Annotated in this window: 223 protein-coding genes, 2 tRNA genes and 3 pseudogenes (2 of these 228 only partly in view); 122 read left to right on the top strand and 106 right to left on the bottom strand. The window is 62.1% G+C overall.

The features are described from left to right. The 42 genes from BM186_RS14420 to BM186_RS14215 form a co-directional block, all read left to right on the top strand. Window positions 1–1,328: the 3' portion of a flagellin gene (locus tag BM186_RS14420; protein ID WP_074916111.1), read on the top strand. Its footprint begins 223 nt before the window's first position; only the last 1,328 of its 1,551 coding nucleotides appear in the window; the start codon falls outside the window, past its left edge; its stop codon occupies window positions 1,326–1,328. Between the two features lie 72 nt (window positions 1,329–1,400). After that, window positions 1,401–1,793, top strand: coding sequence for a flagellar protein FlaG (locus BM186_RS14415; RefSeq protein ID WP_074916109.1), 393 nt, complete (start codon window positions 1,401–1,403; stop codon window positions 1,791–1,793). A 76-nt stretch (window positions 1,794–1,869) separates the two neighbouring features. Continuing rightward, the gene (fliD, locus tag BM186_RS14410; protein ID WP_074916108.1) at window positions 1,870–3,339 is read left to right on the top strand and encodes a flagellar filament capping protein FliD; all 1,470 of its coding nucleotides are present in this window, start codon (window positions 1,870–1,872) and stop codon (window positions 3,337–3,339) included. Window positions 3,340–3,342: 3 nt separating this feature from the next. Continuing rightward, on the top strand, window positions 3,343–3,735 hold the full coding sequence (gene fliS, locus BM186_RS14405) for a flagellar export chaperone FliS (protein WP_021489641.1): 393 nt from the start codon (window positions 3,343–3,345) through the stop codon (window positions 3,733–3,735). Window positions 3,736–3,847: 112 nt separating this feature from the next. Then, window positions 3,848–4,228, top strand: a complete 381-nt coding sequence (gene fliS, locus BM186_RS14400) for a flagellar export chaperone FliS (RefSeq protein WP_024307695.1) — start codon at window positions 3,848–3,850, stop codon at window positions 4,226–4,228. A gap of 21 nt (window positions 4,229–4,249) precedes the next feature. Further along, a complete protein-coding gene (fliT, locus tag BM186_RS14395; protein ID WP_072425689.1) occupies window positions 4,250–4,543 on the top strand; it encodes a flagellar protein FliT in 294 nt (97 codons plus the stop codon). 259 nt (window positions 4,544–4,802) lie between these two features. Then, window positions 4,803–6,278: a sigma-54 dependent transcriptional regulator gene (locus BM186_RS14390; RefSeq protein ID WP_017679155.1), complete on the top strand. Its 1,476-nt coding sequence runs from the start codon at window positions 4,803–4,805 to the stop codon at window positions 6,276–6,278. A 225-nt stretch (window positions 6,279–6,503) separates the two neighbouring features. Beyond that, complete coding sequence (locus BM186_RS14385; protein ID WP_074916106.1) at window positions 6,504–7,718, top strand: sensor histidine kinase; 1,215 nt, start codon at window positions 6,504–6,506, stop codon at window positions 7,716–7,718. 3 nt (window positions 7,719–7,721) lie between these two features. Beyond that, window positions 7,722–9,137 (top strand): sigma-54-dependent response regulator transcription factor FleR, encoded by a 1,416-nt coding sequence (fleR, locus tag BM186_RS14380; protein WP_074916104.1) that lies wholly within the window; start codon window positions 7,722–7,724, stop codon window positions 9,135–9,137. A 214-nt stretch (window positions 9,138–9,351) separates the two neighbouring features. Continuing rightward, entirely contained in the window at window positions 9,352–9,681 is a 330-nt protein-coding gene (fliE, locus tag BM186_RS14375) for a flagellar hook-basal body complex protein FliE (protein WP_017679158.1), read from the top strand. A 10-nt stretch (window positions 9,682–9,691) separates the two neighbouring features. Further along, window positions 9,692–11,473 carry a flagellar basal-body MS-ring/collar protein FliF gene (gene fliF / locus BM186_RS14370; protein ID WP_074916102.1) on the top strand — a complete coding sequence of 594 codons (1,782 nt, stop codon included), beginning with the start codon at window positions 9,692–9,694 and terminating at the stop codon, window positions 11,471–11,473. After that, entirely contained in the window at window positions 11,466–12,482 is a 1,017-nt protein-coding gene (gene fliG / locus BM186_RS14365) for a flagellar motor switch protein FliG (RefSeq protein ID WP_072425685.1), read from the top strand. Before fliF ends, fliG begins: the two co-directional genes overlap by 8 nt. Before the next feature lie 3 nt (window positions 12,483–12,485). Continuing rightward, window positions 12,486–13,286, top strand: a complete 801-nt coding sequence (gene fliH / locus BM186_RS14360) for a flagellar assembly protein FliH (protein ID WP_074916100.1) — start codon at window positions 12,486–12,488, stop codon at window positions 13,284–13,286. Then, entirely contained in the window at window positions 13,276–14,622 is a 1,347-nt protein-coding gene (gene fliI / locus BM186_RS14355; RefSeq protein WP_017679162.1) for a flagellar protein export ATPase FliI, read from the top strand. The genes fliH and fliI overlap by 11 nt, the downstream gene beginning before the upstream one ends. Before the next feature lie 46 nt (window positions 14,623–14,668). After that, window positions 14,669–15,118 carry a flagellar export protein FliJ gene (gene fliJ / locus BM186_RS14350; RefSeq protein WP_059391453.1) on the top strand — a complete coding sequence of 150 codons (450 nt, stop codon included), beginning with the start codon at window positions 14,669–14,671 and terminating at the stop codon, window positions 15,116–15,118. Between the two features lie 85 nt (window positions 15,119–15,203). Further along, window positions 15,204–15,509: an STAS domain-containing protein gene (locus BM186_RS14345; RefSeq protein WP_074916098.1), complete on the top strand. Its 306-nt coding sequence runs from the start codon at window positions 15,204–15,206 to the stop codon at window positions 15,507–15,509. A 2-nt stretch (window positions 15,510–15,511) separates the two neighbouring features. After that, complete coding sequence (locus BM186_RS14340) at window positions 15,512–17,200, top strand: ATP-binding SpoIIE family protein phosphatase (protein WP_074916096.1); 1,689 nt, start codon at window positions 15,512–15,514, stop codon at window positions 17,198–17,200. A gap of 29 nt (window positions 17,201–17,229) precedes the next feature. After that, window positions 17,230–17,583 (top strand): Hpt domain-containing protein, encoded by a 354-nt coding sequence (locus BM186_RS14335; RefSeq protein WP_017679165.1) that lies wholly within the window; start codon window positions 17,230–17,232, stop codon window positions 17,581–17,583. A gap of 66 nt (window positions 17,584–17,649) precedes the next feature. Continuing rightward, complete coding sequence (locus BM186_RS14330; RefSeq protein ID WP_074916094.1) at window positions 17,650–18,876, top strand: flagellar hook-length control protein FliK; 1,227 nt, start codon at window positions 17,650–17,652, stop codon at window positions 18,874–18,876. Window positions 18,877–19,115: 239 nt separating this feature from the next. Further along, the gene (gene fliL, locus BM186_RS14325) at window positions 19,116–19,637 is read left to right on the top strand and encodes a flagellar basal body-associated protein FliL (protein WP_017679167.1); all 522 of its coding nucleotides are present in this window, start codon (window positions 19,116–19,118) and stop codon (window positions 19,635–19,637) included. A gap of 12 nt (window positions 19,638–19,649) precedes the next feature. After that, entirely contained in the window at window positions 19,650–20,621 is a 972-nt protein-coding gene (gene fliM / locus BM186_RS14320; protein WP_017679168.1) for a flagellar motor switch protein FliM, read from the top strand. Window positions 20,622–20,691: 70 nt separating this feature from the next. Continuing rightward, window positions 20,692–21,162, top strand: a complete 471-nt coding sequence (gene fliN / locus BM186_RS14315; RefSeq protein WP_017679169.1) for a flagellar motor switch protein FliN — start codon at window positions 20,692–20,694, stop codon at window positions 21,160–21,162. Between the two features lie 2 nt (window positions 21,163–21,164). Beyond that, on the top strand, window positions 21,165–21,596 hold the full coding sequence (fliO, locus tag BM186_RS14310) for a flagellar biosynthetic protein FliO (RefSeq protein WP_045735305.1): 432 nt from the start codon (window positions 21,165–21,167) through the stop codon (window positions 21,594–21,596). Continuing rightward, window positions 21,596–22,381, top strand: coding sequence for a flagellar type III secretion system pore protein FliP (gene fliP, locus BM186_RS14305; RefSeq protein ID WP_074916092.1), 786 nt, complete (start codon window positions 21,596–21,598; stop codon window positions 22,379–22,381). The genes fliO and fliP overlap by 1 nt, the downstream gene beginning before the upstream one ends. A gap of 11 nt (window positions 22,382–22,392) precedes the next feature. Then, window positions 22,393–22,662: a flagellar biosynthesis protein FliQ gene (fliQ, locus tag BM186_RS14300; RefSeq protein ID WP_017679172.1), complete on the top strand. Its 270-nt coding sequence runs from the start codon at window positions 22,393–22,395 to the stop codon at window positions 22,660–22,662. A gap of 13 nt (window positions 22,663–22,675) precedes the next feature. Further along, window positions 22,676–23,452, top strand: coding sequence for a flagellar biosynthetic protein FliR (gene fliR / locus BM186_RS14295; RefSeq protein WP_017679173.1), 777 nt, complete (start codon window positions 22,676–22,678; stop codon window positions 23,450–23,452). Between the two features lie 2 nt (window positions 23,453–23,454). Then, window positions 23,455–24,591, top strand: coding sequence for a flagellar biosynthesis protein FlhB (flhB, locus tag BM186_RS14290; protein ID WP_074916090.1), 1,137 nt, complete (start codon window positions 23,455–23,457; stop codon window positions 24,589–24,591). 85 nt (window positions 24,592–24,676) lie between these two features. After that, entirely contained in the window at window positions 24,677–26,824 is a 2,148-nt protein-coding gene (flhA, locus tag BM186_RS14285) for a flagellar biosynthesis protein FlhA (protein WP_072425679.1), read from the top strand. Window positions 26,825–26,835: 11 nt separating this feature from the next. Further along, complete coding sequence (gene flhF / locus BM186_RS14280; RefSeq protein WP_074916088.1) at window positions 26,836–28,146, top strand: flagellar biosynthesis GTPase FlhF; 1,311 nt, start codon at window positions 26,836–26,838, stop codon at window positions 28,144–28,146. A gap of 114 nt (window positions 28,147–28,260) precedes the next feature. Further along, the gene (gene fleN / locus BM186_RS14275) at window positions 28,261–29,091 is read left to right on the top strand and encodes a flagellar synthesis regulator FleN (RefSeq protein ID WP_162843938.1); all 831 of its coding nucleotides are present in this window, start codon (window positions 28,261–28,263) and stop codon (window positions 29,089–29,091) included. Then, window positions 29,088–29,834, top strand: coding sequence for an RNA polymerase sigma factor FliA (fliA, locus tag BM186_RS14270; protein ID WP_074916086.1), 747 nt, complete (start codon window positions 29,088–29,090; stop codon window positions 29,832–29,834). The genes fleN and fliA overlap by 4 nt, the downstream gene beginning before the upstream one ends. A gap of 99 nt (window positions 29,835–29,933) precedes the next feature. Continuing rightward, window positions 29,934–30,308, top strand: coding sequence for a chemotaxis response regulator CheY (locus BM186_RS14265; RefSeq protein ID WP_169968482.1), 375 nt, complete (start codon window positions 29,934–29,936; stop codon window positions 30,306–30,308). 19 nt (window positions 30,309–30,327) lie between these two features. Next, entirely contained in the window at window positions 30,328–31,116 is a 789-nt protein-coding gene (locus BM186_RS14260) for a protein phosphatase CheZ (protein WP_072425677.1), read from the top strand. A gap of 12 nt (window positions 31,117–31,128) precedes the next feature. Then, window positions 31,129–33,348, top strand: coding sequence for a chemotaxis protein CheA (locus BM186_RS14255; protein ID WP_074916084.1), 2,220 nt, complete (start codon window positions 31,129–31,131; stop codon window positions 33,346–33,348). A gap of 45 nt (window positions 33,349–33,393) precedes the next feature. Further along, window positions 33,394–34,530 (top strand): protein-glutamate methylesterase/protein-glutamine glutaminase, encoded by a 1,137-nt coding sequence (locus tag BM186_RS14250; RefSeq protein ID WP_003460776.1) that lies wholly within the window; start codon window positions 33,394–33,396, stop codon window positions 34,528–34,530. 25 nt (window positions 34,531–34,555) lie between these two features. After that, on the top strand, window positions 34,556–35,296 hold the full coding sequence (locus BM186_RS14245; RefSeq protein WP_017679181.1) for a flagellar motor protein: 741 nt from the start codon (window positions 34,556–34,558) through the stop codon (window positions 35,294–35,296). A gap of 12 nt (window positions 35,297–35,308) precedes the next feature. Further along, the gene (motD, locus tag BM186_RS14240) at window positions 35,309–36,118 is read left to right on the top strand and encodes a flagellar motor protein MotD (RefSeq protein WP_072425675.1); all 810 of its coding nucleotides are present in this window, start codon (window positions 35,309–35,311) and stop codon (window positions 36,116–36,118) included. Between the two features lie 82 nt (window positions 36,119–36,200). Next, entirely contained in the window at window positions 36,201–36,989 is a 789-nt protein-coding gene (locus tag BM186_RS14235; RefSeq protein WP_021489627.1) for a ParA family protein, read from the top strand. An 86-nt stretch (window positions 36,990–37,075) separates the two neighbouring features. Next, the gene (locus BM186_RS14230; RefSeq protein ID WP_074916082.1) at window positions 37,076–37,879 is read left to right on the top strand and encodes a CheW domain-containing protein; all 804 of its coding nucleotides are present in this window, start codon (window positions 37,076–37,078) and stop codon (window positions 37,877–37,879) included. A 95-nt stretch (window positions 37,880–37,974) separates the two neighbouring features. Further along, a complete protein-coding gene (locus tag BM186_RS14225; protein WP_003243242.1) occupies window positions 37,975–38,454 on the top strand; it encodes a chemotaxis protein CheW in 480 nt (159 codons plus the stop codon). A gap of 3 nt (window positions 38,455–38,457) precedes the next feature. Beyond that, window positions 38,458–38,880 carry a DUF2802 domain-containing protein gene (locus BM186_RS14220; protein ID WP_072425673.1) on the top strand — a complete coding sequence of 141 codons (423 nt, stop codon included), beginning with the start codon at window positions 38,458–38,460 and terminating at the stop codon, window positions 38,878–38,880. Window positions 38,881–39,024: 144 nt separating this feature from the next. Beyond that, window positions 39,025–39,468, top strand: coding sequence for a rhodanese-like domain-containing protein (locus BM186_RS14215; protein WP_072425672.1), 444 nt, complete (start codon window positions 39,025–39,027; stop codon window positions 39,466–39,468). Here the strand turns inward: BM186_RS14215 and BM186_RS14210 are convergent. Then, entirely contained in the window at window positions 39,449–39,790 is a 342-nt protein-coding gene (locus BM186_RS14210) for an EscU/YscU/HrcU family type III secretion system export apparatus switch protein (protein WP_074916081.1), read from the bottom strand. The two genes, BM186_RS14215 and BM186_RS14210, sit on opposite strands and share 20 nt — an antisense overlap. Beyond that, on the bottom strand, window positions 39,787–41,316 hold the full coding sequence (gene fliK, locus BM186_RS14205) for a flagellar hook-length control protein FliK (RefSeq protein ID WP_074916079.1): 1,530 nt from the start codon (window positions 41,314–41,316) through the stop codon (window positions 39,787–39,789). Before fliK ends, BM186_RS14210 begins: the two co-directional genes overlap by 4 nt. Before the next feature lie 204 nt (window positions 41,317–41,520). Here fliK and ccmA point away from each other — a divergent pair, with 204 nt between their 5' ends. From ccmA to BM186_RS14155, 10 genes are all read left to right on the top strand, one after another. Beyond that, entirely contained in the window at window positions 41,521–42,165 is a 645-nt protein-coding gene (ccmA, locus tag BM186_RS14200; protein WP_074916077.1) for a cytochrome c biogenesis heme-transporting ATPase CcmA, read from the top strand. Continuing rightward, window positions 42,162–42,833 carry a heme exporter protein CcmB gene (gene ccmB, locus BM186_RS14195; RefSeq protein ID WP_003460796.1) on the top strand — a complete coding sequence of 224 codons (672 nt, stop codon included), beginning with the start codon at window positions 42,162–42,164 and terminating at the stop codon, window positions 42,831–42,833. The genes ccmA and ccmB overlap by 4 nt, the downstream gene beginning before the upstream one ends. Before the next feature lie 64 nt (window positions 42,834–42,897). After that, window positions 42,898–43,653: a heme ABC transporter permease gene (locus tag BM186_RS14190; RefSeq protein WP_074916075.1), complete on the top strand. Its 756-nt coding sequence runs from the start codon at window positions 42,898–42,900 to the stop codon at window positions 43,651–43,653. Continuing rightward, window positions 43,650–43,826, top strand: coding sequence for a heme exporter protein CcmD (gene ccmD, locus BM186_RS14185; protein WP_021489619.1), 177 nt, complete (start codon window positions 43,650–43,652; stop codon window positions 43,824–43,826). Before BM186_RS14190 ends, ccmD begins: the two co-directional genes overlap by 4 nt. After that, on the top strand, window positions 43,823–44,311 hold the full coding sequence (gene ccmE / locus BM186_RS14180) for a cytochrome c maturation protein CcmE (protein ID WP_072425667.1): 489 nt from the start codon (window positions 43,823–43,825) through the stop codon (window positions 44,309–44,311). Before ccmD ends, ccmE begins: the two co-directional genes overlap by 4 nt. Beyond that, the gene (locus BM186_RS14175; protein ID WP_074916073.1) at window positions 44,308–46,281 is read left to right on the top strand and encodes a heme lyase CcmF/NrfE family subunit; all 1,974 of its coding nucleotides are present in this window, start codon (window positions 44,308–44,310) and stop codon (window positions 46,279–46,281) included. Before ccmE ends, BM186_RS14175 begins: the two co-directional genes overlap by 4 nt. Then, entirely contained in the window at window positions 46,278–46,817 is a 540-nt protein-coding gene (locus tag BM186_RS14170) for a DsbE family thiol:disulfide interchange protein (protein ID WP_072425665.1), read from the top strand. Before BM186_RS14175 ends, BM186_RS14170 begins: the two co-directional genes overlap by 4 nt. Next, on the top strand, window positions 46,814–47,302 hold the full coding sequence (locus BM186_RS14165; protein WP_072425664.1) for a cytochrome c-type biogenesis protein: 489 nt from the start codon (window positions 46,814–46,816) through the stop codon (window positions 47,300–47,302). The genes BM186_RS14170 and BM186_RS14165 overlap by 4 nt, the downstream gene beginning before the upstream one ends. Next, window positions 47,299–48,510 (top strand): c-type cytochrome biogenesis protein CcmI, encoded by a 1,212-nt coding sequence (ccmI, locus tag BM186_RS14160; protein ID WP_074916071.1) that lies wholly within the window; start codon window positions 47,299–47,301, stop codon window positions 48,508–48,510. Before BM186_RS14165 ends, ccmI begins: the two co-directional genes overlap by 4 nt. Beyond that, window positions 48,507–48,833: a hypothetical protein gene (locus tag BM186_RS14155; RefSeq protein ID WP_074916069.1), complete on the top strand. Its 327-nt coding sequence runs from the start codon at window positions 48,507–48,509 to the stop codon at window positions 48,831–48,833. Before ccmI ends, BM186_RS14155 begins: the two co-directional genes overlap by 4 nt. A 110-nt stretch (window positions 48,834–48,943) precedes the next feature. On the opposite strand, the gene BM186_RS14150 is transcribed toward BM186_RS14155, so the two are convergent. From BM186_RS14150 to gcl, 9 genes are all read right to left on the bottom strand, one after another. Beyond that, a complete protein-coding gene (locus tag BM186_RS14150) occupies window positions 48,944–50,401 on the bottom strand; it encodes an SLC13 family permease (RefSeq protein ID WP_072425661.1) in 1,458 nt (485 codons plus the stop codon). Window positions 50,402–50,484: 83 nt separating this feature from the next. Then, window positions 50,485–51,351, bottom strand: coding sequence for an ion transporter (locus BM186_RS14145; protein WP_074916067.1), 867 nt, complete (start codon window positions 51,349–51,351; stop codon window positions 50,485–50,487). Between the two features lie 87 nt (window positions 51,352–51,438). Continuing rightward, window positions 51,439–51,822, bottom strand: a complete 384-nt coding sequence (locus BM186_RS14140) for a hypothetical protein (RefSeq protein ID WP_074916065.1) — start codon at window positions 51,820–51,822, stop codon at window positions 51,439–51,441. A gap of 36 nt (window positions 51,823–51,858) precedes the next feature. Beyond that, window positions 51,859–52,773, bottom strand: a complete 915-nt coding sequence (locus tag BM186_RS14135) for an urea transporter (protein WP_074916063.1) — start codon at window positions 52,771–52,773, stop codon at window positions 51,859–51,861. 168 nt (window positions 52,774–52,941) lie between these two features. Next, window positions 52,942–54,357, bottom strand: a complete 1,416-nt coding sequence (gene pyk / locus BM186_RS14130; protein WP_074916061.1) for a pyruvate kinase — start codon at window positions 54,355–54,357, stop codon at window positions 52,942–52,944. Further along, window positions 54,354–55,625 carry a glycerate kinase type-2 family protein gene (locus BM186_RS14125; RefSeq protein WP_074916059.1) on the bottom strand — a complete coding sequence of 424 codons (1,272 nt, stop codon included), beginning with the start codon at window positions 55,623–55,625 and terminating at the stop codon, window positions 54,354–54,356. The genes pyk and BM186_RS14125 overlap by 4 nt, the downstream gene beginning before the upstream one ends. Window positions 55,626–55,993: 368 nt before the next feature. Further along, window positions 55,994–56,884 (bottom strand): 2-hydroxy-3-oxopropionate reductase, encoded by an 891-nt coding sequence (locus tag BM186_RS14120; RefSeq protein ID WP_074916057.1) that lies wholly within the window; start codon window positions 56,882–56,884, stop codon window positions 55,994–55,996. A gap of 13 nt (window positions 56,885–56,897) precedes the next feature. Continuing rightward, a complete protein-coding gene (hyi, locus tag BM186_RS14115) occupies window positions 56,898–57,680 on the bottom strand; it encodes a hydroxypyruvate isomerase (protein WP_074916055.1) in 783 nt (260 codons plus the stop codon). Window positions 57,681–57,782: 102 nt separating this feature from the next. Next, complete coding sequence (gcl, locus tag BM186_RS14110; RefSeq protein WP_074916053.1) at window positions 57,783–59,558, bottom strand: glyoxylate carboligase; 1,776 nt, start codon at window positions 59,556–59,558, stop codon at window positions 57,783–57,785. A 335-nt stretch (window positions 59,559–59,893) separates the two neighbouring features. On the opposite strand from gcl, the gene BM186_RS14105 reads away from it, so the two are divergent. Then, window positions 59,894–60,328, top strand: a complete 435-nt coding sequence (locus tag BM186_RS14105) for a GlcG/HbpS family heme-binding protein (protein WP_045735325.1) — start codon at window positions 59,894–59,896, stop codon at window positions 60,326–60,328. Between the two features lie 154 nt (window positions 60,329–60,482). Here BM186_RS14105 and BM186_RS14100 read toward each other — a convergent pair whose 3' ends face one another. After that, complete coding sequence (locus BM186_RS14100; protein WP_003243302.1) at window positions 60,483–61,127, bottom strand: TetR/AcrR family transcriptional regulator; 645 nt, start codon at window positions 61,125–61,127, stop codon at window positions 60,483–60,485. Between the two features lie 212 nt (window positions 61,128–61,339). On the opposite strand from BM186_RS14100, the gene moaA reads away from it, so the two are divergent. Both moaA and BM186_RS14090 read left to right on the top strand, forming a co-directional pair. Continuing rightward, entirely contained in the window at window positions 61,340–62,335 is a 996-nt protein-coding gene (moaA, locus tag BM186_RS14095; protein ID WP_074916051.1) for a GTP 3',8-cyclase MoaA, read from the top strand. 42 nt (window positions 62,336–62,377) lie between these two features. Continuing rightward, window positions 62,378–63,217, top strand: coding sequence for a transporter substrate-binding domain-containing protein (locus tag BM186_RS14090; protein WP_074916049.1), 840 nt, complete (start codon window positions 62,378–62,380; stop codon window positions 63,215–63,217). Between the two features lie 4 nt (window positions 63,218–63,221). Here BM186_RS14090 and BM186_RS14085 read toward each other — a convergent pair whose 3' ends face one another. The 7 genes from BM186_RS14085 to puuE form a co-directional block, all read right to left on the bottom strand. Beyond that, window positions 63,222–64,688: an NCS1 family nucleobase:cation symporter-1 gene (locus BM186_RS14085; RefSeq protein WP_072425648.1), complete on the bottom strand. Its 1,467-nt coding sequence runs from the start codon at window positions 64,686–64,688 to the stop codon at window positions 63,222–63,224. A gap of 496 nt (window positions 64,689–65,184) precedes the next feature. Next, window positions 65,185–66,045: an outer membrane protein OmpK gene (locus tag BM186_RS14080; RefSeq protein ID WP_074916047.1), complete on the bottom strand. Its 861-nt coding sequence runs from the start codon at window positions 66,043–66,045 to the stop codon at window positions 65,185–65,187. A 76-nt stretch (window positions 66,046–66,121) separates the two neighbouring features. Next, the gene (locus BM186_RS14075; RefSeq protein ID WP_174892480.1) at window positions 66,122–67,624 is read right to left on the bottom strand and encodes a nucleobase:cation symporter-2 family protein; all 1,503 of its coding nucleotides are present in this window, start codon (window positions 67,622–67,624) and stop codon (window positions 66,122–66,124) included. A 248-nt stretch (window positions 67,625–67,872) separates the two neighbouring features. Next, window positions 67,873–69,210, bottom strand: coding sequence for a urate hydroxylase PuuD (locus tag BM186_RS14070; RefSeq protein WP_074916043.1), 1,338 nt, complete (start codon window positions 69,208–69,210; stop codon window positions 67,873–67,875). 47 nt (window positions 69,211–69,257) lie between these two features. Next, window positions 69,258–69,761 (bottom strand): ureidoglycolate lyase, encoded by a 504-nt coding sequence (locus tag BM186_RS14065; protein ID WP_074916041.1) that lies wholly within the window; start codon window positions 69,759–69,761, stop codon window positions 69,258–69,260. A 41-nt stretch (window positions 69,762–69,802) separates the two neighbouring features. Next, complete coding sequence (uraD, locus tag BM186_RS14060) at window positions 69,803–70,318, bottom strand: 2-oxo-4-hydroxy-4-carboxy-5-ureidoimidazoline decarboxylase (RefSeq protein ID WP_074916040.1); 516 nt, start codon at window positions 70,316–70,318, stop codon at window positions 69,803–69,805. Then, complete coding sequence (gene puuE / locus BM186_RS14055; protein ID WP_072425642.1) at window positions 70,315–71,256, bottom strand: allantoinase PuuE; 942 nt, start codon at window positions 71,254–71,256, stop codon at window positions 70,315–70,317. The genes uraD and puuE overlap by 4 nt, the downstream gene beginning before the upstream one ends. Window positions 71,257–71,658: 402 nt before the next feature. Here puuE and uraH point away from each other — a divergent pair, with 402 nt between their 5' ends. After that, entirely contained in the window at window positions 71,659–72,012 is a 354-nt protein-coding gene (uraH, locus tag BM186_RS14050; RefSeq protein WP_072425641.1) for a hydroxyisourate hydrolase, read from the top strand. Window positions 72,013–72,324: 312 nt separating this feature from the next. On the opposite strand, the gene BM186_RS14045 is transcribed toward uraH, so the two are convergent. Continuing rightward, window positions 72,325–73,665, bottom strand: coding sequence for an NCS2 family permease (locus tag BM186_RS14045; protein ID WP_072425640.1), 1,341 nt, complete (start codon window positions 73,663–73,665; stop codon window positions 72,325–72,327). A gap of 593 nt (window positions 73,666–74,258) precedes the next feature. On the opposite strand from BM186_RS14045, the gene BM186_RS14040 reads away from it, so the two are divergent. Next, complete coding sequence (locus tag BM186_RS14040; protein ID WP_024307768.1) at window positions 74,259–75,026, top strand: GntR family transcriptional regulator; 768 nt, start codon at window positions 74,259–74,261, stop codon at window positions 75,024–75,026. Window positions 75,027–75,206: 180 nt separating this feature from the next. On the opposite strand, the gene guaD is transcribed toward BM186_RS14040, so the two are convergent. The 5 genes from guaD to BM186_RS14015 form a co-directional block, all read right to left on the bottom strand. After that, window positions 75,207–76,511, bottom strand: coding sequence for a guanine deaminase (gene guaD / locus BM186_RS14035; RefSeq protein ID WP_074916038.1), 1,305 nt, complete (start codon window positions 76,509–76,511; stop codon window positions 75,207–75,209). A 117-nt stretch (window positions 76,512–76,628) separates the two neighbouring features. After that, complete coding sequence (xdhC, locus tag BM186_RS14030; protein WP_074916036.1) at window positions 76,629–77,459, bottom strand: xanthine dehydrogenase accessory protein XdhC; 831 nt, start codon at window positions 77,457–77,459, stop codon at window positions 76,629–76,631. Between the two features lie 203 nt (window positions 77,460–77,662). Beyond that, on the bottom strand, window positions 77,663–80,059 hold the full coding sequence (xdhB, locus tag BM186_RS14025; RefSeq protein ID WP_074916035.1) for a xanthine dehydrogenase molybdopterin binding subunit: 2,397 nt from the start codon (window positions 80,057–80,059) through the stop codon (window positions 77,663–77,665). A gap of 24 nt (window positions 80,060–80,083) precedes the next feature. Further along, on the bottom strand, window positions 80,084–81,523 hold the full coding sequence (xdhA, locus tag BM186_RS14020; protein ID WP_074916034.1) for a xanthine dehydrogenase small subunit: 1,440 nt from the start codon (window positions 81,521–81,523) through the stop codon (window positions 80,084–80,086). A 386-nt stretch (window positions 81,524–81,909) separates the two neighbouring features. Next, entirely contained in the window at window positions 81,910–83,043 is a 1,134-nt protein-coding gene (locus BM186_RS14015) for an alkane 1-monooxygenase (RefSeq protein ID WP_074916032.1), read from the bottom strand. A gap of 232 nt (window positions 83,044–83,275) precedes the next feature. On the opposite strand from BM186_RS14015, the gene BM186_RS14010 reads away from it, so the two are divergent. The 4 genes from BM186_RS14010 to ligA all read left to right on the top strand — a co-directional run bounded on the left by BM186_RS14010 (window position 83,276) and on the right by ligA (window position 90,886). Further along, entirely contained in the window at window positions 83,276–83,935 is a 660-nt protein-coding gene (locus tag BM186_RS14010) for a GntR family transcriptional regulator (protein ID WP_045735339.1), read from the top strand. Window positions 83,936–83,941: 6 nt separating this feature from the next. Further along, window positions 83,942–87,430, top strand: a complete 3,489-nt coding sequence (smc, locus tag BM186_RS14005; RefSeq protein WP_074916030.1) for a chromosome segregation protein SMC — start codon at window positions 83,942–83,944, stop codon at window positions 87,428–87,430. A 213-nt stretch (window positions 87,431–87,643) separates the two neighbouring features. Next, window positions 87,644–88,465, top strand: coding sequence for a cell division protein ZipA (zipA, locus tag BM186_RS14000; protein ID WP_074916028.1), 822 nt, complete (start codon window positions 87,644–87,646; stop codon window positions 88,463–88,465). Between the two features lie 60 nt (window positions 88,466–88,525). After that, on the top strand, window positions 88,526–90,886 hold the full coding sequence (gene ligA / locus BM186_RS13995; RefSeq protein ID WP_074916026.1) for an NAD-dependent DNA ligase LigA: 2,361 nt from the start codon (window positions 88,526–88,528) through the stop codon (window positions 90,884–90,886). Window positions 90,887–91,065: 179 nt separating this feature from the next. Here ligA and BM186_RS13990 read toward each other — a convergent pair whose 3' ends face one another. The 5 genes from BM186_RS13990 to BM186_RS13970 all read right to left on the bottom strand — a co-directional run bounded on the left by BM186_RS13990 (window position 91,066) and on the right by BM186_RS13970 (window position 93,832). After that, a complete protein-coding gene (locus BM186_RS13990) occupies window positions 91,066–91,434 on the bottom strand; it encodes a glutaredoxin family protein (RefSeq protein ID WP_074916024.1) in 369 nt (122 codons plus the stop codon). Between the two features lie 65 nt (window positions 91,435–91,499). Beyond that, the gene (folE, locus tag BM186_RS13985; protein WP_072425630.1) at window positions 91,500–92,045 is read right to left on the bottom strand and encodes a GTP cyclohydrolase I FolE; all 546 of its coding nucleotides are present in this window, start codon (window positions 92,043–92,045) and stop codon (window positions 91,500–91,502) included. 77 nt (window positions 92,046–92,122) lie between these two features. After that, complete coding sequence (locus tag BM186_RS13980) at window positions 92,123–92,680, bottom strand: Smr/MutS family protein (protein WP_003460873.1); 558 nt, start codon at window positions 92,678–92,680, stop codon at window positions 92,123–92,125. Between the two features lie 153 nt (window positions 92,681–92,833). Beyond that, window positions 92,834–93,154: a hypothetical protein gene (locus tag BM186_RS13975; protein ID WP_017679226.1), complete on the bottom strand. Its 321-nt coding sequence runs from the start codon at window positions 93,152–93,154 to the stop codon at window positions 92,834–92,836. An 81-nt stretch (window positions 93,155–93,235) separates the two neighbouring features. After that, window positions 93,236–93,832 (bottom strand): cysteine hydrolase family protein, encoded by a 597-nt coding sequence (locus tag BM186_RS13970; RefSeq protein ID WP_017679227.1) that lies wholly within the window; start codon window positions 93,830–93,832, stop codon window positions 93,236–93,238. Between the two features lie 155 nt (window positions 93,833–93,987). Here BM186_RS13970 and BM186_RS26995 point away from each other — a divergent pair, with 155 nt between their 5' ends. Both BM186_RS26995 and prmB read left to right on the top strand, forming a co-directional pair. Then, entirely contained in the window at window positions 93,988–94,116 is a 129-nt protein-coding gene (locus tag BM186_RS26995) for a hypothetical protein (RefSeq protein WP_017679228.1), read from the top strand. 78 nt (window positions 94,117–94,194) lie between these two features. Further along, on the top strand, window positions 94,195–95,115 hold the full coding sequence (prmB, locus tag BM186_RS13965; RefSeq protein WP_074916023.1) for a 50S ribosomal protein L3 N(5)-glutamine methyltransferase: 921 nt from the start codon (window positions 94,195–94,197) through the stop codon (window positions 95,113–95,115). Window positions 95,116–95,293: 178 nt separating this feature from the next. Here prmB and BM186_RS13960 read toward each other — a convergent pair whose 3' ends face one another. Both BM186_RS13960 and BM186_RS13955 read right to left on the bottom strand, forming a co-directional pair. Next, complete coding sequence (locus BM186_RS13960) at window positions 95,294–96,094, bottom strand: hypothetical protein (protein ID WP_074916021.1); 801 nt, start codon at window positions 96,092–96,094, stop codon at window positions 95,294–95,296. 36 nt (window positions 96,095–96,130) lie between these two features. Further along, entirely contained in the window at window positions 96,131–97,123 is a 993-nt protein-coding gene (locus BM186_RS13955; protein ID WP_074916019.1) for an alpha/beta hydrolase family protein, read from the bottom strand. A 124-nt stretch (window positions 97,124–97,247) separates the two neighbouring features. Between BM186_RS13955 and aroC the strand changes: the two genes are divergently transcribed. The 5 genes from aroC (at window position 97,248) to BM186_RS13930 (ending at window position 100,867) form a co-directional block, all read left to right on the top strand. Then, the gene (gene aroC, locus BM186_RS13950; RefSeq protein ID WP_072425623.1) at window positions 97,248–98,339 is read left to right on the top strand and encodes a chorismate synthase; all 1,092 of its coding nucleotides are present in this window, start codon (window positions 97,248–97,250) and stop codon (window positions 98,337–98,339) included. Window positions 98,340–98,352: 13 nt separating this feature from the next. After that, window positions 98,353–99,504 (top strand): MFS transporter, encoded by a 1,152-nt coding sequence (locus tag BM186_RS13945; RefSeq protein WP_074916017.1) that lies wholly within the window; start codon window positions 98,353–98,355, stop codon window positions 99,502–99,504. Between the two features lie 16 nt (window positions 99,505–99,520). Then, window positions 99,521–100,060: an acireductone dioxygenase gene (locus BM186_RS13940; protein WP_074916015.1), complete on the top strand. Its 540-nt coding sequence runs from the start codon at window positions 99,521–99,523 to the stop codon at window positions 100,058–100,060. Between the two features lie 61 nt (window positions 100,061–100,121). Continuing rightward, window positions 100,122–100,313, top strand: coding sequence for a PLDc N-terminal domain-containing protein (locus BM186_RS13935; protein WP_003460883.1), 192 nt, complete (start codon window positions 100,122–100,124; stop codon window positions 100,311–100,313). Next, window positions 100,310–100,867, top strand: coding sequence for a histidine phosphatase family protein (locus BM186_RS13930; RefSeq protein ID WP_074916014.1), 558 nt, complete (start codon window positions 100,310–100,312; stop codon window positions 100,865–100,867). The genes BM186_RS13935 and BM186_RS13930 overlap by 4 nt, the downstream gene beginning before the upstream one ends. 22 nt (window positions 100,868–100,889) lie before the next feature. Here BM186_RS13930 and BM186_RS13925 read toward each other — a convergent pair whose 3' ends face one another. From BM186_RS13925 to BM186_RS13915, 3 genes are all read right to left on the bottom strand, one after another. Then, the gene (locus BM186_RS13925; protein ID WP_072425619.1) at window positions 100,890–101,387 is read right to left on the bottom strand and encodes a methylated-DNA--[protein]-cysteine S-methyltransferase; all 498 of its coding nucleotides are present in this window, start codon (window positions 101,385–101,387) and stop codon (window positions 100,890–100,892) included. A 3-nt stretch (window positions 101,388–101,390) separates the two neighbouring features. Then, window positions 101,391–102,269 carry a DNA-3-methyladenine glycosylase family protein gene (locus tag BM186_RS13920; RefSeq protein WP_074916012.1) on the bottom strand — a complete coding sequence of 293 codons (879 nt, stop codon included), beginning with the start codon at window positions 102,267–102,269 and terminating at the stop codon, window positions 101,391–101,393. Between the two features lie 279 nt (window positions 102,270–102,548). Further along, window positions 102,549–103,568, bottom strand: coding sequence for an AraC family transcriptional regulator (locus BM186_RS13915; RefSeq protein ID WP_206602768.1), 1,020 nt, complete (start codon window positions 103,566–103,568; stop codon window positions 102,549–102,551). Between the two features lie 98 nt (window positions 103,569–103,666). Here BM186_RS13915 and BM186_RS13910 point away from each other — a divergent pair, with 98 nt between their 5' ends. The 5 genes from BM186_RS13910 to BM186_RS13890 all read left to right on the top strand — a co-directional run bounded on the left by BM186_RS13910 (window position 103,667) and on the right by BM186_RS13890 (window position 108,310). Next, complete coding sequence (locus BM186_RS13910) at window positions 103,667–105,142, top strand: flavin-containing monooxygenase (RefSeq protein WP_074916008.1); 1,476 nt, start codon at window positions 103,667–103,669, stop codon at window positions 105,140–105,142. After that, complete coding sequence (locus tag BM186_RS13905) at window positions 105,126–106,055, top strand: alpha/beta hydrolase (protein WP_074916006.1); 930 nt, start codon at window positions 105,126–105,128, stop codon at window positions 106,053–106,055. The genes BM186_RS13910 and BM186_RS13905 overlap by 17 nt, the downstream gene beginning before the upstream one ends. Continuing rightward, on the top strand, window positions 106,055–106,816 hold the full coding sequence (locus BM186_RS13900) for an SDR family oxidoreductase (RefSeq protein WP_074916004.1): 762 nt from the start codon (window positions 106,055–106,057) through the stop codon (window positions 106,814–106,816). Before BM186_RS13905 ends, BM186_RS13900 begins: the two co-directional genes overlap by 1 nt. A 319-nt stretch (window positions 106,817–107,135) precedes the next feature. Further along, entirely contained in the window at window positions 107,136–107,480 is a 345-nt protein-coding gene (locus tag BM186_RS13895; protein ID WP_074916002.1) for a ribonuclease E inhibitor RraB, read from the top strand. Between the two features lie 122 nt (window positions 107,481–107,602). After that, window positions 107,603–108,310: a type 1 glutamine amidotransferase gene (locus BM186_RS13890; RefSeq protein WP_074916000.1), complete on the top strand. Its 708-nt coding sequence runs from the start codon at window positions 107,603–107,605 to the stop codon at window positions 108,308–108,310. 40 nt (window positions 108,311–108,350) lie between these two features. Here BM186_RS13890 and BM186_RS13885 read toward each other — a convergent pair whose 3' ends face one another. The 7 genes from BM186_RS13885 to acnA form a co-directional block, all read right to left on the bottom strand. Beyond that, window positions 108,351–108,887 carry a DinB family protein gene (locus BM186_RS13885; protein ID WP_074915999.1) on the bottom strand — a complete coding sequence of 179 codons (537 nt, stop codon included), beginning with the start codon at window positions 108,885–108,887 and terminating at the stop codon, window positions 108,351–108,353. Window positions 108,888–108,910: 23 nt separating this feature from the next. After that, entirely contained in the window at window positions 108,911–109,612 is a 702-nt protein-coding gene (locus BM186_RS13880; RefSeq protein ID WP_074915997.1) for an SDR family oxidoreductase, read from the bottom strand. A gap of 254 nt (window positions 109,613–109,866) precedes the next feature. Beyond that, complete coding sequence (locus tag BM186_RS13875; RefSeq protein WP_074915995.1) at window positions 109,867–110,229, bottom strand: VOC family protein; 363 nt, start codon at window positions 110,227–110,229, stop codon at window positions 109,867–109,869. Between the two features lie 29 nt (window positions 110,230–110,258). Further along, on the bottom strand, window positions 110,259–110,495 hold the full coding sequence (locus BM186_RS13870) for a helix-hairpin-helix domain-containing protein (RefSeq protein ID WP_074915994.1): 237 nt from the start codon (window positions 110,493–110,495) through the stop codon (window positions 110,259–110,261). Window positions 110,496–110,570: 75 nt separating this feature from the next. After that, the gene (locus BM186_RS13865) at window positions 110,571–111,146 is read right to left on the bottom strand and encodes a hypothetical protein (protein WP_072425608.1); all 576 of its coding nucleotides are present in this window, start codon (window positions 111,144–111,146) and stop codon (window positions 110,571–110,573) included. A 289-nt stretch (window positions 111,147–111,435) separates the two neighbouring features. After that, complete coding sequence (locus BM186_RS13860) at window positions 111,436–113,001, bottom strand: methyl-accepting chemotaxis protein (RefSeq protein ID WP_072425607.1); 1,566 nt, start codon at window positions 112,999–113,001, stop codon at window positions 111,436–111,438. Window positions 113,002–113,178: 177 nt separating this feature from the next. Continuing rightward, complete coding sequence (acnA, locus tag BM186_RS13855) at window positions 113,179–115,920, bottom strand: aconitate hydratase AcnA (RefSeq protein ID WP_074915992.1); 2,742 nt, start codon at window positions 115,918–115,920, stop codon at window positions 113,179–113,181. Window positions 115,921–116,176: 256 nt separating this feature from the next. Here acnA and rlmM point away from each other — a divergent pair, with 256 nt between their 5' ends. Beyond that, window positions 116,177–117,232: a 23S rRNA (cytidine(2498)-2'-O)-methyltransferase RlmM gene (gene rlmM, locus BM186_RS13850; RefSeq protein ID WP_074915990.1), complete on the top strand. Its 1,056-nt coding sequence runs from the start codon at window positions 116,177–116,179 to the stop codon at window positions 117,230–117,232. Window positions 117,233–117,321: 89 nt separating this feature from the next. Continuing rightward, entirely contained in the window at window positions 117,322–117,573 is a 252-nt protein-coding gene (tusA, locus tag BM186_RS13845) for a sulfurtransferase TusA (RefSeq protein ID WP_003460892.1), read from the top strand. 85 nt (window positions 117,574–117,658) lie between these two features. Here the strand turns inward: tusA and BM186_RS13840 are convergent, their stop codons facing one another. Both BM186_RS13840 and BM186_RS13835 read right to left on the bottom strand, forming a co-directional pair. Then, window positions 117,659–118,717 carry a DUF3080 domain-containing protein gene (locus BM186_RS13840; RefSeq protein WP_074915988.1) on the bottom strand — a complete coding sequence of 353 codons (1,059 nt, stop codon included), beginning with the start codon at window positions 118,715–118,717 and terminating at the stop codon, window positions 117,659–117,661. 39 nt (window positions 118,718–118,756) lie between these two features. Beyond that, window positions 118,757–120,130 (bottom strand): MATE family efflux transporter, encoded by a 1,374-nt coding sequence (locus BM186_RS13835; protein WP_074915986.1) that lies wholly within the window; start codon window positions 120,128–120,130, stop codon window positions 118,757–118,759. A gap of 150 nt (window positions 120,131–120,280) precedes the next feature. Between BM186_RS13835 and pdxB the strand changes: the two genes are divergently transcribed. From pdxB to BM186_RS13820, 3 genes are all read left to right on the top strand, one after another. Then, complete coding sequence (gene pdxB, locus BM186_RS13830; RefSeq protein WP_074915984.1) at window positions 120,281–121,411, top strand: 4-phosphoerythronate dehydrogenase PdxB; 1,131 nt, start codon at window positions 120,281–120,283, stop codon at window positions 121,409–121,411. A 181-nt stretch (window positions 121,412–121,592) separates the two neighbouring features. Next, window positions 121,593–122,078 carry a glutathione peroxidase gene (locus BM186_RS13825; protein ID WP_072425601.1) on the top strand — a complete coding sequence of 162 codons (486 nt, stop codon included), beginning with the start codon at window positions 121,593–121,595 and terminating at the stop codon, window positions 122,076–122,078. Then, on the top strand, window positions 122,075–122,533 hold the full coding sequence (locus BM186_RS13820) for a MarR family winged helix-turn-helix transcriptional regulator (protein WP_074915982.1): 459 nt from the start codon (window positions 122,075–122,077) through the stop codon (window positions 122,531–122,533). Before BM186_RS13825 ends, BM186_RS13820 begins: the two co-directional genes overlap by 4 nt. Here BM186_RS13820 and BM186_RS13815 read toward each other — a convergent pair. Further along, window positions 122,523–124,844, bottom strand: coding sequence for a response regulator (locus BM186_RS13815; protein ID WP_074915980.1), 2,322 nt, complete (start codon window positions 124,842–124,844; stop codon window positions 122,523–122,525). The two genes, BM186_RS13820 and BM186_RS13815, sit on opposite strands and share 11 nt — an antisense overlap. A gap of 110 nt (window positions 124,845–124,954) precedes the next feature. Between BM186_RS13815 and BM186_RS13810 the strand changes: the two genes are divergently transcribed. Continuing rightward, window positions 124,955–125,845 (top strand): ATP-binding protein, encoded by an 891-nt coding sequence (locus tag BM186_RS13810; protein ID WP_021490590.1) that lies wholly within the window; start codon window positions 124,955–124,957, stop codon window positions 125,843–125,845. After that, on the top strand, window positions 125,842–126,324 hold the full coding sequence (locus BM186_RS13805) for a GAF domain-containing protein (protein ID WP_059391514.1): 483 nt from the start codon (window positions 125,842–125,844) through the stop codon (window positions 126,322–126,324). Before BM186_RS13810 ends, BM186_RS13805 begins: the two co-directional genes overlap by 4 nt. A gap of 125 nt (window positions 126,325–126,449) precedes the next feature. Here BM186_RS13805 and BM186_RS13800 read toward each other — a convergent pair whose 3' ends face one another. Both BM186_RS13800 and BM186_RS13795 read right to left on the bottom strand, forming a co-directional pair. Continuing rightward, entirely contained in the window at window positions 126,450–127,112 is a 663-nt protein-coding gene (locus BM186_RS13800; protein ID WP_074915978.1) for a glutathione S-transferase family protein, read from the bottom strand. Window positions 127,113–127,165: 53 nt separating this feature from the next. Next, window positions 127,166–127,909, bottom strand: a complete 744-nt coding sequence (locus BM186_RS13795; protein ID WP_074915976.1) for a hypothetical protein — start codon at window positions 127,907–127,909, stop codon at window positions 127,166–127,168. Window positions 127,910–128,152: 243 nt separating this feature from the next. Between BM186_RS13795 and BM186_RS13790 the strand changes: the two genes are divergently transcribed. Both BM186_RS13790 and BM186_RS13785 read left to right on the top strand, forming a co-directional pair. Then, window positions 128,153–128,228 (top strand) — tRNA-Glu (locus BM186_RS13790). 14 nt (window positions 128,229–128,242) lie between these two features. Continuing rightward, window positions 128,243–128,318 (top strand) — tRNA-Gly (locus tag BM186_RS13785). Between the two features lie 109 nt (window positions 128,319–128,427). Here BM186_RS13785 and BM186_RS13780 read toward each other — a convergent pair. Next, the gene (locus BM186_RS13780) at window positions 128,428–128,835 is read right to left on the bottom strand and encodes a PA2817 family protein (protein WP_072425596.1); all 408 of its coding nucleotides are present in this window, start codon (window positions 128,833–128,835) and stop codon (window positions 128,428–128,430) included. A 144-nt stretch (window positions 128,836–128,979) separates the two neighbouring features. Continuing rightward, window positions 128,980–131,427, bottom strand: a complete 2,448-nt coding sequence (locus BM186_RS13775; RefSeq protein ID WP_074915974.1) for an acyl-CoA dehydrogenase — start codon at window positions 131,425–131,427, stop codon at window positions 128,980–128,982. A gap of 140 nt (window positions 131,428–131,567) precedes the next feature. Between BM186_RS13775 and BM186_RS13770 the strand changes: the two genes are divergently transcribed. The 6 genes from BM186_RS13770 to queF all read left to right on the top strand — a co-directional run bounded on the left by BM186_RS13770 (window position 131,568) and on the right by queF (window position 139,373). Then, the gene (locus tag BM186_RS13770; RefSeq protein ID WP_074915972.1) at window positions 131,568–132,230 is read left to right on the top strand and encodes a transglutaminase-like domain-containing protein; all 663 of its coding nucleotides are present in this window, start codon (window positions 131,568–131,570) and stop codon (window positions 132,228–132,230) included. A gap of 154 nt (window positions 132,231–132,384) precedes the next feature. Continuing rightward, window positions 132,385–133,317, top strand: a complete 933-nt coding sequence (locus BM186_RS13765) for an ABC transporter ATP-binding protein (protein ID WP_064495525.1) — start codon at window positions 132,385–132,387, stop codon at window positions 133,315–133,317. Beyond that, window positions 133,314–134,108: an ABC transporter permease gene (locus tag BM186_RS13760; protein ID WP_072425592.1), complete on the top strand. Its 795-nt coding sequence runs from the start codon at window positions 133,314–133,316 to the stop codon at window positions 134,106–134,108. Before BM186_RS13765 ends, BM186_RS13760 begins: the two co-directional genes overlap by 4 nt. A gap of 165 nt (window positions 134,109–134,273) precedes the next feature. Continuing rightward, window positions 134,274–135,296 (top strand): efflux RND transporter periplasmic adaptor subunit, encoded by a 1,023-nt coding sequence (locus BM186_RS13755; RefSeq protein ID WP_074915970.1) that lies wholly within the window; start codon window positions 134,274–134,276, stop codon window positions 135,294–135,296. Next, window positions 135,293–138,361 carry an efflux RND transporter permease subunit gene (locus tag BM186_RS13750; protein ID WP_074915968.1) on the top strand — a complete coding sequence of 1,023 codons (3,069 nt, stop codon included), beginning with the start codon at window positions 135,293–135,295 and terminating at the stop codon, window positions 138,359–138,361. Before BM186_RS13755 ends, BM186_RS13750 begins: the two co-directional genes overlap by 4 nt. A 181-nt stretch (window positions 138,362–138,542) precedes the next feature. Beyond that, entirely contained in the window at window positions 138,543–139,373 is an 831-nt protein-coding gene (gene queF, locus BM186_RS13745; RefSeq protein ID WP_074915966.1) for an NADPH-dependent 7-cyano-7-deazaguanine reductase QueF, read from the top strand. A 68-nt stretch (window positions 139,374–139,441) separates the two neighbouring features. Here the strand turns inward: queF and BM186_RS13740 are convergent, their stop codons facing one another. The 3 genes from BM186_RS13740 to BM186_RS13730 form a co-directional block, all read right to left on the bottom strand. Continuing rightward, window positions 139,442–139,708, bottom strand: a complete 267-nt coding sequence (locus tag BM186_RS13740) for a DUF4404 family protein (protein WP_021490580.1) — start codon at window positions 139,706–139,708, stop codon at window positions 139,442–139,444. Between the two features lie 116 nt (window positions 139,709–139,824). Beyond that, window positions 139,825–140,541, bottom strand: a complete 717-nt coding sequence (locus BM186_RS13735; protein ID WP_074915964.1) for an HAD superfamily inactivated hydrolase PcrP — start codon at window positions 140,539–140,541, stop codon at window positions 139,825–139,827. A gap of 62 nt (window positions 140,542–140,603) precedes the next feature. After that, window positions 140,604–141,014, bottom strand: coding sequence for an acyl-CoA thioesterase (locus BM186_RS13730; RefSeq protein WP_072425587.1), 411 nt, complete (start codon window positions 141,012–141,014; stop codon window positions 140,604–140,606). A 104-nt stretch (window positions 141,015–141,118) separates the two neighbouring features. Between BM186_RS13730 and BM186_RS13725 the strand changes: the two genes are divergently transcribed. Next, a complete protein-coding gene (locus tag BM186_RS13725) occupies window positions 141,119–141,823 on the top strand; it encodes an MlaA family lipoprotein (protein ID WP_074915961.1) in 705 nt (234 codons plus the stop codon). 56 nt (window positions 141,824–141,879) lie between these two features. Here the strand turns inward: BM186_RS13725 and BM186_RS13720 are convergent, their stop codons facing one another. Beyond that, window positions 141,880–142,179, bottom strand: a complete 300-nt coding sequence (locus BM186_RS13720; protein WP_072425586.1) for a PilZ domain-containing protein — start codon at window positions 142,177–142,179, stop codon at window positions 141,880–141,882. Window positions 142,180–142,392: 213 nt separating this feature from the next. Here BM186_RS13720 and rssB point away from each other — a divergent pair, with 213 nt between their 5' ends. After that, complete coding sequence (gene rssB, locus BM186_RS13715) at window positions 142,393–143,577, top strand: two-component system response regulator RssB (protein WP_072425585.1); 1,185 nt, start codon at window positions 142,393–142,395, stop codon at window positions 143,575–143,577. 8 nt (window positions 143,578–143,585) lie between these two features. Further along, window positions 143,586–144,068 (top strand): anti-sigma factor antagonist RssC, encoded by a 483-nt coding sequence (rssC, locus tag BM186_RS13710; protein ID WP_026088796.1) that lies wholly within the window; start codon window positions 143,586–143,588, stop codon window positions 144,066–144,068. A gap of 128 nt (window positions 144,069–144,196) precedes the next feature. Here the strand turns inward: rssC and tal are convergent, their stop codons facing one another. Continuing rightward, window positions 144,197–145,123 (bottom strand): transaldolase, encoded by a 927-nt coding sequence (gene tal / locus BM186_RS13705; RefSeq protein WP_074915959.1) that lies wholly within the window; start codon window positions 145,121–145,123, stop codon window positions 144,197–144,199. Between the two features lie 195 nt (window positions 145,124–145,318). Here tal and BM186_RS13700 point away from each other — a divergent pair, with 195 nt between their 5' ends. Beyond that, window positions 145,319–145,618, top strand: coding sequence for a transcriptional repressor (locus BM186_RS13700; RefSeq protein ID WP_072425583.1), 300 nt, complete (start codon window positions 145,319–145,321; stop codon window positions 145,616–145,618). Here BM186_RS13700 and dusA read toward each other — a convergent pair. Continuing rightward, entirely contained in the window at window positions 145,615–146,625 is a 1,011-nt protein-coding gene (dusA, locus tag BM186_RS13695; protein ID WP_074915957.1) for a tRNA dihydrouridine(20/20a) synthase DusA, read from the bottom strand. The genes BM186_RS13700 and dusA overlap by 4 nt on opposite strands. A gap of 97 nt (window positions 146,626–146,722) precedes the next feature. Between dusA and BM186_RS13690 the strand changes: the two genes are divergently transcribed. Further along, complete coding sequence (locus tag BM186_RS13690) at window positions 146,723–147,916, top strand: tyrosine-type recombinase/integrase (RefSeq protein ID WP_074915955.1); 1,194 nt, start codon at window positions 146,723–146,725, stop codon at window positions 147,914–147,916. On the opposite strand, the gene BM186_RS13685 is transcribed toward BM186_RS13690, so the two are convergent. From BM186_RS13685 to BM186_RS13605, 17 genes are all read right to left on the bottom strand, one after another. Beyond that, window positions 147,886–148,161 carry a pyocin activator PrtN family protein gene (locus BM186_RS13685; protein WP_074915953.1) on the bottom strand — a complete coding sequence of 92 codons (276 nt, stop codon included), beginning with the start codon at window positions 148,159–148,161 and terminating at the stop codon, window positions 147,886–147,888. The two genes, BM186_RS13690 and BM186_RS13685, sit on opposite strands and share 31 nt — an antisense overlap. 156 nt (window positions 148,162–148,317) lie before the next feature. Next, on the bottom strand, window positions 148,318–148,677 hold the full coding sequence (locus tag BM186_RS13680; RefSeq protein WP_074915951.1) for a histone-like nucleoid-structuring protein, MvaT/MvaU family: 360 nt from the start codon (window positions 148,675–148,677) through the stop codon (window positions 148,318–148,320). Window positions 148,678–148,773: 96 nt separating this feature from the next. Then, window positions 148,774–150,075 carry a HipA domain-containing protein gene (locus BM186_RS13675; RefSeq protein WP_074915948.1) on the bottom strand — a complete coding sequence of 434 codons (1,302 nt, stop codon included), beginning with the start codon at window positions 150,073–150,075 and terminating at the stop codon, window positions 148,774–148,776. A 9-nt stretch (window positions 150,076–150,084) separates the two neighbouring features. Next, window positions 150,085–150,378: a helix-turn-helix domain-containing protein gene (locus tag BM186_RS13670; RefSeq protein ID WP_083431604.1), complete on the bottom strand. Its 294-nt coding sequence runs from the start codon at window positions 150,376–150,378 to the stop codon at window positions 150,085–150,087. A gap of 171 nt (window positions 150,379–150,549) precedes the next feature. Next, a complete protein-coding gene (locus tag BM186_RS13665; protein ID WP_074915944.1) occupies window positions 150,550–150,804 on the bottom strand; it encodes a DUF2274 domain-containing protein in 255 nt (84 codons plus the stop codon). Continuing rightward, the gene (locus tag BM186_RS13660; RefSeq protein WP_074915942.1) at window positions 150,801–152,063 is read right to left on the bottom strand and encodes a TraB/TrbI/VirB10 family type IV secretion system protein; all 1,263 of its coding nucleotides are present in this window, start codon (window positions 152,061–152,063) and stop codon (window positions 150,801–150,803) included. Before BM186_RS13660 ends, BM186_RS13665 begins: the two co-directional genes overlap by 4 nt. Before the next feature lie 2 nt (window positions 152,064–152,065). Continuing rightward, window positions 152,066–153,052, bottom strand: coding sequence for a P-type conjugative transfer protein TrbG (gene trbG, locus BM186_RS13655; protein WP_074915940.1), 987 nt, complete (start codon window positions 153,050–153,052; stop codon window positions 152,066–152,068). Then, on the bottom strand, window positions 153,049–153,756 hold the full coding sequence (gene trbF, locus BM186_RS13650) for a conjugal transfer protein TrbF (protein ID WP_074915938.1): 708 nt from the start codon (window positions 153,754–153,756) through the stop codon (window positions 153,049–153,051). The genes trbG and trbF overlap by 4 nt, the downstream gene beginning before the upstream one ends. 12 nt (window positions 153,757–153,768) lie before the next feature. Further along, the gene (trbL, locus tag BM186_RS13645; protein ID WP_074915936.1) at window positions 153,769–154,929 is read right to left on the bottom strand and encodes a P-type conjugative transfer protein TrbL; all 1,161 of its coding nucleotides are present in this window, start codon (window positions 154,927–154,929) and stop codon (window positions 153,769–153,771) included. After that, the gene (locus BM186_RS13640; protein WP_074915935.1) at window positions 154,926–155,111 is read right to left on the bottom strand and encodes a hypothetical protein; all 186 of its coding nucleotides are present in this window, start codon (window positions 155,109–155,111) and stop codon (window positions 154,926–154,928) included. The genes trbL and BM186_RS13640 overlap by 4 nt, the downstream gene beginning before the upstream one ends. A 12-nt stretch (window positions 155,112–155,123) precedes the next feature. Then, a complete protein-coding gene (trbJ, locus tag BM186_RS13635) occupies window positions 155,124–155,858 on the bottom strand; it encodes a P-type conjugative transfer protein TrbJ (protein WP_074915933.1) in 735 nt (244 codons plus the stop codon). Further along, window positions 155,855–158,284 carry a conjugal transfer protein TrbE gene (gene trbE / locus BM186_RS13630; protein WP_074915931.1) on the bottom strand — a complete coding sequence of 810 codons (2,430 nt, stop codon included), beginning with the start codon at window positions 158,282–158,284 and terminating at the stop codon, window positions 155,855–155,857. Before trbE ends, trbJ begins: the two co-directional genes overlap by 4 nt. A gap of 10 nt (window positions 158,285–158,294) precedes the next feature. Next, entirely contained in the window at window positions 158,295–158,567 is a 273-nt protein-coding gene (locus tag BM186_RS13625) for a VirB3 family type IV secretion system protein (protein WP_014596914.1), read from the bottom strand. After that, a complete protein-coding gene (locus BM186_RS13620) occupies window positions 158,564–158,905 on the bottom strand; it encodes a TrbC/VirB2 family type IV secretion system protein (protein ID WP_014596913.1) in 342 nt (113 codons plus the stop codon). Before BM186_RS13620 ends, BM186_RS13625 begins: the two co-directional genes overlap by 4 nt. Continuing rightward, entirely contained in the window at window positions 158,877–159,845 is a 969-nt protein-coding gene (trbB, locus tag BM186_RS13615; protein ID WP_014596912.1) for a P-type conjugative transfer ATPase TrbB, read from the bottom strand. Before trbB ends, BM186_RS13620 begins: the two co-directional genes overlap by 29 nt. Before the next feature lie 59 nt (window positions 159,846–159,904). Continuing rightward, the gene (locus tag BM186_RS13610; protein ID WP_074915929.1) at window positions 159,905–160,339 is read right to left on the bottom strand and encodes a CopG family transcriptional regulator; all 435 of its coding nucleotides are present in this window, start codon (window positions 160,337–160,339) and stop codon (window positions 159,905–159,907) included. Further along, window positions 160,336–162,327, bottom strand: a complete 1,992-nt coding sequence (locus tag BM186_RS13605) for a conjugal transfer protein TraG (protein ID WP_074915926.1) — start codon at window positions 162,325–162,327, stop codon at window positions 160,336–160,338. The genes BM186_RS13610 and BM186_RS13605 overlap by 4 nt, the downstream gene beginning before the upstream one ends. Window positions 162,328–162,684: 357 nt before the next feature. Between BM186_RS13605 and znuA the strand changes: the two genes are divergently transcribed. Next, window positions 162,685–163,656 carry a zinc ABC transporter substrate-binding protein ZnuA gene (gene znuA / locus BM186_RS13600; RefSeq protein WP_010791789.1) on the top strand — a complete coding sequence of 324 codons (972 nt, stop codon included), beginning with the start codon at window positions 162,685–162,687 and terminating at the stop codon, window positions 163,654–163,656. A 52-nt stretch (window positions 163,657–163,708) separates the two neighbouring features. Here znuA and BM186_RS13595 read toward each other — a convergent pair whose 3' ends face one another. Genes BM186_RS13595 through BM186_RS26320 form a run of 3 tightly spaced genes read right to left on the bottom strand, consistent with a single transcriptional unit; the run spans window position 163,709 to window position 165,509 of the window. Then, window positions 163,709–164,374, bottom strand: coding sequence for a hypothetical protein (locus tag BM186_RS13595; RefSeq protein WP_003116624.1), 666 nt, complete (start codon window positions 164,372–164,374; stop codon window positions 163,709–163,711). Window positions 164,375–164,385: 11 nt separating this feature from the next. After that, a complete protein-coding gene (locus tag BM186_RS13590; RefSeq protein WP_003119946.1) occupies window positions 164,386–165,111 on the bottom strand; it encodes a HupE/UreJ family protein in 726 nt (241 codons plus the stop codon). Between the two features lie 56 nt (window positions 165,112–165,167). Beyond that, on the bottom strand, window positions 165,168–165,509 hold the full coding sequence (locus BM186_RS26320; protein ID WP_124209411.1) for a hypothetical protein: 342 nt from the start codon (window positions 165,507–165,509) through the stop codon (window positions 165,168–165,170). Window positions 165,510–165,610: 101 nt separating this feature from the next. Here BM186_RS26320 and BM186_RS13585 point away from each other — a divergent pair, with 101 nt between their 5' ends. From BM186_RS13585 to BM186_RS13570, 4 genes are read left to right on the top strand one after another with little or no spacing between them, the layout of a single operon-like run. Continuing rightward, window positions 165,611–165,898, top strand: coding sequence for a metal-sensing transcriptional repressor (locus BM186_RS13585; RefSeq protein ID WP_003116626.1), 288 nt, complete (start codon window positions 165,611–165,613; stop codon window positions 165,896–165,898). A gap of 9 nt (window positions 165,899–165,907) precedes the next feature. After that, window positions 165,908–167,026 carry a nickel/cobalt efflux protein RcnA gene (locus BM186_RS13580; RefSeq protein ID WP_003116627.1) on the top strand — a complete coding sequence of 373 codons (1,119 nt, stop codon included), beginning with the start codon at window positions 165,908–165,910 and terminating at the stop codon, window positions 167,024–167,026. 1 nt (window position 167,027) lies between these two features. Then, window positions 167,028–167,468, top strand: coding sequence for a YqaA family protein (locus BM186_RS13575; protein ID WP_003116628.1), 441 nt, complete (start codon window positions 167,028–167,030; stop codon window positions 167,466–167,468). Then, complete coding sequence (locus BM186_RS13570) at window positions 167,465–168,163, top strand: TraX family protein (protein ID WP_014596907.1); 699 nt, start codon at window positions 167,465–167,467, stop codon at window positions 168,161–168,163. The genes BM186_RS13575 and BM186_RS13570 overlap by 4 nt, the downstream gene beginning before the upstream one ends. Before the next feature lie 129 nt (window positions 168,164–168,292). Here BM186_RS13570 and BM186_RS13565 read toward each other — a convergent pair whose 3' ends face one another. The 3 genes and pseudogenes from BM186_RS13565 to BM186_RS26310 form a co-directional block, all read right to left on the bottom strand. Next, complete coding sequence (locus BM186_RS13565; RefSeq protein ID WP_003119948.1) at window positions 168,293–169,651, bottom strand: SNIPE associated domain-containing protein; 1,359 nt, start codon at window positions 169,649–169,651, stop codon at window positions 168,293–168,295. A gap of 157 nt (window positions 169,652–169,808) precedes the next feature. After that, a pseudogene (locus BM186_RS26315) lies at window positions 169,809–169,973 on the bottom strand (transposase domain-containing protein); the annotation flags it as partial. Further along, complete coding sequence (locus tag BM186_RS26310; protein ID WP_001446199.1) at window positions 169,930–170,193, bottom strand: transposase; 264 nt, start codon at window positions 170,191–170,193, stop codon at window positions 169,930–169,932. The pseudogene BM186_RS26315 and the gene BM186_RS26310, both read right to left, overlap by 44 nt. Before the next feature lie 71 nt (window positions 170,194–170,264). Here BM186_RS26310 and BM186_RS26305 point away from each other — a divergent pair, with 71 nt between their 5' ends. The 14 genes and pseudogenes from BM186_RS26305 (at window position 170,265) to BM186_RS13485 (ending at window position 185,076) form a co-directional block, all read left to right on the top strand. Then, window positions 170,265–170,471: a hypothetical protein gene (locus BM186_RS26305; RefSeq protein WP_014596902.1), complete on the top strand. Its 207-nt coding sequence runs from the start codon at window positions 170,265–170,267 to the stop codon at window positions 170,469–170,471. A gap of 223 nt (window positions 170,472–170,694) precedes the next feature. Then, the gene (locus tag BM186_RS13545) at window positions 170,695–170,892 is read left to right on the top strand and encodes a helix-turn-helix transcriptional regulator (protein WP_350353647.1); all 198 of its coding nucleotides are present in this window, start codon (window positions 170,695–170,697) and stop codon (window positions 170,890–170,892) included. Between the two features lie 117 nt (window positions 170,893–171,009). Next, window positions 171,010–171,579, top strand: coding sequence for a small heat shock protein sHSP20 (gene hsp20, locus BM186_RS13540; protein ID WP_014596901.1), 570 nt, complete (start codon window positions 171,010–171,012; stop codon window positions 171,577–171,579). Window positions 171,580–171,675: 96 nt separating this feature from the next. Beyond that, the gene (gene clpK, locus BM186_RS13535) at window positions 171,676–174,525 is read left to right on the top strand and encodes a heat shock survival AAA family ATPase ClpK (protein ID WP_014596900.1); all 2,850 of its coding nucleotides are present in this window, start codon (window positions 171,676–171,678) and stop codon (window positions 174,523–174,525) included. Between the two features lie 17 nt (window positions 174,526–174,542). Next, window positions 174,543–175,973, top strand: a complete 1,431-nt coding sequence (cls, locus tag BM186_RS13530; protein ID WP_014596899.1) for a cardiolipin synthase — start codon at window positions 174,543–174,545, stop codon at window positions 175,971–175,973. Between the two features lie 27 nt (window positions 175,974–176,000). After that, window positions 176,001–177,881, top strand: coding sequence for an ATP-dependent zinc metalloprotease FtsH (ftsH, locus tag BM186_RS13525; protein WP_014596898.1), 1,881 nt, complete (start codon window positions 176,001–176,003; stop codon window positions 177,879–177,881). Further along, window positions 177,862–178,317: a thioredoxin TrxC gene (gene trxC, locus BM186_RS13520; protein ID WP_043942200.1), complete on the top strand. Its 456-nt coding sequence runs from the start codon at window positions 177,862–177,864 to the stop codon at window positions 178,315–178,317. Before ftsH ends, trxC begins: the two co-directional genes overlap by 20 nt. Before the next feature lie 6 nt (window positions 178,318–178,323). Further along, window positions 178,324–179,436 carry a cation:proton antiporter gene (locus tag BM186_RS13515; protein ID WP_014596897.1) on the top strand — a complete coding sequence of 371 codons (1,113 nt, stop codon included), beginning with the start codon at window positions 178,324–178,326 and terminating at the stop codon, window positions 179,434–179,436. Then, complete coding sequence (locus tag BM186_RS26990; RefSeq protein ID WP_256364846.1) at window positions 179,378–179,713, top strand: NAD-binding protein; 336 nt, start codon at window positions 179,378–179,380, stop codon at window positions 179,711–179,713. The genes BM186_RS13515 and BM186_RS26990 overlap by 59 nt, the downstream gene beginning before the upstream one ends. Window positions 179,714–179,921: 208 nt before the next feature. Beyond that, window positions 179,922–180,919, top strand: a pseudogene (locus BM186_RS13510) (GGDEF domain-containing protein). A 41-nt stretch (window positions 180,920–180,960) separates the two neighbouring features. Further along, window positions 180,961–181,449 (top strand): phosphate-starvation-inducible PsiE family protein, encoded by a 489-nt coding sequence (locus tag BM186_RS13500; protein WP_004152114.1) that lies wholly within the window; start codon window positions 180,961–180,963, stop codon window positions 181,447–181,449. Continuing rightward, entirely contained in the window at window positions 181,436–182,398 is a 963-nt protein-coding gene (locus tag BM186_RS13495; protein ID WP_014596893.1) for a zinc metalloprotease HtpX, read from the top strand. The genes BM186_RS13500 and BM186_RS13495 overlap by 14 nt, the downstream gene beginning before the upstream one ends. A 19-nt stretch (window positions 182,399–182,417) precedes the next feature. Next, window positions 182,418–183,569, top strand: a complete 1,152-nt coding sequence (locus tag BM186_RS13490; protein ID WP_003116645.1) for a S1C family serine protease — start codon at window positions 182,418–182,420, stop codon at window positions 183,567–183,569. A gap of 637 nt (window positions 183,570–184,206) precedes the next feature. Next, window positions 184,207–185,076: a LysR family transcriptional regulator gene (locus BM186_RS13485; RefSeq protein ID WP_014596892.1), complete on the top strand. Its 870-nt coding sequence runs from the start codon at window positions 184,207–184,209 to the stop codon at window positions 185,074–185,076. A gap of 386 nt (window positions 185,077–185,462) precedes the next feature. Here BM186_RS13485 and BM186_RS13480 read toward each other — a convergent pair whose 3' ends face one another. The 8 genes and pseudogenes from BM186_RS13480 to hemA form a co-directional block, all read right to left on the bottom strand. Then, entirely contained in the window at window positions 185,463–185,771 is a 309-nt protein-coding gene (locus tag BM186_RS13480) for a helix-turn-helix domain-containing protein (RefSeq protein ID WP_014596891.1), read from the bottom strand. Further along, window positions 185,768–186,111, bottom strand: a pseudogene (locus tag BM186_RS26870) (toxin). Before BM186_RS26870 ends, BM186_RS13480 begins: the two are co-directional and overlap by 4 nt. 158 nt (window positions 186,112–186,269) lie before the next feature. Further along, the gene (locus BM186_RS13470; RefSeq protein WP_014596889.1) at window positions 186,270–187,196 is read right to left on the bottom strand and encodes a LysR family transcriptional regulator; all 927 of its coding nucleotides are present in this window, start codon (window positions 187,194–187,196) and stop codon (window positions 186,270–186,272) included. A gap of 13 nt (window positions 187,197–187,209) precedes the next feature. After that, window positions 187,210–188,409, bottom strand: a complete 1,200-nt coding sequence (locus BM186_RS13465; RefSeq protein ID WP_074915921.1) for an MFS transporter — start codon at window positions 188,407–188,409, stop codon at window positions 187,210–187,212. Between the two features lie 86 nt (window positions 188,410–188,495). Further along, entirely contained in the window at window positions 188,496–190,349 is a 1,854-nt protein-coding gene (gene asnB, locus BM186_RS13460) for an asparagine synthase (glutamine-hydrolyzing) (protein WP_014596887.1), read from the bottom strand. 22 nt (window positions 190,350–190,371) lie between these two features. Then, on the bottom strand, window positions 190,372–191,442 hold the full coding sequence (locus BM186_RS13455; RefSeq protein ID WP_014596886.1) for a Gfo/Idh/MocA family oxidoreductase: 1,071 nt from the start codon (window positions 191,440–191,442) through the stop codon (window positions 190,372–190,374). Next, the gene (locus BM186_RS13450) at window positions 191,439–191,942 is read right to left on the bottom strand and encodes a GNAT family N-acetyltransferase (protein ID WP_014596885.1); all 504 of its coding nucleotides are present in this window, start codon (window positions 191,940–191,942) and stop codon (window positions 191,439–191,441) included. Before BM186_RS13450 ends, BM186_RS13455 begins: the two co-directional genes overlap by 4 nt. Before the next feature lies 1 nt (window position 191,943). Next, entirely contained in the window at window positions 191,944–193,176 is a 1,233-nt protein-coding gene (gene hemA / locus BM186_RS13445; protein ID WP_014596884.1) for a 5-aminolevulinate synthase, read from the bottom strand. Window positions 193,177–193,332: 156 nt separating this feature from the next. Here hemA and BM186_RS13440 point away from each other — a divergent pair, with 156 nt between their 5' ends. Next, a complete protein-coding gene (locus BM186_RS13440; protein ID WP_014596883.1) occupies window positions 193,333–194,187 on the top strand; it encodes a helix-turn-helix transcriptional regulator in 855 nt (284 codons plus the stop codon). 17 nt (window positions 194,188–194,204) lie between these two features. Here the strand turns inward: BM186_RS13440 and BM186_RS13435 are convergent, their stop codons facing one another. The 9 genes from BM186_RS13435 to BM186_RS13395 all read right to left on the bottom strand — a co-directional run bounded on the left by BM186_RS13435 (window position 194,205) and on the right by BM186_RS13395 (window position 202,605). Then, a complete protein-coding gene (locus tag BM186_RS13435; RefSeq protein WP_014596882.1) occupies window positions 194,205–196,154 on the bottom strand; it encodes a relaxase/mobilization nuclease and DUF3363 domain-containing protein in 1,950 nt (649 codons plus the stop codon). A 349-nt stretch (window positions 196,155–196,503) separates the two neighbouring features. Continuing rightward, entirely contained in the window at window positions 196,504–197,031 is a 528-nt protein-coding gene (locus BM186_RS13430; RefSeq protein WP_074915919.1) for a S26 family signal peptidase, read from the bottom strand. Next, on the bottom strand, window positions 197,028–197,270 hold the full coding sequence (locus tag BM186_RS13425) for a hypothetical protein (protein ID WP_074915917.1): 243 nt from the start codon (window positions 197,268–197,270) through the stop codon (window positions 197,028–197,030). The genes BM186_RS13430 and BM186_RS13425 overlap by 4 nt, the downstream gene beginning before the upstream one ends. Further along, the gene (parA, locus tag BM186_RS13420; protein WP_074915915.1) at window positions 197,267–197,905 is read right to left on the bottom strand and encodes a ParA family partition ATPase; all 639 of its coding nucleotides are present in this window, start codon (window positions 197,903–197,905) and stop codon (window positions 197,267–197,269) included. Before parA ends, BM186_RS13425 begins: the two co-directional genes overlap by 4 nt. A 244-nt stretch (window positions 197,906–198,149) precedes the next feature. Beyond that, a complete protein-coding gene (locus BM186_RS13415; protein WP_074915914.1) occupies window positions 198,150–198,977 on the bottom strand; it encodes a replication initiator protein A in 828 nt (275 codons plus the stop codon). An 11-nt stretch (window positions 198,978–198,988) separates the two neighbouring features. Further along, window positions 198,989–199,360 (bottom strand): helix-turn-helix transcriptional regulator, encoded by a 372-nt coding sequence (locus BM186_RS13410; protein ID WP_074915908.1) that lies wholly within the window; start codon window positions 199,358–199,360, stop codon window positions 198,989–198,991. Between the two features lie 505 nt (window positions 199,361–199,865). Continuing rightward, window positions 199,866–200,378 carry an antirestriction protein ArdA gene (locus BM186_RS13405; protein WP_074915907.1) on the bottom strand — a complete coding sequence of 171 codons (513 nt, stop codon included), beginning with the start codon at window positions 200,376–200,378 and terminating at the stop codon, window positions 199,866–199,868. A gap of 264 nt (window positions 200,379–200,642) precedes the next feature. Continuing rightward, a complete protein-coding gene (locus BM186_RS13400; RefSeq protein WP_074915906.1) occupies window positions 200,643–201,716 on the bottom strand; it encodes a flavin monoamine oxidase family protein in 1,074 nt (357 codons plus the stop codon). A 115-nt stretch (window positions 201,717–201,831) separates the two neighbouring features. Next, entirely contained in the window at window positions 201,832–202,605 is a 774-nt protein-coding gene (locus tag BM186_RS13395; RefSeq protein WP_074915904.1) for an SDR family NAD(P)-dependent oxidoreductase, read from the bottom strand. 176 nt (window positions 202,606–202,781) lie between these two features. On the opposite strand from BM186_RS13395, the gene gcvA reads away from it, so the two are divergent. Then, window positions 202,782–203,711, top strand: a complete 930-nt coding sequence (gene gcvA / locus BM186_RS13390; protein ID WP_074915903.1) for a transcriptional regulator GcvA — start codon at window positions 202,782–202,784, stop codon at window positions 203,709–203,711. Here the strand turns inward: gcvA and BM186_RS13385 are convergent. Next, window positions 203,700–204,341, bottom strand: coding sequence for a cupin domain-containing protein (locus tag BM186_RS13385; RefSeq protein ID WP_074915901.1), 642 nt, complete (start codon window positions 204,339–204,341; stop codon window positions 203,700–203,702). The two genes, gcvA and BM186_RS13385, sit on opposite strands and share 12 nt — an antisense overlap. A 292-nt stretch (window positions 204,342–204,633) precedes the next feature. Here BM186_RS13385 and BM186_RS13380 point away from each other — a divergent pair, with 292 nt between their 5' ends. The 6 genes from BM186_RS13380 to BM186_RS13355 all read left to right on the top strand — a co-directional run bounded on the left by BM186_RS13380 (window position 204,634) and on the right by BM186_RS13355 (window position 211,688). Beyond that, on the top strand, window positions 204,634–204,900 hold the full coding sequence (locus BM186_RS13380) for a metal-sensing transcriptional repressor (RefSeq protein WP_083431603.1): 267 nt from the start codon (window positions 204,634–204,636) through the stop codon (window positions 204,898–204,900). 437 nt (window positions 204,901–205,337) lie between these two features. After that, window positions 205,338–206,738 (top strand): cytochrome ubiquinol oxidase subunit I, encoded by a 1,401-nt coding sequence (locus BM186_RS13375; RefSeq protein ID WP_074915897.1) that lies wholly within the window; start codon window positions 205,338–205,340, stop codon window positions 206,736–206,738. 1 nt (window position 206,739) lies between these two features. After that, on the top strand, window positions 206,740–207,741 hold the full coding sequence (gene cydB / locus BM186_RS13370) for a cytochrome d ubiquinol oxidase subunit II (RefSeq protein ID WP_074915894.1): 1,002 nt from the start codon (window positions 206,740–206,742) through the stop codon (window positions 207,739–207,741). Further along, entirely contained in the window at window positions 207,725–209,410 is a 1,686-nt protein-coding gene (gene cydD / locus BM186_RS13365; RefSeq protein WP_206602780.1) for a thiol reductant ABC exporter subunit CydD, read from the top strand. Before cydB ends, cydD begins: the two co-directional genes overlap by 17 nt. Next, the gene (cydC, locus tag BM186_RS13360) at window positions 209,403–211,073 is read left to right on the top strand and encodes a thiol reductant ABC exporter subunit CydC (RefSeq protein ID WP_074915893.1); all 1,671 of its coding nucleotides are present in this window, start codon (window positions 209,403–209,405) and stop codon (window positions 211,071–211,073) included. Before cydD ends, cydC begins: the two co-directional genes overlap by 8 nt. Before the next feature lie 198 nt (window positions 211,074–211,271). Continuing rightward, window positions 211,272–211,688 (top strand): DsrE family protein, encoded by a 417-nt coding sequence (locus BM186_RS13355; protein ID WP_074915891.1) that lies wholly within the window; start codon window positions 211,272–211,274, stop codon window positions 211,686–211,688. 83 nt (window positions 211,689–211,771) lie between these two features. On the opposite strand, the gene BM186_RS13350 is transcribed toward BM186_RS13355, so the two are convergent. The 7 genes from BM186_RS13350 to BM186_RS13320 all read right to left on the bottom strand — a co-directional run bounded on the left by BM186_RS13350 (window position 211,772) and on the right by BM186_RS13320 (window position 218,064). Beyond that, window positions 211,772–212,239 (bottom strand): Dps family protein, encoded by a 468-nt coding sequence (locus BM186_RS13350; protein WP_273256447.1) that lies wholly within the window; start codon window positions 212,237–212,239, stop codon window positions 211,772–211,774. Between the two features lie 269 nt (window positions 212,240–212,508). Continuing rightward, complete coding sequence (locus BM186_RS13345; protein ID WP_074915887.1) at window positions 212,509–212,697, bottom strand: YgaP family membrane protein; 189 nt, start codon at window positions 212,695–212,697, stop codon at window positions 212,509–212,511. A gap of 42 nt (window positions 212,698–212,739) precedes the next feature. Then, complete coding sequence (locus BM186_RS13340) at window positions 212,740–213,279, bottom strand: rhodanese-like domain-containing protein (protein ID WP_074915886.1); 540 nt, start codon at window positions 213,277–213,279, stop codon at window positions 212,740–212,742. A 13-nt stretch (window positions 213,280–213,292) separates the two neighbouring features. Next, window positions 213,293–213,673, bottom strand: coding sequence for a rhodanese-like domain-containing protein (locus BM186_RS13335; protein ID WP_074915884.1), 381 nt, complete (start codon window positions 213,671–213,673; stop codon window positions 213,293–213,295). Next, complete coding sequence (locus BM186_RS13330) at window positions 213,670–215,451, bottom strand: SulP family inorganic anion transporter (protein WP_083431602.1); 1,782 nt, start codon at window positions 215,449–215,451, stop codon at window positions 213,670–213,672. Before BM186_RS13330 ends, BM186_RS13335 begins: the two co-directional genes overlap by 4 nt. Further along, complete coding sequence (locus BM186_RS13325; RefSeq protein WP_074915882.1) at window positions 215,448–217,190, bottom strand: bifunctional protein tyrosine phosphatase family protein/NAD(P)/FAD-dependent oxidoreductase; 1,743 nt, start codon at window positions 217,188–217,190, stop codon at window positions 215,448–215,450. The genes BM186_RS13330 and BM186_RS13325 overlap by 4 nt, the downstream gene beginning before the upstream one ends. 10 nt (window positions 217,191–217,200) lie before the next feature. After that, window positions 217,201–218,064 carry an MBL fold metallo-hydrolase gene (locus tag BM186_RS13320; protein ID WP_074915880.1) on the bottom strand — a complete coding sequence of 288 codons (864 nt, stop codon included), beginning with the start codon at window positions 218,062–218,064 and terminating at the stop codon, window positions 217,201–217,203. Between the two features lie 187 nt (window positions 218,065–218,251). Here BM186_RS13320 and BM186_RS13315 point away from each other — a divergent pair, with 187 nt between their 5' ends. Together BM186_RS13315 and katG are read left to right on the top strand one after the other, a co-directional pair. Then, entirely contained in the window at window positions 218,252–218,884 is a 633-nt protein-coding gene (locus BM186_RS13315; protein ID WP_074915879.1) for a LysE family translocator, read from the top strand. A gap of 404 nt (window positions 218,885–219,288) precedes the next feature. Continuing rightward, window positions 219,289–221,463: a catalase/peroxidase HPI gene (gene katG / locus BM186_RS13310; protein WP_074915877.1), complete on the top strand. Its 2,175-nt coding sequence runs from the start codon at window positions 219,289–219,291 to the stop codon at window positions 221,461–221,463. A 126-nt stretch (window positions 221,464–221,589) separates the two neighbouring features. Here the strand turns inward: katG and BM186_RS13305 are convergent, their stop codons facing one another. The 3 genes in view from BM186_RS13305 to BM186_RS13295 are tightly spaced (at most 12 nt apart) and all read right to left on the bottom strand, a layout consistent with a single transcriptional unit that may run on beyond the window. After that, window positions 221,590–222,318, bottom strand: coding sequence for a DUF4198 domain-containing protein (locus BM186_RS13305; RefSeq protein WP_074915875.1), 729 nt, complete (start codon window positions 222,316–222,318; stop codon window positions 221,590–221,592). A 12-nt stretch (window positions 222,319–222,330) separates the two neighbouring features. Continuing rightward, complete coding sequence (locus BM186_RS13300) at window positions 222,331–222,654, bottom strand: DUF3325 domain-containing protein (protein ID WP_074915873.1); 324 nt, start codon at window positions 222,652–222,654, stop codon at window positions 222,331–222,333. Next, window positions 222,651–222,890, bottom strand: the 3' portion of a protein-coding gene (locus tag BM186_RS13295) for a PepSY-associated TM helix domain-containing protein (RefSeq protein WP_074915872.1). It continues 1,365 nt past the right edge of the window; 240 of the gene's 1,605 nt are visible here — the last part of the coding sequence; its start codon lies beyond the right edge, outside the window; its stop codon occupies window positions 222,651–222,653. The genes BM186_RS13300 and BM186_RS13295 overlap by 4 nt, the downstream gene beginning before the upstream one ends.

The raw sequence follows: 222,890 nt of genomic DNA, 5'->3' as shown, positions 1-222,890 counted from the left end.
CGCAAACTGCAGAAGGTGCCTTGCAGCAGTCCACTGGCATCCTGCAGCGTATGCGCGATTTGGCTCTGCAAGCCGCTAACGGCTCTAATGGCGCTACCGAGCGTGCAGCACTGCAAGGCGAAGTTGCTCAGCTTCAGCAAGAGCTGAACCGCATTTCAGAAACTACCAGCTTCGGCGGTCGCAAGATTCTTGACGGCTCCTTCGGTTCGCAAAGCTTCCAGGTTGGTGCAAATGCCTTCGAAACCATCAATGTTTCTGTAGGTTCGGCAGCTACTGATCGTATTGGTATCAACCGTCACACCACTCAAGCGGGTGGGTCTGGTTATACACCTTCCACCGGTATTGGTAGCGGTGCTTTTGCTTCCGGCTCTTTCACTGCCAATACCTCTGGTAGCGTCTACACTGCGTCGGGCGCCTTCCAGATTGAGTCCAAGTTCTCCAACGGCCGTACGGATATCATTCGCACTGCCAGTGGTTCCGCGAGCGAGATTGCTCGTTCGGTTAACAGCAAGAGCGATGAAACTGGTGTTACTGCTCAGGCGCGTACTGTGGCACGCCTGGGAGGCTTTGAGGCGGCGGCCAGTGGTGCTAGCAACCCTGATGGTTTGAATACGATTTCTTTCAAATTGTTTGGAGCTAACAGTAAGACTACTGCAAAGGATGGGGTGAGCATCTCCGCTACGATCAAGGATCCAACTGATCTGTCTGCTTTGGCTGACGCTATCAACAAAGAGACTGGCAAAACAGGCATCTCTGCAATATCCAAAGGTAACGAGATTGAGCTGGTCAGCTCGCGTGGTGATGCCATCGTGCTCGGTGAACTCGCAACTACCTCGGGTGGTGCGTCCATCACCGCTTATGACTTTACTGGTGAAACCGCCTACGGCAGCGGTACTGTCACAAGCGGTCAGGGCTTCCGCGTAGATGGCGAGGTTCGCTTCGAAGCGGCTGATGCTTTCCAGATCATCGATAATGAGAGCCAAGTTGCTAGTGGCTCTGCCTTCAGCGTACTGAATGCGGTTAATACCATAGACATCAGCACTGCCTTCGGTGCGCAAGATGCTCTGGGTATCATCAATGGCGCGATCTCCAATATCGATAGCCAGCGTGCTCAGCTGGGTGCTGTACAAAACCGCTTCGAGAACACCATCGCAAACCTGCAGAATATCGGAGAAAACGCTTCGGCGGCTCGTAGCCGGATTCGCGACACTGACTTTGCTGCCGAAACTTCGGAACTGACCAAGAATCAGATCCTGCAGCAGGCCGGCACTGCGATCCTGGCTCAGGCCAACCAGCTGCCGCAGGCCGTACTCAGCCTGCTGGGCTAAGGTCAAAGGCGCTAGACTACGGGGGGAAGGGCCTGGCTCTTCTCCCCGTTACCTCATTCTGAGGAGTAATTTATGGACGTCAGCTCAATAAAGCCCCAGGTCAATTCTACTGTTGTCCGTGATGGTGGCGTCTCCAATGCTGCCGAAACTCGGCAGAAACAAGGGTTTTCCAATCTCACAGCGGTTTCGCCTGCTGATGACCAGTCTGTTGCGCGCGCGGTCACTCCCGCTCAGGAGGTGAGCCGTGAACAGGTCGAGGATGCGGTAGCGACCATTCAGGAGTTCGTGCAGTCGGTTCGTCGCAGTATCAACTTTGCAGTCGATGACGGCTCTGGACGTGTGGTTGTCAAGGTAACGGATGCCGGGTCGGGCGATGTGATCCGACAGATTCCATCGGAGGAAGCGTTGAAATTGGCAGAAAATCTGTCAGAGGTGCGCAGCCTTTTGTTTCAAGCCGAGGCATAAAACGTCTTGGCATGATTTTTGACTGATACTCTTCAAACGACAGGGTGCAGTCGGATTTTTGACGAGGTGCAAGATCATGGCGGGTATTACGGGAATCGGTTCGGGTCTCAACATCAACGAGATTGTCACTGCGTTGGTCAATGCCGAGAAAGCGCCGAAGACCAACCAGCTCGACAATCTTGAGAAGCAGACCACTACCCGTATCTCTGCAATTGGCACCCTCACTGGTGCGATGAACTCCTTCAAGACGGCCCTCGACGCCCTAAACAAGCCTTCTCTGTTCGAGTCCCGCACTGCAAGCACCTCCAATAGCAGCGTGCTCAAGGCTACTGCTACCACAACTGCGCCTGCAGGCACATACAGCGTTCAGGTTCAGCAATTGGCTGCCAGCAGCAAGGTTGCCCTGCAGTCTGTCTCGGGTGTGGGTAACGCCCCGGCTACTTTCAACAGCGGTACGCTGGAGATTTCCGCTGGCAATACCAGCATCAGTGTCGATGTAACCGCCGCCAACAACACGCTTGCTGGTATGCGTGACGCGATAAACGAAGCCGGGAAAGACAGCGGTATAAGTGCCACCATCATTACCGATGATTCCGGTTCCCGCTTGGTGCTGAGCTCGACCAAGACTGGCGCAGGCAATGACATTCAGGTAGCGGTTACCGAAGATGGTGAAACGACCGGCGGCAATGCCTTGACGACTCAGGCGTTCTCGCCTGTCGCAGACCCCGACAATGCTGGCTCTTTCCTGAAGCCCAGCTCGGACACTGGCGCGGGGGGGGTGATTAGTCAGGCCAAGTCGGCCAAGCTCACCATCGACGGATTACAACTGGTGCGTGATAGCAACAAGATCGAGGATGCGCTCGAAGGCGTTACGCTTGATCTTGTCGCGGCCCAGAGTGCTACCGATCTGACCGATGGCAAGACCATCAATCTCACCGTTGGTGTCGACAAGTCGAGCGTAAAGAGCAACCTGCAGAAGTTTGTCGATGCCTACAACGCCTTGATCACTTCCTCGGCGCAGCTCACTGCGGTCGTCGAAGTGGAAGGTTCCAAGCCTGTGGCAGGCCCTCTGGTTGGTGATTCCACGGTGCGCAGCGTTCTGTCTGGCTTGCGCAATGAAATTGTCAAGATGACCGGTGGCGGAGACGCCGGTGTGCGTGCTCTGGCCGACTTGGGTATCACTACCGGCAAAGATGGCAAGTTGTCTCTCGACGATGCCACGCTGACCAAGGCACTCGACACCAATTTCGAACAGGTGGGTGCTTATCTCACTGGCAGTGACGGTTTGATGGGGCGTCTGTCTGGCTTTGTATCCAGCTATGTGGCGACCGATGGTGTATTGAAACAGCGTGACAGTGCCTTGCGCGATACCTTGAAGAGCGTTGACTCTCAGCGCGAAAGCCTGAACAAGCGTGTCGAAAGCCTGCAAACCCGTCTTTATGCCCAGTACAACGCCATGGACTCCCTGGTAGGGCAGCTCACCCGTACCAGTGAAAGTTTGAGTGGCATGCTCGCCAACCTTCCTGGTTTCGTGAAAAAGGATTAAGTAATGGGTAAGAATCCGATAGACGCCTACAAGCAGGTCAAGACCAGCCAGGAAGTGTCACCTTATCGCACGGTACAGCTGTTGCTCGAAGGTGCATTGCAACGTGTGATGCTGGCCAAGCAGGCCCAGGCCGAGGGTGATACCGAGATTCGCGGCATGGCGGTGGGGAGCACCATCACCATTCTGGGTGTGCTGCAAGCGGCTCTGGACAAGGAGCTGGGCGGTGAAATCGCCGAGAACCTGGATGCGCTCTACGACTATATGACTCGCCGCTTGGCGGGGGTCGCTCTGGACGATACGCCGCGCACCCTGGAAGAGGTTCAGGCGCTGCTGGGTGATATCAAGAGTGCCTGGGATGCCATTGGGCCAGAGGTCGAGCCGGCGACTGCTGGCTGACCAATCGTTTCTTTTCGGTTTGGCTGGGCCGTTTCAGCGACAAAAGCGTTAAAGCTTTGAATCGCAGGGCCGATACCTGGAGTATCAGCCCATCGGTAGAGCGAGAGCGACTATGAACGCAATGGCGGCCCTCAAGCAGTATCAGACCGTCAACAACCAAGCGCAGGCCGCAGAGGCCAGCCCTCATCGACTGATCCAGATGTTGATGGAGGGTGGTTTGTCTCGCATCGCTCAGGCACGTGGTGCCATGGAGCGCGGACAGACAGCGCTAAAAGGTGAATTGATCGGCAAGAGTATTGCCATCATCGCGGGACTGCGCGAGAGTCTCGACCACCAGCAAGGTGGCGAGCTGGCCGGTAACCTCGATAGCCTGTATGAATACATGATCGCCCGTTTGACCGAAGCCAATGTGAGCAACGAGCCGGAGCTTCTCGAAGAAGTTTCGGGGCTGCTGCGTAACGTCAAACAGGGTTGGGATGCTATCGCTCAGTAGCGAGCATCGGAGGAGAAGCGAATGAGTTCATCCGTCCAGCGTTTGCAAGCGACCGGCTCGGCCCTGCGTGATGCTCTGGCCAAACAGGACTGGGCCGCGATTGGCGAGCTCGATCTGCAGTGCCGCATGGTAGTCGATGCTGCTATGGTCGATAGTCACGACGAAGAAGAACTGCGCAGTGGCCTGGAAAATCTACTGTCACTTTACCGTGAGCTGGTGACCGTTTGTCAGACCGAGCAGCGGCGTCTGGCAGGCGAATTGGTGCAGCTCAATCAATCCCACCAGGGGGCCAAGGTTTATCAGCTTTTCGGCTGATAACCTGATGTTTACCGAGTTTAACCAGCAGGTTCGGCTCGGTTGTCCCTCTCTCCGCTTGCGTTTCTCTTTCTTTTTTCTCGGTTGCCACTACCCGGCTCTGCAAACAGGTGCTTAGCTAATTCCATTGGCGGGCAAAAAAGTTACGCCATAAAATTGACTGACTTCAATTTTTTGACTTTACTAGTGGCTAATTGCCGGTGCGTGTCGAAGATCTGGCGCGCAATTTCCCTCACTTCTCGGGTCAGACAAGCACAAGATGTGGCGTGAAACCAAAATCCTGTTGATCGATGACAATGCTGCGCGCCGCCACGAGTTGGCGATCATTCTGAGTTTTCTCGGGGAAGAGCATCTGGCCTGTACCAGCCAGGATTGGCGCAATGCTGTGGCCGAGCTCGCTTCCAGTCGCGAAGTGCTCAGCGTCTTGCTGGGCGATGTCGAGGCCAAGGGTGGGGCGCTCGAGCTGACCAAGCAGATTGCTGGCTGGGATGAATTCCTGCCGCTATTGACGGTTGGCGACTCCAGCATTGTCGAGTGGCCGGAAGATCTGCGCAGGCGTGTGCTGGCGAGCCTGGAAACTCCACTCAGCTATAACAAGCTGCTCGATTCGCTGCACCGTGCCCAGGTCTATCGCGAGATGTACGACCAGGCCCGTGATCGTGGTCGGCAGCGCGAGCCCAATCTGTTCCGCAGCCTGGTCGGTACCAGTCGTGCCATTCAGCAGGTGCGGCAGATGATGCAGCAGGTCGCCGATACCGAGGCCAGTGTGTTGATCCTCGGTGAGTCCGGAACCGGCAAGGAAGTGGTAGCGCGCAATCTGCATTACCACTCCAAGCGTCGCGAGGCACCGTTCGTGCCGGTCAACTGCGGTGCCATTCCGGCCGAGTTGCTGGAAAGCGAGTTGTTCGGTCATGAGAAGGGCGCCTTCACTGGAGCCATCACCAGTCGGGCAGGGCGCTTCGAGCTGGCCAACGGCGGTACGCTGTTTCTCGATGAAATCGGCGACATGCCGCTGCCGATGCAGGTCAAGTTGCTGCGGGTGCTGCAGGAACGAACCTTCGAGCGTGTCGGCAGCAACAAGACGCAGACCGCCGATGTGCGCATCATCGCTGCCACGCACAAGAACCTGGAGAAGATGATCGAGGACGGCAGTTTCCGTGAGGACCTGTATTACCGCCTCAACGTCTTCCCTATCGAGATGGCGCCGCTGCGCGAGCGTATCGAAGATATTCCGCTGCTGATGAATGAGCTGATTTCGCGCATGGAGCACGAGAAGCGTGGCTCCATTCGCTTCAATTCGGCCGCCATCATGTCGCTGTGCCGTCATGACTGGGCAGGTAACGTGCGCGAGCTGGCCAACCTGGTGGAGCGCATGGCGATCATGCATCCCTACGGTGTGATCGGGGTGGGCGAATTGCCGAAGAAGTTCCGTCATGTCGATGACGAGGATGAGCAGCTTGCCGCCAGCCTGCGTGATGAAATGGAAGAGCGCGCTGCGATCATGGCCGGTCTGCCGGGCCTCGATACGCCCGCCATGCTGCCGCCGGAGGGGCTGGACCTGAAAGATTACCTCGGCAATCTGGAGCAGGGCCTGATCCAGCAGGCGCTGGATGATGCGGGTGGCGTGGTGGCGCGTGCGGCTGAGCGCCTGCGTATTCGTCGTACCACGCTGGTCGAGAAGATGCGCAAGTACGGCATGAGCCGCCGCGAAGAGGATGGTCAGGACGAGGATTGACTTGTCTGGGGGCGGCCGCGCAGTGGCACAGGCCATGATTCTGTAGGGCTGGTGCGCACGGCGCGCCCTACGAGTAATTGCTGACCCGAAAGCCGGAGCTTTGACGCGAGCTCCGGCTTTGTTTTTTCAAGTACTTGATAAATAAATAGAAAAAAGTAGGCACGGGGATTGCTAAAGCTCTTGTATCCGACCGTCTTCTGACGGTGCGTCGTATGAGAGAAGCAGATGGAAGCTAACCGTCGTCCTACCGAGTCAGCCGAGCCAGGCGTTCCGGCGCCGCTCGAGCAAGCCAGCCGGGCAGGACTGGAGCAGGCCTTTGCCCTGTTCAATCAGATGTCCAATCAGCTCAGCGAGTCCTACAGCTTGCTGGAAGCGCGGATCAATGAGCTGAAGGGGCAACTGGCGCTGGTCAGTGCTCAGCGTATGCAGGAACTGGCGGAGAAGGAACGTCTGGCCCATCGCCTGCAAAGCCTGCTGGATCTGCTGCCTGGTGGTGTGATCGTCATCGACGGTCAGGGCGTCGTGCGCGAGGCCAACCCAGTCGCGCGTGCGCTGCTCGGCCAGCCACTGGTGGGTATGCTCTGGCGCCAGGTGATTGCTCGCAATTTCGCGCCGCGCGAAGACGATGGTCACGAAATCTCCATGCGCGACGGCCGGCGTCTGTCCATTGCCACCCGTTCTCTGCACGGGGAACCGGGGCAGTTGGTGCTGCTGACCGACCTGACGGAAACCCGTCGCCTGCAGGATCAGCTCTCTCGCCATGAGCGTCTATCGGCGCTGGGGCGCATGGTCGCCTCTCTCGCGCATCAGATCCGTACGCCACTCTCCGCTGCGCTGCTTTATGCAAGCCACCTGAACGAGCAGGTACTGCCGGCCGAACAGCAGCAGCGCTTCGCCGGGCGCTTGAAGGAGCGGCTGCACGAGTTGGAAAACCAGGTGCGCGACATGCTGATCTTCGCCCGGGGCGAGCTGCCGTTGCCGGATCGCCTGTCGCCATCGGTCCTGTTCGACGCGCTGCGTGCCGCTGCCGATGCGCATGTGGGCGATATGGCCGTGCGCTGGCAGTGCGATGTGCGCGACGGCGAGTTGCTGTGCAATCGCGACACGCTGGTCGGCACCGTCCTCAATCTGATCGACAACGCCATTCAGGCTGCCGGGCGTGATGCGCGCCTGAAGGTTCATCTCTATCGCCGCGACAGCCAGCTGCGCCTGTGCGTCAGCGATAACGGGCCAGGCATGAGCCGGGAAACCCTGGCGCGCCTGGGCGAGCCCTTCTTCACCACCAAGACTACCGGTACCGGCCTCGGCCTGGCGGTGGTCAAGGCAGTGGCCCGTGCTCATCAGGGCCGGCTGCTGCTGCAATCGCGTGTGGGTCGTGGTACCTGCGCCATCGTTTCTCTGCCGCTGCAAGGTGCAGCGCCTCACTCGAATCAGGAGTAACCCATGGCTGCCAAAGTCCTGCTGGTTGAAGACGATCGCGCGCTGCGCGAAGCTCTGGCCGATACCCTGTGCCTGGGCGGGCATGATTATCGGGCGGTCGATTGCGCCGAGGCGGCGTTGGTCGCGTTGACCGAAGAGCCGTTCGGGCTGGTGGTCAGTGACGTCAACATGCCGGGCATGGATGGTCATCAACTGCTGGCGCAGATTCGTAGTCGTTATCCGCAACTGCCGGTATTGCTGATGACGGCCTTCGGCGCGGTGGAGCGGGCGGTGGATGCGATTCGCCAGGGGGCGGCCGATTACCTGGTCAAACCGTTCGAGCCGCGCACGTTGCTGGAGCTGGTGGCCAGACATGCACTCGGAAAACTGACGGCGGGAGATCGTGACGGTCCGGTGGCGCTCGAGCCGGCCAGCGTGCAGCTGCTGGAGCTGGCGTCCCGAGTGGCGCAGAGTGATTCGACGGTGATGATCACCGGCGAGTCCGGCACCGGTAAGGAAGTGCTGGCGCGTTATATCCATCAGCAGTCACCGCGCGCCTCCGGGCCTTTTATCGCCATCAACTGTGCGGCGATTCCCGACAACATGCTCGAGGCCACCTTGTTCGGGCATGAGAAGGGCGCATTCACCGGTGCGGTCAACGCGCAGCCAGGCAAGTTCGAGCTGGCTGATGGCGGCACCATTCTGCTCGACGAGATTTCCGAAATGCCGCTGGGGCTGCAGGCCAAGTTGTTGCGTGTGTTGCAGGAGCGTGAGGTGGAGCGGGTCGGGGCGCGTAAACCGATCAACCTGGATATTCGCGTGCTGGCCACCAGTAACCGTGACTTGGCCAGTGAGGTGGCGGCGGGGCGCTTCCGGGAGGACCTCTATTATCGTCTGTCGGTATTTCCCCTGGCCTGGCGACCGCTGCGTGAGCGGCCTGCCGACATTCTGCCGCTGGCCGAACGACTGCTGGCCAAACACGTCAAGAAAATGAATCAGGTGCCGGTGCGTCTGTCCGAGTCGGCCGCGCAGAGCCTGGTACAGCATCAGTGGCCGGGCAATGTGCGCGAACTGGACAACGCCATTCAACGCGCATTGATCCTGCAGCAGGGGGGGGTGATTCAGGCGCAGGATCTATGCCTGCATGCGCCCATCGGCCAATCGGTGCAGGGTACGGCCCCGCGTCTGGCCGTGGTACCGAGCGTTGCGCCGCCAATGGCGCAACCGGTCGAGTCGCCGAGTGCGGTCGATACCGGCGCGCTGGGGGAGGATCTTCGCCGTCGCGAGTTTCAGGTCATTATCGATACCCTGCGTGCCGAACGCGGTCGCCGCAAGGAAGCCGCCGAGCGCCTGGGTATCAGCCCGCGCACCCTGCGCTACAAGCTGGCGCAGATGCGTGATGCCGGCATGGATGTCGAGGCTTATCTGTACGCCAGCTGATCCGGCTCTGCCAGAGTCCTACCTTCTTGGGCAAGCCGGGCCACTTCTGTGCGCCTGGTTTGCTGTCTTCGCTTCACCCTTCGAGAGGTCCGTTTTCGGGCTGCCTCTCCTTGCTGCCTGAAGCTTGTAGCCTGTGGCTGCTCTTTTGGCACTCTTGTTGCAAATACCCCTGCATAGCGCCGCTAGTGTCAAAAAGCGGGCAGTGGAGGAAGTCATGAGCCAAGGTGTCGAATTCAATCGCTTGATGCTGGAAATGCGTTCCATGCAGGCTGAGGCCATGGCGCGTCAGAAACCTGCAGTGAGCGAGCCAGTGCAAGGGGCGCCGAGTTTCTCGGAAATGCTCGGCCAGGCGGTGAACAAGGTCAACGAGACCCAGCAGGCTTCCAATAAACTGGCGACCGCTTTCGAGATGGGGCAGAGCGGGGTCGACCTGACCGACGTGATGATCGCCTCGCAGAAAGCCAGCGTATCCTTCCAGGCCATGACCCAGGTGCGTAACAAGCTGGTCCAGGCGTATCAAGACATCATGCAGATGCCGGTCTGAGGGTTGATTCATGGCTGAAGCAGCAGTAGCAAATGTACCGGCCAAGGCCGAGCCAGGTGAGCCGAAGAAGCCCCTGCTGGGCCTTAGCTTCTTGGAAAACCTCGCGGAGATGTCGGTGCTGCGTCAGCTCGGCCTGTTGGTCGGTCTGGCTGCCAGCGTGGCGATCGGTTTTGCCGTGGTGCTCTGGTCACAGCAACCGGACTATCGTCCGCTGTATGGCAGCCTCAACGGTATGGATGCCTCTCAGGTGGTCGATACCCTGACCACTTCCGGCATCGATTACACCATCGAGCCCAACTCCGGCGCGCTACTGGTCAAGGCTGACGATCTGGCGCGTGCGCGCATGCGCCTCGCGGCTGCTGGCGTGGCGCCCACCGACAACAGCGTCGGTTTCGAAATTCTCGACCGTGAGCAGGGCCTGGGCACCAGCCAGTTCATGGAGGCGACCCGCTATCGCCGCGGTCTTGAGGGCGAGCTGGCACGTACGGTGGCCAGCCTCAATAACGTCAAGGCGGCGCGTGTGCACCTGGCCATGCCCAAGGCTTCGGTGTTCGTGCGTGACGAACGCAAGCCGTCTGCCTCGGTGCTGGTCGAACTCTATCCGGGGCGCGCATTGGAGCCCAGCCAGGTCATGGCGATCGTCAACCTGGTGGCGACCAGCGTGCCCGAGTTGGACAAGGGCCAGGTCACGGTGGTCGACCAGAAGGGCAATCTGCTCTCCGATCAGCAGGAGCTGTCCGAGCTGACCATGGCTGGCAAGCAGTTCGACTACACCCGTCGCATGGAAACGCTGTTCACCCAGCGCGTGCACAACATTCTGCAGCCGGTGCTGGGCACTGGTCGCTACAAGGCGGAAGTCTCGGCTGACGTGGATTTCAGCTCGGTTGAGTCCACCTCCGAAATGTTCAACCCGGATCAGCCCGCGCTGCGCAGCGAGCAACAGGTCAACGAACAGCGTCAGAGCAGCCTGCCGCCGCAGGGCGTGCCGGGTGCGTTGTCCAACCAGCCACCTGGTCCGGCTGCCGCGCCAGAGCAGGCCGCAGGCGCTGCCGCCCCGGCCGGCCCGGTTGCTGCGGGTCAGCCGCTGGTCGACGCCAATGGCCAGCAGATCATGGACCCGGTAACCGGCCAGCCGATGCTGGCGCCATACCCGGCAGACAAGCGTGAGCAGTCGACCCGCAACTTCGAGCTGGATCGTTCCATCAGCTACACCCGTCAGCAGCAGGGGCGCCTGCGTCGCCTGTCGGTAGCGGTGGTGGTGGATGACCAGGTACGTGTCGATCCGGTTACTGGCGAGAGCAGCCGGGTGCCGTGGACGACCGATGACCTGGCGCGCTTTACCCGTCTGGTCCAGGATTCGGTGGGCTTCGATGCCAGCCGCGGCGACAGCGTCAGCGTGATCAATACCGCCTTTACCGCTTCGCTGGGTGAAGAGATCCCCGATATTCCGTTCTACACCCAGCCCTGGTTCTGGGACATCGTCAAGCAGGTGCTCGGCGTACTGTTCATACTGGTGCTGGTGTTCGGTGTGCTGCGTCCGGTGCTCAACAACATCACCGGCGGCAGGGGCAAGGAGCTGGCAGGTTCCGGCGATGTGGAACTGGGCGAAATGGCAGGTCTGGACGGCGAGCTGTCCGACGATCGCGTCAGCCTCGGCGGGCCGCAGAGCATCATGTTGCCGAGCCCCAGCGAGGGGTATGATGCACAGCTGAACGCTATCAAGAGTCTGGTAGCGGAAGATCCTGGCCGCGTCGCCCAGGTCGTCAAAGAGTGGATCAACGCCGATGAGTGACAATCGTACCGCTACCAAGCTGAACAAGGTCGACAAGGCTGCGATTCTGCTGCTTTCGCTGGGTGAGACCGATGCCGCACAGGTGTTGCGTCACCTCGGGCCGAAGGAAGTGCAGCGCGTCGGTGTGGCCATGGCCGGCATGCGCAATATCCATCGCGAGCAGGTCGAGCAGGTGATGGCCGAGTTCGTCGATATCGTCGGTGACCAGACCAGCCTCGGTGTGGGTTCCGATGCCTACATCCGCAAGATGCTCACCTCTGCGTTGGGTGAGGACAAGGCCGGTAATCTGATCGACCGCATCCTGCTGGGCGGCAGCACCAGTGGCCTGGACAGCCTGAAGTGGATGGAGCCGCGTGCCGTTGCCGATGTGATCCGCTACGAGCATCCGCAGATCCAGGCCATCGTCGTCGCCTATCTCGATCCGGACCAGGCCGGTGAAGTGCTCAGCCATTTCGACCACAAGGTGCGCCTGGACATCATCCTGCGTGTGTCCTCGCTCAATACCGTGCAACCGTCCGCGCTCAAGGAACTCAACCAGATCCTCGAGAAGCAGTTCTCCGGCAGCGCCAACACCACGCGCGCCACCATGGGCGGCGTCAAGCGTGCGGCGGACATCATGAACTTCCTCGACAGCTCGGTGGAAGGTCAACTGATGGACTCCATTCGCGAGGTGGACGAAGACCTGTCGACACAGATCGAAGACCTGATGTTCGTCTTCGACAACCTGGCCGATGTCGACGACCGTGGCATCCAGGCACTGATGCGCGAGGTCTCTTCCGAGGTGCTGGTACTGGCGCTCAAGGGCGCCGACGACGCGATCAAGGACAAGGTCTTCAAGAATATGTCCAAACGTGCAGCCGAGCTGCTGCGCGACGACCTGGAGGCCAAGGGGCCGGTGCGCGTCAGCGATGTCGAAGGGGCGCAGAAGGAAATTCTCACCATCGCCCGGCGTATGGCCGAAGCCGGAGAGATCGTGCTTGGCGGCAAGGGTGGCGAGGAGATGGTTTAAGCCATGGCTGCCAAGGAGTCTGAGAGCGAGCTGATTCGCGCCAAGGATCTCGGCACGTTCGACCGTTGGGCGTTGCCCAGCTTCGATGCGCCGGGTGAAGAACCGGAAGAAGCCGAAGCTGCTGCTGATGAACAGGTGCAGCCTTCTGCCGAGGTCGAGGCGCAGGACACAGCGCAGGTCGAAGAGGTCGCACTCGAAGATGTCAAACCTCTGACGCTCGATGAACTCGAAGCCATCCGCCAGGATGCCTACAACGAAGGCTTCGCCACCGGCGAAAAGGACGGCTTTCATGCCGGCCAGATCAAGGCCAAGCAGGAGGCCGACGCGGCCTTGGCGCTGAAGGTCGGCAGCCTGGAAAAGCTCATGACGCAGTTGCTCGATCCGATTGCCGAGCAGGACCAGCAAATGGAAGTGGCCATGGTGCGTCTGGTCAGTCATATGGTGCGCGAGGTGATCCAGCGCGAACTGAGCACCGACTCCAGTCAGATTCGCCAGGTGTTGCGCGAAGCGCTCAAGCTGCTGCCGATGGGGGCGGGCAACGTGCGTATCCAGGTCAACCCCCAGGACTTCGAGGCGATCAAGGCACTGCGCGAGCGTCATGAGGAAAGCTGGCGCATCCTTGAGGACGACAGCCTGCTGCCAGGTGGGTGCCGCATCGAGTCGGAGCATAGCCAGATCGACGCCAGCGTCGAGACGCGCATGGCGCAGGCACTCAAGCAATTGTTCGAACAGCAGCGCGCGCAGAGCACCCAGCCGCCGGAAGCGGACATCAATCTGGATCTGGACCGCGACGATGCGCGTTGATCGCGTGAGCTTCGCCCGGCGCCTGGAGGGCTACAGCGATGCGATCAGCCTGCCCAGCCAGCCCATACTCGAAGGCCGCCTGCTGCGTATGGTCGGTCTCACCCTGGAGGCCGAAGGGCTGCGCGCGGCCATAGGCAGCCGCTGCCTGGTCATCAACGAAGACAGCTACCACCCGGTTCAGGTCGAGGCCGAGGTGATGGGCTTCTCCGGAGGCAAGATCTACCTGATGCCGGCGGGCAGTCTGGCGGGTATTGCGCCTGGCGCGCGCGTGGTGCCGTTGCCCGATGCCGGCCGCTTGCCCATGGGCATGTCCATGCTTGGCCGGGTGCTCGACGGCACCGGTCGTGCCCTGGATGGCAAGGGCGGGATGAAGGCCGAGGACTGGGTGCCGGTGGATGGCCCGACCATCAACCCGCTCAACCGCGACCCCATCAGCCAGCCATTGGACGTCGGCATTCGCTCGATCAACGGTCTGCTCACCGTTGGCCGTGGTCAGCGTCTGGGCTTGTTCGCCGGCACCGGTGTGGGCAAGTCGGTGCTGCTGGGCATGATGACGCGTTTTACCGAGGCCGAGATCATCGTGGTCGGGTTGATCGGTGAGCGCGGGCGTGAGGTCAAGGAGTTCATTGACGAGATCCTCGGCGAAGAGGGTCTCAAGCGTTCCGTGGTCGTGGCTTCGCCGGCCGATGAAGCGCCGCTGATGCGTTTACGTGCGGCGCAGTACTGCACACGCATCGCCGAGTACTTCCGTGACAAGGGCAAGAACGTTCTGCTGCTGATGGATTCGCTGACACGCTATGCCCAGGCCCAGCGTGAAATCGCTCTGGCTATCGGTGAGCCACCAGCGACCAAGGGCTACCCGCCATCGGTGTTCGCCAAGTTGCCCAAGCTGGTCGAGCGTGCCGGCAATGCCGAGGCCGGCGGCGGTTCGATCACCGCGTTCTACACCGTGCTGAGCGAGGGCGATGACCAGCAGGACCCCATCGCCGATGCCGCGCGCGGTGTGCTTGACGGGCACTTTGTTCTGTCACGCCGTTTGGCCGAGGAGGGGCACTATCCCGCGATCGATATCGAATCCTCGATCAGTCGGGTCATGCCGCAAGTGGTGCCGCCGGAGCAGCTCAAGCAGGCGCAGCGATTCAAGCAGTTGTGGTCGCGCTATCAACAGAGTCGCGATCTGATCAGTGTGGGTGCCTATGTTCCGGGCGGCGACGCGGATACCGATCAGGCCATCGCCCGCCAGCCGGTCATGGCTCAGTACCTGCGTCAGGGGCTGGATGAAAGTGTGGGCATGCCGCAGAGCCGTGAGCAACTGGCTGCCGTGCTGGGGCAATGATGGCGTTGATCAGGATATTTCTCGTCATCGCTGAGGTCGTGCATCGATGAGTCTCAGTCGCGCAAAGCGTCTGCAGCCGGTCGTCGATATGGCAGAAAAGGCCGAGCGCGAGGCCGCGCGCCAGCTCGGGCATTGCCAGGGACTGGTCGGCCAGGCCGAAGCCAAGCTGGGTGAGCTGGAACGTTTCCGTGGCGATTACCAGCAGCAGTGGATCAGTGAGGGCAGCAAGGGCGTTTCCGGCCAGTGGCTGATGAACTACCAGCGCTTTCTGTCGCAGCTGGAGACGGCGGTCGGCCAACAGCAGCAAAGTCTGGAGTGGCATCGCGCCAATCTGGAGAAGGTGCGCGCCGTTTGGCAGCAACGCTATGCGCGTCTCGAGGGACTGCGCAAACTGGTCCAGCGCTACATTGACGAAGCCCGACTGGCCGAGGACAAGCGCGAACAGAAACTGCTCGACGAGCTGGCGCAACGCCTGATCGACCGTGGTGAACCCTGAATAGAGGTTGTTTCGTCGCCGACCAGATGCTACACCTTCAAACGTGAATTGCCCTATCTGGCAGAGTCTCGACAAAGGAGTAGACATGGCCATTACCTCGCAGCCCTCGGCCGACGGGCAAGAGCTGACCATTGTGATTCGAGGACGCTTCGACTTCGCCTCCCACCAGGAATTTCGTGACGCCTATGAGCGTGTCAATCAGACACCCAAGCGTTATCAGGTCGACCTGCGCGACACCAGCTATCTGGACAGTTCGGCACTGGGCATGCTGCTGCTGTTGCGTGACCATGCTGGCGGCGATTCGGCGCAGATCAGCCTGCTCAACTGCAGCAGTGACGTGCGCAAGATCCTCGCCATCTCCAACTTCGAGCAGTTGTTCAAGATCAGCTGAGCATGCCTGACCGACTTGCCATTCTGATCGCCGAGGACAACGCGGCCGACCGCATGCTGTTGTCCACCATCGTCAGTCGTCAGGGCCACCGCGTATTGACCGCCAGCAATGGCCTGGAGGCGGTGGCCCTGTTCGAGCAGGAGCGTCCGCATCTGGTGCTGATGGATGCGCTGATGCCGGTGATGGATGGTTTCGAGGCGGCGCGGCGGATCAAGGATCAGGCCGGCGAGGCGCTGGTGCCGATCATCTTCCTCACGTCGTTGACCGAGGGCGAAGCGCTGGTGCGTTGTCTTGAGGCCGGCGGCGACGACTTTCTCGCCAAGCCCTATAACCGGGTGATACTCGAGGCCAAGATCGGGGCGATGGATCGTCTGCGCCGTCTGCACGACACGGTATTGCAACAGCGCGACCTGATCGCCCAGCACAACGAGCATCTGCTGCACGAGCAACGTGTGGCCAAGGCGGTATTCGACAAGGTGGCGCATTCCGGCTGCCTGGATGCGTCAAACATCCGTTACATGCAGTCGCCCTACGCGCTGTTCAATGGTGATTTGCTGCTGGCGGCGTACAAACCGTCTGGCGGCATGCACGTGATGCTGGGCGATTTCACTGGTCATGGTTTGCCGGCGGCTATTGGCGCGATGCCGCTGGCCGAGGTGTTCTACGGCATGACGGCCAAAGGTCATGCCCTTGCGGAGATCCTTCGCGAGATCAACGCCAAGCTCAAGCGCATCCTTCCGGTGGGCGTTTTCTGCTGCGCCACCGTGCTCAATATCAGCAGCAAGCGCGGCTTGCTCGAGGTGTGGAGTGGTGGGTTGCCAGATGGCTACCTGCTACATGGCGATGGTCGCCCGCGTCAGTCATTGGTGTCACGCCATCTGCCCCTTGGAATCCTCGAACCAGCGGCGTTCAGTGATCGCTGTGAGGTCTATCCGCTGGCGCCGGGAGATCGTATTTTCCTGCTCAGTGATGGCGTGCTCGAGGCCAGTGACCAGCAAGGCCAGCTATTCGGCGAGGCGCGCCTGCTCGAGCTTCTGGACGCCAATCGTCAACCGCAGGCGTTGTTCGAGGAAATCCAGCTGGCGCTGGCGGCGTTCCGCGGCGAGCAACAAGATGACGTCAGCATGGTTCAGGTCGGCTTGGCCGAAGACGACGAGCATCCTCGCCCACTGGCCTTTGCCGACAGCGGTCAGAGCAGCGTGATGGATTGGTCGGCCAGTTTCGAGTTTCGAGCGCTGAGCCTGCGTCACTTCAACCCGCTGCCATTTTTGCTGCAGCTGCTGCTGGACGTGCGGGCGCTGCGGCCGCGTGGGGGCGAGCTGTATACCGTGCTCGCCGAGCTCTATTCCAATGCCCTGGAGCATGGGGTAATGGGACTGGATTCCTCGCTCAAGCAGGATGCCAGTGGCTTTGCCGAATATTATCGGGAGCGCCGTCTACGTCTGGCGTCCTTGCAGGATGGCTATGTACGATTTCATTTGCAGATGCTGCCGGAAGAAGGGGGAGGGCGACTGATCGTCCGGGTCGAGGACAGTGGTCCCGGATTCGATCCGGTCACCGTTATGGCGCTTGGTGACGAAGCCCTGTGTGGTCGCGGTCTTGCCCTGGTTCGTCAGCTCAGCGACGGTTTCCAGATTGCCCCGGTTGGCCAGGGAGTCAGCGTGGAGTTTTGCTGGTCCTCTGAGGCATAATGCGACGCTGTTGTTCAGGGAGTGACCCGGTGTCCGATATCCATCTCGACGAAGCCGTCCTGGCGGCCCTGCAGGACGTCATGGAGGACGAATACCCGATTCTGCTCGATACCTTCGTGGCCGATTCCGAGGAGCGTCTGCGTCTGCTGCATGTAGCTGCGACCGAAGGTGATGCGCAGGGCCTGCGCCTGGCTGCGCACAGCTTCAAGGGCAGCTGCAGCAACATGGGAGCGGTGCTTCTGGCCAGCTTGTGCAAGGAGCTCGAGGACGCGGGGCGGCGCGAGGCCCTGGAGCCGGCTCCAGCCCTGATCGAGCAGATCGAGCGCGAGTTCGCCATCGTCCGCATCCTGTTCAAATCCGAGCGTCAGCGCTATCGCGTCTGACGCCTTTCACGAGTTGGCCCGCCCTTTGCTCTGATCCTGTCACGACCCATCAGACGGAGAGCGTCCATGTCCGCGTTGCCCGACCTACGCCTGCAGGCTACGCCTGAGGTGAAGAGCAAAGCGAAGCAGCCGGCCAAAGCGCCGGAACCCAGCAAGAACGGTGCTTCCAGCTTTGCCGAGGTATATGCCAAGGAGCGTCAGGCCAAGCCTGGCGAGCGCGCTGGCAGTACCGACAAAACCAGCCAGGAACAGAAGTCTGCGTCATCAGCAGGGGAGCCCGATGCCGCTTCAACTGCCGCCGAGCAGCCTGCGGTTGCCGCCCCCGGCAATTCCTTGCCGACGCCGGAGGGCGCTGCAGAAGAGCTCGATCCGTTGCTGGCAATGGCGCTGGGCGGTATCCAGGCTCAGGTAGACGATGCTCCGCTAACCGAGGAGTCGTCGGCACTGCCGGCGCTGGTGATTACCGGCGCAGGCAGCGATGCCGCTGAGAATGCCGAGCCAGTACTGGAGGAGGAGGCGCTCGACCCGTTGGCGCTGCTCAAACAGCCGGCGGAAGAGGCAATCAAGGCCCAGGCCCCGCAGGATGCCGCGATCAAGAGCGCGCGTGTGGCGACCAGCACGGACTTCGCCGCAGCCATGGTAGCCATGGGCAAAGGCGAGGAGTCAGGCGCGAGCACTGAAGAATCGACCCTGGACCTGCCGCTTGAAAGTCTGCCCAAGGACGCCCTGGAGAGTCTCAAGGACAGCGCTCAGCCCACTCGACCCGATCAGTTCGTCAGCAAGCTCAATGCGCTGACGCAGGCGCTCAATCATCAGGCTGGCGCCGCGCAACGCCTGCCACTGGTACCCGGTCAGCCGGTCGCCATGCAACAGGGCGGCTGGAGTGAGGCGGTGGTGGATCGTGTCATGTGGCTTTCCAGCCAGAACCTCAAGTCGGCCGAAATTCAGCTGGACCCTGCAGATCTTGGGCGTCTCGAAGTGCGCGTAAACCTGTCGCAGGATCAGGCGCAGGTGACGTTCGCCAGCCCCAATGCCGGGGTGCGTGAAGCGCTGGAAGGGCAGATGCATCGTCTGCGTGAGCTGTTCGCGCAGCAAGGCATGAACCTGGCGGATGCCAACGTCTCCGATCAGTCGCTTAACCGTGGCTGGCAGGGGCAGGGCGAGGGCGGGCGCGGTGGTTCCGGCTCGCGTGATGATCTGCTTGCCAGTGACGAGTTGCAGCCTGGTGTCCATCAGGAAGTGCGTAGCGAGCGCTTGACCGCTGGCCGTGGGCTGGTCGACTACTACGCGTGAGTGGCAGTTAAGCCTGTATCGACACTGGGCAATGCCCGACGATCGGTGTTCCTCCGCTAGACTTGCATTCGCCCGGGTTGCCGAAAGGTGCTCGGGCGAATGCAATTTGGGTGACAGCAGGCAGCTGGAGCTGTTAAATCCGCAGCCCAGAGTTAGACAAGTCTGCTCATATGCTGGCATAACACTTGCTCTTAACCCTTTGAATGCGGAAAGAACGTAGGTACTGACGGATTATTGGCATGGCTAAGAAAGAAGCGGCACCGACTGCCGACGGACAACCCGCCGGCAAGAGCAAGCTCAAACTCATCATTCTGATCGTGGTGGGCCTGCTGCTGGCCGTTGGCCTTTCCGTGGGCGGTACCTGGTTCATTCTCAGCAAGGGCGACAAGAGCGAGGAGGCCAAGCCGGCAGAGGCCGCGGCACCGGCGGCGCCAGTGCGTCAGCCGGCCATCTACCAGGATCTGATGCCGGCCTTCGTGGTCAATTTCAATCACCAGAATCGTACCCGCTACCTGCAGGTCAGCATGGCCTTGATGAGCCGCGATACCGCCGGCATGGAAAAGCTCAAGGTGCATATGCCGGTATTGCGCAACCGTCTGGTGATGCTGCTGTCCGGTCAGGATTTTGCCGCGCTGCAAACCCCGCTGGGCAAGGAAATGCTTCTGCAGCAGGCGCTGGCCAGCGTGCAGGAGCTCGCGCAGAAAGAAACCGGCAGCACCGTGGTCGAGCAGGTGCTGTTCACCAATTTCGTGTTGCAGTAGCGGGAGCCGAAGATGGCCGTGCAAGACCTGCTTTCCCAGGACGAGATCGATGCGCTGTTGCATGGCGTCGATGACGGTCTGGTCGAGACCGAGGACGCCGCGGAGCCCGGGAGCGTCAAGCAATATGACCTGACCAGTCAGGATCGTATCGTCCGTGGGCGCATGCCGACGCTGGAGATGATCAACGAGCGCTTCGCCCGCTACACCCGCATCAGCATGTTCAACCTGTTGCGCCGCTCGGCTGACGTTGCCGTCGGTGGAGTGCAGGTGATGAAATTCGGCGAATACGTGCATTCGCTGTACGTGCCGACCAGTCTCAACCTGGTGAAGATGAAGCCGCTGCGCGGCACCGGTCTGTTCATCCTTGACGCCAAGCTGGTGTTCAAGCTGGTGGACAACTTCTTCGGTGGAGATGGGCGCCATGCCAAGATCGAAGGCCGTGAATTCACCCCCACCGAGCTGCGCGTGGTGCGCATGGTGCTCGACCAAGCCTTCGTCGACCTGCGCGAAGCCTGGCACGCAGTGATGGACATCAACTTCGAGTACGTCAACTCCGAGGTCAACCCGGCGCTGGCCAATATCGTCAGCCCGAGCGAGGTGGTCGTCGTGTCCACCTTCCACATCGAACTGGACGGCGGCGGCGGCGACCTGCACATCACCATGCCGTATTCGATGATCGAGCCGATCCGCGAGATGCTCGATGCTGGCTTTCAGTCCGATGTCGACGACCAGGACGAACGCTGGATCAAGGCCCTGCGCGAGGACATCCTCGACGTCAGCGTGCCGCTGGCCGCCACCGTGGCCCGTCGCCAACTGAAGCTGCGCGACATCCTGCATATGCAGCCGGGTGATGTGATCCCCGTGGAATTGCCGGACAACGTGGTCATGCGCGCCAACGGCGTGCCGACCTTCAAGGTCAAACTCGGTGCGCACAAGGGCAATCTGGCCCTGCAGGTACTGGAACCAATCGAACGCCAACGCTGAGGCGCTGGCAACTCCATAGGGCCGTTGGGCCCGAAGCGAACGAATAGCAGAAGCCAGGCGAGGAACGACGATGGCAGACGAAGAGAACACCTCCCCCGAGGAGCAGGCACTGGCCGATGAATGGGCTGCGGCGCTGGCCGAGGCAGGTGATGCAGATCAGGACGACATCGATGCCATGCTGGCCGGTTCCGCTCAGGCGGCACAACCTGCAGCGCCGCGTGCACCGATGGAAGAGTTCGGCAGCGCGCCGTCTCCCAGCAACCTGCCGGTCAATCTGGATGGGCCCAATCTGGACGTGATTCTGGATATTCCAGTGTCCATCTCCATGGAAGTGGGCAACACCGATATCACTATCCGCAATCTGCTGCAGCTCAATCAGGGCTCGGTGATCGAACTGGATCGTCTGGCCGGTGAGCCGCTCGACGTGCTGGTCAACGGCACGTTGATCGCCCATGGCGAAGTGGTGGTGGTCAACGAGAAGTTCGGCATTCGCCTGACCGACGTGATCAGCCCCAGCGAACGTATCAAGAAGCTGCGTTGACCATGGCTCGTCTTCTCGCTCTGTTTCTGAGCATGCCCCTGATGGCCATGGCTGCCGAACCTGCCGGCAAGGCGGCGACGCCCATGGCCGGCAGCGACATAGCCGGCCAGCTTGGTCAGTTGTTGCTCGGCCTGCTGCTGGTGATCGGTTTGATCTTCCTGCTCGCCTGGCTGCTACGCCGCATGCAGCAACTGGCTCCGCGCGGTAATCAGGTGATCAAGCTGCTGGCCACTCAGGCGCTGGGCCCGCGTGATCGCCTGGTACTGGTACAAGTGGGCAGTGAGCAGATTCTGTTGGGCCTGTCCGCCGGGCGGATCACCCCGCTGCACGTGCTCAAGGAACCCGTGCACCTGCCTGACGCCGAGCTGGCCACACCAGAATTCGCTCAGCGCCTGATGGAGCTGCTGGGCAAGGATCAGAAGGACAAATCCTGATGCTGCGTTTGTTGCTGGTGCTGGTGCTGAGTCTCGCCGCATCGCTGGCGTTCGCCGAAGACCCACCTGGCGCCAGCTCGCTGATTCAGCAGGGCAACAGCCCGCTGTCGATCCCGGCCATCACCTTGTCGACGGACGCAGAGGGGCAACAGGAGTATTCGGTCAGCCTGCAGATTCTGCTGATCATGACGGCGCTGAGCTTCATCCCGGCGTTCGTCATGCTGATGACCAGCTTTACCCGGATCATCATCGTCTTTTCCATCCTCCGTCAGGCGCTGGGCCTGCAGCAGACACCCTCGAATCAGATACTGGTCGGCCTGGCGCTGTTTCTGACGATGTTCATCATGGCGCCGATTTTCGACCGGATTAACACCGATGCGTTGCAGCCTTATCTGAACGAGGAGATTGTCGCGCAGGAGGCACTGACGCGGGCAGAAGGGCCGATCCGCGACTTCATGCTGGCGCAGACTCGCGAAAGCGACCTGGAATTGTTCGTGCGGCTGTCCAAACGCACTGACCTGGCCAGCGTCGAGGACGTGCCGTTGACCATTCTGGTGCCAGCGTTCGTCACCTCCGAGTTGAAGACCGCGTTCCAGATCGGCTTCATGATCTTCATTCCGTTTTTGATCATCGACATGGTGGTCGCCAGTATCCTCATGGCGATGGGTATGATGATGCTGTCACCGCTGATCATCTCATTGCCGTTCAAGATCATGCTGTTCGTCCTGGTCGACGGCTGGGCGCTGATAATGGGCACCTTGGCCGCCAGTTTCGGCACGATATAGCGAGGCCTCTGATGACTCCCGAAGTTGCGGTTGACCTGTTTCGCGAAGCGCTGTGGCTGATCGTGCTGATCGTCGGTCTGGCGGTGGTGCCCAGCCTGCTGGTGGGGTTGGTCGTGGCGATGTTCCAGGCTGCCACGCAGATCAACGAACAGACGCTGAGCTTTTTGCCGCGCCTGATGGTGATGCTGATCACGCTGATCTGGGCCGGTCCCTGGCTGGTGAGTCAGTTGATGGAGTACACCCAGACGTTGATCCAGAACATTCCGTACCTCATAGGTTGAGGGGCTGCGCGCGATGCTGGAATTGAGCAACGAGCAGATCAGCGGCTGGGTCGGCCAGTTCCTGCTGCCGTTGTTTCGTATCGCCGCGATGCTGATGGTGATGCCCATCATCGGTACCCAACTGGTACCGAACCGCGTACGCCTCTATCTGGCTCTGGCCATCAGCGTGGTGCTGGTACCGACGCTGCCGCCGATGCCGCAAGTCGATGCCTTGAGTCTGCGTAGTCTGCTGTTGATCCTGGAACAGGTGCTCATTGGTGCCATGTTCGGCTTCATCCTGCAGTTGTTCTTCCATCTGTTCGCCGTTGCCGGGCAGATCATCGCCATGCAGATGGGCCTGGGTTTTGCCTCGATGGTCGACCCTACCAATGGTGTGTCGGTGCCGGTGCTTGGCCAGTTCATGCTGATGCTGGTGACCCTGTTGTTTCTGGCAATCAACGGCCATCTGGTGGTGTTGGAAATTCTGGCGGAAAGCTTCGTCACGCTACCGTCCGGGCAAGGCTTGATGGTCAATCATTACTGGGAACTGGCCGGCAAGTTGAGCTGGGTGATAGGTGCCGGCCTGCTTTTGACCTTGCCCATGGTCACCGCGCTGCTGGTGATCAACCTGGCGTTTGGTGTGATGACCCGCGCTGCGCCGCAGCTGAACATCTTCTCCATCGGCTTCCCCCTGACCCTGGCCATGGGCCTGGTGATTTTCTGGGTGGGGCTTTCCGATTTCGGCAATCTGTTCCAGGCGCTGGCCAGCGAAGCCCTGCAACAGCTAAGCGAATTCGCTCTTGTGAGGTAGCGATGGCCGAAAGCGAGAGCGGTGCTGACAAGAGCGAGGAACCCACAGGCAAGCGGCTTGAAGAGTCGCGCAAGAAAGGCCAGATCGCTCGCTCCAAGGAGCTCAATACGTTGGCGGTGACGCTCACCGGCACCGTAGCTCTGATCATTTTCGGCGCCTACATGGGCAATGCGCTGATGGACATCATGCGCGGCAATTTCAGCCTGCCACGTGATGTGCTGCTGAACGAAGGCAGCATGGCGCTTTATCTGCTGACGTCTGGCAAGCAGGCATTGCTGGCCGTGCAACCCTTCTTGATCGCACTGTTGATCGCCTCCGTCGTCGGTCCCATCGCGTTGGGGGGATGGTTGTTCTCTGCTGAGGCGCTACAACCCAAGGCCAGCCGGATGAACCCCCTGGCCGGCCTCAAGCGCATGTTCTCGGTTCAGGCGTTGGTCGAATTGCTCAAGGCGCTGGCCAAGTTTCTGGTGATTCTCGCGGTGGCGCTGGTGGTGCTGTCGGTGGATCAGGACGATCTGCTGGCCATTGCCAACGAACCGGTCGAGCCCGCCATCCTGCACAGCCTCAAGGTCGTCGGCTGGAGCGCTTTCTGGTTGTCCTGCGGGTTGATCCTGATCGCCGCGGTGGATGTGCCGTTCCAGCTGTGGAGTCACAAGCAGAAGCTGATGATGACCAAGCAGGAGGTGCGCGACGAGTACAAGGACACCGAGGGCAAGCCCGAAGTCAAAGGACGTATTCGTCAATTGCAGCGTGAGATGGCTGAACGGCGGATGATGCAAGCCGTGCCGCAGGCTGATGTGGTGATCACCAACCCGACGCACTTCGCCGTAGCGCTCAAGTACGACCCGGAGAAGGGTAGCGCACCGCTATTGTTGGCCAAGGGCGGCGACTTCCTGGCGCTGAAGATTCGCGAGATTGCCCAGGAGCACAAGGTGATGGTGCTGGAGTCCCCGGCATTGGCCCGTGCGGTGTATTACTCCACCGAGCTGGATCAGGAAATTCCCGCTGGCCTTTACCTGGCCGTGGCGCAGGTGCTGGCCTACGTCTATCAGCTTCGTCAATATCAGGCCGGCAAGGGCAAACGCCCGGGCCCGTTGCCCGACTTTCCGATCCCGGCGGACCTGCGCCGCGATTCGTAACGTGCCTCTTGGGCACTGCCCTGTCATTTATGGAACGCTTCTTGCCATTACCCCTTCAGGACGCACTTTCGCGTCAAAAGATTGAATGGTCTGGGGTAGGGACGTGGCAGTAGATCGCGCACAGCTAATCGGTGACGTACGCAGCAACCTTGCAGGTTTGCGCCATGGCAACCTGGGCATTCCGCTGCTGCTGCTGGTCATGCTTGGCATGGTCATGCTGCCGATCCCACCGTTTCTGCTCGACACCCTGTTCACCTTCAGCATCGCGCTGTCCATCGTCGTGCTGCTGGTCAGCATCTATGCGCTGCGACCGCTGGATTTCGCCGTGTTCCCCACCATTCTGCTGGCGGCCACGTTGTTGCGTCTGGCGCTGAACGTGGCTTCGACCCGCGTGGTGCTGCTCAACGGCCACGAGGGGCATGGTGCGGCGGGGCAGGTGATCCAGGCCTTCGGTGAGGTGGTGATCGGCGGTAACTACGTGGTTGGTATCGTGGTGTTCGCCATCCTCATGATCATCAACTTCGTAGTGGTCACCAAGGGTGCCGGACGGATTTCCGAGGTAAGCGCGCGCTTCACCCTCGATGCCATGCCAGGCAAGCAGATGGCCATCGACGCCGACCTCAATGCTGGCCTGATCGATCAGAACGAAGCCAAGAAACGCCGCAGTGAAGTGGCGCAGGAGGCAGATTTCTACGGCTCCATGGACGGTGCCAGCAAATTCGTCCGTGGCGATGCCATCGCCGGCCTGCTGATCCTGTTCATCAACCTCATCGGCGGTATCGCCATCGGCGTGCTGCAGCACGGCCTGCCGTTCGCCGAGGCGGGCAAGGTCTACACGCTGCTGACCATCGGCGACGGCCTGGTGGCGCAGATTCCTTCATTGCTGCTGTCCACCGCCGCCGCGGTGATGGTGACCCGTGTTTCCAGCTCCGAGGACATGGGTGCCCAGGTCAACCGGCAGATGTTCGCTTCGCCGCGGGCGCTGGCGGTGGCGGCGGCGATCATGATTGCCATGGGCCTGGTGCCCGGCATGCCGCATTTCTCCTTTATCAGCCTGGGCCTGGTGGCCGCTGGCGCCGCCTACTGGATCGCCAACAAGCAGCGCAAGATCAAGGAGGCCGAGGTCAAGGAAGTGCAGCGCCAGCAGGAGCTGCTGCCTGCGCAGAAGGCCCAGGAGGTCAAGGAACTGGGTTGGGACGACGTCACCCCCGTTGATATGGTCGGCTTGGAAGTGGGGTATCGCCTGATTCCGCTGGTGGACCGCAACCAGGGTGGCCAGTTGTTGGCGCGGATCAAAGGTGTGCGCAAGAAGCTGTCGCAGGAAATGGGCTTTCTCATGCCCTCTGTGCATATTCGCGACAACCTCGATCTGGCGCCCAACGCCTACCGCTTGACGCTGATGGGCGTCAGCGTGGCCGAGGCCGAGGTTTATCCGGATCGCGAACTGGCGATCAACCCCGGCCAGGTGTTCGGCCCGCTCAATGGCATCGCCGCCAAGGATCCGGCGTTCGGTCTGGAGGCCGTGTGGATCGACCCCACTCAGCGCGATCAGGCGCAGTCGCTGGGCTACACCGTGGTCGACGCCAGTACCGTGGTGGCCACTCACCTCAATCAAATCCTGCACAAGCATGCCCACGAGCTGCTGGGGCACGAGGAAGTGCAGCAACTGATGCAGTTGCTGGCCAAGAGCTCGCCGAAGCTTGCCGAAGAGTTGGTGCCGGGGCTGGTATCGCTGTCGACCCTGCTCAAGGTGCTGCAGGCGCTGCTGCAGGAGCAGGTGCCGGTGCGCGATATCCGCACCATCGCCGAGGCCATCGCCAACGTCGCGCCGAAGAGTCAAGATCCCGCCGCGATGGTTGCTGCAGTACGCGTCTCGCTGGCCCGTGCCATCGTGCAAGGCATCGTGGGACTAGAGCCGGAGCTGCCTGTGATAACCCTCGAACCAAGGTTGGAACAGATCTTGCTCAACAGTCTGCAGAAGGCCGGTCAGGGCGGTGAGGATGGCATCCTCCTCGAACCGGGCATGGCCGAGAAGCTGCAGCGTTCCCTGGTGGAAGCGGCGCAGCGCCAGGAAATGCTCGGCAAGCCGGTGATTCTGCTGGTGGCCGGACCGGTCCGGGCGATGTTGTCGCGCTTCGCGCGGCTGGCGGTACCCAGCATGCATGTGCTGGCCTACCAGGAAATTCCGGACAACAAGCAGGTCACCATAGTCGCTACGGTTGGCCAGAACTGAGGTAAAGGGTCATGCAGGTCAAACGCTTCTTCGCCGCCGATATGCGGACCGCCATGAAACTGGTGCGTGATGAATTGGGCGCCGATGCCTCGATCATCGGCAACCGCCGGGTTGCCGGTGGTGTCGAGCTGACCGCTGCGCTGGATTATCAGGCACCGGCGCCGGTGCGCCCGAACCCGGCGCTGGAAGCCGAGCTGCGCAAGACCCAGGCGCGCATCGCCAGCGCTCAGGCCGAGCTGACCACGCGTGCCGAGCAGGATGCCGGCAAGGACCGTCAATTGTTCGCCAATGAGTCGCTGCTGGCGCCCGAGCTACCCGCGACCCTGGTCAAGCCGCAGCGCCCGGTCGAGGCCCCTGTACCTGTTACGCCTGCGGTCGACCCGCGCGCACTGGAAGCCATGCGCTTCGAGCTGCACGGCTTGCGTGAGCTGATCGAAGTGCAACTGGGGTCCATCGCCTGGGGGCAACTGCAGAACCGTCGTCCGCAGCAGGCCAATCTGTGGCGCCGCCTGCAGCGCATGGGGCTGTCTGCCGAGCTATCGCAGGCGCTGCTGAGCAAGGTAGCCAGTGTGGCCGAGCCGCGTCAGGCCTGGCGTATGTTGCTGGCGCACCTGGCTCACGCGATCACTACGCCCAAGGTCGAACCGCTGGAAGAGGGTGGTGTGATCGCGCTGGTCGGTCCGGCCGGCATGGGCAAGACCACCACCCTGGCCAAGCTGGCTGCGCGTTATGTGCTTAAGTACGGCTCGCAACAGGTCGCTCTGGTGAGCATGGACAGCTTCCGCATTGGCGCGCAGGAACAGCTCAAGACCCTGGGGCGCATCCTCGGTGTGTCGGTGACTCAGATCGACCCCGGTCAGTCTCTGCTGCAGGCTCTGGCGCCGCTGGCCAAGAAACGCGTGGTGCTGGTCGATACCGCTGGCCTGCCAGGCAACGATCCGGCGCTGCGTCTGCAGTTGGAGAGTCTGGCCTCGGCACGCATCAAGGCGAAGAATTATCTGGTACTGGCCGCAACAAGTCAGAGCCAAGTGCTCAAGGCGGCCTACCATAGTTACAAGCGTTGTGGTCTTTCAGGCTGCATACTGACGAAACTGGACGAAGCCGCGAGTCTGGGTGAGGTTTTAGGTCTGGCTATAGGCCAGCAACTGCCGGTAGCCTATGTGACGGACGGGCCGCGGATTCCGGACGATCTGCACGTGCCGCGTAGCCATCAGCTGGTCAGCCGTGCCGTTGGGCTGCAGGCTGCCGAGGAGCCGAGTGAGGACGCCATGGCGCAGATGTTCGCCGGCCTCTATCACAATCCGGCCAAGCGAGCCGGTTGACGCAGCGAGAATGTTGCACCCTCTCGCCACGTGGTGCGGGAGTGAACGGCCTCAACAGGTGCTTACCAACGACCTGTAAGGCCAAGTCGAAGTTAGACAAGGTGTAGAAAGAACATGGGTATGCATCCCGTACAGGTGATTGCGGTGACTGGCGGCAAGGGTGGCGTCGGCAAGACCAATGTGTCGGTCAATCTGTCCATGGCCCTGGCCGATCTCGGCCGTCGGGTCATGCTGATGGACGCCGATCTTGGCTTGGCCAACGTCGACGTTCTGTTGGGCCTGACGCCCAAGCGCACCCTGGCCGATGTCATCGCGGGTGAATGCGATCTGCGTGATGTCCTGCTGCAGGGGCCGGGTGGCGTGCGCATCGTGCCGGCAGCATCCGGTACGCAGAGCATGGTCAGCCTCACGCCGATGCAGCACGCCGGGTTGATCCAGGCGTTCAGTGACATCAGTGAAAACCTTGACGTGCTGGTGATCGACACCGCTGCCGGTATCGGTGATGCGGTGGTCAGCTTCGTGCGTGCGGCGCAGGAGATCCTTGTGGTGGTCTGCGATGAGCCCACCTCGATTACCGACGCCTACGCGTTGATCAAGCTGCTCAATCGCGATCACGGCATTAGCCGCTTCCGCGTACTGGCCAATATGGCCCATAGCCCGCAGGAAGGACGCAATCTCTTTGCTAAGCTGACCAAGGTGACGGATCGTTTCCTCGATGTCGCCCTGCAGTATGTCGGTGCCGTGCCCTACGATGAGTGTGTGCGCAAGGCCGTGCAGAAGCAGCGCGCCGTCTATGAAGCCTTCCCTCGATCCAAGTGCGCCCTGGCGTTCAAGGCGATAGCTCAGAAGGTAGATACCTGGCCGTTACCGGCCAATCCCCGTGGTCATCTGGAGTTTTTCGTCGAGCGTCTGGTGCAACAACCGACCGCAGACTCGGCCGTATGACAGCAGCTTCTGGACTTCGTATGTACAACAAGGCTCAGGCGCAGGACTCCCAGCACCAGCTGATCGAGCGCTATGCGCCGCTGGTCAAGCGCATCGCCTACCACCTGCTGGCTCGTCTGCCGGCCAGCGTGCAGGTCGATGATCTTATCCAGGCCGGCATGATCGGCCTGCTCGAAGCCTCGCGCAAATACGACTCCAGCAAGGGTGCCAGTTTCGAGACCTTCGCCGGTATCCGTATTCGCGGCTCCATGCTCGACGAGGTGCGCAAGGGTGATTGGGCGCCGCGTTCGGTGCACCGCAACAGCCGGATGGTCAGTGATGCCATTCGTGTCGTGGAGGCCAGAACCGGACGGGACGCTAAAGATCACGAGGTTGCGGCCGAACTCCAATTGAGTCTGGAGGATTACTACGGCATTCTTGGCGACACTTTGGGCAGCCGCCTGTTCAGTTTCGACGACCTGTTGCAGGACGGTGAACATGGCGGGTTGCGCGAAGACGCCGGACACACTCACCTCGAACCTTCGCGGGACCTCGAAGACGAACGCTTCCAGGCGGCCTTGGCCGATGCCATCGCCGGTTTGCCGGAGCGCGAGCGTCTGGTGCTGGCGCTGTATTACGATGAAGAACTGAACTTGAAGGAAATCGGTGAAGTGCTGGGGGTTAGCGAGTCACGTGTTAGCCAGTTGCACAGCCAGTGCGCGGCGCGTTTGCGCTCGCGGCTGAGTGAATGGCGCGCTGGCTGAACGCGGCGTACTCGCAGGCGCAAACGGTTTCACGATTAAAGGGCGTAGTTGCAAGCGCAATACGTTTGGGACTGTACGGAGGTCGACTTGGACAAGAACATGAAAATCCTCATCGTTGACGATTTCTCGACGATGCGACGGATCATCAAGAACCTCTTGCGGGATTTGGGTTTCACCAACACCGCGGAAGCCGATGACGGCACCTCGGCGCTGCCGATGCTGCAAAGCGGCAGTTTCGACTTTCTGGTGACCGACTGGAACATGCCTGGCATGACCGGCATCGACCTGCTGCGCGCCGTACGTGCCGACGAGCGCCTCAAGCACCTGCCGGTGCTGATGGTGACTGCTGAAGCCAAGCGCGATCAGATCATCGAGGCGGCCCAGGCCGGTGTGAATGGCTACGTGGTCAAACCCTTCACCGCTCAGGTGTTGAAGGAAAAGATCGAGAAGATCTTCGAGCGGGTCAACGGCTGATGTCAGCCGCGAGGGTGCTATGGAACACGATGACTCCACGCTGGGTGACCTCGAGTCGACCCTGAAAAACAATGCCCGCGATCTGGTCGATAGCCTTGAACAAGGTAATTTCGGCGCCGCGGTGCAACTGATCAACGAGCTGAACAAGGTCCGCGATCGCGGACTGTATCACGAGGTCGGCAAACTGACCCGTGAACTGCACAACGCCATTGTCAATTTTCAGCTCGATCCGCGTATGCCGCATGCCCAGGAGCTGTCGCAGATCGCCGATGCGACCGAGCGCCTGAACTACGTCGTGACCATGACCGAGAAGGCCGCCAACCGGACCATGGATCTGGTCGAGCAGAGTGCGCCGCTGGTCAACGACCTCAGTGACGAAGCGCAGAGCCTCAGCGCTGAGTGGGGCCGCTTCATGCGCCGCGAAATCGGTGCCGACGGCTTCCGCGAGCTGGCCAAGCGTGTCGAGCTGTTCCTCGCCCGCAGTGAACGAGATGGCGCCAAGCTCTCCGGCCACCTCAACGACATTCTGTTGGCTCAGGACTATCAGGACCTTACCGGCCAGGTGATCAAGCGTGTCACCCAGCTGGTGACCGAAGTGGAAAGCAACCTGCTCAAGCTGATGCTCATGGCCAGCCAGGTCGACCGTTTTGCCGGTATTCAGCACGACCACGAAGCGCTGCGTACCGAACAGGAAAAATCAAAAGAGCCATCGCGGGGTGAAGGTCCGCAGATTCATGCCGATAAGCGTGATGACGTCGCCTCCAGCCAAGACGATGTCGACGACCTGCTGTCCAGCCTAGGGTTCTAAGGAGCACACAATATGAGCTTCGGCGCCGATGAAGAGATCCTCCAGGATTTCCTGGTAGAGGCCGGCGAGATTCTCGAACAGTTGTCCGAACAGTTAGTCGAGCTGGAAAGCCGACCGGACGACATGAACCTGCTCAACGCCATCTTCCGCGGTTTCCATACCGTCAAGGGCGGAGCGGGTTTCCTCCAGCTCAACGAGTTGGTGGAGTGCTGCCATATCGCCGAAAACGTCTTCGACATCCTGCGCAAGGGTGAGCGTCGCGTCGATTCGGAGCTGATGGATGTGGTGCTCGAGGCTCTTGATGCAGTAAATGGCATGTTCGGCGAGGTGCGTGAGCGCCGCGAGCCGACGCCCGCGTCGCCTGAACTTCTGGCGGCATTGTCACGCCTGGCCGAACCGGGCGGCGCCGAAGCGGCTCCTGCGCCGGTGCAGCAGGCCGAGCCGGAACCCGTGCCGGTGTCTCAGCCAGTTACGCCGTCCGCTGCCGCGGGCGACATCACCGACAGCGAATTCGAGCAACTGCTCGATGCCCTGGGTGACGCGCCGGCTGCCGCCCCAAGTGCGCAGACCAGTGCCAGCGATGAGATCACCGATGACGAGTTCGAGTCGCTGCTCGATCAGTTGCACGGCAAGGGGCAGTTCGCCGGCACGGTCGAAACGCCTGCCGCTGCGGTAGGCGCTTCTGCGCCTGCTGGCGTAGCGGCAGGCGATGAGATCACCGACGACGAATTCGAAGCGCTGCTCGATCAACTGCATGGCAAAGGTCAGTTCTCGGCCACCGCCGAAGCCGCTGCTCCGGTTGCAGCCGTTGCTGCAGCGCCCGCTCCGGCGGGTGATGAGATCACCGACGACGAGTTCGAGTCCTTGCTCGATCAATTGCACGGCAAAGGCAAATTCGTGCCGCCCGCTGAGCCGGCGCCCGCGCCTGCCGCCGCGGCCAAACCTGCAGCAGCGCCCAAGGCCGCCGCACCTGCCAAGCCCGCAGCAGCCAAGGCTGAGCCTGCTGCCGCTCGTGCTTCCGCCGCGCCTGCGCCGGCTGCCGACAAGGCGCCGGCCGCGAGCGAAGCGGAAACCACCGTACGGGTCGACACTGCGCGCCTCGACGAGATCATGAACATGGTCGGCGAACTGGTGCTGGTGCGTAACCGTCTGGTGCGCCTGGGACTCAACAGCGGCGACGAGGCGATGTCCAAGGCTGTGTCGAACCTCGACGTGGTCACGGCGGATCTGCAGACGTCGGTGATGAAGACCCGCATGCAGCCGATCAAGAAGGTCTTCGGCCGCTTCCCGCGTCTGGTCCGCGATCTGGCGCGTAACCTGAAGAAGGAAATCAACCTCGAGCTGGTGGGCGAGGAAACCGACCTCGACAAGAACCTGGTCGAGGCCTTGGCTGACCCGCTGGTGCACTTGGTGCGCAACGCCGTCGACCATGGCGTGGAAACCCCGGAAGAACGCGAGAAGAGCGGCAAGGCTCGCGCTGGGCGCGTGGTGCTGTCCGCCGAGCAGGAAGGCGATCACATCCTGTTGTCGATCACCGATGACGGCAAGGGTATGGACGCCGACGTGCTGCGTGCCAAGGCCGTGGAGAAGGGCCTGCTGGACAAGGACGCGGCCGATCGTCTCAACGAGTTCGAATGCTACAACCTGATCTTCGCCCCGGGCTTCTCGACCAAGACCGAGATCTCCGACGTGTCCGGTCGCGGTGTCGGCATGGACGTGGTGAAGACCAAGATTTCCCAGCTCAATGGTACGGTCAACGTGTTCTCGCAGAAGGGGCAGGGCTCGAAGATCATCATCAAGGTGCCACTGACCCTGGCGATCATGCCGACGCTGATGGTGATGCTGGAGAATCAGGCCTTCGCTTTCCCGCTGGTCAACGTCAACGAGATCTTCCATCTCGACCTGTCGCGCACCAACGTGGTCGACGGTCAGGAAGTGGTGATCGTGCGCGACAAGGCGCTGCCACTGTTCTATCTCAAGCGCTGGCTGGTACCGCAGGCCTTCCATGAAGGTCAGCGCGAAGGCCATGTGGTGATTCTCACCGTTGGCAGTCAGCGCATCGGCTTTGTCGTCGATCAACTGGTCGGGCAGGAAGAAGTGGTAATCAAGCCACTGGGCAAGATGCTGCAAGGCACGCCCGGAATGTCCGGCGCCACGATCACGGGTGACGGACGCATCGCGTTGATTCTCGACGTACCGAGCATGCTCAAGCGCTACGCTCGACGTTTCTGATGTTTCGCGGCGTGGACCCGAGGTCCACGCCGTCTAGGAGTGTGTATGGTAGTCAAGGTCTTGGTGGTAGACGACTCCGGTTTCTTCCGTCGGCGCGTGTCGGAAATTCTGTCTGCTGACCCCAGTATTCAGGTCGTGGGTACGGCCACCAATGGGCGGGAAGCCATCGATCAGGCGTTGGCGCTCAAGCCCGACGTGATCACCATGGATTACGAGATGCCGATGATGGATGGCATCACTGCGGTTCGAAATATCATGCAGCGCTGTCCGACGCCGGTGCTGATGTTCTCCTCGCTGACCCATGAAGGCGCCCGTGTCACGCTCGATGCGCTGGATGCGGGTGCTGTGGATTTCCTGCCGAAGAATTTCGAAGACATCTCGCGCAACCCCGAGAAGGTCAAGCAGATGCTGTGCGAGAAGGTGCACAGCATCGCGCGCAGCAATCGCCGTTTCAGTGCGGCCGCGGTGGCTCCGGCGCCGACTGCGGCTAGTCCGAGCGCGGCGCCGACCAGTCGTCCTGCTGTCTCGACGCGACCTGCTGCACCGGCTCCCGCTGTCCCTGCGCGTCCGACAGCAGCGGCCGGTGGCGCAGCCCCTACGTCATCAGCGCCCAAGCGCAAGGCCTACAAGCTGGTGGCTATTGGTACCTCGACCGGTGGCCCGGTGGCGCTGCAGCGCGTGTTGACCCAGCTTCCGGCCAATTTTCCGGCGCCGTTGGTTCTGATCCAGCATATGCCGGCGGCCTTCACCAAGGCTTTTGCCGAGCGCCTTGACAAGCTCTGCCGCATTCAGGTCAAGGAAGCTGAGGATGGCGATATCCTGCGCCCAGGCCTGGCGCTGCTGGCGCCTGGTGGCAAGCAGATGATGGTCGATGCGCGTGGCGCGATAAAAATCCTGCCAGGTGACGAACGCCTCAATTACAAACCCTGTGTCGATATCACTTTTGGCTCTGCCGCCAAGTCCTACGGTGACAAGGTGCTGGCCGTGGTACTCACCGGCATGGGCGCCGATGGCCGTGAGGGTGCGCGCCTGCTCAAGCAGGGCGGTAGCCAGGTGTGGGCGCAGGACGAGGCCAGTTGCGTGATCTATGGCATGCCTATGGCCGTGGTCAAAGCCAATCTGGCGGATGCGGTCTACGGCCTGGATGACATCGGCCGGCACCTGACCGAGGCCTGCCAGTGACGAACGCTAAGTCGGAAACATGCGCATGGATGTACTGAGCCTGATTGGCGTCATCCTGGCGTTCGTTGCCATTCTGGGCGGCAATTATCTCGAAGGCGGGCACGCTGGCGCCTTGCTCAACGGTCCGGCGGCGCTGATCGTCATCGGCGGTACGCTGGGCGCGGCTTTTCTGCAGGCGCCGGTGCAGGTGTTCAAGCGTGCCATGAGCATCATGCGCTGGATCTTCTTCCCACCGCGTATCGATCTGGTCGGTGGTATCAATCGTGTGACCGGTTGGAGCATGGTGGCGCGCAAGGAAGGCCTGCTCGGCCTGGAAGCAGTGGCCGATGCCGAGCCTGACCCCTATGCGCGAAAAGGTCTGCAGTTGCTGGTCGACGGCGCCGAGCCTGAGTCCATTCGCAGTATTCTGGAGGTCGACCTCTATACCCAGGAGGCGCGCGATATCCAGGCCGCCAAGGTGTTCGAGAGCATGGGCGGCTATGCACCAACCATCGGTATCATCGGTGCGGTGATGGGCCTGATCCACGTGATGGGCAACCTGGCTGATCCGAGCATGCTCGGCAGCGGCATTGCCGTGGCGTTCGTTGCCACCATCTATGGCGTCGGTTTCGCCAACCTGCTGCTGCTGCCGGCGGGCAACAAGCTCAAGTCCATCGCGCTGCGCCAGTCGCGTTACCGCGAGATGCTCCTCGAAGGCATCCTGTCCATCGCCGAGGGTGAGAACCCGCGCTCCATCGAACTGAAGCTGCAAGGCTTCATGGACTGATGGAGGTATGGCATGGCGCGCAGGCGGCATCATGAAGAGCACGAGAATCACGAGCGTTGGCTGGTCTCCTATGCCGACTTCATCACCTTGCTATTCGCCTTTTTCGTGGTGATGTACTCGATTTCCTCGATCAACGAAGGCAAGTACAAGATCCTCTCGGAGTCGCTGACGGGCGTGTTCAATCAGCCCGATCGCTCGATCAAGCCGATTCCGGTTGGCGAGGAGCGGCCGCGCACCAGTGAGCCTGATAACACCTCGATGGACGACCCCAGCTCGGATTCGACCCTGCAAAGCATCGCCTCCAGCGTGCGCGAGGTGTTTGGCGAGCTGATCCAGAGTGATCAGCTGACCGTGCGCGGCAACGAGATGTGGATCGAGATCGAGCTCAGCTCCAGTCTGCTGTTTCCCAGTGGTGATGCCATTCCGAACAATCAGGCGTTCGACATCATCGAGAAGGTCGCCAAGATTCTGGCGCCTTATCAGAATCCGGTTAAGGTGGAAGGATTCACCGATAACCTGCCGATCCAGACCGCTCAATATCCAACCAACTGGGAGTTGTCTTCGGCGCGCGCGGCGAGCATCGTGCGCATGTTGGCCATGGATGGCGTCGACCCTTCACGTCTGGCGGCCGTGGGCTACGGTGAGTTCCAGCCAGTGGCGGACAATGCCACTGCCGAGGGCAGGGGGCGTAATCGCCGGGTGGTGCTGGTGATTTCGCGCAACCTCGACACGCGACGTGGCGCTGGCAGTGCCGCGACCCAGCAGTCGGAGGCTGGCACGCAACCTGCACCAGCGTCTGCGTCGGGGGTTCCACAGTCGTGAGCCGTCAAATCCCAGTCGCCAGCTGCGTGCGTGCGACAGCCATTCTCGGCCTGAGCGCCTCTTGCCGGGAGGATGAGAGAAAATGAAAGTCTGGGCAGTAGCCAATCAGAAGGGTGGGGTCGGCAAGACCACCACCTCCATCGCTCTGGCAGGCCTGTTGGCCGATGCCGGCAAGCGTGTGGTCGTGGTCGATCTCGATCCGCATGGGTCGATGACCAGTTATTTCGGTCATGACCCCGATGCGCTGGAGCACAGTTGCTTCGATCTGTTCCTGCACCAGGGCAATGTGCCGCAAGGCCTGCCCAAGCAGTTGCTGCACAGTACCAGTCACGAGAATATCTCCCTGTTGCCGTCGAGTACCGCGCTGGCCACGCTAGAACGCCAGTCGCCGGGGCAGAGTGGCCTGGGTCTGGTTATCGCCAAGAGCCTGGCGCAGCTGTGGGAAGATTTCGATCATGCCGTCATCGACAGCCCGCCATTGCTCGGCGTGCTGATGGTCAACGCCCTGGCAGCCAGCCAGCAACTGGTGATTCCGGTACAGACCGAGTTCCTCGCGGTGAAGGGCCTGGAGCGGATGATCACCACGCTGGCGATGATCAACCGTTCGCGCAAGCAGGCCTTGCCCTACACCATCGTGCCGACGCTGTTCGACCGTCGTACCCAGGCGTCCATGAGTACGCTGCGGGTACTGCGCAATACCTATCCCGAGCACCTGTGGCCGGCCTATATCCCGGTCGACACGCGCTTGCGTGATGCCAGCCGGGCAGGGCGCACGCCCTCGCAGTTCGATGCGGGCAGCCGTGGGGTGATCGCCTATCGTGCGCTGTTGAAGCATCTTCTGAGTCATCAGCCGGCGGCGCAGGTGGCTTGAAATGAGCGTCTGTGTTGAACTGCGACACTCAAGTCGGAGCATGCAGCGGCCGATAGGCTGTCAAGATCTTATTCCGGGTTCCAGTCATGAGTCGTAACCTCGCCACCGCCACGCGTTCCCAGTTGGCCCTGCAGTCCTACCTTGACGGGCTGCTGCAGGAGGCCGCCGCCGAACTGGAGATGTCCGTCAGCCTCGACGAGTTCGAGGCCGCAGTGCTCGAGGAGCAGGTGCGCGATGCGCGGCTGGTCGAGCCGGTTGTGCTCGCTACCGTGGTTGAACCGCAGGTACAGGTGGACGTCGCGCCGGTTGAATTGCTCGCACCGACACAGGCTCCGCTCATCGATGAGGCGCCGCCAGCGCTTGCTCCCACTGCCGAGCTGGCGCCGCAGCCGGCTGCGCTGCTGGCCGATGGTCGCCCGGCCTGGGCCGAGGAGCCGTTCGAATGCCTGCTGTTCGACGTTGCCGGGTTGACCCTGGCCGTGCCATTGATCTGCCTGGGGTCGATCTACCCACTGGAAGGTCAGGAACTGACGCCGCTGTTCGGTCAGCCGGATTGGTTCCTCGGTATCCTGCCGAGCCAGGCCGGTAACCTCAAGGTGCTGGACACTGCACGCTGGGTGATGCCGGACCGTTACCGAGATGACTTCCGCGAAGGCCTGCAGTACGTGATTTCGGTGCAGGGCTACGAGTGGGGGCTGTCGGTGCATCAGGTCAGCCGTTCGATTCGCCTGGACCCGAGCGAGGTCAAGTGGCGCAGTCAGCGTACCCAGCGCCCCTGGTTGGCCGGTACAGTGATCGAGCACATGTGCGCGCTGCTCGACGTGGCGGCACTGGCCGAGCTGATCGCCAGCGGCGGGGCGAAACGCCTCAATGGCGGAAAACTGCATTGAGAATTGGTGAGCCTGTGCCTACGGGCTCTATAGTTGATGACAAGCGGGTCGACCCGCGCATGCCGCACTGAGCGGTTTTTGATGAGGCTAGGGACATGAAGAAAAGTTCTGCACAAGGTGCCGAAGATCCGATTCTGCAGTGGGTGACCTTTCGCCTGGACAACGAGACCTACGGCATCAACGTGATGCAGGTGCAGGAAGTCCTGCGTTACACCGAGATCGCCCCGGTACCGGGTGCTCCGAGCTATGTGCTGGGCATCATCAACCTGCGTGGCAATGTGGTCACCGTGATCGATACCCGCCAGCGTTTCGGCCTGGGTTCGGCGCCGGTCACCGACAACACCCGTATCGTCATCATCGAAGCGGACAAGCAAGTGGTCGGTATTCTGGTCGATAGCGTGGCCGAAGTGGTCTACCTGCGTCAGTCCGAGATCGAGACTGCCCCGAACGTCGGCAACGACGAGTCGGCCAAGTTCATCCAGGGCGTGTGCAACAAGAACGGCGAGCTGCTGATCCTGGTCGAGCTGGACAAGATGATGTCCGAGGAAGAGTGGTCGGAGCTGGAGAGCATCTGAGCCATGTCCGAGTTCGCCATGCTTGCCGCGGCCCTGGCCTTCGTGGCGCTGCTTTGCGTGGCATTGGGCATCGTCTGCAAAGGCCTGTACCGCAACCAGCAGCGCCTGCTGGCCGAGCAGGCCAAGCGTGACGCTGTGCGCGATGCGCGGATCAGGGAGCTGAGCAAGCGTCTCGACGCCTACCTGACCGGCAGCATTCGCATGGGCGAAGAGCTGCATGAGCTGCGCCGTGTGGTGGCGCCGCTGCCGGACAAGGTCAGCCAGATCGAACAGCGTGACCCCAGCAGCCTGTCGTTCACTCAGGCTGCTCGCCTGGTGGGCATGGGCGCCAGCGTCGATGACCTGACCCAGTCCTGCGGTCTGAGCAAGGCCGAGGCCGAGCTGATCAGCCGCCTGCACACACCCAAGGCAGGCCAGTCGCAATAGCCTTCCTCACGCCTTGACGCATAGTCGAGCGCGTTCTTAGCAGGCCCTGCCGCCTGCGCAATCAATCCTAGCGTCCCTGTGCGCCCATCTACGCTGATAGAAGGCAGTGGTTCGTCCGGCTGTGGTCGTCACGGGGGATTGGTCATGCATCGTCTTGTTGTGTTTTTCTTTGGCTGGCTGCTCTGCCAGCCCCTGGTTGCTCAGGAGGCGCCGCTGCAGGTCGCGGGTGCGACCACGGTCAACGTGATGCAGGCCAAGCACTTGCACGACCATGGCGCACTGTTCATCGATGTGCGGCCGGCTCGAGAATGGGGCTGGGGGCATGTCGAGGGTGCCATTCATCTGGATCTGCGCTGGCACTTTGCATCTCTGGCGCAGGTGCCCTGGCCGCGCGAGGTGCCCCTGGTCATCTATTGCGACAGTGAGGTGTGTGCGCAGAGTGCCGTCGCGGTCGAGCAGGCCGTTGGCTGGGGTTTTACCCGTGTGTTCTATTTTCGTGGCGGTTACTTCGCCTGGCAGTTGTTCGATATGCCAAGCAGCAAGGGCAGCACCAACGAGCGGCTGGCGCTCAGCTCGCCGGACCCTTGAGCAAGGGCAGCGGCGGGGTGACGTCGCGTTCGGCATCGGCCTCGAAACCCGGCGGGGCCTTGCCCTGCAGGTGCCAGGCGAAGGCGATGATCTCGGCAATGCAGCGATACAGCGCTTCCGGAATGGCATCGCCCAGTTCCAGGCGCGCCAGCAGACGCACCAACTCGGCATTTTCGTAAATCGGTACTTCGTATTCGCGAGCGATGGCGAGAATGGCTTCGGCCAGTTCGTCATCACCCTTGGCGCTGAGTATCGGCGCGTTTTGCCCGTCATAGTTGAGGGCGATGGCCTGACGCGCTTCGGACTGCGGTTTGCGGCTCATGCGGTTTCGTCCACCCAGCGTTGTTCCAGCGAGGTCTTCGGCCCTTGCGGCGGCATGCCCTGGCTGCAGGCCAGCTCGCCCACCTCCAGGCCCGCGGCTTGCAGGCGCTCACGCAGGTTGCCCAGTTCGGCGGTGATCAGCGATGCGGTATCGGCGCGCTCGGCCCATAACTGGCTGGAGAGGCTGCCGCGTAGCAACTGAGCCCGAACCTGCAGAGGACCAAGGTGGTCGAGATCGAAGGCCAGTTCCACGCGCCAGAGCGTTTCCTTCTGTTCCGCCTTTTCCGCCTTGCCGCTGTCTTCACGCTGCAGTTTGACCTGCAGCGGAATCACCTCCTGCTGATGGCGCATGGGCAGCTCCAACTGCCAGGTGGTCAGCAGGTTGCCGTTGGCGTCGACCTGGGTTTGCGCAAGGCTCGATAGCTGGTGGGTCTGCAGCCGTGAGACGGCCGCTGCTGCGAGCTTCAGCAGGGTTTCCAGGTCGGCTTCGCCATCCATGTTCTGCAACAGGCGCGAAGGTAATGGGAAGGTCAGCGCCTGTTGGCGCGCCGAGCCGGGTGCGCCTGCGCCGAGCAGTTGCCGGGCCAGGTTGGGCAGGTTCTGGCTGAGGGCGTTCTGCAGGCCGGCAAGGGGGCCGGAGACACCTGGCAGTTGCGGCATCAGTTGAGCGATCAGGCGCAGCAGGTTGGCCTTCAGGTCCTGCGGCAATGTGCCGGTCTGGCCCTGCAGCAGTTTGGCTTCGAGCAGCACACCGCTGCCTTCGAGCGCCTGCGCCAGGCCCTTGGCGGTGCTCAGCTGTGCGCTGTCGGGGAGGGCGCCAAGCAGCTTGTCGATACTGCCGCGCAGGGCTTCATCGCCGCCGCTCAGTTTCTGCAAGCCTTTGAACAGCCCCTCCAGCGATGCCTGGCGATTCTGCTGGGCGGCCAGTTGCTGGCCCAGCACCAATTGATCGAGGCGGCCACTGAGCGGCAGGAAGGCGAGGCTCTGGCTGCCCTGCACCTGCGCGCTGAGCAGGCTGCCGAGCGGCAGCGCCAGCGGACTGTCGAGCGCCAACTGGCTGCCGGCGAGGGGGGTATTGAGCAGGTTCACCACCAGGCGATAGATCGTTTGCGCACCCTGCGGCGGCAAAACGTCGCGGCTGACCACTTTGCCCTGGACCAGGGTGCCGGGCGGCAGTTGCTGCAGGTCGAGGCTGGTCAGCGGTTTGTCGCCGCCTGCCTGCAAGGCCAGCGCCAGGCGAGTGTCCGACAGTGCGGTGACCACCAGCGCGCTGCCCTGGGCCAGTGGCCTGGGGCTTTCAGCCTGCAAAGTCGCCTGTTTGCCGCCTGCGAGGGTCAGTTTGAGCAGCAGTTGGAAGCTTTGCGCCTGCTCGCGAATCGCCACGACTTCGGCCTTGGCGCTTTCGCCGGCCGCCAGCATGCCTTCCAGCGGCTGCAACAGGCGTACGGCCATGTCTGCGGCGGTCGCAGTGTTGCGCATCACCGGCACGGAAGGGGGAAGCGGGCGTGGGCTGCTGATTTCGCTCATGGGCTCTCACGTATCTGATGGCGTACCGCTTCGCGAGTACAGCCTACGGCCGATTTGTCTGCGACAGATTAACACCCTGTCGAAAATGCTGACTGCGGGGACAGTGATGCGACATGTATAATGCCGGCCCGTTGCGCAGCGCACTTCCGGCACGCGTCAGTATAGCGGCCGGAGCACCGTCGACTTTAACCCTGCCAGGTATCGATGACCCGTCCCGTTCCCCTTCTCGAAGCCGTGGCGCTCAGCTGTGAGCGGGACTGGCGCATGCTCTTCGAGCAACTGCACTTCGCCCTGCAGCCAGGCGACATGTTGCAGATCAGCGGCCCCAACGGCAGTGGCAAGACCAGCCTGTTGCGGCTGATCGCTGGCCTGCGTCAGCCGACCTCCGGCGACATCCTGTTGCAGGGGCAGGCCCTGGCCGAGCAGCGCAGCGAGCTGGCGCGCAACCTGTTGTGGATTGGCCATGCCGCCGGCATCAAGGGCTTGCTGACTGCCGAAGAGAACCTGGCCTGGCTCTGTGCGCTGCATCGCCCGGCCAATCGCGAGGCGATCTGGCAGGCGCTGGAGGCGGTCGGCCTGCGCGGTTTCGAGGATGTTCCCTGCCATACCCTGTCGGCCGGCCAGCAGCGCCGTGTCGCCCTGGCACGTCTGTACCTGGCCGATACGCCGCCACTGTGGGTGCTCGATGAGCCTTTCACTGCGCTGGACAAGAGCGGTGTGGCGCAACTCGAAGGACACCTGGCCGACCATTGCGAGCGTGGTGGCGTCGTGGTGCTGACTACTCACCACAGCCTGCAATGCACACCAGCGACCTATCGCGATCTGGATCTGGGGCAGTACGCGGCATGAGCAACGTTTTCACTCAACTGCTGTCGCGCGAAATGCGTCTGCTCGCCCGTCGTCCGTCCGACCTGGCCAATCCGCTGGTGTTCTTCGCCATTGTCATTGCGCTGTTCCCGCTGGCGGTGGGGCCAGAGACGCAATTGTTGCAAACCCTTTCTCCGGGCCTGGTCTGGGTCGCAGCCCTTTTGGCCGTGCTGCTCTCGCTGGACGGGCTTTTCCGCAGTGATTTCGAGGATGGCTCGCTCGAACAGTGGGTCCTTTCGTCGCACCCCCTGCCTCTTCTGGTGTTGGCCAAGGTGCTGGCACACTGGCTTTTCAGTGGTCTGGCGCTGGTTTTGCTGGCGCCCGTGCTGGCGCTGATGCTCGGTCTGCCTGGGCGTTGCCTGCCGGTACTGCTGATTTCCCTGCTGCTCGGCACCCCGGTGCTGAGCCTGCTCGGCGCGGTGGGCGCGGCGCTCACCGTTGGTCTCAAGCGCGGCGGCCTGCTGCTGGCGCTGCTGATCCTGCCGCTGTACATCCCGGTGCTGATTCTTGGCAGCGGGGCGCTGCAGGCGGCCTTGCAAGGACTGCCGGCTAGCGGCCACCTGTTGTGGCTGGCCAGCCTCACCGCCCTGGCGGTGACCCTGACACCTTTTGCGATTGCCGCCGGTCTGACCATCAGCGTCGGTGAATAACAACGAACCGTGATTGACATCTGACCGGGTAACCGCCGGATCAGGCCTGAATAATGAGTCGAGCATGAACTGGACGTGGTTTCACAAATGGGGTTCGCCCAAGTGGTTCTATGAGATGAGCGGCCGCTGGCTGCCCTGGCTCAGTATCGCTGCCGTGTTGCTGATTGCCGCTGGCCTGATCTGGGGCCTGGCTTTCGCGCCGCCGGACTACCAGCAGGGCAACAGCTTCCGCATCATCTATATCCACGTTCCGGCGGCCTTCCTCGCCCAGTCTATCTACGTGACCCTGGCCATTGCCGGCCTGGTCGGCCTGGTATGGAAGATGAAACTGGCCGATGTCGCCGTGCAGCAGGCCGCCCCCATCGGTGCCTGGATGACTGCCATCGCGCTGCTTACCGGGGCCATCTGGGGCAAGCCGACCTGGGGCACCTACTGGGTCTGGGACGCACGCCTTACCTCGATGCTGATTCTGCTGTTCCTGTATTTCGGCGTGATCGCCCTGGGCAACGCCATCAGCAACCGCGACAGCGCCGCCAAGGCCTGCGCCGTGCTGGCCATCGTCGGTGTGGTCAACATTCCGATCATCAAGTACTCGGTGGAGTGGTGGAACTCACTGCACCAGACCGCCACCTTCAAGATCACCGAAAAACCGGCGATGCCGATGGAAATGTGGCTGCCGTTGCTGCTGGCAGTGCTGGGTTTCTACTGCTTCTTCGGCGCCGTGCTGCTTTATCGCATGCGCCTGGAAGTGCTCAAGCGTGAAGCACGCAGCAGCTGGGTGAAAGCCGAAGTGCAGACGCTGGTGGAGGGCAAGGCATGAGTTTCGCGTCGTTCTCCGAGTTTCTCGCCATGGGAACTCATGGCCCCTACGTCTGGAGCGCTTATGGCATCAGCCTGGCGATCCTGGCGTTGAATGTGGTGCTGCCAATCCTGGCGCGCCGCCGTTACCTGCAAGACGAGGCGCGCCGTTTGCGCCGGGAGAAGTCGAAGTGAATCCGGTTCGCAAGAAACGCCTGTATATCGTTCTGGCCATCCTCTGCGGCGTCAGCATCGCCGTGGCGCTGGCGCTGACCGCGCTGCAGGAGAACATCAACCTGTTCTACACCCCGAGTCAGATCGCCAACGGCGAAGCCCCGGTCGATACTCGCATTCGTGCCGGTGGCCTGGTCGAGGAAGGCTCGGTCAAGCGTTCCGCCGACACCCTGGAAGTCGACTTCGTCGTCACCGACGGCGCTCACGGCGTGACCATTCGCTACCACGGCATCCTCCCGGATCTGTTCCGTGAAGGGCAGGGCATCGTCGCCCTGGGTCGGGTCAATGCAGAGGGCGTGCTGGTGGCCGACGAGGTACTGGCCAAGCACGACGAGAATTACATGCCGCCTGAAGTCATGCAGGCGCTGGAAAAGAGCGGAATGATGCAGAAGCACAATGAGGCCAAAGCCGCCAAACAGGGCTATCAGCAGGAGAGTGCACAATGATCCCCGAGCTCGGCCATCTGGCGATGATCCTGGCGCTGTGCCTGTGCCTGGTACAGGCGACGCTGCCGCTGATCGGTGCCTGGCGCGGTGACCACCAGTGGATGAGCCTGGCGCAGCCGGCCGCCTGGGGTCAGTTCGCCTTTCTGTTGTTCTCCTTCATCTGCCTGACCTATGCCTTCATGGTCGACGATTTCTCCGTCGCCTACGTGGCGCACAACTCCAACAGTGCGTTGCCCTGGTACTACAAGTTCAGCGCGGTATGGGGTGCGCACGAAGGCTCCTTGCTGCTGTGGGCGCTGATCCTGGCGGGCTGGACCTTTGCCGTGGCGATCTTCTCGCGCCACCTGCCGGAAGAAATGCTCGCCCGTGTGCTGGCAGTGATGGGCATGATCAGCATCGGGTTTCTACTGTTTCTGATCGTCACCTCCAACCCCTTCGAGCGCCTGCTGCCGAACTCGCCGGCTGATGGCCGCGACCTCAACCCCTTGTTGCAGGACTTCGGCCTGATCGTGCATCCGCCGATGCTGTACATGGGCTATGTCGGCTTCTCGGTGGCCTTCGCCTTCGCCATTGCTGCGCTGCTCGGCGGCAAGCTGGACGCCGCCTGGGCGCGCTGGTCGCGTCCCTGGACCATCGTCGCCTGGGCCTTCCTCGGCATCGGTATCGCCCTGGGCTCCTGGTGGGCCTACTACGAACTGGGCTGGGGCGGCTGGTGGTTCTGGGACCCGGTAGAGAACGCGTCCTTCATGCCCTGGCTGGTGGGCACTGCCTTGATCCATTCGCTGGCCGTGACCGAGAAGCGTGGGGTGTTCAAGAGCTGGACCGTGCTGCTGGCCATCGCCGCCTTCTCCCTCAGCCTGCTGGGTACCTTCCTGGTCCGCTCTGGTGTGCTGACCTCGGTGCATGCTTTTGCCACCGACCCGGAGCGCGGCGTGTTCATCCTCGCCTTCCTGCTGATCGTGGTCGGTGGTTCGCTGGCGCTGTTCGCCGTGCGTGCCCCGGTGGTCAAGAGCCAGGTCGGCTTTGGCTTGTGGTCGCGTGAGACGCTGCTGCTGGTCAACAACATCGTGCTGGTGGTGTCGGCCGCGATGATCCTGCTCGGCACGCTCTATCCGCTGGTGCTTGACGCGCTGACCGGCGCCAAACTGTCGGTTGGCCCGCCTTACTTCAACGCGCTGTTCCTGCCGCTGATGGCACTGCTGATGGCGGTGATCAGCGTCGGCGTGCTGGTGCGCTGGAAGGACACCCCGCTGAAATGGCTGGGCGGCATGCTGACGCCGGTGCTGGTGGCCAGTGTGGTGCTGGCGGTAGTCGCCACCTTCCTGCACGGCGATTTCCACTGGGCGGTGCTGGCCGTCTGCCTGCTGGCCTTCTGGGTGATCCTCGCTGGCGTGCGCGACATCCTCGACAAGACGCGCCACAAGGGCTTGCTCAAGGGCCTGCCGAGCCTGGGTCGCAGCTACTGGGGCATGCAGATGGCGCACTTCGGTTTCGCCGTGTGCGCCCTGGGTGTGGTACTCACCAGCCTCGGTAGCTACGAGCGCGATCTGCGCATGGCGCCGGGTGACTCCGTGGAGCTGGGCGGCTATCGCTTCCAGTTCGACGGTGCCGTGCATCACGAAGGCCCCAACTTCATTTCCGACAAGGGCACGGTGCGCGTATTCGACGGCGAGCGGCAGATCAAGGTGCTGCACCCGGAGAAGCGCCTCTACACCGTGCAGCAGGCGACCATGACCGAGGCAGGCATCGATGCCGGCTTCACTCGCGACCTGTTCGTCGCCCTCGGCGAGCCGCTGGAGGAGGGCGCCTGGGCCGTACGCATTCACATCAAGCCGTTCGTCCGCTGGATCTGGCTGGGCGCGCTGCTGATGGGCTTCGGCGGCTTCCTCGCTGCTGCCGACAAGCGCTACCGGATCAAGGTCAGAACCCGCGTGCGTGAAGCCCTGGGCATGCAGGAGGCCAGCGCATGAGACGCCTGCTCCTGCTGTTGCCGCTGCTGGCCTTCCTGGCGATCGCCGTATTCCTCTATCGCGGCCTGTTTCTCGACCCCTCCGAGTTGCCCTCGGCGCTGATCGGCAAGCCGTTCCCGGCCTTCAGCCTGCCGTCGCTGGATGATCCCGAGCGCACCCTCAGCGAGGCCGACATCAAGGGCCGACCTGCGCTGGTCAATGTCTGGGCCACCTGGTGCCCGGCCTGCCGCCACGAGCATCCGGTGCTGAACAAGCTGGCTGAGGCCGGCGTGGTGATCCATGGGGTCAACTACAAGGATAAGCGCGAGCCGGCGCAGAAATGGCTGCGCGACCTGCACAACCCGTATCAGCTCAACATCGAGGACGCCAAGGGCAGCCTCGGTCTGGACCTGGGTGTGTACGGCGCGCCGGAAACCTTCTTCGTCGATGCCAAGGGCATCATCCGTCACAAGTACGTCGGCACCATCGACGAGCGCGTCTGGCGCGAGAAGCTGGCGCCGATCTACCAGCAACTGGTTGACGAGGCCCAGCCATGAAGCGCCTGTTGATGTGTGCCGGTCTGGCACTGGGGCTGTTGGCCAGCGCCCATGCCGCCATCGATACCTTCGAGTTCGCCAACGAGGCCGAGCGTCAGCGCTATCGCAACCTGATCGAAGAGCTGCGTTGCCCGAAGTGCCAGAACCAGAACATCGCCGACTCCGACGCGCCGATCGCCATGGATCTGCGCAATGAGATCTTCCGCATGCTCGAAGAGGGCAAGAGCAACGAGGAAATCATTGATTTCCTGGTCTCGCGCTATGGCGATTTCGTGCTCTACAAACCGCCGCTGACCAGCCGCACGCTGCTGCTCTGGTACGGCCCGGCCGGCCTGCTGCTGATAGGTTTCGGTGTGCTCGGGGTGATCGTCCTGCGTCGCCGTGGCCAGAACAAGGACCGCTCTGCTGCTGGCCTCTCCGTCGATGAGCAGGCGCGTCTCGCCGCGTTGCTCGAGCAAAACTCTCAGGACAAGAAAGACCGATGATCGATTTCTGGTTGCCCGCCGGGCTGCTGTTGCTGACTGCCCTGGCGTTTCTGCTGATTCCGGTACTGCGCATTCGCAAGCTGCAGGCCGAAGAAGACCGTACCGCACTCAACGTCACCCTCTATCAGGAGCGCCTGCAGGAGCTGGAAACCCAGCTCCAGGCTGGCGTGCTCGATGAAGCGCAAATGGAGGCCGGTCGCGCCGAGGCCGCGCGCGAGCTGCTGGATGACACCGAAGGCGTGCAGCGCCGCAGCAGCGTGCTCGGCGGCAAGATTCCGCTGGTGTCGGCGCTGCTGGTGCCGGTGCTGGGCGTGGCCCTGTACCTGCACTGGGGCGCTGTCGATGAGGTCGTACAGACTCGCCAACTGGCCGCTGCACAGCCGCAAAGCATCGAGGAGATGACCGCGCGCCTGGAGCAGACCGTGCAGCAACAGCCGGAGTCTGCCGAGGCCTGGTACTTCCTCGGTCGTACCTATATGGCGCAGGAGCGTGCCGGCGATGCCGCCAAGGCGTTTGAGCGTGCCGTGGAGATCGCCGGGCGTGCCCCGGAGCTGCTCGGCCAATGGGCGCAGGCGCTGTACTTCGCCGAAGGCAAGCGGTGGAGCGAGCAGATGCAGACGCTCACTGACGAAGCGTTGAAGGCCGATCCGGAAGAGGTCACCAGCCTCGGCCTGCTCGGTATCGCCGCCTATGAAAGCCAGCGTTATGCTGATGCGGTGCGCTACTGGGAGCGCCTGGTCGCCGTGCTGCCGGAGCAGGACCCGTCGCGTGCGGCCATCGCCGGCGGTATCGAACGCGCTCGTCAGCAGGTGGGCGAGGGGGAGCAGCCCAGCGCTGCCGCCGAGCCAGGCGCCAAGGTGCATGCGCTGGAGGTCAGCGTATCGCTGTCGCCTGAAGTGCAGCAGAGTGTGCAGCCGGACGATGCCGTATTCGTCTTCGCCCGCGCGCTCAGTGGCCCGCCGATGCCGTTGGCGGTCAAACGCCTGAAGGTTTCCGACCTGCCGGTGCAGATCAGCCTTTCCGATGTGGATGCGATGATGCCCGAACTGAAGATTTCCCGATTCGACCAGGTGCAACTGGTGGCGCGTGTATCCCGTGCGGGTAACGCCACCCAGGGCGAATGGACCGGCCAGACCGGCCCGGTTGCCAACACCGCCCGTGACGTTCAGGCGCTGCTGATCGACAGCCGCGACGGGCAGGCCCAGTGAAGCGTCTGGTGCTGGCCTGCGCGCTCGGGCTTGGCCTGAGCGGCTGCGTACTGCAGCAACCGAGTACACCGGTTGGCCAGTTGCCGCCGGTGCAGCAGCCGTCGCACCCGCGCTACGCGCCGCCGCCTGGGGTGAAGAGCCACTGGAACCCGGGGCTGGGCGTCTATGTAGTCGAAGGTGCGCGTGATCTGTACTACCGCGAGCGCATCTTCTACCGCTGGGACGGCGGCTGGAGCTGGTCTTCGCAAGCTGGCGGGCCGTGGAAGGAAACCGACAGCTCGGGTATTCCGCCGGGGTTGTTCCGCCAGTATCAGCACCGCTGATCGCGTAGTGCGGGTGAAACCCGCCGATCGACCTGGCAGGATGCACTCACCCTACAACCGCATATGAAAACGGCGCCCGAAGGCGCCGTTCTTGTTGGTGCGATCCAGGCTCAATGTGCCCAGATCATGCCCACCAGCACATAGCAGATCAGCGTCACCAGCACCACGCCGAACAGGTTGAGGGCGAAGCCTGCCTTGATCATCGACTGTATCTTCATATGCCCGGTGCCGAACACGATGGCGTTAGGCGGCGTCGCCACCGGCATCATGAAGGCGCAGCTGGCAGCGATGGCGGCTGGAATCGCCAACAGCTCTGCCGGCATGCCCTGCGATACGGCCAGTGCCCCCAGCAGCGGCAGGAAGGCGGCTGCGGTGGCGGTGTTGGAGGTGACCTCGGTAAGGAAGATGATCACCAGCACCACCACGCCGATCATCGCGATCACCGGCAGGGCGCCCAGCGCACCGAGACTCTGTGCGATCCATTCGGCCAGACCGGTGCTGCGAATCACCCCAGCCAGCGAAAGGCCGCCGCCGAACAGCAGCAGCACGCCCCAGGGCAGTTTGCTGGCGCTTTCCCAGTTCATCAGGAACACGCGCTGTTTGACGTCCACCGGAATCATGAACAACGCCAGCGCCGCAGCGATGGCGATGCTGGTGTCATTGACGCCGGGCACCCAGCCGGAGATCAGCGGTTGGAATACCCAGGCCAGCGCGGTAATGACAAATACCAACGCCACCAGCTTCTCGCCACGGCTCAGCGGGCCGAGCTCGGCCAGTTCGCTGCGAATCAGCTGCGTGCTGTCGTGCCCGGCCAGGTTGAAACCGCCGCGCGTCAGCCACCACCAGATGAACGCCAGCATGATCATCGCCACCGGCACGCCCAGCAGCATCCACTGGCCGAAGCCGATCTGCACGTCATAGTTGTCAGCGAGGAAGGCGGCCAGCAAGGCATTCGGCGGGGTGCCGATCAGCGTGGCGATACCGCCGACGCTGGCGGCGTAGGCGATTGCCAGCAGCAGGGCGGTGGCGAAGCGTTCACGGTCGGCTTCGCCGGTGCTCTGCTCGCTGGTAAGCATGCCGATCACCGAAAGACCGATGGGCAGCATCATGATGGTGGTGGCGGTGTTGCTCACCCACATGCTGAGAAAGGCCGTGGCCATCATGAACCCGGCGATCTGCCTGCTGGGCCTGCTGCCCATGGCCAGCAGCGTCATCAGCGCGATGCGCTTGTGCAGGTTCCAGCGCTCCATGGCCAGGCCCAGGACGAAACCACCGAGGAACAGGTAGATGGTCGGGTTGGCGTAAGGCGCGGTCGCGGCGTTGAGACTGTCGATGCCCAGCGCCGGAATCAACAGGATTGGCAGCAGCGAAGTGGCCGGAATCGGAATGGCTTCGGTCGACCACCAGGTGGCCATCAGCAGGGTCAGGCCGATGGTGGCCCAGGCGGTGCTGGAGAGACCGGCTGGCGGCTCGGTGACCAGGCAGACGAGCAGTAGCAAGGGGCCCAGAATCAGGCCAATCCAGGCGGCCTTGGCAGGTGCCGTGGATTCATTGGTGGTAACGGCCATGGCGCGCTTCCTTCAGCTAAAAAGTCGGGCTTTATAGCCCACAGGGCGACTTTATGACCACGCGGTGGCCAATCGGTTTTGCTTCAGTCTGTTTCAGGCGTGCTTTGCGCCGACGATGACGGCTCGGTCTGTCTGCTGAACAGCGGTCCACCGCAGCGACTACAGAACGCCGCGCTGTATTCGTGACGATTCTTCCGACAATGCGGGCAGTCGTGCTCCATCAGCCCGTCCTGGCGCATGGCGTTGGCCAGTTCGGCGGTGAAAATGCCGGTGGGCACGGCGATGATCGAGTAGCCGGTGATCATCACCAGCGTAGCGAGCATCTGGCCTACGGGGGTTTGCGGGGTGATGTCGCCGAAACCCACGGTGGTCAGCGTCACCACCGCCCAGTAGATACCGGTAGGAATGCTGGTGAAGCCGTTGGCCGGGCCTTCTATGACGTACATCAGCGCACCATAAACGGTGACCAGGGTCGAGACGCTCACCAGAAACACCACGATCTTCTGCTTGCTGCCGCGCAGCGCCACCAGCAGGAAGTTAGCCTGCGTCAGGTACTGGCGCAGCTTGAGCACACGGAAGACGCGGATCATGCGGATGACACGGACGATCATCAGGTACTGCGCATCGGCGAACATCAACGCCAGGATGGCCGGCAGCACCGACAGCAGGTCCACCAGGCCGAAGAAACTGAAGGCATAGCGCATCGGTTTGGGCGAGCTGTACAGGCGTAAGCCGTACTCGATGGCGAACAGTGCGGTGAAAAACCACTCCAGCGCGCCGAACACATCGGCGTACTGGTTGTGGAAGTGCTCGATGCTGTCGAGCATCACCACCACCAGGCTGGCGAGGATGGACACCAGCAGCCAGTTGTCGAAGCGCTGAGCGGCCGGCGTGCTGGTTTCGAAGATGATGATGTAGAGGCGTTGACGCCAAGTCTGCCGGTTTTCCATGGCAAGGTCCGAATTAAGCGAAAGGGCACAGCCTAGGCAGGAAGGCGGAGTGAGGGCAAGGCCGTGGTTGTGCTTGCTGCTCTGTTCTCAATCTCCTTCCAGCGAAGACTCCTCCCGCGGATCACCGAGCACAAAGGTATCACCGGTGACCGCTGTAATCCGCGCGGTGCCCAGATTGAGTAGCTGCCACTGCCATTTACCGTAGCGAGTGCTCAAGGTGCCATGGGCCTGGCAGGAGCCGTGGAGGTACCAGTCGTGCTCCTGGCGGTGGGTGATGAGGATGGCATGACGCAGGAAATCGGCGACCATTGCTTCGCTGACCTTGAAGCTCTGGCAGTTTTCTTGCTCCGAGCCGAGTCCATCCGCGATCACCACGATATCGCTGACAGGGCCGATCAGGCTCGGGTTTGACTCTGCGTAGGTCGCAGCGGTTGCCAATAGCAAGCTGAGGCCGAGAATTCGTCTGTCCATGTTCCGCGCGCTCCCTTTGCGGTCTGTTGCGCGATTCTAGACTCTCGGGGTGCTGTCCTTGACTGCCTTTTGCCAACTTTGTGTACCGGCCCTGATCAGCCAGCACGCGAGGATGAAGGGCATGGTCAGGGCAGGTAGACCCAGGGCGTTGAAACCGGGTTGCAGCAGCAGGGCGAGTAGAATGCCGAGGGCCGGTATCAGTGGGCTACGGTGTACCTGGGCCAGGGCAATGGCCGCCAGAGTGGCGTTGTAGCCGTAGAGACCGGCCAGCGCACCCTCGCCGGGCCAGCCGGAGAAGATCGCCAGGGCGAAGCCGCCGCTGGAACCCAGCAGCGCCCACAGCGCCGTGCGGCCATCGGCCAGGCGCAAGCCGATCAGCAGGCACAGACCGGCCAGTGGCGAGTCGAGAAAGATGACCTGGCCCAGGCCGCGCAGCACGGCGAGCATCAGTTGCAGGAAGTTCAGTTCCGGTGCGCTGGGCGAGCTGGTGGGTGCTGCAAGTGGCAGCTGCAACTGGGTGACCAGAGCCAGCAACAGCCAACCCAGCAGCACGAAGGGAAAGGTGAAGGCGGGCAGCCAGCCATGTTTGCGCATGCTCCGCATCCATGGGGCCAGCAGCAGGCTGGACAGGGCGGCGCTGGTGATGATCAGCACGGGCAGCAGCGGTGTCCATGGCAGTTTCAGGCTGAGCAGTAGACCGAGCAGGATGCCGTTGTAGCCGTACAGGCCGATGGCGATGTCGGCAGGTGGGTAGCCGCGGTGTTGCGCGATCAGCATCGACGTCAGGCCGCCGAGCAAGGCGCCGGGCAGCAGGTCGGGCGCGCCGATAAGGATGGCAATCAGTACCAGCAGGCCGCAGCCGGGGCTCTGTTGCAGGAATATCTGGGCGAAGCCGCAGAGCAGGGCGCGCAAGCTTTGCCGGGCAGGGTGTGAGGTTGGTAGTGGAGGCATGATGTATGTGCCAAGAGAGCCCTCTCCCCCCAGCTCCTCTCCCGCAAGCTGGAGAGGGGAGCTTTCCGTGTCGCTTGGCGGAGCTTTGTAGGGTGCGCCGTGCGCACCTTTTATTCGTGCGTATGGCTTTCGGTGCGCATGGCGCACCCTACAGGAGAGCAGTGCGGCTCAATGCAGCGTTTCGATCCTCAGGCTGTTGGTGCTGCCAGGTTGGCCGAAGGGTTCGCCGGCGGTGATCACCACGGTTTCGCCGCGCTTGGCCATGCCCTGGGCCTGGGCGATCTCCAGCGCGGTGCTGGTGACTTCCTCGACCCGACGAAGGCGCTCGTTGACCACCGAGTAGATGCCCCAGGCCACGGTCAGGCGCCGCGCCGTGGTCAGGCTCGGCGTCAGGCTCAAGATCGGCGCCTTGGGTCGCTCGCGCGAGGCGCGCAGGCTGCTGGCACCGGATTCGCTGTAGTTGATCAGGGCGGCCACCGGCAGGATCGAACTGATGCGGCGGATGGCGCAGCTGATGGCGTCGCTGGCGGTGGGCTCGGCCTGCGGGCGGCCGACGTCGAGCTGGGTCTGGTAGTCCGGGCCGTTTTCCACCTGGCGGATGATCTTGCTCATCATCTGCACGGTTTCCAGCGGGTAGTCGCCGGAGGCGGTCTCGGCCGACAGCATTACCGCATCGGCGCCTTCGGCCACGGCGTTGGCCACGTCGGTGACTTCGGCGCGGGTCGGCGCCGGGGAGAAACGCATGGATTCGAGCATCTGCGTGGCCACCACCACCGGACGACCGAGCTGGCGGCAGGTGCGCACGATGTCCTTCTGAATGCGCGGCACGTTCTCGGCCGGCACTTCCACGCCCAAATCGCCGCGCGCCACCATGATGGCGTCGCACAGACGGGCGATTTCCTCGAGATGCTGCACCGCCGAGGGCTTCTCGATCTTGGCCATCAGGAAGGCCTTGCCGCCAATCAGCTCACGGGCTTCGACGATGTCCTCGGGGCGTTGCACGAAGGACAGCGCCACCCAGTCCACGCCCAGCTCCAGGCCGAAGGCCAGGTCGCGACGATCCTTTTCGGTCAGCGGCGACAGTTGCAGCACCGCCTCGGGAACGTTGACGCCCTTGCGGTCGGACAGCTCGCCACCGGCGATCACGCAGGTGTCTACCGCATCGGCCTGCTTGCCGGTCACTTTCAGGCGCAGGCGGCCGTCGTCCAGCAGCAGGCTCATGCCCGGCTGCAGGGCTTCGATGATTTCCGGGTGGGGCAGGTTGACCCGGCTGGCGTCGCCGGGCGAGGCGTCCAGATCCAGGCGCAGGCTCTGGCCGTTGACCAGTTGCACCTTGCCTTCGGCGAAACGGCCGACGCGCAGCTTGGGCCCCTGCAGGTCCATGAGAATGCCGATGGGCTGATTCAGCTCGCGCTCCACCTCGCGCACCCACTGATAGCGCTGGGCATGGTCGGCGTGCTCGCCGTGGCTGAAGTTGAGGCGGAACAGGTTGACCCCGGCCTCCACCAGCTGGCGGATATGCGCGGCGTCGCGGATGGCCGGGCCGAGGGTGGCGAGGATCTTTACTTTCTTGTCGGCGTTCATTGGTCGTTCTCGAGAATCAGAATGGCGCGGAAATCGTTGACGTTGGTACGGGTCGGCCCGGTGACGATCAACTCGTCGAGGGCGGCGAAGTAGCCATAGCCGTTGTTGTTGTCCAGCTCGTCGCGGGCGGACAGGCCCTTGATGCCGGCGCGGGCGTAGCTGTAGGGCGTCATGATGGCGCCGGCGTTGTCTTCGGAGCCATCGATGCCGTCGGTGTCGCCGGCCAGCGCGTAGACGCCGGGCAGGCCCTTGAGGCTCTCGGTGAGGCTGAGGAGGAATTCGGCGTTGCGTCCGCCACGGCCGTTGCCGCGCACGGTAACGGTGGTTTCGCCGCCGGAGAGGATCACGCACGGCGGCTTGATCGGCTGGCCGTGCAGCTGCACCTGGCGGGCGATGCCGGCATGCACCTTGGCCACGTCGCGCGATTCGCCTTCCAGGTCGCCGAGAATCAGCACCGGGAAACCGGCCGCTTCGGCCCTGGCGGCAGCAGCGTCGAGCGACTGCTGCGGGGTGGCGATCAACTGGAAGTGGCTGCGCGACAGCACCGGATCGCCCGGCTTGACCGTTTCCGAGCGTGGATCTTCCAGCCAGGTTCGTACATTGGCCGGGATGTCGATCTCGTAGCGAGCGAGAATCGCCAGGGCATCGGCCGAGGTGGTCGGGTCGCCCACGGTGGGGCCGGAGGCGATTACCGTGGCCTCGTCGCCGGGTACGTCGGAGATGGCGTATGTATAGACGGTGGCCGGCCAACAGGCCTTGGCCAGACGGCCGCCCTTGATCGCCGAGAGGTGCTTGCGCACGCAGTTCATCTCGCCGATGGTGGCGCCAGATTTGAGCAGCGCCTTGTTGATCGCCTGCTTGTCCTGGAGGCTGATGCCGTCTGCCGGCAGCGCCAGCAGCGAGGAGCCGCCGCCGGAGAGGAGGAAGATCACCCGGTCGTCTTCGGCCAGGTTCGACACCAGCTCCAGCACACGACGCGCGACGCGCTCGCCGGCGTCGTCCGGCACCGGGTGAGCGGCTTCCACCACTTCGATCTTCCTGCAGTCGGCGCCGTGCTCGTAGCGGGTCACCACCAGGCCGCTGACCTCGCCTTGCCACTCCTGCTCGATCACCTCGGCCATCGCCGCTGCGGCTTTGCCGGCGCCGATGACGATGACGCGGCCGCTGCGATCGGCGGGCAGATGGTCGGCCAGCACCTGGCGCGGATGGGCGGCGGCGATGGCGGTGGCGAACAGGTCGCGCAGCAGGCGTTGCGGGTCGAAGGTCATGGCGATGTTCTCTTGTTCTTGGCGTGAAAGTCGCGTAGCGACGCCTTCCTTATGCCCTTCTCCCGTTGGGAGAAGGTGGCGCGAAGCGCCGGATGAGGGAGGCGGGCGTGCCGCGTAGGATTCGATGAATCGGGGTGCCTGCGCGGCATGCCCGTTAGGGTGACGCTGGATCGATTCCAGTCCGCAGGCGCCGCGTGGCAGCGCCTGGGGAGTGGAATCGACCGACCTGGCAATCGGGCCGTGACACCTCCTGCCAGGAAGGTCGAAAGGGTGGGCGAAGCTCGGGGCCTTCGGGATCTGTGGGAGGCGCTTCAGCGGCGACAGTCGCGGCTGAAGCCCCTCCCACGGATTTCCCGAGAGGGCAGCGCTTACTCGCCGCGAATATTGAAGTTGGCCATGTGCTCCAGACCCTTGATCAGGGCAGAGTGGTCCCAGCCGCTGCCGCCGAGGGCCGCGCAGGTGCTGAACACCTGCTGGGCGTTGGCGGTGTTGGGCAGGTTCAGGCCCAGCTCGCGGGCGCCGGACAGCGCCAGGTTGAGGTCCTTCTGGTGCAGGCTGATGCGGAAGCCCGGATCGAAGGTGCCCTTGATCATGCGCTCGCCGTGCACTTCGAGAATCTTCGAGCCGGCGAAACCACCCATCAGCGCTTCACGCACCTTGGCCGGGTCGGCGCCGTTCTTGGCAGCGAACAGCAGGGCTTCGGCCACCGCCTGGATGTTCAGCGCGACGATGATCTGGTTGGCCACCTTGGCGGTCTGGCCGTCACCGTTGCCGCCGACGCGGGTGATGTTCTTGCCCATGGCCTGGAACAGCGGCAGGGCGCGTTCGAAGGCGTTCGGGCAGCCACCGACCATGATCGACAGGGTAGCGGCCTTGGCGCCGACTTCACCGCCGGACACCGGGGCGTCCAGGTAGGCGGCGCCGGTGGCCTTGATCTTCTCGGCAAACTGCTTGGTCGCGGTGGGGGAGATCGAGCTCATGTCGATCACCACCTTGCCGGCGCCGACGCCCTGAGCGATGCCGTTGTCACGGAACAGCACGTCTTCGACCTGCGGGGTGTCCGGCACCATAACGATGATGAATTCGGCTTCCTGGGCGACTTCCTTCGGGTTGGCCAGGGCGATGCCGTTGTCGCCAACCAGGTCGGCCGGAGCCTTGTCGAAGTGCTCGGAGAAGAACAGGGTGTGGCCGGCCTTCTGCAGGTTCTGCGCCATGGGTTTGCCCATGATGCCGGTGCCGATAAATCCGATTTTAGCCATTGGGAAATTCTCCTCAGATTGCGTTGTGCGCTTTCATCCAGCCGAGGCCGGCAGCGGTGGTGGTTGCCGGCTTGTATTCACAGCCGATCCAGCCCTGGTAGCCGATGCGATCCAGGTGCTCGAAGAGGAAGCGGTAGTTGATCTCGCCGGTGCCCGGCTCGTTGCGGCCCGGGTTGTCGGCCAGCTGCACGTGGTTGATGGCGGCCAGGTTGCTCTCAACCGTGCGGGCCAGGTCACCTTCCATGATCTGCATGTGGTAGATGTCGTACTGCAGGTACAGATTGGTGCTACCGACCTTGTCGCGGATGTCCAGGGCCTGCTTGGTGGTGCTGAGGTAGAAGCCGGGAATGTCGCGGGTGTTGATGGCTTCCATCACCAGGCGAATACCGGCGCCAGCCAGCTTGTCAGCGGCGTAGCGCAGGTTGTCGACGAAAGTCTTCTCGACGGTCGCGCAGTCCAGGCCCTGCGGGCGGATGCCGGCCAGGCAGTTGATCTGCTTGTTACCCAGCACCTTGGCGTAGGCGATGGCCTTGTCGACGCCGGCGCGGAATTCCTCGACGCGATCCGGATGGCAGGCGATGCCGCGCTCGCCCTTGCCCCAGTCACCGGCGGGCAGGTTGAACAACACCTGTTCCAGCTTGTTGGCGTCCAGGCGGGCCTTGATCTCTTCCACCGCGAAGTCATAGGGGAAGAGGTATTCCACGCCGCTGAAACCGGCTTCGGCGGCGGCGGCGAAACGGTCCAGGAAGTCCACTTCGGTGAACAGCATGGACAGGTTGGCAGCAAAACGGGGCATGGTGTGCTCCTTGTCGTGGTGCAATTGCGGTCTGCGTAGGGTGCGCCGTGCGCACCATGGATGCGTCGCGGCGTTTGCGGTGCGCGCGGCGCACCCTACGGATCAATCCAGCAGCGAGATGGCGGTCGGGGCGTCGACGCCGCGCTCGGCCAGTTCCTCGAACTCGTTGATGGCGTTGATCTCGGTGCCCATGGAGATGTTGGTGACACGCTCCAGGATGATCTCTACCACCACCGGCACGCGGTGCTCGGCCATCAGGCGCTTGGCTTCGGCGAAGGCGTTCTGCAGCTCGTTCGGGTCGAACACGCGGATCGCCTTGCAGCCCAGGCCCTCGACCACGGCGACGTGGTCGACGCCATACCCATTGAGCTCCGGCGCGTTGATGTTCTCGAACGCCAGCTGCACGCAGTAATCGATGTCGAAGCCGCGCTGCGCCTGACGGATCAGGCCCAGATAGGAGTTGTTCACCAGCACGTGGATGTACGGCAGGTTGAACTGCGCACCGACGGCCAGCTCCTCGATCATGAACTGGAAGTCGTAGTCGCCGGACAGCGCCACCACGTTGCGAGTCGGATCGGCCTTGACCACGCCGAGGGCCGCCGGAATGGTCCAGCCCAGCGGGCCGGCCTGGCCGCAGTTGATCCAGTGGCGCGGTTTGTACACGTGCAGGAACTGCGCGCCGGCGATCTGCGACAGACCGATGGTGCTGACGTAGCAGGTGTCCTTGCCGAAGGCTTCGTTCATTTCCTCGTACACGCGCTGCGGCTTGGCCGGCACGTTGTCGAAGTGGGTCTTGCGCTGCAGGGTGCGCTTGCGCTCACGGCACGACTCGACCCAGGCGCTGCGGTCCTTCAGCTTGCCGGCGGCTTTCCACTCGCGGGCAACGATGAGGAAGGCGTCCAGCGCGTTGCCGGCGTCGGAGGCGATACCCAGGTCTGGGTTGAACACGCGGCCGATCTGAGTCGGTTCGATGTCGACGTGGATGAACTTGCGGCCTTCGGTGTAGACGTCGATCGAGCCGGTGTGGCGGTTGGCCCAGCGGTTGCCGATGCCGAATACCAGGTCGGAAGCGAGCAGGGTGGCGTTGCCGTAGCGGTGCGAGGTCTGCAGGCCGACCATGCCGACCATCAGCTTGTGGTCGTCGGGGATCGCGCCCCAGCCCATCAGGGTCGGCACCACCGGTACACCGGTCAGCTCGGCGAACTCCACCAGCTTGTCTTGCGCATCGGCATTGAATATACCGCCACCGGCGACCAGCAGTGGGCGCTCGGCGTCGTTGAGCATGGCGATGGCTTTTTCGGCCTGGACGCGGCTGGTGGTCGGCTTGGCCACCGGCAGCGGCTCGTAAGCGTCGATATCGAATTCGATCTCGGCCATCTGCACGTCGAACGGCAGGTCGATCAGCACTGGGCCGGGGCGGCCGCTGCGCATTTCATGGAAGGCACGCTGGAAGGCGCGCGGTACCTGGCCGGGCTCCATGACCGTGGTGGCCCATTTGGTCACCGGGCCGACGATGCTGGTGATGTCGACTGCCTGGAAGTCTTCCTTGTGCATACGTGCACGCGGCGCTTGCCCTGTGATGCACAGAATCGGGATGGAGTCGGCCGACGCCGAGTACAGGCCGGTGACCATGTCGGTGCCGGCCGGGCCTGAGGTGCCGATGCACACGCCGATATTGCCGGCATTGGTACGAGTGTAACCCTCGGCCATGTGCGAAGCGCCTTCGACATGACGGGCCAGGACGTGATCGATGCCACCGAGTTTCTTCAGTGCGGCATACAGGGGGTTGATGGCAGCGCCGGGGACGCCGAACGCGGTATCGACGCCTTCACGGCGCATCACCAGTACGGCTGCCTCGATTGCTCTCATTCTGGCCATTATCTTGTGCCTCTTTTGTTATCAGATTGTATACAAAACACCTGGCTAGGATTCTATGCAGGCCATGACTTCGCGGTCAACAATTTTTCCGGTGCAGCCTGTCGCCTGGGCCAAATTCTTTTGAAACGCCCGTTTGACGGGGCTGGCAGCGCAGACAAAGAGGTGTGTTGCGATAACTGTATACAATAAAAAATAATATTGTATGTAGTAGTTGAATTTTTTGTTTCTGGTGGGATAGTGAAGGTGAGCTTTGGATTGCCCAGGGCTGTCGGCGTGCGCAGTGCCGGCTTCGCTACGGGTGTTTCGTTCCCTTTGTCACTTCAGGAGTCATCACCATGAGCCACTTGAACCTGCAAACCGCCAATGCCATCGGTAACCGCGCGCTGGCCGTGGGGCGCGAGATAAAGGCGGCGCCGCTGACCGTCGCGGTACTGGATGCTGGCGGGCATCTGATTTGCCTGCAGCGCGAGGACGGCGCCAGCCTGCTACGCCCGCAGATCGCCATCGGCAAGGCCTGGGGCGCGCTGGCCCTGGGCAAGGGCTCGCGCCTGATCGCTGCCGACGCACAGCAGCGCCCGGCCTTTATCGGGGCGGTGAATAACCTGGCTCAAGGCAGTCTGGTACCCGCGCCGGGCGGGGTATTGATTCGCGATGAACGCGGCGAAGTGATCGGCGCCGTCGGCATCACCGGCGACACCTCGGACATCGATGAGCAATGCGCGGTGAGTGCGCTGGAGTCGCTCGGCCTGAAGGCGGATGCCGGGGTGTAGGGTGTGCCGTGCGCACCGGCTTTACCGCCGGTGCGCCCTATGCCCCGGATTGCATCCGGGCTGCGGCCCGTAGGGTGCGCCGCGCGCACCGACTTATGACGCGGACGTTCGGGAAGCCTTTGGTGCGCACGGCGCACCCTACGATGGTCAGCCGCTAGACGCTGCTGACCAATTCGGACGCCGTCGACGGCGCCGGGGCGACTTCGCAGCCCTTGAGCACCAGGCGGATGATGGTCTGCGCCGCGGCTTCGTAATCGGCGTCGTCCAGGCTGGCCTTGCCGGTGACGGTGGAAATCTGCCAGTCGAAGTCGGCGTAGGTCTGGGTCGCGGCCCAGATGCTGAACAGCAGGTGGTGTGGGTCGACTTTGGCCATCAGGCCCTGGTCGATCCAGCGCTGGATGCAGGCGATGTTGTGTTTGGCCTGGTCGTTGAGCTGTTCGGTCTGCTCCGGCGACAGGTGCGGGGCACCGTGCATGATCTCGCTGGCGAATACCTTGGAGGCATGCGGCAGCTCGCGGGAAATACGAATCTTCGAGCGGATGTAGGCGGTCAGTACCTCGCTCGGGTGGCCCGGCTGGTTGAAGGGCGCAGAGGCGGCCAGCAGCGGCTCGATGATGCTTTCCAGGACCTCGCGGTAGAGGTTTTCCTTGGACTTGAAGTAGTAGTAGACGTTGGGCTTGGGCAGGCCTGCCTTGGCCGCAATGTCACTGGTCTTGGTGGCGGCGAAGCCCTTGTCGGCGAACTCTTCGCTGGCTGCGCGCAGGATGAGCTCTTTGTTACGCTCGCGAATGCTGGTCATAAGGCCCTGTGGTTTGCTCTGCCGCCGGGCGGCGGTCGGGCATGGTAGCACCGGCTTTGCGCGAGGCTCAAGCCAGAGGCCACGGGCTGCTCAGCGCTTAACTGACTCTTGGGTCAAATTTCTGTATACAAGAATTCGCTTTTCTGTTTCTATCGCGCACAGCGTTATCCATGACAAAAAGTCTCGGCGCGTGACGCTGCAGGAGACCCACCGTGAATACCCATCAGCTCGTCGACCCATTCGGTCGGCGCATCACCTACCTGCGTTTGTCGGTGACCGATCGCTGCGATTTTCGCTGCACCTACTGCATGAGCGAAGACATGCAGTTCGCGCCGCGTGCGCAGATTCTCAGCCTGGAAGAACTCTACGCCGTGGCCGATGCCTTCATTGGGCTGGGCGTGCGGCGTATTCGCATCACCGGCGGCGAGCCATTGGTACGCAAGAATCTGCTGAGCCTGTTGCAGCGCCTGGGTGAGCGTGACGAGCTGGATGACCTGGCCATTACCACCAATGGCTCGCAACTGGCGGAGATGGCCGCGCCCTTGCGCGCAGCCGGTGTGCGCCGGCTGAACATCAGCCTGGATTCCCTGCAGCGCGAGCGCTTCGCCGCCTTCACCCGGCGCGACAAGCTCGCCCAGGTGCTGGCTGGCATCGACGCCGCGCGTGTCGCAGGCTTTGACAGGATCAAGCTCAACAGCGTGGTGCAGAGCGGGCGCAACGACGACGAGGTGCTGGATCTGGTCGAGTTCGCCATCGAGCGCGGCCTGGATATCAGCTTCATCGAGGAAATGCCGCTGGGCAGCGTGGTCAGCCACAGCCGCGAGCAGACCTTCTGCTCCAGCGACGAGGTGCGCCAGCGCATCGAGCAGCGCCATGCGCTGGTGCGTAGCAGCAAGGTCACCGGTGGGCCGTCGCGCTACTGGCAGGTGGTCGGTACGCAGACCCAGGTGGGGTTCATCTCGCCGCACAGCCACAACTTCTGCGGCGACTGCAATCGTGTGCGGGTCACCGCCGAGGGCAAGCTGGTGCTCTGCCTCGGCCACGACAACGCGCTGGATCTCAAGCGCCTGCTGCGCGCCCATCCGGGCGACGGCGAGCGCCTGCGTCAGGCGCTGATCGAGGCGTTGCGTCTGAAGCCCGAGCGGCACCACTTCGCCACCGACGAGCAGGTGCAGGTGGTGCGCTTCATGAGTATGACCGGCGGCTGAGCCGTCTGATCGGATTCCATAACAACAATAAGGAGGCTTTCAATGAAGCCCGTTCGTCTGTGCCTGTTTTCCACCATCGTGCTGACGCCCGCTGCCCTGGCGCAGACCTATGTGGTTGGCGTCGAGGACCTGCCATTCGCCCCGCACTACAACCTTGATGGCGAAGGTCAGTACCGTGGCTTCGCTCGTGAGGTGCTGGACGCTTTCGCCGTCGATAGCGGGGTTAGCCTGAGCTACAAGGCGCTACCCGTGGATCAGTTGCTGCCGGCCCTGCAGCGTGGCGAGATCGATCTCAAGTATCCCGACAGCCCGTACTGGGCCGGCGCGCAGAAAGCAGGCATGACCTTGCACTACAGCCAGGCGGTGGTCGATTACGTCGACGGCGTGCTGGTGGCGCCGCAGCGCCAGGGGCAGGCGCGGGAGAACATCCGTCGTCTGGCCATGGTGCAGGGCTGGACACCACGTGGATACGAAGATGCCATCGACAGTGGGCAGATCCAGCTGAGCTACAGCGACGACCTGCGCCAGATGATTCGCCTGGCCTTGAAGCAGGACACCGATGGCGCCTACTTCAACGTGGTGGTGGCCACCCATTATCTGGACAACATCCGGGCGCGACCGGGCGCTTTGGTCTTTGATCCCAAGTTGCCGCATACCCGCGGCAGCTTTCACCTCTCCAGCGTTCGTCATCCACAGCTGATCGCGCGTTTCGATCGCTTTCTTGCCGAGCGCTCGGCTCAGGTTGCCGCTCTCAAGGCGAGCTATCGCGTCGAGGCCAATCTCGATAGCGACTACATCGGTCTGGAACAGTGGAAGGTGGACTTTCTCGAACGGCAGAAAGAAAAAGCCGGCGCACAGGCGCCGGCTTCGTCTCGTCCGTGATCGTTCAGATACTGGCGTTGGCGCGTTTCAGCGCCTGCGCCTGGCCGTGCATCAGACCGTAGTGCAGTAGCGCGCCGAGCAGGGCGCCGAGCAACCAGGAATAGCCCGACAGCTGGCTAAGAACGGGCGCCCACACCGAGGCGACGGAAAACACCGAGGCGATGGCAAAGGCGATCAGCGCCTTGCGGTTCCAGCCGCCGTCGAAGTAGTAAGCCGAGCCGACCTCGGCGCTGAACAGCTGCTGCAGATCGAGCTTGCGCCGGCGTACCAGGTAATAGTCGACGACGATGATGCCGTACAGGGGCGCCAGCACGGCGCCCAGGGTGTCGACGAAGGCGGCGATGCCGACGTTGCTGATGAAGGCGACCCACAGCGCGCCGATGAAGAAGGCGATGCCGGCGGTGATGAAACCACCGGTGCGCGCACTGATATGTGCTGGGGCCAGGTTGGCCAGGTCATACGCCGGCGGGATGAAGTTGGCCACCAGATTGATGCCCACGGTCGCGGCGAAGAAGGTCAGCGCGGCGATGATGGTCAGGGTCAGGTTGTCTACCCGGGCAACGATATCGGTCGGGTTGGTCAGCGTCTCGCCGAATACCACCACGGTGCCTGCAGTGATCACCAAGGCGATCAGCGAAAAGATCGCCAGGCTCACCGGCAGGCCGAGGAAGTTGCCGATGGTCATCTGCTTCTCGCTTTTGACGAAGCGGGCGAAGTCGCCGTAGTTGATCACCACGGCGGCGAAGTAGGCGACCATGGTACCGACCACCGCGAAGAAGGCGGCCACCGGGCCGGCCTTGTACTCGCCCGTGCCACTGAAGATATTGCCCAGCTCGCTGAGCAGGCTGGGGCCGGCCTGATACCAGATCAGGCCCATCAGCGCGATCATCACCACATAGACCAGTGGCCCGGCCCAGTTGAGGAAACGGGTGATCCAGCTCATGCCGCAGACGAACAGACCTACCTGGAACAGGCAGACGATAACGTAGGACAACCAGCCGATGGCGGTCAGTCCCATGTATACGGCCGGGTCTTGCGGCTGCAACAGCGAGTTGAGCAGCAGGGCCACGGCGGTGGAGGCGAAGTAGGTCTGCACGCCGTACCAGAAGATAGCGACGATGCCACGCACCAGCGCAGGGAAGTTGGCACCGCGCACGCCCATGCTGGCGCGGGCGAACACCGGGAAGGGGATGCCGTACTTGACGCTGGGCTTGCCGGTCAGCTGCACCAGGCCCATGACGATGCAGCCGGCGAGGACGATACCGGCCAGCACTGCCCAGCCATTGAGCCCGTAGGAGATGAACAACGTGGCTGCCAGGGTGTAGCCGAACAGGCTTTGAATGTCGTTCGACCAGACGTTGAATATCTCGAACCAGCCCCAGGTGCGCTTCTCGGGAGCCAGGGGGGCGAGATCCTCGTTGTGTAATGAGGGATCGATGTTCTTGATGCGAAAATCTTCGGTGTTGGACATGGACAGCTCCCAGTTTTGTTCTTGCGCCGCGGCGGCGTATGAGGAGATTTGTCTGCAGGTTCCGTTCCGATTTTGTATTCGCGTCATGACTGAGTCGATGTATACAGCCATTTCGACAGTGTTTCGGTAGGAACCTGTTTGTCTTGTACACAGAAAATCCGTTGCTGAATATGGCTTTCGGACAAATTGCACACAAAAAATAGAAATATTGTGATCAAAAACTTGACCTTGCGGTCAGTTGCATGCTTGCAAGTCGTTGATGAAAAACCCGGATAGGCAACTGGCTTGTGCACCGATGCGGTGCCAGATCTGATTCGAGTGGGTCGGCTTGGTGCGCGCGGCGCACCCTACCTGGGTGCGCATCCGTAGGGTGCGCCGTGCGCACCAGCCTTTCCGTTCGGCGCAAAGAAAAAGGGGGAAGGGCGCGAGCGCCCATCCCCCTTTTTACCCGGCCGCTGTCCCTACCCGACGTCGGCCAAGTGCGTTGCGGCAGCGGTCAGAAGTGATACTTGACCAGTGCCTGCACAGCCGTCTGGTCGAAACGATCGTCCGACCCATCCACCGGTTTCACGCCGTACTTGGCGCGCCACATGTTGATCTCGGTGCCCACGTAGAGCTGGCGTTCCTTGCCGAACAGGGCCTTGCCCGCATCCCACTTGACCTGGATCGAGGAGCCGATCGAGGTCTGGGTGCCGGCGTCACGCGACGGCGAACGCCAGTCGAGGAAGCCGTCGACGGCGAAGTCCTGGTCGCCGAGGCTGAACGGGTAAGCCGCGCTGACGGTCAGCTGGGTGGCGTAGCCGTTGCTGTCACTGTCGGCGAAAAAGGTGTGGTTGTTGATCTTCACCTGATACAGGTTGGTCTTGAAGTAGGTGAAGCCGGGCACTTCCCAGTCCAGGCCGACACCGTACAGGTAGTTCTCCGGGCCTGGGCCGCCTTCGCCTTTCTCGTAGGTGAAGGCGGCGAACACGTCCTTGATCGGGCCGGCGGCCAGCTTCTGCCCGGTCAGCCAGCTCAGGCTGATGCGCGGGGAGAACTCCATGTAGTAGAAGGAATTCTTGTCATGCTGACGGAAGGTGCCGTTGTCGAAGCTGCCGCGCGACTGCACGTTGTCGGCGCGGACATAGTCGAGGAAGTAGAACACGTCGCCCCAGGCCCAACCACTGGCGTGCTCGAAGGTGAAGGTGGTCTGGGTACGCTGTTCTTCGCCGTTGAAGTTCATGCGCTGGAAGTTCTCGCCGTACAGATAAGACAGGCTGTTGTCCTGCCAGTAAAGCAGGTCGCCAGCGAGTGCCTGCTGGCCGGAGAACAGTCCGGCTGACAGGGCGAGGCAGTGGGGCAGATGCTTGAGTTTCATCGGTTTTCCTTATTGTTGGAGTGCAAGCGTGCGTCTCCCGGCGGCGTGCCGCCGGGAGTTGGGTCTACACCAGGGGTCAGCTCGGTCGGGCTGCCGGGTCGAGGTCGCGGCTGAGGGTCTTGAGGCTGTTGTCGTCGATGGCTGCATCGTCCGGGCGGTTCTGCAGCACGGTGTGCAGGTGCGCCTCGGGGTCGTAGTCATCTTCCTCGACTTCGTGGCTCTCGTCGGGCAGGAAGATGTTCAGCGCGATGGCACTGAAGGCGCCGATGGTGATGGGAGAGCCGAAGATGTTCTTCAGTACGTCCGGCATGTGCGAGAGCACGTCCGGTACGCCGGCTACACCCAGGCCCAGGCCCAGGGAAATGGCCACGATCAGGACGTTGCGGCGGTGCAGGCCGGCTTCGCTGAGAATCTTGATACCGGCCACCGCGACGGTGCCGAACATGATCAGGGTGGCGCCACCGAGCACCGGCTTGGGCATCAGCTGCAGCACCGCGCCGACCACCGGGAACAGGCCCAGCAGCACCAGGATGCTGGCGATGTAGAAACCCACATGACGGCTGGCCACGCCGGTGAGCTGGATCACCCCGTTGTTCTGGCTGAAGGTGGTCATCGGCAGGCTGTTGAACATGGCGGCGACCGCCGAGTTGCAGCCATCGGCCAGCACTCCGGATTTGATCCTGCGCATGTACAGCGGACCCTTGACCGGCTGTTTGGAGATGATCGAGTTGGCGGTCAGGTCGCCTGCGGTTTCCAGCGGGGTGATCAGGAAGATCACGGCAATCGGCACGAAGGCGATCCAGTCGAAGCCGAAGCCGTATTTGAACGGTTGCGGCACGCTGATCAGCGGTACCTCGGCCATGTTGGCGAAGTCCACCCTGCCGGTGAACCAGGCCACTGCGAAGCCCAGGGTCAGGCCGATGATCACCGCAGAAAGGCGCAATACCTGCGAGGACGCGCGGTTGAGCACGACGATGGTGCCCAGCACCAGGCCGCCGAGGGCCAGGTGGTGCAGGGCGCCGAGGTCCGGCGCGCCATAGCCGCCGGCGAGGTCGGTCATGCCCACCTTGATCAGCGACAGCCCCATCAGGCAGATGATGGTGCCGGTCACCACCGGTGTGATGACCTTGCGCAGCTTGTTGATGAACTGACTGAAGGCAATCTCGACGAAGGCGGCGCAGAAGCAGATGCCGAACAGCGTAGCGAGTATCTCCTCCTCGCTGGCGCCACGGCCCTTGACGATGAAGCCGGCGCTGAGAATCACGCTGAGAAAGCCGAAGCTGGTGCCCTGCAGACACAGCAGGCCGGAACCAATAGGGCCGATGCGTTTGGCCTGGACGAAGGTGCCGAGGCCGGAGACGAACAGCGCCATGCTCACCAGATAAGGCACATGGGCGCCGAGGCCTAGAGCACTGCCGACGATCAGGGTAGGGGTGATGATGCCGACGAAGCTGGCCAGCACATGCTGCAGCGCCGCGAAGATGGCCGGGGCGAAAGCTGGCGTGTCGTCCAGCTGATAGATCAGGTCGCTGTTGCCGACGGGCGCAGCTGGGGCTTGGGTGTTGCTGTCTGTGGTCATGTCATAGCCTGCCAGTTGTTTTTATATGGTCATGGGCTTACACGAGGCTTCACGGCACCTCTGCTCCGATCAATCGAAAATTGTCCGATCGGTCAGGATGTGCCGACTATACAACTTGTGGACATGGTTAAAAACAATTTATTTATGGATTGTGCACAAAAACTGAACCGCCGGTCAGCTTACGCTGCCGGCGGTTCATGGGTGTAAAAAGATGTCGCGCCCACTCATGGGCGCGACATGTGTGGCAATCAGTTGATCTGAGCGCCTTTGGCGATCCAGCTGCCAATCATGTCGCGTTCGTCCTGGGTCATCTGGGTGATATTGCCCAGCGGCATGATCTGCGTGGCCACGGTTTGCGCGTGGATCTTCGCTGCCTGCGCTTTCATCTGCTCGGGGGTGTCGAGCATGAAACCGGCCGGTGCGGTGCTGAACATCGGGCTGGTGGGGCTGGACGAGTGGCACACGGTGCAACGCTCGTGGATCACGCTTTCGACTTGGGCAAAATCGGTGCTGGCAGCAGGTGTCGCGCTGTCAGCGGCAGTGGTTGAATCCTCGCTGGCATCGGCTTTTGCTTGGGTTTCCTCTGCAGCAGGCTCGCTGGTAGTGGAGGGGTTGCCAGGGCGGCCGGTAGCAGGAACGGGAGCGTACTTGATCGCCGGGGCTTGAGCCGTTGCCGGTGCGCTGACCGATTTCGTTTGCGGGCCGGTGACGTAAGCCAGGCAGATCATGCCCAGGGCTGCGGCCGGCAGGGTCCAGACGTACTTGCTGCTGTCGTGGCGGGTGTTGAAGTAGTGACGTACCAACACCGCCAGGATCGCGATCCCGGCCAGGATCGCCCAGTTGTACTGGCTGCCGTAGGTGCTCGGGAAGTGGTTGCTGATCATGATGAACAGCACCGGCAGGGTGAAGTAGTTGTTGTGGCGCGAGCGCAGCAGGCCCTTGGCCGGCAGCAGCGGATCGGGCGTGGTGTTGGTTTCGATGGCCTTAACCAGCGCGCGCTGGGCCGGCATGATGGTGAAGAACACGTTGCCGACCATGATGGTGCCGATGATCGCACCGACATGAATGTACGCCGCGCGGCCGCTGAAGATCTGGCTGAAGCCATAGGCGGCGGCGATGATCAGCACGAACAGTACGGCGCCGAGCAGGGCGGGGCGTTTACCCAGCGGCGAATCGCACAGGAAGTGGTAGATCACATAGCTGAGCGCCATGGAACCGAGGCCGATGGCGATGCCCATTGCCGGGGACAGCTCTACGCCCGGCTTGACCAGGTACAGGCTGGGGTTGAGGTAGTACACCACCAGCAGCAGGGCGACGCCCGACAGCCAGGTGGCATAGGCCTCCCATTTGAACCAGTGCAGGTTCTCCGGCATTTTCGGCGGAGCCAGCTTGTACTTTTCCAGGTGGTAGATACCGCCGCCGTGAATCGCCCAGAGGTCGCCCGACAGGCCCTCGCGTGGGTTGCTCCGGTTGAGGTTGTTCTCCAGCCAGACGAAATAGAACGATGCGCCGATCCAGGCGATACCGGTGATCATATGGATCCAGCGGATGCCCAGGTTTAGCCATTCGGTGAAATGTGCTTCCACGATCTGTACCTCTTTCCCGGGGGAGGCACGCCAGCCCCGGGCTTCTCTTATTGGTGGGGGTTGAGGAGAAGGAGCTCGTCCTCATTGAAGAAATGCTCATCGCAGTTGTTGCCGGAACCACTGCGATCAACCACCAGGAAGTCATCCCGCTTTTCGATCGTCAGCACCGGGTGGTGCCAGACGCCGCGATGGTAATTGATGCCCTGCCTGCCATTGCTTAGGAAGGCACGGACGGACCCTGATACAGGTACATCGCCAACTGGCGCGACCACGATCAGAAAGGGGTTGCCGAGCAGCGGAATGAAAGCCTGGCTGCCCAGCGGATGGCGTTCCAGCATGCGGATGGTCAACGGCATCTCGAGCGACTCGGCGCTGAAGATGCTGATGATGGCCTGGTCCTCCGGCTGTGCGGTCTGCACCGTGGCCAGCTTGTGATAGCGGCGGGTGGAACCGTTGTTGATCATGAAGAAGTCGCTGCCGTCGGTTTCGATCACGTCACCGAAAGGGGAGAAGGTTTCTTTGCTCAGGGGCTCGATGGTCAGGCTACGCATGGCTGTTCTACTTGTTCTGTTCGGGTGGGGGACTGCAGCGCTTACAGCTGCTGCAGGCGGAACATGGCGATCTTGTTGATCTCGGCCAGGGCGGTGGTGAACTCCTGCTCCGGCGTGTTGTGAATACGCTCCTCGAAGGCGGCCAGGATCTGGTGGCGGTTGCTGCCCTTGACGGCCTTGATGAAGGGGAAGCCGAACTTGGCCTTGTAGGCGTCGTTGAGTTCGGTGAAACGGGCGAACTCCTCGGCGGTGCATTCGTGGATGCCTGCACCGGATTGCTCGGCGGTGCTGGAGGCGGTCAATTCGCCACGTACTGCAGCCTTGCCGGCCAGGTCCGGGTGCGCGTTGATCAGTGCCAGCTGCGCCTCATGACTGGCGGACAGGAGGATATCGGCCATGCGCTGTTGCAGGCTGTCGATGTCGTCCACGCTTTCGTCCAGGCCGAGGTCATAGGCTTTCTCGGCGACCCAGGGCGAGTGCTCGTAGATGTCGGCGAAGGCGGCAACGAAGGCCTCGCGGCTGAGCTGGGAAGGGGTAAGGGTCTGGAAACGGCTCATGGGCGGTTCTCTTGTTCGGTCGCGCGGAAGGGGTGGGTGGCATGCCAGTGCTTGGCGATGTCGATGCGGCGGGCGCACCAGACCTTGTCGTGGCTTTTGACGTAGTCGATGAAGCGCGCCAGCGAGGCGAGGCGCGCAGGGCGGCCGAGCAGGCGGCAATGCATGCCGATCGACAGCATTTTCGGTGCGCCGGCTTCACCCTCGGCGTAGAGCACATCGAAGGCATCCTTGAGGTATTCGAAGAAGTCGTCGCCCTTGTTGAAGCCCTGTACCTGGGTGAAGCGCATGTCGTTGGTGTCCAGGGTGTAGGGGATCACCAGGTGCGGTTTCTCTGTGGTGCTGGCCGGGTCCCAGTAGGGCAGGTCGTCGTCGTAGGTGTCGGAGTCGTAGAGGAAACCGCCTTCCTCGCGCACGATGCGTCGGGTGTTCGGGCCCAGGCGCCCGGTGTACCAGCCCAGCGGGCGTTCACCAGTCAGCTCGGTGAGAATACGGATGGCCTCGAGCATGTGCTCGCGCTCGGTGGCTTCGTCCATGTTCTGGTAGTCGATCCAGCGATAGCCATGGCTGCAGATCTCATGCCCGGCGGTGACCATCTCGCGGATCACCTCGGGGTGACGCTGGGCGGCCATGGCCACGGCGAAGATGGTCAGCGGGATGTCGTGCTTCTTGAACAGGTTGAGCAGGCGCCAGACACCGGTGCGGCTGCCGTACTCGTAGAGCGACTCCATGCACAGGTTGCGCTGACCCTGCAGTGGCTGAGCAGCGACCATCTCGGAGAGGAAGGCCTCGGACTCCTTGTCCCCGTGAAGAATGTTGCGTTCACCGCCTTCTTCGTAGTTGAGCACGAAAGACAGGGCGATGCGGGCATCGCCCGGCCAGTGCGGGTGGGGAGGGTTTGCGCCGTAGCCGATCAAATCGCGTGGGTAATCAGCGTTCACTGCAGTCTTCCTATCTGGAACGTTGCGGTCTCTGCGTGCCGGGTAATCGACGGCTACGCGACCGGGATGAGTAATTGTATACAAAGTTAGTTGCCGTTTGTAAATCGACTTTTCATCATTTTCTTCTCTGCGTGCCACAGCGAAAAAATTGCCGAGGTGGTCAGCAATGCGCGCTGGTTATGCCGTGGCTGCTGGCTGGTGATGATGTGAGCAGTGATCCGGTTTGGTGCATGGATAGCATTCCAATTGAATTTATTGTGTACAATTTATTGGAAAAATGTTTTATATTCGATCTGCGTGCTATCCTGCCACTGCGTCGGAGCACTGCGACGATCCGATTTCAACAGAGCAGAGGAGGTGTGGTGTTCGTAGGGCGCCAGGCGCCGCGGGCATCCGAGACCCATGGGACGTTTGACTACACATGTACTGGATGCCGCGCACGGCTGCCCAGGGAGTGACATCAAGGTCGAGCTGTACCGCGTCGAAGGCGCGCAGCTGGAACTGATCAACAGCGTTACCACCAACCACGATGGCCGTTGCGATGCGCCAGTGCTGCAGGGTGATGACTACCGCACAGGCGTCTACCAACTGCATTTCCACGCTGGTGACTACTACCGCGCCCGTGGCGTGAAACTGCCGGATATGGCATTTCTCGATGTTGTGGTCCTGCGCTTCGGCATCGATGCCGGCCAGGAGCACTACCACGTGCCGCTACTGATTTCTCCCTACAGCTACTCCACCTACCGCGGTAGCTGAGTGACTGGCGGGCCAGACGCCTGCCAGACGAATGCTTGTCACCCTCAGACTCGTTTGAGTCCTTACGCCCGCTCACACTGCGGGCTTTTTTTCGTCTGCGTGTAGGGTGCGCCGTGCGCACCGTAGCCCCACGTGGCACCGTGCAGCGCTTCGAAGCTGGTGCGCGCGGCGCACCCTACGAGCGAACCGTGGCCCGGATGAAAGTCGGGGCCGGCGATATGCTTGCGACGAGCTTGCCTGCCTGCGGTTGACGGGCCAAACGAAAAGCCCCGGCACAGGGCCGGGGCTTCGATCAGCGCGGGGTGTTTGCCGTCAGAGGAAGGCGAACTTGGCGATGAAGATCACGCACAGCACGTACAGGCTCAGCGAGACCTTGTCGCTTTGGCCGGTCAGCAGCTTCAGCGTCGCGTAGGTAAGAAAGCCCAGGGCGATACCGTTGGCGATGGAGAAGGTCAGCGGCATCATCACCACGGTCACGATGGCTGGGATGGTGTCGGTGTGGTCCTTCCAATCGATGTGCGCCATGCCGCTCATCATCAGCATCGCCACGTAGATCAGCGCGCCGGCGGTGGCGTACGCCGGGATCATGCCGGCCAGCGGGGCGAAGAACATCGCCGCGAGGAACAGCAGGCCTACGGTCACTGCGGTCAGCCCGGTGCGGCCGCCGGCGGCGACGCCCGAGGCGCTTTCCACGTAGCTGGTTACCGGCGGGCAACCGACCATGGCGCCCACCACGCTGGAAGTGGAGTCGGCTTTCAGTGCCTTGGACAGGTTGTGAATCTTGCCGTCTTCATCCACCAGGTTGGCGCGATGGGCCACGCCCATCAAGGTGCCGGCGGTGTCGAACATGTTCACGAAGAGGAAGGCCAGAATCACGCTGATCATCGCCACGTTGAACGCGCCGGCAATATCCATGGCCAGGAAGGTCGGCGCCAGGCTCGGCGGCATCGACACCAGGCCGCCGTACTCCACCAGGCCCAGGGCCCAGCCGATGGCGGTCACGCCGAGCATGCTGAAGAGGATGGCGCCAAACACGTTGCGATGGCTGAGCACGGCGATCAACAGGAAACACACGGCGGCGAGCAGCGCCGAAGGGTTACTGAACGAACCCATGGTCAGCAGGGTGGCCGGGCTGTCGACGACGATACCGGCGGTCTTCAGGCCGATCAGGCCGAGGAACAGGCCGACCCCGGCGCCCATGGCGAAGCGCAGGCTCATCGGGATGCTGTTGAGCAGCCATTCGCGGATCTTCGACAGGCTCATGATCATGAACAGCACGCCGGAGATGAATACCGCGCCGAGGGCGATTTGCCAGCTATAGCCCATTTCACCGACTACGGTGTAGGTGAAGAAGGCGTTCAGACCCATGCCCGGTGCCAGGCCGACTGGCCAGTTGGCGTAAAGGCCCATCAGGAAGCAACCCAGGGCTGCGCCGATGCAGGTGGCGACGAAGGCGGCGCCGTGGTCGATGCCGGCGCCGGCCATGATGTTGGGGTTGACGAAGATGATGTAGGCCATGGTGACGAAGGTCGTCAGGCCGGCCAGCAGCTCGGTCTTGATGGTGGTGCGGTGCTCGGTCAGTTTGAAGAAGCGGTCGAGCAGGCCACCTCTTGCCAGTTGATTCGCGTGTTGTTCTTGTTTGACGCTTTCCACAGCGGGTACTCCTCATCTCTCTTGTTGTGTACCGCCCAGAGCCTTGCGCAAGAACAATGCTCTCTGAGGCAGGCGGTGTTTTCGGTGGTGCTTCCTGGCTAAGTTGTTGACCTAGCGGTCAAGAAGTCACTCGAGCGCGATTATGCGGTTGTATACAAAAAATGCAATTAATGTTTTTAATGTTGCATTAATCGCACCAGTCGAACCTGCGGGTGGAAAAGCGGATGGATTTGGCGACAATCCCCTCAGGGATTTAAATAAAATGCTTATAAAACAAATGGATGGGATTCTTGCTCGATTGAGGACGACGCTCGATCGAGTGTCGTCTCGGCAGACTGGCTGGGTTCTTAGCCGCTAATGAACTGAGAGGACGGCTGTATATAAAGAAAGAATTTGTTGTTCTGCGCTCAGAGGTGGGTGATATGCGGGCGAGGGTCAGCTATGACGTCATACAACGAATGGTGTGATGGCTGATTGACTTGTGTACAATTGCCCGAATTTTTTTCTGATGTTTTTTCGCTCGGAGCTTGTCAGCTACCGGGTAGAACACAGTAGAGTCGCAGTGTCGCCGACTCTCATTGACGCGAGCCAGAATGAACGATCAATTGCAGCCTCTCAAGAAGCAGCCGCGCGTGGGCAAAAGCAGCCGCAGCGGGACTCAGGACGATGTCGTATATGCCCATATCTTCGATGCCATTCTCGAGCAGCGTCTGGCGCCCGGCACCAAGCTGAGTGAAGAGGCGCTGGGTGAGATCTTCGGCGTCAGTCGCACCATCATTCGCCGCGCCCTGTCACGACTGGCCCACGAGGGTGTGGTACTGCTGCGCCCGAATCGCGGTGCGGTAGTCGCCAGCCCGAGCGTCGAAGAAGCTCGGCAGATCTTCTATGCACGCCGCCTGGTCGAGCGCGCCATCACCGAACTGGCCGTCGAGCACGCGACAGCCGAGCAGCTGGCCGAGCTGCGGCAGATGGTCAAGGACGAGCAGGACAGTTTCTCCCGTGGTGATCGTGGTGCGGGTATTCGCCTGTCCGGCGAGTTCCACCTGAAGCTGGCCGAGGCCGCGCGCAATGCGCCGCTGGTAAGCTTCCAGCGCAGCCTGGTGTCGCAGACCTCGCTGATCATCGCCCAGTACGAAAGTGGCAGCCGCTCGCATTGCTCCTACGACGAACACAACCAGTTGATCGACGCCATCGAAGCGCGCGACGCTGAGCGTGCGGTGCACCTGATGATGCACCACATGGATCACATCGACAGCAAGCTCAACCTGGACGAAGAAAGCGCCTCGGACGACCTGCACGCAGTGTTCTCGCACCTGCTGCAGACCAAGAAGAAGCCCGGGCGCAGCGCTGCTAATCGCTGATATTCAACGTGTAACAAGAAAGCCCCGATGCTCGCGCCTCGGGGTTTTTCGATGTGGAGATGATGTGGCTGAGGCAGGGCGCGTTTGTGTAGGAGCGGCTTCAGCCGCGAAGCTGTCAAGCATGCTTACAGCCTGATCGCGGATAAATCCGCTCCTACGAAAGCGGTTAGACCGTCGGCCTCAGTCGCGCTGGTGCACCGACACGCCCGCGGCGAAGGTCTCTTTCACGGCGCGATCGTCACCGAGCATGGTCAGGGCGAACAGGCGTTCTTCCAGGCTCCGAGCCTGCTGCATGCGGTAACTGATCAGTGGCGTGGCGTTGTAGTCCAGCACCAGGAAGTCGGCGTCCTTGCCGGGCAGGAAGTTGCCCAGCTTGTCGTCCAGGTACAAGGCGTTGGCGCCGCCCAGGGTGGCCAGGTACAGCGACTTGAACGGGTCGAGTTTCTTGCCCTGCAGCTGCATGATTTTGTACGCCTCGTTCAGCGATTGCAGCTGGCTGAAGCTGGTGCCGGCGCCGACGTCGGTACCCAGGCCGACGCGCACCCCATGCGCCTCCAGCTTGTTCAGGTCGAACAGGCCGCTGCCGAGGAACAGGTTGGAGGTCGGGCAGAAGGCCACCGCCGAGCCGGTTTCGGCGAGGCGCTTGCACTCGTCGTCGCACAGGTGCACGCCATGGGCGAACACCGCGCGCGGGCCGATCAGCTTGTGGTGGTCGTAGACGTCGAGATAGCCCTTGCGCTCGGGAAACAGTTCCTTGACCCATTCGATTTCCTTGCGGTTCTCGGACAGGTGGGTGTGCATGTACAGGTCCGGGTATTCGCCCAGCAGCTTGCCGGCCAGCTCCAGTTGCTCCGGTGTACTGGTCGGGGCGAAGCGCGGGGTGACCGCATAGTGCAGGCGGCCCTTGCCGTGCCAGCGTTCGATCAATGCCTTGCTCTCGGCGTAGCCGATTTCTGCGGTATCGGTCAGGTAGTCCGGGGCGTTGCGATCCATCAGCACCTTGCCGGCGATCATGCGCAGGTTGAGCTTGTCGGCCTGCTCGAAGAAGGCGTCCACCGACTGCGGGTGCACGGTGCCGAACACCAGGGCGGTGGTGGTGCCGTTGCGCAGCAGTTCCTTGAGGAAGATCGCCGCCACATCACTGGCATGGGCCTTGTCTTCGAACTGCTGCTCGGTGGGGAAGGTGTAGGTGTTGAGCCAGTCCAGCAGCTGCTCGCCGTAGGAGGCGATCATGCCGGTCTGCGGGTAGTGGATATGAGTGTCGATGAAACCGGGGGTGATCAGCGCGTCGCGATGGTGCTGGATCTCCACGCCGGCCAGCTTCGGCAGCAGCTCGGCAGCTGCGCCGACCTGAGCGACCTTGCCGTTTTCGATCAGCAGGATGCCGTCCTCGAAATATTCGTAGGACTGCTCGACACCGACCGCGGCGGGGTCGGCGAGGCTGTGCAGAATGGCGGCGCGGTAGGCTTTGATGTTGGTGGTCATCTATTACGTCTCGATTGGGGCAGGCAGTGCGTAGGGTGTGCTGTGCGCACCACGGGCAATGCGGTGTTATCGGTGCGCGCGGCGCACCCTACTGGGCGCGCCGCGAATTAGGCAGAGTCAGGACCGGCGCGAGGCCGGCAGCAGCTTGGCGACGCTGGATTCACCCTTCTTAACGTCCTGACCAAAACTTGCGTTGTAAGTGGCGATCACCTCGCCGGCGATGGACACGGCAATTTCCACCGGTAGTTTGCCTTTCACTTCGGCCAGGCCCATGGGGCAGCGCATGCGCGCCATCAGGGTTTCTTCGAAGCCGCGCTCGCGCAGGCGGTGCTCGAACTTGACGCGTTTGGTCTTCGAGCCGATCAGGCCGTAGTAGGCGAAGTCGCCGCGTTTGAGGATCGCCGCGGTCAGCTCCAGGTCGAGTTGGTGGTTGTGGGTCATGACGATGTAGTAACTGCCGGGCGGCATGTTCTCCACCTCGTCGATCACTTCGTCACCCACGATCTTCTCCACGCCGGCGGGGATGTGCTCGGGAAATTCATTTTCCCGCGAGTCGATCCAGCGCACCTTGCACGGCAGGCTGGCGAGCAGCGGCACCAGTGCACGGCCGACATGGCCGGCGCCGAATACGGCGATCTGCGCCTGTGGCTGGCCCATCGGCTCGAACAGCAGCACGGTGGCGCCGCCGCAGCACTGGCCGAGGCTGGCGCCGAGAGAGAATCGCTCTAGGCGGGTGTCCTGGCTGCGCGTGGCAAGCATCTCGCGCGCCAGTTCCATGGCCTTGTATTCCAGGTGACCGCCGCCGATGGTCTCGAAGATGCGTTCGGCGGTGACCACCATCTTCGAGCCGGCATTGCGCGGCGTCGAGCCGCGTTCCTCGATGATGGTCACCAGAACGCAGGCTTCACCTTTTTGCTGCAGCTCGGCGAGGGCGCTGATCCAGCTCATTTGCTCAGCCTCCAGGAAGGCGTGGTCTGTCCCGGGCGCGGCAGGCGCCAGTTGCTCGGCGACGGATCGAGAATCGGCTCCGGCGCCGGGCGAGCGGGTGGATTATTCGGTTCGGTGTGTTTTGTCATTGTTGTACACCTGTTTAATTCGAACTACATGGCTGTTCACCCCTCTCCCATGAATGGGAGAGGGGGCCGATCGTGTTACGCCGGTTCAACCTCGGCAGCGCTGGCAGCCTTGGCCGTCGTCTTCAGCTTGCGCATCTGCTCCACACCCCAGAGCACGCGCTCAGGCGTGGCTGGGGCGTCGATCTGCGGTTGCACCTTGTAGTCGGCCAGGCTGGCCACGGCGTCCTTGAGGGCGCACCAGGCGGAGATGCCGAGCATGAACGGCGGCTCGCCGACGGCCTTGGAGTGGAACACGGTGTCTTCCGGGTTCTTGCGGTTTTCCACCAGCTTCACGCGCAGGTCGATGGGCATGTCGGCGATGGCCGGGATCTTGTAGCTGGCCGGGCCGTTGGTCATCAGCTTGCCCTTGGCGTTCCACACCAGCTCTTCCATGGTCAGCCAGCCCATGCCCTGGACGAAGGCGCCCTCGACCTGGCCGATGTCGATGGCCGGGTTCAGCGAGTCGCCGACGTCGTGCAGGATGTCGCCGCGCAGCATGCGGTATTCGCCGGTCAGGGTGTCGACCAGCACTTCCACGCAGGCCACGCCGTAGGCGTAGTAGTAGAAGGGGCGGCCGGCTGCCTTGTCGCGATCGTAGTAAATCTTCGGGGTGCGGTAGAAGCCGGTCGACGACAGCGAGACCTGGCCGAAGTAGGCCTTCTGGATCATCTCTTCGAACGACAGGAAGTGATCACGCACGCGCACCTGGCCGTTGCGGAATTCGACGTCTTCTGGGGTGACCTTGTATTCGCGTACGAGGAAGTCCACCAGGCGCTGCTTGATGGTCTCGGCCGCGTTCTTCGCCGCCATGCCGTTGAGGTCGGCGCCGCTGGAGGCCGCGGTCGGCGAGGTGTTGGGCACCTTGTCGGTGTTGGTGGCGGTGATCTGGATGCGCTCGATATCGACCTGGAACACCTCGGCCACCACCTGCGCCACCTTGGTGTTGAGGCCCTGGCCCATCTCGGTGCCACCGTGGTTGAGGTGGATCGAACCGTCGGTATAGATGTGGATCAGCGCGCCGGCCTGGTTGAGGAAGGTGGCGGTGAAGCTGATGCCGAATTTCACCGGGGTCATGGCCAGGCCTTTCTTCAGCACCGGGCTGTTGGCGTTGAAGGCGCGGATTTCTTCACGGCGTTTGGCGTACTCGCAGCTTTGCTCCAGTTCGGCGGTCATTTCGTGAATGACGTTGTGCTCGACGGTCTGGTGGTAGTGGGTGACGTTGCGCTCGGTCTTGCCGTAGTAGTTGAGCTTGCGCACTTCCAGCGGGTCCTTGCCCAGGCTGCGGGCGACGGCGTCCATCACTTCCTCGATGGCGACCATGCCCTGTGGGCCGCCGAAACCACGGTAGGCGGTGTTCGACGCGGTGTTGGTCTTGCAGCGGTGACCGTTGATGGTGGCGTTGCCGAGGAAGTAGGCGTTGTCCGAGTGGAACATGGCGCGGTCGACGATGGAGCCGGACAGATCCGGCGAGTAGCCGCAGTTGCCGGCCAGGTCCATCTCGATGCCGTGCAGCAGGCCGTCGTCATCGAAGCCGACGTCGTACTCGACGTAGAAGGGGTGACGCTTGCCGGTCATGCTCATGTCTTCCATGCGCGGCAGACGCATCTTGGTCGGCCGGCCGGTGAGATGGGCGATCACTGCGCACAGGCACGCCGGGCCGGCGGCCTGGGTTTCCTTGCCGCCGAAACCGCCGCCCATGCGACGCATGTCGATGACGATCTTGTTCATCGGCACGCCGAGCACTTCGGCCACCAGCTTCTGTACCTCGGTGGGGTTCTGCGTCGAGGTGTAGACCAGCATGCCGCCGTCTTCGGTGGGCATGACCGAGGAAATCTGGGTTTCCAGGTAGAAGTGCTCCTGGCCGCCGATATGCAGGGTGCCCTGCAGGCGACGCGGGGCGCTGGCCAGCTTGCTGGCCGAGTCACCGATGCGGTGGGTGTGGCTGGCGAGCACGAAATGCTTCTTGCGGTAGGCCTCGACGACGTCGAGCACCGGCTCCAGGTCTTCGTATTCGACGATGGCGGCCATGGCCGCCTTGCGCGCGGTTTCCAGACTGTCAGCGGCTACCGCCAGCACCACCTGGCCAACGTACTCGACCTTGCCGTCGGCCAGCAGCGGGTCGCCGGCGACCACCGGGCCGATATCCAGCTGGCCCGGCACGTCATCCTTGGTGATGGCGATGGCCACGCCCGGAAACTCGTAGCATGGGCGGGTGTCGATGCGCAGTATGCGCGCATGGGCGCGATCCGACTGGCGCGCGTAGACGTGCAATTGGTTGGGGAATTCCAGGCGGTCGTCGACATAGACCGCTTCGCCGGACACGTGCTTGTCCGCGCTCTCGTGCTTGACGCTACGGCCGACGCCGCTGGTCATGCCAGCGCGGAACAGGGCGGCCAGCTCTTCCTGGGATTTGTGTTCGATATGACTGGACATCTTCGTCTCCAAAAATCTCTGCGCTTAGGCGTAGGCCGTGACCCGGGTTTCGATCTCGGGCGACTGCTGCTCCAGGAAGAACTTGCGCAGCAGGTTCTGGGCAGTGAGCAGGCGGTATTCCTTGCTGGCGCGGAAATCCGACAGCGGGGTGAAGTCCTCACCCAGCGCTTCGCAGGCACGTTCGATCACGCCCGGATACCAGGCCGAGCCGACCAGAGCCGCTTCGCAGGCGCTGGCGCGTTTGGGGATGGCGGCCATGCCGCCGAAGGCAATGCGCGCTTCGGTGACCACGCCGTCGACGATCGTCAGGTTGAAGGCCGCGCAGACGGCGGAAATGTCGTCGTCCAGGCGCTTGGACACCTTGTAAGCACGGAACGCCTGGTTGGCCTGGGCGCGCGGCACGATGATCTTCTCGATGAATTCGGCTTCCTGGCGCGCGGTCACCTTGTAGTCGAGGAAGTAGTCCTGCAGCGGCAGGATGCGCCGCGTGTTGCCCTGGCGCAGAGCAATCTGCGCGCCGAGGGCGATCAGCAGCGGCGGGGCGTCGCCGATGGGCGAGGCGTTGCCGATGTTGCCGCCCAGGGTGCCCTGGTTGCGGATCTGCAGGGAGGCGAAGCGGTGCAGCAGCTCGCCGAAGTCCGGGTACTCGCGCGACAGCGCTTCGTAGCAGTCGGACAGGGCCGCGGCCGCGCCGATCTCGATGGCGCTGTCGGTCACCTCGATGCGCTTCATGTCTTCGATATGGCCGACGTAGATCATCACCGGCAGTTCGCGGTGAAACTGGGTGACTTCCAGGGCCAGATCGGTGCCGCCTGCCAGCAGGCGGGCTTCGGGGTTGGCGGCATAGAGGTCGGCCAGGTCGGCCACGGTCAGCGGCACCAGGCAGCGCTTGTCGCCACTGTTGAGCTCGGCAGTTTCACGCGGGGCGATGGCCTTGAGCTGGGCCGCGGTGTCGCTTTCGAAGGCATCGAACTGGTCCGGCTGCTTCTGGCAGCAGGCCTGCTCGGCGGCGTCGATGATCGGCCGGTAGCCGGTGCAGCGGCACAGATTGCCGGCCAGGGCTTCCAGGGTCTGGCCCTTGTCGTACCCCGTGGAGTTCTTCTGCAGGGCGAACAGCGACATGATGAAACCGGGGGTGCAGAAGCCGCACTGCGAGCCATGGCAGTCGACCATCGCCTGCTGCACGCTGTGCAGCTTGCCTTGATGCTTGAGGTCTTCGACGGTGATCAGTTGCTTGCCGTGCAGGCTGGAGACGAAGGTCAGGCAGGAGTTGAGGGTGCGATAACGAACGCGGTCGCCATCGAGCTCGCCCACCACCACGGTGCAGGCACCGCAGTCGCCGGAGGCGCAGCCTTCCTTGGTTCCGGTCTTGCCGACGTGTTCACGCAGGTAGCCCAGCACGGTGACGTTGGGGTCCAGGGCATGCTCGGTGCGCAGCTCCCGGTTGAGTAAAAACTGGATCAAGGACGACCTCCAGGCACTTTATTGTTATGAATCGGTTGGCTGGCCAGGTGATGCACGCACTGCAGGGCCCTGGCGCGGGCTGCCATGGGGTCAATCTAGAGTTTTCTGACTTTTGGGTCAACAAATATTTGACCCTGTGGTCAGCTGCTTGTCATGCAAATCGGTTATGAGGCCGCCATGCGTTCAGCGTAGCGACTTTCATGCCAGCGTAGGCGCTGCCAGAGGGTAGGGTGCGCCGTGCGCACCGTTGTTCACCTAAGCAGCAGGTGCGCACGGCGCACCCTACAAGGCCAAATCGCTGCATCAACAAGCAAATACGACATAGCCAAAACAAAACCCCGGGAGCCTGCGCTGCCGGGGTTGGGATGGGGAGGGCGGCTCAGGGCTTACGTCAGCTGCGACTCGCTTAGCTGATGTTCCTCGCCGGCGTAGTAAGCGCGGACCTTGGGATCCATCACCGCGCGCCACAGCGGTGGGAAGAGGGCGAGTACGATCATTCCGGCATAGCCATTGGGCAACTGCGGGCTGTCGTCGAAATGGCGCAGCACCTGATAGCGGCGTTTGGCATAGGCGTGGTGGTCGGAATGGCGTTGCAGGTGGAAGAGAAACAGGTTGGTCAGCAGGAAGTTGCTGTTCCAGGAGTGGTGCGCATTGGTGCGCTCGTAGCGGCCGTTGTCCAGTTTGCGCCGGTGCAGGCCGTAATGCTCGACGTAGTTGACGATCTCCAGCAGGGTAAAGGCGATAACCGCCTGGCCGAGGAAGAACAGCGCGCCGAGCGCGCCGAAGGCCAGGGTGAAACCCAGCAGGAACAGTGCGCTGATGGCGTACCACCAGATCAGCTCGTTGCGCCAATGCAGGACCGGTAAGCCGCGCCGCTTGAGACGCTCGGCTTCCAGCTTCCAGGCGTTGAGAAAGTTGTGCTTGTAGGCATGCGGCAGAAAGGCGTACAGGCTCTGGCCGAAGCGTGAGGAGGAGGCATCTTCGGGCGTCGATACATGCACGTGATGGCCGCGCACATGTTCGACCTTGAAGCCGGCGTAGCACACCGCTGCCAGCAGCAGGCCGCCGGCGTTCTGCTCCAGTTTCGGGTCCTTGTGGATCAGCTCGTGCGACACGGTGATGCCGATGGCGCCCATCACCGTGCCGACCGACAGCACCCAGCCGAGCTGGCCGACCCAGCTCCAGCCCTCGTAACTGGCGAATATCCAGCCGCTCCACACCAGCATCGCCAGCAGCAGCGGCACCGTGGCCAGACTCAGCAGTCGGTAGTAGCCCTGGGCTTCGAGGGCCGGCACTTCGTCGCACTCATCCGGGTTGGCCGGGTCGCGACCGACAATGAAGTCCAGCAAGGGAATCACACCGAACACCACGCTGATCACCAGCCAGGGCCAGGCGTCGGCGTGCGCGCTGCCCTGCGACCAGTAATAGCTGAGGGGGATGCCCAGTACCGGGATCAGCCAGATCCAGTAGCCGACCTTCTTCAGGGCGAGCATCCAGCGCGACGGCAGGCGTTCGAACATCGGATTCTCCAAGTCATTATTGTTCTGGGTTTTACCTCAGATTGTAGGACAATCCATTTTCGCGGCCAGACTTCCACGGCCAACCTTTAGAACGGAAAGTGCCCCGCGGGGACGCTTGGCGGGGTAACACCCTGTGTTACACTCGCCGCCAGATTTTCTTGCTCCCGCCCAGCCGTGGCGGGGCTCCCAGACTCGACCGCCTGCCCCTGGATCGACGCAAATAAGGAATGTCATGACGTTCAAGGCCCCGGACAGCCTCGCCGAGCAAATTGCCCATTACCTGGCCGAACGCATCATTCGCGGTGAGCTCAAGGAACGTGAGCGCATTCAGGAGCAGAAGGTTACCCAGGCCCTCAACGTCAGCCGTGGCTCGGTGCGCGAAGCGCTGCTGATTCTCGAACGCCGCCACCTGATCGTGATCCTGCCGCGCCGAGGCGCCCAGGTCAGCGAACTGACCCCGCACCACGTCACCAGCCTCTACGCACTGAGCATCGAGCTCTACATCATGCTGGCGCGCGCGGTGATCGAGCGCTGGAAGGTGGAGACCGACCTGGCGCCCTTCATCGATATCCAGCAGCGCCTGCTGGCCAGCCTGGAGCGTGGCGATATCGGCGCCTTCGTCGAGAACAGCTTCGACGTGATGCGTGCGGCCTTTCCCTTCGCCGACAACCCGTACCTGCAGGAAACCCTGGAGAACCTGCTGCCGGCCATCAGCCGCACCTACCACCTGGCGCTGGAGCGGCGCAAAGGCGAGATGGGCCAGTTCATGGGCACCTTCGCCAGCCTGCTGCAGGCGATCATCGCCCGTGACAACGAGCGTGCCCGCGAAGTGCTGCAAGCCTACGGTCAGCACAACTGCCAGCTGGTGCTGGCAACCCTGGCCGAGCGCTAAGCCCAGATGCGCCTGAAGAGCATCAAGCTGGCGGGCTTCAAGTCCTTCGTCGATCCGACGACGGTAAGCTTTCCCAGCAACATGGCGGCGGTGGTCGGGCCCAATGGCTGCGGCAAGTCGAACATCATCGACGCCGTGCGCTGGGTGATGGGTGAAAGCTCGGCGAAGAACCTGCGTGGTGAGTCGATGACCGACGTCATCTTCAACGGCTCCAACACACGCAAGCCGGTGACCCAGGCCTCCATCGAGCTGATTTTCGACAACAGCGACAACTCGCTGGTGGGTGAATACGCGGCCTTCGCCGAGATTTCCATCCGCCGTCGGGTGACCCGCGACGGGCAGAACACCTACTTCCTCAACGGCACCAAGTGCCGGCGCCGCGACATCACCGATATCTTCCTCGGCACCGGCCTGGGGCCGCGCAGTTACTCGATCATCGAGCAGGGCATGATCAGCAAGCTGATCGAGGCCAAGCCCGAAGAGCTGCGCAATTTCATCGAGGAAGCCGCCGGCATCTCCAAGTACAAGGAGCGCCGCCGCGAGACCGAAAACCGCATCCGCCGTACCCAGGAGAATCTGGAGCGCCTGAGTGACCTGCGCGAAGAGCTGGAGCGCCAGCTCGAGCGTCTGCACCGTCAGGCCCAGGCGGCGGAGAAATACCAGGAATACAAGGCCGAGGAGCGCCAGCTCAAGGCGCAACTGCTGGCCCTGCGCTGGCAGAGCCTGAACCAGCAGGTTGGCAGCCGCGAGCAGGTGATCGGCGATCAGGAAGTGGCCTTCGAGGCCCTGGTGGCCGAGCAGCGCAGCGCCGACGCCAGCATCGAGCGCCTTCGCGATGGCCATCACGAATTGAGCGAGCGCTTCAACCTGGTGCAGGGTCGCTTCTATTCCGTGGGTGGCGATATCGCCCGCGTCGAGCAGAGCATCCAGCATGGCCAGCAGCGCCTGCGCCAGTTGCAGGATGACCTGCGCGAGGCAGAAAAGGCGCGCCTGGAAACCGAGTCGCATCTGGGCCACGACCGCACCCTGCTGGCCACCCTCGGTGAAGAACTGGAAATGCTCCTGCCCGAGCAGGAGATGACTGCCGCTGCTGCCGAGGAATCTGCCGCCAGCCTGGAAGAGGCCGAGGCCGCCATGCATGGCTGGCAGGAGCAGTGGGACGGCTTCAACCAGCGCAGCGCTGAACCGCGTCGTCAGGCCGAAGTGCAGCAGTCGCGCATCGCCCAGCTGGAACAGAGCCTGGAACGCCTGGCCGAGCGTCAGCGCCGCCTGAACGAAGAATTGCAGCAACTGGCGGCCGACCCGGAAGACGCCGCCATTCTCGAATTGAACGAACAGCTTGCCGCTGGCGAGCTGGAGCACGAAGCGCTGCAACAGGCCGAAGAGCAGCAGGCCGAGCGCCTGCAGCAACTGCGCGAGGAACTGCAGCAGGCTGGCCAGGCCCAGCAGCAGGCGCAAGGTGAGCTGCAGCGCCTGAACGGCCGTCTGGCGTCGCTGGAGGCGCTGCAACAGGCGGCGCTCGATCCAGGGCAGGGCGCCGGCGAGTGGTTGCGCGAGCAGAACCTGCTGCAGCGTCCGCGCCTGGCTGAAGGGCTGCGCGTCGAGTCCGGCTGGGAGCTGGCGGTTGAGACTGTCCTTGGTGCCGATCTGCAGGCGGTGCTGCTGGACGATTTTGCCGGGCTGGACTTCTCCAGTCTGGAGCAGGGCGAACTGCGCTTGGCCAGCCCGGCTTCGGGCGGTGCGCGGCGTGCCGGCAGCCTGATGGACAAGATCGAGTCGAGCCACGACCTGTCGCCCTGGCTAGGCGGTGTGCGCCCGGTGGAATCACTGGAGCAGGCGCTGGCCGCCCGTGCGCAACTGGCGGACGGCGAAAGCCTGATCAGCCGCGACGGCTACTGGGTCGGCCGGCATTTTCTGCGCGTGCGTCGCGCCGCCGAGGCCGACAGCGGTGTGCTGGCTCGTGGCCAGGAGCTGGAGCGCTTGCAGTTGGAGCTTGAGGAACGTGAAGCAGCCCTGGCGCAACTGGATGAACGCCTGCTGGCGCTGCGCGACGAGCAACGTCTTCAGGAAGAACAGCGTGAGCAGCAACGCCGTCAGGGCCAGGAACTGGCGCGCCAGCTGAGCGAGCTGAAGGCAAAGCTGTCCGCCAGCCAGGCCAAGGCCGAGCAACTGGGCCTGCGTCGCCGCCGTTTGCAGGACGAACTGCAGGAAGCGGCCGAGCAGCGGGAGATCGAGCAGGAGCAACTGGGCGAGTCGCGTCTGCAGTTGCAGGATGCGCTGGATGCCATGGCCCTGGATAACGAGCAGCGCGAAAGCCTGCTGGCCAGCCGCGACAGTCTGCGCGAGCGCCTCGACCGTGTGCGTCAGGACGCGCGTCAGCACAAGGACCATGCCCATCAACTGGCGGTGCGCGTCGGCTCGCTCAAGGCGCAGCACGACTCCACCCGCCAGGCGCTGGAGCGTCTGGAGGTGCAGGCCGAGCGCCTGCATGAGCGGCGCGAGCAGTTGTCGCTGAACCTGGAAGAGGGCGAGGCGCCGCTGGAAGAGCTGCGCATCAAGCTCGAGGAATTGCTCGAGCGGCGCATGGCGGTGGACGACGAACTGCGTCAGGCGCGTTTGGCGCTGGAGGACGCCGATCGCGAACTGCGCGATGCCGAGAAGCGCCGCACCCAGGCTGAACAACAGGCGCAACTGCTACGCAGCCAGCTGGAGCAACAGCGCATGGATTGGCAGTCGCTCAACGTGCGGCGCAAGGCATTGGCCGACCAGCTCGCCGAGGACAACTACGACCTGCACGGGGTGATCGCCACGCTGCCGGCCGAAGCCAGCGAGAGCGCCTGGGAAGAAGAACTGGAGCGCATGGCCGCACGCATCGCCCGTCTAGGGCCGATCAACCTGGCGGCCATCGACGAGTATCAGCAGCAGTCCGAACGCAAACGTTATCTGGATGCGCAGGACGCCGATCTGGTCGAAGCGTTGGAAACCCTGGAGAACGTCATCCGCAAGATCGACAAGGAAACGCGCAATCGTTTCAAGGACACCTTCGATCAGATCAATGGCGGTTTGCAGGCACTCTTTCCAAAAGTTTTCGGTGGCGGCAACGCTTATTTGGAACTCACCGGCGAAGATTTACTCGATACCGGTGTGACCATCATGGCGCGGCCCCCGGGCAAGAAGAACAGCACCATTCATTTGCTCTCCGGTGGAGAGAAAGCATTGACTGCTTTGGCACTGGTGTTTTCCATCTTCCAGCTCAATCCGGCGCCGTTCTGCATGTTGGACGAAGTGGATGCACCGCTGGACGATGCCAACGTCGGGCGCTACGCGCGACTGGTCAAGGAGATGTCAGCCACGGTGCAGTTCATCTACATCACCCACAACAAGATTGCCATGGAAATGGCCGATCAGTTGATGGGGGTCACCATGCACGAGCCGGGTTGCTCGCGTCTGGTGGCGGTAGATGTCGAGGAGGCGCTGGCGATGGTGGAGGCGTGATGGCAGAGCGCCGCGAGATTAACTGAATACAGGCAAAACGTTATGTGGCTCCCTGTGTAAAGTTGCCTTTCGTCGTGCTAGCTTATTGCCCACTTTTGTTACACGCGGAAAACGTCAGACAGAACATGAAGTTGGCGCCGCGTTTTATAGTCGAGTTGTGATCCGGTTGATTGGATCTTTTTTTCACCAGAATTTTTAAGGGTCAGGTATTTCATGGAATTCGGTCTGCGCGAGTGGCTGATCGTTATTGGCATCATCGTTATCGCTGGCATTCTTTTCGACGGCTGGCGCCGTATGCGCGGTGGCAAGGGCAAGCTCAAGTTCAAGCTGGACCGTAGCTTCGCCAACATGCCGGACGACGACAGTGATCCAGATCTGCTCAGTACACCGCGTGTGGTGCAGCGCGACCACGAACCGCAGCTGGATGAAGACGATCTGCCGTCGATGACTGCCAAGGACCTGCCACGTCGTCCACGCAACGAGCCGCAACAGGGCGACCTCAATCTGGCTGTCGACGAGCCGGTGCCGACCTTGCTCAACCCGGTCGATGACGAACCCGTCGAGCCGAAGAAAACCGCCAAGCTGGCTGCCGATGCCGCACCGGTAGAAGAGGTGCTGGTGATCAACGTGGTCGCCCGCGACGATTTCGGCTTCAAGGGCCCGGCACTGCTGCAGAACATCCTCGAAAGCGGCCTGCGCTTCGGTGAGATGGACATCTTCCATCGTCACGAGAGTATGGCGGGTAATGGCGAGGTGCTGTTCTCCATGGCCAACGCACTCAAGCCGGGCACGTTCGATCTCGACGATATCGAAGGCTTCAGCACCCGCGCGGTGAGCTTCTTCCTCAGCCTGCCTGGCCCGCGTCACCCGAAGCAGGCCTTCGACGTCATGGTCGCGGCCGCGCGCAAGCTGGCCCACGAACTGGGTGGCGAGCTGAAGGATGACCAGCGCAGCGTGATGACCGCGCAGACCATCGAACACTATCGCCAGCGCATCGTCGAATTCGAGCGTCGGCAACTGACCCAGAAACGCTGACCCGTACACGAAGTCGAAAGAGAGCAGCCAAGGCTGCTCTTTTCGTTTGAGAGACCGAGCATGACCGACGCCGCCCAACGTATTTCCGAACTGCGCAACGAACTGGACGCGCACAACTACCGTTACTACGTGCTGGATGAGCCGAGCGTGCCCGATGCCGAGTACGACCGCCTGTTCCGTGAACTGCAGGCGCTGGAGGCCGAGCATCCGGAGCTGGTCACACCCGAGTCGCCGACCCAGCGTGTCGGCGGCGAGGCGCTCAGCGCCTTCGGCGAGGTGCGCCATGAGGTGCCGATGCTCAGCCTGGGCAACGCCTTCGAGGAAGACGACCTGCGCGCTTTTGATCGCAGTGTGCAGAACGGCCTGGGCGTTTCGAGCGGCGATCTGTTCGGCGGCGGCGCCGAAATCGAGTACAGCTGCGAACCCAAGCTCGACGGCCTGGCCGTCAGCCTGCGTTACGAGAATGGCCAGTTGGTGCGCGGTGCGACGCGTGGCGACGGCAGCACCGGTGAAGACATCACCAGCAACGTACGCACCATTCGCAACGTGCCGCTCAAGCTGCAGGGCGAGGGCTGGCCGCAGGTTCTGGAAGTGCGCGGCGAAGTGTTCATGCCCAAGGCTGGTTTCGAGGAACTGAATGCGCGGCAGGCCGAGAGTGGCGGCAAGACCTTCGCCAACCCGCGTAACGCTGCTGCCGGCAGCCTGCGCCAGCTCGACCCGAAGATCACCGCCAGCCGCCCGTTGGAGTTCTGCTGCTACGGCGTCGGCCAGGTCAGCGGCGAGCTGCCGGGTACCCAGGTGGCCATGCTGCAGCAGCTCAAGGCCTGGGGCGTGCCCATCAGTCGCGAACTGAAGCTGGCCAAGGGCGTCGAGGCTTGCCTGGATTACTACCGCGATATCGGTGAGCGGCGCATGAGCCTGGCCTATGACATCGATGGTGTGGTGTTCAAGGTCAACAATATCGAGGACCAGCAACAGCTGGGTTTCCGTGCGCGTACCCCGCACTGGGCCATCGCCCACAAGTTCCCGGCGCAGGAAGAGCTGACCGAGCTGCTCGACGTGGAGTTTCAGGTGGGCCGTACCGGTGCGGTCACGCCGGTTGCGCGCCTGAATCCGGTCAAGGTGGCCGGCGTCATGGTGGCCAACGCTACCCTTCACAACATGGATGAAGTGGCGCGCCTCGGCGTGATGATCGGCGATACGGTGATCATTCGCCGTGCTGGCGACGTGATCCCGCAGGTCATGGCCGTGGTGCCCGAGCGTCGCCCGGAGAACGCGCGCCCCGTGCATATCCCCGAGCAATGCCCGGTGTGCGGCTCGGCGGTGGAGCGCACGCAACTGGTCAAGCGCAGCAAGGGCAAGGAGTCGGTCAGCGAAGGTTCGGTGTATCGCTGCGTCGGTCGCCTGAGCTGCCAGGCGCAGCTCAAGCAGGCGATCATCCACTTCGTCTCGCGCCGTGCCATGGATATCGAAGGCCTCGGCGACAAGACCATCGAGCAACTGGTGGACGAGAAGCTGATCGCTTCACCGGCCGACCTGTACAAGCTGACCTTCGAACAGATCATCGGCCTGGAAGGCTTCGCCGAGGTGTCCAGCAACAAGCTGCTGAAGGCTATCGAGGACAGCAAGCGGCCGACCCTGGCGCGCTTCATCTATGCCCTCGGCATCCCCGATGTGGGCGAGGAGACTGCCAAGGTGCTGGCGCGCTCCCTGACCTCGCTGGAGCGTGTGCGTCAGGCGCTACCGCAGGTGCTGACCTACCTGCCGGATATTGGTCTGGAAGTTGCGCACGAGATCCACAGCTTCTTCGAGGATGAGCACAATCAGCAGGTGATCAGCGCCTTGCTGGGCGAATGCGGTCTCGAACTGCAGGAAGAGGGAGAGCTGAGCGCCGAGTTCTCGGCCGTCGCCACCCTTGGCGGCATGCTCGACAAACTGAACATTCCCTCTGTTGGCCCAGGCGCGGCGCAGAAGCTGGCGGAGCGTTTCGGCAGCCTGGAGGGCGTGCTTGGCGGCGATTGGCTGGACATGCGTCAGGCGCTGCCGGAGAAACAGGCCAAGGCTGTACGCGAGTTCTTCGACAATGCCGATAACGCCCAGCTCGCGCGCGCGATCGAGCAGCAACTGCGTGATTTTGGCATGCACTGGGAAAGCGAGAAGAAAGTTGCCGAAGGCCTGCCTCTGGCCGGCCAGACCTGGGTGCTCACCGGCACTCTGGAAGTGATGAGTCGCGACGTGGCCAAGGGCAAGCTGGAAAGCCTGGGCGCCAAGGTGGCCGGTTCTGTCTCGGCCAAGACCCACTGCGTGGTGGCCGGACCAGGTGCCGGCTCGAAGCTGGCCAAGGCCAGCGAGCTGGGGGTGAAGGTATTGGACGAAGCGCAGTTCCTCGACCAGCTCAAGGTCTACGGTATCGAGCCCTAGGGCGCTGTTCACGAGCAGAGCTCGCTCCTACAGAGACAGGCGAAGATACGCCGATCTTGTAGGAGCGGCTTCAGCCGCGAAATGACCGGTGCAGGGTAGCTCCAAGGCTCCCGGATTGCATCCGGGCTACGGTTCAGCGCAACGGTGGATCGATGGCACCTGATTCGCTTCCACCAGCGTCAGCTCGCGAAGCGCTGATCCAGATAGGCGATGATCGCCTTGGATTCGTACAGCCAGGTGCTCTGGCCGTTTTCCTCGATGCGCAGGCACGGCACCTTGATGCGGCCACCGTGCTGCTCCAGCGCCTGCCGGTGTTCGGCATCGTTCTTGGCGTCGCGCAGCTGCACTGGCAGGTTCAGGCGGTGCAGGCTGCGCCTGACCTTGACGCAGAACGGGCAGGCGTGGAACTGGTAAAGCGCCAGATTGGCCGTGGCGCGTTCGACCTCGGCTTGCGCCTCGGGGCTGCGCTTTAGCTTGCGCGGGCGGCTGATCCAGTCGGCGAACACGACCAACTGACCCAGGCCGATACGAAGGGCTTTGAGCAACATGTTTCTAACTCCTGAAATGCCGACGGCCGTTCACCGAAGTGAGCGGCCGCCGTCTGGGGCTTGGCTCAACGAACCAGATTGAGGAATTCTCCGCGGGTCGCCGGATTGTTGCGGAATTCGCCGAGCATCACCGAGGTGACCATGGAGGAGTTCTGCTTCTCCACGCCGCGCATCATCATGCACATGTGCTGCGCTTCGATGACCACTGCCACACCCAGTGCGCCAGTGACCTGCTCGACCGCTTCGGCGATCTGCCGGCTTAGGTTTTCCTGGATCTGCAGGCGGCGGGCGTACATGTCGACGATGCGAGCCACCTTGGACAGGCCGAGCACCTTGCCGTTGGGAATGTAGGCAACATGAGCCTTGCCGATGAACGGCAGCAGATGATGCTCGCACAGCGAGTAGAGCTCGATGTTCTTGACCAGCACCATTTCGCTGTTGTCGGAGCTGAACAGCGCGCCATTGGTGACCTCTTCCAGCGTCTGCTGGTAGCCACGGCAGAGGTACTGCATGGCCTTGGCGGCGCGCTTGGGCGTGTCCAGCAGGCCTTCGCGGGAAACGTCCTCGCCAAGCTGGCCAAGGATCGCGGTGTACTGTTGTTCCAGGGACATGGAAAATCCTGTTGGGTATCGAATGGGCGCAGGGTAGGGCGCCGACAGGGGCCTGGCAAGAGTGCCAGGTTCTCTGATTACTCGTCGCGACCATCCATCATGGTGCGCTTGAGGATGATATACACCGCGCCGGTGCCGCCGTGCTTGGCCAGGCAGGAGCTGAAACCCAGCACCTGCGGGTGCTGGCGCAGCCAGGTGTTCACATGGCTCTTGATCATCGGCTTGCGCCCATCCATGCGCACCGCCTTGCCGTGGGTGACGCGTACGCAGCGAATCTCCAACTTGGTGGCTTCGGCGAGAAACTCCCACAGCGTGTCGCGCGCCTTCTCGACGCTCATGCCGTGCAGGTCGAGGCTGCCGTCGAACGGAATCTGGCCCAGCTTGAGCTTGCGCATCTGACCGTCCTGCACGCCGTTGCCGGCCCAGTACAGCGGGTCTTCAGCGCCAACGTCGATGACGAACTGGTCGGACAGCCCGTCCACCTTGATCTCGCCCTGGCTGATGGTCGCAGCCTGGCGCAGGGTGTTGAACTGTTTACGATCAGTTTTGGGTTTGCCGGTATCGGCGCGGTCGTGCTTGATCGGCTTGACGCCGCGCAGCTCGGCCTGGAACAGGGAAAAGTCGTCGTCTTGCATCGGTGGCTCCGCGAAACAGGCTGGCATTTTACCCAAATGCCAGCCGTGTAAGCGTAGAAAGACGAATTTGTAGGAGCCAGCACTGATCCTGTCGGTGCAAAACATCGCTGGCACGCCAGCTCCTACAGTTGCACGCGCTGTGTTTTCGGGTGATCAGTCACGCTTCTTCATCAATGATGGCGACAGGCTCAGATCGCTGGGGCGACGCAGGCGTCTGCGGCAGCGACGCCAGAAGGCGATGCCGGCCCACAACAGGAACAGGCCGAGCAGCAGCAGGACGGTGGCCTCGCCAGTGGAGTCGTTGAGCGTACCCAGTACCGGCGCGCGGCCTGCCAGCGAGGCGACGCCCGCCATCGCCAGCAGAATGCCGAAGGCGGCGAGCAGGGCGCCCAGGCCGGCCCCGATACGCAGGCGCCAGTTTTTCGGCCGGCGCGGGCGCAAGCGGCGTGCATCGAAATCGTCGGACAGCTTCATTCCGATTTCCTTTGGCTTATCGCCGGTATGACCGGCTGGTCGTGTCCGGGTTCCGCAGCGCTGGCGATACTGCTACAGGTTTCACACCAGCGATTTGGCGTGTGGCACCAAAGTGGCGAAATTGTCGCCCAGCGCGATCATCTCGATACGATGTACCTCGGCGGCGGCAATCACACTGCCATCCGGTGCAGGCAGGTCGCGGGTAGCGCAGGCAGCATCGACCAGGGTGCAGCGGTAGCCATAGTCCTTGGCTGCGCGCACGGTGGTGCTGACGCTGGAGTGGGTCATGAAGCCGCAGACGATCAGATCGAGATGGCCGAGTGCTTGCAAACGATCATGCAACTCGGTACCGGCAAAGGCGTTCGGCAGGCGTTTCTCAACGACGATCTCGCCCGCCAGCGGGGCTGCTTCCGGCAGGTGGCGGCCACGTGGGCCGCTGGGGTCGAGGAGGCCGCCGGGAATGCCGAGGTGTTTGACGTGAACGATGTCGGCACCGGCACTGCGCGCTGCTGCCAGCAGACTGGCGATCTCTGCCAGTGCGGGGTCCAGGCCCGGCAGCGCGAGGACGCCGCTGCGGTACTCTTCCTGGGCATCGATGATCAGCAGGGTCGCATTGTTCAGGCTGGCCGGTGCGTGGCCACGACCGGTGAGCTGGAACATGGTTTGCGGATGGGACATCTCGGGCTCCTGGCTGATGGTGATGATGTGCCATTGTCCGCTTGCCAGGGCGCTCTGTGAACCTCTATCTGCGCCAAGGCTTGCTCGGTGCATTTTGCCGGAGCAGAATCGGAACTGCCCTGAAGGACTCAGGGTCGTACGCAAAAGGAGTTGCCATGTCACTTTTGTCGCAGTTTTCCCCGCATTTCTGGCTTTTGTTCTCCATCGCCGTGGCCATCGCCGTTCTGCGCGAGCTACGCCGTCCCGATGACGATGCACTGCGTAAGAAGCGCGAGCGCTCATGAACGCTCGTTAACCGGTCATTCATGCGCTGGCCACCCGCACTGGGCTAAACTTCCGCACTTTTCTTCCGGAGGCCGCCCGTGACCGCTCTCACTACCCGTTTACGTACCCTGCGTGATTACATCCGCTGGGCCGTCAGTCGTTTTCAGGCCGAGCAACTGTTCTTCGGCCACGGCACCGACAATGCCTGGGATGAAGCGCGTCAGCTGGTGCTCGGCGCGCTGCACCTGCCTTGGGAAATTTCCGACGCCTATCTCGATTGCCGTCTGGAAGACGACGAGCACGTTCACCTGCAGACGCTGCTCAAGCGCCGCATCGAGGAGCGCGTACCCACCGCCTACCTGCTCGGTGAGGCCTGGTTCTGCGGTTTGCCCTTCGTCGTCGATGAGCGCGTGCTGGTGCCGCGCTCGCCGATCGCCGAGCTGATCGATCGCCATTTCTCCCCCTGGCTGCCTACCGAGCCGGCGCGCATTCTCGATCTGTGCACCGGCTCCGGCTGCATTGGTATCGCCTGCGCCTACGAATTCCCCGAGGCGGAAGTGGTGCTGGGCGATCTATCGTTCGACGCGCTGGAGGTGGCCAACCTCAATATCGAGCGCCACGGCCTGGAGGAGCGCGTGTACTGCGTGCAGGGTGATGGCTTTGCCGGGTTGCCGGGGCAGCGTTTCGACCTGATCGTCTCCAACCCGCCCTATGTCGACGCCGAGGACTTCGCCGACATGCCGGCCGAATACCAGCACGAGCCGGAGATGGGCCTGGCCTGCGGCAATGATGGCCTGGATCTGGTGCGACGCATGCTGGCCGAGGCGGCCGATCACCTCACCGAGCGTGGCGTGCTGATCGTCGAGGTGGGCAACAGCCAGGTGCATGTCGAAGCGCTGTACCCGGAAGTGGATTTCACCTGGCTGGACTTCCAGCGCGGTGGCCATGGCGTGTTCCTGCTGGCGGCCAAGCAGTGCCGCGAGCATCAGCAACTGTTTCGTTCGCGCATCGAAGGTTGATACGCGGTGCGCTACGTTAGGTCGTGTGAGCCGCCAGGAGAGGCTGTTTACGATCTTTCGAGCTAGAGCGATACAAGGCGAAAACAAGCGAGAAAGCGGAGTGTACTTTTGTACATGAGCATTTCGAGCTTGTTTTCAACGCAGTAGCGCCGACGCGCAGATGATCGTAAATAGGCTCTCAGCGCGTGGCGATCCAGATCAGCAGGCCGGCCTGAAACAGGCTGAACGCCACCAGGCAGGTGATGGTGAAGCGCAGGCCACTGTCTTCACGCTTGAGACGCTCGAGCCGATCTTCCAGCTTGCGCAGTTTGACGTCCTGCTCCTGCAGCGTCTGGTCGGCCTGCTGCAGCATCGCCGCGGCGTCCAGCAACTCGATGATCTGCACCTTCTCGGCATGCCAGTCGCCATGCAGCGAACTGACTCGCGGTGCGCTGTAGAAGGGCTTGAGTTGCAACGGGTCGCTGTACTCGATGGTGAAACCCTGCGCCTTCAGCGCGTGGTCACGGCGGGCGCGGGCGGCGTCGTTGAAATTGTCCTTGGTCGGCAGGGCGGCGCCCTCGACCTGATAGTGCGCGTACTGCTTGCGCGCCCAGGCAATGCCCTGCGCCATGAGAAAGCGCCCCAGGCCGCGATTGGCCGGTTCTACGCTGAGGCCCTTGTCGGGGCCGAAGCGAACCTCCTTGCGCTGGTGGTCGGCCCACACCTCCAGCAGGTTATTGTGGCGATGCAGGCGCTGGCCGGGCACCTGAATGGTCAGGCGCAACAGGCTCGTGTCTTTGGCGTGGCGTTCTACCCGGCCAAGCTGGACGAAGCGCAGTGGCCGCGGGCCGGTTTCCCGGTCGACGGGCAGTGGCGCCAGACGCAGCAGGCTGAATTGCTCGGCTGGCAGGTCCGCCCAGGGATGCGGCGCGGCAGGCGTTTCGCTTGTCGCAGCTTCGGCATCTGGCGCTGGTGCCTGCGGGGCTGGGTTTTCGCTCATGGGCGTCCTGTGTACTGTTCGATGGCCTTCGATGCGTTATCGGCCATTTTCCTCAGCACTGGAGCGAATGAAGGAGAGGATCCGTTCGCCCAGCGCACGGGCCAAGGGTAGCTGCGGATCGTCGTAGGACGCCAGCTGTTCGTTCCAGGGCGCCGGAGTGATGCGCATGACGTGGTTCATGCCGGCGATCATCGCCAGTTCGGCATCGGGCTTGGCCTGCTTGAGAGCTTCGGCGTTGTCCGGGCTGACCTGGGCGTCGTGGGTGCCTTGCACGATCAGTGCGGGAACCTGCAGCGCGGCGAAGTTTTCCGCCGGGTCCTGGCGCAGCAGGCTGATCAGGTAGGGCTGCACGCTGGGGCGATAGATCGCTTGCAGCTCTTTTGGCACCTGCGGCTGTAGTTTGCCGCGGATCAGGTTGGCGAGGATGTGCCGGCTCTCGGCCAGCAAGGATGGCGGCAGGCGCATGGCCAGTTGCATATCCAGCACCTGGCCGATGGGGTAGGCGGGGCCGGCAATGGACACCAGGGCATCGGCCTGACTAGCGGGGGCGGCCAGGCTGGCGATCATTGCGCCTTCGCTGTGACCGATGAGAATCAGTCGATCAAAACGCGGATCGTCCCTGAGCAGCCTGGCCCAGCCTTCGGCGTCGGTCACATAGCGCTCGACGCTGAGGTCCTTTTCGTCTGGCGTGGCGGCGCGGCTGGCGGCGACGCCGCGCTTGTCATAGCGCAGGCTGGCGATGCCATTACGCGCCAAGACCTGGGCCAGCTTCTTCAGTGCATCGTTGTGGCCACCCTCGGGGTTGTTGCCATCACGGTCGGTGGGGCCTGAGCCGGCGATCAGCAGTGCTACCGGCACCGGCTTGTCGCTCTGCGGCACCAGCAGGCTGCCGTACAGGGTGCCCTGGTCGGTGTCGAGGCTGATGGGCAGTTGTCGGGTGGTGCTGGCCTGGGCCAGGCTGGTGATCAGGGTGAGGGTCAAGAGCAGGGCTCGCAGCATGATGAGGGTAGGGTAGTGGCAGGTTGGCATTGGACGCTGACTGCGGGGCAAGGTTCGGGGTGAACTGCAAGAAGGTGGCAGGTATACTCGCCCACCTTGTGAATCGGGCCTGCGCAGCGCCGGGCCTGAGCTGAATCTCGCGGAGCGTCTTCCCATGTCCGGCAATACCTACGGCAAGCTGTTCACCGTCACCACCGCTGGCGAAAGCCATGGCCCGGCGCTGGTCGCCATCGTCGACGGTTGCCCGCCCGGTGTCGAGATCTCCCTGGAAGACCTGCAGCGCGACCTCGACCGCCGCAAGCCCGGCACCAGTCGCCACACCACGCAGCGCCAGGAAGCCGACGAGGTGGAAATCCTCTCCGGCGTGTTCGAGGGCAAGACTACCGGCTGCTCCATCGGCCTGCTGATCCGCAACACCGACCAGAAGTCCAAGGACTATTCGGCGATCAAGGATCTGTTCCGTCCGGCGCATGCCGACTACACCTACCACCACAAGTACGGTATCCGCGACTACCGTGGCGGTGGCCGCAGCTCGGCGCGCGAAACTGCCATGCGCGTGGCGGCCGGCGCCATCGCCAAGAAATTCCTGGCCAGCCAGGGCATCGTCATCCGTGGCTACATGAGCCAGCTCGGCCCTATCGAGATTCCGTTCAAGACCTGGGACAGCGTCGAGCAGAACGCCTTCTTCAGCCCCGACCCGGACAAGGTAGCGGAGCTCGAGGCCTACATGGACCAGCTGCGCCGTGACCAGGACTCGGTCGGCGCGAAGATCACCGTGGTTGCCGAAGGGGTGATGCCAGGGCTCGGCGAGCCGATCTTCGACCGCCTCGACGCCGAACTGGCCCATGCCTTGATGAGCATCAACGCAGTCAAGGGCGTGGAGATCGGCGCCGGTTTCGCCTGCGTCGCCCAGCGCGGCACCGAACACCGCGACGAACTGACGCCGGAAGGTTTCCTCTCCAACAACGCCGGCGGCATTCTCGGTGGCATCTCCAGCGGCCAGCCGATCGTCGCCCACCTGGCGCTCAAGCCGACCTCCAGCATCACCACACCGGGGCGTTCCATCGACGTCGACGGCAACCCGGTGGATGTAATCACCAAGGGTCGTCACGACCCCTGCGTGGGCATTCGTGCCACGCCGATCGCCGAGGCGATGATGGCCATCGTGCTGATGGATCATCTGCTGCGTCATCGCGCGCAGAACGCCGACGTGCGCGTCACCACACCGGTGCTGCCACAACTGTGAGCCGGACGGCGGCATGAGCGCGGCCCTGCCTTACTGGCGGTTGTCCGGTTTCTACTTCTTCTACTTCGCTCTGCTCGGGGGTACGGCGCCGTTCCTGGCGCTGTACTTCGACCATCTGGGCTTTTCCCCGGCGCGGATCGGCGAGTTGATCGCCATTCCCATGCTGATGCGCTGCCTGGCACCGAACCTCTGGGGTTGGCTGGGTGACCACACCGGTCAGCGCCTGTTGATCGTGCGTTTCGGCGCGCTGTGCACCCTGGTCTGCTTCGCCGGCATCTTCTTCAGCCAAAGCTACGCCTGGCTGGCGCTGATCATGGCCACCCACGCCTTCTTCTGGCATGCGGTGCTGCCGCAGTTCGAGGTCATCACCCTGGCCCACCTGCTTGAGCAGGCGGCGCGTTACAGCCAGATTCGCCTGTGGGGCAGCATCGGCTTCATCGTCGCCGTGGTCGGCCTCGGCCTGCTGTTCGAGTGGCTGAGCCTGGATGCGTATCCGGCAGCGTTGCTGGTGATCATGGCTGGTATCGTCATCAGCAGTTTCTGGGTGCCCAATGCACAGCCTGTGCTGCGTCCTAGTCCGCTGGAGTCGGAGGGCTTTGTGCGCCAATTGCGCCGCCCCGGCATCCTCGCGTTCTACGTTTGCGTCGGGTTGATGCAACTGAGCAACGGCCCGTACTACACCTTCCTCACTCTGCATCTTGAGGGTGTTGGCTACAGCCGTGGCGCCATCGGGTTATTCTGGGCGTTGGGGGTGGTGGCGGAGATCCTGCTGTTTCTGGTCATGGCGCGGCTGCTGCAGCGCTACTCGCTGCGCGCCGTGTTACTGGCCAGCTTCCTGATCACCGCCGTGCGCTGGCTGCTGCTAGGCAGTCTGCCCGAGTACCTGCCGGTGCTGTTGCTGGCGCAGTGTATGCACGCCGCCACCTTCGGCGCGTTCCATGCCGCCTGTATCCACTTCGTGCAGCGCAGTTTCGCCGATCGCCAGCAGGGCCAGGCCCAGGCGCTGTATGTCAGCCTGGCTGGCATCGGCGGTGCGTTGGGCGCGCTGTATGCCGGTTACAGCTGGAAGGGCCTGGGCCCGGCCTGGACCTTCGCCATCGCCAGTCTGGTAGCCTTGCTGGCAGCCTTCATCATTGCCACCCGTCTGCCGCCCGAGCGGCCCTGAATCGAGTGAACCCTTCATGAGCAGCCTCGCCGTCCACCTGCACACCTCCCCGGAACTGCCGAACAAGGTTCTCAACCACGCCGATGATATCGCCAGCACCCTGTCCGCGGCGGGAATCGACTATCGCCAGCTGGAATTGCCGGCTGCGTTGCGCCCTGGTTGCGAGCAAGCCGAGTTCGATGCGGCCTATGGTCTGTGGCTGCAGGCATTCATGGGCAAGGAAGGGCATGTGCAGCAGGAGCTGTTCAACCTGCAACGCAATCATCCGCAGAAACTGGAGCTGCGCGCGCGTTATCTGGACGAGCAAGTGCAGTCTAGCGCCAGTACCTGGTTGTTCCTGGGTGGTTTCGCCCAGCTCAGCGTGCATCTGGATGGCTACGTGTATGTGCTGCAGGGTGAGCGTGGCGACCTGCTGACGCTACCGGCCGGCACTCGTCACTGGTTCGACCTGGGTGAAGAACCGCACGTGCTGGCGCTGCGCCTGAGCCTTGGCGACGAGACGCCAGAGCGGACGGGCGACGATATCGCCAGCCGTTTTCCGCGCCTGGGTGATTGAGGGAACCCGCGCCAGTCACCGACTATCCTATGCAGGCAACCTTTCAGACAGGAGTGTCGTCATGGGTTCTACCTTCAATGGGCTGCTCGGCCTGGTCATCCTGGCCTTGGATATCTGGGCCATCATCAACGTGGTCAAGAGCAACGCGGAAACTGGAATCAAGATTCTATGGATTCTGCTGATCGTGCTGTTGCCGGTTATCGGTCTGATCATCTGGGCGCTGATGGGGCCGCGCGGCAACGTCAGAATATGACTCGCCTGTGGCTGCTGGCCTTGGCGCTGCTGCCGCTGTTCAGTGTGGCGGCAGATAACGCCGACGCCTGGCAGGCACTGCGCGAAGGTCGCGCGCTGATACTCATGCGTCACGCCACCGCGCCGGGTACGGGCGACCCGGCGAACTTTCGCCTGGGACAATGCGCAACCCAGCGCAACCTCAACGCTCAAGGGCGTGCCGAGGCCCGGCGCTGGGGCGAGTTGCTCGCGCGTCAGGGGATCGAACAGCCGCGGCTTCTCAGCAGTCGCTGGTGCCGCGCGCTGGACACGGCCAGCAACATGCAGCGCGGCCCGGTACAACCATTGGCAGCGCTGGATTCATTCTTCGGGCAGCCCACGGATGGTGCCGAGCAGACCGCCGAGCTGATTCGCTCGATCAACCAACTGCCTGCTGGCGCGCCGTTGGTGCTGGTTTCCCATCAGGTCAATATCACCGCCTTGACCGGTATCTTTCCCGCTTCGGGCGAAGGGCTGATTCTGGCTTTGCCCCTACGTCCGCGTGCAGAGCCTCTGGCGCGCATACCCGCGCCCTAGGCACTTTTCGTAAAGAGTCTGGTTACAAAGCCAGTTGCGCCTGCGTTGGCTGCAATACACCCTCGAGTTCCAGCAACTGCTGCTTGCGCGGCAGGCCACCGGCATAGCCGGTCAGGCTGCCGTCCCGGCCGATCACGCGGTGGCAGGGCACGATGATAGAGATGGGGTTGGCGCCATTGGCTGTCCCCACCGCGCGTACGGCCTGCGGTCTGCCGATGACATTGGCCAGCTCCGAATAGCTGCAGGTGCGACCGTATGGAATGGCCAACAGCGCCTGCCAGACCGCCTGCTGGAATGCCGTGCCCCTCGGCGCCAGGCGCAGTTCGAACTGACGGCGCTTGCCGGCGAAGTATTCATCGAGCTGGCTGCACACGGCGTCCAGCTCACGGCCAGCGGGCTGCCAATGGTCTTCGATGCGCCAGGGCCGGCTGTCCAGCTCCATCAGCAACAGTTGCAGGCCGCTGTCGTCGGCTGCGATCAGCAGCGGACCGACGGGGCTGTCGTGGTAGCGGTAATGCATGACTCAGCCTCCCGAATAGTTATGCCAGAGATGCGCCGCCGCATAAGCGCGCCACGGGCGCCAGGCTTCCGCGCGTGCTTTCAGGCGGCGCGCATCGATACCTTCCGTTCCCCATACCGGCGCCTTGAGCAACCCCAGGTCGCTGGCGGGAAAGGCGTCGCCCTCACCGAATGCGCGCAGGGCGATGTACTCCGCAGTCCACGGGCCAATGCCTGGCAGGGCGCATAGCTGTTCGATCAGTGCTGCACTGCCATCGGCCAGATGCAGTTTCAGGCCGCCATCGGCAATGCGCGCGGCGAAATGCTGCAGGCACTGCACGCGTTTACCGGGCATGCCGATACCAGTCAGGTCGGCCTCGGCAAGCGCCTGCGGTGAGGGGAACAGATGGCTGATGCCCAGTGTTTCCGGCGTTTCGATCAGTGTGCCGACACGCTGTACCAGGCGCCCGACTATGGTGACCGCCGCCTTGACCGTGACCTGCTGGCCGACGATGGCGCGCACCGCCTGTTCGAACGGATCGAACGCCACCGGCAGGCGCAGGCCGGGGTTGCGCTGCAGCAGTGGCGCGAGCAGTTCGTCAGCGCTCAGGTGCAGGGCAATTGCCTCGGGCTCGCTGTCGAGATCGAACATGCGCCGCACGCGCTGTTCGAGTTGGTCGAGATGTGCGGGCGAGGCCAGGCGGCAGCGCAGTTCCAGCGCGTTCTGCCCTGGCAGCGGGGCAACCCGAAACCAGCCGGGTGCGCGGTCGATGCTGAAGCCGCGGCTGTAGCTGTTCGCGCTCAGTGACTCCAGCCCGGGAATCGCGCGCAGAGCGAAATGGCTGTGGAACTGTTGCCAGTCCCAGGGCGGTTGGTAGGGCAGAAGCAGCGTGATGATGTTCATGGCTGGCACCCTAGCGCGGCGTTTGCGCCTTGTCAGCGTGAAGATGACTTTCAAACTACGACAGACCTTGCCTTTGTGCGGGGGCTCGATGCGCATGGCGCATCCTACATGAGGCGTGTGTCGGAGAGCCAAGTCGTAGGGTGCGCCGCGCGCACCAGGGGAGCCAGCGGCCATACATGGCAGCTCGTAGGGTGGACTCAGGAGCGCCAGCGAACAGTCAACACATAGTGCCTACCGTGATGGCGTACTGCTTCCGAGCGGCCGGCGTCCCGGTACGCCCTACACCAACGCTTCCCGTTGATAACGCCCGGGCGTGATGCCTTTCCAGCGCTTGAAGGCGTGGATGAAGTTCGACAGTTCGCCATAACCCAGGCGCTCGGCAATCTCTTCCAGGCTCAGGCCGCCGGCGGCCAGCAGCTCTTCGGCCAGCGCCTGGCGCACTTCGTCCTGCAGGGCACGGAAGCTCGTGTCTTCTTCGATCAGGCGTCGACGCAGGGTGCGGCTGCTCAGGTGCAGGCGCTCTGCGACCTGTTCCATGTCGGCGATCTGCCCCGGCGACTGCAACAGAAGCTGGCGCACCCGCCCGGCCAGACCCTGATGCCATTGATGGCGCGCCAGCAACGTCTGGCATTGCTGTTCACAGGCGCTGACCAGTTGCGGGTTGGCTCGTGGCAGTGGGTTGTCCAGCAAGTCGGCGGCAAAACCCAGGCGATTGCGCGCCGCGCCGAAGCGCGGCACCTGGCCGAAGGCGGCGATAAAGGGTGAAGCGTCAGCCGGTGCAGGCTGGCGCAGTTCCACGGTCAGCAATTGCAGCGTGCTGCCCAGCAGCTCGCGCACGACCACCAGGGCACCGAGCATATCGCGCTGCACGATGAAATCATGCAGCGCCGGGGGCAGAGCGCTGTCGTCGAAATTCAGGCTGGCGATGGCGTCATCCACGCTCAGAGTGATGCGGGTGAAGGCATAGGTCAGGCCGTGATAGCGCAGGCCAAGTTCGGCGGCCTGGCGCACCGTGGCGCTGCTGAGAATGGCGTAACCCCAGGCGCCGTAGGTGGTCAGGTGGTAGCGCCGGCCGGCCTGCAGGCCAAGATCTTCGACTGCGGGTAGTGCCTCGACCAGGTTGGCGATCAGCTGCAGCTCACGCTGCGCTTCGATCTCCCCGTTCAGGCTGGCCAACTGCACCGGGCTGAGCCCCGTTTCATGCAGGCACCTGTCCAGGCTCAGGCCCAGATCGAGCCCCAGCTGGGTGAGCAACTGAATGCTGGTGATGCTGCGGCGTGCGGGCCAGGGCGCTGACATAGATTGTCCGAAAATCACAATATCCTGGCCGACTATGCCATAACCTGGGCGCGGGGGCGCAAGTAGCATTTGCTCATCGCCATACACGGGTCACTACAATGCACAACAACCCCCGTACGAACGCGCCCTGGCGCGTGTTGATCATCGGCAGCGGCTTTGCCGGTCTGGGCCTGGCCATACAGTTGCGCAAGGCCGGCGAGGACGACTTCCTGTTGCTGGAAAAGGCCGGCGAGGTAGGCGGTACCTGGCGCGACAACAGCTATCCGGGCGCCGCCTGCGATGTGCCCTCGCATCTGTACTCCTTTTCCTTCGAGCCCAAGCACGACTGGTCGCGCAAGTTCGCACCGCAGGCGGAGATCCACGCCTACATCCTGCAGTGCGTGGAGAAACACCGGCTGCGCCCGCACATCCGTCTGAACAGCGAAGTGCTCGGCGCCGAGTTCGATGCCGCGCGCGGTATCTGGCGTGTCGAGCTGGCAGGGGGCGAAGTGATCGAGACGCAGGCGCTGGTCAGTGCCTGCGGCCAGCTCAATCGGCCGGCCTACCCGAAACTGCCCGGTCTGGAGCATTTTCGCGGCGAGGCTTTCCATTCGGCGCGCTGGCGCCATGATTTGGATCTGACCGGCAAGCGCGTGGCGGTAATCGGTACCGGCGCTTCGGCGATCCAGTTCGTGCCGCAGATCCAGCCGAAGGTCGCCAGCCTGAGCCTGTTCCAGCGCTCGGCTGCCTATGTGCTGGCCAAGCCGGATCGCGCCTATAGACCCTGGGAGATTGCTCTAAAACAGCGTTTGCCCCTGCTGCAACGTGCCGACCGCCTCCTGCAATACCTGCATCACGAGGGCCGGGCGCTGGCCTTTATCCGCTTCCCCTGGCTGATGCGCCTGTTCCGCCATAGCTTCACCCGTCACCTGCAGCGGCAGATGCCCGATGCCGGCAAGCGTGAGCGCTTGCAGCCGAATTACCCCATGGGTTGCAAGCGTATCCTGATCAGCAACGACTACTTCCCGGCGCTGGCGCAGGCCAATGTCGAGGTCGTCGACTCGGCGATTCGCGAGGTGCGCGAGCAGTCGCTGGTGACGGCCGATGGTCGTGAGCATCCCTTCGATGTGCTGATCTACGGCACCGGTTTCACTGCCACCGATTTCCTTGCGCCGATGCGCATTCGTGGCCTCGATGGGCTGGAGTTGAATCAGGCCTGGAAGGAGGGCGCCGAGGCCTACAAGGGCATCAGCGTCAGCGGTTTTCCCAACCTGTTCCTGCTCTACGGGCCGAACACCAACCTCGGCCACAACTCCATTCTCTATATGTTGGAGAGCCAGTACGCCTACGTACTGGGGTGCATGCAGGTGCTGCGCGAACAGGGGCTACGCTATCTCGACCTGCGCCCCACGGTGCAGCGCAGTTACAACGCCGAGCTGCAGCAGGCGACTCATCGAACGATATGGGAACAGGGCTGCGACAGCTGGTACAAGACCGCTACCGGCAAGAACACCAACAACTGGCCGGGGTTCACCTTCACCTATCGCCTCATGACCCGTACTCCGGAGCTTGCCGACTATGACTGCGTCCGCTGACTTCAATGCCCCCGCTGCCGAGCAGATGCTGCTGCGCGGCCTGTTGCGCGGCTTTCTGCGCCTGTTCTTCCGTGGCCTGGTACGGCCACCGATGCCGGTGGCCGGGCAGCGTCGTGTGTTGCGTGCACTCACCGCCATCACCCTGACGCCCCGCGGAGTCAATCGCAACGCCGATACCCTGGCCGGGCGCCCGTGCGAATGGCACCGGCCGCCTGTCAGCAGCGGTAGCGTGCTGCTCTATCTGCACGGTGGCGCCTTCATGATCGGTGGGCCGGACACGCACCGTGGCATCTGCGCCAGCTTGGCCAAACGCGCTGCTCTGGAAGTCTGTGCGCTGGACTACCGCCTGGCGCCTGAGCATCCCTACCCGGCAGCGCGCGATGATGTGGTGGCGGCTTACCAGGCATTGTTGGCGGCCGGCTATAGGCCCGAACAGATCGCCATTGGTGGCGACTCGGCTGGCGGCAACCTGAGTTTGGTCGGCTGCCTGCGCATCATCGAACTCGGCCTACCTGTGCCTGCCGCACTGGTGTGCTTCTCGCCGGTCACCGACTTCACCGGCGAGCAGATGCACGAGCCGCCAGCAGGCGACCCGCTGCTCCACCCCAGCTGGATCGAGCAGGCTGCGCAGCTGTATTGCCCGACCGACCTGCCGCGCAACGATCCGCGTATGTCGCCGCTGTTCGCCGATCTCAGCCGCCTGCCGCCGACGCTGATCCAGGTCGGCGAAGACGAGTTGTTGCTCAACGACAGCTTGCGCCTGGCCGAGCGCGCCACGGTGGCTGGGGTGAACCTGCGGCTGGAGCGTTATCCGGGGTTGTGGCATGTGTTCCAGGCGCATGTCGGCATGTTGCGCGCGGCGGATTACGCCATCGCCCGCGTGGCGGCCTTTCTCCGTGAGCGGGGTGTGTGATGAACAACATTCTCATCAGCGGCGCCGCATCGGGCATTGGCGCTGCCACCGCGCGGCTGTTCCACACGCGGGGCTGGCGCGTCGGGTTGCTCGACGTCGATGAAAAGGCGCTGTCCGCATTGGCCGCCGAGCTGGGCGGCGCCTGGCATGCGCCGCTGGATGTGGTCGATGCCGCAGCGGTGAAGGCCGCGCTGGCCTACTTCTGCACGCAGAGCGGCGGCCAGTTGCGCCTGCTGTTCAATGGTGCGGGCATCCTGCGTACCGGCGCCTTTGCCGATATTGAGCTGGAGCAGCATGCACGCCTGGTAGAGATCAATGTGCTCGGCGTGCTCAATCTTTGCCATGCGGCTTTCGCCTATCTCAAGACCACACCAGAGGCGCAAGTGATCAACATGGGCTCGGCCTCGGGGCTTTACGGCGTGCCACAACTGGCCAGCTATTCGGCCAGCAAGTTCGCTGTACGCGGCCTGACCGAGGCGCTGGAACTGGAGTGGCGCGAGCACGGCATCCGCGTGGGAGACCTGATGCCGCCATTCGTCGACACACCGATGGTGCGAAGTCAGGCGCAGCGTCCGCCTGTGATGCGTCGCCTGGGCGTGCGCCTGGAGGCCGAGCAGATCGCCGAAGCGGCCTGGAAGCAGGCCCATGCCAGTACCGTGCATCGCCCGGTAGGGCTGCAGTTCGGGCTGCTGTTCACCTTTGGGCAGATCACGCCGGGCTGGATCAACAGGTTGCTGATGGGTTGGCTCAGTCGCCCATGAGCTCGGGCGAAACTTTCAGGCTGGCCAATTGCCGCTGGTCGCCGGTTTTGTCACAAGGGCTTTCTGCACCACGCGAATCTTTCGCTCAGCGACTACTCTAGAGAAGACGGTTTTCAGTCCGGCGTTCTGCCGGGCAGTCGTCGATACGCTTGCAGTAGACACATCGAGCATCTGCTCGATTCTCGGGGCGGCGCCATTTGGGTGCTTCTGAAAACGCAGGGCGTTTTCAGAGGTTTCCGGTAGGAGCCGCGACACCGTCCGCAGGACGGTCGCATTGGGAAAGCGGTTAATCCATCCATAGCCTGAGAGGGGGTCGTTTATGAGCACAGCCTTCCACGAAGACTCCAGCACCTCGGTGCTGCGTCGGATGAAAGAAGGGGGATTCGACTTCGCCCAGTTTCACCCGATCGAGTTCTACGCCATCTTTCCCGACGAAGAACGGGCCAGAATGGCAGCCAGAAACTTTCGCGGCGAGTCGCTCAACGCTCAGATATCCGCCCGTGAGGACGGCATCTGGCACCTGCAAATCAGCAAAGTGATGTACGCCACCTATGCCGGTATCGGCGAGTTCGAACATGACCTGGAGTCCATCGTCGTCCCGCTGGGCGGCAAGATGGATGGTTGGGGCGTTACCCAGGAGGTGAAAGCGTCAGCCATGCGTTAGAGGTGAATGCAGCGGTATTCGCCAGTACAGACCATCGGCCGGCTGTCCGGCCGATGGCTTCAACTCCCAGCCCACCTCGACTTGCCCATCCTTCTCGCGCAGACTGCGCGACGGAGGTAGCTATGGCCGATGTTCTGATCCTGACTCATATCGATTATTGCCCGCCAGCCCATCTGGCGCAGGTGCTGCAGGCGCGTGACTGCAGTTTCGACGTGCTGCGCGTCGACCTGGGTGAACTGCACGGTTACGACCTGGAGCGGCCCAAGGCGGCCGCCGTGATGGGCGGGCCGATGAGCGTCAATGACCCGTTGCCCTGGATCGCCGATGAAGTGGCAGCGTTGCAGTGCTTTATCGCGCGTGACATTCCCATCATCGGCCACTGCCTGGGCGGCCAACTGCTGGCCAAGGCACTGGGCGCCACCATCCACCGCATGCCCTACACCGAAGCGGGTTGGCAGCGCATGCAGCGCCGATCAGAAGCAGCCGATAGCCCCTGGCTGGCGCATTTGCCTGCAGCGTTCGGCATTTTTCAGTGGCATGGCGACACCTTCTCGCTACCTGAAGGTGCTCAACCCCTGCTGAGCAGCCGCTGGTGCGACAATCAGGCCTTCGCCTGGGGTGACAAGGTGCTGGCGCTGCAGGGCCACCCGGAGATGACCGAAGATCTGATCGCGCTCTGGCTAGACGACTGGGCGCACCTGCTCGATGCCAGCCATCCCAGCCAGCAGAGCATCGCCGAGATGCGTGACGACCTGAGTGGGAAGGTCAGGGCATTGAACCAGGTTGCCGAAGGTTTCTACGCACACTGGCTGAAACTGGCTGGCCTTTGAGCCTGGAGAGGGCGAGGTGTGATCGGCACTTGGCCGCAGCTCAAGGCTCGTCAGGGATCAACGCCAGCAGATCGGTCACACCCACATCCACGCCCGCCTGGGTTAGTAGCGTCGTTGCCTGCCCGCGGTGATGCGTCTGGTGGTTGAACAGGTGCATCAGCAGGGCGAAGAAGTGCTTTTGCGCGGCCGCACCCTTCATGTTGCGGTAGCTCAGCGGCTGATCCAGCTGCTCTTCGCCCATCTCGGCGGCCAGGGCTTCGATGCAACTGTCCAGCTGTTTACGCAGTGCGGCCAGCTCGCGTATATCCGCACCCATCAGTTGATCCAGGCGTGTCGGCATTTCCAGCTCTGCGAGCGTTTGCAATGCCTGAAAGTTCGCCGGGTGCGCGGTGTAGCGCCCCAGCCAGATACGGTCGGCCACCAGCAGATGATTGAGCGTGCCGAGGATCGAGCCGAAGAACGCGCCGCGCTCGGTGCTCAACGCCTCGTCGGACAAGCTGGAAGCGGCTGTGTAGAGCCGTTCGTTCATCCAGCTGTTGTAGCGTGCCATCAGGCGGATATGGTCGGTTCTCTGCATGGCCAATACCTGTTCTTGTCCTTTCAGAAACGCTCGTCGGCAATGGCCGGTAGCACCAGCTCACGCACGTAACTGGCATCGGACAGGTTCAGTAGCGTTCGCACCAGAGCGACGACATCGTGCAGTGGAATCAGCTGACCTTCACCATTTTGCGCCGCCTGCTCCACTGGCGTTTGTAAGCCATCCTGGGTATTGAGGTAGCCCAGTTGCAGGCAGGTGACGGCCAGACGCTGATCGCGAAAACCTTCGCGCAGGGTCTCGGCGATGCCTTTGAGGGCGAACTTGCTGGCGCCGAAGGTGACTTCCGGGCGGCCACTTTGCGGCAGGGCCGAGGTGGAACCGGTGAGGATCAGTTGCGGCTTGGCGCCGCCGAGCAGGCGCGGTAGCAGGCGTTTGAGCAGCAGCAAGGTCGCGCCGATATTGACGCTGACCATCTCGAGAATCTGCGCGTCGTCGTCCTGCAGAAAACTGTAGTCATCCTCGAACGCGCGAGTTTCCCAGATCCCCAGGTTGTAGATGATCGCGTCCAGGCGCTGAGGCGACTGTGCTTCGATGGCGTCCACGGCCCGCAGCGGATCACTCATATCCGCCTCGATCCACTGTATGTCCGTGGCCAGATCGGCCGGGCGGCTGCGTGAAATCCCGATCAGCTCGTGGCTTGGCGCCAAACCCTCTACCAGCGCACGGCCGAGACCTCGGCTGGCGCCGATCACCATGATGCGCATCCTGTACCTCCTTGATTCATGCAGGGTTCTTCCATGGCTCAGGCGAGAGTGATGCTCGCCCGAGAGAGGAAAGACTGGGACGTTAATGGCGGAGTTGGCAGTGGGTCAAACGGGATATGCTGCGCCAGCACTCATTGTGTGAGGGGTTGCCCTCAGCGTCACTCTCGCTTGGGCGGGAGCCCGGAGAGCCGTTCTGGATTCCCGCCCGCGCGGGAACGACGGTTGCAGCAGGGGTTACGGATTCCGGGGACGGACTATCGACCGTCCGGCTGCGACCATACGGCAAACTCGTTGCCACCCGGTTCGACGAAGTGAAAGCGTCTGCCGCCGGGGAAGGCAAAGATCGGTTTGACGATTTCCCCACCGGCACCCTCGATCTTGGCCTGGGTGGCTTCCAGCTGTGCGCTGTAGAACACGATCAACGCGCTGCCGTTATCGCTGCGCGCGGACATCTCGGCACTGAAGAAACCGCCATCCAGGCCTTCGTCGGCGAAGGCGGCGTAATCGGAACCGTAGTCAGTGAACCGCCAGCCGAAAGCGGCATGGAAGAAGGCCTTGGTGGCCGGTAGATCGCGGGTGGGGTATTCGACGTAGTTGATCTTCTCGTGGGCAGGCATACCGGACTCCTTGGTAATGAAGGTGGTGCTTACTGACACGATTTGGCCAGATCGATGGCCGCCTGAATAGCCGCGCGTGCTTGCGGGCTGTTCTTCCAGCAGGTGGAGCCCAACTGACCGGTTACTGCGGTGACGATATCGCTGACACTGGCTTGGGCCAGCTCCTGCAAGGAGTTTATGCCGATCTGTTCGAGTCGCTGCACAACGGTAGGGCCTACGCCTTTAACTTTTAGAAGGGCTTGGTGTTCTTCTGTTGGGAAGGGCATAGGGGTTGTTACCGCGCTTTGGTTGAGGGGCGGGCTTTAGCCCGTCCCAGTGAGCGAAGCGAACGATTTGAGCCACTAGTTAGGTGGCGCATTACTACTTGCTTCATTTAAGGCTTGAGTGAATGCACTTCCAAAACTGCTAACTTGGTGATTTAGAGTCGAGGCGGCGTATTGTGCAAACTCTTCGAGTACCTGCATAGGGTCTGCATTTGAAATGTCGGGATTTGAACTTGCATTTTGCAGTGCCTTAAATGCCGCTATAGATAGGAATTTTTTCGAATCTTCAGTTGTGACATCAGCAGATAAGTTGTGTGCAAGGCGATTTCTGATTTTGTTCAAGTGACGTATTCCAGTGACTATGTCACTGATCAGATGATCGTTTGGGTCTAGAAGATCCATTTTCTGTGAGAACGAAATTCTGACTTTGTTTAGGTCGGCAAGCCGTGGATTGGCATTTTTTAAATATTCTGTTAGGTAATGCTCGACATATAAATGAGCTCGAAGTATTCGGCCGATGGAGACGGTATCTTGCTCCCATCGATTTTTCATGTCGTTGAACTCACAATCAATTTTCCGGCGTGCTTCCTCGGGTCCTCCCAATAACTCAATGGTTCTTTTTGCCAAAAGTTCAGTGTTCGGCAATTTTTGCATTGTGATACCTAACTATAAATAGACACCAAATGGTGCATAACCTGCGTGTGGCTTTGGTGGATAACCTTCCTGGTCATTTTCAAGATCCTTCTCTAGCTCGCGGGAGGTAGCGAGGCGATGGGGTGATTGGCAGGTTATACACCATGTCGGATAACTGCTGGCAAGTGGCAATTACGCGAAAGCGGGGGCGGTTGGAAAGGGCGTAGGGAAGATCGCGAGCAAGCTCGCTCCTACAAAAGCAGGGCGGGGAGGAGAGGAGGCGCAGCGGTGAGCCGCTGCGCCTTCTGTTTCAGCGGTTGAAGCGTTCGACCAGGGCGTATTGGCCCTGCGCGGTATTGGTCAGGGCCTCGCTTAGTTTGGCGGTGCTTTGCGCTTCGCCGGCGGTCTGGTCGGCCAGTTGGGCGATGGTGGTGATGTTCTGGTTGATCTCGTCGGCCACTGCGCTTTGCTCTTCCGCCGCCGCGGCGATCTGGTTGGCCATATCGGCGATATTGGCCACCGAGTCGCTGATGCCGGACAGCGCCTGATCGGCCTGCAGCACGCGCTCGACGCCTTCGTCGGCTTGCTTGCGGCCGATTTCCATGGTCAGCACGGCCTCTTCGGCGGTGCGCTGCAGTTTGGCGATCAGGGCGTGGATCTGTTCGGTGGACTCGGCGGTGCGTTGTGCCAGTGAGCGAACCTCGTCGGCCACCACGGCAAAGCCGCGGCCCATTTCGCCGGCGCGGGCAGCCTCGATGGCGGCGTTGAGGGCGAGCAGGTTGGTCTGGTCGGCGATGCCCTTGATCACGTCGACCACGCCGCCGATTTCGCTGCTGTCCTGGGCCAGGCGAGTCACGGTTTCGCCGGTATCGCCCACCGATTGCGACAGGCGCTGGATGGCTTCGCGGGTTTCAGCGGCGATGGTGCGGCCTTCGCTGGTCAGGCGGTTGGCTTCCTGGGTGGCGATGGCGGTGCGGGCGACGTTGCTCGCCACTTCCAGAGTAGTGGCGGCCATTTCGTTGACGGCGGTGGCGACCTGCTCGGTCTCGCTGCGCTGGCGCTCGAGGCCGGCCGAGCTGTTGTGCGCCAGCTTGTCAGCTTCACGCGCTTGCAGGGTCAGTTGTTCGGCGGTGTCCTGCAGGCGGGTGAGGCAGGTTTTCAGGCGCGCTTCCTGGCTGAGCATGGCCATTTCCAGGCGTGCTTCGGCGCCACGGCTGTCGGTGTACATCTGCGCGATCAGCGGGTCGGAGGTGGTTTGCTCGGCAAGGCGCAGCAGGCGTTTGACGCCGCGCGTCTGCCAGGCGATGCCAGCCAGACCCAGCGGCACGGAGAGCACGGCAGCGAGGATGAAGCCCCAGTTGCTGCCCATCCAGTGGCCGATCATGAAGCCGATCTGGCTGACCAGGATGAAGGGCATCCACGCCTGGACGATGGGCAGCCACTGATTGCTGGCCGGAACGGCCGACTTGCCGGCGTTGATGCGGGCGTACAGCGTTTCGGCGCGGCGTACTTGCTCGGCGGTCGGTTTGACGCGGACGGATTCGTAACCGACGACCTGGTTGTTTTCGGTCACGGGCGTGACGTAGGCGTTGACCCAGTAGTGGTCACCGTTCTTGCTGCGGTTCTTGACGATGCCCATCCACGGGCGGCCCTTCTTCAGGGTCGTCCACATATGCTCGAACACGGCCGATGGAACGTCCGGGTGGCGCACGATGTTGTGTGGCGCGCGCATCAGTTCTTCACGACTGAAGCCGCTGATGTCGATGAAGGCGTCGTTGCAGTAGGTGATTTGCCCTTTGAGATCGGTGGTGGATATCAGGCGTTGTTGTGCAGGAAAGGTGCGCTCACGCTGAGTGACCGGCTGGTTGTTACGCATGGCAGGTATCCGTCGTTGTAATGCCCTGTCATCGGCCGGCGAGCGGCGAAGTTGAGGGCTGAATCCGTTTTTGGCGAGTTTAATCGCTTTTTGAATGGCGTCACATTTTTGTCACGGCATGAGCCGTCCTTGGCCCGACGGTGAGGCCCTGCCGCATGGCGCGGCAGGGCAGGTGCATCAGTTGGCGATCATCTGGCGCAGCACGTAGTGCAGGATGCCGCCGACCTTGAAGTACTCGACCTCGTTGAGGGTGTCGATGCGGCACAGCACTTCGACTTCCTCATGCGTGCCGTCTTCGCGGGTGATGATCAGCGTCAGTGGCATCTGCGGGCGCAGTTCCACGCCTTCCAGGCCTTCGATGGCCAGCACTTCCTTGCCGGTGAGTTTCAGGCTGTTGCGGTCGGTACCGGGTTTGAACTGCAGCGGCAGCACGCCCATGCCCACCAGGTTGGAACGGTGGATACGCTCGAAGCTTTCGGCGATCACCGCCTTGACTCCCAGCAGGTTGGTGCCCTTGGCCGCCCAGTCGCGGCTGGAGCCGGTGCCGTACTCCTTGCCGGCGATGATCAGCAGCGGAGTGCCTTCGGTCTGGTAGCGCATGGCTGCATCGTAGATCGCCAGCTTCTCGCCACTGGGCACGTGCAGGGTGTTGCCGCCTTCCTCGCCGCCGAGCATCTCATTGCGAATGCGGATATTGGCGAAGGTGCCGCGCATCATCACTTCGTGGTTGCCCCGGCGCGAGCCGTAGGAGTTGAAGTCGGCCTTGTCCACGCCGTTATCGCGCAGATAGCGCCCGGCCGGGCTGTCGGCCTTGATGTTGCCGGCCGGCGAGATGTGGTCGGTGGTCACCGAGTCGCCGAGCAGGGCGAGGATGCGCGCCTCGCGGATATCGGTGATACGTGGTGGGTCGCCAGCGATGTCCTCGAAGAACGGCGGGTGCTGGATGTAGGTGGAGTCGCCCTGCCAGGCGTAGGTGTCGGCCTTGGGCACGTCGATGGCCTGCCATTTCTCGTCGCCGGCGAAGACCTCGGCGTATTCCTTGCGGAACATGGCGGTATCGACCTGGGCGATGGCCTGAGTGATCTCGGCCTGGGTCGGCCAGATGTCCTTGAGGTAGACCGGCTGACCATCCTTGCCGGTGCCGAGGGCGTCGCGGGTCAGGTCGAGGCGCACGCTCCCGGCCAGGGCGTAGGCGACCACCAGGGGTGGTGAGGCCAGCCAGTTGGTTTTCACCAGCGGGTGCACGCGGCCCTCGAAGTTGCGGTTGCCGGAAAGCACCGAGGCGACGGTCAGGTCGGCCTGGGTGATGGCTTTCTCGATGGGCTCGCGCAGCGGCCCGGAGTTGCCGATGCAGGTGGTGCAGCCGTAGCCCACCAGGTCGAAGCCGAGCTTCTCCAGATAGTGCGTCAGGCCGGCGGCATTGAAGTACTCGGTGACCACCTTGGAACCGGGGGCCAGCGAGCTCTTCACCCAGGGCTGGCGTTGCAGGCCTTTTTCCACGGCTTTCTTGGCCAGTAGGCCGGCGGCCATCATCACGCTGGGGTTGGAGGTGTTGGTGCAGGAGGTGATGGCGGCGATCACCACGGCGCCGTCTTTCAGGCGATGGGTATGGCCGTCGTCCTCATAGTCGATTTCGCCGCTTTGCTTGTCGCCGCCGACGGCGGTACCGCCGCCGCCTTCGCTGAGCATACGACCTTCTTCCTTGGCGCTCGGCTTGAGCTGCAGACCGACGAAGTCGTCGAAGGCCTGGCTGACCTGGCCCAGCGAGACGCGGTCCTGCGGGCGCTTGGGCCCGGCCAGGCTGGCTTCGACGCTGCCCAGGTCCAGGCTCAGGCTGTCGGTGAACAGCGGCTCGGCGCCTGGCTCGCGCCATAGCCCCTGGGCCTTGCTGTAGGCCTCGACCAGCTGCACGGTGGCATCCGGGCGGCCGGATAGACGCAGGTAGCCGAGGGTGATCTCGTCCACCGGGAAGAAGCCGCAGGTGGCGCCGTACTCGGGGGCCATGTTGGCGATGGTGGCGCGGTCGGCCAGCGGCAGGTCGGCCAGGCCGTCGCCATAGAACTCGACGAATTTGCCCACCACGCCCTTCTTGCGCAGCATCTGGGTGACGGTGAGCACCAGGTCGGTGGCGGTGATGCCTTCTTTCAGCTTGCCGCTGAGCTTGAAGCCAATCACTTCGGGAATCAGCATCGACACCGGCTGGCCGAGCATGGCCGCTTCCGCCTCGATGCCGCCGACGCCCCAGCCGAGCACGCCGAGGCCGTTGATCATGGTGGTGTGCGAGTCGGTGCCGACCAGGGTGTCGGGGTAGGCGAGGGTGACGCCGTCTTCCTCCTTGGTCCACACGGTGCGCGCCAGGTACTCGAGGTTGACCTGGTGGCAGATGCCGGTGCCCGGCGGCACCACGCTGAAGTTGTCGAAGGCGTGCTGGCCCCAGCGCAGGAAGGCGTAGCGCTCGCCGTTGCGCTGCATTTCCAGCTCGACGTTGTCGTGGAAGGCGCTGGAGGAGGCGTAGCGGTCGACCATCACCGAGTGGTCGATGACCAGGTCCACCGGCGACAGCGGGTTGATCCGCTGCGGGTCGCCGCCGGCCTTGGCCATGGCGTCGCGCATGGCAGCCAGGTCGACCACCGCGGGCACGCCGGTGAAGTCCTGCATCAGCACGCGCGCTGGGCGGTACTGGATCTCGCGGTCGGAGGCGCGCTGGTCGAGCCAGTCGACCATGGCTTGCAGATCCTGCGGCTGCACGGTCTGGCCGTCTTCGTTGCGCAGCAGGTTTTCCAGCAGGACCTTGAGCGACTTGGGCAAGCGGTCGATGTTGCCGAGGCGCTGGGCGGCCTCGGGCAGGCTGAAGTAGTGGTAGGTGGCGTCGCCGACTTTCAGTTCGCGGCGGCAGTTCAGGCTATCGAGGGAGGGCATTGCACATCTCCTTGGGCCCGCACGGTTCGGGCTGTGTCTGATGGCGGCAGACCTTCAAGCTAGTTCGGCTTGAGCAGTCTGGCTAGCGCATATCCTTTATCGGTTGCTATGCGCTGCCTGTCCTGGGGAGCCGGAGGTCATCGAAACGCGATGGCTGGCGGCTCCCTATCTGTGGGCAGCGCATATGTAGCTGGACAGGTTTAGCGGCTCTGGGTTCCGGTCTCGGGTATCATGCGCGCCTCGAGGAGATCCTTTGATGAATACCCTGTTTCTGCATTGCCGCCCCGGTTTCGAAGGGGAGGTTTGCGCCGAGATCAGCGACCTCGCCGCACGCCTGGATGTACCGGGCTACTCCAGGACCAAGCCTGGCAGCGCGTGTGCCGAGTTCGTCTACAGCGAGGCGGCCGATGGCGAGCGCATGATGCGTAGTGTGCGCTTCAACAGCCTGATTTTCCCCAGGCAATGGGCACGCGGTGGTTTCGTCATGTTGCCGGAGAGCGATCGCATCAGTGTGCTGCTCGACGCTCTGGCGGACTATCCGGTGTGCGGCAGCCTGTGGCTGGAAGTGGTGGATACCAACGACGGCAAGGAGCTCTCGACCTTCTGCAAGAAGTTCGAGGCGCCGCTGCGCAAGGCCTTGCTCAAGGCCGGCAAGCTGGTGGACGACGCGAAGAAGCCGCGCCTGCTGCTGACCTTCAAGAGCGGCCGTGAGGTATTCGCCGGTATCGCCGAGGCGGACAACCAGGCGATGTGGCCGATGGGCATTCCGCGTCTGAAGTTTCCGCGCGAGGCGCCGAGCCGCTCCACGCTCAAGCTGGAGGAGGCCTGGCACCATTTCATCCCGCGCGAGCAGTGGGATCAGCGCCTGGCGCCGGGGATGACCGCCGTTGACCTGGGCGCTGCGCCGGGCGGCTGGACCTGGCAACTGGTCAATCGGGAAATCCGCGTCACCGCCGTGGACAACGGGCCAATGGCCGAAAGCCTGATGTACTCGGGGTTCGTCGTGCATCAGCGCGCCGATGGCTTCACCTTCCGTCCACGGCATCCGGTGCACTGGATGGTCTGCGACATCGTCGAGAAGCCGGCACGCACGGCGGCGATGATCGAAACCTGGCTGGGCGAAGGGCTTTGTCGCGAGGCGGTGGTCAATCTCAAGCTGCCGATGAAGCAGCGTTACGCCGAAGTGCGGCGCCTGCTCGATCGCATCGAGTCCGGGCTGGCCGAGCGCGGTCTGAAGGTCAGCATCGGTTGCAAGCAGCTGTATCACGACCGTGAGGAAGTGACCTGTCATCTGCGTCGGCATGGCAAGTGATGATCTGCGCGCAGGTCTCAGGATTGTGCGGGCAGGTGACCTGAAGGTCAGCTTTGCGCGACAATGCGCGCCTGTTTGTGGAGCCCCTTATGTCCGAAGCCCTGACCCTCAATCACGATGACCTGCTCGACGCCAGCGGCCTGAATTGCCCGGAACCGGTGATGATGCTGCACAACAAGGTGCGCGACCTGTCGCCGGGCGGCCTGCTCAAGGTGATCGCTACCGATCCGTCGACCCGTCGTGATATTCCCAAGTTCTGCGTGTTTCTTGGCCACGAGCTGCTCGGTCAGGCCGAGGAAGACGGCACCTACCTGTACTGGATTCGCAAGAAGGCCGACTAGACAGTTATCTCGTAGGGCGGGTGCAACCCGCCAAATAGCGGATGTTGTTGGTCGCGATGGCGGGTTACACCCGCCCTACGGTTTGCTAGCTTTCGCTGTGCCATCCCGCCTGTCCCGGCGCCAGGCCGCAGCTGTTTAGCAAAGCCTGCCAGGCTTTGACGTGACGCGCCGTGGCTGTGCGGAAATCCTGCCATAACGAATCCTGTTCGCCGGCCAGTCTCTGCAGGTGCTCGCGGGTAGTGGTGGGAATACCGTCGATGCGCTGCAATTGCAGCAGCGCCGCCTGCCACTGCTGGCCGCGTTGGTCGACCTGTGCCAGGTAGGGTTGCAGGCCGCCAGCGTAGAACTTGATGAAGATGTTCTGCAGGATGCGCCCGCGTGGCGTCGCCTGGCCCAGCGGGCAGAGTGGGCGATTGCGCTGGCGTTGCTCCAGCAGTTCGCTGCCAGCGTCGAGGGTGTGGCGCAGGCTGGCCAGGCTGGTAATCAACTGGCCGCCTTGCTCGCTGGCGTAGAGGGCGAAGAACTGCGGTTCCAGCTCACTGGCGCTCGGTGGTAGTTGCGCGGGCAGGGCGGCGCCGATGCTGGCCAGCCGCTGCAATGCGTCCAGCGCGGCGCTGTCTTCCAGCGTGTCCACCGGCAAGGCTTTATCAGCGAAACGCAGGTAGTTCTCGAACTCCGGACTGCCGTTCAGCGCATTCCAGAATACTGCAGGCAGTTGCTGGCGCTTGTCGTCGGCCAGGCGTTGCAGGGTGGCCTTCAGGCTGGAGTCGTCCTGCAGATGGGGCAGGCAGTCGTCGATGGCGCGTAGCAGATCGCCTTCGTAGCCCAGACGCTGGCTGAGCATCAACTGTTTGCCCAGGCTGCTGTTGCGTTGGCTGATCAACTGCTGCAGGTGCGGACAGCGCCGCGCGTCGATCACCAGATCGAGCAGGCCGATGCGCAGTTCGGGGATATCCGAAAGCCGCTCGCGCCGGGCTGGCAGGCGGTACTGACTGATGCTGCGCTGATCGAGCGAGCTGGCATTCGGAGCATCGAGCGAGCGCTGCAGGCGTTCGAGGTAATCGCTCTGCAGGGCCAGGCCATCGTTGGCCGGGCCGCAGCCGGCGAGCAGAAGGAAGCAGAGGAGCAGGGCAGGTCGAATCATGCGCTCAGTCTAGAGCTGATTTCCTGCCTATCCAATGACTCAGACGGCCCGGCGGATGCGCTTGCGCGCGCTGCGCGCCAGGCGCACGGTGAGCATCGCGGCGGCGCAGGTCAGCCCCACCACCAGCCCCTGCCACAGGCCACTGGGGCCGCTGGGTTCGCCGAACAGGTCGGACAGCCCCAGCGCATAACCCACCGGCAGGCCGATGCCCCAATAGGCGAACAGCGTCAGCAACATGGTGATGCGCGTGTCCTGGTAGCCACGCAGCGCGCCGGCCGCCGTCACCTGGATGGCATCGGAGAACTGGAACAGCGCCGAATAGACGATCAGCGTTGCCGCCACGGCGATCACTGTCTTGTCCGGGGTGTAGATCTGCGCGATCTGCTCACGCAGCAGGAACATCAGGCTGGCCGATACGCAGGCGTAGCCCAGCGCCGCGGCCATGCTTACCCCGGCAGCGAAGCGCGCCTCGCGTGGCTGACCACGGCCCAGCGCCTGGCCGACGCGCACGGTGGCGGCCATGGCCAATGAGTAGGGAATCATGAATACCATGGAGCTGAAGTTGAGCGCGATCTGGTGCCCGGCCACCACGGTGGCGCCGAGGCCGCCGATCAGCAGGGCGATCACCGCGAAGATGCTCGATTCGGCAAATACCGCGATACCGATTGGCACGCCGATGCTCAGCAGGCGTTTGATCACTGTCCACTGCGGCCATTCGAAGCGGGTGAACAGCGCGCTGGCACGGTAGTAGGGCGCCCACTTCACCCAGACCAGCATGCCGATCAGCATGAAGCCCATCACCAGCGCGGTCGCCCAGCCGCAGCCAACGCCACCCATGGCCGGCAGGCCGAATTTGCCGTAGATGAAGATGTAGTTGGCAGGAATGTTCAGCAGCAGACCGAGAATGCCCAGCACCATGGCCGGGCGGGTATGGCCGAGGCCATCGCTGAAGCAGCGCAGCACGTGGTACAGCGCCACTGCCGGGAAGCCGCAGGCCACCGCGCGCAGATAACCCATGGCGGGGGTGATCAGCTCTGGCTCGATGTTCATGGTGCGCAGGATGAACTCGGCGTTCCACAGCAGCGCCGCCGCGCTGCCGCCCACGGCCAGTGCCAGCCAGAGTGCCTGACGCACCAGCGGGCCGATATCGGCCTCTTCGCCAGCGCCGAAGCGCTGCGCCACCTTGGGCGTGGTAGCCAGCAGGATGCCGGTCATCAGCAGGAAAACCGGCACCCAGATCGAGTTGCCCAGCGCCACCGCTGCCAGGTCCTGCGGGCTGACGCGCCCGGCCATCAGCGTATCGACGAAGCCCATGGCGGTGTGCGCCAACTGGGCGATGATGATCGGCGTGGCCAGAATGAGCAGGCTGCGCAGTTCCGTGCGCACGCGGCCAAGGCGGGTGTCGGTGGACATTTCGATTCTTCGGGATAGCAGGAAACCGCGTAGTCTACGCTTTGACGTGTCGGTCAGGAAAGGACGATCTGATGCCCTGTCTGGCGGCTTGTGGGGCGACGCTGAGGTGTCGGCTAACTTAGAATGGTGACCTGCCCGATGGAGCCTCTCATGCACATAGTCGCCGACGAAAACATTCCCTTGCTCGATGAGTTCTTCGCTGCGTTCGGCAGCATCCGCCGCTTGCCCGGGCGCGCCATCACGGCGGCCGATGTGCGTGATGCCGATCTGCTGCTGGTGCGCTCGGTGACGCAGGTGAACCGCGCCTTGCTCGAAGGCAGCCGGGTACGTTTCGTCGGTACCTGCACCATCGGCACCGATCATCTGGATCTCGATTACTTCGCCGAGGCCGGCATCGCCTGGAGCAGCGCGCCGGGCTGCAACGCCCGTGGCGTGGTGGATTACGTGCTGGGCAGCGTGCTGACCCTGGCCGAGCGTGAGGGTGTGGATCCGGCTGTGCGTGTCTATGGCGTGGTCGGGGCGGGGCAGGTTGGTGGGCGTCTGGTCAATCTGCTGCGTGGTCTCGGCTGGCAGGTACGGGTGTGCGATCCGCCGCGCCAAGCTGCCGAGGGCGGCGATTTCGTCAGCCTGGAGCGGATCGTCGAAGAATGCGACGTGATCAGCCTGCACACGCCGCTGGACGCTTCGACCCGTCACCTGTTCGATGCGGCGCGTCTGGATGCACTCAGGCCTGGCACCTGGCTGATCAATGCCAGTCGCGGTGCTGTGGTGGACAACACCGCGCTGCGCAACCTGTTGCCACAGCGGCTTGATCTGAAGGCCGTGCTGGACGTCTGGGAAGGCGAGCCGCAGGCCGATGTCGAGCTGGCCGCGCTGTGCCAACTGGCCACGCCGCACATTGCCGGCTACAGCCTGGACGGCAAGCTGCGCGGCACGGCGCAGATTTACCAGGCCAGCTGTCAGGCGCTGGGCGTGGCCGAGCAGGTGAGCCTGACCGATCTGTTGCCGGCGCCCTGGTTGAGTGAGCTGAGCATCGACGGCAGCGCCGATCCTGCCTGGGCGCTGGCCAGCATTTGCCGCGCGGTCTATGACCCGCGCCGGGACGATGCGGATTTTCGCCGCAGCCTGGTTGGCGATGCCGATACCCGTCGCGCCGGCTTCGACCGCCTGCGCAAGCATTACCCCATGCGCCGCGAGATCGATGGCTTGCGCGTACGTATTCAGGGCGATTCAGCGCCGCTGGCTGCTCTGGTGCGAGCCCTGGGCGCCACCGTTTCGTAGATACAAGGGTGGGTTAGCCGCCTGTCACGCTTGCAGAACAGTTTGCTAAGCCCGGTGCGGCGTAACCCACCTTACGGATAGCGCGATATCTGCACGACTTATTGGGTGCCAATTAAATTGCATGCAATTTAATTGCTCGCTACTTTGTTCGTCACTTCAAGCCCATTCAGGACAATTTCCCATGAGCAACGCACTTTTCGATATTCCGGTCACCACCATCAAGGGCGAGCAGAAGACCCTGGCTGACTTCGGCGGTAAGGCCGTGCTGGTGGTCAACACCGCCAGCAAATGTGGCTTCACCCCGCAGTACAAAGGGCTGGAAAGCGTCTGGCAGCAATACAAGGACAAAGGGCTGGTAGTGCTCGGTTTCCCCTGCAATCAGTTCGGCAAGCAGGAGCCGGGTGACGAGGGAGCGATCTCCGAGTTCTGCGAGCTGAACTTCGGCGTCAGCTTCCCGCTGTTCAAGAAGGTCGACGTCAACGGCGCCGATGCCCATCCGCTGTTCGTCCAGTTGAAGAAGCGCGCGCCGGGCCTGCTGGGCAGCCAGGGCATCAAGTGGAACTTCACCAAGTTTCTGATTGGCGACGACGGCAAGGTGGTCAAGCGCTTCGCCCCGACCACCAAGCCCGAAGAACTGAGCAGCGAGATCGAAGCCCTGCTGAAATGAGTGCTTTCGATACCGCCGGGCTGCAGCTGGACAACCAGCTGTGCTTCAAGCTTTACGCTGCCTCGCGTGCGGTGATCCGCGCCTACAAACCGATGCTCGACGCCCTCGGCCTGACCTACCCGCAGTATCTGGCGATGCTGGTGCTGTGGGAATGGCAGGAGCGGGCGCCCGAGCAGCCGACGCTCAAGGCGCTCGGGCAACGCCTGCAGCTCGATTCCGGCACCCTGACGCCGCTGCTCAAGCGTCTGGAGCAGATGGACCTGGTGCAGCGTCGTCGCGCGCAGACGGATGAACGCGAGGTGCATCTGGCCCTGAGCGAGGCTGGCAGGGCGCTGCAGGCGCAGGTCCTGCCGCTCAAGGCGCAGTTGCTCTGCCAGTTCGGTGATCAGGATCTGCTGGAGATGGAAGGGCTGCGGCGCAGCCTGGATCGGCTACTGGCTCGGCTCAGCGATTGACCTCATCGGGCAGCCAGGTGTCGAGCATGACAGCCAGTTCTTCACGGCGGAAGGGTTTGGCCAGGTAGTCGTTCATGCCGGCGGCGCGGCAGCGCTCGCGCTCGTCGGACAGCGCATTGGCGGTCAGGGCGACGATGGGCAACTCCGGCCAGCGGCCATTGCTGCGGATGCGTCGGCTGGCTTCGTAGCCATCCATCACCGGCATGTTGCAGTCCATCAGGATCAGATCGATTGGCTCTTGCTCCAGCACCTCCAATGCTTCAGCGCCGTGCGCGGCGACCAGCACCTGGTAGCCGAGCTTGGCCAGCATGCCTTTGGCGACCATCTGGTTGACCGGGTTGTCTTCGACCAGCAGCACGCGCGCTGTGCTTTCTCGCGCAGCTTGCGTCTGGGCGCTGTTGTGCAGGTCGCCGTCGTCGCTGTGGAGAATGTGCCGCAGCATCTGTAACAGGCCATTGCGCGCCAGCGGGCGGGCGATCTGCAGCAGCGGCATGAGACGCTGCGCTTGCTCGTGCGGCAGGAAGTTGCCATAGGCGGTGACCAGCAGTATCGGCGTGCTGATCGTCGGGCGAATACCCAGCAGGCATTCCGGGCAATCGCTGATCAGCAGGTCGGCATCCACGCCGTGCAGGCTGGCATCGGTATCCAGGCGCTGATAACCCAGGCCCCAGGTTGGCAGCCACTGGCTGAGCATCTGCTGCAGGCCGCTACTGGCCGGTGTCATGGCCACGATGCGGCCTTGTAGTGAGGGTTGGGAGCTGGCTTGCGCATGGGCCGGCAGCGGCAGTTGCGCGCAGAACTCGCTGCCGAAGCCTTCTTTCGACTGCAGGGTCAGCTTGCCATGCATCGCTTCGCACAGGCGCCGCGTCAGCGCCAGGCCGAGCCCGGTGCCGCCGTACTCACGGGTGATGCCGACTTCGGCCTGGGCGAAGGGCTGGAAGATGCGCGCCTGGGCATCTTCGGCGATGCCGATACCAGTATCGCGCACGCGGATGCTGATGCCGTCCTTACCGCAGGCGACGATCAGGTCGACACGGCCGAAACGGGTGAATTTGAGCGCGTTGGACAGCAGGTTGCTGACGATCTGGCGCACCCGTGTCGGGTCGCCCAGCACATGGGTCGGCAGTGCCGGGTCGATCAGGCAGGTCAGCTCGACTGCGCTGGCGGCGTTCTGTGACAGCAGGCTGGCGGTATCCTCTGCCATGGCGCCGAGGTCGAAGGGAATTTCCTCCAGTTCGAGCTGGCCTGCTTCGAATTTGGACAGGTCGAGAATGTCGTTGAGCAACTCCACCAGCACCTTGCCGGAGTCATGGGCGATGCCCAGCTGCTGGCGCTGCTCGGCGCTGAGCGGGCCGTCCAGGGCCAACGCGAGCATGCCCAGCAGGCCGTTGAGCGGCGTACGGATCTCGTGGCTCATGTTGGCCAGAAAGGCCGAGCGCGCCTGCGCCATGTTCAGGGCGGTGGTACGCGCCACCTCCAGTTCGCGGTTGGACTGGCTGAGGCGGGCGTTGGTGGCCTTGAGCTCGGCGGTGCGCGCCGAGACGATGTTTTCCAGTTCATTCAGGTACTGGGTCAGGCGGTCTTCGGCGTTACGCCTTTGTTCGATCTCCTGGGCGATGCTCGACAGCTGGCGGTTGGTGACCTCCACCAGGGTGCCGATCTCGTCGCGCTCGTGGCCCTTGGGGCAGGGCACGGGGCGGTGCTGCGGGTCTTGCGGGTTACGTTCGCTGAGTGCACGAATCACCCCGGTCAGGGGCTTGGTCAGCATGAAATAGAACAGCACCAGCAGGATCAGTGACAGCAGCAGGCTGCGCGCGAAGCCGGTGAGCAGAGTCAGCAGCGAGCGTCTGAGAAAGTGACTGCCGAAGGCGTAGGTGTCGACTTCCAGGCGTAGAAAGCCCAGGGCTTCGTTGGGGGCATGGCTGACGTGGAGTGGGTCCTGGAACTGCCGTTGGGCCCCGAACAGGCTGTCGCTGAAGACCCGGTAGCGGCTTTCCCGGCGTGGGCGGCTGACGCTGGCCAGCACCAGGCCGTTGTTGTCGATGAGTTCGGCGCGGGTCACCGCGGGCGAGCGCAGCAGGCCGAGGACCAGCTCCTGCGCCAGTTCCGCGTCGATGTTGTAGGCGATACGGGCGGCGGGGTTGTGGCTGATTTCCAGCAGCGCGCGAATCTCGCGGTTGATGGAGGCCTCTTCGCTGGCATAATCGACCGCCACCTGGGTGACGCTCAGCAGCGTACCAAGGATAAACGCCACCAGGACGGTCAGGCCGGCCTGTTTGAACGACAGGCGATTGGTGAGCGAAATGTCCATAAATGCGTGCGTGGTCTCTGATCCTTGGGCGCCTGCCAAGCATAGCTGATAGCGACCCCATACCGGCAGAGCCTGCAACGTGCGGCTCTGCGCAAAAGGAGTAGTAGATCGTGGATTCCCGGTTACTGGATTTTCTTGCCCGCGCCGAGCAGGTGCTGGAGCGCATCGAACCCCTGTTGCCTGCACTACGTCCGGAGGTGGACTGGAGCAAGTGCGTGGCGGCACGCTGGGTGCGTGATGGCCGCAGCGGCTACCTGTTGCCGCTGGATGTCAGCCTCGACCTGTCGCTGAGCGATCTGTTGGGTGTGGACGCCCAGCGCGAGCAACTGGCGCGTAACACCCGTCAGTTCGTCAGCGGCATGCCGGCCAACCATGCCTTGCTCTGGGGCGCGCGTGGCACTGGCAAGTCTTCGCTGGTGCGTGCCCTGCTCGCCGAGCACGCCAAGGCCGGCCTGCGCCTGATCGAGATCGAGCGCGATCATCTGGCCGACCTGCCGCGCGTGGTCGAGCTGCTGGCCGGCTTGCCGCAACGCTTCGTGCTGTTCTGCGACGACCTGTCGTTCGAAGCGGGCGAGGGTGACTACCGGGTACTCAAGAGCGTGCTCGACGGCTCGTTGGAGCAGGCGCCGGACAACGTGCTGCTGTACGCCACCTCCAACCGTCGCCATCTGGTGCCCGAGCATCAGAGCGATAACGAGAACTGGAAGCGGGTCGACGGCGAGCTGCACCCCAACGAGGCGGTGGAGGACAAGATCGCGCTGTCCGACCGTTTTGGCCTGTGGCTGTCGTTCTATCCCTTCAGCCAGGATCATTTCCTGCTCGTCGTGCGTCACTGGGTAGAGGTGCAGGCGCGTCAGGTCGGGCTCGACTGGAGCTGGGACGAGGCGCTGGAGAAAGCCGCCATTCGCTGGGCGCTGGGTCGCGGTAACCGCAATGGCCGCTGCGCCTATCAATTCGCCCGCCACTGGGTCGGGCTGCAACTGCTGGAGCAACAGGCATGATCGATCTTTCTCAGGCTGGTGGTGATCTCAACGGTTACCCGCTGCTGAGTGCACAATTGCAGGCATTGCTTAGCGGCGAGCGCGACTTCATCGCCAATGCTGCGCAGTTTTCCGCCTTCCTGTTTCACGAGCTGGCCGATCTGAACTGGGCCGGCTTCTATCTGGTGAAGGATGGCGAGCTGGTGCTCGGCCCATTCCAGGGCAAGGTGGCCTGCGTGCGCATCGCCTTCGGTCGTGGCGTCTGCGGCGCGGCGGCGGCCAGCCTGCAAACGCAGCGGGTCGAGGATGTGCATGCCTTCCCGGGGCATATTGCCTGCGATAGTGCATCGAACAGTGAGCTGGTGGTGCCTCTGGTCAAGGAGGGGCGCCTGATCGGCGTGCTGGATCTGGACAGCCCGTCGGTGGGGCGGTTCACCGAGGTGGATCAGGCCGGTATCGAAGCGCTGGCAGCGATATTCCTGGCCGCCAGCGACTGCTGAGTACGCCTTTGGCGATGCAGGGAGACTCGATCCGCTAGGGGCGCCACGCGCACCGCTGGCTTGAGACGTCGCCGAAGCTGATTTCGCAATAGGTGCGCACGGCGCACCCTACGAAGCAGGCGTGTTCAGCGCATGGCGCCGATCTTCTCCAGTGTGCGCAGTTCACGCGGCAGCAGTTGCTGTGTGGATGCGCGGGCCTTGATACGCTCGTAGTGCGCCAGCAGGTTCGGCCAGCGGCCGGCATCCAGGGTTTCCCCGCCGTGCTCCATGTTGAGCAACTGGCTGGCCAGTGCCAGGTCGGCCATGGACAGTTGTTCGCCAAGGAAGTAGGGCGCGTTACCCAACGTGGCCTCGAAATAGTCGAAGTGGTTGGGCAGCTTGTCCTTGAGCGTCTGCTGCACCTTTTCCTCATCGCATGGCTGGCCCATGGTGGCTTTCAGCACGCGGTTGCGAAACACGGTGAAGGTGCACAGCGGCGCCAACTCGTAGTCCGCGTATTTTTCCAGCCAGCGCACCCTGGCACGTTGCTCCGCACCGTCGCCATATAGGTGCATGTGCTCAGGGTAGCGCTCTTCCAGGTACTGGCAGATCACGCTGGAGTCCGCCAGCTTCAGGTCACCATCGCGAAAGGCGGGAATCCGGCCTAGCGGATTGAGCTCGCGAAACCAGTCCGGCTGGCCAAAGGGCATGACCACCTCCAGCTCGTAATCCAGGCCCTTTTCGATCAGGCACAGGCAGAGTTTGCGGACGAAGGGAGACAGGGGTGCTCCGTAAACGGTCAGGCTCATTACAGCTCCTATCGGCGGTCAACGTGGTTGACTGAGCGAAGGCGGTCGTCTGCTCAGTCGTAGATGTTCTTCTTCTTCCAGTCGTCTTCCAGGTCCTTCAGACCTTCGGTCAACTGGCTGGGTTCATCCGCGTTGGGTACGCTGTTGTTGAGCACCATGGCATTGGCGCGCGCCAATTGCTCTTCGAAACGCTTGAGTTGCGTCTGGTAAGGGGTCGGGTCAGGTTGCTTGCGCAGGTACTGCACGCCGCGTTCGAAGGCCAGGCGTGCCTGGCCGGGTTGATTCTGCTGCATGGCCGTCTGGCCCAGGGTGCTGAAGAACTCGATATGCACCAGTACCAGCATCTGACGAATCTGCTTGAGCCAATGCTTGCCATCGTTGGCGGGCAGCAGGCCGCCCTGTACCGAACTGGTGATCAGGGCGTGCAGGTTTTCCAGAAGGAAACGTACATCCTTGGCCTTGGCTTCGTTGGCGATGGGTTGTGGTGGGTTCTTCACCGGGATGGATTCGCCCTGGGCGATCTGGGTCTTGAGAGTGTCGATATCGGTCTTCAGTTTGGCGTTGTGCTTGTCCAGCGGCAGCAGGCGTTCGCTGACTTGCAACTGCAACTGGCTCAGCAGCAGCTTCAGCTGCGGTGTCATCAGCTGTCCAGGCATGCGTTCGGAGATATCCTGGCAGCGACGAATGCGGTCGAGCAGATCAGCGCGCTGGCGCGCTTTCTCCAGCTTGCTGTTCTCGACGGCGTGGTTGATGTAGGCAATCACCATCAGTAGGGCGATGCCGCCGACGATCAGCATGGTTATCACGAGTGCGGACACTGCTTGGGACCTCTCGAGAATCGACTTTTCGACCGAGTGTAGTGGCTTGGCTGCATGGCTCCTAGTGGCATATCGATTTATGGGCTGAAGTCTTTGATTTTAAAAATTTTTTAGAGAGAGGTTGACGACCCTCGAAAGGCTCCATAGAATGCGCGCCACTTCCAGCGCAATGCTAGAAACAGAGCGAAGGAAGCCGGAAAGTTGCTTGATGTTCCGGGGTGTGTCCCCTTCGTCTAGTGGCCTAGGACACCGCCCTTTCACGGCGGTAACAGGGGTTCGAGTCCCCTAGGGGACGCCACTTCAAGTTGTACCGCGGGAATAGCTCAGTTGGTAGAGCACGACCTTGCCAAGGTCGGGGTCGCGAGTTCGAGTCTCGTTTCCCGCTCCAAATAAACGAAAACGCCGCTCAATTGAGCGGCGTTTTCGTTTCTGTCGTTTGTACAGACACAAAACAAGGCCCGCCGGTTTACCGTGCGGGCCTTTCGTTTATTGGCAGATCAGTGCTTGGAGCTGTCGGTGGGCAGGGCCAGCAGTTGTTTTTCCTGGTTCCAGTCGAAGGGTTCGTCGTTCTCTTCGGCTTCGAAGCGGCGCTCGTCGAGGGTCTGGTACAGAGCGATTTCCTCGTCGGGCATGAAGTGCAGGCAGTCGCCGCCGAAGAACCACAGCAGGTCACGTGGTACCAGATGGGCGATCTGCGGGTAGCGGTGAAACACCTGGCTGATCAGGTCCTGGCCGAGGTACTGGCTGGACACCGGGTCGCTTGGCAGTTCGGCGAGCAGCTCATCGTAGCGCTCGAGGAACAGGGCATGGCTGTCGTCGAGCACCTGTTCGGCTTCGCCCAGGGCGACGAGGATGCCGCGCAGGTGGTTGAGCAGGGCGAGGTGGTGTTCGAGATGGCTGGCCATGGTGCAGGTTCCTGAAGGGTAAAACGGGCGCAGGAGTATAGAGTTCCTGGCGCCCGCTGTCCTGCATAGCTGACTTTCGTGGGAGGGGGGTTAGCCGCGACGCAAGAAGCTCGCGGCTAAAGTCCCTCCCACAAGTGGTTCGACTCAGCGCACCTTGCCGCGGCTCAGCTTGAGCTCTTCCTTGGCAAAGTCGTCGACATCGATCACCCGACGGCGCGCCGCTTCGGCGGCTTGCAGGCGCTGGCCCTGTTCGCCGTCGAGGATGCCGGCAGCGATCGCCGCCTCGATGGCGTCCTGGCCCGGCGCCGGTTGCAGGCTGCCGTCCTTGAGCGCCTGGTGCAGACGCTTGCGCGCATCCTGGCTGGCTTGCACCAGGTTCAGCGCATGTTGCAGGGCTCCTACTGAATCCTGGTCCGCCTGCGGGCGGTAGCAGCCTTCCAGCACCGATTCCAGCGCCGGGTCGCCGGCCTGGCGGCCAATGATCGCGGCCACTTCGGCGTCCAGTGCGTCGCTCGGGCCGTGATGGCGGCGACCCAGCGGGAACACCAGCACTTTCAGCAGGCAGCCGAACAGGCGGTTGGGGAAGTTGCTCAGAAGGTCATCCAGGGCCTGTTCGGCGTGGTAAAGGTTTTCCTCCATGGCCCAGCGCAGCAGTGGACGGATCGCTTCTGGGTAGTCCAGGTCGTGGTAGCGCTTGAGCGCAGCCGAACCCAGATAGAGATGGCTGAGCACGTCGCCAAGGCGTGCGGACAGGCGCTCGCGACGCTTCAGGTCGCCGCCGAGCAGCATCATGCTGCTGTCGGCGCACAGGGCGAAGGCCGCCGCCAGGCGATTGAGTGCGCGGTAGTAAGGTTGGCTTAGGTCGTCGCCGGGCACCTGGCCCAGGCGGTTCAGAGTCAGCCCCAAGAGGAAGCTGCTGGCGGCGTTGCCGACGGCGAAGCCGATATGGCTCATCAGCAGTGAGTCGAACTCGGCCAGTGCCTGATCCTTGTCCTCGCGGTCGGCCAGGGCCATTTCCTTGAGCACGTAGGGGTGGCAGCGGATGGCGCCCTGGCCGAAGATCATCAGGTTGCGCGAGAGAATGTTGGCACCCTCGACGGTGATGAAGATCGGCGCGCCCTGCCAGGAGCGGGCCAGGTAGTTGTTCGGGCCCATGATGATGCCCTTGCCTCCGTGCACGTCCATGGCGTGGCCGATGCACTCGCGGCCGCGTTCGGTGAGGTGGTACTTGAGAATCGCCGATAGCACCGAGGGCTTCTCGCCCAGGTCGACGGCGTTGGCGGTGAGGATACGCGCGCTGTCCATCAGCCAGGCGTTGCCGCCGATGCGCGCCAGGGCTTCTTGGATGCCCTCGAAGGCGGCCAGCGGCACGTTGAATTGCTCGCGCAACTGGGCGTACTGGCCGGTGGCGAGGCTGGTGAACTTGGCCGCGCCGGTGCCGACTGCCGGCAGCGAGATGGAGCGGCCGACCGACAGGCAGTTCATCAGCATCATCCAGCCCTTGCCGAGGTACTCCTGGCCACCGATCAGGTACTCCAGCGGAATGAAGACGTCCTTGCCCGAGTTCGGCCCGTTCATGAAGGCAGCGCCCAGCGGCAGGTGACGACGGCCGATTTCCACGCCGGGGGTATCGGTGGGGATCAGCGCCAGGCTGATGCCCAGGTCTTCCTTGTCGCCGAGCAGATGATCCGGGTCGTAGGCCTTGAAGGCCAGGCCGAGCAGGGTGGCCACCGGGCCGAGGGTGATGTAGCGCTTCTCCCAGTTCAGGCGCAGGCCGATCACTTCCTCGCCGTTGTACTGGCCTTTGCAGATGATCCCGGTGTCCGGCATGGCGCCGGCGTCGGAGCCGGCCAGCGGGCCGGTGAGGGCGAAGCAGGGAATGTCCTCACCCCGCGCCAGGCGCGGCAGGTAGTGCTGGCGCTGGGCGTCGGTGCCGTAGTGCAGCAGCAATTCGGCCGGGCCGAGGGAGTTGGGCACCATCACGGTAGAGGCCAGATCGCCACTGCGGGTAGCCAGCTTCATCGCCACCTGCGAGTGAGCATAGGCGGAAAAGCCCTTGCCGCCGTATTCCTTGGGAATGATCAGGGCGAAGAAGCCGTGCTGCTTGATGTGCTCCCAGGCCTTCTCCGGCAGATCCATCTGCTGGCCGACCTGCCAGTCGCTGATCATCGCGCAGAGTTCTTCGGTGGGGCCGTCGATGAACGCCTGTTCCTCTTCGCTCAGCTTGGCCTTGGGGTAGGCCAGCAGTTTGTCCCAGTCCGGTTTGCCGCTGAACAGCTCGCCATCCCACCACACGGTGCCGGCTTCGATGGCATCGCGCTCGGTCGCCGACATCGGCGGCAGTACGCGCTGGAACCAGGCGAACAGCGGGCTGGTGAACAGTTGCCGGCGCAGATCGCCGAGCAGGATGAAGGCGGCGACGGCGCCGGTGACGATCCACAGCAGCAGTTGCAACCAGCCCGGTACCGGGCTGAACAAGGCCATGGCCACCAGGTAGGCTGCGGTGATGCCGAGGGCAGGTAGGGCGGCGGTACGGCTATGGGCCAGGTAGGCGACCCCAAGCAGCAGAACCAGCAACCAGATGACGAGCATGTGCATTCCTCCATGATTCGAGCGGGCGACGCCCCGAGCATAGCCATAAATGGCGGCAGGGGCGGTGAGCTTGGCCGGATCGTCGTGAACGTGGCGCAATCGACGGGATTAGACTGAAGCGAACTTCAGGAGTCCCCGTCATGCAGACCTGTCTACGTCCCGGCCGCTTCATTGACAGTGACCATCCCGCGGTAGTCGAGTTCGCCGAAACCTGGCGTGGCGCCTCACGAGAACCGATCAGTCAGGCCGTTGCCCTGTATCTCGCGGTACGTGACGAGATTCGTTACAACCCCTATGCCTTCAGTCTCGATGCGCAGACATTGAAGGCCAGCCATGCGCTGGCGAGCGGTGAGTCCTACTGCGTACCCAAGGCCAATCTGCTCGCCGCTTGCGCCCGGCATTGCGGCATTCCTGCGCGTATCGGTTTGGCCGATGTGCGCAATCACCTGTCTACGCCGCGCCTGTTGGAACTGCTGCGCAGTGAGGTGTTCGCCATGCACGGTTACACCGAACTGCACCTGAACGGGCGCTGGGTCAAGGCCACGCCGGCGTTCAACGAGGCGCTGTGCCGGGTATTCAAGGTGGCGCCGCTGGAGTTCGACGGCGTGCATGACAGCGTCTTCCATCCCTACAACGACAAGGGCGAGCGCTACATGGAGTATCTGCATGACCACGGTCAGTTCGAGGATCTGCCCGAGCAACTGTTCTTCGAGCATCTGCGCGTCTGCTATCCGCACCTGTTCGAGACCGGTGCGCTGCAGCTCAGTGGCGATATGCAGCGTGAGGCCAGTGTTATCGACTGAGTCGATAATCAAGATCGGCAGGACGGCCTTTTCTCCGCGCGTCAGGGTCGGTAGGGTGCATGCCAGCAATGAGCGGGCGAAACACGCAGTTGCAATCGAGCGTCTTCGCCCTCATCTATAACGACCTCACTCTCGCGCGGGAAACCCCATCTTCATGAGCTCCGCCCTGACCATTCGCCAGTTGACCAAGACCTACGGAAACGGCTTCCAGGCCCTGCACGGCATCGATCTGGACGTCGCCGAAGGGGATTTCTTCGCCTTGCTTGGCCCCAACGGTGCCGGCAAATCCACCACTATCGGCGTGCTCTCCACGCTGGTTAACAAGAGCAGTGGCACGGTCAGTGTGTTTGGCCATGACCTCGACCGCGAACCCTACGCGCTCAAGCGTTGCCTGGGCGTGGTGCCGCAGGAGTTCAACTTCAACCAGTTCGAGAAGGTGTTCGACATCGTCGTCACCCAGGCCGGCTATTACGGTATTCCGCGCTCGATCGCCAAGGAGCGCGCCGAGCAGTACCTGACCGAACTCGGCCTGTGGGACAAGCGCGACGTGGCTTCACGTGAGTTGTCCGGTGGCATGAAGCGCCGCTTGATGATCGCCCGCGCTCTGGTGCATCAGCCGCGCCTGCTGATCCTCGACGAGCCGACTGCCGGGGTGGATATCGAGCTGCGCCGTTCGATGTGGAGCTTCCTCACCGAGCTGAACAAGCAGGGCACCACCATCATTCTGACCACCCACTACCTGGAAGAGGCCGAGCAGCTGTGCCGCAACATCGGCATCATCGACCACGGTCGTATCGTCGAGCTGAGCAGCATGAAGGATCTGCTGAAGAAGCTGCACGTGGAGACCTTTCTCTTCGACCTCAAGGACTCCTACAGCTCAGCGCCGACGCTGCAGGGCTATCCGGCGCGTCTGGTTGACCACCACACCCTGGAGGTGCAGGTGGAGAAGAGCCAGGGCCTCAATGCGCTGTTCCAGCAGTTGGCGCAGCAGCAGGTCGAGGTGCTCAGCCTGCGTAACAAGAGCAATCGCCTGGAGGAGCTGTTCGTCTCCCTGGTGGAAAAGAACCTGGCCAAGGTGGCGCAATGACTTCTCAGTACCTCAACAGCGAATTCGCCGCCAACCTGGTGGCCCTGCGTACCATCGTTCACCGTGAGATCCGCCGCTTCGTGCGGATCTGGCCGCAGACCCTGCTACCGCCGGCGATCACCATGGTTTTGTACTTCGTGATCTTCGGCAACCTGATCGGCCGGCAGATCGGCGACATGGGTGGCTTCAGCTACATGGAGTACATCGTGCCGGGGCTGATCATGATGTCGGTGATCACCAACAGCTACGGCAACGTGGTGTCGAGCTTCTTCGGCAGCAAGTTCCAGCGCAACGTCGAGGAGTTGCTGGTGTCGCCGGTGTCACCGCACACCATCCTCATCGGTTTCGTCGTCGGTGGCGTGTTGCGTGGGCTGGCGGTGGGCTTCATCGTCACGTTGCTGTCGTTGTTCTTTACCCACCTGCAGGTGCATCACCTGGGCGTGACCGTGCTGGTGGTGCTGCTGACGGCGACCATCTTCTCCCTCGGTGGCTTCGTCAACGCGGTGTATGCGCGCAACTTCGACGATATCTCGATCATCCCGACCTTCGTGCTGACGCCGTTGACCTACCTGGGCGGTGTGTTCTACTCCATCACCCTGCTGCCGCCGTTCTGGCAGACGGTGTCGCTGGGCAACCCCATCTTGCACATGGTCAACGCCTTCCGTTACGGCATTCTCGGGGTGTCCGACATCCGTATCGGCGTGGCCATCGGCTTCATGCTGCTGGCCACCGCTGTGCTCTATACCCTGTGCATCCGCCTGCTGGTCAGCGGTCGTGGTATGCGTCAGTGACGTTTGCCGCTCATGTAGGAGCGGATTTATCCGCGATTCTCGCGGCTAAAGCCGCTCCTACAGAATGTGGCGGCGACCGAAAAAACATAGCGAAATAACTTGCGCCCCTGTCAGTAACGCAGCAGCCGGTTAGACTCCGCCTCTACCAAGAAAAAGGGGCTGATCATGACCGTGCTGTTGCGTGCTCTTCCATGGCTGTGTCTGGGCTTGTTCACGACGCCTGCGCTGGCTGCCGAAGGGCCAATGGTCGAGATCGTGCCGGTACGGCAGATGGAGGTGCGTGACGAGTTGATCACCTTCGGTTCGCTGCGCTCCGACGAATCGGTGATGATTCGTCCGGAAGTGGAAGGGCGCCTGGCCACCCTGCATTTTCGTGAAGGCCAGGCGGTGACCGCTGGCGACCTGCTGATCAGCCTCGATGATGCCATTGCCCGCGCCGAATTTGCCCAGGCGCGGGCCAATCTTGATCTGGCCGAAAAAAACCACCAGCGCGCGCAGATGCTGTTTCAGCGTGGTGCCAGCAACGCCCAGGCGCTGGACGAGGCGCAGAGCCAGCTGCAGGCCGCCCGTGCCAGTCAGGCCCTGGCCCAGGCGCGGCTCGACAAGACCCAGATCAAGGCCCCTCATGACGGCACGCTCGGCCTGCGCCAGGCCAGCGTCGGTGACTACCTCAGTGCCGGGCAGAACATCGTCAACCTGGAAGTGCTCGACCCGCTCAAGGTCGACTTCCGTGTTCCGCAGAAGGCCGTGGCCCAGGTGCGCCTCGGCCAGACCGTGGAAATCACCCTCGATACCTTCCCCGGCGAGCGCTTTCGCGGCGAAATCTTTGCCATCAATCCGCGCCTCGACGAAGCCGGGCGCAGCCAGGCGATCCGCGCGCATATCGGCAACGATGACCGCCGCCTGCGTCCGGGACAGTTCGTCCGCGTTTCGGTAATTCTCGAGGAGCGGTCCAATGCGCTGGTGATTCCCGAGGAAGCGGTGATGCCGCAGGGTGACAAGCTGCTGGTCAACCTGGTGGTCGATGGCAAGGTCGAACGCCGTGAGGTGACTCTGGGCAAGCGTTTCGACGGCCTGGTCGAGGTGCGTGAAGGCCTGCAGGGCGACGAAACCATCATCAGCGCCGGTTGGCAGCGTGTGCGCGAAGGGCTGGCCGTACGCACCAAGAGTGGGGAGCGTCAGCCGTGACACTCTCCGATGTCTGCATTCGCCGGCCGGTATTCGCCACTGTTCTGTCGCTGATCGTGGTGCTGCTGGGGCTGATGGCCTACGACCGCCTCAATGTGCGTGAATACCCCAATATCGACGTGCCCATCGTCACCGTGCAGGTCACCTATCCAGGGGCCAGCCCGGAGATCATGGAGTCGCAGGTAGCGCAGCCGGTGGAGGACGTACTCTCCGGCATCGAGGGGTTGGACTTCGTCACCTCCATCAGTCGCGCGGAAAACACCCAGATCACCGCGCAATTCCGTCTCGGCCGCAGCGCCGACGAGGCGGCCAACGACGTACGTGACCGCCTCGGCCGAGTACGCAACCTGCTGCCGGATGAGGTGGACGAACCCATCGTGCAGAAGGTCGAGGCCGACGCCCAGCCGGTGATCTGGATCGCCTTTCACAGCCAGCAGCACAGCGCCATGGAGATCACCGACCTGCTGGAACGGGTGATCAAGGACCGTCTGCAGACCATTCCCGGCGTGTCCGAAGTGCAGGTACGCGGTGCGCGGACGTTCTCCATGCGTATCTGGCTCGACCCGGAAAAGCTCGCTGCGCACAACCTCACCGTGCAGGACGTGGAGGATGCCCTGCGCCGGCAGAACGTGGAGATTCCGGCCGGGCGCATCGAGTCGCGTGAACGTGAGTTCAGCGTGCTCTCGGAGACCGATCTGCGTACCCCGGAGCAGTTCAACGAGCTGATCCTCGACGACTCGCAAGGCTACCTGCTGCGCCTGTCCGATGTCGGCCGTGCCGAAGTGGGGCCGCGCGACGAGCGTACCGTGGTGCGCTTCAACGGTTTGCCGGCTGTAACCCTGGGCCTGGTCAAGCAGGCCACGGCCAACCCGCTGGATATCTCCGATGGCCTCGAAGCGGCCTGGGATGACGTCAAGGCTCTGCTGCCCGACGGCATGAACATGACCGTGGCCAACGACAACTCGCAGTTCATCCGCGAGTCCATCGACAACGTCTTCACCACCATCTGGGAAGCGGTGGCGCTGGTCATCCTGATCATCTTCATCTTCCTGCGTTCGCTGCGCGCGACGCTGATTCCGCTGGTGACCATTCCGGTATCGTTAATCGGCGCCTTTGCCCTGATGTCGCTGATGGGCTTCACCATCAACACCCTGACCCTGCTGGCCATGGTTCTGGCCATCGGCCTGGTGGTGGACGATGCCATCGTCATGCTGGAGAACATCCACCGCCATATCGAGGCGGGGATGAAGCCGATGCAGGCGGCCTTCAAGGGCAGCCGCGAGATCGCCTTCGCGGTGATTGCCATGACCCTGACCCTGGCTGCGGTATTCGCGCCCATCGGCTTCATGCAGGGCACCACCGGCAAGCTGTTCACCGAGTTCGCCTGGACCCTGGCCGGCGCCGTGCTGGTTTCCGGTTTCGTGGCATTGACGCTGACGCCGATGATGTGCGCGGTGATGCTCCGATCGCACCAGCACGAGCAGCGCCATGGCCGCGTGTACAACCTGATCGAAGGCTTCCTCAATGGTCTGACCTACAGCTACAAGCACAGCCTGGACCGTGCGCTGCGTGCCTGGCCGCTGGTACTTGGCGTGCTACTGGGGGCCTTCGTGATGTGCGCCTGGCTGTTCGGCGGCTTGCGTTCGGAGCTGGCGCCTACCGAGGACACCGGCACCATCGTTGGCGTGTTCAATGGTCCGGACGGCGCCACCATCGACTATACGGCGCGCTATGGCCGTGAGGTCGAGGCCGCTTATGCGAGTATTCCGGAGACCAATCGCTATCTGATGATCGCCGGTTTCCCTACCGTGGCGCAGGGCATCTCCTTCATGAAACTGGAGGACTGGGGCGACCGCTCGCGTACCCAGTTCGAGATTCGCAATGAACTGCTGCCGCAGTTGCAGGACATCGCCGGCATGCGCGTGACCCCGGTCAACCGCCCGCCGCTGGGGCAGAGCGCGCGCAACCAGCCGATCAACTTCGTCGTGCGCTCGTCCATGGAATACGCCGAGCTGCAGGTTTATGTCGATCAACTGATGGAACGCATGCGTGATTATCCGGGCCTGGAGGGGCTGGATAGCGACCTCAAACTCAACTCGCCGCAGCTCAAGATCACGGTCAATCGCGAGCAGGCAACGGCGGTTGGCACCGATGTATCGGTGATCGGGCGCAGCCTGGAAAGCCTGTTCGGCAGCCGCCAGGTGACCCGCTTCAAGCAGAATGGCGAGCAGTACGACGTCATGGTGCAGCTGCAGGATATCGACCGCAGCAACCCGCGGGACCTGAATCGTGTCTATGTGCGTGATCGCGACGGCGGCATGGTGCAGCTGTCCAACCTGATCGAGGTGCGCGAGACGGTGGCGCCGCGCGAGCTCAATCACTTCAACCAGCTACGTGCGGTGACCATCAGTGCCAACGTCGGCACCGGATACACCCTGGGCGAGGCGCTCAATCATCTGGAAGTCGCCGCCCGTGAGGTATTTCCGCCAGAGACGCAATACGACTACACCGGCACGTCGCGTGACTTCAAGGAATCCAGCTCGGGCATTCTGCTGATCTTCGCCTTGGCCCTGGCGTTCATCTTCCTGGTGCTGGCGGCGCAGTTCGAGAGTTTCAGTGACCCGCTGATCATCCTGTTCAGTGTGCCCTTGTCGATGGCCGGCGCCTTGCTGGCACTGAAGCTGTTCGGCGGCACCTGGAACATCTATTCGCAGATCGGCCTGGTGACTCTGATTGGCCTGATCACCAAGCACGGCATCCTTATCGTCGAGTTCGCCAACCACCTGCTGCGTGATGGCAAGGCCCTGCGCGAGGCGGTGATCGAGGCCTCGGTGCAGCGCCTGCGGCCGATCCTGATGACCACCGGCGCCATGGTGCTGGGTTCGCTGCCGTTGGCCATCGCCAGCGGAGCCGGCGCGGAAAGCCGCCAGCAGATCGGCCTGGTGATCGTCGGCGGGTTGCTGGTCGGCACCTTCTTCACCCTCTACGTGATTCCGACGCTGTACCTGCTGCTGAGGCGCTGGGCGCCACTGCGCAAGATCGAGGAGGAGCCGGTGGCGGTCTGACTGGCTTGTGCCGGTGGGCACTGCGGTGCGCGCGGCGCACCCTACGTGTGTAGCAAGATGGAAAGATCAGCGGCAGTAGGGTGCGCTGTGCGCACCGAGCAAACCCACAGCCCGCTGCGCGTGCGGCGCGGTGGTTAACCCGTTAAACTCGCGCGGTTTTCGCTATTCTGGATTGCCCGTCATGCAGCACCCCGCCGAACATTCCCCGCTGGGCAAGTCCAGCCAGTACATCGCCGAATACAGCCCAGAGCTGCTGTTCCCCATCTCGCGCACTACCAAGTGGGCGGAGCTGGGGCTGGATGGCGCCAGCCTGCCGTATCAGGGCGTGGACTACTGGAACTGCTACGAGCTGTCCTGGCTGCTGCCGTCCGGCAAACCGGTGGTGGCCATCGGTGAGTTCGCCATCCCCGCAGACTCGCCGAACATCATCGAGTCGAAGTCCTTCAAGCTGTACCTCAACTCCCTGAACCAGTCCGCTTTCGCCAGTTGGGACGAGCTGCAAGCGACACTGGTGCGTGACCTGTCGGTAGTGGCTGGTAAGCCGGTGGCGGTGCGCCTGCGCTCGCTGGTTGAAGTTTCTGAGGAGGGCGTGGCGACGCTGCCGGGTCAGTGCATCGACGAACTGGACATCAGTGTCAGCCAGTACGATCACCCGCAGCCAGAGCTGCTGCGTTGCGACGCTGGTCGGGTGGTGGAAGAGAGCCTGCACAGCCATCTGCTCAAGTCCAACTGCCCGGTTACCGGTCAGCCGGACTGGGGCAGCCTGGTCGTCGAGTACCGCGGCGCGGCGCTGGATCATGCCAGCTTGCTGGCTTATCTGGTGAGCTTCCGTCAGCACGCGGATTTTCACGAGCAGTGCGTCGAACGCATCTTCCTCGATCTGCAGCGTCTGCTGCAGCCGCAGTCGCTGACTGTCTATGCGCGCTACGTGCGCCGTGGTGGGCTGGATATCAATCCGTATCGCAGCACCGAGGCGCTCAAGTCGGAAAATGGTCGCCTGGCGCGCCAGTAACCCATGAAAAAATGCCGCCAAATGGCGGCATTTTCTTGAGTTGCTCGATGTTAGCCGGGGCGGGGCATTCAGATGCCCATATTGGCCAGGCTCTGCATGATGTTGCGCAGGGTGCCGGCGAGGGTAGGGTGGCTGGCCTCGAAACGTTCCACCGCCAGATTGACGCCATCGACCAGCGTAGCGTCAGGCGCTGAGGCGGCTTCACGAGCCAATTGCACTTCGATTTCCTGGGTCAGCAGGTAAAGCGATGCGCGTTCTTCCTCGCTGAGCGGCGTGTCCTGGGCCAGGTGTTGCTGGAGGGCTTCCAGTTGCTGCTGCAGGTCGCTTGCTGGCATAGAGTTCTCCTTATCAAATCAGCTTAGGCATTGACCCCCAGCTGCGCTGGAAGTTTTCAACCCGTACCTGAAGGTTAATCCAAGCGGGCCGGCTTTGCCTGATCCGAGTCAAAGGCTCAGGGCTTTTCGCCCTTGCTCCGGCGCACGCCGATATCGTCCAGGCTGGCCTCGATTTCTCCCAGATGATCGACCACCGAGTGCACGCCCAGACGATAGAGCTGCAGCGTGGCCTCAGCGCGCAGGTGTTCCTGATCGCTCGCGCTCAGAGCCTGCCAGTCGGCCAGGGCGTAGCCGCACAGTGGCCCGCAGGCAGCCAGGCCGATAGTCCAGCAGCCGGCATTGAGGCCGGCTTGCAGCAGTAGCGGATTACCGCTGACGACTACACAACCGTCCAGGCGCTCGACGTCCAGCTGGCTCAGGGCCTGCCAGCAACTGTCTGGCGCCGGCCATGGCCTGGCCTGACGCGCCAGCACCGCTTCGATGGGTGTGGGCAGCGCTTCGGCCAGGCGCAGACTGGCGTCGGCTGGCAGGTCATCCAGCCAGGCGCAGGGCGTGCCGCTGGCATGCAGGGTTTGCAGCAACTGTGCAGCACCCGGGGTCAGTTCGGCATGTTCTCCGGCCACCTCGCTCAGCTTCTGTTGCAGCGCCTGCAGTTGTGCGCTGGTTGCCGACTTGCCTAACCATGCATCCAGTGCCTGTTGCGGCGTACCGGTCGGGTTCGCGGTTGTGCACTCGGGATGCAGCCGTTGCAGCGCGACAGGTAGGGTGCGGGCGCCGAAGTCGACCAGGCAGCCGGACAGTTGAAAGATCAGGGCGGTGCAGGGGGAGGGCATGGGATCATCCGTGGCATTGGCCTAGGCCAATCTAACGCCGACGGATGACCGTAATGTGACTGCTAGGTGACGTTGAACAGGCCGCGTACATGCTCCGGCAGGGCTACCGATTTGCCACTTTCGTGGTCGATCCACACCAGTTTGCAGTAACCCTCACCGTAGACCGTGAGCGGGTCTTCGGCGGTGGTCAGCCGGTGTGCGATCACCAGGCTGCTGCGTCCCACCGCGCCAGCCCGCAGTTCCACCACCACAGTGGCGGGGTGGATCACCGGTTTCAGGTAGGTGTGCTGGGTTTGCAGTACCACCGGACCGAACGGCACGTTGCTCATGGCTACGCCGGCCAGCTCGAACCAGGCGACACGGGCTTCTTCCAGGTACTGCATGTAGATGATGTTGTTGACGTGCCCGTAGCTGTCCATGTCGCCCCAGCGTACGGGGATGTGTGCCGTGTGCAGCAAGGTTTCGTCGGTCATCGCTTTTCTTCGCTATGCTGCCCAATCAGGGCTCCAGGCTTTATACTACGCGGCATTCGGCCCGCTGGCGGTGGCCACATTATTTTCCTCAAGGAGAGATTTAAATGCATGTGATCGGTGCTCGCTGGATCGCGCGCCTGGGTGGCCTGATGGCCCTCGTCGGCCTCAGCCTGCTGCCTGCGATGAGTCAGGCAGCTTCGGAAGAAGATCCTTGGGAAAGTTTCAATCGCCCCATCTTCCGCTTCAACGATACCGTCGACACCTATGCGCTGAAGCCGATCGCCCAGGGTTACCGGGCTGTCACGCCGCAGTTTCTCGAGGATGGCGTGCACAACGTCTTCGGTAATATCGGCGACGTCGGCAACCTGGCCAACAACCTGCTGCAGGGCAAGTTGCACAACGCCGGCGTCGATACCGGTCGCCTGATCTTCAACACTACCTTCGGTGTGCTGGGGTTCTTCGACGTGGCCAAACACATGGGCCTGCGCAAGAATGACGAAGACTTCGGTCAGACCCTCGGTGTCTGGGGTTTGAACAGCGGTCCTTACCTGGTCATCCCGCTCCTCGGCCCAAGCACCGTGCGTGATGCCACCGGTCGAGTGCCGGACAGCTTCCTGACGCTGTATCCCTACATGGATCACGTACCGACGCGCAACGTCACCCGTGGCGTACAGGTGGTCGACACCCGTGCCAACCTGCTGCAGGCCGAGCGACTGGTCAGCGGCGACAAGTACATCTTCATCCGCAACGCCTACCTGCAGAGCCGTGAGTTCAAGGTGAAGGATGGGCAGGTCGAAGACGATTTCTAAGCCCTGTAGATACGAAAAAGGCGGCCTCTGGGCCGCCTTTTTCGTAAATGCAGATTTCAGCTCATGGAGATGATTGCCAGGCCCAGCGACTGACGACCGTCGCCCAGATCGCCTATTCGCACCACCTCGGCCTGGGCGTCGAGCCCGGCGAGTTCGCTGTGCTCTGAGGGGATATGGACCTTGACCTTGTCGCCCATGCTCAGGGCAGCTTCAGCCTCGATTTGCATGCCGGTACTGGAAAGATCCAAGCACACTGCAGGGATTTCCCGGCCAGCGTGATGGAGGACGACTGCAGCTTCCAGTCGCATGCGGATGTAGTCACGTTTCTCGCTGTACGCTCGATCATTCTGACTCATGGACCCTGTCCTCTTCTTATGAGCTCTCCCGCGGCTCTTATAACCCTCGTCGATTTGACCTGTAAAGCCGCCGAACGACGACCGGTCCCGGCTTGAATCGGCTGGCAGATGGGAGTACCGTCTGCCCCTTGAAATCGCCCTGGCGCCATAGATGCGGCGCCGCGCCATGGGCAGTGACCAAAATTGCCCTGGCGCAGTTTGCCTGGATACCCCATGCACAAAACCAGTGCCACTCTGCTGATCATCGACGACGACGATGTCGTACGTGCAAGCCTCGCGGCCTACCTTGAGGACAGCGGCTTCAAGGTGTTGCAGGCCAACAACGGTTTGCAGGGGCTGGAAGTGTTCCAGCAGGAAGGCCCCGACCTGATGATCTGCGACCTGCGCATGCCGCAGGTTGACGGTCTTGAACTGATTCGACGTATCAACGCGCTGGGTGTAGAGGTGCCGGTGATCGTCGTTTCCGGCGCCGGCGTGATGAACGATGCCGTCGAAGCCCTGCGTCTCGGTGCTGCCGACTACCTGATCAAACCTCTCGAAGACCTGGCGGTGCTGGAGCATTCGGTGCGCCGCGCGCTGGATCGTGCGCGTCTGCGCGTCGAGAACCAGCTCTATCGCGAGAAGCTGGAAGCGACCAATCGTGAGCTCCAGGCCAGCCTGCATCTGTTGCAGGAAGACCAGAACGCCGGCCGTCAGGTGCAGATGAACATGCTGCCGGTGACGCCCTGGCAGGCCGATGGCCTGAACTTCGCGCACCAGATCATTCCGTCGCTGTACCTGTCCGGTGACTTCGTCGATTACTTCCGTATCGACGAGCGACGCATCGCGTTCTATCTGGCCGATGTCTCCGGTCATGGGGCGTCCTCGGCATTCGTCACCGTGCTGCTCAAGTTCATGACCACGCGCCTGCTCTACGAGTGGCGGCGTGGCGGTACGCTGCCGGAGTTCAAGCCCTCGGATGTGCTCGGTCACATCAACCGCGGCCTGATCAACTGCAAGCTGGGCAAACACGTGACCATGCTCGGCGGCGTGATCGACGAGGAGAGCGGCATGCTCACCTACAGCATCGGCGGGCATCTGCCATTGCCGATACTGTTCGAGAATGGCCAGGCGCGTTACCTGGAAGGCCGCGGCCTGCCGGTCGGCCTTTTCGAAGAAGCCGAATACGGCGATCTGGTGATGCAGTTGCCTGAGTCTTTCAGCCTGACGCTGCTCTCCGACGGCATTCTCGACCTGTTGCCGGGCGACACGCTGAAAGAGAAGGAATTGGCGCTGCCACAACTGGTTAGCCAGGCTGGCGGTACGCTGGGCGGTTTGCGTCAAGTTCTCGGTCTGGCCAATCTGGGCGAGATGCCGGATGATATCGCCTTGCTGGTGTTGAGCAGGAACCTTGCATGAATCCTGGGATAAGCCCCGGTCGCATCCAATTCGCCGAGCAGGATGGAACCTTCGTCCTGAAGTTTGTCGGTGAAGTCCGTCTGACGCTGTGTTCAGCTCTGGATGCCACGATTGAAAAGATTTTCACCGCGTTGAATTTTTCGGCCATCGTCATCGACTTGACTGAAACGCGCAGTATCGACAGCACGACTCTCGGTTTGCTGGCGAAGTTGTCCATTCTGTCGCGGCAGAAGGTGGGACTGTTGCCGACCGTTGTCACCACCCACGACGACATCACCCGTTTGTTGGAGTCCATGGGTTTCGATCAGGTGTTCAACATCGTCGATCGGCCGATTCCCTGTCCGGATTGTCTGGATGATCTGCCTTCGCAGGATCAGTCCGAAGAGGTGGTGAAGGCCAAGGTGCTGGAAGCGCACCGCATCCTGATGGGGCTCAACGATTCCAATCGCGAGGCCTTTCACGATTTGGTCAGCGCACTCGAGCGGCACTGATCTCCCGCTTTTCTGTAGGTGCGCTGCGTGCACCGATATCTGCCGAGAAAATCCTTGGCGCACAGCGCACCCTACCTTCGAACTCGCAATGAAAAGGGGCGTCAGCTTGGCTGGCGCCCCTTTGTCATTCAGGCCTTGGCGGCCAGCAGGGCTTCGAGTTTCTCCTGGTCGCGGGCGAACAGGCGGATGCCTTCGGCCAGCTTCTCGGTGGCCATGGCGTCTTCGTTCAGCGCCCAGCGGAAGCCACCTTCATCGAGGCTCTGGCGAGGTTCGCCGGTAGCACCAGGGGTGAGCTGGCGACCGAGCTGGCCATCGTCCTCAGCCAGTTTCTGCAGCAGGTCGGGGCTGATGGTCAGGCGGTCGCAACCGGCCAACGCTTCGATCTGACCGAGGTTGCGGAAGCTTGCTCCCATTACCACGGTGTCGTAGCCGTTTGCCTTGTAGTAGTTGTAGATGCGTTTGACCGACTGCACGCCAGGATCATCGTTGCCTACGAAATCACGGCCCTCGGCCTTCTTGTACCAATCGTAGATGCGCCCCACGAACGGCGAGATGAGGAATATGCCGGCATCGGCACAGGCCTGCGCCTGGGCGAAGGCGAACAGCAGGGTCAGGTTGGTCTGCACGCCGGCTTTTTCCAGCTGCTCGGCGGCGCGGATGCCTTCCCAGGTCGAAGCGATCTTGATCAGTACGCGATCGCGGCCAATCCCCGCTTTTTCGTAAAGGCCGATCAGGCGCTCGGCGCGGCGCAGGGTCGCGTCGGTGTCGAACGACAGGCGCGCATCGACTTCGGTGGAAATGCGCCCCGGAATGACCTTGAGGATCTCCTGGCCGACGGCCACCGCGAAGTGATCGCAGGCCAGCCCCAGGTCTCCCTTGCCGGCACTCACTGCCTGGTTCAACAGATCGGCATAGCGGGGCAGGGCCGCCGCCTTGAGCAGCAGCGAGGGGTTGGTGGTGGCATCCACCGGTTGCAGGCGGGCGATGGCGTCGAGGTCACCGGTGTCGGCGACTACGGTAGTGAACTGCTTGAGTTGTTCCAGCTTGGAGGTCATGACGAGGCCTTGTCGTTGCAGATGGCATGACCTTACCCGAGGCGCCGCAAGCGCTCAACGGTCGGGTCACTGACAAAATTTACCTTTTCGGGCTGCGCTTTTCGCTGGCTCGTACGTCTTTAGTAATGACGGTACGTGAGAACGTACCGAAGTCGGTGGAGTCCGACTTTAGACGAGCTGCCAAGGAGCCCGAACATGTCGACCCAAACCCTGCTTTCTCGTTCAGTTTCCGCAGGCCTGGATACGCGTCAGTGCCGTGAGTGGCTGCAGGCCGCCGGGCTGCGCTTCAGCATGCCCAGGCTCAAGGTGGTGGAGGCGCTGTGCAGCGCCAATGACGAAGCGGGTATCTCCGCGCGCGAGCTGCATCGGCAACTGAGCGACGCCGGCGAACCGCTATCGCTGGTCAGCGTACGCCAGGTGCTGCGCCGCATGGAGGAAAACGGTCTGGTGCAGACGACGGGGCGTAGCCGCTACCGTCTCAGCGCGCCGGATTAATGCCCGCGTAGCAGCTCTGCTGCCTGGTCGAGCAGCGCCAGCGGGTCTTGCACCTTGTGAATATCCACCGACAGCAACTGGCGGAAGCGCCGCGCACCTGGGAAGCCTTGAGCCAGGCCCAGCACGTGACGGCTGACGTGATGCAGCGTGCCGCCCTCGCGCAGGTGCTGCTCGACGTAGGGCTTGAGTGCGAGCAGGGCGTCCATGCGGGAAATGCCCGGGTATTCGGCGCCAAACAGGCGGCTGTCCACCTGCGCCAGCAGATAGGGGTTGTGATAGGCCTCGCGGCCGAGCATTACGCCATCGAAGATCTGCAGGTGCTGCTCGCATTCCTCAAGGGTCTTGATACCGCCGTTGAGGATGATCTCCAGGTCGGGGAAGTCCTGCTTGAGTTGGGCAGCCACGTCATAGCGCAGCGGCGGGATCTCGCGGTTTTCCTTCGGCGACAGGCCTTCGAGGATGGCTATACGCGCATGCACGGTGAAGCTACGGCAACCGGCATCACGCACCTGGCCGACGAAATCGCACAGCTCGGCGTAGCTGTCACGGCCATTGATACCGATGCGGTGCTTGACCGTCACCGGGATGTTCACGGCGTCCCGCATGGCTTTCACGCAGTCGGCCACCAGCGAGGGATGGCCCATCAGGCAGGCGCCGATCATGTTGTTCTGCACCCGGTCGCTGGGGCAGCCGACGTTCAGGTTCACTTCGTCATAGCCGTGTTCTTCGGCCATCTTCGCGCAGCTCGCCAGGTCCTGCGGGTTGCTGCCGCCCAACTGCAGGGCGATGGGGTGCTCGCACTCGCTGTAACGCAGGAAACGCTCGCGGTCGCCATGGATCAGCGCGCCGGTGGTGACCATCTCGGTGTAAAGCAGGGCATGGCGCGACAGTTGACGGAGAAAGAACCGGCAGTGACGATCCGTCCAGTCCATCATCGGCGCCACGGAGAAGCGGCGGGACAGGATAGGGCCTGTAGTTGCTGGGTTTGAAGCTGATTCTTGAGGCATTTGTTTAGGTCGGTTAGAGGCCAAAAAGGCTTGTTTTTGCCCGTTTTTGCGCATGTGGTGCTAAAATTTAGCACTGTTAAATGCATTTTTAGCACTGATGGTGAACGATGTGGGAACGATCACTCGGCGCGTGAACAAAAGCGGGCAGACCAAGTACACGGTTCAGATTCGGCTGCGCCGTAAGGGTGTCATAGTCTACCAAGAAAGCCAGTCCTTCGACCGTAAGCCGGTTGCTCGCGCCTGGATGATGAGGAGGGAGGCTGAGCTGGCGTTGCCCGGAGCTCTTGAGAAGGCTTCGCGGGAGGATGTGCCGCTCAAGAAAATCATTGAGCGCTATCTTGATGAATACGAGCTGATGCGTCCGCTCGGAAAAACCAAGCGAGCTACGTTGAAAGCGATCAGCGAAACCTGGCTAGGTGAAATTGCTGATGTCGATCTGACGAGCCAGAAATTGGTCGAGTACGCGCAATGGCGGATGAGCCAGGAGGGAGGTGGTGTTCAGGCTCAGACGGTTGGAAACGATCTCGCACATCTTGGCGCTGTCCTGTCAGTCGCTAAGCCTGCCTGGGGATATGAGGTCGACGCGAGCGCCATGGCTGATGCGCGCAAGGTGCTGCGTAAACTGGGCATGGTGTCTCGAAGTCGAGAGCGTGATCGGCGACCTAGCAAGGATGAATTGGACAAATTGCTCACCTACTTTTTTGATCTCCAGGCGCGTAGGCCAAGCGCTATTCACATGCCTAAGGTCATAGCTTTCGCGATTTTCTCTACACGCAGGCAGGAAGAGATCACTCGGATTCGCTGGGAGGATCTGGATGAGCGGCGGCAGGCGGTGCTTGTTCGAGATATGAAAAATCCCGGACAAAAGATTGGTAATGATGTCTGGTGCCATCTGCCGGATGAGGCCTGGCGGATTGTGCAGAGCATGCCTAAGTCTTGCCGAGAGATATTCCCTTACTATTCTGACTCAATTTCTGCGGCGTTCACTCGTGCTGGTAAGTTTTTGGCTATCACGGATTTGCATTTCCACGATCTGCGCCATGACGGCATTAGCCGGCTATTCGAGATGGAGTGGGATATACCGAGGGTTGCGAGCGTATCAGGTCATCGCGACTGGAACTCTTTGCGTCGTTATACGCATCTGAATGGGCGAGGAGATCCTTACAAGGATTGGTCTTGGTTGGAGAAGATAATCAGGGCCCCTGTGGCGCTCGGGGCACGTGTAGAGCCTGAGTCCGCAGAAAATAGAAGGGGTGTGCTTCAGGCCAGGCGCCGTCGATCCATCAACTGATCCTGCTCTCTGATTGCGGCCTCGCGCTGTCTATCGATGTAGGCAGCGAGATCTTCCAAATGCACGCCGAGGTTGGCTTTCTGCGAGTTAGCTCCCAGTCGCATCACGGGAAGGTCTATTTCTCCCATCAAGCGCTTGCGTTTGAACTTGTCCACTGAAAGGCCGAGGAAATCTCGGCACACCCATTCGATAGGAATTACGGCTTGTCCGTCATACTGAGCCATCAGCAAAAACAGTGTCTTCATTGCTCCATGCCATAGCGCCATTTCAATTGAAGTCAGCCTATTGGCGTTTGGTCTGATGGCAAACAAGCTAAGTCGTAGATGGGCGGGGGGGAGCGGGTGACGCCTTGGACGGCGTCGGCGCCGTTAGTGAAACGGCGCCGACGGTTCTGTAAATCGTTATTGCAGCCAGCTTTCGACGACGTCAGCGCCGAACTCTTCTTTCCAAGCTTTCAAGACTTTGTGGTTGCCGCCTTTGGTTTCAACAACTTCGCCGGTCTTGGGATTCTTGTAGCGCTTTACTTGGCGAGGGCGGCGTGCTCCAGAGTCCTGTTTGCTGAGCTTGCCGGCTTTGGTTTGAGGATCGAGGATAGCGATGATTTCGCGCAGGTCTTTGTCATACTTCGACATCAGGGCGCGGAGCTTTTCCTCGAACTCCATCTCTTTTTTCAGTCCATCATCTTTCTTGAGAGCGTCCAGTTCTGCCAGTTGAGCGGCCAGTTGCTGTTCAAGGGCACGGAATTCGGCAAGTTTCGACATGCTGTAATTTTTCCTTTATGAGTGGTAGGTTGGATTCCCGACTATAGCTTCAATAACTATGCGGGGGAATGCTACTCGGCAGTTGCCGTCTGGATATTAGGAAAGCTGTTTACACATTTCGCCAATCACGATGCTGACGATAGTTCTCAGGCAACGCGTTTCACCTGCAAGAGTTGCTTGAAGATTTGGCTTTTTCTGCGCCAGTTCCTGATTGTCGCGGACGACTTGTTCAAGCAACTGATTTGCAGTGGCCTGGATCCCCGATGTCATTTTGTCGATTGATGCCAGTGCTGCGCTGGCTTTTATACCCATGGCCTCGGCAGCGGCAACGAGATTTTTGCGATTGAGGTGCGTAATCCGATCCTCTTCTCCTACTGGCCAGGCCATTCTGACCTGTTCTGGCCAGCCATTCTGGTCAAACGCACGAGTGGTATACACCGCGGTACTCAGCAAGTCGTAAAAGGGGGAAAGGTTTACTCCCTTGGCCGTGACCAAGAAACTGAGGTTTTTCAGGTGGGCGTCGCCGTTGCCCACCAAGATGTTGAACACTAGCCAGCGGAATAGCTCGAGGCGAGCTTTTGCCGGGATGTTGCACATCTTGCTGATATCCAGCAGGCGTTGCACGCTGCCTTGATCGTACTTGTAGGCTCGGTCGAGTCCAAGCAATTGGCAGGCATCAATGCAATGCAGCCGCTCCCAGCCTTTTGGTGTTTGCCGCCTATCGAAACGGGAGATGAGGTAGACCGGTTGTGGAACATACCTGCGAGTGACTTCTGGAACTTGAAGGCCCATTCTTTTTGCCAGAGTCATGACAAACCACTCGTTAATTACCGAATGTGCGTAGGTCAAGTCTGGGTGGTCAGGCTTGAGGATATGGGTCGATGGCATGTTGCCGGTGGGCTCTAGCAGTTGCTCTCCATCTAAGATGATGGCCATCTTGTGCTGAGCGCCTGCCAGCGACATACGCTTGGCAGCTTGCTCAGCTAGAGGTACGCGGGGCATATCGCTAATGCGCTGCGACAGTACTTCATCAGGTAATGCCCGAAGTTCACCAGGTGTAGGTTGCTGATCTGGTGGAAGGAGGGTGATAGAGCCGGCCGACTCAGCTCCGAATTGGGTAAGCAAGCCAAAGGCATCGGCTACTGATGTATGCGCGGCTCGAGCGATCAACTGTCGCTGGCCTTCCTCGGGCAGCAGGTTGTCGAAGTACCACTGTACTGGACGCACCGAGGCGCCATCCATGTGCGGTTCATTCTGCAGGGGCAGGTTAGGGCAAAGAGGGTAGGCACCCGGTTGGCGTAGCCATTGCTGGGTGTAGGCGAAGCTCCAAAGCCCGTTCTGTTCGGATAAGGTGCCGATCAGTGTGTGGTTGATCCAGACGTTTAATTGGCGATCCATTGCAGTTTTCTATCTCTGGGCAGATTGCTGTTGTTCAGCTTTTTCGAGAAGCCTTTCCAGATTCTGTTGAGTTTGTTCCGCGACTTCATCCGGGACATCAACGTAGACTTGAAGTCCCAGCTCCCGCAGGACCTGGAAAAGCTTTCCCCAATGAACAGACTCGCCGCCACGCTCCACTTTGCCGAGGAAGTTCTCGGACACGCCTATGCTGCCCGCGGCATCGTCCTGGCGCATGTCCATGGCCTTGCGGCTTGAGCGAATCACCATGCCAATTTTCTCGGGTGTGTCGATCTGAAACTGCATGCCTAAATCCTCATGATCGAGCGGATTATGCTGTCGTAATTCTATTCTAGCCATAAATCCGCATGGTCGTGAGGATTAATGGTGGTGGACCATAGATAGCATCGGAAACATCACGATCTTGAGGATTTTTATCAATTCAGTCTGGCGCATGAAGAAATCCACTTTCCGCGTTTAGCGTGGATCGGTGGTTTGTGGCGCAGCGGGTAGTGCAGGCTTGTTAGTTCTTTTGAATACCCGATCCCTCGCCATGAAAGCTTCCAGCATCTGCGGGATGAGCCTCAGGGCATCGATCTCTTCACCATAGGTTTGCGAGTGAAGCGCCGCATAGCGCTCGAGGTCGGCCTTCAGGCTGGCGGGGCAGGTGAAGGTCAGCTTTATGTTTTCGGTTTTCGGCAGTGGGCCGAGACGCAGCTTGGTCGTGCTCATTGCAGGTTCCTCTGTTGAGTGTAGAAAGGCTGATAGGGACGCAGCACCAGGTCGCGGTTGACGATTACGCGCAGGGGCAGGCCAGGGCGCTGGGTCAACGTGGGCTGGATATCGAGGTTGCGGCGGGTGACCTCCTGGCCGACCTGGTTCACCGTGTCCTGCAGGCTGTCGCGGCCGGCGATGATGACGCGGTCGCCGTCGGTGCGGCTGGCCGGTGCCGCCAGCTCGGCACCGATGCCCAGCAGGCTAGTCATGGCCGCGCCGGCGACAATGCGATCCCAATGCCAGTCGACGCTATCCTTGAGGCCGGCATAGCCGGCGGCGTCGGTACCCACCAGGTTGTCGAGCTGGAAGGACGAGGTGTCCGGCAAGATCACCCGCTGCCACACCACCTGCACGCGGCTCTGCCCGTAGCTCACTTGGCTGTTGTAGCGACCCAGCAGGCGCGCACCTTGCGGAATCAGCACATGCTGGCCGGTGGAGCTGTCGTAGACCGGTTCGGTCACCGTGGCGATCACGTCGCCGGGTAGATCCGACTTGATACCGGTGACAAGCGCCGCCGCGATGATGGTGCCGGCCATCACCTGGTAGGGCGACTCAGGCATCTGCAGCAATCCGGAATTACGGATTTGTGCATTTACGGATTTACTGAGAAACGCCTCGTTCCGTTCCTGCTGGGTTGGTGTTCCTGCGGCGGCTACTGCGCCTGACGAAGCCATACCCAGAGCAGGGGAATCGAGTTGAGCGCCACCACCAGATGCGATATTCGAATTCCGCGCGCTGCTGGTCTGGAAAAATACCGAGGACTGCGCTGCTTCCTCAGCTTCCTTGAGCAGGGCCAGGCGCTCTGCTTCGGCGGCATCTGGCCCATGTCCATAACCTTGCGCTTGCTGTTCGGCCCTGAGGATTGGTCCGCCCAGATCGCCGGGCAGCGGCGGCCCCAGTTGCGGTACCTCGGGCGCAGGTGGAGGCGGCAGCTGCGAGTAGTCTGCCGGCAACTGCTCCAGCCCCTCGGATCGTGCCACGCGGTCGACGTTGTATAGCTCGTTCGGCTCGGCACCTTGGCGGCGCTGCTGCGGTTGCAGCGACCACAGCATGGCACCCAATACCGCAGCCGACAGGCTGCCGACCACTACCGCCAGCATGCGTGGGTTGAGGCGGGTGACCGGGCGAGGCTTGGCGCGCAGCTCCAGCGATTCCGGCGCCTCCTTGGGCGGTAGCGAGGTTGCCGCATTTTGGTCGTTGTCCTTACCCGTCATGCTCAGCGCCTCCGTGCCACGCCATCGGTGCGCTCGATCCGCACCACGTCACCCTTGTCGGCGCCCAGGCGCAGCTCGGCCGCGCCGAACAGGCGGTCGACGATGTAGTAGGGAGAGCGGAAACGATAGTTGACCAGCTGCCCGTCACCTTCGGGGCCAATTACGAACAGCGGCGGCAGCTCGCCTTGGGCGATACCGGCGGGGAACTGGATATACACCTTGCGGCCGTCATCGAAGGCGCGCAGCGGTTTCCAGGGCGGATTGCTGCCGCTGATTGCATAGCGAAAGCGCAGCTTCTCCAGCGTTAGGCCTACGTCCACCGGTGTTGCGGCCTGCGCTGCGCTGGCGTGGCGTTGCAGAGCGAGCATGCGATCCTTCGGATAGTCCCAGGACACCGACGCCATCCATGCCTGATCGGTGGAACTCAGCTCGATCAGGTAGGTGCGGCGCGTGGTGGTGATCACCAGGTTGGTCTTGAGATCGACCCGCGTCGGTTTGATCAGCACGCTGGTGCGTAGATCGTCGCCGCTACCACTAGTGGTGTCGCCGACGATCCAGCGCACGGTGTCGCCGGCGGCAACGGTGATTAGCTCTTCGCCGGGCTGCAGGTTAATCGTCGTCACCCGACCCGGGCTGGCGTACACCTGATACAGCGCGCCATCGGAGTAGGGCCAGATCTGGATGGCGTTGATATAGCCCTCGCGGCTCGGCGCGACTCGAGCCTCGCGATTGGCACGCGAGACCCGCACGCGCTCATCGGCCGGCTCCTTGGCCGATTTGCTGGGTTGAGTTTCCGGCAGTGGCTTGAGTTGTGCGGGCAGGGCCAGGGGCTTGGGTACTTCCACTACCTCGATGGGCTTGGGCGGCTCCGGCAGGCGCTGCGCTTCTAACGGTTCATCCAGCGCTATCACTGGCGGTTCCTGGCTGGCGCAGCCGGCCAGCACGCTCAGCAACAGAGGGCATATACAGAGGCTAAGGGAGGTTTTCATGGTTTCTTGGCTCCTTCCGTAGTGTCCAGTTCACGGCTCCAGGACAGGCCGTTGACGTAAATGCCGAGCGGGTTGCGGCGCAGCTTTTCCTCGGTGCGTGGAGGCTGCAGTACCAGCGAGATCACCGCGGTCCAACGCTCCAGGTCGGCGGCTGAACCATTCACGAAACGGCGTTCGATCCAGCGCACCTGGAACGAGCTGTCGCTGGCACGCACCACGCTGGTGACTTCCACCGATACCGACTCCTTGCCGACCCGGGTGAAGGGATCGTTGGCGCGGGCATAGTCGTTGAGGGTGGCGGCGCCTCGGTCGGTGGTGGAGTGATAGGCCTCCAGCCAGTTCTGTCGCACCACCACCGGATCGATAGATAGCGAGCGCACCTGCTCGATAAAGCGCGCCAGGTGTTGGGCGATCTGCGCATCCTGGGGCTGGTAGGGACTGGCGGCTTCGCCGACAGCGCGCACCTGGCCGAGGTTGTCGACCTCCACCACGTAGGGCGTCACCGTCGACTGCGCCGAGCGCCAGACCAGCCCGCCGGCCATCAGCAGCGCCAGGCCCAGACAACCGAAGGCCATCAGCCGCCAGTTGCGTGCCTGCGCCAGGCTGCTGCCCATGCGCAGGTCCCAGGTCTGTGCCGCTGCCTGGTAAGGGGTGACCGGTTGAGGGGTGTCGCTGTAGCGCACCAGTGGGCGTCTGAATCGCATCTTCGTCCTCCTTTACGAATTCGATGGGTCGCGGATCTGCGGCCCAGGTGATGAGCCACCGCCATCGCCGCCACGAAGGGTGTGGGCGACCGTGCTGGTAGCCTGTGAGAGTTGCTGCCTGCGCTGCAGGCGCTTGGCCCAGTCGGGCTGTTTGGCTGGGCCAGTTGAAGGTTCAGCGGTGTCGGATGCTCCACCAGTTGCAGCGCCGGAAGGGGCTCCTGCCAGAGAGCGAGCGCCGCCCATTGCCAAGCGCGCTGCACCGGGTGCCATGCGTGCGCCGGCCAATACCGCGCCGCCGACACCTGTGGCGACTGCAGCAGCACCAGCAGCCATGCCCGCCGCGCCTAGCGCGGTACCGGCTGCTGCACCAGCACCCAGTTGCGGTGCGCCGGAGACCAACCCGGTGGCAATGCCCGGCCCGAAGATGCCCAGGCCCAGCAGGGCCAGCGAGGCGAGCATGACCACCAGCGCATGGTCGATGGAGGGCTCGTCCGGCATGGCCTGGAACTCGGCGAACAGCCCGCTGCCAATGCCGACGATCACCGCCAGAACCAGCACCTTGATGCCGGACGCAACCACGTTGCCCAGCACCTTCTCGGCGAGAAAGGCGGTCTTGTTCCACAGCGCAAAGGGCACCAGCACGAAGCCAGCAAGGGTGGTCAGCTTGAATTCGACCAAGGTCACGAACAGCTGAATGGCCAGGAAGAAGAAACTGACGATCACCACCAGCCAGGCCAGAAACAGCACCAGGATGCTGTGCAGGTTGCCGAAGACTTCGGGAAAACCACTGAGCTTGCTGATCTGCTCAAGCAGCGGCCCTCCGGCATCAACCCCAATCGCGGCCAACCGCCCTGGCTGCAGAAACTCCGCATGACTCAACCCGGAACCTGAGGCCAGCAGACCCAATCCGGCGAAGGAGTTGAAGACGATCTTCGCCAGGGCATTGAAGTTGCCGATGATGAAGGCGAAGGCACCGACATAGAGGGTCTTGCGGATCAGTTTGGCGCTGACATCCTCACCGCCCATGGCCCAGAACAGCCCGGCCAGGGTCATGTCGATCACCACCAGGGTCATGGTGAGAAAGGCCACCTCGCCGCCGAGCAAGCCGAAGCCGGTGTCGATATAGAGCCCGAACACCTCGAGGAAACGGTCGATCACGCTGACGTCGTTCATCGCACGTCCTCATCGAAGCTCGGCGGGATCGCGGGCAAGTCGGTAGGCCGGAGAAACTCGCCGGGCCGGGCGCATCCGGAGTAGAAGCGCTCGGCCGAATCGTCTTGCCGTGCCACGACGCCATCGTCGCCATGTCCGCAGGCGGCCAGCGCGAGCAGCGGCAGCAGTACCAGGATTTTCATGGGGCGACCTCCCTATCGATAGAACTGCACGGGGTAGGGGGTATAGGGCGTGCCGTTACCCATAAAGCGACGCCGCCGTTCCCGTGCCTCCTCGGCCGCGGCAGCCTGACGGGCAAGCTCCAGGGCGACGGCGCGGTTCTGGGTGATCTGCAGTTGCTGCGACTGGATCGACTGCTTGGCTTGCAAGGCCAGCAACTGGTTGGTGGCCTGGGCAGCCTGCAAGGCGCCACCCGCGGACTGGCTCTGCTGCACCAGCGCGGCCAAGGCGCTTTCATCCACGGCCAGGCTCTGTTTCATCTGAGCCTGTACACGCAGCGCCGTATGCAGCCCGTCGAGGCCCTGTTGCCAGCGTTCGCGTGCTTCTTCTGCCAGGCGTTGGCTGCTGACGTCGCCGGTGTACTCGCTCGGGTAGAGTCGGCTGAACTCCTGATCCAGGCGCTGCACTTCGTAGGCCAGCCCTCGCGCCTCGGCGAGTAGCCGCTCAGTATTGGCCAAGCTCGCGCGCAACTGGCTGACGACGTTGTAGTCCAGGCGCTGCAGGTGACGTGCCTGGTTCAGCAGCATCTGGGTCTCGTTCTGCAACTGGCGAACCTGGTTGTTCGCCATCTCCAGGGTGCGTACTGCAGTCAGGGTGTTCTGCACCAAGTTGGTCGGATCGATTACGGTGAAGGCGTTTACCGGCTTCACGGCCAGCAGGCCCAGTACCAGCAGCGTTGCGCCGGGAAAGCGGTGGGAAGGGGATCTCATGGCAGGCACTCCTTGCGTGACGAGGGATAAGCGGTGAGCAGGTCGGCAGCCCAGTCCAGGCCGCGGTGACGCAGCCAGGCAGGGGCGAAACCGGCGGTGCCGTACGCCAGCAGGATGCGGTCGATCTCACGCTGCTCGACCTGGCTGGCCGAGGCGGCGAAGGCCAGCGCCACCGGCCCCAGATCGAGGTCGAACAGGCGGTTGCCCAGGCGCGACTGATAGTAGTAATCACGCTTGGGCGTGGCCTGGGCGATGATCTCGATCTGCCGGTCGTTGAGGCCGAAGCCATGGTAGATGCCGCGGATCTGCGGCTCGCCCGCCTGTGGGTTGGGCAGGAAGATGCGGCTGGCGCAGCTCTCGATGATTGCCGCAGCGATGCTGGAATCCTTGATGTCGGCCAGTGACTGGGTGGCGAAGATGACGCTGACGTTCTTCTTGCGCAGGGTCTTGAGCCACTGGCGGATGCGCGCGGCGAACAACGGGTCGTCGAGAAACAGCCAGGCCTCGTCGAGGATGAGCAGGGTCGGCGCGCCGTCAAAGCGTTCCTCGAAGCGGGCGAACAGGTAGCTCAGCACGGCGGCTACCGCCGCCTTGCTGTGCATCAGCTCCTCCATCTCGAAACACTGCACGTCGGCGCTGCCCAGACGATCCTGGTCGGCATCCAGCAATGCGCCATGCGCGCCGCCCAGCACATAGGGTTGCAGCGCCTGGCGCAGGGCGTTGTCCTGCAGCAGCACCGAAAAGCCGGTCAGTGTGCGCTGCGTCTCCGGTGCGCCGGCCAGGCTGTCCAGCGCCGTCCACAGCGCGGCCTTCTGCTCGGGGCCGACGGCCACACCTTCCTGCAGCAGGCGAGCCTCCAGCCACTCGGCGGCCCAGGCTCGGTATCCCGGCTGATCGATGCGCGCCAGAGGCTGGAAGGCCAGGTCGCCGTCGCCTCCGAGGGCGTAGTGCTCGCCACCCAGGCCCAGCACCGTAGCGCGCAGCGAGCGCCCCATGTCGAAGAGAAACAGGCGCGCGCCCGGGTAGCGTCGGAACTGCAGGGCCAGGGTCGCCAGCAACACCGATTTGCCCATGCCGGTAGGGCCAGCCACCAGGGTGTGGCCGACGTCGCCAACGTGGGTGACCAGGCGAAACGGTGTTGCGCCATCGGTGCGGGTGATCACCAATGGAGGGGCATCCAGATGTTCGTTGCGTGCCGGGCCAGCCCAGACTGCCGAGACCGGCATCAGGTGCGCCAGGTTGACGGTGGAGATCAACGGCTGACGGACGTTGGCGTAGGCGTTGCCGGGGATCGACGAGAGCCAGGCCTCCACCGCGTTGAGACTCTCGGCGATGGTGACGAGGCCGCGGCCCTGGATCACCCGCTCGACCCGGCGCAGCTTCTCGTCGGCGATCTGGGCGTCGGCATCGCTCACCGTCACCGTGGCCGTCACATAGCCGAAGGCGACTTGGTCGGCACCGAGTTCCTGCAGCGCCGCGTCGGCGTCGCTGGCCTTGTTCGCGGCGTCGCTGTCGAGCAGTGGGCTTTCCTGCTGGAAGATCGCTTCGCGCAGCAGCGCCAGGACGCCCTTGCGCTTGGCAAACCACTGCCGGCGCAGGCGCACCAGTTCCTTCTCGGCCTCAACCTTGTCCAGGCAGATAAAACGGGTCGACCAGCGATAGGCGAAGCCCAGACGGTTGAGGTCATCCAGCACGCTTGGCCAGGTCGAGGTGGGAAAGCCACGTACCGACAGCACGCGTAGGTGCTGCTCACCCAAGCGCGGTGCCAGGCCAGTGGCCAAAGGACTGTCGGCCAGCAGAGCATCGAGATGGAAAGGCACCTCGGGTACAGCCACCCGCTGGCGATGGGGCGAAATCGTGGCATGCAGGTAAGTCAGCGTCTGGCTGTCATCGAGCCAGGCGAGCTCTGGCATCACTCCGTCCAGCAGGTCGAAGAGACGATCTGTCTCGGCGACAAAGGCGGTCAGCCGTTCGCGCCAGTCGACTCCGCGTTGCGGCCGGTGCTCGTAGAGCAGGCCGGCGGCGCGCGAGCGCGATTCTTCCGGTGGCAGGTAGAGCAGCGTCAGGTGATAACTGCTCTCGAAGTGGCTTCCGTGCGCCTCGAAGGCAGCACGGCGCTCCTCGTCCACCAGCCAGGACAACGGCTCGGGAAAATCGCTGTCAGGGTAGTCGGCGGCCGCCAGGCGCTCGGCCTCGACAAACAGCGCCCAGCCCGATCCAAGGCGACGCAGGGCATTGTTCAGGCGCGCCGAGGTGACCACCAGCTCGCCTTGGGTGGCGCTGTTCAGGTCTGGCCCGCGAAAGCGCAGGCTGCGTTGGAAAGAACCGTCCTTGTTCAATACGACGCCGGGTGCGACGAGACCGGCCCAGGGCAGCCAGTCGGCCAACTGTGCGGGGCGGCGCTGGTATTCGGTGAGGTTCAGCATGGCGGCCTCCTCACACATCCAGCAGCGACGGCTGCTTGATATGCCGGGCAAATACCTGCAGGAACTGCGGATCCAGACGTGCGCCCCACACCGCCAGCGTGTGGCCGACCAACCAGAGCGCCAAGCCAGGCAGCCACAGCTGCAGGCCCAGACCGACCACCGCCGCCAGAGTACCGTTGAGGATCGCCACGTTGCGCGGCGCGCCACCGAGCAGAATCGGCTCGGCCAGCGAGCGGTGCAGTGGCACCTCGAAACCGGGGATGAGTTCGCGCTCGCCGTTCATGCGATCACCGCCCCGCCGGCAAAGCTGAAAAAGCTGAGGAAGAACGACGACGCGGCGAAGGCAATCGACAGGCCAAAGACAATCTGGATCAGCTTGCGAAAGCCGCCACTGGTGTCGCCGAAGGCCAGCGTCAGGCCTGTGGTAATGATGATGATCACCGCGATGATGCGCGCCACCGGCCCCTGTACCGAATCAAGGATCGATTGCAGTGGTCCTTCCCAGGGCATTCCGGAGCCAGCGGCGAGCACTGGCAGGGAGGCGCTCAAGCAGAGGGCGCCGAGCATCAAGGCGCCGACGAGGCGACGACGATTAGCAACGCGGGGATGGCAGGCAGTCATGACTGTTTTCCTGAGTCAGTGAAGGAATGAATGCGGGGGCGATGGAAGTGAGTTGATAGCCGCGCTCGTCATAGCCGGTGACGCGGGCGATCTGCTGGACATAGCGCGTGCGGCCACGTCCGGCGAGAAACACCAACAGGTTGACCGCCTCGGCGATCAACGCCCGCGGCGCGGCCAGGGCGACCTCCAGGATCAGTTGCTCCAGGCGCAGCAGCGCCCCCTGCGCGGAACCGGCATGGATGGTGGCGATACCGCCGGGATGGCCGGTGCCCCAGGCCTTGATCAGATCCAGTGCCTCACCGCCGCGCACCTCGCCGACCACCACGCGGTCGGGGCGCAGACGCAGCGTGCTGCGCACCAGATCAGCCATGGAGACCACGCCGGGCTTGGTGCGCAGAGCGACGTGATCGAAGGCCGGACACTGCAGTTCGACCGTGTCCTCCAGCACCAGCACGCGGTCACCACTACCGGCCACCTCGGCCAGCAGCGCGTTGGCCAGAGTGGTCTTCCCGCTGCTGGTGCCGCCTGCCACCAGGATGTTCTGCCGCTCACTTACGGCCACACGCAGGTGCTCGGCCTGCGCGGCGCTGAGAATGCCGTCGGCCACGTACTGCTGTAGCGGGATGACGCCGGCGGCGCGTTTGCGCAGAGCGAAGGTCGGCCCAGCCACTACGGGCGGTAGTACACCTTCGAAGCGCTCACCAGTCTCTGGCAACTCTGCACTCAGCAGAGGCTTGTTGCGATGTACCTCCTGGCCGACATGCGCAGCCACCAGGCGGATGATCCGTTCACCATCGGCAGCCGCTAGCGTGCCTAGATGGGCGCGGCCAGCGGACAGTCGATCCAGCCAGAGCGCGCCATCGGGGTTGAGCATCACCTCGACCACGTCCGGATCATCCAGGGCCGCGGCAATCAGCGGGCCCATCGCCGTGCGCAACATACGCGTGCGCCGATCCAGAGAAGCTGCCGCTGCACTCAGCAAAGGGGACGAGGCGACAGTCATGGACGCTCTCCCGAGACCTGGGCCTCTGCCTGAACCTCTTCGTGCACGTCTTTGACCAGGCTGCGTCCGCGCTGCAAGTGACGCCCCAGTTGTTCTACGAACTGGCTGAATCGCAGCTTGCCCTGCGAGCGTGCTGCTTCCTGATGCGCCTCTGGTATCGGCGTGCTGACCGTGAGGTAGTAGCGCACATACAGCGCCACAGTCTCGATCAGGATGTGCTGGTCGCGCTCCAGGCGCTCGAACTGACTTGACAGGCGATCCAGGCGTTTGGCCATGGCCACCTCGCGCTGCTCGCCGGACTCGGGCGACAGCCAGGAGGCCAGCGCCGCGGCGATGATTGAGGACTTCGACACGCCCTTGGTGATCGCCAATTCGTTCAGGCGCTTGGCATGCTCAGATTGGATAAATAGGTTGAGGCGGGCTCGGCTCATAGGGCTATTCCATCGTCAGGGTCGAGGGCTGCCAGCCGCGCCACGCGTTGCAGGCGTGGGTCCGGCTGGGTGGGGAAGGGGGCGGGAATGTCGTCCTCGTCGAGCAACAGCAGGTCGCTGGTCAGCTCGTCGTGATTTGGCAACTGGGCGAGTTCCGCCAGTTCGGGCTGACGGCGTGGGCCGCCGTCCTCGACGGTCTCGTCGTCGTCCAGATCGGTCGTCGACACAGCAACGGACGCAGGCACGGCCAGGCCGCTCCAGTCGTCTGGGCGTGTCGCTGGTACGTCTGCGTAGCGGCCCGGCTGCAAGCGCGGCGCCGGCAGTACCCGGCTCTGGAAGTTGGTGTCGGTGAAGTAGCGCAGCTTCTTCGCGCGGATCGGTGCGAGACCTGAGAGCATCACCACGGCCTCGTCGCTGGGCAGTTGCATCACCTCACCTGGAGTCAGTAGTGGGCGAGCGGTTTCCTGGCGCGACACCATCAGATGGCCCAGCCAGGGCGCCAGACGGTGGCCGGCGTAGTTGCGCTGCGCGCGCAGTTCGGTGGCAGTGCCGAGGGTCTCGGAGATGCGTTTGGCGGTGCGTTCGTCGTTGGTGGCGAAGGTCACCCTCACATGGCAGTTGTCGAGGATCGAATGGTTTTGGCCGTAGGCCTTGTCGATCTGGTTCAGCGACTGCGAGATCAGGAAGGCGCGCAACCCGTAGCCGGCCATGAAGGCCAGGGCCGTCTCGAAGAAATCCAGACGTCCCAGCGCCGGAAACTCATCAAGCATCAGCAGCAGTTTGTGCCGGCGCTCGATGCCGTCGGAGCCGTCGAGCGACTCGGTCAGGCGTCGGCCGACCTGATTGAGGATCAGACGGATCAGTGGCTTGGTGCGGCTGATATCCGAGGGCGGCACGACTAGGTACAGCGACACCGGATGCTCGGCCGAGATCAGGTCGGCGATGCGCCAGTCGCAGCGCGAGGTGACCTCGGCCACTGTCGGGTCGCGGTACAGACCGAGGAACGACATTGCAGTGGACAGCACGCCAGAGCGCTCGTTGTCGCTCTTGTTCAGCACCTCCCGCGCGGCCGAGGCCACCACTGGATGGGGCGCATCGCCCAGGTGCGGCGTGGTCATCATCCGGTGCAGGGTCAGCTCGAAGGTGCAGGCCGGATCTGAGAGGAAGTTGGCGACGCCGCGCAGGGTCTTGTCCTGACCGGCGTAGAGCACGTGTAGGATGGCGCCGACCAGCAGCGCATGACTGGTCTTCTCCCAGTGGTTACGCCGCTCCAGCGCTCCCTCCGGGTCGACCAGGATGTCGGCGATGTTCTGCACGTCGCGCACCTCGTGGGCGCCGCGCCGCACTTCCAGCAGCGGGTTGTAGGCGGCCGAGGCCAGGTCTGTGGGGTTGAACAGCAGGCAGTGCGAGAAGCGCGAGCGCCATCCCGCAGTCAGGCTCCAGTTCTCGCCCTTGATGTCGTGGATGACCGCCGAGGCCGGCCAGGTGAGCAGGGTGGGTACCACCAGGCCGACGCCCTTGCCCGAGCGCGTCGGCGCGAAGGTCAGCACATGTTCGGGGCCTTCGTGACGCAGATACTGATTGTCGAATTGGCCGAGGAACACACCCGCAGGCTGGGTCAGGCCAGCCTTGCGCACCTCATCCGCGTCGGCCCAGCGCGCCGAGCCGTAGGTGGTGACTCGGCGTGCCTGGCGCGCCCGCCAGATCGCCATGCCAATGGCCACCACCAACGCCAGCAGGCTGCTGCAAGCAGCGATGCTACCGCCGACATTGAATACGTCCGGCGCGTAGGCATCGAAGACGAACCACCACTCAAACAGACGCCAGGGATGATAGACCGGCGTGCCCAGTAGTTCGAACCAGGGCGCGCCAAGGCGAGCCTGGTAACCGAGCGCGGCTGCCGTCCGCTGGGTGGCACCCCATACCCCGGACAGGGTAATGGCCAACACCACAATTACTTGGCCGTACAGCACCGTTGTTGCATGCATCCCCGAACCCAACCTCCCAGACAAAACGCACGGCACGCGGATGTGCCGCGGGCGAGAGGTTCGGTACTGGGAAGGAAGGGGGTCAAAGACCGTTTCGGCGAGGACTAAGAAGGTAGGGGCAACACAGCAGGCTGGGGCGGTCGGTGGAAAAGCTCAGCAGGGTGTGTACACGAGGTAGATGTCTATCCGAAGCTGCGCCTGGCGACAGGCAGAAACCGGCCACAAGCGGTCCTTGGAGCTAGCCCGATTGAAAGGTTTTGGGGTTCTGTGAGATCGCCATGTCATTCAGGGATGGCTGAAGACTGCAAGTAATTTTGATATGTTATTCCGTAACGATATCCTTGCGAGATAGCCTCAATGCACCGCTTACTGACCCACTTCTCCAGCGTGATGCTGGGATTGCTGTTCGCTGCGCCTGCCTTTGCAGAAGTCCGCGTACTGACCAGTATCAAGCCTCTCCAGTTGATTGCCGCTGCCGTACAGGACGGAGTCGGCAAACCCGGTGTACTCCTGCCGCCAGGGGCATCTCCCCATCACTTCACACTGCGTCCTTCTGACATTCGCAACGTGCGAGAGGCAGACTTGCTCTACTGGATCGGGCCGGATCTTGAAACGTTCCTGCCAAGAGTTCTGGAAGGCCGTAGGGCAATGACTCTGGCTGTCCAGGACATCAGTGGGCTGCACCTGCGTCGCTTTGGTGAAGAACATCGGCACGACGAAGAACCCGCTGACGAGCACGAAGAGGAGCACACTGATGTGCATGACGAAGGGACAGAGGCTGGCGAGCACGACGAACTACATCGCCCAGGGGCACTTGATGCTCACCTCTGGCTTGATCCCGACAATGCACGCAAGATCGCTTCGCGTATGGCGAGCGATCTGTCCAGCATCGACCCTGCGAACGCTGCTCGCTACCAGGCAAATCTGGCAGCATTCGATCAACGTCTGGCGGCCATGGACGAAAAGATCGAGGATCGCCTCAAACCGTTGGCCGGCAAACCCTTCTTCGTCTTCCATGAAGCTTTCGACTACTTCGAGGAGGCATTCGGCCTGAGGCATGCAGGGGTATTCGCTGTAAGCGCCGATGTTCAGCCAGGTGCGAGAAAAGTTGCCGATATGCGCAAGCGCTTGGAACTGGCAGGAGCCAGCTGCGTGTTCAGCGAGCCGCCCATTCCGCCTCGTCTGGCGCAGACGCTCAGCGAAGGGTTGCCAGTAAGGCTGGCCGAGCTTGATCCGCTTGGCTATGACGTGAAGGTCGACGCGTTGGGCTATGAGCGTCTACTGGAGGCGCTGGGGAGCAATCTGGCCGGTTGCCTGGAGCGGCTTTAAGATCATCGCACGACGCTGGCAGAACCGGCCCCATGAGGGGCCGGTTTTGTTTTCAGATCACGCGTTTGATGGCGATGTAATCTCCTTGGGTGCGCAGAGTGACGGTGACCGACTTGTCTGTTCGGTTACGCCAGAACCAGCCGTGCTTGCCGTCGAAAGCCGCCTCCAGAACGCCACTGTCTTCCGGGGTGAAGCGCCCTTTGCCGTACCCGTGGTAGAAGTCGCGCGGTGCGTTGTAGGGGTCGCCGTGGGTGTCGTAGTTGACCTGGCCGCCATTGGCCGTCCAGAAGTAGTTGACCTTGGCGCCCTTGATCATCTCCAGCTTGATTTCGGCGCCCTGGCCGGGAGCCAAGTCAATGCTCATCTCGTGCTTCAGACCTGCCACTTCCGGCGCTGCCGGCGCTACGGGCGCGGACGATTGAGCAACTTCGGTTGTCACCTCGGGGGCTGGCTGCGTGCTGGGCTGAACCACCGCAGGCGCCTGCACGACCAGCGCGGCGACCTCGGCAGCGGCCTCTTCGGCCAGCTGCTGCTTGATCTCGCCCATCTGAGTGAGGCCCAGCATGCGTCCCGCACCAGTCGGGTCGATGGCATATTCCGAAGGCATCACCACGGTGACCAACAGGACGATGGCGACAATCAGGGCAATGACGGTGGAGCGCAGCAACTGCTGACTGCTCGGCAGTTCGTTGAGGCTTGGGGCTTTGCTATTGAACATATGGAAATTCCTTACTGAGAGACGATCAGGCCGGTGAGCTGGTAACCCATCAGCAGGAAACCGGCGCTCATCATGGCAACGTTGGCGGTATAGGCATGGCGCCAGAAGCTGGCGGTACGCCGCCAGTAGCCCATCAGAATGAGGATGGTGCCGAGGGCCAGCAGTTGACCGATCTCGACGCCGACATTGAAGGCGATCAGGTTGGCGATCAGGCCATCCGGCGAGATTTCGAACTCCTGAATCTTGGTCGCCAGGCCGAAGCCATGCAGCAGGCCGAATATCAGCGTGGCCGCACGGGTATCGGGCTGATAGCCAAACCAGCGCTGAAAGGCACCCAGGTTATCCAGTGCCTTGTACACCACCGAAAAGCCGATGATGGCGTCGATCACGTAGGGGCTGATGCTGATGCTGCTTAGCACTCCGAACAGCAAAGTGATCGAGTGGCCGACCGCGAACAGCGTGACATACAGCCCCACGTCCTTCAGGCGGTAGAGGAAGAAGATCACCCCGAACAGGAACAGCAGGTGATCGTAGCCGGTGATCATGTGCTTGGCGCCCATGTACACGAACGGCACCAGCAACACCCCTGTGCTTTCCTGGATGAAGCCTTTGTCGCCTTCGGGAACACCATGGGCAAGAGCCTCTGGCATGCCTATCAGCAACAGAACGAATGCCAATAGGGGGAGCAGGAACGGTCGGCGCAAGGCGCCATTACCGCGAAGAGATAGCGAATGCATAGGTAGATCCTGAGTTGATGAAGTCTGGGCCACGAGGGCCAGAGTCGAAGAGATACTCAGAATCGAGGGGGACGTTCTATCCGCGTGCTGTGGCCACTGGGCAAGCGCAGTGGGCCGGCAGTCAATGGCTGCTCCGCCGCTAGGTATTGAGGCGTCGGCAGCCAGGCCGAGAGGTGCGGGGTTTCATGGACATGGTCGGCCATCAACGACGAGTGCTGATGGTCTCCCCAGAGCTGAAAATCTTGTTCGCTCAGGTCCTCATCATGGCTGTGCTGATGAGAGATGGTGCCCACTTGCGCAATTTTTCCGTAGCCGGAAAACGCATGCCCCGCCCACAGCAACATCGACAGTAGTGCCAGAGCGGAAAGAAATCGGCATGTAGCAATTTGGCTCAGCATCGACGGACTGATTGCGACTCGACAGGAGGATTGCCTGGTTTGACGCATCCCCCCCAGGGGGATAGGATGCGATGGCGATTATCCTTGCACGAGGCTCCGCGATGAGCAAGCACGAACACGAACATCAGCACCAAAGTCATAAGGAAATCATCAAAAGGTTGAAGCGTGCCGAAGGCCATCTGCGCAGCATTGTTGGCATGATCGAAGATGGACGCGCGTGCGTTGACATTGCCCAGCAACTGCATGCGGTTGAGAAAGCGGTGTGTCAGGCCAAACGCACGCTGATTCAGGATCACATCGACCACTGCCTGGAGCACACGGTCGGCGCTCTCACCAACGGTGAGCGGGCGCCACTTGAAGAATTCAAGCAGATCACCAAGTACCTCTGAGCCCCCGCCATGTCGTCCTTTGCCGAACTCTTGCAACAGGGGGCCAGCCAGGCTTGGCTGTATGTTCCCACCGCCATCCTGCTAGGTGCCCTGCACGGCCTGGAACCTGGGCACTCGAAAACCATGATGGCGGCGTTCATCGTGGCGATCCGTGGCTCTGTCCGTCAGGCCATCCTATTGGGTCTGGCTGCGACGGCCTCGCATACAGCGGTGGTCTGGCTGGTTGCCATCGGCGGTATGTATCTGGGTCAAAACCTCGACGCCCAGACGACCGAGCCATACTTCCAGCTAGCCTCGGCGGTTCTGATCATCGGCATCGCCCTGTGGATGCTCTGGCGCACCTGGCGTGGAGAGCAGATGTGGCGCTTCGAACAGGAAGGTGATCATCCTCACTCGCATGACCATGCGCACGACGAAACGCGACGTATCGACACCGGTCACGGGCGCATCGAGCTGTCAATTTTCGAGGAAGGTGTCGCTCCGCGTTGGCGATTACGTACGATCAGCGGTCAGCCCTGGAAGGCCACAGATGCCTGGCTACAGACGACCCGCGCCAACGGCCGCATGCGGCGCTTCGCTTTTACCGAGCGCGATGGCTATTTGGAGTCCGTGGATGAGATCCCAGAACCGCACGAATTCGACGTGCGATTGAGCCTCGGTCATGGTGGCCACTCCCACGACTATGACCTGGCGTTTCATGAACATGCCCATGCAGACCTGGACGGCTTGGAGCTGTCACTGGATGGCTATCAGGACGCCCATGAGCGAGCCCATGCCAACGATATTCGTCGGCGATTCTCCAGCCGCAACGTGAGTACTGGGCAGGTCATTCTCTTCGGCCTGACGGGAGGACTGATTCCCTGTCCTGCGGCTATCACCGTGCTACTGCTCTGCCTACAGGTCAAGGAAGTCACGCTTGGTGCGGTGTTGGTGCTCAGCTTCAGTGTCGGTTTGGCCTTGACCCTGGTGGCTGTGGGTGTAGCGGCAGCCATTGGCACGCGTCATGCCTCCAACCGCTGGCCCTGGTTGGGTGCGGTAGCGCGCCGCGCTCCGTACCTGTCCAGCCTGCTGATCATCGGAGTGGGCATCTATGTCGGCCTGCACGGGTGGGCAGGGTTGAATACCTGAAATGTGGGACTTCTCAGCCTACCTGGGGTTGTTCGTCGCAGCCTTTGGGGCCGCCACTCTGCTGCCAATGCAGTCCGAAGCGGTGTTGACCAGCTTGCTGCTGGCAGGCAAGCAATCTCCGGCCTTGTTGCTGGTAGTGGCTACGGTTGGCAACGTACTTGGCTCGATCATCAACTGGCTACTGGGGCGCTACATCGAGCACTTCCGCCATAAACGCTGGTTCCCGGTAGCGGATGACAAGTTGCTACGTGCTCAGCGGGCCTACCACCGCTATGGGCGCTGGTCACTGCTGCTAAGCTGGGCGCCGATCATTGGCGACCCGTTGACCGTTATTGCCGGCATGCTGCGTGAGCCGTTCTGGAGCTTTCTGCTGATCGTACTGGTGGCCAAGGCGGGGCGTTACCTGGCGCTGGCGGCGTTGGCGTTCGGGGTGTTGGGGTGAGGCGCGATGCGGGGCTCGATCTGGTCAAGTGGTTGGCCATGTTCAGCATGCTGATCGACCACCTGCGCTATTTGTGGCCTGACGCTTACGGCCTGTTCATCATAGGTCGTCTCGCTTTTCCGTTGTTCTGTCTGAGCATCGCAGCCAACGTCACCAGAACCCGCCCCGGCGAACTATTCAGCGAAGGAAATGCGCGCTACCTCGGCTGGTTGCTGGTGTTCTCCCTGATTTCGGAATTGCCGTACCGTGAACTCTCACCGGAAAGTGCGACGCTCAACGTGATGCCGACTTTGTTACTTGGTCTGCTGGTCGCTTGGGGCGTCCATCACGCGGACCGGAACAGCCTGCTACTGGCTACTGGAGCGCTGGTCCTTGCGATACTTTTCCATCATCAACTGATGTACGGCTTAGTCGGTGTGATTTTGCCTGCTGCCTTTATGCTTGGGCTGCGAGGCATGCGTTGGTGGTGGCTGCCTGCCGTACTAGCCATTCTGGCCAACAGTCGTAATCGCTGGTTGGAAGGCTGGGGGGTCACACCGGAGACGGTGGCGATGTTCGTTATGGCTGGTGCCGCTGCGCCATTTGGCCTTGCCCTGTTGCGGCAATCCAGCTCTCTCCGTCCTTGGCCTGTTGGACGATGGGGATACTGGTTCTATCCAGGTCACCTGGCAGCCATATACCTGGTGAGCCCCTGAAAGGGCGTTTGTCCGCTTCTGGCCGATTGCAACCTGCCGTATCCTCTGCTTTCGGCCAGAAGCGGCCGATCATGCAGAGACTTAGAGGACTTCCATTTAAGGCTTGAAGGTACCTACGAAACCGGGGATTCAGCTCTGTGCTGCAGCTGGTTCTAATTGCTGAACTGTAGCCTTGGGTGATTCCATCCGTAGGCTCTCTCGATACTGCTCTGCTGGAGCTTCGTGAGTGACCTCGACAGCAGCATCGTAGTTTTCTCGAATGACCGCCTCTATTTCAGCAATGTCGGCGCGGAAGAACTCCTTGCGCCCGTTAACCTTATTTAACCGACCGGCCGCAAAACGTTCATGAAGCTTTGCTTCCAATGCTGGGGCGTTATCCGAGAAAACCATCGCATGTACGTCAAACCAGAATGGCACCGACGCATCACCTAACTCATCGACGCGATCCATTGGCTCCAGGCGGCGGGTCATACCGATCTTGTAAATTCCTTCCCCGAATGCTCCGACGTTGGAGATCACATAAACGTAGCCAGCTTTGGCGTTCTGTTCGCGATAGTCGATAAGTTTCTCTTCGCTTTCCAGCGCAGCGCGACCTGCTTCAATCTCTGCCAACTTGGCCACAAGCGGCGCGCGTTCCTCCTCCGATTGTGCCTTTTCCAAGCGAGCCTGTAGCTCGCGCATTGCGGTCGCGAAGTGTTTGCGCTCCTTAGCGATCTTCTCCCGAGCGGCGCGAATCTCCTGCTCTAGCTTCTGCTGTTCCCGCAGCTCTTCTCGGGCGCGCTTGGCATCTTCCTTTTCCTCTTGCTTCTTAACCTGAAACTCATGGGCAAGGTGCAGTTCGTCAATCTTGAGGCTCAGGTACTTCCGAGATAGCTCAACGGACATCACTCTGCCGAGACGGTTGCAGGTTTCGAAGGACTTCAGAATGCGCTTTTCGCCCAGCTCTACGTTGTCGAATTTTACATTGTCGACGCAGTAGTCAGCTTCATTGTTGAATGATCGGAGCACCAACTTGATCATGTCGTTGACCAGCTTCCGACCTTCTACCTTGCTCCCATTCACCTCCCAGTTAGTGTTTCCACTCGCTGCCGTTCCACTTTTGATTAAGGCTTTCTGCTGCTCGCGAACCCCGACCAGTCGGGCTTTGTACTCATGGCTGGAGTTCAACTTGAACTTGGGCTCGTAGAGCGCAAAGCTTTCAAGAAGCAGTGTCTCTTCCCAGACGAGGATCTCCCTCTGCAAGTCAGAGGAGCGTTGCGCGAGCGCAGCTGCATCTTGCTCAGCTCGCTGAACCTCCTGGTGCACGGCCGCCAGCTTTCTTTTCTCCTGAGCGATCAGATTTTTGACCTCTACGACTTCCATGGCGCCGATCTGCCTGGTGAGTGCCTGAAGTTGCTGATAGCGCGCCTGAAGGTCAGTCAGTTGCAGGTCAAGATCATCGGCCCGCCTCCGGTGCTCAGGTCCCTTCCAATAGTCACTAAGGGCCATGTGGTTCCTTCCTCGTGTAGATCAAATTGTTGCTTGGCTCTGGACGCCAACCTGGGAGTCTTTATAGCCCAGCCGAACTGTATTGGCCGCTGAAGAAGTGCGGATTCCACGCCATTCGGACACTCAGCCCACGCTGATCCGGACACCTGTTCCACGATCATTCGGACAGGCAGTCGGAGCGCAGCGACGCAGGGGTGGCATTGTTAGTCTGAGGCGCCCGCTGCGTCGGCAACCGTGTCAGCACATCCTTGAGATAGGCATACGGATCGTGCCCATTATTACGGGCCGACTGGATCAAACTCATGATCGCAGCAGCGCACTTGAGCATGCGATCCCGCGCCGAGCATTTGAGAAGGCAACGGGATGAACGCTGGCTGGATAGCCGTGGTTTTCTGGGTATGCAGCCGAATCCATTTGTGGACGAGGTTGGCATTGAGGCTGTAGCCCAAGGCGATGTTTGCGATGGAGGCACCGGGTTCAGAACACTCCTGAATGACCTGGGCCTTGAAAGATTTGCTGTAGGTACGGCGCTGAGGGGGCATGGAAAATCCGCTTGATGGGCCATGGCCTTCGGCGGCGGTGTCGGGAAGGTGTGTTGGCCGGACGGATACTGTTGAACTACGTTGTCTGGGGCAACGGAAGTGTTTCGGCCCGACTCTGGAACGCGATCCGCAGCGACGACTGGGCAATTCCGCACGTTGGTCTGAGCAGCCTCGGGGAAATCGTCGGCTGGGCGCGCCCAGACGAGTTTCCGCCAAGGAACATGCAGACGAGCAAGGGGCTGCGGGCACTCGGCTACAACGTGAGGATCGGTGTTTGATCGAGGCGCCTGTGGCACACGCAGGCTGACGAGCCAGGCGCTGTCCATGGCCTGATCAGGCCGCCCCGCTGCGCCTTGCCTGAGCAGTTGACCTGCATCAATGGGGCGGGAGATCGCTGTACATTGACTCTTGATGTTTGTCCTGGTAGGCGCAATATCTTGCAAAGTCTTGTAAGGATTTCCTTGGCCGGAACCGCAAAGCGACGCGATTGGAGAGGGTGAGATGAAAGCGCACCTACAGGTGATTTTCACGCTCGATGAATTGGCTGCGTACTTGAAAGTCGGCAAGCGGACGCTTTATCGGCTCGCGCGCACGGGGAAATTCCGGCTTTCAAGGTGGGCGGGACGTGGCGGTTTCGTCAAAGTGAAATCGATCAGTGGATCAATGATCAGACCCGAGCCGGAGCAAAGAAGGAGGTGATGCGCAAGCGTGAACAGCAGCAGTCATCCGAGCAGCCCGTGTCGCCTGGGCGCACTGCCCGTCGCAGCAGGCAAAGGGCTTGAGTAACTCGTTTTTCAATTTTTCTGGAGGTATGACATGGACATTGATTTCAAGAAGTTGGCTCCCTGGAACTGGTTCAAGAACGAGCAGCAAGAGCAGCAGACCGCCTCTTCCCTGCCGGTGCAGCGCAATGACCTGCCAGCGGCGAGCGGGCCAGTCAGCCCGATCCTGCAACTGCATCGCGAGATCGACCGGCTGTTCGATGACGCGTTCCGGGGCTTCGGTTTTCCGGCGCTGGCCATGCCGCGGCTGCCATCCGATTGGTCGGGCATGCTGAAGCCGGCCCTGGATATCCAGGAAACCGACAAGCAGTACAAGATTGCCCTGGAAGTGCCCGGTGTCGAGGAGAAGGACATCCAGATCACCCTCGACAACGACGTGCTGGTGGTGCGTGGCGAAAAGCGCCAGGAACAGGAGAAGAAGGAAGGTGGCTTCCACCGTGTGGAGCGCTCCTACGGCAGCTTTCAGCGTGCCTTGAACCTGCCTGACGACGCCAACCAGGATTCGATCAAGGCATCGTTCAAGAACGGGGTGCTCACGGTCACGATCGACAAGCGCGAGGTCAGCGCGCCGAAGCAGGGACGTTCGATCCAGATCAACAGCTGACGTCGCCGGCTCGTTCGTCACAAGAAAAACCCGGTACGAGACGAGGTGTCGCGGCTCGCGATGCCTCGTCGCCTCAACTTTCTCAGGAGCATCAGCATGGCCAGAAAACAATGCCAGGTCTGTGGCCAACCCGCCACCGTGCGGGTGGAAGCCAATCTCAACGGTCGTCACAGCACCATGCTGTTGTGTGACGACCATTACCGCCAACTGGTGCGCCAGCAAAAGCGCACCGTCTCGCCGCTGGAAGCCTTGTTCGGCTCGCGCAGCGGCCTGTTCGAGGACTTCCTCGGCAGTGATTTCTTCCGCATCGGCGACGACGCGACGCCCGTTGCCGCCGATACCGATGACGTGGTCGATGCCTCGTTCGGCGAGCCCGCCGCCGCAGGTTCGGGTGCGCCGCGCCGTCGCGGCAGTGGTTTGGCCAGCCGCATCAGCGAACAGTCGGAAGCCCTGCTGCAGGAGGCCGCCAAACACGCTGCCGAATTTGGCCGCTCCGAGGTGGATACCGAACATCTGCTGCTGGCGCTGGCCGACAGCGACGTGGTCAAGACCATCCTGGGTCAGTTCAAGATCAAGGTCGATGACCTCAAGCGGCAGATCGAGTCCGAGGCCAAGCGCGGAGACAAGCCATTCGAGGGCGAGATCGGCGTGTCGCCCCGCGTGAAGGATGCGCTCAGCCGCGCCTTCGTGGCCTCCAATGAACTCGGCCATTCCTATGTCGGTCCGGAGCACTTCCTGGTCGGTCTGGCCGAGGAAGGCGAAGGTCTGGCCGCCAACCTGCTGCGCCGCTACGGCCTGACGCCGCAGGCGCTGCGCCAACAGGTCAGCAAGGTGGTCGGCAAGGGCGCCGAGGATGGTCGCGCCGAGACGCCGACCAACACGCCGGAACTCGACAAGTACTCGCGTGACCTGACCAAGATGGCGCGCGACGGCAAGCTCGACCCGGTGATCGGCCGCGCGCAGGAGATCGAGACCACCATCGAGGTGCTGGCCCGGCGCAAGAAGAACAACCCGGTGCTGATCGGCGAGCCGGGCGTGGGCAAGACCGCCATCGTCGAGGGGCTGGCGCAGCGCATGGTGGCGGGCGAAGTGCCCGAGACGTTGCGCGACAAGCGCCTGGTGGAACTCAACATCAACGCAATGGTGGCTGGCGCCAAGTACCGGGGCGAGTTCGAGGAGCGCGTGCAGAAGGTGCTCAAGGAAGTGACCGAGCACCAGGGCGAGATGATTCTCTTCATCGATGAAGTGCACACCATCGTCGGTGCCGGCCAGGGTGGCGGCGAAGGCGGGCTGGACGTGGCCAACGTGTTCAAGCCGATGATGGCGCGCGGCGAACTGAACCTGATCGGCGCCACCACGCTCAACGAGTATCAGAAGTACATCGAGAAGGACGCCGCGCTGGAGCGTCGCTTCCAGCCGGTGATGGTGCCCGAGCCGACGGTAGCGCAGACCATGATGATCCTGCGCGGCCTGCGCGACACCTTCGAGGCGCATCACAAGGTCAGCATCACCGAGGATGCGATCATCGCCGCCGCCGAGTTGTCGGACCGCTACATCACCGCACGCTTTTTGCCTGACAAGGCCATCGACCTGCTCGACCAGGCGGCCGCACGCGTGAAACTGTCGGCCACAGCCCGCCCGGTGGCGGTGCAAGAGCTGGAGTCCGAACTGCACCAGCTGCGGCGTGAGCAGGACTATATGGCCTCGCGCAAGCAGTACGACAAGGCCGCCGAGCTGGGCAAGCGCATCGAGACCAAGGAGACTGAACTCAAGAAGCTCGTCGAGGAATGGGAACGCGAGCGCGCCTCGGGCAGCGCCGAAGTCAAGGCCGAGCATGTCGCGCAGATCGTCTCGCGCCTGACCGGCATTCCGGTCAACGAGCTGACGGTGGAAGAACGCGAGAAGCTGCTGCATCTGGAGCAGCGGCTGCACGAGCGCCTGGTGGGCCAGGACGAAGCGGTGCGCGCGGTGGCCGATGCCGTGCGGTTGTCGCGCGCGGGCCTGCGCGAGGGCAGCAAGCCGGTGGCGACTTTTCTGTTCCTCGGGCCGACCGGCGTGGGCAAGACCGAGCTCGCTAAGGCGCTGGCCGAGTCCATCTATGGCGATGAAGGTGCGCTGCTGCGCATCGACATGTCCGAGTACGGGGAACGCCATACCGTGGCACGCCTGGTGGGCGCGCCTCCGGGTTATGTGGGCTATGACGAGGGCGGCCAGCTCACCGAGAAGGTGCGTCGCAAGCCCTACAGCGTGTTGCTGCTGGACGAGATCGAGAAGGCTCACCCCGACGTCTACAACATCCTGCTGCAGGTGTTCGACGACGGGCGGCTCACCGACGGCAAGGGCCGGGTGGTGGATTTCACCAATACCATCATCATCGCCACCTCGAACTTGGGCTCGGACATCATCCAGCGTCGGCTGAAGGCCCGTAGCGCCGCCGGCGAGGAATACGAGAAGACCAAGTCCGAGGTGATGGACGTGCTGCGCGGACACTTCCGCCCCGAGTTCATCAACCGCATCGACGAGATCATCGTATTCCATGCGCTGGGCAAGGAGGAGATCCGCCATATCGTCGGCCTGCAGCTCGATCGTGTGGCCCGCAACGCCGCCAGCCAGGGCGTGACGCTGACCTTCGATCAGACCTTGATCGATCACTTCGCGGAGGAAGGCTACAAGCCCGAGTTCGGCGCGCGTGAGCTCAAGCGGCTGATCCGCAGCGAGCTGGAGACGGCACTGGCGCGCGAGATGCTGGGTGGCGGTATCGGCAAGGGCGATCACGCCAGCGCCCGCTGGGATGACAAGGCCGAACGGGTGGTCTTCGAGCGCCAGGAGCCACCCGCGAAGCCGGCCGAGCCAGAGCAGCCGGATGCCGCGAAGGCGGCCGAGGCGCCGCATGGCGACGCGGGTAAGGGCTCGCGCAAGAAGAAGTCGGCGAGCGACGCGTCTTAATGTTGGGAGAGGCTGCCGTGTCCGATCCCATCGGCCTGGCATGGGCAGCCTCCCTGGCCTCGATCGCGGTGGCGGTCGTGGCCGCGGGTCACGCGGTCGTCTACAAGCGTGATCCGCGGTCGGCCACGCTCTGGGTGCTGCTGATCGGGATGCTGCCGCTGCTCGGATCGCTGTTGTACCTGCTGTTCGGCATCAACCGCTACCAGCGACGGGCACGACGGCTTTACCCGAGCGCCAGCCATCCAACCCGGGCGACCGGCCCGGCGCAGGGAGACGACGCGCAGCCGGCGGCGCTTGCCGGTCTGGCTGCATTGGTCGGCCGCACCACTGGCCAGCCGCTGACGCGTGGCAACCGTATCGATCCGTTGGTGGGTGGCGAACAGGCCTACCCGACCATGCTCGCCGCCATCGAGTCGGCCCGACACAGCATCGTGCTGGCCTCCTACATCTTTGACGGCGTGGGTATCGGCGAGCAGTTCGTCGATGCCCTGAACCGGGCGCGTGCGCGTGGCGTACAGGTACGGGTGTTGATCGACGATGTCTACGCCCGATGGGCGCGTCACAGCGCCTACAAGCGATTGCAGCGTTGCGGCGTGACGGTTGCCGCTTTCAACCCGACGCTGATCCCTGCCCGTCTGCATGCAGTGCACCTGCGCAACCACCGCAAGCTGCTGGTGATCGACGGCGCGTTGGGCTTCACCGGCGGCATGAACATCGCCTGTCCCTATTGGCAGCCCGATGCACCCGCGCAGGCTTTTCGTGATCTGCATTTTCGGCTGCGAGGGCCGGTAGTGGTGCAGCTCATGCACTGTTTCACCAAGGATTGGTGCGACACCACGGGCGAGCAGCTCGATGAGCGTTTCTGGGCCAATGAGCCCATGTCAGTCGGGGAGGCTGGAGGCAGTCTGGCGCGAGGCATCGAGGCCGGTCCCGATGAAACCCTGGACCGCATGCGGTGGATCTTCACGGGCGCGCTGAGCGCGGCGCGACATTCGGTGCGCATCTGGACGCCTTACTTCGTGCCCGATCAGCCAATCATCGCCGCCTTGAACACAGCCGCTTTGCGGGGGGTACGCATCGAGGTGCTGACGCCTGCCAATGGTGATCACCCGGGCGTGCAGTGGGCCGCGCGCGCCCATTACTGGCAGGTGATGGAACATGGTGCCCGCATTTTTGAGCGACCCGGGCCTTTCGATCACACCAAATTGATGCTGGTCGATGGTCTCTGGTGCTGCCTGGGGTCAGCCAACTGGGACGCGCGCAGCCTACGGCTCAACTTCGAGTTCAACGTTGAAGTCTATGACACTGCACTGTGCACGCAGCTGGAGGCGCTGTTCGACGGGGTCCGCAATGCATCGGTACCGGTGTTGCCCAGGATGCTGCGGGAGCGCCCGCTGGCGGTGCGATTGCGCGATGGCTTGGCACGCCTGTTCACACCCATTCTCTAACGACAGTTTGTCGAGGAGCAACGCGTCATGGAAAAGAAGAATCAATGGAACACCGGCTACTGGATCGTCGCCGTATTGCTGCTGCTGACGCTGCAGAACTACTGGCAAACGGCAAAGACCGTCGAGCCCGTGCCCTACAGCGAGTTCGAGAAGGCGCTGGCCGAGGGTCGAGTGGCGGAAGTGCTGGTGTCGGATCGCAGCGTGACCGGGCGTCTGAAGTCGCCGGACAGCCGGGGCAAGACGACGATCGTGGCGACCCGGGTCGAACCCGATCTTGCCGATCGCCTGTCGAAGTACGACGTGCCCTATGCCCGCGTGGTGGAGAGCACCTGGCTGCGCGATGTGTTGTCGTGGATCCTGCCGGCGGTGGCTTTCTTCGGCGTCTGGTTCTTCCTGTTCCGCCGCTTCGCCGAGAAGCAGGGCATGGGCGGGTTCCTCAGCATCGGCAAGAGCCGCGCCAAGGTGTTCATGGAGAAAAACACCGGTGTGACCTTTGCCGATGTGGCCGGCGTCGATGAGGCCAAGGCGGAGCTGGTCGAAATCGTCGATTTCCTGAAGAACCCGCAGGACTATGGTCGTCTTGGGGCGCGCATTCCGAAGGGCGTGCTGCTGGTCGGTCCGCCCGGCACCGGCAAGACCTTGTTGGCCAAGGCTGTGGCGGGTGAAGCGGGCGTACCGTTTTTCTCCATTTCGGGTTCGGAATTTGTCGAGATGTTCGTCGGGGTGGGCGCGGCGCGCGTGCGCGACCTGTTCGAGCAGGCACGCGGCCAGGCGCCGGCGATCATCTTCATCGACGAACTGGATGCGCTGGGCCGGGCGCGGGGTGTCGGAGGCCCCATCGGCAGCCATGACGAGCGCGAGCAGACGCTCAACCAGTTGCTGACCGAGTTGGACGGCTTCGATGCCTCCGTGGGGCTCATCATTCTGGCCGCGACCAACCGCCCTGAAATCCTCGATCAGGCGCTCTTGCGCGCCGGCCGCTTCGATCGCCAGGTGCTGGTGGACCGACCCGACAAGAAGGGCCGGCTCGACATCCTGAAGGTGCATGTCAAGAAAGTCGCGCTGGCACCCGAGGTCGACCTCGAACAGGTGGCCGCGCTGACCACCGGCTTCTCGGGCGCGGATCTGGCCAATCTGGTCAACGAGGCGGCGCTGGCCGCAACCCGCCGCCGCGCGCAGGCCGTGGAGCTGCAGGACTTCACTGCCGCCATCGAGCGCATCGTGGCCGGCCTGGAAAAGAAAAACCGCGTGCTCAACCCCAAAGAGCGCGAGACCGTGGCCTATCACGAGATGGGCCATGCGCTGGTGGCGCTGGCGCTGCCGGGCACTGACCCGGTGCACAAGATTTCCATCATCCCGCGTGGCATCGGCGCCTTGGGTTACACCCTGCAGCGTCCGACCGAAGATCGTTTCCTGATGACGCGCAGGGATCTGGAACACAAGATCGCCGTGCTTCTGGGCGGACGCGCGGCCGAGAAGCTGGTGTTTGGCGAACTCTCCACGGGGGCGGCCGACGACCTGTCGCGGGCCACCGACATCGCCCGCGACATGATCACTCGCTTCGGCATGGACGAAGGCTTGGGTTACATCGCCTTCGAAGCGCAGCGACCGCGCTTCCTCGACACGCCCGAGTTGGCCAGCGGTGGCTGCCGGGTGGCCGAATCGACCCAGGCGCGCATCGATCAGGCCATCCGCGACATCGTGATGGGCGTGTTCGAGTGCGCCTACGGGATTCTCGATGCCAATCGTGCGGTGCTGGAGCGCTGTGCTCGCGAGCTCCTGGCGCGGGAAACGCTGGATGAAGCCGATATCCGTCGCCTGACCGAGGGGCTCCAGCGCGCCACCTCGGCTACGGCGGCCGAGCCGGCCCCCCCCGCATCTACAACCCATCCCGGAGTCTCGACATGAGCGACAGCCTGCACATGTTTGCCCGCATTGCCAATCCGTCAACCGCGTACCGGCGGCCAAACTCGCCGACCAACCGAACTGCGGCCGTTGCCAGCCACCTTTGTTCACGGGCGCGCCCATCGAGCTGACCACGGCGACATTCACGCGCCACGTGGAGCGCAGCGACATTCCTCTGCTGGTCGATTTCTGGGCCCCCTGGTGCGGCCCCTGCAAGATGATGGCGCCGCAGTTCCAGCAGGACGCGCGCCTGCTGGAACCCAAGGTACGGCTGGCCAAGGTCGACACCGAGGCAGAGCCTCAATTGGCCACCCGCTTCGGCATCCGCAGCATTCCGACCCTGGCGCTGTTCCGGGGCGGGCGGGAGATCGCGCGTCAGGCCGGCGCCATGGGGGCAAAGGACATCGTGCGCTGGGCATCCTCGGCTGTGGTGAGTTGAGGGCCGATGCAGGACTTGCTCGGTACGACGCTGATTCTGCTGGTCGCCTGCAGTCTGGCGGCTGCGTTGACGGCCAGGCTGAATATCCCGACCTTGCTGGGTTATCTGCTGGTCGGTGTCTTGCTGGGCCCTCCGGTCACGGCCTGGATCATGCCGGGACCGGCGCTGAATTTCCTGTCCGAGCTGGGGGTGGCGCTGCTGCTGTTCATGGTCGGGCTGGAGTTCTCGCTCGGCCATTTCTGGCTCACCCGCAAGACCGTGCTGGTGGCCGGGACACTGCAGCTGGCGATGGTCGCCGCACCGGTGGCGTTGGCTTTGCTGTGGCTGGGGCTGCCGCTCGACAGCGCCGCACTGCTGGGCGCGGCGGCGGCCATGTCGTCGACAGCGCTGGTCAGCCGGCAGCTGGCCGATCAGGGCGAGTTGACCACACGCCACGGCCGCGGCGCCATTGCCGTGCTGGTGTTCCAGGATCTGGCCAGTGTGCCCTTGCTGGCGCTGCTGGCGATCTGGGCGCGCGGCGATGCTCCCGGGCTTGGCCGTGTGCTTGGGGAGGTGGCGGGCGTGCTGTTGCTGTTTGCCGTCTCGGCGGTTGCGTCGCGCCGCCTGTTGCATGGTTTGCTGGGCTGGGTGGCGCGGCAGGGGCACGAAGAGTCCTTCGTGCTGGTCTCGCTGAGTCTGGTGGTGGCGGCTGCGGCAGCGGCCCATGCACTGGGTGTGTCGGCTGCGCTCGGTGCCTTTCTTGCCGGCATGGTGCTGGGGGAGAGCGATTTCCGGTACCACATGGAAAACCACCTCAAGCCCTTTCGTGATGTGCTGTCGGGCCTGTTCTTCGTGACCATTGGCCTGCAGCTGGACACCGCGCAGATCGTGGCCGCACCGCTGGCGGTACTGGGTTGGCTGTTGGCCTTGGTGCCTCTCAAGATGGGGCTGAACTTTCTGGCGCTGCGCGCAACCCGCCTGGCGCGCAGGCATCGTGCTGGGTCATGGCGGCGAGTTTGCGCTTCTGCTCCTGGGCATGGTCATGCAGCAGCACCTGATCGCCGCCACCATGGTGCAACCGATGCTGGTGGCGCTGGTGTTGAGCATGGGGTTGGCACCGCTCCTGATCCGACACCATGACCGATGGGCGCGGGCTTTCAGCTGCTCGGGCGCACTCGGTCAGCCACCGCAGGCCGAAGAAGGCGAAGTCGCCGAGCGGGCGCGGTCGTTGCGCGACCATGTGATCATCTGTGAGGCGGATGACGTCGGGCTGCTGCTGAGCCGAACGCTGCGCCTGGCAGGCATACCGCATTTGCTGCTGGAATCGGACCGCCAACGGGTCGAAGCGGGGCGTGCGATGGGGGCGCCGGTGTCGTATGGCGATGCCAGTCGGCTCGACACCCTGGCCGCCGCCTGAGCTTGTCCGTGGTGGTGGCCACTGAGCGCGTAACGGATGCCCAGCTTTTGCGTAATCTGCCCAATGTCAGACTGTACCCGTTGTACCTGGCTGCGGGACTGGGACTGGCCGAGCAGGTACTGTTGATGTTGGGCATCAACGCCGACCAAGTCGACCACCGGATCGAGGAATTACGGCAGACACTCAGTGAGTCAGGTGGGGATAGACCATGAACGGGCCGACCATTTGGCTGATGGTGTCGCTACTTGCCAATATTGGCATGGCGGTTGCAATATGGCGTTTTGTTCGTACCAATCGCCAGAGGCGTGACGAGCTGAAGCATCGCCAACAAGCGCAAATCGATGACAAGGAACGGATCGCCATCGCCCTGGAGGGCGCAGGGCTGGGATTCTGGGAGTGGGATATCGCTACCGACAGCTTCAGGCTTTCTGCCCGCAGTCTGGCGATGTTCGGCTTGACCTCCGACGAGGAGGTTGGCGCCACCCATGCCGCATGGCAAGCGCGTATTCACCCGGAGGATTTACCGGTCGTTCTGGCAAAGGTGCGCGCTTACCAAGAAAACCCGTCGGAGCGATTGGAGTGCGAGTACCGCGTTCGTCATCGATCTGGCGTTTGGATTTGGGTGCTGGATCGCGGCCGTTGGCTGGGTGACGCGGGCAGGCAACTGATAGTCGGCACTCTGCTCGACATCTCTTCTCGCAAGGAAATGGAGCAGCAGTTGCTGCGTATGGCGATCACCGACCCCTTGACCGGCTTGTCGAACCGGCGGGCTTTTAACGAACGATTACAGCTGGAATGGGAGCGCCTCAAACGCAGCCCCGAGATACAAGCAGCACTTGTGCTCTGCGACATCGATCACTTCAAGCGTATCAATGACACCTATGGACACGGATGCAGCGATGAGGTGCTCAAGCACTTTGCTTCACGGTTGAGGGAACATGTTCGCGCAACCGACATGGCTGCCCGGATTGGGGGGAGGAATTCGCTGTGTTGTTGGAAGCGGCATCGATAGAAGACGCCCAAGTATGGGCGGAGCGATTTCGTCAGGACACTGCGGCGACAGCGGTGGTGTGTGGAGATGTGTCGATCAGCTATAGCGCCAGCATGGGGGTGGCTCTCCTTGACCCCCGTTTGCGCTCTGTCGAGCAGGTGATGCAGCAGGCGGACAGCGCGCTCTACCAGGCAAAAAGACAAGGGCGCAACTAAGTTGTGGGTGCACAAGTATTTCAGAATTGAGAGGAGTGGCGATGAAGGAAAAGCAAGCAGACCCGATCAAAACATTTCGCGCCCAATGGGCAGTGATGACGTTCTACGAGCGCTTCGAACAGGTGATCGCGCTCGCGCTGTCCGCAATCATTGCCGTGATCATCGTGGTCTCGCTGCTGCAGCTGATCTCGATCGTCTTCAGCCTGCTGATCATTGATGCGTTCAATCCGCTCGATCACAAGGTCTTCCAGACCGTGTTCGGCATGATCATGACGCTGCTCATCGCCATGGAGTTCAAGCATTCCATCGTGCGGGTGGCCTTGCGGCGCGACAGCATCATCCAGGTCAAGACGGTGATCCTGATCGGGCTGATCGCCCTGGCGCGTAAATTCGTGATCCTCGACCCGGAGACCGGCCCCGCCAAGGTCGCGGCGCTCGCAGGCGCGACACTGGCCCTCGGGGCGACTTACTGGCTGCTGCGCGAGCGCGATGACCGGACAGCCGGGGAAAGCTCAGATGATCAGTCGTGATCTGCGCCACGCGCAGAATGTCGGCGCGCGGCATCGCTGGCTCAATCGCCTGCAAACCGCGCTGTTGGTGCTGACCCTGCTCGGGATTGCCGCCGTCGCTGGCAGCCTGCTGTTGGGTGACGGCGGGCTTTGGCTGGCGCTTGCGGCCGCGGGGTTCACCCTGCTGCTCGAACCGGCGGCCGCCTCCGGGCTGACCTTGCGGCTGTATGGCGCACGCCCCCTGCACCCGGATGAAGCGCCCGATCTTTGGGCTGTGTTGCGCGAACTGGCGGCGCGGGCCGGGCTGCCTGCCGTGCCGGTACCGCACTACGTGCCCAGCGGGGTCGTCAACGCCTTCGCCACCGGTTCGAAGCATCACGCGGCCATCGCGCTGACCGACGGCCTGCTGCGTAGCCTCACGCCCCGCGAGTTGACCGGCGTGCTCGGCCACGAAATCGCGCATATTGCGAACGAGGATATGCGTGTCATGGGCTTGGCCGATTCCATCAGTCGGCTCACCCATCTTCTGGCCTTGTTGGGGCAGCTTGCGATCGTGCTCAGCTTGCCAGCGCTATTGCTTGGAGTCACGGAAGTCAATTGGCCCGCGTTGCTTCTACTGGCGGTCGCGCCACAGCTGGCCTTGCTGGCTCAGTTGGGCTTGTCCAGGGTGCGCGAATTCGACGCCGACCGGCTCGCTGCCGAATTGACCGGCGACCCGCACGGGCTGGCCTCGGCGCTCGCCAAGATCGAGCGGGTGAGCCGCTCCTGGCGCGCCTGGCTGCTGCCCGGATGGGGCAATCCGGAACCCTCCTGGTTGCGCACGCATCCGGCGACAGCTGAACGCATTGAGCGCTTGCTGGAACTTGCTCCGCCGCCCGCGATGCCGCCGTTTCCATCGGCCCGTTTCGCCCCCGAGGTGACCGTATCACCACGTCCGCCACGCTGGCGCACCGGCGGCCTTTGGCGCTGATTTCAACATGGAGAATGACGTGACCTACCCCGACCCCTACAGCCGCCCGGCGCCGGATCGATTCATCCGGCGCTGGCTCGTCATCACTGGCTGCATCGCCGCACTCATGCTGCTGTGGCAGTTCCTGCCCGCCATCGAAGCCTGGTTCAGTCCCCACGAAACGCAGGAGCGCACGGTGACGCCGCGCGGCGACCTGGCCGCCGACGAAAAAACCACCATCGAGCTGTTCGAGAAATCGCGCGGGTCGGTGGTTTACATCACCACGGCACAACTAGTGCGTGACGTCTGGTCGCGCAATGTCTTTTCCGTGCCGCGCGGCACCGGCTCCGGCTTCATCTGGGACGATGCCGGCCACGTGGTGACCAACTTCCACGTGATCCAGGGGGCATCGTCTGCCACGGTCAAACTGGCCGACGGTCGCGATTATCAGGCTGCGCTCGTTGGCGCCAGTCCTGCGCACGACATCGCGGTACTCAAGATTGGCGTCGGCTTCAAGCGCCCGCCGGCGGTGCCGGTGGGCACCAGTGCCGATCTCAAGGTGGGGCAAAAGGTCTTTGCCATTGGCAATCCCTTCGGGCTCGACTGGACGCTCACCACCGGCATCGTCTCGGCGCTTGACCGCACCCTTTCCGGCGACGCCAGTGGCCCGGCCATTGACCACCTGATCCAGACCGACGCCGCTATCAACCCCGGCAATTCCGGTGGCCCGCTGCTCGATTCGGCTGGGCGGCTGATCGGCATCAATACCGCCATCTACAGTCCGTCTGGCGCCTCGGCCGGCATCGGCTTTGCGGTGCCGGTCGATACCGTCATGCGCGTGGTGCCGCAACTCATAAAGACCGGCAAGTACATCCGTCCGGCGCTGGGCATCGAGGTGGATGAGCAGCTCAACGCGCGTCTGCAGGCGCTGACCGGCAGTAAGGGCGTATTCGTATTGCGCGTGACGCCGGGCTCGGCGGCGCACAGGGCCGGGCTCGTCGGCGTCGAGGTCACCGCAGGCGGCATCGTGCCCGGCGATCGCGTTATCAGCATCGACGGTATCGCCGTCGACGACGTCACCACATTACAGGCCCGGCTAGACGACAAGAACGTTGGAGATGTTGTGGTCTTGTTAGTGGAGCGGGCCGGCAAGACTCGCGAGATGCTTGTGGAACTACAACCGGGAGTTTGATGGAAAGTGGGTCATGGATCTGCACAGCGAAGCAGCCAAGCGACTTCAGCCTTGCGCCGAACTACGAGCCCTAGCTAGTGCAGTGGGGAGAAGGCTGTTTAGGTTAAATGGATATAAGGGAGTCATTTTTGATTGTGTTTTTAAAAGAAGGTGTTGATTTTTTTGGGTAAGCATTTAGGGCGTCCAAGGGTTGGAGCAGTTGGCACGGATGAGAGAGCTCAATGCTCGCTAGGGATTGGATCTATGTGTTTTTTCTGACTGACTGCTTACGTGTTGGAACGGGCAACATCGGAAAAGGATGAATCTTTATTCTCACCATTTACCGTATTTTTCGAGCCTGGGCGAAAATTAGGATGATACTTTAGCGCCCTTAATCATTCTCCCATGAAAGGCAAAACGATCCAGTCTCGGGTGTAAGTGCTCACAACATACTGATATAAAAGGGATTTTTTATGAATAGGAGAGCGCGCGACGTTTCTCTCTGTTTTTAGGGTTAGGATGAAACTTTATTTGCATCCCACACTTGCTCCAAGCTCGCAGGTTTTATCTCGGCGGCAATATGCGGCGCGCATCAGCTAAAGAAAAACGAATAATTCGGTTATAAGCTATCAACTAATCGAATCCATACGCCGAGACCATGAACTATCAGGATCTTCAGATCGACTGGCTGAAATGCTTTGTCGCCGTGGTGGATGCCGGTTCGCTGTCAGGCGCAGCGCCCGAGGTTCATCGCTCTCAATCTGCCGTCAGCATGCAGTTGAAAAAACTGGAGGCAGCGCTGAACTGTCAGCTCCTGAGGCGCGGCCCCAGGCAGCATCAGTTGACGCCACAAGGACAACTACTCCTGGGCTATGCGCGACGCATGCTCGACCTGCATGCAGAAACTCAGGCTGCCTTTCATGGCCAGGAGCTGACCGGGCAGATTCGTCTGGGTGTTCCTGATGATCACGCCGCCCGCTATCTCACGCCGGTGCTCAAACGTTTCGCACAGCACCATGGCAGTGTGGAAATCGAGTTGAATTGCGAACAGTCGACCGCCTTGATTCCTCGTGTCGAGAAAGGGGAACTCGACCTCGCGCTGGTATCACGCGACCATCCCCGGCACGGAACCCTGCTGTTTCATGAACCACTGGTGTGGGTTGGCTCGGCGCAGTTCCAGACATGGCGGCGCGACCCGCTGCCGATTGCCGTCTACGAAAGCACCAGCCTGGCGAAGCGCAGCGCCATCAACTCGCTCGCTTTGCAGGGGCGCCGCTACAAGGTGGTCTACAACAGCTCCAGCCTGGCTGGGCAACTCGCAGCGGTTGAGAGCGGTTTGGCCATTGCGGTGCTGACCCAATGCAGTGCGCCTGCCCACCTGGAAACCTTGGGTGCTGAGCACGGGCTGGGGCCGCTTGAACCGATGGAAGTGGCGGTCTATCGAAGCAGGGCCTCACAAGCATCGGCGGCTGTCGACAGACTTCACAGCCTGTTGATCCAGACACTCAGGCAGTCGTCTGCAACATAGACGCGCTGCCTAGGCCGACGGCTATTAACGTCCGCTTCTGGCCGATTTCTGCCGGTTGTGATCGGCAGTCCGTGGCCGGAGGTCGCTCCCTACCTGATTGTAGGGTTCACTCTCAGCGCTGGGAACTATTCGGCTAGCAACGTTGTAAGCCGGTTGACTCTGATTGCTTTCCGCTCCAGATCATCATCGAGATGGGTAGGCTGGATGATCAAGGTGACAGCGCGCAGAGCCATCAGTGTCCTGTAGACGCTGACGGAGGGCGAACGAGTTGTGGTGAAGGGCTGTGCATGCGGCTCGCCTCACATCGCTTCCCAATCTATTTGAGTACCCGACGAGTGATTCTGCCCGTTTGCTGTTGTTACAGGGACCATCTGCGCTCTGGTGATCTACGCCAGTTCGCGTATGAGGTCCGGATGCTTGTTCAGGATACGGATGAGAACAGTAGCCTGGTCGTTGGGCTTTGAGCGGTTCTGTTCCCAGTTTTTGAGAGTCGCTGGCTTGGCGTGAATGGCCTGGGCGAATACACCCTGAGACATCTTCAGCTTTTCGCGCAGTGCGACGATTTCCGCGCCTGTCGCGGGCTCGATTGGCGTGTATTCGACCTTGTGGGTACGCAGCGTACGCTTGCCTTCACGTGCTGCGGCCAGGTCGTCGAAGCCTTCGATCAGCTCGGAAAAAATATCGCGTTTGGTCATGGTGCTTGCCTCGCCTTCACTTCGCGCTCAAGGAGCGCTTTCAGCTGCCTACGCTGGTCACTGCTCAGGTCATCGAGTTCGTCTTTGTCATACAGGGTGAAGAGCCAGAACTGCAGACCGCGGAGCCAGTAGTAGTAAATCACCCGAACGCCACCTCGCTTCCCCTTGTTGCGCCTGACCGATCCGAAACGGACCTTCCGTAGACCACCGCTGTTGGCGATGACTGCGCCTGCCTCCGGGTTGGCCAAGAGCATCTGCTGGAATAGCGAGTACTCGTCGTCATCCAGGTGGACTTTTCGGTTGCGCTCAAGGGTGACAGCTCAACGAACAATGCTTTCATATGTATGCGCTATTTGCGTATATTTAATGGTGAGTGTCTTCTTGTCAAGAAATGAGCAGGTGGCCAGATATAAGAAATGTGGCAGCCTGGCTGGGCTGCCGCTAAGACGCTCTTCTGAGAGGGCTCGCCGCGACGGGGAGATCTAGTGCCTGGGGCGATCAGGCGATTTCCTTCTGTGATGTGTGATCCGGCAGCAACGCTTGGCTTTCCGCCGGACTCACCCGCCCGATAAACCGGGCCAGTTGTTCGGCCGGATCGCCTTCGCGCCGCACCAAGTAAGTGGTTAGCATGGTTGCGCAGCCGTCTAGCGGCCTGGCCACGACGTCCGAATTGTTGAGTTCGTTGATGCGCGCCAGGCTGGAGAAGCCCAGGCCATAACCCGCGGCTACCAGCGCCATCATCAGATCCAGGGTGGGAACGCGGTCGGCAATGGTCAGTCGCGTATCCACGGCGCCCAGAACCCGCTGCAACTGTTGCCAGAAGCCTTGGCAGACCTGCGGATCGCAGAGCACCAGCGGGTAGCGCACCACTTCGTCGAGCGGCACGCGTCGATAGGTCAGCAGCGGGTGGCGAGCCGGCACCGCCACTACCAGTGGATCGAACCAGACCGGCTCGGCCACCAGCCCATCGCCGACCTCGTCGGACTGTGCAAGCCCGATATCGAACAGGTCATCGTTCAGGCCTCTGATCTGTTCGCTGAAGGTGACTTCCGACAGGCAGATCTCGACCTCCGGTTCCTCCTCGCGGCACTGGGCGAGCAGGGCGGCCAGGCGTGACTGCGGGATGCCATCGGACAGTGCGACGCGGATGCGCCCGCGGTAGCCGGCCGCCGCGCTTTTGACGCTGGCCTTGGCCTGGTCGACCACGGCCAGCACCCGGCGAGCTTCTTCCAGCAGCACCTTGCCGGCCCAGGTCAGGCGCGTGCGCCGCGTGGTGCGTTCGAACAGCTGCACGCCCAGGCGGTACTCCAGTTCCTTGATGATCCGCGACAGGGGCGACTGCTCGATATGCAGGCGCGCGGCGGCACGCGCAAAATGCAGTTCTTCTGCGACGGCAATGAAACAGCGAAGGTGGCGCAGTTCCACGGCCTTTCCTCCGTCAGTTGTAGGGTTCGGCTTGCACGTCGCCGTTCCAGGTTGGTTGGCGACGCAGGTTGACGATCTGCAGCAGGGCGCCCAGCGCGGCGACACCACCGGCACTGGCGGCCAGGGTCCAGGTGGGCAGCTGCAACAGCAGCACGAAGCCGCCGGCCGCGGCACCGATGGCGCTGCCCAGGTACAGCGCCGACTCGTTGAGGGCGATGGCCAGGTTGCCGTCGCCTTGTGCCTGACGCGCCAAGATCAGCTCGTTATTCTGCGGCACCTGCAGCGCCCAGCCGACCGCGCCCCACAGGGCGATGGGCAGCATCACCAGCCAGGTGCTGATGGCCGCCGCCAGCGGCAGCACGAACAGCGACACGGCGAGGATCAGCATGATGGCGAAGGTCAGCACCGGGCCCTTGATGCGATCCACCAGCGGGCCGATCAGGAAGCTGCCCAGCACACCGCCGATGCCCCAGACCCACAGATAGGGCGTGACCGAGCGCACCGCGCCGTAGGCCGGGTCAGCCAGCAGCGGGGCGATAAAGGTATACATGCCCAGGCTGGCAATGGCGGCCAGCAGCGAGACTAGCAGGATGACCAGTACATGGCCGTCGCCGAGGATCGCCAGCTTCTGCCCCAGCGTGGTGGCGGTGGCTGCCGGCAGGGAAGGGAGCTTCAGCAGCAGGCCGGAGAAGGCCACCAAGCCGAGAAGGGTGACCAGCCACAGGGCGGCCTGCCAGCCGAGCTGTTCGGCGATCAGCAGGCTGAGCGGCACGCCCAGTACCACGCCGCTGGCCATGCCGCCCATGATGATGGCGATGGCCTTGCCGCGGCGTTCCGGGGTGGAAACGGCGGCCGAGGCACCGATGCCCATGGCCAGGTAGACGCCGGCGCCGATACCGGCGATGGCGCGCCAGACCATCAACGCGGTGAAGCTCTCGGCCAGCGCGCTGGCGGCGTTGGCGATGACGAACAGGCCCAGGGCCAGCAGCAGGCCGGCACGCTGGCGATGCGCCGGCGTCAGGGCGACGAAGATCGGCGAACCCAGGCCGTAGGCCAGGGTGAAGGCGGTAACCAGCTGGGCGGCCACCGCAACGGAGACCGCGAACGAGGCCTCGATCATCGGGATCAGCCCGGCGGTGACATAGGAGGCCATGCCGAGGGCGAAGGCCCCCAGCGCTATGAGGTAGATGGGGGATTGGTTAGGTGTGTGCATGCTCGGACTCGCTTGCGTTGCAAGAACGCGTGGGTGGTACAGCGGAGGGATGCGGCCCCGCAACGGGGCCGCATCCGGTTGGGGGACTAGAGTTCGAGGCTGACGTCGTACTCGTTCAGCCAGGTGTTGAGGCCGACTGCCAGCTCCATGCCCATGCGCTCGTACATGGGCGAGACACTGCCGAGCGGCTTGGCCAGGGTCTGCTGGATACGGCCGCTGTCGAGCAGGGGCGTCACCGGCGCATTGCGATCCGCCTGGATGGCGGCCAGGGCGTCACGCAACGCCTGCTCGTAGGCCGGGTCCTGGGTCGAGGGGTAGGGGCTCTTGACCCGTTCGCTGATCGATTCGGGCAGCAGGTCGCGGGTCGCCGCGCGCAGGATGCTTTTCTCCCGCCCGTCGAAGGCCTTCATCGCCCAGGGGATGTTGAAGGCGTACTCGACCAGGCGGTGATCACAGAAGGGCACACGCACCTCGAGGCCGACGGCCATGCTCATGCGGTCCTTGCGGTCGAGCAGGGTCTGCACGAAGCGTGTCAGGTTGACGTAGCTCATCTGCCGCATGCGCTGGTCGACAGCACTTTCGCCCGGCAGTACCGGCGCCTCGGCAATGGCCTGGGCGTAGCTGTCGCGCAGGAAGCTGTGCATGTCCAGTTGGGCCAGCAGGCCCGGGTCGAACAGGGTCTTGCCGTCGAAGTACTTGCCGGTGACCGATGTCAGCCAGGGGAAGGTGTCGGCCTGGATCGCCTCCGGATCGTGGAACCAGCGGTAGCCACCGAACACCTCGTCCGCGCTCTCGCCGGACAACGCCACCGTCGAGTGCTTGCGGACCTCCTGGAACAGTCGGTAAAGCGATGGCCACATGTCGCCCCAGAAGGCCGGTGGCAGGTCGAGGGCGCGGACGATCTGCGCACGCAACGCTGGATCGGCCAGCTCACGACTGTCGAGGACGATCTCCTGGTGGCTGGAGCGAATCTTCTCCACCAGGTCGCGCACGAAGGGCGCATCTGGCGTCCCCCGCACGGCATCGCCGGTGAAACCGCTGCCGTGGTCGACGAAGTCGACGGAGAAGGAGCGGATGTTCTCCTTGCCGGCGGCCAGCAGCTTCTTCGACGCCAGCGCGGTGATGATCGAGGAGTCGAGACCGCCCGAGAGCAGGCTGCACAGCGGTACGTCGGCGACGATCTGGCGGTCGACGATGTCCTCCAGCAAGTCGCGGGTATGGCGGATGGTCTCGTCCAGCGTGTGCTCGTGCTCGCGCGCCTCGAGCTTCCAGTAGTGGCGGCGACCGAGGCCCTGGCGGTTAATACGCACGATCTCGCCCGGCATCACCTCGCGCATGCCATCGAACACGGCGTGGCCTGGCGTCTTCACCATCTCCAGGATCTCGCGCAGGCCGTCGGCACGCACCTTGCGCGGTACCAGCGGGTTGGCCAGCAGTGCCTTTGGTTCGGAGCCGAACACCACACCGTCCGCGGTGGGGAAGTAATACAGCGGCTTGACGCCCATGCGGTCGCGGATCAGCAGCAGCTCCTGCGAACGCAGGTCCCAGATGGCGAAGGCATACATGCCGTTGAGCCGCTCGACGAAGGCCTCGCCCCATTCGACATAGGCGCGCAGCACCACCTCGGTGTCGCTGCGGGTTTTGAACTGATGACCGAGTCGCTGCAACTCGGTGCGCAGCTCGCGGAAGTTGTAGACCTCGCCGCTGTAGGTAATGGCGGCGACCTCGCGCGGGCCACCGTGCATAGCCGTCATCGGCTGACGACCGCCCTCCAGGTCGATGATCGACAGGCGCCTGTGACCCAGGCCCACCGGCCCGTCGATCCACAGCCCGCCGGCATCCGGGCCGCGCAGGGCCATGGTGTCGGTCATGCGCTGCAGGGTGTCGCGTTGCGTTTCCAAGTTCTGGCTGTAGGACAGCCATCCAGCGATTCCACACATAGTCGTTCTCCTTGTGATTGGGTTACCCGAGGCTTTCCAGGTCGCTGTCCTCGGCCAGCAGCACGCGCGTCTCACCAAGGACGTAGCGCGCCGGTGCTGGGGTTTGGGCATGGGTTTCAAGCTCGTTGAGCAGGCGCTGCAATGTCACTGCGGTGTCGAGGCCGGCGAAGGGCTGACGGGGTGGCTCCTTGAGCGCCACGGCGCGCACCACCTGCCGGCACAGCCGCGAGAGCTTGTGCAGGGTGTCCAGGCCTGGCTCGTCGGGGGCGGTGGCGAACTCGTGCAACAGCTCCTCGGCGCCGTCGGCGCCGCGCGTCCAGATCCGCAACTGGTCTTGATCCCAGCGCGGCGTGTCGAACACCAGGCGCGCATGGATCAGCCGGGCATCGTGGTCGACGAAGCTGTAGTCCAGGGTGCGCTGGCGCACGATGTTGACGAAGCTGGCGTAACCGGTGACCCGTGCTTCGCCCATGCTGGCGGTGAGTTGCACGGTGTCGAGTACCTCTGCGCCGGAGATGGAGAAGTCCGAACGCACGCCGAGTACGCCACCGAGCTGGAGCTGGCCGGCGCGCGGGCAGATCCAGCCGACCAGATCCAGGGCATGGATCACCTCGCTGGTCACACCGCAGGTCGGGCGGTAGTCGTTGATGCGGTCCTTGCCCCAGTGGAAGCTGGCCCGCACCAGTTGCCAGTCGTGACGCCCGACCCAGTCGCGCAACTGCTGGGTTGCGTCCGAGTAGCGCTCCACCAGATCCAGGGCAAAGCCGCCGACCTGATCCAATGCACCGAGCAGCTCGTCCAGGTCGTCGCCCGGCGTGACCAGCGGCTTCTCGCAGAGCACGAAGCCACGGTAGCCGGCCAGTTGCTTGAGCACGGGCGCATGGCTGTGGTCGTTGACGCTGACCACCACGATGTCCGGCGCAAAGACTTCCAGCGCGCGGGGGACGCTGTCGAAGTAGGGCAGCTCAGTCGCCTTCCGCCGGCGCCCGACATAGGCTAGCGACAGCGGCAGGCCGGTGCTCGTGGCGATATGTTCGAAGGCCCGGCGGTAACGGTTGCCGGCGTAGCCCAGGCCGATGATCAGGATCTTCATGCCGAGGCCTCCTGACGGATCAGCAGGCGCTCGTCGCTGGCGGTGAAGCCCAGGGCCTGGTACAGCGTGCCGGCGGCCTCGGTGCTCTGCAGCACCACGCAGCCGACGCCGCGGTTGGCGAACCAGCGCAGCAGGTGCTGCATCAGTTGCTTGGCGATGCCGCGGCCGCGCCACTGCGGCTCCACCACCACCGATTGCACCCAGCCGGATAGGCCGTTGAGGCAGCCCGGCGCCGGCGCGCGCTGGTCGATGATGGCCGTCGCGCAGCCCAGCACCTGGCCGGACTCCCTGTGCTCGGCGGCGAGGATTTGCACGCAGTCACTGTCGTTCAGGCGGCTGTTCAGCCAGGTGCGGTAGGCCGCCCGCCAGCGCGCCGCGTCCTCCGGTGTCTTGCTCGAATAGCTGGCGTTGGTGCCGTCCAGCAGATACGCACGCAGTTCCACCAAACTGGCCAGGTCGGCCTGGGTCGCCGGGCGCACGGTGAGGAAGGACTGGTCCATCTCAGGCCACCTCCGCAGCAAACACCTCGGACGCCAGCGGGATGCTGAAGTGGTCGAAGGTCTCCCTCAGCGACACCGCCAGGTGCTCGATCTGCGCGTCGCTGTGGTTCGGCGTGGCGTTGACGCGGAAGCGCTCCGTCCCTACCGGCACGGATGGATAGTTGATCGGCTGCAGGTACACACCATAGTTATGCAGCAGGCGTTCGGCCGCTGCCTTGCAGCGCTTGGCTTCACCTACCCGCACCGGTAGCACGTGGGTCTGCGAGCAGGGCATCACCGGCACGTCATGGTGCTTGAGCCGCTCGCGCAGCTTGGCGGTCTGGGCATGCAGGCGATCGCGCTCGGTACTGCTGGCCTTGAGGTGCTCGACGCTGGCCAGGCAGCCTGCGGTGATTGCCGGCGGCAGTGAGGTGGTGAAGATGAAACCTGTGGCGAAGGAGCGCACCGCATCGACGATCACCTGGGTCGAGGCGATATAGCCGCCGATTACACCGATGGCCTTGGCCATGGTGCCCTGGATGATGTCCACCTGATCAGCTACACCCAGCTCGGCGGCGATACCGGCGCCACGTGGGCCGTACATGCCCACCGCATGCACCTCGTCGAGGTAGGTGAGGGCGTTGTAGCGCTTGGCGATCGCAACGATTTCAGCGATTGGGGCAATATCCCCGTCCATCGAGTAGATCGACTCGAACACCACGATCTTCGGCTGACCCAGCGGGTAGCTGGCGAGGATCTGCTCGAGGTGCGCAACATCGTTGTGGCGGAAGATCTTGCGCTCGTTGGGCGTGGAGCGAATGCCGTTGACGATGGAGGCGTGGTTCAGCTCATCGCTGATCACCACGCAGTCGGGGATGCGCCGCAGCAGGCACTGGAGGGTGGCATCATTGGAGCCAAAGCCGGTGGGGAAAACCAGCGCCGCCTCCTTGCCGTGCCAGTCGGCCAGGCTAGCTTCCAGACTGGAATACACCTCGTGCGAGCCGCCGATATTGCGCGATCCGCCGGAGCCCGCTCCGTAGGTCTCCAACGCATCGTGCATCTGTTCGCGCACTGCAGGATGTTGCGACATCCCGAGGTAGTCATTGCTGCACCAGACCACCACCGGTTCTTGCTCACGGCCATCCAGTTTGGCCAGCGGGTACTGGCCGCAGATGCGGCTGAGGGTGGTGAAGGTGCGGTACTGGTTGGAGGACTTCAATGTCTCCAGTTGTTCCCGAAGAAGTGCTTGGTACATCCGTTTATCTCCTTAGCGAGTTGATGACACGTCTCTGTGTGGTTCCTCATCAAGCGAGAGCCCTGGCACGGGTAATTGCGGCCAGGTCGGGCTATTCTTCTCGGGATTTATAGGGGTTACAATTTGACTGTTTATCCTAGTACTGGAGGTAACCGGATGAGCGCGCCTCGCACAGCCGAACGCACTCGGGTAGAGCTGGCCGAATTCCTGCGTAGTCGCCGCGAACGAATTTCGCCGGAGGAGGTGGGTCTGCCCGCCGGCAGTCGACGGCGCACGCCGGGGCTGCGTCGCGAGGAGGTCGCGGCCCTGGCCGGGGTGGGTTTGTCCTGGTACACCTGGCTTGAGCAGGGCCGGGATATCAGCGTTTCCGCGACCTTCCTCGACAACCTTTCGCGCACGCTCAAGCTGGATGCCACCGAGCGTCGTCACCTGTTCCTGCTCGCTCACCAGCGCCTCCCGCCAGAGCCAGGGAAGACCTGGTGCACGGTGCCGGCGCTGATTCATCGCCTCATGGGGGATCTGACGTCACGTCCGGCCTACGTGCTTAACCTGCGTTGGGATGTGCTGGCCTGGAACGCCGCTGCAGATCGGGTGTTCGGTTTCTCCGCGCTGCCGGCGGACCGCCGCAACCTGTTGTGGATGCTGTTCACCAGCCCGGCCATGCGCGAGCTCTTCAACCCTTGGGATGAGCAGGCGCTGCAGATCCTCTCCAGTTTCCGCCGTGACTTCGTGCGGGCGACCCAGGATCCGGATATCGCCGCGCTGGTGAAGGATCTGGAGAAGGCCTCGCCGGACTTCAGAGAATGGTGGCGACAGCAGGACATCCACGGCCCGTGCCAGGGGATCCGTCACCTGTACATCGAAGCAGTTGGCCAGGTGGTGTTCGAACACACCACGCTGACCATCGACGAGGACCGCCACCTGCGCCTGGTCTACTATGCGGCCAAGGAGGGTAAGCCGCACAGCCAATCCTTCGAGCAGTGGCTGCAGCAGGAGCCGTCGCTGGTGTAGGCCCCGCTGCCTGTTGCTCAACCAATCGACGGCCCGCGCTGGCGACCCAGTTGCCAGGAGACGCTGTTGCCCTGGATTAGCGCCGACACGCTCTGCCCGAGCCTCTGCTCGATCACCGGCTTCCACGGCACCAGGCTGAAGCCGATGCCATCGTCGAGCAGGGCAAAACGGCCGCTGGTCAACTGCACGCTACGTCGGTAGATCCCATTGACGCGCTGGCCATCGACTGCCGGGCGGTACTGCAGGCCCGTCTGCGCCGAGATCTCGCGCGCTACCGCGGTCAGCTCCCTTCCGCGCAAGGTGGCCAGCAGGTTGCGTGCGAGCACCACGCGTTGGCCCTGGCGTTGGGCCAGTCCCTGTACCACCAGGAAGTCGGCGCGCTGCCGCAACGCTTCGCGCACCTCCTTGCCGAAGCCCGTGTCGACCAGCTCTCGGCTGCCGCCGATCAGCTGTTGGTCCAGCCAGGTCGCACCGACGGCGCGCACCTGCTGCTCGAGGGGCAGCGGCGTGCGCAGCTGGACGGCGACATCGCCCAGGCGGCGAGCATCATGCTGCCGGCCTTGCTCGGGCAGGTCGGCCGGCACCCGCCAGACACCCTCGGCCAACCGCTCGACGATACCGGCCCGGCGCAGGGCTTCCAGACGCCGTACATGGCGCTCGACCAATGCCTCGGTGTCATGCCCGTCGCTCGACTGCGAGCGTGCCAGGGCCAGGTGGTGATCGGTGCGATAAAGGCCGCCCGCAGCCAGCGAAGCAATCGACCGATCCACCGCACGTGGTTCGCTCGGACTGCGTGTTTCCACCAGGCCGCCAATGGGGTAGTCGGCCAGCTCAGCGCGGGCATGCAGTCTCAGGTAGTGGGCCTTGCCGTCGAGTCCATCGACCACCAGATAGCCACGGTCGTTTAGCTCGTCGGCCAGGCCCTTGGCCATGATCCGACCGACCACAACAGAACCATCCTTGCCCGGCTCGAAGACCGCCAGCTCGCGCTGCAGGCTACCCATGGCCCGCTGCATCGTACGCACGATATCGCCGCGCTCGCCCATGGTACGCAGAGTGGCCTCGGCGTCGTCACGCAGGATCCATTGTCCTGGCCGAACTTCATGTGCGAGTTCAAGCTTCTGCAATTGCTGCAGGCGGCCGATCAGCAACTGCCGGCGCGGATGGTTGGCGAGCGATTTCAGGCTGAGCACGCCGGTCTGGTGTTCGCGCAGCAGGGTGCGATCCAGGCTGGTGAAACGCTCCTGCTGCACCTCTCGCTGCAGGCTCTGTTGGATCTCCAGTTCGGTACGCGGACCGAGCCATTCGGTGGCCAGCTCCGAGGCGCGGTTGCGCATGCCCTCGGCGATGTAGTCGCGGGCGATCACCAGGTCCTTGCCGGTGTCGTCCTTGCCACGCAGGACGATATGGGTGTGCGGGTTGTCGGTATTCCAATGGTCGACCGCCACCCAGTCGAGGCGGGTGCCGAGGTCGGCCTCCACCCGGCTCATCAGGTGGCGGGTGTAGGTGCGTAGGTCATCGAGCAGCTCGGCATCCTCGGGCGAGACGATTAAGCGAAACTGGTGGCGGTCGTCCCGGCCGCGCTCCTCGAACGCATTAATGTCGGCCTGGTCGGTCAGCGGCCCGTAGGCCTGGCCCGGATCGCCCTCACGACTGACGCCGTCGCGCTCGATGTAGCGCAGGTGGCTGAGCGTCGAGCGCTTGCCGGCCTGGCACAGGTTCACCAGGCGCGTCTTGATGGTGACGCGACGGGCGTTGGACGGCAGTTGCTGCGCGCTGAAACGGGCGGCGACATGCCCGCGGCCGAGGCGGGCACCGGGCTGGTGGCCTGCCTTGCGCGGCTTGCCGGTACCGGCCTTGTTGGCCTGGCGCAGCACCTGGTTGACGAAGGGTTGGCCGCGTTGCTGCGGCTTGCCTGGCTGCGGGCGAAAGCGTAATTCGTCGTCCGGACGGCTTCCCTTGGTCATGTTTAGACTCCTCCAAGCTGATCGCAGTACGGCGTGTCAGGCACGCTTCTAAGCCAGTGTCGCTGTGGGGCGAACACGATTTCGGCACCTAGCGACGTAGGCTCTGTGTTGCCACCAACCCCCGTGCAGACTGCTCTTCGGGCCAACGAAGTGCCGCCCCCTTTTATCTTGCCCTCCGCTTTTTTCGTGCCTTTGCGCTGCTGAGTTGGGTAATCAGGAGAGGCGGGACGACGACTTCCAAAGCTCCTGGCCGGCAGGCGAGGGCAGAGGTATCTGCAGCCTGGCGGCGCGCGAGTGCGCACACCGAGCGCATGCAGTCGGCAGGTGGATCGACACGGAGAGGGTCTGTTCATCGACGCGACTCCAGCGACAAGGGCTGCGCCCGACCAATCATCGCGTCGGCAGACACCGGGCCGAAGTAGCGGCTGTCGAACGACGCCGGGTTGCTGCTGCTGAGCAGAAACAGCTCATCGCCAACCAGGCGCCGACAGGCCTGCCAGCTTGGCAGCGCGCGCCCCTGTCGATCCCACCTCATGCGCCTGGCAACCACGACGCCATCGATACGCACCTGACTGCCCAGAGCACATACCCGCTGCGGTGCCATCGCCGCCACGGTCTTCAACAGCGGCACGTTCGCCGGCAGATAGCCGCGCTGCGCCGACAGTGACCTCATCTCCGATGGCAGATCTACCAACACCAGATCTCCCGGCGCCAACGAGTTGGCCGGCGAAATGCGGTACCAGCCGACAGGCACGCTGTCGGATGCGTTGTAGACCAGTCGTGGTGGCGACGTCGCAATTGCTGCCCAACCCAGGGCAAACAAGCTGCAGGCGAACAGCGCCAGTGGCCACCGTACGCCGAGAGCACCCAGCGTCATGTCGTAGCCTCCGGAAACTGCCGCTCCAGCACTTCGCGCAGCATCTCCGCCATGGTCACGCCGCGGTCGAAGGCCGCCAGCTTGATCCGCGTACGTAGTGCTGGCGTGACGTCCAATGTCAGGCGGGCGCTATAGCGCTCGACCTTGCCGTTGTCGATTCCAGCGCCTTGGCGTATCCAGGCTTCGGCCTGCGGATCGGCCAGTGGACGTGCACCGATACCGATGCGCTTGCTTCTCATGGCGACCACCTCAGCAACTCGTCGACTAGGCTGCTGACCTCGCGTGCAGCAGCGCTATCCGGTGCCAGTTCGCGTGCCAGGCGACCGGCTGCCACGCTCTCGGCGAAGACGATGCGTTGGCGCACTTCGGCTTGCAGTGCTGGTAGCGGTTGGTCGGCCAAGGCGCCGCGCGCTTCGCGGCCGATCACCGTGGTGCTGACGCGGCGGTTGATGGCAAACGCCGCGCGCAGCGTGGGCCTGAAGACCTGCGCCTCGCGGATCAGGTTGACCATCTCCGCGCTGGCCCACAGGTCGTAGGGGCTGGGCTGCACCGGGATCAACACGCGATCGGCCGCCAGCAACGCCGAGCGGGCGAGGGCGGCGATGCGCGGTGGCCCGTCGATGATCACGTGATCGGCACGACGGGCGAGCTCCGGGGCTTCCTGATGCAGCGTCTCGCGCGCCAGGCCGACAGCACTGAACAATCTCGGTAAACCTTGCTGGCTGCGCCGTTGTGTCCAGTCCAGCGCCGAGCCCTGCGGGTCGGCATCGAGCAGGATGACGTTCTGTCCGCGCAGGGCCAGTTCGCCGGCGATATGGGTGGCCAGGGTGGTCTTGCCCACCCCGCCTTTCTGGTTGAGCAGAGCGACGATCATGGCCGGACCTCCCCGACCAAACTGCCCCGTTCAGCACCTGTCCACACAGCGGCGCTGTCCCAATAACAAGTTAGAGCTTTTAAGTTAGTTAAGTTAAGAGGAGCTGAAAGGCCCGCCAGTCGTAGCCTGCAGCGGAGTTCGTGCGCCTGATAGCACGATGGGGATGCGCCTGATAGCACGAGCCCGGTTGCGCCTGATAGCACGACTGCATTCACAGCTTTTCCGCAAGTTATCCCCGTGCCGTCTACGGCACCGGCCGGAAGGCTAGCAACTCTGTCGATGGACGAAGATGAACGATCTCCAGGCGATACCCCGGAAGTGGCTGCCGGGCGACCAGAGCACGCAGATCCAAAGCAAAGTCCGAATAGCGCGCAGAGCTGCCGGATTTGCGGTACAGGTGGCGAAAGTCGAACTGCCAGCCGTCCTCCTGCTTGCCGCCGTGCTTTCGCACCAGACGGTACAGCCAGCGCTCGATGCCGCCAGTGAGGCGAAAGTAGGCCGGGTCGATGGTCAGCACCAGGGCCTGATCCAGAACCCCGCTGTAGAACCAGTCCGGCAGGATCAGCTCGATACCCAGTGGCCGGCCATCCGCCGCGGCCAGCTCCTTCCACTCGTTGATCCAGGAGAAACGATGCAGGCGCCGGCCCGTGGTCTCGCGAATCGAGGTGGCCACGCTGGTCGACTGCAGCCGATCTAGCGCCGCTTTCAGGCGCTGGTAGTCGCGCAGCGAGGTGCCGCGGCCGATGAAGCGCAGGATCTGGTAGGGCGTCGCACGCATCAGTCGCGAAGTGGGGATGCCGGCATCGCGCGCCTCGACAAGCTGGCTGGCCGCCCAGATCAGGATATCGGCATCCCAGATCGTGGCGATGCCATGCTCCAACGTGCCTTCCACACGCACCGTCACCTCGCCCGAGCGAAAGTCGATCGGCACGGTGCGTCGCGACTTGGCCAGTGAGAAGAACGGATGCGCCATCAGGTCCTGGGCGTCGCGCGGCGCCATGTCGCCCGGCAGGGCACGGAACAGATCTAGTTGCTCGCTCTGCGAAGTCAAATCGAGATGCCGACAGTTCATAGGCGAAGGTTTCACTGATCATCACGCTGCGCTCCCGGGTGGCGGTCGATGTACTCGGGATCGAAGGTGGTCTCGAAGCTGCGCTCACTGGCCCAGGCTTCGAGATCAGTGAGCGCATACATCACCCGCCGGCCGAACTTGTGAAAGCGCGGCCCGCCGCCGATCACTCGCTGCTTCTCCAGCGTGCGCGGCGAAAGCCGCAGGAAGGCCGCGGCTTCGTTGTTGGTGAGGTAGCGAGGGGCAGGGCTGGCCTGTGGCGCTTGCGCATCAATAGCTCCCTCCACGGGTCGCATGGCATGCGTCGTCGGCCCGGCCTTGCGGTGCAGCGGGGCACCGAGATCGATGCGACGCGGGTGATGGGAAAGATTGGTTGAGTGCGACATGGTGTGTCCTCCGTTGACGTGGGAGGTGCACCGTGCGGCAGCCATCGCGCTCGATCATGCCCGGTTGGGTCTGGGCGAATGCGCAGGCAGGAGGGGCGAGGATTGATACCGGGAAGGTCTGGACGCTGACCGTGTACGCCCATTTACGCGCTTCACTGGCCACAGTGCCCAAGCTCGCCAAGCTCCACGCGCGAAGCCTACAGATTTACGGGCCTACGGCTTTCCACAAAACCGGAAAACCGCATCGGCGGATTTCCGTAAATCCGTGAAAGCGTAAATCCGCTTCCCCACCAATCCGTAAATCCGTGGATACGGATCGACGGATTTGGGTAAAACCGTAAGACCGTAACGGTCTCAATCAGCTGGCGGCACAACGTGGTTGTTCCAGGCTGATCGCCGGGGGCGCGCCCCCGTGCATCAGCCTTCCGGGTGGGGCGCGCGGGTGGCTGGCAGGACAGGGGCGCAAAAAACAAGGCACCGGGTCGCCCCGGTGCCTTCCGCTGGTTTAGCGATTCCAGAAAACATGCACCTGCTCGAGGCCGGTCTCCAAAGTGAACAGGTCGCCGCTGTATTCCATATCGCGGGCCATGGCGTGGTAATCGATGTACATGGCCAGGTGCGGCGGAATGCTGGTGGTTTCCTCGGTCAGCTCCTGGGCGTAGTCGGCCAGCGAGCTGTAGCAGCCGCAGTAATCCTCCTCGGCCGCCTTGCGCGCCTGCTCCAGGTCATTGAAGTGAGCGAGCAGGGCGCCGCCGAACTCGGGGTATTCCTCGATGAAACACGCAATCTCATGGGCGTTCTCGAGGCCCTCATACTCGCCAAGTCGGTAGCCGTCGAAGCCCTCGAAGTCGTGGATGGCATACTCCTCCGCGCCCTCGACCGGCGAGGCCGCCAGCATGGCGTCGACCTGCGCTTGGATATCGTCAAGCTCCAAGGTGGCATCGATCCAGACGCCATTCAGATGACCGGCGTTGTAGGCGGCCAGGTCAGCAACGTAGATCCTGATTTCTTCGCTCATGGCTTTCGCTCCTTCGTCTTCAGGGTTCTGCGCTTGCGCTGCGCATGAACCCCTGCCGACTAGGGCGACTAAGGCGGTCGTGAAAAAATCAGGAAAAATCGCGGAGGCTCCACCCAGCGCAGCGGCCGGGTGGAAACCGTCTATTTTTCTTGATTTTGAGGGGGCAAGAACCCCTGCTTTTGCTCCGTGGATAGCAACCACGTGTGGTGATTGCAACATGGTTCTTCAGCTAGCTTCTGACTGGAGCCGACCAGAGGTGATCACTCAGATCGGCGCCGGGCGTGGTTCCTGTACCCGACTTAGGGCTACATCTACCGCCAGAAGTGCCCCTTCCATATAGCCTCCGTATTCACCGCCAGCTTCGCTCCCGATCAGGACCAGTCGATCATCCCAAGTGTTATCAATCACATTTGTTAAGTCGTAGAGGCCATGCCAGCGAGGAGGCGTTTGGTCATCCGCTGAAGCAGTAAACTGTTCTGCGGCCCAGTCCTGAATCCAGTCTTCCAAAGGATTGCCTGCCTCGTCACCGAATAGGCGGTTAAGCTGTTCTCGACAGTGGTTGCGGAGTTCTGCATCACCGAATCGCCCACGCTGCAAGGCACTTATGGCGAAGAATCCAAACAGCGCAGAAGTCTCACCATTGCTTGCATCATGGATCTCTCCAAGCGGGCCCGTGGAGCTGAAGGCATCGCCCGAGAGACCCTGCTCACGCCAAAACGGATGAGAGTAGCGCGCCACATACTTGGCATGTGCTGCCATCCAAGTTGGAACAGAGTACAGGCGGCTAACACAGTGTTCTGAAAGCACAGGATCAAAGGCAATGCGCTGTGTGAGGCGCGGAGGTATTGCTAACCAAATGTGGCTGTACGAATGCAGCTCGGAATGATTGGCGCCCAGACGAAGTGCCACGCCGTTTTCATCAAGATTGGCTGCGACCACCTCGGTACCGAGGTGGATTCGATTAGCTGGTAAGCTGGCAGACAGCGTGCTGATCAGACGAGTCGTACCGCCTTCGATTCGCATTGTAGTATTGCCCGAGCGATAGCCCTGGCGGCGCGATACTTGTCCAAAACCTCGCTCTAGCAACGCGTCTCCGTATTCGTGCTGGGCGAATGCGACTAAACCCAGCTGAGTCACTATCTCAGACATCCGGGGTTGGACGTCAGGCCAAAACCAGGTTGGCCCCAGATCCAAACCAGTCTCAGTCGAAAGGATGCGCCCACCTAGACGATTGCGGGCCTCAAATAGATCAAATTCGATACCAGCTTGGTCTAGACGGTAGGCGGCATAGACACCGGCTAAGCCGCCGCCGACGATGGCAATCTTCTTCTTGTACATATATGGGCTCCAGCAAACACAGCGGACGCCTTAAGGCGTCCGCGTTAACGCCGCTCCGGGGTTCATTGGGATAACCAGACCAGAGAGCCTCGGCAATTTCTTGCTTAGCCGCCCCTCAGTTCCGTCCAGCGGTGACTCCGCCGTCTACTGGCAGTATGGTTCCGGTAATCCAAGACGCGTCTTGTGATGCGAGGAAGAGAATTGCCGAAGCTACATCAGCAGGTTGGCCATTGCGTCCTAGCGGGTGGAAAGCGTTGAAGGTTGGCAGCACTTCCTTGATCTGCTCAGCATCCATGAAGGTGCCATACACAGGAGTTTCTACCACAGCCGGAGCTACTGTATTGATGCGGATGTTCGAACTGGCCAACTCGATGGCCAAGTTGCGGGTGAGTGCATGTACGCCGGCATTGGCAGCGGAGTAGGCCGCCGAGGGTGTAGCGCCGATAGCCTGGATAGCCCAGAGCGAACCTGTTTGTACAATGGCACCACCACCACGTTGCTGCATGGCTTTGGCCGCCGCCTGAGCCATGAAGAACTTGCCCTTCAGAATAGTATCAAGGAACCAGTCGTACTCGTCTGGATTTACCTCTAGGAAGGGCTTCGGATTAAAGACACCTGCATTATTGACCAGGATGTCCACGCCACCGAATTCGCTCACAGCCAAGTCGACCAGCGCCTGAGCGGTTGAAGGTTGAGCGATATCACCAGCCAGTGTACGGACATGGCCACCAATGACGTCTATATCAAGGGCTGCTTGCGTCAGTTTGGCGACGTCGCGACCACCAATTACAACCGACGCTCCTGCCTCGACCAGACGCCTTGCAACTTCCTTACCGATACCTGAACCTCCGCCGGTAACGATGGCAACCTTGTTAGAAAAACTTTTCATATTCTGATCTCCTCAGTCCTATTGAACGCAAGAAATAGATAATGCCAAAGGCCTCGAAGGAACCAAAAATATGCTAAATTCGTTATATATGGCTCCAAAGCTGATGTGTATTGTTGATTTGGCAGACACCACCAACAACGCATATGTTTTTGTCTGTTAAGATAGAATTTCTTTCAATGACTACACCCGCTTACCTCAATTCTCTGCGTGCTTTCGAAGCCGCCGCCCGCCACCAAAGCTTTTCTGCCGCCGCAGCCGAGCTGAACGTTACCCCAGCCGCTGTGGGGCAACAGGTACGTAATCTGGAATCGTGGCTCGGTATCCCGCTGTTCTATCGCGCTACTAGCGGCTCGGCACGACTGTTACTGACCGATGCAGCACGAGCCGCTCTGCCCGATATCCGAGAAGGCTTCGAGCGATTGAGCCTAGGGCTGGCAAGATTGAAAGACGCCGGGGGGAATGCGGAGCTAACGGTCACCGTGAGCCCGGCATTCGCCTCGAAATGGTTACTGCCACGTATCGAACGTTTCCAGCAGGCCTATCCGGATCTGGATGTGCTACTCGATACAAATTCGCGGTCGGTGGACTTCCAGGCTGAGCGGATTGATGTCGGAGTACGTTACGGTGCTGGTAATTGGTCTGGCCTTAGCGCTATTCACCTGATGGATGAGGTTATTTTCCCGGTCTGTTCACCCGGCTATCCACTGCTAGATGGAGACCGCCTTCGGCCTGAGGTGGTAGCGCGCTGTATGCTTATCCATGATCTTTCAATGGCCAACTACGCCGACTATCCCACATGGAGAATGTGGCTGGATGCAGCTGGATATGGGCACGTGAAAACCGAGCACGGATTGCGCATCAACAACTCAGCTGCAGTGCTGCAGGCAGCGATAGATGGGCAAGGATTGGCACTGGCACGCAGCGTCATGGTCAAAGACGATCTGGCTGCGGGTCGGTTGATTCGTCCGTTTGCCGACGAAGGCCTGGATTGCCCGCTGACCCAGGCCTATTACGTAGTCTATCGCCCGGAAAGTGGCGAGTTGCCGAAAGTGCAGGCTTTCCGCGACTGGTTGCTCAGTGAAGTAGATAAGGCGTCAGAAACCTAGAGTTGGTGCTGCATCTTTCAACCACAGACGCGCACCGTCCACGCCTGCTTCGGCTTCGAAGGTCATGCCCGATGGCAGCCGCATCCAGCTCAGTGGCTGCAGAAGGAAATCCTCACCTACAAGTGTGCCGTCAAGAACCAGCAGTTCCAGTCCGCGAGGATTGAGTATTTTTATGCGCAAGTTGGATTGCACAGACTGTATCCAGACTTTCTCATGGGGATTTTCGAACAATAGCTGGTCGCCTTGAACATTTATCCTAGTGACGAGCTGTTTGCGATCATCAACATGGAATTGGCGAAGTCGCACGAAGATCATGCATCCCTCACTAGCCCCCGGCGTATGACCACTGCCTGGTGGGTTGCGCACATAGGTGCCAGTGGGATAGCGGCCATTCTCGTCCTCAAACACACCCTCGATGACCAAGAACTCCTCGCCTCCTGAGTGCTGATGCGCGCTGAAGTGGCTACCTGGCACGTAGCACACCAGGCTGGTAGCGCGGGCCTGTTCTCCACCAACTCGATAAAACGGGCGTCGTTTTACTCCAGGGATAGGGCTGGATATCCACTGCAAGCTAGCACCGTGCATGATCGCCGGTAGTAAAAGATCGTCATTCAATCGTTCTGGAGTCATGGCTTGGCCTGTTACTGAGCCCCACCAGGGTAGTCGGGGTTGGATGAGGTGGTGTCCCGCTCCGACACTGGGACGAAGCTTATTCTTCAGTGTTGAATATGTTCTCGGTGAAGGAAACTGGGCGCGATCGAAAAATTCTTCGCCCTCTACAAAGAAAATCTTTGTGGGAAGACCTCGTCCCAGGTGATCGGATTGAGGCAAACTCTTCATCAATGGTTTGGCCAGCGTATTTGCTCTGGTTTAGGCGAAATGCCCTTTTCAAAGCAGGGGCTATTTATTGCGGGAGCAGGGTATGCAAGAGCAAAATTTTAAAAGTCGCGATGCCATTCTCAAACGACTCGCTCGGGTGGAGGGGCAGATACGGGGTATTCAGGCAATGATCCGTCGAGGTGACGAATGCGAGGGTATTGCTCAACAGTTCAGTGCAGCACGTAAGGCCCTAGACAAGGCCTACCAACAGATGCTGGTGTGTTTGGCCGAGGATGCCATTCTCAGCCCTGATCATAGCAACAGTGAAAAACTGGCTCAGGTGCGCGACATCTTTACAAAGTACACCTGAGGCATCTTGCATAGGTCTCTCTCATTTTTTCTGCAGATATAACCAGCGGTGATTCTGCTGAAAAGATGCTTCCTAATGGTGTGATTATCAGGCTTCTTGCTTTGAATGGGCTAAGGTGTTCGCGATAGTGCTGTTGCGTTGTTACCTGGGTGCGGCAATTGGCCTACATACCCCCGGGGGTTTACTGAGCTACACTAGAATCTGTACGAAAAGTCGCAGAACGTAGGTCAGACGATACGAATGGTGGCTCCGTAAAAACGGGTGTGGAACGGATCGGGCTCGCACCAGAGTTTACAATCGGCAGATGAGCATTCCGAACCCATTTTCAATGAAGCATCACCGAGCACAGGCACTTTTCGTACAGAGCCTAGATCGCGTAAGCAAAGGCTGTGCCTAGCTTCGTTACCCCGTCCCTTCCACTTACAGGGCATGCTCAGATGGAATTAGACCCGCTTTTCCTTTCCCGGCTGCAATTTGCATTTGTAGTCTGCTTTCATGCGATTTTTCCCGTATTTACCATCGGCTTGGCCTCTTTTATTGCATTTCTAGAAGGTATGTCCTTCCGTACCGGTGACCCTGCCTGGGAGCGCCTGTCGAAGTTCTGGATACAGGTGTTTGCTGTGGTGTTCGGCATGGGTGTGGTCTCTGGCATCGTCATGGCCTTCCAGTTCGGCACCAACTGGAGCAATTTCTCGTATGCGGCATCGAACTTCCTCGGCCCGGTGCTGAGCTATGAAGTGATTACGGCCTTTTTCCTTGAGGCGGCCTTCCTTGGCGTGCTGCTCTTTGGTCGCGGCAAGGTGCCTCAGGGCATGCATCTGCTGTCTGCCTGCATGGTGGCGTTGGGCACTTTTATTTCGTCGTTCTGGATTCTCTCTGCCAATAGTTGGATGCAGACCCCTGTGGGTACCGAACTGCGTGACGGTATGATCCATGTGCTTTCTTGGTCAGAGGCGCTGTTCAGCCCATCCTTCCCCTATCGCTTCATGCACATGGCCCTGGCTTCCTTCCTGACCGGTGCCTTTGTGGTGGCCGGGGTCAGTGCCTGGTATCTGCTGCGCCAGCGTGAAGTGGATCTGAACCGCAAGGCGCTGTCGGTGAGCCTGTGGCTGATCCTGCTGATTGCCCCGACCCAGGCAGTGGTAGGGGATTACCACGGCCTAAATACCCTAGAACATCAGCCAACCAAGGTTGCGGCGATGGAGGGCAACTGGCAGCGTGGATCCGGCGTGCCGCTGCTGCTGTTCGCCTGGCCTGATCAAGAGGCGCAGACCAACCACTTCGAGATTGCTATCCCCAAGCTGGCCAGCTTTATCCTGACCCACGACTGGGAAGGTGAGCTGCCGGGTATCGCCGAGGTGCCGTACGAAGAACAGCCGCCGGTGTGGATCGTGTTTTGGTCGTTCCGGGTGATGGTCGGTATCGGTCTGCTGATGATCGCCTTCGGCTTGACCGGCTTGGTATTGCGCCGAGGTGGCCGCTACTGGCGAACCCCCTGGTTCCTCAATGGCATGCGCTGGATGAGCATCACGCCTTTCCTGGCAGTGCTGGCCGGTTGGGTGGTGACCGAAGCGGGGAGGGCGCCCTGGTTGATCTATGGGGTGATGACCCATGCCGAGGGCCTGACGCCCTCGCTGACCGGGGGCATGGCGCTGTTTACCCTGATCGGTTACATCCTGGTTTATGCCGTGGTCTTTAGTGCCGGCCTGTATTACCTGATGCGCGTGCTGCAGGACGGTCTGGAAGAAGACCTGAGCGCCGAGGCAACCCATGAGGTGGAGCGGGCATCGCGTCCGCTATCGGCAACCCACGTACGTCTGGAACAGGGGGAGCACTGATATGGTGCCGTTTGATCTTTCCATGATTTGGGCGGTGATCATCGCCTTCGGCATCATCATGTATGTGCTGATGGATGGCTTCGACCTGGGGGTGGGTATTCTGTTTCCCTTCGCCCCGGACGAGCAGGCCCGCGATGTGATGATGAACTCGGTGGCACCTGTCTGGGACGGTAACGAGACCTGGCTGGTGCTCGGCGGCGCCGGGCTGCTAGCGGCCTTTCCGCTGGTTTACTCGGTGCTGCTGCCAGCCATGTATATCGGTGTCTTCCTGCTGCTGGCGGGTCTGATTTTCCGCGGCGTGGCTTTCGAGTTCCGCTTCAAGGCCAATACCTCGCGCTACCTCTGGAACTGGGCCTTTGCTGGTGGCTCGATTGTCGCCTCCTTTGCCCAGGGTGCTGTGGTGGGGGCCTATATTCAGGGCTTCAATACCGAAGGCTTGGTGTACGTGGGTGGCCCCCTGGATTGGCTCACGCCCTTTACGGTACTCACCGGCCTGGGGCTTCTGGCCGGTTATGCGCTGCTAGGTTGTACTTGGCTGATCATGAAGTCTGAAGGCTATATCCAGGACTGGGCCTATAAGTTGGCCCCCAAGCTGCTGACCGCCGTGCTGACAGTGTTTGTTGCCATCAGCGTCTGGACTCCCTGGGTCGATCCGTCCGCCTACGCCCGCTGGTTCTCGTCCATCGGTCTGATCTGGATATTCCCGCTGCTGGCCGGTTTGTGTGCGCTGCAGATTTTCCGCAGCCTGCGCAAGCGTCGTGAGGCCATGCCCTTTATGGCGACCATGGGGTTGTTTGTCTTCACCTATCTGGGCCTGTTGGTAACCAAGTGGCCCTATATCATCCCGCCCAACCACACCATCTGGGATGCAGCCTCGGCGCCGGAATCGCAGCTGTTCCTGCTGCTGGGCCTGTTGTTTGTTATCCCCATCGTGCTGACCTATACCGCCTGGACCTACTGGGTATTCCGCGGCAAGGTGCGGGCGGGTGAAGGCTATCACTGACCGCGCGCGTAAACAGCGCAGCCGTCGCTGGCTGGCCCGCCACCAGCGAGCGGTACGCCCCCTACTGCTGGGGGCCGTAGCGGCGGGCCTGCTGGGAGCACTGGCGATTATCCTGCAGATGGGCCTGATGGCCGCTCTGGTGCACGCTCTGTTGATGAAGGCCGCCGCGCCGGCCAGCCTCTGGCCGATGATGTTTGGGCTGGTACTGGCGGTGTTGTTGCGGGTGCTGGCCCAGGCCGTGCAGGAGCGCCTGGGCCAGTATGCCAGTGCCCGTGTGCGGCAGCGGGTACGCGCTGAGCTCAGTGCCCTTTGGGCCAGGCTCGGGCCGGTGCGCCTGGCAGCTCAGCCCAGTGCCAGCCTGAGTAACCAGTGGGTCGAGCAGGTGGACGCCCTGGATGGTTTTTATGCCCGCTACCTGCCGCAGCAATGGCTGGCCCTGCTGGTGCCTTTGTGCCTGTTGGCCGTGGTGTTCTGGCTCGACTGGCTGGCGGCCTTATTTCTCCTGTTCGCCGCGCCGCTGATTCCATTGTTTATGGCTCTGGTGGGGATGAGTGCGGAGCGCATCAGCCAGCGTCATGTACTTCAGGCTGGGCGTCTGGCCGGACAGTTTCTCGACCGGGTACGTAACCTCACCAGCCTGCAGCTGTTCGGTCAGGTCGGACGCTCGATTGCCAGTGTCGAGCAGGCTACCCAGCGTTATCGAGCCATCACCATGGAGACGCTGCGGGTGGCGTTCCTGTCCTCGGCGGTGCTGGAGTTCTTTGCCTCGGTGGCCATTGCCTTGGTGGCCATGTATATCGGTTTCGGTCTGCTTGGCTATATCAGCTATGGCCCTTCGCCTGCGCTAAGCCTGTTCAGTGGCCTGTTTATCCTGCTGCTGGCCCCCGAGTTCTTTCAGCCGCTGCGCAGCCTAGCCCAGCATTACCACGACCGCGCAGCGGCCCTGGCGGCGGCCGATACCCTGGCCGAACTGGAAGGACTGGAGGCGCCCGCCACTAAGCTGCCGGCTGAGCTACGGACCGGTGACTGCGTGGGTATTCATGTGCAGGGGCTGAGTCTTGGCTATGTCGGGCGTGGCTCTATTCTGCGCGGGCTTGATCTGCATGTGGCGGCGGGGGAGGTGATTGCCCTGGTCGGCCCCTCGGGCTCGGGCAAGTCGAGCCTGCTGCATTGCCTGGCCGGCTTTGTGCAGCCGGATGCCGGCACTATCAGCATCTTTGGCCATACCCCCGGTGCGCAGCCGCTGGCCTGGATGGGGCAGCGGCCGTTTTTGATCAAGGGCAGCTGGGCCGAAAATTTGCGCCTGACCGCTCCGGATGCGCAGCCAGCCGCCATGCATCAGGCACTGGCCGCGGTTGGCTTGGTTGAGCTGCTGACGGCTCAACCCAGTGGTCTGGACAGCCCGCTGGGTGAGGGTGGGCGTGGGCTTTCCGGAGGCCAGGCCCAGCGCCTGGCCCTGGCCCGGGTGTGGTTGAGCGATTCGCCGCTGCTGTTGCTCGACGAGCCCACCGCCAGCCTCGATGAACAGAGCGAAGCGGAAGTGGTCGAGGCCCTGCAGGGCCTGGCCGCCGCCGGTCGCACCCTGATCATGGCCACCCATCACCCGGCTCTGATAGGCATGGCCGATCGGGTGCTGCGCCTGAGCAACGGGAGCCTGACCGATGCGTGAGTTATGGCCCTGGCTGCAGCATATGCGCCAATGGCGTGGCCGGCTGCTGGTGGGCGCGCTGCTGATGTTGCTGACTGTGCTCAGCGCCATTGGTTTGCTGGCTCTGTCGGGCTGGTTTATCACTGCAACTGGGGTCACCGCATTGCTCTGGGCTGCAGGGGAGAAGGTGCTGTTCGATATCTATGTGCCGGGTGGCGGTATCCGCTTTTTTGCCCTGTCGCGCACCCTAGCTCGCTACTGCGAACGGGTGTTCAACCACAACACGGTACTTGGCTTGCTGGCGGATCTGCGCGTGCGTCACTTCAGCGCCCTGGCGCAGCTGGATGGTGCCACCCTGGGGCAGCTGCGGGCCGCCCAGTGGCTTAATCGCCTAACCGCCGATATCGATGCCCTGGACACCCTCTACCTGCGCCTACTGGCACCTCCGGCCGTGGCGCTGTTAGCGATTGGGCTGGTCTGCGCCTTGCTGGCGCTGGCGCACCCTGGGCTAGCGTTGACCCTGCTGCTACTCCTGCTGTCGCTGTTACTGCTGGTGACGGTTGGTATGGCCGTGGCCGGATTGCGCCTGAGTGCCAGGCGTGTCGAGCAGCTTGATGGCTTACGCGTGAAGTGCATCGAGCAGTTACAGGGGCTAGCTGAACTGTCGGCCGCCGCGAGCCTGGGGCTGCATCGGCAAGCCCTGCTGGAACGAAGCCAGCAACTGCTGGATGAACAGCTGACCTTGCAGGGGCGTGTGTTACTGGCCCAGTCATTGGTGCTGTTCGGTGTGCTGGGGGCGAGTCTGCTGGGTCTGTTTGCCGGGGTTTTTGCTTATCAGGAGGGGCTGCTCAGCGGGCCGTTTGTGGTGCTGATTGCCCTGGCATTGATGGCCCTTAACGAAGCTTTTGCGTCGTTGCCGGCGGCGTTTGGCCAATGGGGGGGCACCTGTGCAGCGGCGGCCCGCCTTAACCAGCAGGTGGCCCTGGCCGGACGCCTGCACAGCCCAGATAAACCGGATCCCATTCCTGAGAAAATCAGCCTAAGCTGGCAGGCGGTTGAAGTCGATCATGCCGGCATTGCCCAGCTCGATCTGCACCTGTCCGCCGGTGAGCGCCTTGCTGTAGTCGGGCCTTCAGGCTGCGGCAAATCTACCCTGGCGGCGCTGGCCGCGCGTCTGATTGACCCGGATTCCGGCCAGGTCAGCGTGGCGGGTATCCCCTTGCCCCGGTTCGATCTGGACGCCTGGCGTAGCCAGGTGGCCTACCTGACTCAGGAAACCGAGCTGTTGCATGGCAGCATCGCCGATAACCTGCTGCTGGGTAACCCAAATGCCAGTGATGAACAACTTTGGCAGGTTCTACAGATGGTTGCCCTGGCCGATACGGTGGAAGGCTTTGCCGCTGGCCTGAATACCTGGGTCGGGGAGAGCGGTAGGCAGTTGTCCGGTGGCGAAGGACGACGCCTTGCCCTGGCTAGGGTGCTGCTTCGCACTGTGCCTGTGGTGATCCTTGACGAGCCCTTTTCTGGCCTCGATCAGGTCACCCGCGAGCGCATCAAACCAGGCCTCGATACCTGGCTGCAGGGGCGCACGGTGTTGCTGCTCGGTCATAGTGCCGACGCATTGCCTACGGCTGATCGACTGCTGCGCTGGCATCAACTGGAGAGCAGGCATGTGTTGCTCTAATTATGGAGAAGATGTTTACGCTCGATCTAGGTGGTGGCTCATACAAGAACTTCGGACATTATGTCGCGGCTGCGTTACTGGGCACGGGGCAGCATAAAGTCTAGGATGAGCAATATACCCACGGGGGTATTGTGTGGTTAGTTACAGCAACTGGTCTGACTGACGCCACCGCATCTTTTTCTGATCAAGGAGAAACACATGAAAAAATTACTAACAGCTATTGCCTTGTCTGGTCTCACCACCATGGCCATGGCCGAAACCCAAGCGGTAACAGTCATAGTCAGTGACGCAAGCAATATGACCCAGGGTATGGCCATGGTACTGGCCAACCAGATGCAGGCGCAGGGGGCTCAGGTGGATATTCTGCTTTGCGACCAGGCGGGTGCTCTGGCGCTCAAGGAGGCAGGAGGTGAAGCCCTGAAACCCAATGATGTGACTCCGGCGCAACTGCTAAATGCCGCCATGCAAAAAGGTGCCACTGCGTCGGTCTGTGCGCTCTATTTGCCCAACACCGGTTATACCCAGGCGCAACTCAAGGAGGGTGTCTCAGTCGCCAAGCCTGACGCCATGGCAAGCGCCATGCTTGAAAAGCAGCGCAAGGTATTCAGCTTTTAACCAAGCTTGAGCACTTCAGCAGCCGGCTCAACCTGAAAGTAGTCGCCCTTAACCCTTATTTAGGCTAAGGGCGTCCATTTTTACTATTCCAGAAGGCTACGCAGCATCCATGCTGTTTTCTCATGAACTTCAATTCGCTGGGTGAGTAGATCAGCAGTCGGCTGATCATCTGCAGCATCGACCAGAGGGAACATCTTGCGTGCGGTTCGTGCGGCTGCCTCGTGCGCTGTGACTAAGTGCCGAACCATATCGTTAGACTTCGGTACTCCCTCAACTTCAGCAATGGACGCGAGTTGGATAAACGCTTTGTAGGTTCCCGGTGCGGGATGCCCGAGTGCACGGATGCGTTCCGCAATCATGTCCAGAGCATTCCATTGCTCGGTATATTGCGTCATAAACATCTGATGCAACCCGTTGAATTGTGGTCCGGTTACATTCCAGTGAAAGTTATGGGTCATCAAATACAAGGTGTAACTGTCAGCCAGCAGCCCAGATAGGCCGTGAGCAATTTTCTTACGGTCATCGGCACTAATGCCGATATTTATGGGCATTGATTCATTGGTTTCTGTAGTCATTCTTTTTTCCTAGTAAATGTGAGTTGAGTCAGCACAAAAATACACTTGCCCGTAGCAAGGTCGGCAGAGTGATGGTGGGGGGCGGCTATCAGGTCTTTGAGAATCGCACCAAGTTTAAAATTTCTTAATGACTAAGTTTCCTACCCGGTTTCAGGCGAGCTAACAACTCTCCGTGAAAAGAAAACCTGAGACTTACTATCACTTTGATAGGCCGGACGACCTGAGAAGACGGCCCGGCAGTAGGTCTATTTCTTGATCGGGCAGGTCTTGATGCCAAGTAGAGTGTAAGCCGGGCACCACCCGAGTAGGCCGGTGGCCAATGGCAGGACACCGATCCAAGCCCATACTGGGCCGCCAAAGAATGTCCATACGATCAGCGCGATACCAACCACGATTCGAGCAATCTTGTCGATGCCGCCAACGTTTGATTTCATGATGTATTCCCTCTGTGTGTGATGGTTATTTTGGTGCCGACGTTATGGGCGGTACATCTTTTCCGGGTTCATCTTCGGACTCCACGGCAGGCCGGAGTTTTGCCAGCCGTTCTGCAAACGAAAGCCTGCATGTGCGCCTTCCTTAATTGCCGAGCCCTGAAATCCATTGATTACATAACGAGCATTGGGAAAACCGTTCTCACGGAGAAAAGCCGCACTTGGTTCGCCCCGTTCGCTGCCGGAGCGACACATGGTGATGATCTCGGCATTCTCATCGAGGCCTCGTTTTTTCAACTCGGCACGGATTTCGGTAATGAAGTTTGGGTTTTGCGCGATTTTGTAAGTGCCACGCTGTTCGTCCCAGGCGCTGCGGTCAACCAGAAGGTAGGGAACATTGATATGCACGGCGTCGGTGAAGCCGACGAACATGATCTCAACTGGGTCGCGGACGTCGACGAACAGAACTTTGGCGTCAGCCTGCTGGACTCGAGCATGTACCTCATGGGCGGTGACGCCAATATCAGCGGCCTGCGCAGTAAGAGCGAGCAAGCTCAATGCAGTAGATAGCAACAATCGTTTCATTTATTTCTTCCTCTCAGTCAAAGGTCGGCAGGCTAGGTGTAGTCAAGTCCTTGCCGGCAGCGAACCAAGCATCAAAACCACCCTCGATTGATTGCACCTGTAGGTAGCCCATATCGTGCAAGGAACAAGCAGCCAAGGCTGCCCGGCCACTCGTTTTGCAGTACAGCACAATCTTCATGTCACGAGCTGATAGCTTCGGATCGTTGCTCAGTTTGAATTCCAGTAAGCCGCGCGGAATGTTTATCGCGCCAGGTATGTGTCCTGCGTGGAACTCGTCAGCCTCTCGTACGTCTAGCAGAACGTCTGCTTCGTGGATTGCGGCGTCAGCGGCATCAATGTTGATTTCGTGGATGCGGGCCTTGGCTTCGGTGACCAAGTCATGCGCACTTTTCATGGGGTTTTCCTTGTGAACTGAACGGTTGAATCTGCTCTGTATGAGCCTTGCCCAAGTGTCTCAAAAGCGATCTGTGGGGCTAGGGCTTTTAGGGCCTGGAACTGGCTGATAAATACCTGGCCGCCAAACTGCTCGAGAAAACTGGAGCGGCGCAATTGATCCATCACCGGGCCCTTGACCTCTGATAGGTGCAACTGCACACCTGCCGTATGCAAGCGTTCGACTATGGCTTCCAGCGACTCCAAGGCACTAGCGTCGATCAGGTTGACCCCGGAGCACATCAGCACCAGATGGCGAACCTGGGGGCGGCTTGCGATCAGTTCGCCAATACGGTCTTCCAGGTAGCGGGCGTTGGGGAAGTACAGGCTCTCGTCGACCCGCAGCGACAGCACGCTGGGAGACTCGATGACGGCGAAGCGTTCGACATTGCGAAAATGCTCACTACCCGGTACCTGGCCGACCACTGCCATATGGGGCTGGCTGGTGCGCCAGAGAAATAGCAGCAGCGAGAGCGCCACACCTATCAGGATGCCGGCTTCCACGCCAATTAGCAGCACGCCGAGCAGGGTGGCCAGTTGCGCAGTGCCGTCCTGGCGCGAGTAGCGCCAGGTGCGGCGCAGCGAGCTCAGGTCGACCAGGCTAAGCACCGCGACGATGATAGTGGCGGCCAGTACGGCCTGGGGCAGGTTGTGCAGCAGCGGGGTCAGGAGCATTACGCTCAGGGCTATGCCGGCGGCGGTGAAGACCCCGGCCATGGGCGTCTGTGCGCCGGCATCATGGTTGACCACTGAACGGGCAAAGCCGCCAGTAACCGGGAAGCCGCCGCTGAAGGCAGCGCCGAGGTTGGCTGCGCCGAGGCCGAGCAGCTCATTGTCCGGCTCGATGCGCTGGCGGCGTTTGGCGGCCAGAGTCTGGCCAACCGAGACCGATTCGACAAAGCCCACGAGGCTTATCAGTACCGCTGCCGGCAGCAGTTGCAAGGCCAGGTTCAGGTCGAGTGTGGGCAGGGTCAGGCCGGGCAGGCCCTGGGGAATGGCGCCGACCACCCTGACTCCAAGCTGGTCCAGCTGCAGTAAGGTGACGGCGACTATGGCCGCCACTATTGCCAGCACCGGCCCGGCCTTGGCCAGGTTGCCAGCGCTCTGTGCCGATAGCCCTAGGCGCTGCAGCAGCGCCTTCAGCCGGGCCCTTGACCACCACAGCCAGGCCAGGCTGAGCAGGCCGATCAGCAGGGTGGGCCAATGGCTTTTCGGCAGGTTCTGCCAGAGCTGCGGCAGGATTTGCGGCAGGCTTTCCCCGGAGGCCGATACCCCCAGTAGATGCTTGAGCTGGCCTACGGCAATCAGAATGCCCGAGGCACTGATAAAGCCGGAAACCACCGGATGGCTGAGGAAGTTGGCGAGAAAGCCTAGGCGCAATACCGCCATCAGTGCGAGCAGCAAGCCGGACATCAGGGCCAGCAACATGGCCGCGCCGATATACTCGGCACTGCCAGCAGGAAATAGCGGGGCCAGTGATGCTGCGGTCATCAGCGAGACTACGGCCACGGGTCCGACCGCCAGGGTGCGGCTGGAGCCGAACAGGGCATAGGCCAGCAGTGGCACTATGCTGGCATACAGGCCCGTTACCGGCGGCAGCCCGGCAAGCATGGCGTAGGCCAGGCTCTGGGGAATCAGCATCAGTGTCACGATCAGTGCCGCCAGACCGTCCTGGGCGGCGCTGCTGCGGTCGTAACTTTGGCTCCAGTCGAGGCATGGCAGCCAGCGGCTTAGTTTCATTGGCCGGCGTCCTTCTCGAAGTTGCAGGCCGCTGTGGCTTCCACCGGCATGGGTTCATGGGGTAGGTGCTTGGGTTCTGCCAGCCACTCGCGGCCACGCAACATCATGTCGAAGTAGATACTCGGCATCATCTTCACCTTCAGCTCCCAGGCCAGGCGACGCGGCACAGCGGGATCAAGTGGGAAGGTGGGCAAAAGCGTGCCGCCGTAGCCGAATTCGGCCAGTACCACCTTGCCGCGCTCAACAGTGAGCGGGCAGGAGCCATACCCATCATAGAGGGCACGTGGCCCTTTGCCGGTCAGCACGGCGATCACGTTCTCGGCCACCACCGGGGCCTGTTTGCGAACTGCCGCTGCCGTTTTCGCATTGGGTGCGGCGCACACATCGCCCAGGCTGAAGATGTTGCCGTAGCGCGGGTGGCGCAGGGTTTCATGGTCGGCCTCAACCCAGCCGTCGACATTGGCCAGAGGGCTTTGGCGTATAAAGTCCGGTGCATGCTGAGATGGCACGGCATGCAGAAAGTCGAAGTCTTTTTCGATGATCTGGCTGTTGCCGGCCGCATTGACTTGTTTGAACCAGGCTTTTTGTGCAGGGCCATCCACTGCCGTAAGGGTGGTGTTGAAATTGAGACGGGCGTTGTAGCGCTCGACATATTTCATGAGCGGCGGCACGAAGGTCGGTACGCCGAATAGCACGGCGCCGGCCGAGGAGAACTCCACCTCGATATCCTTCAGCACGCCTTCTTTGCGCCACCAGTCGCAGGACAGGTACAGCGCTTTTTGCGGTGCACCGGCGCACTTAATCGGCATCGGTGGTTGGGTGAACAGGGCGAGACCGCGGCGCAGGTTCTGCACCAGTTGCCAAGTATAGGGGGCAAGTTCGAACTGGTAGTTGGAGGTGACGCCGTTCTTGCCTAGGGTCGCCTTGAGGCCCTCGACCGCATCCCAGTCCAGGCTCAAGCCTGGGCATACCACCAGGGCGCGGTACCCAATGCGGTTGCCATCTTCAAGCACGATGCATTGCTTCTCGGGCTCAAAGCCAGCCACAGCTGCTCGAATCCATTGCGCTCCATTGGGGATGCAACGAGCCATTGCGCGTTCTGTGCGGGCGCGTTCAAAAATACCAGCCCCCACCAACGTCCAACCAGGCTGGTAGTAATGCTGGTCGCGGGGTTCAACCACGGCAATGCGCAGCTCTGGCGATCGGCGCAACAAGCTGGCGGTGACCGCACAACCTGCCGCACCGCCGCCCACCACTACGACGTCGTAGCGTTGGGTGGCTGATGCGCTGCTCTGCGGCTGGCTGACGGGCGCTTGCTGCCAACGCTGTTCAAGGCGTGGGGCCAAGCCGCTGAGGTCGTAGCCATTGCCCCGCGCAGTATTGAGTAGTACCAGCGGGTCAAGATGATGTGCCTCGCTCAACGCCCACAGGCTTGTGGAACGGGTGCCGGTGCGACAGAAGGCCAGAACCGGGCCACGAACCTGGTTGAGCAGCGCGGTAAACGCGGCGATGTTTTCATCGCTGATCTGCCCGGAAAGCACCGGCAAGTAATGGTACTGCAGCCCACTGGCCAAGGCTGCCGCTTGCATCTCGGCGGAGCTGGGCTGGTTTTCCCCTTCAGCGTCAGGACGGTTGTTGATTACGCATCGAAAGCCGGCAGCGGCCAGGGTGCCCATGTCCGCTGGCTGCAATTGCGCGGCTACGGCGATAAATGGGCTCAGGTGCTTTAGGGTATCCATGGGCAGTTCCTCAGAGCACGTCGAGGGGGATTTTCAGGTAACGGGTCCCGTTGTCCTCGGCGGGAGGCAATTGGCCGGCGCGCATGTTCACTTGCACTGACGGAAGAATCAGGGTCGGCATGCCCAGGGTGGCATCACGGGCGCTGCGCATGGCAACAAAGTCAGCCTCGCTGATGCCTTCATGCACATGCACGTTCAGCTCGCGTTGTTCAGCAACGCTGGTTTGGTAGCGGAAGTCATCACGCCCCGGTGCCTTGTAGTCGTGGCACATAAACAGGCGCGTTGTGTCGGGCAGGGTAAACAGCTTGCGAATCGACTGAAACAACGTGCGCGCATCACCCCCGGGGAAATCGCAACGTGCGGTGCCGTAGTCGGGCATGAACAGGGTATCGCCGACAAAGCCGGCATCACCGATCAAGTAGGTCATGCACGCCGGGGTATGGCCCGGGGTATGGATGACGCGGGCCTCAATACTGCCCAGATTGAAGGTATCTCCATCCTTGAACAGGTGATCGAACTGACGGCCGTCGGTAGCAAATTCGGCGTCGGCGTTGAACAGCTTGCCAAAGGTGTCTTGAACTATGGTGATGTTTTCGCCGATGGCCAGCGTCCCGCCCAGTTCGCGTTTCAGGTAGGGAGCAGCGGAGAGGTGGTCAGCGTGTACATGGGTTTCCAACAGCCAGTCCACCTGCAGTTGCTGCTCGCGCACATAGGCAATCAGGCGATCCGCGCTCTTGTAGGAAGTACGCCCCGCGGCGGGATCGTAGTCGAGTACCGAGTCGATGATGGCGCAGTGCTTGCTCGCCAGGTCGGTCACGACGTAGCTGTAGGTGTAAGTTGCTGGGTCGAAAAAAGCTTCTACATGAGGCTGCATGATTACACTCCGGAGCTATACCCGTGGGGGTATTCATTTAAGCTAGAGCGTAACTGTTATTTGGTTCTATGCTTAGAATAAAAAAGAATATAAAGAAGTGATGATCTTGCGACTCGCAATAAATATCTGTAACTGATTGATATGTAATGACTTATCTGGCTGCTAGGCGAAAGTCGCGGGAGGCGTGATGGCTGATTTATGGATGTTTGTCGGGGCGCTGGTGGTTGTCTATCTGGTACCGGGCCCAGATATGGTGCTGATGTTGCAGACTGCGGCTACCCAAGGGCGTGCTCATGCCATGGCTGTTGCCGCTGGCCTGGGATTGGCCAGAGGCGCGCATGTGCTGATAGCTGCGTTGGGGCTGGGGGCGTTGCTCAAGTCTTCGCCCGAGATCTTCGAGGTGCTGCGCCTTATGGGCGCCGCCTATCTGGTCTGGCTGGCTATCAGGATCTTTCGGGCGCCGTCACTGATAGCAGCATGCCCTGTAGGAAACAGCCGCAGTGATGTGCAACTCTGGCGCGCTTCATTGTGTAAGGGATTGATCACCAACATAAGCAACCCCAAGGCACTACTGTTCTGCTCGGTTCTATTACCGCAGTTCATTCGCCCGGAGGAGAGCGCAGTCGCCGGGCAATTTGCCCTTCTCGGTATCGTGCTGGTATTCACGGGGCTGTGCTTCGATTTGCTATACGCCTCTGCAGGCGCCGCGCTCAGCCGCTGGCTGGCACAGCGACCACTGGCCCAAACCCTCCAGCGCTGGCTGTTTGCGTCCATTCTGATTGGCTTCGGTGTACGAATGGCTCTGGCGGGACGGGCCTAGGGGGCTGTGCGAGAGCAGACACACCTACTGCGGAAACCCGGAGTTTTAATTATTCCGCTCATTTTTGTTGATTTGAGCGACTATTCGCGAGGCAGCACCGCTGCAAAAGAGCGTAAAACCGCCACAATCGGCCTTCCCTCGCGATGATCCCTACTCTGGCACAGCATTCCAGAAGCCATGCTTTCTCGCCTGCAGTATTTCCTCAAATGACGCCGCCAGTAGGCGAAGTAATAAAAAAACCTACAGCGCTTATAGAAAGTATGAATACCCTGGGGAGTACCTATGCGCTCGTTTTCAGCTATGGTTAGTGGCGATCATGAACAGTTGGCCAAGCGCCAACTGTGAACCCGATCAGCTTGCGGCGTACGTTGCGTGCTGGTTTACACAAAGCCTGGGAGTATGAGATGGATCCGAAAAGTCAGAAATCTGCAGGTCAATGTCCTGTGATGCACGGAGGCAATACATCTGTTGGTAAGTCGAACATGGAGTGGTGGCCGAACGCCCTGAATTTAGAAATCCTGCACCAACATGACACTAAGACCAATCCGCTGGGGCAAGGCTTCGATTATCGAGAAGCCGTCAAAACACTAGACGTGGCGGCTCTAAAGCGTGATCTCACCGCACTGATGACGGACAGCCAGGACTGGTGGCCGGCTGATTGGGGGCACTATGGCGGTTTGATGATTCGAATGGCTTGGCATGCGGCAGGTTCTTATCGGATTGCGGATGGGCGCGGTGGTGCCGGCACCGGTAACCAGCGTTTTGCTCCACTGAACTCTTGGCCGGACAATGCCAATCTGGACAAGGCGCGTCGGCTACTTTGGCCTATCAAGAAAAAGTACGGCAACAAGATCAGTTGGGCTGATTTGATCGTGCTGGCTGGCAACGTGGCTTATGAGTCCATGGGCCTGAAGACCTTCGGTTTTGCTTTTGGTCGTGAGGATATTTGGCATCCCGAGCAGGACACTTACTGGGGCTCAGAAAAGGAATGGCTTGCCCCCACTGGTAGTGAAGGTAGCCGCTACTCTGGCGAGCGTGACCTAGATAATCCATTGGCTGCAGTCATGATGGGACTTATCTATGTCAACCCTGAGGGTGTTGATGGCAAACCTGATCCACTTAAGACCGCCCATGATGTCCGTGTTACCTTTGCTCGCATGGCAATGAACGATGAAGAAACCGTTGCGCTTACTGCAGGTGGGCACACTGTAGGTAAATGCCATGGTAACGGTAATGCCAAGAATCTTGGTCCTGAACCGGAAGCCGCAGATGTTGAAGAGCAAGGCCTTGGTTGGAACAACCATGTTACCCGGGGCATTGGCCGCGATACGGTGACCAGCGGTATTGAAGGTGCTTGGACCACCCATCCTACTCAGTGGGATAACGGTTATTTCTATCTGCTGCTCAACTATGACTGGGAGCTAAAGAAGAGCCCCGCTGGAGCATGGCAATGGGAGCCCATTAATATCAAAGAAGAAGATAAGCCGGTAGACGTGGAGGATCCAACGATCCGCTACAACCCAATCATGACTGATGCCGATATGGCCATGAAAATGGATCCTGAATACCGCAAGATTTCCGAGCGGTTCTACAAGGATCCTGCGTACTTTTCGGATGTTTTTGCTCGTGCCTGGTTTAAGTTGACTCACCGAGATATGGGCCCGAAAAGTCGGTATATCGGACCGGAGGCGCCACAAGAAGATCTGATCTGGCAAGATCCAGTTCCTGCTGGTCGGCGTGATTATGACGTTGCTCTAGTAAAATCAAAGATTGCAGCCAGTGGTTTGAGTATCAGTGAAATGGTCAGCACCGCCTGGGACAGCGCGCGAACCTTCCGGGGCTCTGATAAGCGTGGCGGTGCAAACGGTGCACGCATTCGCCTGACTCCGCAAAAGGATTGGGAAGGCAACGAGCCTGAGCGTCTCGCTAAGGTGCTTACCGTGCTGGAGGGCATCGCTGCACAAACGGGGGCTAGCGTTGCTGATGTAATAGTGCTGGCGGGTAATGTGGGGATTGAGCATGCTGCCAAGGCGGCTGGTTTTGCGATTAGCGTACCGTTCACGCCGGGCCGTGGTGATGCCAGCCAGGCGATGACTGATGTCGAATCCTTTGAGGTGCTGGAGCCGGTTGCCGATGGATATCGCAACTGGATGAAGAAAGACTATACGGTGAGTGCGGAAGAGTTGATGCTTGATCGTACCCAACTACTAGGTCTGACTGCGCCTGAAATGACCGTGCTAGTTGGTGGCATGCGTATGCTGGGTACTAACCATGGTGGAACCAAGCATGGAGTATTTACTGACCGCGAAGGCCAGCTGACCAATGACTTTTTCGTCAACCTGACCGATATGGCAAACGTGTGGAAACCGGCAGGTCGCAATTTGTACGAGATCCGTGATCGCAAAACAGGTGCGTTGAAATGGACAGCAACGCGTGCAGACTTGGTGTTCGGTTCCAATTCGATTCTGCGTGCCTATGCTGAGGTCTATGCTCAGGATGATAACCACGAAAAGTTTATCAGTGATTTCGTTGCTGCATGGGCGAAAGTTATGAATGCTGATCGCTTTGACTTGAATTGATTCCATAGTCTTATTCAGAAAGCAATTCAGGCAGGCAGCCATTCATATGGCTGCCTATTTTTTTGACCGCAAAGTGTGTGGCCTATTTAACTGGCAGTAAATAGGCGAAGTGGTTGGATAAGATGGTCATTGTGAAACTAGTGTGTCTTCTGGGTTTATTTTAATAAGCATACTGGTATTGGCCTCGTAACGTATGCTACGCGCATCTACTTCATCGATATGATGCCTACTGCGAATGACCCACGACCCAGCTGCAGGCAATTGCAGGTTGGCGACACCATTGGCGTCGGTATGCGCCACCAGGCGATCCTGCTGTGGTGCCATGGCAGCCACTCGGGCATTGGCCAATGGCTGGCCATCGAACAGCACTATCACGCGCAGGGTATCGCCTGAGCTCAGGTGTGCAGGGTTATCCAGCGGGGCCAGTTCCAGTCGATCACCCGCGCGCATGGTGTAGGCCTCTCCCGAACCTTGCGGGTTGATCAGCGCCTTGGCGAAGGCTTCTATACGCAGCGTCTTGGCCGGGTCTTTGGTCTGTTGACCTTTCTCAATGGCGCGATAGCGCGGGGCGCTACGTGCGACGGCGATGGCACTGCTGGCCGGCGCCGGGATCTCGCCGATGAGGGCTTTGGCTGTTTCGTCGGCGTGTAAGGTGATGTCTTGTTGTCCTTCTGCGCTAAGTAAGCGCAGGCTGACATCGCCGCTACTGAGTAGGCGTTCGCCCTGGAAGAGTTTCTCCGTCATCAGCACCGCTATCGATAGCTGATCGTCCGTTTGCTCGGGCTTGACCAGAAAGGTGTGTGCTTGGGCAGCGAGGGGGGCCAGCAAAAGGCTGGCGAGTAAAAAGATACGCATTGGGAAACTCCATCAGATGAGGTGTAGGAAAAGGGCGAGCGGCGGGGCACCAATGCTCAGCGCCGGGACCAGGTTGGGTCGATAACTGAGCAGCGTTATCTGGGCAAAGGCAGCAAGGCTCAGCACCGATGCCCACAGCGCCAGTCCTATCGAGGTGCCGAGCGCGAAGATCGCGGGTACAGCAGCACTAGCCAAAAGCAGCCAGCCAAGCAGGCGCAGCAGTTGGCGCCTGAGGGGAGCAGGTTTATGTCCGTATACCTGCTCATGATGACGATCGACTCCAAGACACAGCGAGCCGAAACCGCTGAAGCACAAGGCAAGGCAAAGCACGATCATGCTGCGGCCTCCTGAGTTACTTTGCGCGTCAGGCGCAGTTTGCTCGGCATGGCTTGGTGACGGGCGATATGCCAGGTCGCCAGGGCTAGCAGGGCAGCACTGGCCAGCAGGGCCAGATCCATACCGGCAAGTAACCAGTGGCCCTGGCTCACTGTCGTTATCAGGCTGCTGCTTGGTTGGAGCAGAGCAAAGAAGGGCAGGCCACCGAACAGCAATGCGGCAAAGCTGGTCTGCTC

The sequence above is a fragment of the Ectopseudomonas toyotomiensis genome, assembly GCF_900115695.1.
GTDB classification, from domain to species: domain Bacteria; phylum Pseudomonadota; class Gammaproteobacteria; order Pseudomonadales; family Pseudomonadaceae; genus Aquipseudomonas; species Aquipseudomonas toyotomiensis.
This window is presented reverse-complemented; position numbering and strand designations above follow the sequence as displayed.

What these genes read in the sequence shown, in the direction of transcription:
- BM186_RS13515 (WP_014596897.1), top strand. Translation starts at nt 178,324, where the DNA reads ATGCAGGACTTGCTCGGTACGACGCTGATTCTGCTGGTCGCCTGCAGT.
- BM186_RS13720 (WP_072425586.1), bottom strand. Translation starts at nt 142,179, where the DNA reads ATGAGTCAGAATGATCGAGCGTACAGCGAGAAACGTGACTACATCCGC.
- BM186_RS13330 (WP_083431602.1), bottom strand. Translation starts at nt 215,451, where the DNA reads ATGAAACTAAGCCGCTGGCTGCCATGCCTCGACTGGAGCCAAAGTTAC.
- parA (WP_074915915.1), bottom strand. Translation starts at nt 197,905, where the DNA reads ATGATCGTCGCTCTGCTCAACCAGAAAGGCGGGGTGGGCAAGACCACC.
- BM186_RS13775 (WP_074915974.1), bottom strand. Translation starts at nt 131,427, where the DNA reads ATGCTCGTCATCTGGTTGCTGGTTCTGCTGCTTGGGGTCGCCTACCTG.
- BM186_RS13835 (WP_074915986.1), bottom strand. Translation starts at nt 120,130, where the DNA reads ATGTCCACCGACACCCGCCTTGGCCGCGTGCGCACGGAACTGCGCAGC.
- trbJ (WP_074915933.1), bottom strand. Translation starts at nt 155,858, where the DNA reads ATGAGATCCCCTTCCCACCGCTTTCCCGGCGCAACGCTGCTGGTACTG.
- BM186_RS13575 (WP_003116628.1), top strand. Translation starts at nt 167,028, where the DNA reads ATGTGGGACTTCTCAGCCTACCTGGGGTTGTTCGTCGCAGCCTTTGGG.
- BM186_RS14105 (WP_045735325.1), top strand. Translation starts at nt 59,894, where the DNA reads ATGAGCCACTTGAACCTGCAAACCGCCAATGCCATCGGTAACCGCGCG.
- BM186_RS14170 (WP_072425665.1), top strand. Translation starts at nt 46,278, where the DNA reads ATGAGACGCCTGCTCCTGCTGTTGCCGCTGCTGGCCTTCCTGGCGATC.
- fliG (WP_072425685.1), top strand. Translation starts at nt 11,466, where the DNA reads ATGAGTGACAATCGTACCGCTACCAAGCTGAACAAGGTCGACAAGGCT.
- BM186_RS14235 (WP_021489627.1), top strand. Translation starts at nt 36,201, where the DNA reads ATGAAAGTCTGGGCAGTAGCCAATCAGAAGGGTGGGGTCGGCAAGACC.
- asnB (WP_014596887.1), bottom strand. Translation starts at nt 190,349, where the DNA reads ATGTGTGGAATCGCTGGATGGCTGTCCTACAGCCAGAACTTGGAAACG.
- BM186_RS14260 (WP_072425677.1), top strand. Translation starts at nt 30,328, where the DNA reads ATGGAACACGATGACTCCACGCTGGGTGACCTCGAGTCGACCCTGAAA.
- BM186_RS13880 (WP_074915997.1), bottom strand. Translation starts at nt 109,612, where the DNA reads ATGCGCATCATGGTGATCGGCGCCAGCCGAGGTCTCGGCCGTGCGCTG.
- gcl (WP_074916053.1), bottom strand. Translation starts at nt 59,558, where the DNA reads ATGGCCAGAATGAGAGCAATCGAGGCAGCCGTACTGGTGATGCGCCGT.
- fliA (WP_074916086.1), top strand. Translation starts at nt 29,088, where the DNA reads ATGACAGCAGCTTCTGGACTTCGTATGTACAACAAGGCTCAGGCGCAG.
- BM186_RS13350 (WP_273256447.1), bottom strand. Translation starts at nt 212,239, where the DNA reads ATGCCCATAAATATCGGCATTAGTGCCGATGACCGTAAGAAAATTGCT.
- BM186_RS13585 (WP_003116626.1), top strand. Translation starts at nt 165,611, where the DNA reads ATGAGCAAGCACGAACACGAACATCAGCACCAAAGTCATAAGGAAATC.
- BM186_RS13765 (WP_064495525.1), top strand. Translation starts at nt 132,385, where the DNA reads ATGAGCTCCGCCCTGACCATTCGCCAGTTGACCAAGACCTACGGAAAC.
- BM186_RS13760 (WP_072425592.1), top strand. Translation starts at nt 133,314, where the DNA reads ATGACTTCTCAGTACCTCAACAGCGAATTCGCCGCCAACCTGGTGGCC.
- BM186_RS14250 (WP_003460776.1), top strand. Translation starts at nt 33,394, where the DNA reads ATGGTAGTCAAGGTCTTGGTGGTAGACGACTCCGGTTTCTTCCGTCGG.
- BM186_RS14330 (WP_074916094.1), top strand. Translation starts at nt 17,650, where the DNA reads ATGTCCGCGTTGCCCGACCTACGCCTGCAGGCTACGCCTGAGGTGAAG.
- BM186_RS13620 (WP_014596913.1), bottom strand. Translation starts at nt 158,905, where the DNA reads ATGACTGCCTGCCATCCCCGCGTTGCTAATCGTCGTCGCCTCGTCGGC.
- ligA (WP_074916026.1), top strand. Translation starts at nt 88,526, where the DNA reads ATGACCGACGCCGCCCAACGTATTTCCGAACTGCGCAACGAACTGGAC.
- BM186_RS13305 (WP_074915875.1), bottom strand. Translation starts at nt 222,318, where the DNA reads ATGCGTATCTTTTTACTCGCCAGCCTTTTGCTGGCCCCCCTCGCTGCC.
- fliP (WP_074916092.1), top strand. Translation starts at nt 21,596, where the DNA reads ATGCTGCGTTTGTTGCTGGTGCTGGTGCTGAGTCTCGCCGCATCGCTG.
- BM186_RS13725 (WP_074915961.1), top strand. Translation starts at nt 141,119, where the DNA reads ATGCATGTGATCGGTGCTCGCTGGATCGCGCGCCTGGGTGGCCTGATG.
- BM186_RS13875 (WP_074915995.1), bottom strand. Translation starts at nt 110,229, where the DNA reads ATGCCTGCCCACGAGAAGATCAACTACGTCGAATACCCCACCCGCGAT.
- smc (WP_074916030.1), top strand. Translation starts at nt 83,942, where the DNA reads ATGCGCCTGAAGAGCATCAAGCTGGCGGGCTTCAAGTCCTTCGTCGAT.
- ccmA (WP_074916077.1), top strand. Translation starts at nt 41,521, where the DNA reads ATGACCCGTCCCGTTCCCCTTCTCGAAGCCGTGGCGCTCAGCTGTGAG.
- flhA (WP_072425679.1), top strand. Translation starts at nt 24,677, where the DNA reads ATGGTCTGGGGTAGGGACGTGGCAGTAGATCGCGCACAGCTAATCGGT.
- BM186_RS14120 (WP_074916057.1), bottom strand. Translation starts at nt 56,884, where the DNA reads ATGGCTAAAATCGGATTTATCGGCACCGGCATCATGGGCAAACCCATG.
- BM186_RS13325 (WP_074915882.1), bottom strand. Translation starts at nt 217,190, where the DNA reads ATGGATACCCTAAAGCACCTGAGCCCATTTATCGCCGTAGCCGCGCAA.
- trbE (WP_074915931.1), bottom strand. Translation starts at nt 158,284, where the DNA reads ATGCTGAACCTCACCGAATACCAGCGCCGCCCCGCACAGTTGGCCGAC.
- BM186_RS13925 (WP_072425619.1), bottom strand. Translation starts at nt 101,387, where the DNA reads ATGCATTACCGCTACCACGACAGCCCCGTCGGTCCGCTGCTGATCGCA.
- BM186_RS13625 (WP_014596914.1), bottom strand. Translation starts at nt 158,567, where the DNA reads ATGAACGGCGAGCGCGAACTCATCCCCGGTTTCGAGGTGCCACTGCAC.
- BM186_RS13545 (WP_350353647.1), top strand. Translation starts at nt 170,695, where the DNA reads ATGAAAGCGCACCTACAGGTGATTTTCACGCTCGATGAATTGGCTGCG.
- BM186_RS14100 (WP_003243302.1), bottom strand. Translation starts at nt 61,127, where the DNA reads ATGACCAGCATTCGCGAGCGTAACAAAGAGCTCATCCTGCGCGCAGCC.
- queF (WP_074915966.1), top strand. Translation starts at nt 138,543, where the DNA reads ATGCAGCACCCCGCCGAACATTCCCCGCTGGGCAAGTCCAGCCAGTAC.
- BM186_RS13465 (WP_074915921.1), bottom strand. Translation starts at nt 188,409, where the DNA reads ATGCACACACCTAACCAATCCCCCATCTACCTCATAGCGCTGGGGGCC.
- BM186_RS13335 (WP_074915884.1), bottom strand. Translation starts at nt 213,673, where the DNA reads ATGAAAAGTGCGCATGACTTGGTCACCGAAGCCAAGGCCCGCATCCAC.
- BM186_RS13380 (WP_083431603.1), top strand. Translation starts at nt 204,634, where the DNA reads ATGCAAGAGCAAAATTTTAAAAGTCGCGATGCCATTCTCAAACGACTC.
- BM186_RS13595 (WP_003116624.1), bottom strand. Translation starts at nt 164,374, where the DNA reads ATGTTCAATAGCAAAGCCCCAAGCCTCAACGAACTGCCGAGCAGTCAG.
- BM186_RS13795 (WP_074915976.1), bottom strand. Translation starts at nt 127,909, where the DNA reads ATGCTGATCGTCGGCGGCATCGCCCTACTGATGGTGATTGCCTACATC.
- BM186_RS14010 (WP_045735339.1), top strand. Translation starts at nt 83,276, where the DNA reads ATGACGTTCAAGGCCCCGGACAGCCTCGCCGAGCAAATTGCCCATTAC.
- BM186_RS13405 (WP_074915907.1), bottom strand. Translation starts at nt 200,378, where the DNA reads ATGAGCGAAGAAATCAGGATCTACGTTGCTGACCTGGCCGCCTACAAC.
- fliK (WP_074916079.1), bottom strand. Translation starts at nt 41,316, where the DNA reads ATGAGCGAAATCAGCAGCCCACGCCCGCTTCCCCCTTCCGTGCCGGTG.
- fliT (WP_072425689.1), top strand. Translation starts at nt 4,250, where the DNA reads ATGAGTTCATCCGTCCAGCGTTTGCAAGCGACCGGCTCGGCCCTGCGT.
- BM186_RS13660 (WP_074915942.1), bottom strand. Translation starts at nt 152,063, where the DNA reads ATGACGGGTAAGGACAACGACCAAAATGCGGCAACCTCGCTACCGCCC.
- BM186_RS13920 (WP_074916012.1), bottom strand. Translation starts at nt 102,269, where the DNA reads ATGAACATCATCACGCTGCTTCTGCCCTACCAACCGCCCTGGGACTGG.
- BM186_RS26995 (WP_017679228.1), top strand. Translation starts at nt 93,988, where the DNA reads ATGTCACTTTTGTCGCAGTTTTCCCCGCATTTCTGGCTTTTGTTCTCC.
- BM186_RS13940 (WP_074916015.1), top strand. Translation starts at nt 99,521, where the DNA reads ATGAGCAGCCTCGCCGTCCACCTGCACACCTCCCCGGAACTGCCGAAC.
- cydB (WP_074915894.1), top strand. Translation starts at nt 206,740, where the DNA reads ATGGTGCCGTTTGATCTTTCCATGATTTGGGCGGTGATCATCGCCTTC.
- fliO (WP_045735305.1), top strand. Translation starts at nt 21,165, where the DNA reads ATGGCTCGTCTTCTCGCTCTGTTTCTGAGCATGCCCCTGATGGCCATG.
- BM186_RS26320 (WP_124209411.1), bottom strand. Translation starts at nt 165,509, where the DNA reads ATGCTGAGCCAAATTGCTACATGCCGATTTCTTTCCGCTCTGGCACTA.
- uraH (WP_072425641.1), top strand. Translation starts at nt 71,659, where the DNA reads ATGGGACGTTTGACTACACATGTACTGGATGCCGCGCACGGCTGCCCA.
- BM186_RS13375 (WP_074915897.1), top strand. Translation starts at nt 205,338, where the DNA reads ATGGAATTAGACCCGCTTTTCCTTTCCCGGCTGCAATTTGCATTTGTA.
- BM186_RS14085 (WP_072425648.1), bottom strand. Translation starts at nt 64,688, where the DNA reads ATGTCCAACACCGAAGATTTTCGCATCAAGAACATCGATCCCTCATTA.
- tal (WP_074915959.1), bottom strand. Translation starts at nt 145,123, where the DNA reads ATGACCTCCAAGCTGGAACAACTCAAGCAGTTCACTACCGTAGTCGCC.
- trbB (WP_014596912.1), bottom strand. Translation starts at nt 159,845, where the DNA reads ATGTTGCGCACGGCGATGGGCCCGCTGATTGCCGCGGCCCTGGATGAT.
- ftsH (WP_014596898.1), top strand. Translation starts at nt 176,001, where the DNA reads ATGGAAAAGAAGAATCAATGGAACACCGGCTACTGGATCGTCGCCGTA.
- BM186_RS13565 (WP_003119948.1), bottom strand. Translation starts at nt 169,651, where the DNA reads ATGGCCCTTAGTGACTATTGGAAGGGACCTGAGCACCGGAGGCGGGCC.
- cydC (WP_074915893.1), top strand. Translation starts at nt 209,403, where the DNA reads ATGCGTGAGTTATGGCCCTGGCTGCAGCATATGCGCCAATGGCGTGGC.
- BM186_RS13500 (WP_004152114.1), top strand. Translation starts at nt 180,961, where the DNA reads ATGAAGGAAAAGCAAGCAGACCCGATCAAAACATTTCGCGCCCAATGG.
- dusA (WP_074915957.1), bottom strand. Translation starts at nt 146,625, where the DNA reads ATGCCTCAAGAATCAGCTTCAAACCCAGCAACTACAGGCCCTATCCTG.
- BM186_RS13780 (WP_072425596.1), bottom strand. Translation starts at nt 128,835, where the DNA reads ATGGCCAGCCATCTCGAACACCACCTCGCCCTGCTCAACCACCTGCGC.
- BM186_RS26310 (WP_001446199.1), bottom strand. Translation starts at nt 170,193, where the DNA reads ATGCCCCCTCAGCGCCGTACCTACAGCAAATCTTTCAAGGCCCAGGTC.
- hyi (WP_074916055.1), bottom strand. Translation starts at nt 57,680, where the DNA reads ATGCCCCGTTTTGCTGCCAACCTGTCCATGCTGTTCACCGAAGTGGAC.
- xdhB (WP_074916035.1), bottom strand. Translation starts at nt 80,059, where the DNA reads ATGTCCAGTCATATCGAACACAAATCCCAGGAAGAGCTGGCCGCCCTG.
- znuA (WP_010791789.1), top strand. Translation starts at nt 162,685, where the DNA reads ATGCACCGCTTACTGACCCACTTCTCCAGCGTGATGCTGGGATTGCTG.
- BM186_RS13730 (WP_072425587.1), bottom strand. Translation starts at nt 141,014, where the DNA reads ATGACCGACGAAACCTTGCTGCACACGGCACACATCCCCGTACGCTGG.
- fliQ (WP_017679172.1), top strand. Translation starts at nt 22,393, where the DNA reads ATGACTCCCGAAGTTGCGGTTGACCTGTTTCGCGAAGCGCTGTGGCTG.
- BM186_RS14385 (WP_074916106.1), top strand. Translation starts at nt 6,504, where the DNA reads ATGGAAGCTAACCGTCGTCCTACCGAGTCAGCCGAGCCAGGCGTTCCG.
- BM186_RS13825 (WP_072425601.1), top strand. Translation starts at nt 121,593, where the DNA reads ATGAGCAACGCACTTTTCGATATTCCGGTCACCACCATCAAGGGCGAG.
- BM186_RS13450 (WP_014596885.1), bottom strand. Translation starts at nt 191,942, where the DNA reads ATGGACCAGTCCTTCCTCACCGTGCGCCCGGCGACCCAGGCCGACCTG.
- BM186_RS13315 (WP_074915879.1), top strand. Translation starts at nt 218,252, where the DNA reads ATGGCTGATTTATGGATGTTTGTCGGGGCGCTGGTGGTTGTCTATCTG.
- pdxB (WP_074915984.1), top strand. Translation starts at nt 120,281, where the DNA reads ATGCACATAGTCGCCGACGAAAACATTCCCTTGCTCGATGAGTTCTTC.
- zipA (WP_074916028.1), top strand. Translation starts at nt 87,644, where the DNA reads ATGGAATTCGGTCTGCGCGAGTGGCTGATCGTTATTGGCATCATCGTT.
- BM186_RS13905 (WP_074916006.1), top strand. Translation starts at nt 105,126, where the DNA reads ATGACTGCGTCCGCTGACTTCAATGCCCCCGCTGCCGAGCAGATGCTG.
- uraD (WP_074916040.1), bottom strand. Translation starts at nt 70,318, where the DNA reads ATGAGCCGTTTCCAGACCCTTACCCCTTCCCAGCTCAGCCGCGAGGCC.
- BM186_RS14220 (WP_072425673.1), top strand. Translation starts at nt 38,458, where the DNA reads ATGTCCGAGTTCGCCATGCTTGCCGCGGCCCTGGCCTTCGTGGCGCTG.
- xdhC (WP_074916036.1), bottom strand. Translation starts at nt 77,459, where the DNA reads ATGAGCTGGATCAGCGCCCTCGCCGAGCTGCAGCAAAAAGGTGAAGCC.
- tusA (WP_003460892.1), top strand. Translation starts at nt 117,322, where the DNA reads ATGTCCGAAGCCCTGACCCTCAATCACGATGACCTGCTCGACGCCAGC.
- flhF (WP_074916088.1), top strand. Translation starts at nt 26,836, where the DNA reads ATGCAGGTCAAACGCTTCTTCGCCGCCGATATGCGGACCGCCATGAAA.
- BM186_RS13915 (WP_206602768.1), bottom strand. Translation starts at nt 103,568, where the DNA reads ATGTCAGCGCCCTGGCCCGCACGCCGCAGCATCACCAGCATTCAGTTG.
- BM186_RS13945 (WP_074916017.1), top strand. Translation starts at nt 98,353, where the DNA reads ATGAGCGCGGCCCTGCCTTACTGGCGGTTGTCCGGTTTCTACTTCTTC.
- BM186_RS13395 (WP_074915904.1), bottom strand. Translation starts at nt 202,605, where the DNA reads ATGAAAAGTTTTTCTAACAAGGTTGCCATCGTTACCGGCGGAGGTTCA.
- BM186_RS13955 (WP_074916019.1), bottom strand. Translation starts at nt 97,123, where the DNA reads ATGCCAACCTGCCACTACCCTACCCTCATCATGCTGCGAGCCCTGCTC.
- BM186_RS13355 (WP_074915891.1), top strand. Translation starts at nt 211,272, where the DNA reads ATGAAAAAATTACTAACAGCTATTGCCTTGTCTGGTCTCACCACCATG.
- BM186_RS14390 (WP_017679155.1), top strand. Translation starts at nt 4,803, where the DNA reads ATGTGGCGTGAAACCAAAATCCTGTTGATCGATGACAATGCTGCGCGC.
- BM186_RS13815 (WP_074915980.1), bottom strand. Translation starts at nt 124,844, where the DNA reads ATGGACATTTCGCTCACCAATCGCCTGTCGTTCAAACAGGCCGGCCTG.
- aroC (WP_072425623.1), top strand. Translation starts at nt 97,248, where the DNA reads ATGTCCGGCAATACCTACGGCAAGCTGTTCACCGTCACCACCGCTGGC.
- fleN (WP_162843938.1), top strand. Translation starts at nt 28,261, where the DNA reads ATGGGTATGCATCCCGTACAGGTGATTGCGGTGACTGGCGGCAAGGGT.
- BM186_RS13495 (WP_014596893.1), top strand. Translation starts at nt 181,436, where the DNA reads ATGATCAGTCGTGATCTGCGCCACGCGCAGAATGTCGGCGCGCGGCAT.
- fliS (WP_024307695.1), top strand. Translation starts at nt 3,848, where the DNA reads ATGAACGCAATGGCGGCCCTCAAGCAGTATCAGACCGTCAACAACCAA.
- BM186_RS13680 (WP_074915951.1), bottom strand. Translation starts at nt 148,677, where the DNA reads ATGTCGAAACTTGCCGAATTCCGTGCCCTTGAACAGCAACTGGCCGCT.
- BM186_RS14145 (WP_074916067.1), bottom strand. Translation starts at nt 51,351, where the DNA reads ATGGAAAACCGGCAGACTTGGCGTCAACGCCTCTACATCATCATCTTC.
- ccmD (WP_021489619.1), top strand. Translation starts at nt 43,650, where the DNA reads ATGAGTTTCGCGTCGTTCTCCGAGTTTCTCGCCATGGGAACTCATGGC.
- trbG (WP_074915940.1), bottom strand. Translation starts at nt 153,052, where the DNA reads ATGAAAACCTCCCTTAGCCTCTGTATATGCCCTCTGTTGCTGAGCGTG.
- BM186_RS13320 (WP_074915880.1), bottom strand. Translation starts at nt 218,064, where the DNA reads ATGCAGCCTCATGTAGAAGCTTTTTTCGACCCAGCAACTTACACCTAC.
- BM186_RS13885 (WP_074915999.1), bottom strand. Translation starts at nt 108,887, where the DNA reads ATGCAGAGAACCGACCATATCCGCCTGATGGCACGCTACAACAGCTGG.
- BM186_RS13735 (WP_074915964.1), bottom strand. Translation starts at nt 140,541, where the DNA reads ATGCCCTCCCCCTGCACCGCCCTGATCTTTCAACTGTCCGGCTGCCTG.
- trbF (WP_074915938.1), bottom strand. Translation starts at nt 153,756, where the DNA reads ATGCGATTCAGACGCCCACTGGTGCGCTACAGCGACACCCCTCAACCG.
- fleR (WP_074916104.1), top strand. Translation starts at nt 7,722, where the DNA reads ATGGCTGCCAAAGTCCTGCTGGTTGAAGACGATCGCGCGCTGCGCGAA.
- BM186_RS13430 (WP_074915919.1), bottom strand. Translation starts at nt 197,031, where the DNA reads ATGACGCTGGGTGCTCTCGGCGTACGGTGGCCACTGGCGCTGTTCGCC.
- fliE (WP_017679158.1), top strand. Translation starts at nt 9,352, where the DNA reads ATGAGCCAAGGTGTCGAATTCAATCGCTTGATGCTGGAAATGCGTTCC.
- BM186_RS14225 (WP_003243242.1), top strand. Translation starts at nt 37,975, where the DNA reads ATGAAGAAAAGTTCTGCACAAGGTGCCGAAGATCCGATTCTGCAGTGG.
- BM186_RS14140 (WP_074916065.1), bottom strand. Translation starts at nt 51,822, where the DNA reads ATGGACAGACGAATTCTCGGCCTCAGCTTGCTATTGGCAACCGCTGCG.
- motD (WP_072425675.1), top strand. Translation starts at nt 35,309, where the DNA reads ATGGCGCGCAGGCGGCATCATGAAGAGCACGAGAATCACGAGCGTTGG.
- BM186_RS14165 (WP_072425664.1), top strand. Translation starts at nt 46,814, where the DNA reads ATGAAGCGCCTGTTGATGTGTGCCGGTCTGGCACTGGGGCTGTTGGCC.
- BM186_RS13685 (WP_074915953.1), bottom strand. Translation starts at nt 148,161, where the DNA reads ATGAAGACACTGTTTTTGCTGATGGCTCAGTATGACGGACAAGCCGTA.
- BM186_RS14215 (WP_072425672.1), top strand. Translation starts at nt 39,025, where the DNA reads ATGCATCGTCTTGTTGTGTTTTTCTTTGGCTGGCTGCTCTGCCAGCCC.
- trbL (WP_074915936.1), bottom strand. Translation starts at nt 154,929, where the DNA reads ATGAACGACGTCAGCGTGATCGACCGTTTCCTCGAGGTGTTCGGGCTC.
- katG (WP_074915877.1), top strand. Translation starts at nt 219,289, where the DNA reads ATGGATCCGAAAAGTCAGAAATCTGCAGGTCAATGTCCTGTGATGCAC.
- fliF (WP_074916102.1), top strand. Translation starts at nt 9,692, where the DNA reads ATGGCTGAAGCAGCAGTAGCAAATGTACCGGCCAAGGCCGAGCCAGGT.
- BM186_RS14090 (WP_074916049.1), top strand. Translation starts at nt 62,378, where the DNA reads ATGAAGCCCGTTCGTCTGTGCCTGTTTTCCACCATCGTGCTGACGCCC.
- BM186_RS13840 (WP_074915988.1), bottom strand. Translation starts at nt 118,717, where the DNA reads ATGATTCGACCTGCCCTGCTCCTCTGCTTCCTTCTGCTCGCCGGCTGC.
- BM186_RS13610 (WP_074915929.1), bottom strand. Translation starts at nt 160,339, where the DNA reads ATGAGCCGAGCCCGCCTCAACCTATTTATCCAATCTGAGCATGCCAAG.
- fliN (WP_017679169.1), top strand. Translation starts at nt 20,692, where the DNA reads ATGGCAGACGAAGAGAACACCTCCCCCGAGGAGCAGGCACTGGCCGAT.
- ccmB (WP_003460796.1), top strand. Translation starts at nt 42,162, where the DNA reads ATGAGCAACGTTTTCACTCAACTGCTGTCGCGCGAAATGCGTCTGCTC.
- BM186_RS13865 (WP_072425608.1), bottom strand. Translation starts at nt 111,146, where the DNA reads ATGCAAAAATTGCCGAACACTGAACTTTTGGCAAAAAGAACCATTGAG.
- BM186_RS13980 (WP_003460873.1), bottom strand. Translation starts at nt 92,680, where the DNA reads ATGCAAGACGACGACTTTTCCCTGTTCCAGGCCGAGCTGCGCGGCGTC.
- BM186_RS13640 (WP_074915935.1), bottom strand. Translation starts at nt 155,111, where the DNA reads ATGAAAATCCTGGTACTGCTGCCGCTGCTCGCGCTGGCCGCCTGCGGA.
- BM186_RS13935 (WP_003460883.1), top strand. Translation starts at nt 100,122, where the DNA reads ATGGGTTCTACCTTCAATGGGCTGCTCGGCCTGGTCATCCTGGCCTTG.
- fliJ (WP_059391453.1), top strand. Translation starts at nt 14,669, where the DNA reads ATGAGTCTCAGTCGCGCAAAGCGTCTGCAGCCGGTCGTCGATATGGCA.
- BM186_RS13675 (WP_074915948.1), bottom strand. Translation starts at nt 150,075, where the DNA reads ATGGATCGCCAATTAAACGTCTGGATCAACCACACACTGATCGGCACC.
- BM186_RS14230 (WP_074916082.1), top strand. Translation starts at nt 37,076, where the DNA reads ATGAGTCGTAACCTCGCCACCGCCACGCGTTCCCAGTTGGCCCTGCAG.
- ccmI (WP_074916071.1), top strand. Translation starts at nt 47,299, where the DNA reads ATGATCGATTTCTGGTTGCCCGCCGGGCTGCTGTTGCTGACTGCCCTG.
- BM186_RS13480 (WP_014596891.1), bottom strand. Translation starts at nt 185,771, where the DNA reads ATGACCAAACGCGATATTTTTTCCGAGCTGATCGAAGGCTTCGACGAC.
- fliD (WP_074916108.1), top strand. Translation starts at nt 1,870, where the DNA reads ATGGCGGGTATTACGGGAATCGGTTCGGGTCTCAACATCAACGAGATT.
- fliI (WP_017679162.1), top strand. Translation starts at nt 13,276, where the DNA reads ATGCGCGTTGATCGCGTGAGCTTCGCCCGGCGCCTGGAGGGCTACAGC.
- BM186_RS26990 (WP_256364846.1), top strand. Translation starts at nt 179,378, where the DNA reads ATGCTGGTGGCGCTGGTGTTGAGCATGGGGTTGGCACCGCTCCTGATC.
- BM186_RS13970 (WP_017679227.1), bottom strand. Translation starts at nt 93,832, where the DNA reads ATGTCCCATCCGCAAACCATGTTCCAGCTCACCGGTCGTGGCCACGCA.
- fliS (WP_021489641.1), top strand. Translation starts at nt 3,343, where the DNA reads ATGGGTAAGAATCCGATAGACGCCTACAAGCAGGTCAAGACCAGCCAG.
- fliM (WP_017679168.1), top strand. Translation starts at nt 19,650, where the DNA reads ATGGCCGTGCAAGACCTGCTTTCCCAGGACGAGATCGATGCGCTGTTG.
- BM186_RS13700 (WP_072425583.1), top strand. Translation starts at nt 145,319, where the DNA reads ATGTCGACCCAAACCCTGCTTTCTCGTTCAGTTTCCGCAGGCCTGGAT.
- BM186_RS14245 (WP_017679181.1), top strand. Translation starts at nt 34,556, where the DNA reads ATGGATGTACTGAGCCTGATTGGCGTCATCCTGGCGTTCGTTGCCATT.
- rlmM (WP_074915990.1), top strand. Translation starts at nt 116,177, where the DNA reads ATGAATACCCTGTTTCTGCATTGCCGCCCCGGTTTCGAAGGGGAGGTT.
- BM186_RS13435 (WP_014596882.1), bottom strand. Translation starts at nt 196,154, where the DNA reads ATGACCAAGGGAAGCCGTCCGGACGACGAATTACGCTTTCGCCCGCAG.
- BM186_RS13300 (WP_074915873.1), bottom strand. Translation starts at nt 222,654, where the DNA reads ATGATCGTGCTTTGCCTTGCCTTGTGCTTCAGCGGTTTCGGCTCGCTG.
- BM186_RS13345 (WP_074915887.1), bottom strand. Translation starts at nt 212,697, where the DNA reads ATGAAATCAAACGTTGGCGGCATCGACAAGATTGCTCGAATCGTGGTT.
- BM186_RS14080 (WP_074916047.1), bottom strand. Translation starts at nt 66,045, where the DNA reads ATGAAACTCAAGCATCTGCCCCACTGCCTCGCCCTGTCAGCCGGACTG.
- fliL (WP_017679167.1), top strand. Translation starts at nt 19,116, where the DNA reads ATGGCTAAGAAAGAAGCGGCACCGACTGCCGACGGACAACCCGCCGGC.
- acnA (WP_074915992.1), bottom strand. Translation starts at nt 115,920, where the DNA reads ATGCCCTCCCTCGATAGCCTGAACTGCCGCCGCGAACTGAAAGTCGGC.
- BM186_RS14065 (WP_074916041.1), bottom strand. Translation starts at nt 69,761, where the DNA reads ATGCGTAGCCTGACCATCGAGCCCCTGAGCAAAGAAACCTTCTCCCCT.
- BM186_RS13455 (WP_014596886.1), bottom strand. Translation starts at nt 191,442, where the DNA reads ATGAAGATCCTGATCATCGGCCTGGGCTACGCCGGCAACCGTTACCGC.
- BM186_RS13805 (WP_059391514.1), top strand. Translation starts at nt 125,842, where the DNA reads ATGATCGATCTTTCTCAGGCTGGTGGTGATCTCAACGGTTACCCGCTG.
- hemA (WP_014596884.1), bottom strand. Translation starts at nt 193,176, where the DNA reads ATGTACCAAGCACTTCTTCGGGAACAACTGGAGACATTGAAGTCCTCC.
- BM186_RS13415 (WP_074915914.1), bottom strand. Translation starts at nt 198,977, where the DNA reads ATGAACTGTCGGCATCTCGATTTGACTTCGCAGAGCGAGCAACTAGAT.
- folE (WP_072425630.1), bottom strand. Translation starts at nt 92,045, where the DNA reads ATGTCCCTGGAACAACAGTACACCGCGATCCTTGGCCAGCTTGGCGAG.
- BM186_RS14415 (WP_074916109.1), top strand. Translation starts at nt 1,401, where the DNA reads ATGGACGTCAGCTCAATAAAGCCCCAGGTCAATTCTACTGTTGTCCGT.
- BM186_RS14135 (WP_074916063.1), bottom strand. Translation starts at nt 52,773, where the DNA reads ATGCCTCCACTACCAACCTCACACCCTGCCCGGCAAAGCTTGCGCGCC.
- BM186_RS13755 (WP_074915970.1), top strand. Translation starts at nt 134,274, where the DNA reads ATGACCGTGCTGTTGCGTGCTCTTCCATGGCTGTGTCTGGGCTTGTTC.
- BM186_RS13605 (WP_074915926.1), bottom strand. Translation starts at nt 162,327, where the DNA reads ATGCATGCAACAACGGTGCTGTACGGCCAAGTAATTGTGGTGTTGGCC.
- gcvA (WP_074915903.1), top strand. Translation starts at nt 202,782, where the DNA reads ATGACTACACCCGCTTACCTCAATTCTCTGCGTGCTTTCGAAGCCGCC.
- BM186_RS13440 (WP_014596883.1), top strand. Translation starts at nt 193,333, where the DNA reads ATGAGCGCGCCTCGCACAGCCGAACGCACTCGGGTAGAGCTGGCCGAA.
- fliR (WP_017679173.1), top strand. Translation starts at nt 22,676, where the DNA reads ATGCTGGAATTGAGCAACGAGCAGATCAGCGGCTGGGTCGGCCAGTTC.
- clpK (WP_014596900.1), top strand. Translation starts at nt 171,676, where the DNA reads ATGGCCAGAAAACAATGCCAGGTCTGTGGCCAACCCGCCACCGTGCGG.
- pyk (WP_074916061.1), bottom strand. Translation starts at nt 54,357, where the DNA reads ATGAACGCCGACAAGAAAGTAAAGATCCTCGCCACCCTCGGCCCGGCC.
- BM186_RS14175 (WP_074916073.1), top strand. Translation starts at nt 44,308, where the DNA reads ATGATCCCCGAGCTCGGCCATCTGGCGATGATCCTGGCGCTGTGCCTG.
- BM186_RS13910 (WP_074916008.1), top strand. Translation starts at nt 103,667, where the DNA reads ATGCACAACAACCCCCGTACGAACGCGCCCTGGCGCGTGTTGATCATC.
- BM186_RS13895 (WP_074916002.1), top strand. Translation starts at nt 107,136, where the DNA reads ATGAGCACAGCCTTCCACGAAGACTCCAGCACCTCGGTGCTGCGTCGG.
- BM186_RS13930 (WP_074916014.1), top strand. Translation starts at nt 100,310, where the DNA reads ATGACTCGCCTGTGGCTGCTGGCCTTGGCGCTGCTGCCGCTGTTCAGT.
- BM186_RS13960 (WP_074916021.1), bottom strand. Translation starts at nt 96,094, where the DNA reads ATGAGCGAAAACCCAGCCCCGCAGGCACCAGCGCCAGATGCCGAAGCT.
- BM186_RS14340 (WP_074916096.1), top strand. Translation starts at nt 15,512, where the DNA reads ATGCCTGACCGACTTGCCATTCTGATCGCCGAGGACAACGCGGCCGAC.
- BM186_RS13665 (WP_074915944.1), bottom strand. Translation starts at nt 150,804, where the DNA reads ATGAGCACGACCAAGCTGCGTCTCGGCCCACTGCCGAAAACCGAAAAC.
- BM186_RS13340 (WP_074915886.1), bottom strand. Translation starts at nt 213,279, where the DNA reads ATGAAACGATTGTTGCTATCTACTGCATTGAGCTTGCTCGCTCTTACT.
- BM186_RS14210 (WP_074916081.1), bottom strand. Translation starts at nt 39,790, where the DNA reads ATGAGCCGCAAACCGCAGTCCGAAGCGCGTCAGGCCATCGCCCTCAAC.
- BM186_RS13400 (WP_074915906.1), bottom strand. Translation starts at nt 201,716, where the DNA reads ATGTACAAGAAGAAGATTGCCATCGTCGGCGGCGGCTTAGCCGGTGTC.
- guaD (WP_074916038.1), bottom strand. Translation starts at nt 76,511, where the DNA reads ATGACCACCAACATCAAAGCCTACCGCGCCGCCATTCTGCACAGCCTC.
- BM186_RS14015 (WP_074916032.1), bottom strand. Translation starts at nt 83,043, where the DNA reads ATGTTCGAACGCCTGCCGTCGCGCTGGATGCTCGCCCTGAAGAAGGTC.
- BM186_RS13800 (WP_074915978.1), bottom strand. Translation starts at nt 127,112, where the DNA reads ATGAGCCTGACCGTTTACGGAGCACCCCTGTCTCCCTTCGTCCGCAAA.
- BM186_RS13410 (WP_074915908.1), bottom strand. Translation starts at nt 199,360, where the DNA reads ATGTCGCACTCAACCAATCTTTCCCATCACCCGCGTCGCATCGATCTC.
- BM186_RS13770 (WP_074915972.1), top strand. Translation starts at nt 131,568, where the DNA reads ATGCAGACCTGTCTACGTCCCGGCCGCTTCATTGACAGTGACCATCCC.
- BM186_RS13990 (WP_074916024.1), bottom strand. Translation starts at nt 91,434, where the DNA reads ATGTTGCTCAAAGCCCTTCGTATCGGCCTGGGTCAGTTGGTCGTGTTC.
- BM186_RS13820 (WP_074915982.1), top strand. Translation starts at nt 122,075, where the DNA reads ATGAGTGCTTTCGATACCGCCGGGCTGCAGCTGGACAACCAGCTGTGC.
- BM186_RS13580 (WP_003116627.1), top strand. Translation starts at nt 165,908, where the DNA reads ATGTCGTCCTTTGCCGAACTCTTGCAACAGGGGGCCAGCCAGGCTTGG.
- flhB (WP_074916090.1), top strand. Translation starts at nt 23,455, where the DNA reads ATGGCCGAAAGCGAGAGCGGTGCTGACAAGAGCGAGGAACCCACAGGC.
- BM186_RS13485 (WP_014596892.1), top strand. Translation starts at nt 184,207, where the DNA reads ATGAACTATCAGGATCTTCAGATCGACTGGCTGAAATGCTTTGTCGCC.
- BM186_RS13860 (WP_072425607.1), bottom strand. Translation starts at nt 113,001, where the DNA reads ATGCGTAACAACCAGCCGGTCACTCAGCGTGAGCGCACCTTTCCTGCA.
- BM186_RS13425 (WP_074915917.1), bottom strand. Translation starts at nt 197,270, where the DNA reads ATGAGAAGCAAGCGCATCGGTATCGGTGCACGTCCACTGGCCGATCCG.
- BM186_RS14150 (WP_072425661.1), bottom strand. Translation starts at nt 50,401, where the DNA reads ATGGCCGTTACCACCAATGAATCCACGGCACCTGCCAAGGCCGCCTGG.
- hsp20 (WP_014596901.1), top strand. Translation starts at nt 171,010, where the DNA reads ATGGACATTGATTTCAAGAAGTTGGCTCCCTGGAACTGGTTCAAGAAC.
- BM186_RS13740 (WP_021490580.1), bottom strand. Translation starts at nt 139,708, where the DNA reads ATGCCAGCAAGCGACCTGCAGCAGCAACTGGAAGCCCTCCAGCAACAC.
- rssB (WP_072425585.1), top strand. Translation starts at nt 142,393, where the DNA reads ATGCACAAAACCAGTGCCACTCTGCTGATCATCGACGACGACGATGTC.
- fliH (WP_074916100.1), top strand. Translation starts at nt 12,486, where the DNA reads ATGGCTGCCAAGGAGTCTGAGAGCGAGCTGATTCGCGCCAAGGATCTC.
- BM186_RS14040 (WP_024307768.1), top strand. Translation starts at nt 74,259, where the DNA reads ATGAACGATCAATTGCAGCCTCTCAAGAAGCAGCCGCGCGTGGGCAAA.
- BM186_RS13890 (WP_074916000.1), top strand. Translation starts at nt 107,603, where the DNA reads ATGGCCGATGTTCTGATCCTGACTCATATCGATTATTGCCCGCCAGCC.
- BM186_RS14075 (WP_174892480.1), bottom strand. Translation starts at nt 67,624, where the DNA reads ATGACCACAGACAGCAACACCCAAGCCCCAGCTGCGCCCGTCGGCAAC.
- BM186_RS14125 (WP_074916059.1), bottom strand. Translation starts at nt 55,625, where the DNA reads ATGACCTTCGACCCGCAACGCCTGCTGCGCGACCTGTTCGCCACCGCC.
- BM186_RS13690 (WP_074915955.1), top strand. Translation starts at nt 146,723, where the DNA reads ATGGTGAACGATGTGGGAACGATCACTCGGCGCGTGAACAAAAGCGGG.
- BM186_RS14265 (WP_169968482.1), top strand. Translation starts at nt 29,934, where the DNA reads ATGAAAATCCTCATCGTTGACGATTTCTCGACGATGCGACGGATCATC.
- BM186_RS14345 (WP_074916098.1), top strand. Translation starts at nt 15,204, where the DNA reads ATGGCCATTACCTCGCAGCCCTCGGCCGACGGGCAAGAGCTGACCATT.
- BM186_RS13590 (WP_003119946.1), bottom strand. Translation starts at nt 165,111, where the DNA reads ATGCATTCGCTATCTCTTCGCGGTAATGGCGCCTTGCGCCGACCGTTC.
- BM186_RS13870 (WP_074915994.1), bottom strand. Translation starts at nt 110,495, where the DNA reads ATGCCCTTCCCAACAGAAGAACACCAAGCCCTTCTAAAAGTTAAAGGC.
- BM186_RS14190 (WP_074916075.1), top strand. Translation starts at nt 42,898, where the DNA reads ATGAACTGGACGTGGTTTCACAAATGGGGTTCGCCCAAGTGGTTCTAT.
- BM186_RS13670 (WP_083431604.1), bottom strand. Translation starts at nt 150,378, where the DNA reads ATGCAGTTTCAGATCGACACACCCGAGAAAATTGGCATGGTGATTCGC.
- BM186_RS14255 (WP_074916084.1), top strand. Translation starts at nt 31,129, where the DNA reads ATGAGCTTCGGCGCCGATGAAGAGATCCTCCAGGATTTCCTGGTAGAG.
- BM186_RS13900 (WP_074916004.1), top strand. Translation starts at nt 106,055, where the DNA reads ATGAACAACATTCTCATCAGCGGCGCCGCATCGGGCATTGGCGCTGCC.
- BM186_RS13975 (WP_017679226.1), bottom strand. Translation starts at nt 93,154, where the DNA reads ATGAAGCTGTCCGACGATTTCGATGCACGCCGCTTGCGCCCGCGCCGG.
- BM186_RS13385 (WP_074915901.1), bottom strand. Translation starts at nt 204,341, where the DNA reads ATGACTCCAGAACGATTGAATGACGATCTTTTACTACCGGCGATCATG.